Raw genomic sequence first — 212,388 nt, forward strand, 5'->3', positions numbered from 1 at the left:
CGAGCGTGAACAGCTTCTTCGGCATCACCACGATGATCATCTCGATCCCGACGGGCGCCAAGGTGTTCAACTGGCTGTTCACCATGTATCGCGGCCGCATCCGCTTCGAGGTGCCGATGCTGTGGACCGTGGGTTTCATGGTGACCTTCGTGATCGGTGGCATGACCGGCGTGATGCTGGCGGTTCCGCCCGCCGATTTCGTGCTGCACAACAGCCTGTTCCTGATCGCGCACTTCCACAACGTCATCATCGGCGGCGTGGTGTTCGGCATGTTCGCCGGCATCAACTACTGGTTCCCCAAGGCCTTCGGCTTCAAGCTGGACGAATTCTGGGGCAAGTGCTCGTTCTGGTTCTGGCTGGTGGGCTTCTGGGTCGCCTTCATGCCGCTGTACGTCCTGGGCCTGATGGGCGTGACGCGCCGCATGAACCACTTCGACGATCCGTCGCTGCAGATCTGGTTCGTCATCGCCGCCTTCGGCGCCCTCCTGATCGCCTTCGGTATCGCCAGCTTCCTGATCCAGATCTACGTCAGCATCCGCCGCCGCGAACAGCTGCGCGATGTGACGGGCGATCCCTGGAACGGCCGCACGCTGGAATGGTCCACGTCGTCGCCCCCGCCCGCCTATAACTTCGCCTTCACCCCGCAGATCCACGAGGGCGACGCGTGGTGGCAGATGAAGCAGCGCGGCGCCCAGCGGCCGACGGAAGGGTTCATCCCCATCCACATGCCCAAGAATACGGCCGCGGGCATCATCCTGGCCGGCCTGAGCACCGTTTTCGGCTTCGGCATGATCTGGCACATGTGGCTGCTGGTGATCGTATCGTTCGTCGCCGTCCTGGCGGTGGCGATCGGCCACACCTTCAACTACAAGCGCGATTACTACATCCCCGCGGACGAAGTCGTTCGCGTTGAAGCCGAGCGTACCCGTCTGCTAGCAAACCATGTCTAAAACCACCGTCCTCACCCAACCCGGCGGCGCGGCCTCGCCGGAAGCCCTCAGCTTTTACCTGACTGAGGAGCACCACCCGAAGAACGGCACGCTGCTGGGCTTCTGGGTTTACCTGATGAGCGATTGCCTCATCTTCGCCAGCCTGTTCGCGGTCTACGGCGTGCTGGGCCGCAGCTATGCGGCCGGGCCGTCGGGCGCCGACCTGTTCGACCTGCCGCTGGTGGCGCTGAACACGTCCATGCTGCTGTTGTCGTCCATTACCTATGGCTTCGCCATGCTGGAGATGAACCGCAACCGCGTGGGCGCCACGCAGTTCTGGCTGCTGATCACCGGCCTGTTCGGCGCCGCGTTCATCGGCCTGGAACTGTACGAGTTCGCGCACCTGATCCACGAAGGCAACGGCCCGACCCGCAGCGCCTTCCTGTCGTCCTTCTTCACCCTGGTGGGCACGCACGGCCTGCACGTCACCAGCGGCATCATCTGGCTGATCACGCTGATGGTGCAGGTCGGCCGCTTCGGCCTGACCTCCGCCAACAAGCGCCGCCTGATGTGCCTGTCGATGTTCTGGCACTTCCTGGACGTCGTCTGGATCGGCGTGTTCACCTTTGTCTATCTGATGGGAGTGCTGCCATGAGCACGCATAACGGTACGCTGGCCCATGGCGATCACAACCATGGCCACGATCATCACGACGACCACGACGACGGCGCCGCGCACGGCACCTTCAAGGGGTACATGACCGGCTTCATCCTGTCGGTCATCCTGACGGCCATTCCGTTCTGGGTGGTCATGGGCAAGGTCTTCGATCAGTCCAGCACGACCGCCATGGTCATCCTGGGCCTGGCCGCGGTGCAGATCGTGGTGCACATGGTCTACTTCCTGCACATGAACACCCGGTCCGAAGGCGGCTGGACCATGCTGGCCCTGATCTTCACCGTGGTGATCGTCGTCATCACCCTGGCCGGATCGCTCTGGGTCATGTATCACCTGAACGTGAACATGATGCCGTCGATGACCGACATGAAGAACATGCCTTAAGCATGGCCTTGCCCAACGGGGGTCCCTCGGAAAGCAGCGAGTCGATGCGATCGATGCAGCACGAGGCCCCATCCACCGCCCGGCTGGACGCCGAAACCGGCGTCCGGCGCCGCCCCGCAGCACTGCTCTGCATGGCGGTCGTGGCGGTGTTGCTTTTTGCGGGCTTCTGCGCGCTGGGCACCTGGCAGGTATACCGGCGTGCCTGGAAGCTCGACCTGATCGCCCGCGTCGACCAGCGCGTCCATGCGCCCGCGGTGCCCGCACCGGAGCGCGGCCGCTGGCCGGCCGTCAGCACCGATGCCGACGAATACCGTCATGTTTCCCTGACGGGTCGCTACGAATACGGCAAGGAAACCCTGACACAGGCCAGCACCGAGCTCGGTAGCGGCTACTGGGTGATCACTCCCCTGCGACGCGACGACGGCAGCACGGTGCTGGTCAATCGCGGGTTCGTGCCGGGCGACCGGCGCGACCGCATCGCCCATCCCCAGCCCGGCGAAGCCGTCACGGTGACCGGCCTGCTGCGCATCACCGAACCGGGCGGCGGCTTTCTGCGCCACAACGACCCCGCGGCCGATCGCTGGTATTCGCGGGACGTGCAGGCGATCGCGTCGGCGCGCGGCCTGTCCGACACGGCGCCCTATTTCGTCGACGCCGCGGCTGCCCCGGCAGCCGCACCGGATACCTGGCCCCGGGGCGGGATGACGGTCATCGCCTTCCACAACAGCCACCTGGTCTATGCCATCACCTGGTACGCGCTGGCGCTGATGGTGGCCGGCGCGGCGTTCTACGTCGTCCGCGACGAACGACGGCAGCGGCAGCCCCGGGCGCCGCACGGCCGATGAACGCCGAGCCCGACCGCGCCGTGCCGGCGGCCGTGGCCGCCGGACACCTCGAGCCCTCCGCGCCCGCCCCCGGCGGACGGCGACGGTACGACACCACCGGCCACAAGAACATGCAGCAGCTGATCACGCTGCGCTGGATCGCCGTACTGGGGCAGATCGCCACGATCTACGTCGTGGCGATGGGATTCGGCGTACCGCTGCCGCTAAGTTACATGGCCCTCGTACTGGGCGGGCTTATCGCCTTCAATATCGTCGGCATGCTGCGCCTGCGCCTGGCGCCGGAGGTCAGCAATACCGAGCTGATGGTGGCGATGCTGGTGGACCTCGTCGCGCTGACGGCCCAGCTCTACCTGACCGGCGGCGCCACCAATCCCTTCGTTTTCCTGTACCTGGTCCAGGTCACCCTGGGCGCCATGCTGCTCAAGCCCTGGAGCACCTGGTTGCTGGTCATCGTCACCACCCTGTGCTTCATGCTGCTGGCCGCCGCCGGGCGGCCGCTGACGCTGCCGCTGGACCACGGCAACGGCCTTGCCAGCCTGTACGTGCAGGGCATGCTGATCTGCTTTGCCCTGAACGCATCCCTGCTGGTGGTCTTTATCACGCGCATCAACGGCAACCTGCGGGCGCGCGACGCCCATCTGGCGGACCTGCGCCAGCGGGCCGCCGAGGAGGAACATATCGTTCGCATGGGGCTGCTGGCCTCCGGCGCCGCGCACGAACTGGGCACGCCGCTGGCGACCATGGCCGTCATTCTGGGCGACTGGCGCCACATGAGGCCCTTCAAGGGCGACCCGCAGCTGCTGCAGGAGATCGGCGACATGCAGGCGGCCGTCGCGCGCTGCAAGTCGATCGTCGGCGGTATCCTGCTGTCGGCCGGCGAAGCGCGCGGCGAAGCGCCGGCCGAAACCACCGTGCATACCTTCCTGGACGACCTTGTCGCCGATTGGCGCGCGACGCGGGGCTTCGACGAACAGCTGCGCTACGACAATGCCTTCGGCGCGGACTTGCGCATCGTTTCGGATTCGGCGCTCAAGCAGATGATCTGCAATGTGCTGGACAATGCCCTGGACGCGGCACGCCGCGGCATCGCGCTGACCGTGCGGCGCGAAGAGGATGCGCTGGTGCTGGAAATCACCGATGACGGCCCCGGCTTCGCCGCGCCCATGCTGGCGCACTTCGGCAAGCCGTACCAATCCAGCAAGGGCCGCCCCGGCGGCGGACTGGGGCTGTTCCTTGTGGTGAACGTGGCACGCACGCTGGGCGGCACGGTAGCCGCCGAGAACCTGCCCGAAGGCGGCGCGCGCGTTACCCTGCGGTTGCCGCTCTCCGCCATTACCCTGGAGGAAGACGATGACGTCCACCCCGGCCTCTGAGGAGCGCCTGCTGCTCATCGTCGAGGACGACGAAACCTTCGCCCGCACGCTGGGCCGATCCTTCGAACGGCGGGGCTACCGCGTGCTGCACGCGACAGGGCTGGAATCGCTGCAGGCGATACTGCCGGAGCACCAGCCGGGGTATGCGGTCGTGGACCTGAAGCTCAAGGGAGAGGCCTCCGGCCTGGCCTGCGTACAAGCGCTGCACGCGCACAATCCGGATACCATCATCGTCGTGCTGACCGGGTACGCCAGCATCGCCACGGCGGTGGAAGCCATCAAGCTCGGCGCGCGGCATTACCTGGCCAAGCCGTCGAACACCGACGATATCGAACAGGCTTTCGGGCGGGACAGCGGGGACGTCGAAACGGAGCTAAGCGATCGCCCCACTTCGATAAAGACCCTGGAGTGGGAGCATATTCACGAAGCCCTCGCGGCGACGGGATTCAATATCTCCGAAACGGCGCGGCGCCTGGGCATGCACCGGCGCACGCTCGCCCGCAAGCTGGAAAAGCAAAGAGTGAAATAACGCCGGCGCGGACGGCTGCGGGGCCACCGCCCGCGGGCCAGGGCCGCTACTGCGACATGCCGTCGCCCATCCAGCGCCGCTTGTCGCGCAAGGGCGCGCAGCCGAACAGCCGGCTGTACTCGCGACTGAACTGAGACGGGCTTTCATAGCCGACCTGATGCGCCACCACGGCGACGTCGGTGTCGCTGGTAAACATCAGACGCCGTGCCTCCTGCAGGCGCAACTGCTTCTGGAACTGCAGCGGGCTCATCGCGGTGACGGCCTTGAAGTGATGGTGGAAAGAAGAGGCGCTCATGTGCGCCTGGCGTGCCAGGTCGTCCACGCGCAACGGCCGCACATAATGTTCGCGCAGCAGGCGGATGGCACGCGCGATGCGCTGGGTATGGCTGTCCTTCTGGACCAATTGGCGCAGCACCGCCCCCTGCCCGTTCATCAGCAGCCGGTAGAAGATTTCGCGCTTGACCATGGGCGCCAGCACGGGGATGTCGACCGGGGTATCGAGCAGGCGCAGCAGCCGCAATACACCATCCAGCAGCGTGTCGCTGAGGGGATTGACGTACAGGCCGCGCGGCGCTTCGGCCTGCGCGGCGGGCAGCGGTTCGACGTCCTGGATCAGCGCGCCTATGGCCTCGACGTCGAGGTCCAGGCGCAGGCCAAGGTAAGGTTCGCTGGAACTCCCGACGGCGACCTTGCCGGCGACCGGAAGATCGACAGACGACACCAGGTAGTGCAGCGGATCGTATTCGTACACCTGGTCGCCCACCAGGAGCCGCTTGGAACCCTGCGCGATGACGCCGAAGATCGGCAACTGCAAGGCGTGATGCGGACCGCCCGGGCAAGTGACGCGGTGCAGGTACAGTCCCGGCACGGCGGTCGCCATCGAGCCTTCCAGCGTCCCCGTCAGCCGGGTCAGCCGCCAGACCAGTTCGTGCCGGGCGGCGTCCAGTATCGCGTCGACGCCGTCCACGGCGGGAGAGGGATGCAAGAAGGAATCGGGTATCTCGTTCAAGCCCATGGTTCGCCCGTGCGGAATTTTATGCAATGCAAGCATAGCGCCAGTTTCCTGTCAGGAGCGACGCGACCCCACCGCCGATAGGGATCCCTGGAGGATCAGGCAGGAATCGAACAGGATCGAGCAGACTTGGAACCGGCCGCGCGCGCATACTTTCGCATCGCGGCTGTAGACGAATCAGGAGCATGCCATGCGCTACAACAGATTGGGCAGTACAGGACTATTCGTGTCGGAACTGTGCCTGGGCACGATGACCTTCGGCGGCGAGAACGGCACTATTTGGGGGCAGATCGGCAGCCTGGAGCAGGACGAGGTGGACCGCCTGGTCGGCGCCGCCCTGGACGCCGGCATCAACTTCATCGATACCGCGAATGTCTATTCCGGCGGCCGTTCCGAGATCCTGACCGGCCAGGCGATCCGCAACCTGAACGTGCCGCGCGAAAACATCGTGGTGGCGTCCAAGGTGATGGGCCAGACGGGCACCGGCGGCGTGAATTCGAGCGGCTTGTCGCGCTTCCACATCATGGAAAGCGTGAAGGCCTCGCTCAAGCGCATGAAGCTGGACCATTTGGATCTGTACCAGGTCCATGGCTTCGACCCCGCCACGCCCATCGAAGAGACGCTGCGCGCACTGGATACGCTGGTCCAGCATGGACACGTCAGGTATATCGGCGTCTCAAACTGGGCAGCGTGGCAGATCATGAAGGCGCTGGGCATCTCCGAGCGGCACGGCCTGGCCCGGTTCGAATCGCTACAGGCTTACTACACGATCGCGGGGCGCGACCTCGAACGCGAGATCGTGCCCTTGCTGCGCAGCGAGGGCCTGGGCCTGATGGTATGGAGCCCGCTGGCGGGCGGCCTGCTGAGCGGCAAGTTCGCGCGCGACAAACAGGGCGATGAAGGCAACCGCCGCACCGCCTTCGACTTCCCGCCGGTGAACCGCGAACGGGCCTTCGACTGCGTGGACGCCATGCGCGCCATCGCCGAAGCGCGCAAGGTGTCGGTCGCCCAGATCGCCCTGGCCTGGCTGCTCCAACAGCCCGCGGTCACCACGGTCATCATCGGCGCCAAGCGCATCGAACAACTGCGGGACAACATCGGTGCCGCGACCATCGAGCTCACCGATGACGAACTCGCGGCATTGGCCCAGGTCAGCGCCCTGCCCGCCGAGTATCCGGGCTGGATGCTCGAACGCCAGGGCGGCGCGCGACGCCGCCTGCTGACGGAGGGTACGCGCGACTGATCGCGCCATCCCGTTCCGTTCCCGATCCGCCCGATACCGGGCGGATTTTGTTTTACGCTTACCACCCATGACAGTTGAACGCTCTCCCGACGCATCCTCGCTCCCGTCCACACAACCGCCGCTGACTCGCGGACTGCTGTTTGCCCTGGCGATCACCGCGGGCGCGGCGGTGGCGAACCTGTACTACAGCCAGCCCATGCTGGCCCTCATCGCCGATACCTTTCATGCGGGCGAGGAAATCGGCCTTATCACCATGTGCACGCAATTGGGCTACACCATCGGCCTGGTGCTGCTCGTGCCGCTGGGAGACCGGCTGGAGCGCCGCCGCCTGATCCTTTCGCAATGCGTCCTGTTGATCGCCGCGGCCGCGGCATGCGCGGTGGCCCCATCCTTCGGCACCTTGATCGCCGCGTCCATCATGCTGGGCGTGGGGGCGACCATCACGCAATTGATCATTCCCTTCGCGGCCGACCTTGCCCCTGACGCCACGCGCGGGCAGGCGGTCGGCGTCGTATTCAGCGGCCTGCTGGCCGGCATTCTGCTGGCGCGCACGCTCAGCGGCGCGGTCGGCCAGCTCATGGGATGGCGTGCCATGTTCTGGGTGGCCGCCGGCATCGCGCTGGCGCTGGGGGCCATGATGTTCATGCTGCTGCCCCGCGTCGCGCCGAAGTCGCGCCTGCCCTACACGCAACTCCTGGGTTCGATGGTGCGGCTGTTGTTCATGCATGCGCCGCTGCGACGGGCCTGCGCGACGCAGGCGTGCCTGTTCGGCTTGTTCAGCGCCTTCTGGTCGGTACTCGCGCTGCTGCTGGCCCAGCCGCCCTACGGGATGGGATCCGCGGTGGCCGGCGCATTCGGGATCGTCGGTCTTATAGGCGTGGGCGCCGCGTCGTGGGGAGGCAAGCTGGCGGACCGCTACGGCGCCCGCAACGGCGTCGGCGCCGGCATCCTCGCATGCGCGCTCTCCTTCGTCGTGTTCGCCCTGGTTCCCTCGATGACCGGTCTGGTCGTCGGCGTCATCCTGCTGGACCTGGGCGTATCGCTGGCGCAGGTCTCGAATCAATCGCTGATACTCGGCCTGGATGCCCAGGCGCGCAGCCGAATCAACACGGTGTATGTCACCTCCATCTTTTTCGGCGGCGCGTTCGGCTCGGGCGCAGCCAGCGTCGCATGGCACCGCGGCGGATGGATTGCCGTGTCTTTACTGGGGTTGGGATTGGCCCTGCTGGCCCTTGGCGTTCACATCCATGACCGCATCAGCACACGTCGCATGGGAACGCCGGGCCGAGCCACGCCGTAACGCCGCACGAATTCAGCGCGGCGTCAGAAAACCTGCAGTGGAAGGCCGGCGAAGATGAGTAGGTCGTTCCCGCCGGACAGCGGTCAATACACCGCGACAGCGGGCGGTGTCACAACCGAGATGGGTTGTTCCAGCTTGTATCGCTCGAGCGCGCGCATGCCGGCCGCCGCGGCCTCGGACGCCGAATCGCAGGCGTCGTCGCTGGCCACCAGGGTACCTTTGCCCTGCTCTTTCGACAGCGCGAGATAGATATACCAGCCATAGCCCGCGGTGGATTCCTCCACATCGAGCGTCAGGCGATATCCCTCGCCCATCGTCATATAAAGTTCCATGTTCTCCCCTTCAGCAAAGGCAGTTCTATAGCACGCGCGCGTCAACGAAAGGTATCCCGGCAACTCCCTCTTGACTTGCGCGTGCCACATGTCCCGATGCCTTCGCACCTTCATTCGCAAGTGCGCTAGCGTCCGTCTCCGCACTTTCGTTGTCAAGCAATCGCAGAGGCAACAAGCGTATACGCGGCGATGATTCTTCGTTTTCTTTGGAAACATTCCTACGCTGCCGGATTCGCCAGGCGGTGATACCTTGCTCCGTCGACCGACGTTCCCCGCCATGCGCACGGGAATACCGGCCGACCACACGTGCTTGTTTTGCCACGGCTTCGGCCGTGGCGTTTTTATCTTCGATGCGCAGGCTTTTGCAACTAGTCGCAATAAGTAGCCCTTCTGCAACGACGCGCGTGAGACCTGCGTGCCACCGCGCCACCTCCCTCCGTATACTTTGCCGCGCTTTCCCTTGGGAAAAGTCCACCACGCCGCGGCCCGGGGATTACCGCGATCGAAGATGAGGTTCAAGTGCAAAGAGTAGGAAGCGTCGTGATCGTTGACGATCACCCCATGATCCGCTTCGCGGTCAGGACGATACTGGAACAGAGCGGCTGGGACGTCGTCGCCGAAGTGTCGACCGGTGTCGACGCATTGAGCGCCGCGCGCGAATATCGCCCGGACCTGATCGTGCTGGACATTGGCATCCCCAAAATGGATGGCCTGATGGTGATCAGCCGCTTGCGCGCGGACGGACGCGACCACAAGCCCGGGATCGTGGTACTGACCGCCCAGAATCCGGATCATCTGGCGGCCCGCTGCCTGCACGCGGGCGCCTCGGGCTTTGTGTACAAGGGCAAGGAACTGCAGGAGCTGGTCAGCGCCGCGAAGGCGGTGCTGCAGGGCAATACCTACTTCCCCACCGTTGCGTTGCATCCCAGCGGCGAACGCGGCACCGCGATGAGCGAAGCGGCACTGATCGAACAGCTGTCGGATCGTGAACTGGTAGTCCTGCAGCACCTCGCGCGCGGCGCATTGAACAAGACCATCGCGGCTACCCTGATGCTTAGCGAGAAAACGGTCAGCACATACAAAAGCAGGCTGCAGGAAAAGCTGAACGCTGCCACGCTGCTCGAGCTTACCGATATCGCAAGACGCAACGGCCTGGTGTAGCGACATGCCCGGCGCCATGCTTAGACGCGCGGCATGGATCTCGGCGTTCCTGCTGCTGACCTGCAGCGCCGATGCGGCGCAGGTACCGTACGACGACGAAGAAGGCCCCGCGTGGATCGCGGCGCTGCTGGAAGAACAATGGCTGCTGGTCGACCCGCTGCTGGGCGCGGCCATGCTGGCGGGCTCCATGCTGGCAGGCTGGAACGGCCATCTGCGCCGCCAGATCAGCAAGCGCCGGCGCAGGGAACATTTTTTGCAAGCAGCGGCACAGTCCGCCGAATCCGCCTCGCGCGCGAAAAGCGATTTCCTTGCCGTTGCCAGCCACGAGATCCGCACCCCCCTTCACGCCATGGCCGGCATGCTGGAGCTCGGCCTGAAAGAAGCGGCTGCCGGCCAGGATGTGCAGGACCATCTGCGTGTGGCGCATGGGGCGGCGCAAGGATTGCTGGATCTGGTGCGAGACATTCTCGACCTCGAAAGACTGGATCGCGGCAAGCTCGAACTCCTGCCACGGCGGGCCAATCTGCGCACGCTGGTGGAATCGGTTGTCGAGGTCTTCAATGGAATGGCGCGCGACAAGGGCCTGGCATTGCGCTTCGAGGCCGATCGAGGCGCCGATACGGACATCATGGTGGACGCGGTACGCTTCCGGCAAATCGTGTCGAACCTCCTGGGCAATGCGGTGAAGTTCACCGAGACGGGCCGCGTGGAGGTCCGCGTCAACACTCGCAGGCCGGACAAGGCCCGGCTGTCCGCGACGGTGGTCGTGGCCGACACGGGTATCGGCATAGACCGGGCGGACCAGGACAAGCTGTTCGCCCCCTACAGCCAAACGCGCGAGGGCGCGCGCGTCCATGGCGGCAGCGGCCTGGGCTTGAGCATCGCCAGGCGGCTGGCGTCGCTGATGGGCGGCACCCTGCAGCTGGAAAGCGCGCGTGGCGAGGGTTGCACGATACGTTTCGATTTCGACGCGGAAATCCTGTCCGCGCCGGCGCACGCGGGCGAGCCTGCGCAGGCCTGTGCCGATGCCGGCCCGGCGTTGCAGATATTGGCGGTCGACGACAACGGCCCCAGCCGCCTGCTGCTGTGCAAGCAACTGGAACATCTGGGACATCGCGTCGTGCTGGCCCGCGGCGGCAGGGCGGCATGGCGGCTATGGCGCGCCGGCGCATACCACCTGGTCATCACGGACTGCAATATGGCCGATGGCAGCGGCTACGCACTGGCACGCCGCATACGCGATGCCGAGGCGGCCCTGGGTAGCGGCTCGTGCACGATATGGGCCTACACGGCCAGCGCGCGTCGGAACGAAACCCAGCGCTGCCTGGAAGCCGGCATGGACGCCTGTCTGTTCAAGCCGCTGAGCCTGGACGCGCTGCGCCGGCGGCTGTCCGGCCTGCGGCATGCGCGGGCACGCATCGCCGGCGCATGGCGGCATGGCCTGCGTTTCGATCCCGGCGCGATCGAATCCCTGGCCGCCGGCGATAGCGCCATCGCGGACCGCTTCCTGGCCGCGCTTTGGGAAACCGGCGAACAGGACGCCGTCACGCTGCGCAATGCATTGGCCGCTGCCGACGCCGCAGCGGCCGGCGACGCGCTGCACGCGATAAACGGCGTGGCGCGCATGGTCGGCGCCACGCCGTTGGCGGTCGCATGCGTGACGGCACAACAGGCGCTCGAACGCGACGGATTCGCCGCGGCACGTAACGCCTGCCATGCCGCCCAGGAAGAACTGGCGCTGCTGATGCGATCGGTGCGCGCGTGGTCGCAGACCGGGCGGGATGCCCCTGCGCAAGGGCAGCTTGCGCTTCAGGCCTGATCGCCAAGCACCGCCGCCGGCACGAACACGGTACCCGCCATCAGCCGACGCGCGCTGCGGCTCAGCGTCACCTTGGTGACCTCCCAACGGCCTTCCGTCTGGCGCGCCTCCGCGCCGACCCGCAGGCGGCCGGATGCATGCCCGAAGCACAAGGCATCCCGGGCTCCCCCCAGAATGCGGCTGACGATGGTATCCGGCACGGCCGCCGCGGCGGCAATGGCCACCGCGCCCGTCCCCGTCATCGCGTGATGCAGCTGGCCCATCGACATGATGCGCGCGGCGATGTCGATGTCGGAAGCCTCCACCGCATTGCCACTGGAGGCAACGTAGCTGGCCGGCCGGCCGAAGAAGGCCAGCTTGGGCGTGTGCTGGCGCGTCGCGGAGGCTTCTTCCGCCGTGCGCGCCGCGCCCATCGCCACGGCTGCATGCGCGCGTATCAGTTCCAGGCGCACCAGCAACGGTGCATCGCCGTTGATGCGCGCCTGGCTTTCGGTACCGGTCAGGCCCAGTGCCGCCGCCTCCACCAGTACGGCGGGATTGCCGGCATCGATCAGCGTCGCTTCGATGGTACCCACGCCCGGAACCGACAGCATGTCGCGCGGGCGTCCGGTGGGGAACATGCCGCCACCCTGCTCGTCGCCACCGGCACCGGGATCGAGGAAGGTCAGCGGTATCTCCGCCGCCGGGAAGGTCACGCCGTCCAGTTCGAAGTCGCCCAGTTCCTGGACCTGGCCGTCACGCATCGGCACCTGCGCGATGATCCGGCGCTGGATGTTGGCCTGCCAGATACGTATGGTTGCCACGCCATCCGCGGGGGCCCGCACCAGTCCGCGATGAATGGCGAAAGGGCCGACGGCGGCGGTCAGGTTGCCGCAGTTGCCGCTCCAGTCCACCAATGCCTGCCCGATGGCGACCTGGCCGAACCAATAATCGACATCGCAGTCGGGCCGTGTGCTTTTGCCGACGATCACCACCTTGCTGGTGCTGGACGTCGCCCCGCCCATGCCGTCGATCTGCTTGCCGTAGGGATCGGGACTGCCCGCCACGCGCAATAGCACCGCGTCGCGACGCGCTGCGTCGGCCGGCAGGTCCTGCGGCAGGAAAAACACGCCCTTGCTGGTGCCGCCTCGCATGTACAGCGCGGGAATCTCTATCTGTTTGCCTAAGGTATTCATCCACATTCCAGTCGAAACCGCCACGCCGATGGCTGGGGGCGCTCGGTAACAGGGCTTGCCAGGACCGCGCGCGGGCGGCACGATGTTAGCGCCGCCCGCGCGTTTGGTAAAAGCCCGTCGCGGCGCCACCTTGCAGAGGAGCCGGTACGATGACCCTATCCCAACCCCCGTTGCAGGTTCCGCCCGACAGGGCGCTGTCCGACGAAGAATTGCAGGGCATGCAAGCCTATTGGCGCGCCTGCAATTATCTTGCCGTCGGCATGATTTATCTGCGCGCCAATCCATTGCTGCGCGAACCGCTGACGGCGGAACACATCAAGCGCCGGCTCTTGGGGCATTGGGGGTCGGACCCCGGGCAGTCGTTTACGCTGGTGCATCTGAATCGGGTCATCCGCCAGCGCGACATGAACGTCATGTTCATTTCCGGCCCCGGGCACGGCGCGCCCGCCACGCTGGCCCACGCCTACATGGAAGGCCGCTACAGCGAGATCTATCCGGACCGCAGCCAGGACGAAGCCGGCATGCAGCGTTTTTTCCGGCTGTTCTCCTTCCCTGGCGGCATAGGCTCGCATTGCACGCCGGAAACCCCGGGATCGATCCACGAGGGCGGCGAACTGGGCTACAGCCTGTCGCACGGCTACGGCGCGGTGTTCGACAACCCGGACCTGGTCGCCGCCGTCATGGTCGGCGATGGCGAGGCGGAAACCGGGCCGCTGGCGACATCCTGGCATTCCAACAAATTCCTGAATCCCGCGCGCGACGGTGCCGTCCTCCCGATCCTCCACCTGAACGGCTACAAGATCGCCAATCCCACCATCCTGGCGCGCATCCCGCGGCCTGAACTGGAGGCCCTGCTGACAGGCTACGGCCATCGCCCCTATTTCGTCGAAGGCGAGGATCCGCAAGCGATGCACCATGCCATGGCGATCGCGATGGACCATTGTTTCGACGAGATCGAGGCCATCCAGCGCCGCGCGCGCGAAGAAGGCCGGATGGAGCGTCCGCGCTGGCCGATGATCGTGCTGCGCACGCCCAAGGGGTGGACCGGACCGGAAACCGTCGACGGCCATCGCGTCGAGGGTTATTGGCGCGCGCATCAGGTACCGGTGGCCGATCCCGTCACGAATCCCGCCAACCTGAAGGTGGTCGAGGACTGGATGCGAAGCTATCGTCCGGAAGAACTCTTTGACGAGCACGGGGCCCCGATGGCCTTCCTTCGGGCGCTGGCACCCGAGGGCGACCGCCGCATCAGCGCCAACCCGCACGCCAACGGCGGGTTGCTGTGCAAGTCACTGGACATGCCGGACTTCCGCGAATACGCCATCGACGTGGCCGCGCCGGCATCGTCCTATCTGTCGCCGACCGAGGTATTGGGTAAATTCCTGCGCGACGTCATGGCACGCAACATGACGACCTTCCGCCTGTTCGGGCCCGACGAGACCGCCAGCAACAAGCTGACGGCCGTATATGAAGCGTCACGCAAGACGTGGATGGCGGAGATGCTGCCGGTGGACGAGGACGGCGGCGAACTGGCCACGGACGGCCGGGTGATGGAAATGCTTAGCGAGCATACGCTGGAAGGCTGGCTGGAAGGCTATGTGCTGACCGGCCGCCATGGTTTCTTCGCGACCTACGAGGCCTTCGTCCACGTCATCGATTCGATGTTCAACCAGCACGCCAAATGGCTGGAGAAAGCCAAACTGGAGCTGTCCTGGCGCGCCCCGATTCCTTCGATCAATCTGCTGATCACGTCGCTCGTCTGGCGGCAGGACCACAATGGCTTTACGCACCAGGATCCCGGCTTCCTGGATGTCGTCTGCAACAAGAGCCCGGACATCGTGCGCGTCTACCTGCCGCCCGACGCCAATTGCCTGCTGAGCGTGGCGGACCACTGCCTGCGCACGCGCGACTACGTAAACGTCATCGTCGCGGACAAGCAGCCCCACCTGCAATACCTCGACCGCGACGCCGCGATCCGGCATTGCACCAAGGGCATCGGGATCTGGGACTGGGCCTCCACGGACCACGGCAGCGATCCCGATGTGGTAGTCGCGTGCGCCGGCGACGTCGCCACGATGGAAGCCCTGGCCGCCGTGCAGATCCTGAAAGAGAAGTTCCTGGGCCTGAAGATCCGCTTCGTCAATGTCGTCGACCTCTTCCGGCTGATGCCGGATACCGACCATCCGCACGGCCTCTCGGATCCTGACTTCGATTCGCTGTTCACCGCGGACAAGCCGGTCATTTTCAACTTCCACTCCTATCCGGCGCTGGTGCACAAGCTGACGTACCGGCGCCGCAACCACGCCAATCTCCATGTGCATGGCTACCAGGAGCAAGGCAGTATCAATACCCCGTTCGAACTGGCCATCGTGAACCAGATCGATCGCTTCCATCTGGCCATCAATGCCATCGACCGCGTCCCGGCCCTGCAAGGCCGCGGTGCGCACGTCAAGGAATGGCTGCGCGACCAGATCATCATCCACACGGATTACGCGCACACCGAAGGCATAGACCGGGACGAAATCCGCAACTGGACCTGGGCCTGAATCCTTTCCATCCTTGCAGCGAGCATGCCGCCATGTCCGTCGACGCGTCCTCCATCCTGGTTTTGAACAGCGGGTCATCGTCGCTGAAGTTCGCCCTGTTCCTCTCTGCCGGCGATGACGAAGCGGCCGTGGCCGAAGGCGCCGCGAGCAACGTCGGGCGCCCCGATGGCCATCTGCGTATCCGCGACGCACGGGGCGGGATACTGGCCGAACGGGACCACGACATGCCCACGCAAGCGCATGCGCTGGATATCCTGGCGCGCACGCTGGCCGACGCGGGCCTGGGCTCCCCGTCGGCCATCGGCCATCGCATCGTGCACGGCGGCCCGCACCTGCGCACGCACCAGGCCCTCACGCCGGAGGTGGAAGCGCAATTGCGCAGCGCGATACATTTCGCGCCGCTGCACATTCCCATCGCACTGCAGCTTCTGGAAGGCGCAAGAGCGCGATGGCCGGATGCGGCGCAGTTCGCCTGCCTGGACACGGCCTTCCATCGAACCATGCCGCCCCGTGCCAAGCGCCTGCCCCTGCCGGCGCGCTACGCGGACGCGGGCGTCGCGCGCTACGGCTTCCACGGCCTGTCGTACGAATCGCTTGTGCGCCGCCTCGGCGCGGACCTGCCGCCGCGGGCCGTTTTCGCGCACCTGGGCAACGGCGCCAGCCTGTGCGCGGTTCGGGAAGGCAAATCGATCGATACGTCGATGGGCATGACCCCGGCCGGCGGCATCCCCATGGGGTCGCGCAGCGGCGACCTGGACCCTGGCGTCGTCCTGTACCTGATGCGCACCGAAGCACTGCATGCGGATGGCCTGGAAACCCTGATCAACCGCGAGAGCGGGCTGGCCGGCATCGCCGACGGCGAAAGCGATATGCAGGCGCTGCTTGCACGCAGCGCCGCGGGCGATGCGCATGCCGCGCTGGCGGTCGACATCTTCGCGACGTCGGTGCGCAAGCAGATAGGCGCCTATGCGGCATTGATGGGCGGAATCGATCTGCTGGTGTTCACCGGCGGCATCGGCGAGCATAGCGCCGAGCTACGCCGGCGCATCGTTTCCGGATTGGATTTCCTGGGACTCGGCCCCGCCGTGCCCGGACCGGGCGTCATGGTCGTACCTACCGAGGAAGAGCGCCAGATGGCGCGGCATTGCCGTGCCCTGATGCGCGGCAAAGGATCATGAGCGTCGCCGGTCCCCCGGCCCACGCCGGCCGGCGCAAGACCTGCCATGAGCCTGCGATAAGGCCGCCATAGGCATGCCGCGTGCTGCGCCGGAGCCTGTCTTGCCATTCACAGGAGCGCGAATATGGCCCATCCGCAGAACGAACCGTCCGACAAGCAGGCCGACGACCGGGCGCGTGAAAACCAGCGCAGCCACGGCGATGCACAGCACCGTACCAAGAAAGACGGCCACACCAGCCAGATCGGCACCGGCTCCGATCAGCACAGCAGCCGCCAGCAGGGTCCCGGCGCGCGCCGGCACGACTGACCCGCCGCGACGACGGCATGGCGGCCAACTGCACTGCAATAGCTGCCCCCTTACTGATCCTGTACACACGCTGCCGATGCCGGTAACCTGCCGCAGTCTCCACAGCAGCAGCCCGGCGATGCGCACGGGGGGGAAGCGAACATGTTAGGCCTGGATGCCTTGACTCTTGCCCGGATACAGTTCGGGTTCACGATCTCGTTCCACATTATCTTCCCCGCCATCACGATCGGCCTCGCCAGCTACCTGGCGGTACTGGAAGGCCTGTGGCTGGCCACGCGCAAGACCCTATACCGCGATCTGTACCAATTCTGGCTGAAGATCTTCGCCGTCAACTTCGGCATGGGCGTGGTATCCGGGCTGGTCATGGCCTATCAGTTCGGCACCAACTGGAGCCACTTCTCCACCTTCGCGGGCGGCATTACCGGTCCCCTGCTGGCCTATGAGGTACTGACGGCATTCTTCCTGGAAGCGGGATTCCTGGGTGTGATGCTGTTCGGCTGGACCCGCGTGGGTCCGGGCCTGCATATGCTCTCCACCGTCATGGTGGCCATCGGCACGCTGATTTCGGCGACCTGGATACTGGCGTCCAACAGCTGGATGCAGACGCCGCAGGGCTATGAAATCGTCGGCGGCCGGGCAGTGCCCGTGGACTGGATACAGGTCATCTTCAACCCATCCTTCCCCTACCGGTTGGGGCATATGGTCGTCGCGGCCTACCTGAGTACCGCCCTGATGGTGGGGGCGGCCGCCGCCTGGCACCTGCTGCGCGGCAGGGACACTCCCGCCACCCGCAAAATGCTGTCCATGGCCATGTGGATGGCCTTGCTGGTCGCGCCCGTCCAGGCGTTCATCGGCGATATGCATGGCCTGAACACCCTCCAGCACCAGCCCGCCAAGATCGCCGCGATCGAGGGACATTGGGAACAGCCCGCCCCCGGTGCCGGCGCGCCGCTGCTGCTGTTCGGCATCCCCGACATGGCGGCCGGCGAGACCCGCTACAAGCTGGAGGTCCCGCACCTGGGCAGCCTGATCCTGACCCACACATGGGACGGCAAGGTGCCCAGCCTGAACGAATTCGCGGCGCGGGACAGGCCCAACGCGACCATTGTGTTCTGGACGTTCCGCGCCATGGTCGGACTGGGCTTGCTGATGATCCTGCTGGGCCTGTGGGGACTGTGGCTGCGCCGGGGCCGACGCCTGTACGCCCATCGCGGATTCCTGCGCTTCGCGCTGGCCATGGGGCCGGCGGGCCTGGTCGCCATACTGGCAGGCTGGATGACGACGGAGATCGGCCGGCAACCCTGGATCGTCTATGGCGTGATGCGTACCGCGGACGCCGTATCGCCCCACGGCGCCGGCCAGTTGGGCTTCACGCTGGCGCTGTTCGTCGTGGTGTATTTCCTGGTGTTCGGGGCCGGGGTGGCCTACATCCTGAAGCTGATCCGGCAGGGCCCGACGCCCGGCGAGGCCGCTACTTCGCCCCCGGAGGGCGGACCCGGCCAGGAGCACCATGCGATGCGCCCGCTGTCCGCGGCGCCTGACGAAAAGCGCTTGCCGGCCGCCACGCCGGTGTCGGGGAGCTGACCATGGGTATCGATCTTCCGCTGATCTGGGCCATCATCATCCTGTTCGCGGTCATGATGTACGTCATCATGGACGGCTTCGACCTGGGCATCGGGATCCTGTTCCCCTTCTTTCCCGGCAAGGAAGACCGCGACACCATGATGAATACCGTGGCGCCGGTCTGGGACGGCAACGAAACATGGCTGGTGCTCGGCGGCGCGGGCCTGCTGGCGGCGTTCCCGCTGGCGTACGGCGTGGTGTTGAGCGCCCTTTACCTGCCCATCATCCTGATGCTGGTGGGCCTGGTGTTCCGCGGGGTGGCCTTCGAGTTCCGCTTCAAGGCCAGCGATGCGCGCCGCCACTGGTGGGATAAGGCTTTCATCTGCGGATCCATACTGGCGACATTCTTCCAGGGCGTGACGCTGGGGGCGTATATCGGCGGCTTGCGCGTGGTCGACGGTGCCTATGCCGGGCAGCCCTTCGACTGGCTCAAGCCATTCAGCCTATTCACCGGTTTCGCGTTGCTGGGCGCTTATGCGCTGCTCGGCAGCACCTGGCTGGTCATGAAAACGGAAGGCGAGCTGCTGGGCCGCGCCCGCGCCGTCGCGATGGGTTCGGCATGGGCAGTCCTGGCGGCGATCGTCGCCATCAGCATCTGGACACCGCTGCTCGACGCGGACATCGCGCGGCGCTGGTTCAGCGTGCCCAATATTTTCTATTTCGCGCCGGTGCCGCTGCTCGTGCTGCTGTTCCTGGCCATGCTGATCCGGACCGTGCGGCGCGACGCCCACGCGGCGCCGTTCGTTTGCGCCCTGGGACTGGTATTCCTGGGCTATACGGGCCTGGGCATCAGCGTATGGCCCAACGTCATCCCACCCAGCGTGTCGATATGGGATGCGGCCGCGCCGCCCCAAAGCATGGGCTTCGCGCTGGTCGGTGCGTTGCTGATCGTGCCCATCATCCTGATGTACACGGCCTGGGGCTATTACGTCTTCCGGGGCAAGGTCCGGCAGGGCGAAGGCTATCACTGAGGCGGCAGCGCCGCGCGACACATGCGGATGTGGAAACGACTTGCCTGGTTGATGATGATCTGGACCGCCAGCGTCGCAGTGATGGGCGGCATCGCGCTCGTCGTGCGCTGGCTCATGTCGGCCGCCGGGCTGACGCTGCATTAGCGTATGCGTCCGGGCGGCGCGCTTGCCGCCCGCCGCGCATCGCGCGGCGAAGGCGCCGGGCAGCCTCAGGAAGGCGACATCGCCTTGGCGAAATCGCTCTGCACGTAGTGCTCCATGATTTCGCGCCCGGTGGCCAGCCACACGCCTTCGTGCCGGCAGATGTATTCCAGCGCCGCATCCAGCGCGCCGATGCGGTGCGGCAGGCCGGTAACGAAGGGATGCACCGCGATCGCCATCACGCGACCCGATGTCGCACCCTCGCGATACAGCACATCGAACTGACGCTTGATCATGGCTTCGAATTCGGGCACCGAGACCTTCATGTCGTAGTAGGCCGGCACATCGTTGGTTTGCACGCTATACGGAACGGACACCATGCGGGGCGAGCCGACTTCCATGGTGTAAGGCTGGTCGTCGTTCACCCAGTCGCAGACGTAGCGAATGCCGGCCTCGGACAGGTATTCCAGCGTATTCCAGGTTTCGGACAGCCCCGGTGCCAGCCACCCCACGGGGCGCGTACCGGAGGCCTTTTCGATGCGATCGATCATGTCGAAAATCAGCTGGCGCTCCTGGTCGGGGGGAATCTCGTCCAGGCGAACGGCGTTGGTGATGCCATGGCCCAGGAATTCCCAACCCCGGCGCACCGCCTCGGCAATGACTTCCGGGTGCTGGTCGCACATCTCGCTGTTCAACGCGGCGCTGGCGCGGATACCGTAACGGCTGAGGGTATCCATCAGCCGCCACACGCCGACACGGTTGCCATAGTCGCGCAGGGACCAGTTGCGCACATTGGGTACTTTCGCGGTGTCGCGCGGCACGCGCTCGTTAAGCCGCCCCGGCATGATGTCGTCCAGGCCGAAGAATTCGACATTGGGATTCACCCACAACGCCACTCGCGCGTTGTTCGGCAGGACAAAGCGCGGACGCGCGGGCAAGGGAATATACGGGAACGGGCCATAACGGCGGGGCTGCATGGACTTTCCTTGGCGAGATTGAAACGTTACTGCTGACGGGGCCGGCGGGCATGGCCCTCCGGCCGGCCCCGTGTTGCCGCGCAGACTACTCGGCTTTAATGCCGCCGGCCTTGATGACCTGCTGCCACTTCCGGGTCTCGGCCTTCAGCATTGCGGCGAACTGTTCCGGCGTGTCCTTGACAACGTCCTGGCCCATGCCGGCGAAGGTCTTTTGCACATCCGGCCGATCCAGCACCTTTTGCAAGGCCGCGTTGATCTTGTCGATGATCGGGACCGGCGTACCGGCCGGCGCCACCAGGCCATTCCAGGTGGTCGCGGTATAGCCCTTCAAGCCCGCTTCTATCATCGTGGGTACGCCGGGCAGCGCCGCCGACCGCGTCTGGCCGGTCACCGCCAGGGCGCGCAGCTTGCCGGCCTTGATTTGCGGCGTCGCCAAAGGCAGCACGCTGAACATCAGCTGCACCTGGCCGCCGATCAGGTCGTTGATCGCGGCCGGTCCGCCGCGATACGGCACATGGGTCATCTTGACGCCCGCATCACGCTCGAACAACGCCCCCGCCAGGTGCAAAGAGGTGCCGATTCCGGAGGACGCATAGTTCAGTTCGCCGGGATGGCTTTTCGCGTACGCGATCAGGTCGGCGACGGAATGGACCGGCAGCGACGGATTCACGACAAGTACGTTCGGCACGCTGCTGACCATGCCGACGGCGGTGAAGTCCTTGGCGGGGTCGAAGGGCAGGTTTTCATAGAGGCTGGCATTGGTCGCCAGGCCGGGGGCCGCCATCAGCAGCGTATAGCCGTCCGGCGCCGCCTTGGCCACAGCGTCCATGCCCAGATTGCCGCCCGCGCCGGGCCGGTTATCGACGAATACAGGCTGGCCCAGCTCCTCGGCCAGCCCGGGGGTGACCGTGCGCAGGACGACATCGGCCCCGCCGCCCGCCGGGAAGCCAAGCACTATCCTGATGGGCCGGTCCGGGTATGCACTGGCCGCGGCACTGCATACCGCCAGGCAGAGGCCGACGACAAGGTGGCGCACTTTCATGACTTCTCCTGTTAACTACCGGAAGACCCCGCCAAAGGCGCGGGCGGCTCCCAGAAAAATTCCGCGGAGTACTGGTAACGGTCTTCGCGAAAGAAATTGTCCGTCCAACGGATGGGACGTCCGTCCTGGAGATACGTGGACGCCTGGACGTGCATCACCGGGTCGCCCAGGCCGATGCGCAACAGGTCGGCAATGTGGGGCTCGGCGCGCGCGACGCTGATGGTGTGGGCGCTTTTCGCGACCTTCAGGTCGAAGTCGTTCCACATGATGTCGTGCAGGCTGCGATGCGGAAATTGAGCGATCGCGCCCTGCATAATGGCCGGCAAATAGCTCTCGACGACCGAAAGCGGCTCGTTATCGAGAAAATGGACCCGTACCAGCTTGAATAGCGGCGCGCCTTCTTCCAGGCCGAGAAAAGCCGCAATGGCGCCGCGCGCTGATACCATTTCAGAGGAAATGATGCGCGGATCGCTGGCGAGGGTGGCATGCAGCGGATCGGATAGATTACTAACGTATTTTGAGCGAGCGGATTCCCCGACGCGGCGCGTCCCCACCCCGCGCTGACTACTGAGCAATCCTTCGCGCTTGAGCTGGCTGAGGGCATGGCGGACGGTAGTCCGGCTTACGCCGAACTCCCGGCACAGCGCTTGCTCCGTCGCCAGCTGATTACCCTGGCCCCATTCGCCTGCCTCGATCCTGCGCCGCAGGACCTGCGCGATCTGATGATAGATCGGTACCCCGGCAGATAAAGTGTGCGTCGACATTTGTATTTAGTTTATAACGTTCGGTACAACAAGATGCCGCAAAAATACTCGACGCGCTGCACAAAGCCAAGCCCAGGATTGCGAGGTATTGGAAAACTCGCCAAATCGAGCGTGGCGCATGGTGGCATCCCGATTGTCGACATTTCCTGCTTATTGCGGCGGGACAATCTGAGGGCAATGCAGAGGACGGTGTGCAGCATCCGCACGGCGGCCCGCAATACAGGCCTTTTCTACCTGGCAGGTCACCGCATACCTCATGCGTTGCTACGCCGAGTCTACCTGTGCTCATTAAGCCAGTTCGAATTCTCGCCAGAATTCAAAATTGCCTCGCTCACAGGCGGAGGAGTAAATCGCTACATTGTGGACAGGCGTTCGATTTTTGACGGCGCGCAATACAGGAATCGCGCCGACGGCGACTGGCCTGACGTGATGGAACGCTATTATGGCCGGATTTTTGATTTATGCCGACCGCTGCTGGAAGGCTGTTCGATGGCCTTGGGCGCCCCGGCGGACTTTTTCCAATGCCTATGGCGTCATCCACTGCTGCACGGGAAGCTGATCCAAAATCGCGCCCCCGCGGCGGCAGCAGACAATCGTCCCGCCACCGCGGACCAAGCACACGACGCCATAACCATACTATGGACGGATGAAGTGGACGCCATCCGCGCATACGACCGGGCACCCCGCATGGCGGAAACCATGCCGGAGGACGCGCGGTTCAGCTGCCGTGTCGCGGATATCATGGCTCGCTGGTCCAGCGATCTGCATATTTCCGTCCCGCACCGCCTGTACGACGGTCCCGGCCGGGAGTCCTTTCTCATTCCTGTGCTGTACGGAAAAGAAAACAATATCCCGATTCAGTGCTCCAGCGGCTGTATTTTCACCAAGCCACCGGAACAGTTCGCCCTGGTGGTTTAGGGTTAATTGAGGAATACCTTTACAAGGAATAAACACGGGATTGAAGACGGCTATGCTTGTGCTTTTTTGTACCGTACAGTACAGTCAAGTCTGATCGGTACAACCGACAGTCTTCGCCCCTTCCTTCCCTACGCCATCGAGGTTTCCCATGAGCACGCGCCCGCCGCTTCCCCCCTTCTCCCACGAATCCGCCATCCAGAAAGTCCGCCTTGCCGAGGACGGGTGGAATAGCCGCGACCCGGAGAAGGTTTCCCTGGCATACACGGAGGACACCGCCTGGCGGAACCGTGCGGAATTCGCCCACGGGCGCGCCCAGGTGGTGGAGTTCCTGACCCGCAAGTGGCGCAAGGAACTGGATTACCGGCTGATCAAGGAATTGTGGGCGCACGACGGCAACCGTATCGCCGTACGCTACGCTTACGAGTGGCACGACGATTCGGGCAACTGGTTCCGCTCCTATGGCAACGAAAATTGGGAATTCGACGACGCGGGGTTGATGCGCCATCGCCACGCGTCGATCAACGATGTGCCCATCAAGGAAACGGAACGCAAATTCCACTGGCCCCTGGGACCGCGCCCGACGGATCACCCCGGACTGAGCGACCTCGGGCTGTAGACGAAGATTCAACCAGGGCGCCCGCAAGGATGCGCCCGTAACGCGAGCAGATATGCCAAGAACCGTCGCGGAGCGGCAGGACGTGATTCCAGTCCTGGTCGAGGTATTCCGGCGCTATGGATACGAAGGGACCAGCCTGAGCCGCATCACCGAAAGCACCGGCCTTGGCAAGGGCAGCCTCTATCACTTCTTTCCCGGCGGCAAGGACGAAATGGCCGCGGCGGTACTGGGGCATATCGATGACTGGTTCCAGCGCAGTATCTACGCGCCATTACGGGAAGCGCCGTCCGCGCGCGACGGTATCGCCGCCATGTTCGACAAGGTGTCGGCCTATTTCCTCTCCGGGCGCAAAGCCTGCCTGGTGGGCGTGTTTGCGTTGGGCAACGAGCGGGATCGGTTCTCGCAGGCGGTCTCGTCCTATTTCCGCGCGTGGGCGGGTGCCGTGACGGCTGTGCTCGAAAAGGGCGGACTGCCGCCGGCGCCGGCGCGCGAACTGGCCGAAGAAATCGTGGGCGGCATCCAAGGGGCCCTGGTCCTGGCACGCGCCTGGAACGACCCCCAGGTCTATTGCCGCATGGCGGGCGGGCTGCGCGAACGCGTCCTGCGCACGCTGCCGGAACCGGCAGCACCGCCACGCTGAACGCCCTCTATTCGCCAAACAGATTGCGCTGGATCTGGTCCAGGTGCTCCACCATCAAGCTGGCAGCCTGTGCGGCGTCGCGATCGCGCAGGGCGTTGACCATGGCACGATGCTGGCGCTCGTACTGCGCGCGGCGCGCGGGCGTCAGGGAATTGCGCTTGAGCCTGCCCCATTCACCCTGCTCGCGGACCTGATTCATCAACTCCAGGATCTGCATGAAAAACGCATTGTGCGTGGCCACCGCGAAAGCCTTGTGCAAGGCGCCATCCCAGTATTCGAACGCTTCGATCGAGCTGGCGGCCTCCGATTGCTCCAGGCAGTTGGCCATCGCGGAAAAATCGGCGGCGGTCGCATTGCGCGCGATCATCCCCGGCAATAGCGGTTCGATCAGGCGGCGCGCCTCCATCAGTTCGGCGGGGCTGACGTTGCCGTCGAAGCGCGGCAAGGCGGGCCCTTGCGCCATTGCATCCGCCTGCTCCGAGACAAAGGTCCCGCTGCCTACGGACTGGACGATCAGACCGCGCTCCCGCAAGTCCGACAGCACGCGGCGCACGGAGCCGCGCGAGGCCCCGAAGCGCACGCTCAGTTCGCGTTCCGGCGGCAGCTTCACCCCGGGGCGCAGCCTGCCGCCGAGAATTTCATCGCGCAGATAGCGCGATAGCGCCTTCGCTCCCGGCGAACGCAGGGATGCACCGGTGTCGGGCGCTTCTGCCTTGGTCTTCGTATCCATACGGCGAGCTTAAAGAAAGAGGACCAATTGGTCAATAATTTTGGATATTGGCTTGCGTCTAGGCCACATTGGTTCTACATTACGCGCTGTTTTGACCAATTGGACTATGGAGTTGCCATGAAATTTGCCCAGCTTTCCTATCAGGGCCAACGCACGATTGCCGTCGTCGACACCGAAAAAGGCCAGTTTTGGCCGGTTTCCGAACTGGCGCCCGGGTTTTCCGGCGATATGGTCCAATTGGTACAGGAATACGAGGCACTGAAGCCCAAACTGACGCCAACCGGCGCCGGCAAGGCCCTGAAGGACGCCAAAGTGCTTGCCCCGATCGACAAGCCGCGCCGCAATATTTTCTGCGTCGGCAAGAACTACCACGAACATGCGGCCGAATTCAGCAAGTCGGGATTCGACAGCAGCGCCAAGGAAGGCGAGCACGCGCCGGAGGCGCCGGTCGTGTTCACCAAGCCCGCCAGCACGGTGATCGGTCCCGACGACAAGATCCCCCCGCATGCGGAAGTGGCCAAGCAGCTGGACTACGAGGTCGAGCTGGCCATCGTGATCGGCAAGCCGGGACGCGGCATCAAAAAGGCCGACGCTTTCAAGCACATCTTCGGCTACACCATTGTCAACGACTTCACCGCGCGCGACCTGCAGAAGCTGCATCGGCAGTGGTTCCTGGGCAAGGCCCTCGACGGTTTCTGCCCGATGGGACCCTACGTCGTCACCAATGACGCGCTGGACGCCACCAATCTGGACGTGAAGTGCTGGGTCAACGGCGAGCTGCGCCAGAACTCCAACACCTCGCTGCTGATTTTCGATATCCCCACCCTGATCGAAACGATCTCGGCGGGCATCGAATTGCAGCCCGGCGACGTGATCGCCACCGGCACGCCGGCCGGCGTGGGTATCGGCTTCAATCCGCCCAGGTTCGTCAAGTCGGGCGACGTGATGCGCATGGAGATCCAGGGCATCGGCGTGCTGCAGAACGCGGTCGCCTGATCGCGCGCGGACACGGCACAAAGCACAGCAAGACGCTATACCTTCCGAGGAGACATCGATGAAGACCTTCCTGCGCGGCCTGGCGGCCGCAAGCCTTGCCGCATGCGCGGCCGTCGGCATGAGCGCGCCGGCGGCGGCCGCGCCCTACCCCGATCACCCCGTGACGATCATCGTGCCGTTCGGCGCGGGTGGATCGGCCGATGTCTACGCCCGGGTACTGGCGCAGCAACTGGGCCAGGAAACCGGTCAATCCTTCGTGGTGGAGAACCGCCCCGGCGCCGGCGCCGTGATCGGTACGCAATACGTCGCGAAAGCGGCGCCCGACGGCTACACGCTGCTGATGATGTCCAATACGCAGACGGTCAACGAAACGCTGCTGCACAACAAGCCGTATGAACTCATGCGCGACTTCACGGCGGTCGCGCCGGTGAACGAAGCGCCGCTGGTACTGGTGGTGCGCGATGGCTTGCCGGTCCACAGCGTGCAGGAGTTGATCAAGGCGGCCAAGGCCAAGCCGGGCCAGCTCAACTACGCATCGTCTGGCACCGGCACGCCGTACCACATGGCCGGCGAACTCTTCAAAAGCCTGACCGGCGTGAATATTGTCCACATCCCCTACAAGAGCAGCGGCGGCGCGCGCACCGACGTGCTCGGCGGCCAGGTCGATATGATGTTCGACGCCGTCAGCACGATGACCGACCTGATTCAGACCAAAAAGGTGCGGGCGCTGGCCACCACGGGCAATACGCGCTCCAGCGTGCTGCCGGAGGTGCCCACCATGGCCGAGGCCGGCGTGCAGGGCTACACGGCCACCCTGTGGCTGGGCCTGCTGGCGCCGAAGAATACGCCCAAGGAAGTGGTCGACTTTCTGAACGAGAAGATCGGCAAGATCGTCAGCGATCCGCAGATCGTGGCGGTATGGGCCAAGAGCGGCGTGACGCCGATGAAAATGACGCCCGCGCAGTTCACCGACTTCCTGAAGGGCGACATCGAAAAGTGGGGCGCGATCGTCAAGTCGGCGAACATCAAGGTGGATTGAGCGTCATGGCAGAGTACGCCGCGATCGCTTTCACCTTGAACGGCCGCCCCGCGCAGCTAAGCGTGGATGGCGAGCGGCGGCTGCTCGATGTGCTGCGCAATGACCTGGACCTGAAAAGCAGCCATTACGGCTGCGGCTCCGGCGAATGCGGTGCCTGCTTCGTGCTGCTGGACGACCGCGCGGTTCCCGCCTGCGATACGCCGATGTGGGCGGTCGCGGGCAAACGCGTGGTGACGTCCGAAGGCCTGGGCACGCCGCGCGACCCCCACCCGCTGCAGGCCGCGTTCATCGCGGAACAGGCCGCGCAATGCGGCTACTGCACATCGGGCATGCTGATCGCGGGTGCCGCGCTGCTGCAGCGTTGTCCGCTGCCCTCCGATGTCCAGATCCGCGAGGGCATGGAACGCAACCTGTGCCGCTGCGGTACGCAGCTGCGCGTCATCAAGGCGATAAGACGCGCGGCCGACGGCAGCGCAGGCGGGCCTGACCGGCGCGATGTGGACGCCGCGGATCACGGCCAGGGAGACGAATCCCGATGACAACGCCCCCTTCCCTGCCGCCCAGCCTGCAGGCCAACGCCAGACTGTCGACCTGGCTGCGCGTGGATCCGTCCGGCCATATCGAAGTCCGCTCCGGGAAAGTAGAGATCGGCCAGGGCATATTGACGGCATTGGCGCAGATCGCCGCCGAGGAGCTGGACGTCGCGTTCGACCGCATCCGCATGGTGCCCGCGGATACGGCGAACAGCCCCGACGAAGCCGTGACCTCGGGCAGCCTGTCCATCCAGCACTCCGGCTCCGCCTTGCGGCACGCCTGCGCGCAGGCGCGCGCGATTCTGCTGGAGACGGCCGCGGCGCGGCATGGCGTCGCCGTCGATACCCTGACCGTGATCGACGGCGCCATTCATTGCGGCGGCGTGCGGCTGGCGGCGTATTGGGAGCTGGCCGACGAGGCGCTGCTTGACCGTGCCGCAAGCCCGCAGATCGCGCCCAGGCGGCGCGATGCCTATCGCATCGTCGGCACCGCGCAAGCGCGTGCCGACATCGCCGAGAAAGTCTTCGGACAGTTCCGCTTTATTCATGACCTGGCGCTGCCAGGCATGGCCCACGGACGCATGGTGCGCCCACCATCGCCCGATGCGGAGCTGCTGGATTGGGACGCGGACAGCGTCTCGGCGTGGGACGGCATCCTGGCGGTGTGCCGCGATGGCTCGCTGGCCGGCGTCGTGGCCGAAACCGAGGCACTGGCCGAACGGGCCGCCGCCGCGCTGGCCAGGTCCGCCCGCTGGCGCGAGCGGGCCACGCTGCCCGACGTCGATGCGCTACCCGCATGGCTCAAGTCGCTGCGCACGGTGGACATGCGGTTGGGCAACGCGCGAGACACCGCCCCCGATCGCGAAAGCGGCACGGGCGCCGCAGCCCACCCTGCGGCGGGGGCCGCGCGCAGGACGTTCCGCGCAGCGTACAGCAAGCCGTTCATCAAGCACGGCTCCATCGGCCCGTCCTGCGCGCTGGCGCTGGCCGGCGAGGACACGCTTCAGGTGTGGAGCCATACGCAAGGCATTTTCAATCTGCGCAAGGACCTGAGCCTGGCGTTCGCATTGCCGGAGACGGCCATTGTCGTTCGCCACGTCCAGGGCGCCGGCTGCTATGGGCACAACGGCGCGGACGACGTCGCCTACGACGCGGCCTGGCTGGCGCGGCGCTGTCCGGGGCGGCCGGTGCGTGTGCAATGGTCTCGCGCCGACGAACTGAACTGGTCGCCGCATGGCCCGGCGATGTCGATCGAACTGCGGGCGGACGTGGACGAGGACGGCCGCATCGTGGCGTGGCGGCATGAGCTATGGAGTCCCGGCCACGGCCTGCGGCCCGGCCGTTCGTCCACGCCGACGCTGCTGGGCTCCTGGTACCTGGAGCGGCCTTTCGAACGACTGCATTCGGTGGATGCGCCACGCGCGGCGGGCGGTGGCGCCGATCGCAACGCCGAACCCATCTATCGATTCGAGACCACGGATGTGCTGTGCCACCGCGTGCTGGATGTTCCCCTGAGGACATCGTCCCTGCGCGCGCTCGGCGCCTATGGCAACGTCTTCGCCATCGAGTCCTTCATGGACGAACTTGCACGCGCGGCGCACGCCGACCCCCTGGCCTACCGCCTGGCACACCTGGCCGATGCGCGAGGCATCGCCGTCCTGCGACAGGCCGCCGCGATGGCGAACTGGGAACCCCGTATCGAGCCGCGCGGCGAAGGCCAGGGCATGGGTATCGGTTTCGCGCGCTACAAGAATACCGGCGCCTACTGCGCCGTGATCGCGGATGTCGACGTGCAGGAGCAGGTACGCGTGCGACGCCTGTGGATCGCCGTGGACGTCGGCCTGGTCATCAACCCCGATGGCGTGCGGCAGCAGATCGAGGGCGGCGCCCTGCAGGCGGTCAGTTGGACCCTGATGGAGGCGGCGCGCTTCGACCGCACCCGTATGCTGGGCGATAACTGGCAGGATTACCCCATGCTGCGATTCTCGCAGGTGCCCGAAGTGGAAGTGGCCATCGTGCAGCATCCCGGCGACGACCCGGTCGGTGCGGGGGAAGGATCGCTCGGCCCCACGGCGGCCGCGATCGGCAACGCCGTCTTCGACGCCCTGGGCGTGCGGGTCCGCGACCTGCCGCTGACCTTCGAACGCATCGCCGCCGCCATGGAAGACGAGCCCTGAAACCAAGATCCGCGCGCGATACCGCGCGGAAGAAAACCCGGAATCAACCAAGGATACGGATGAAACTGAACCTCTTCAGCGGCGGAGCCGCGAAAGCCGTCGTCACCGGCCTGCAAGCCGAGTTCGAACAACGCCACGGCGCCACGCTGCAAGCCAGCTTCGGTGCGGTGGGCACGATGCGCGACCAGTTGCTGGCCGGCGCGGCCTGCGATGTGATCATTCTTTCCGATGCGCTGATCAAAGACCTGGAGAAGCAGGGGCACGTGGTCGCCGGCAGCGCCCGTCCGCTGGGACGGGTCGAAACCGGCGTGGCCGTGCGTACCGGCGAGCCGGCCGTCGCCGTTGACGACGGCGACGCGCTGAAGGCCACGCTGGCCGCGGCGCGCGGGCTGTACGTGCCCCATCTGCAGCAGTCGACCGCCGGGCAGCACATCGCCAACGTGCTGCGCAGGCTGGGACTGGACGGGGCCCTGACGGGCCGCATACACGAGTATCCCAACGGCGCCGTGGCGATGGGCGAACTGGCCAGGACGACAGGCGACGGCATGATCGGCTGCACGCAGGTGACCGAGATCCTGTACACGCCGGGCGTCACGCTGGTGGGGGAACTGCCGAAGGAATATGGCCTGAGCACCGTATACACGGCGGCATGCTGCAGCAAGGCGGCCGATCCGGCGGGCGCCAGGGCCTTCGTCGAGGCGCTGGGCGGCGCGGAGTCCCTGCCGCTGCGCAGGCAGGCCGGATTCGTGGTCTGAACTATCTGTGCAATAGGCGTCGCATGGCCAGGGCCGCGGCGACGCCTATGACCAGCGTGAACATGAAGGCGGCCACCGCCAGGATGGGCGCCTGGTCCATGAAGTCGCCGGTCAGCGTCGCGAACAACACGCCACCGCCATTCAAGACCGCCAGCGCCGCGCATCCGGTAAGGGTGGCCCGGAGACGACTGGCGCGGGCGCATAATGCGCCGCCCAAAATGGCGATGGCCACTACCGTGGCCATTCCCCAGAACAGACTTTCATACGCCATCGCATGGCCGCCTTCGGACGAAAAGCGGCAGTGTAACGGCCAAATTACCCGTTGCGCGAATACTCGGGTTCGCCGTTGTAGCGCACGCCGCGTATGCCCTGGAACAGCTGGCGGCAATTGCGTTCCGCTTCGTCCTGCGACGCGAAGGCCCGGCCACCTGCGAGCGTCCAGCACTTCTCCGGCGCATTGACGCCGATCTTGCGAGTCCACACCTGCACCCGGTATTTGCGGTCCTCGTCGGCGGCCACCGCGCAACGCACACGAAATCCATTGACCGTACGAGTCTCCATGTGAACTCCCTTGAGTGAGCAGCTCGCCGGGATGGCGGCCAGTGAGCGGCATTTTGCCGCGCCAACCGGGACGCCTTTATTGCGGCTTGGAAACCAAAAGCGATAAAGATTTTCTGAGTACGAATGCCATTCGGGCGAAAAAACGTCGGCATACCGCCGCATCCGGGCCGGTCTTTGTAACGGTGTATGAATACGGCGGCGCAGCCTACGGATGAGCACACCTGTTTCACCCCATTTCGCACCTGGGGATACTTCCGGCAATTTGCCACACGAAAAACCACAAAACCCCAAAATTACACATAACGCGCCGGTCGATGTAGCGGATTGTCGCCTTTTGATGGCTTGCACGGCAGGCGCGGCCTCGCGTTTTCCCCGACAATGGGGCCGTCATTTTCCACAGCTGCCATGGCAGCAAAGCGCAGGAACATCATGATCAAACGTTGGATAGTCTCTGGTCTTGGCGCCGCCGCCCTGCTGGCCTCGGGTGTCGCGATGGCTCGTGTGGATGTAGGGATTTCCATCGGCGTTCCGCCGCTGATCGTCGGCGCCCCGGTCTATGCCGCGCCCGCCCCGGTCTATGTGGCCCCGCCGCCCCCGGTCTACGTGGCGCCGCCCCCTGTGGTGGTGGCCCCCCGCCCGGTCTATGTCGCGCCGCGGCCCTACTATTACCCCGGCCCTTACTATGGTCCCCGTTACCATGGCGGCCCGCGCTACTATCACGAGCGCTGGGATGGCCATCACGGCAAGGGCCATCACCACTGATCCCCCGGCGGGAGGCAATTCCCGCCCATAACGGAGCCGCCATCCGGCCCAAAAACAAACCCGCCTCGGCGGGTTTGTTTTTGGGTTGCGGCCAGGCCCCCGAACGGGGCAACGGCAGCGGGCGAGCCGGTTCCCGTGGACTTAGGGACGCAGTACCGATACGCCCCCCATATAGGGCTGCAAGGCCTGGGGGACGAGCACCGTGCCGTCGGCCTGCTGGTAGTTCTCCAGGACGGCAACCATCGTACGGCCCACCGCCAGGCCGGAGCCATTCAAAGTATGGACGTACTCCGGCTTGCCCTGCGCATTGCGGAAACGCCCCTGCATCCGGCGCGCCTGGAAGTTCTCGCAATTCGATACGGATGAGATCTCACGCCAGGTGTTTTGGGCGGGCAGCCAGACTTCCAGATCGAAAGTCTTCGCGGAATTGAAGCCCATGTCGCCCGTGCACAGCAGCATGACGCGATACGGCAGCCCCAGCAGTTGCAGGACACGCTCGGCGTGGCCGACCATCTCGTCCAGGGCCGCATAGGACTTTTCCGGCTGCACAATCTGCACCATTTCAACCTTATCGAATTGGTGCTGGCGGATCATGCCGCGGGTGTCGCGGCCGCCGCTGCCCGCTTCCGAACGGAAGCAGGGCGTATGGGCCGTCAGCTTCAGGGGCAGGTCGCCATCGGCCAGGATGGCGTCGCGGGCGACGCTGGTCAGCGTGACTTCCGACGTGGAAATCAGGTATTGGTCTTCGCGGACGTACGGTTTGCCTGCGTCATCCACGCGGGGGTCGTCGTCGGCGCCCCCCTTGGTCACCCAGAACATGTCGTCCTTGAACTTCGGCAACTGGCCCACGCCGTATAGCGTGGAACTGTTGACGATGTAGGGCGTATAGCATTCCGTATAACCATGCTGGCCGGTGTGCAGATCCAGCATGAATTGCGCCAGCGCCCGATGCAGGCGCGCGATCTGGCCGCGCATGAAGGAAAAGCGCGCGCCCGACAGTTTGGCCGCCGTATCGAAATCCAGGCCCAGGGGCTCTCCGACGGCGACGTGGTCCTTCGCTTCGAAAGGCAAAGGCGGGGGATTGCCGTCCGGGCCGGCCTCGGCGGGAAGCCAGCGGCGGACTTCCACGTTATCGTCGCTGGACGCACCGACCGGCACGCTGGGATGCGGCAGGTTGGGTACCACGCGCAGCAGATCGGTGAGCGATTCCTGCACGTCGGCCAGGTCTTCTTCCAACTGCTTCAGGCGCGCAGGCAGGGCCTGCGATTCGGCCATCACGGCGCTGGCGTCTTCCCCTTTGGCCTTGAGCTGGCCGATCTGCTTGGCCAGGGCATTGCGCCGTGCCTGCAAGGACTCTGTCTCTGTCTGCACGGACTTGCGGCGCGATTCCAGCGCATTGAAGCGTTCCATATCGAATTGGACGCCACGGGTCTTGAGCCGGTCGACGACGGTTTGCAGGTCTTTGCGCAGCAGGGTGGGGTCAAGCATGGTTCTCTGGGGGCGGAGTTGGGGAAGGCGGGGCCATGGGCCCTATCGTTCGCCGGACTTGGCCTGCGCGTCCAAATCGCGCAGGAAGGCCAGCTTCTGCTGGATTTTAGCTTCCAGGCCGCGGTCGGTCGGCCGGTAGAACGTGGGATGCAGGCCGTCGGGGAAATAATCCTCGCCGGCGGCATAGCCGTGCGGCTCGTCATGGGCATAGCGATAGGCGTGGCCATGGCCTAGCTGCTTCATCAGCTTGGTCGGCGCGTTGCGCAGATGCAGGGGCACCGGCGCGCTGCCGTGTTCCTCTGCGTAGCGGCGCGCGGCGTTGTAGGCGTTGTAGACCGCGTTGGACTTGGCCGCGCAGGCCAGGTAGACGACTGTCTGCGCCAGCGCGAGTTCGCCTTCCGGCGAACCCAGGCGTTCGTAGATATCGGCGCCGTTCAGGGCGATTTCGGTCGCGCGCGGATCGGCCAGGCCGATATCCTCGATGGCCATGCGCACCAGGCGGCGAGAGAGATAGCGGGGATCCGCGCCGCCATCGATCATGCGCGCGAACCAGTACAGCGCGGCGTCGGGGTCCGAGCCCCGCACCGACTTGTGCAACGCGCTGATCTGGTCGTAGAAGGCGTCGCCGCCCTTGTCGAAGCGGCGCAGGTTTTGCGATAGCGACGTTTCCAGCCATTCGGCGTCGACGATGTCGCGATGCGCCGTACGCGCCGACTCCGCGACGACTTCGACGGCGTTGATCAGCCTGCGGGCATCGCCGTCGGCCCAGCCGGCGAGCTGTTCGCGCGCGCTGTCGTCAAAGCGCATGGCCGCGTCGTCGGGAAAGGTGGCATTCAACTCTACCAGGGCGCGATCGATCAGCTGCATCAGTTCCTGCGCGGTCAGCGATTGCAGGACATACACGCGGGCGCGCGACAACAGCGCGGAATTGACCTCGAAAGAGGGATTTTCGGTGGTGGCGCCGATAAAGGTGAACAGGCCGCTTTCCACATAGGGCAGGAAGGCGTCCTGCTGAGCCTTGTTGAAGCGGTGGACTTCGTCGACGAAGAGGATGGTGCGGCGCCCCTGGCCTTGGGCGACCTGGGCCACCGCGACCGCGTCGCGGATGTCCTTGACGCCGCCCAGCACGGCCGAAATGGCGATGAACTGGGCGTCGAAGCCATCGGCCATCAGGCGCGCCAGCGTGGTTTTGCCCACGCCCGGCGGGCCCCAGAAAATCATGGAATGAGGACGCCCGGATTGGAAGGCCACGCGCAGCGGCTTGCCTTCGCCCAGCAGATGGGATTGCCCGACGACATCGTCCAGGGTGCGCGGACGCAGGCGTTCCGCCAGCGGCACGTGGGCCCGCTGCGCCGGGTCCGCGGCGAACAGATCGTTGCTCATGGGGAAAAGGAGACAGAATCGGAGAAGTATTACACCAGATATGAGGGCGAACCACCGCGCACGCAAGCGGCACGCCGCCCCATGTGTGCAGGCCGGCCGGTTGATACCGCAGAAGGTGCTCCCGACCGGGCCGGGTGCGCGAATGGCAATGGCTTTGGATGAAACGGAAACGGCACCGGCGCGGCATGGGCATCTTCGGGTAAACCCCGGCTGGCGCCATGTAAATAATTTTCAGGATAATCGCAAAAAACAGATTTTCCGGTAAAAATTTTCACGGCGGTGGCGCCATGACCGATTCCCAGCTTTCCTATCCCGCCCTCGACCCCGTCGGAAAAGGTCTCGGTTCCCTTCCGGCCGGCTGTACGCCGGCCCAGGCCGCCAGCCTGGGCTGGAACCTGCTGGCCGAAGATGTCAGCCTGCCCGCGGCCGTCCTTTACGAGTCCCGTGTCCGCCATAACCTGGCCTGGATGCAGGAATTCATGCGCGCCTACCAGGTGCAGTTGGCGCCGCACGGCAAGACGACCATGAGCCCCGCCCTGTTCCATCGCCAGCTGCAACACGGCGCCTGGGGCATCACGCTGGCCACCGCGCCGCAGGTCCATGCGGCCTACCGGTACGGTGTGCGGCGCATCCTGATGGCCAACCAGCTGGTCGGCCGCGCCAACATGGCGCTGGTCGCCCGGATGCTGGAGGATCCGTCCTTCGAATTCTGCTGCCTGGTCGATGACCCGGCCAATATCGCGCGGTTGGGCGAATACTTCGCCGAACAGGGCCGCGTGCTGCGGGTGCTGGTCGAACTGGGTGTGCCCGGCGGCCGTACCGGCGTGCGCGACGACGCCGCGCTCCAGCGCGTGGCCGACGAAGTGGCGCGCTGGCCGGGCTCGCTGGCGCTGGCCGGCGTGGAACTGTACGAAGGCGTGCTGTCCGACGAGAACAGCATCCGCGACTTCCTGCGCCGCGCGGTGTCCACCCTGCGCGGCCTGCAGACGCAGGGCCGGCTGGCGGCGGGCACGGCAATCCTGACCGGCGCCGGGTCCGCGTGGTTCGATGTCGTGGCGCAGGAGTTCTCCGGCCTGGACATCGGCCGCCCGCTGGACATCGTGCTGCGGCCGGGCTGCTATCTCAGCCACGACGTGGGCATCTATCGCGGCGCCGCCGAACGCATCGGCCGCGACAACGATGTGGCCCGCGGCATGGCGCCCGGCCTGATGCCGGCGCTGCAGGTCTGGGCGTATGTGCAATCGCTGCCCGAACCGGGCCGCGCCATCATCGGCATGGGCAAGCGCGACGCCGCCTTCGACGCGGGCCTGCCCGTGCCCGCGCGGCACTTCCGCCCGGGCGCCGCATCGCGCGGCGGCGCGGCCCCCTCGCCGGCCCCGTCCGGCTGGGAAGTCACCGCGATGATGGACCAGCACGCATTCATGCGCATCGCCGATGGCGACGACATCCAGGTCGGCGACATGATCGGCTTCGACATCTCCCATCCCTGCCTGACTTTCGACAAATGGAAGCAGGTCCTGCTGGTGGACGACGACTACCGCGTGGTGGATATCGCGCAAACCTTTTTCTGACCGCGCTGTCGGCGCCGTCGCTGCAACCGCTTTCCGATCTGCAATCTTCCGCCCGGCGGCACCGTCCGTCCTGACCTTCTGGAGCACACCCGATGAACGCATTGGTCTCCCGTCGCCGCGACGGGCTGAAAACCCTTCTGCTGGCGGCCGCGCTGGGCGTGGCCGCTTTGGCCGGCCCCGCGCACGCAGCGCCCGTCAAGGGCGGCACGATCTCGGTAGCCACCATCGGCGAGCCGCCGACGCTGGATCCGATGGCCAGCACCGCCGACCTGGTCGGCATGATCAGCCAGCACATCTACGAAACGCTGTACACCTTCGACGCCAAGTGGAACCTGACGCCGCTGCTGGCGCAGGCGCTGCCCACCGTCAGTGCCGACGGCCTGACCGTGACCATACCCCTGCGGACCGACGTCAGCTTCCATGACGGCAGCAAGATGACCGTGGATGACGTTATCGCATCGCTGCAGCGCTGGACCACCACGGCCACGCGCGGCAAGCAGACCGCCCCGCTGATCAAGGCCATCGAAGCGGCCGACGACCACACCGTGCGCATCAGCCTGACGCAGCCCTATGCGCCGTTGACCGCACTGCTGGCCATGAACAACGCCGCGGCGGTCATCATGCCCAAGAGCAAAATCGCGGCGACGATCACCGACTACATCGGCACCGGTCCCTATATGGTCAAGGCCCGCGTGCCCGATCAATACCTGCAACTGGTGCGCTTTCCAGGCTATAAGTCCCGCGCCGGCCAGCCCGACGGCTACGGTGGCGCGCGCGAACAGAACCTGGACGAAATCCGCTTCGTGCCGGTGCCCAACGCGAATACGCGGCTGGAAAGCGCGGTGGCCGGCCAGTACGACTACGTCGATTCGATCGCCGTGGAATCCGCCGGCAAGCTGAAGTCGAGCAAGTCGCAGGCCGTCCTGCTCAAGCCCTTCGGCTGGCCCCGCCTCGTCCTGAATACCAAGCAGGGCATCATGTCCAACCTGAAGATGCGCCAGGCCGTGCAAATGGCGCTGAACGAAGAGGACATGCTGGCCGCGGCCTTCGGCAGCACGGATTACTACACGGTCGACGGCGCCATGTATCCCAAGGGCTACCCCTGGTACACCGATCGCGGCACCAAGGCCTACAACAAGGGCGATACCGAGGGCGCCAAGAAACTGATTGCCGCCTCCGGCATTCCCGACCGCACCATCCGTATCCTGACCAGCCAGCAGTACGAATTCCACTACAAGATGGCCCTGGTCGCCGCCGAATACCTGAAGCAGGCCGGCTTCAAGGTGGACATGCAGGTGGTGGACTGGGCCACGCTGACGCAGCGCCGCCAGGATCCCGCCCTGTGGGACATCTTCATCACGCACAGCCCCTTCCTGCCGGAACCGGCGCTGATCGACTTCCCATCGAAAAACTCACCGGGATGGTGGGACACGCCGCGCCGCAACCAGGTCCTGGACGCTTTCAACCGCGCCACGTCGCAGCAAGAACGCGTCAAGCTCTGGGGCGACGTCCAACAGGCCATATTCGATGAAGTGCCCTTCATCAAAGTGGGCGACTTCAACGCGGTGGCGGCCAAGTCGCCCGCGCTGGAAGGCGTGACGCCGGCGCCCTGGCCGTACTTCTGGAATGCGTGGAAGGCGTCGAAGTAAGCGGCGCATCGAGGATTCCCTGTGTTGTCCTATCTATTCAACCGCCTGGTCGGCCTGGTCGCCGTCATGTTCCTGGTGGCCACGATCGTCTTCGTGATCATCCGGATCACGCCCGGCGACCCGGCCGCGGTGATGCTCGGTCCCGAGGCCAGCCAGCAGGATATTTCGGCCCTGCGCGCGCGCCTGGGACTGGACCGGCCACTGCCCGTGCAATACGTGACGTGGCTGGGCCAGCTGGCGCGCGGCGACCTGGGCCAATCCATCTTCCTGAACAAGCCGGTGCTGTCGGCGCTGGCCGATCGCGCCGAGCCGACCTTCTGGCTGACGCTGATGTCGCTGCTGATCGCCACCGCCATCGCGCTGCCGGTGGGCATCCTGTCGGCGGTCAGGCGGGGCACCGCGCTGGACCAGTCCGTACTGAGCTTTTCGATGTTTACCTCCAGCGTGCCCAGCTTCTGGCTGGGACTGCTGCTGATGCAGGTCTTCGCGGTGAAGCTCGGCTGGCTGCCGGTGTCGGGCTATGGCGGGCCGGATGCCTCGTTCGGCACGCGGCTCAGCCATCTGATCCTGCCGGCCGTCGTGCTGGGCCTGGTCAATTCCGCGCTGATCACGCGCTTTATCCGCGCCAGCATGCTGGACGTGCTGCGCGACGACTACGTGCGTACGGCGCGCGCCAAGGGGCTGCCGGAACGCAAGGTGATCGTCAAGCATGCCGTGCGCAACGCGCTGATCCCGATCCTGACCGTCCTGGGCCTGACCACGGCCCTGCTGGTCAGCGGCGCGGTGGTTACCGAAACCGTATTCGGCCTGCCCGGCGTGGGCAGCCTGGTGGTGTCCGCGGTGCTGCGCCGGGACTATCCTGTGATCCAGGGCGCCTTGCTGGTCGTCGCGGCGATCTACGTACTGATCAATCTACTCATCGACCTGCTTTATCTGGCGGTCGACCCGCGGGTGCGCTACTGATGTCCATGGCCATTTCCTCGCAAGCCGGCGGCGAACGCTGGCAGGTGCTGCGCCTGCTGGTCGCGCGCAAGACCGTCCTGCTGAGCCTGATCGTCCTGATCGTGCTGGTGGGCGCCGCCCTGCTGGCGCCGTTGATCAGCCCCTACGATCCCTTCAAGCTGTCCATCGTGAACCGCCTGAAACCGCCCGGCGCCGCACACTGGTTCGGCACCGACGATTTCGGCCGCGACGTCTTCAGCCGCGTCATCTACGGCGGGCGCCTGTCGCTGACGGTGGGCTTTTCCGTGGTGGTGCTGTCCAGCATACTGGGCATCGCGCTGGGGCTGATCGCGGGCTTCTTCCGCCGCGCCGACAAATTCGTATCGCGGCTGATCGACGCCATGATGGCCTTCCCGGACATTCTGCTGGCGATCTCGCTGGTGGCCGCGCTGGGCCCCTCGGTACTGAACGTCGTGATCGCGCTGGGCATCGTCTATACGCCGCGCCTGGCGCGCATCGTGCGCGCGTCCACGCTGGTGATCCGCGAACTGCCGTTCGTGGAGGCCGCGCGCGCGCTGGGCGTGCCGACCCGCCGCATCGTCGCCGTGCACGTGCTGCGCAACCTGGTTTCCCCCATCCTGGTGCAGGGCACGTTCATCTTCGCCTACGCCATCCTGGCCGAAGCGGGCCTGTCTTTCCTGGGCGTGGGGGTGTCGCCCGATATCCCGACCTGGGGCACCATGATCAACGCGGGGCAGCAGTACATGGGATCGGCGGACTGGATCATGATTTTTCCGGGCATCGCCATCGTGTTGTCGGTGCTGTCCCTGCAATTGGTGGGCGACGGGTTGCGCGACGTGCTGGACCCGCGCCTGCGCAAGGAGTTGTAAGCCATGACGGCAAGCACACGCGACGTCGTTCTTTCGGTGGAAGGACTCAAGACGTGGTTTCATAGCCGTGACGGCATCGCCAGATCGGTGGACGGCGTGACCTTCGACCTGGCGCGCGGCGAAACGCTGGCCATCGTCGGTGAATCGGGCTCCGGCAAATCGGTGACCAGCCTGTCCATCATGGGCCTCCTGCCCAAGCCGGCCGGGCGCATCGAGTCGGGCAGCATCCGCTTTCGCGGCCGCGACGGCGCCGAGCACGACCTGGCGAAGGCATCGGCGGCGCGCATGCGCGACATCCGCGGCAAGGAGATCGCCATGATCTTCCAGGAGCCCATGACCAGCCTGAACCCGCTGTACACCGTGGGCGACCAGATCGCCGAAGCGGTGCTGCAGCATGAAGGCGGTACACGCGCCGCCGCGCTGGGCCGCGCGCGGGAAATGCTCGAACGCGTCGAGATCCCCGCCGCCGCGCGGCGCGTGCACGAATATCCGCACCAGATGTCGGGCGGCATGCGCCAACGCGTGATGATCGCCCTGGCGCTGGCCTGCAACCCCTCCGTGCTGATCGCGGACGAACCCACGACCGCACTGGACGTGACGGTGCAGGCGCAGATCCTGGACCTGCTGCGCCGCCTGCAGGCCGAATCGGGCATGAGCATCCTGTTCATCACCCACAACCTGGGCGTGGTGGCGGAAATCGCCCACCGCGTGGCCGTCATGTATGCCGGCCGCGTCGTCGAGGATGCCGACGTCTACGACCTCTTCGAACGCCCCAGCCACCCCTACACGCGCGGCTTGCTCTCCTGCATTCCGACCGACGCCCTGCTCGCCAGCGGCGAGCGCCTGCGTGCCATCCCGGGCAACGTGCCGAGCGTGCTGGACCTGCCGGCCGGCTGTACCTACGCGCCGCGTTGCGAGCTGGCTTCCGCAGCCTGCACGCGGGCGGTGCCCGACCTGACCGACGTACGCGGAGGCCACCGCGCGCGCTGCATCAAAGTGATTCCTGCCTGATGGACGCCATGACCGACGCCTCCGCCCATGCCCGCACCGCCGGAAACGGCCCGGCGGCCGATGCCGGCCAATCCGGCGACGCCCGCCCCTTGCTGCGCGTGCAGGACCTGCGGGTGCATTTCCCCACCTCGTCGCGCCGCGGCGCGCCCGTCGTCAAGGCCGTCGACGGCGTCAGCTTCGACGTCGGACGCAATTCGATTGTCGGCCTGGTCGGCGAATCCGGTTCGGGCAAGACCACGACCGGCCGCGCGCTGCTGCGCCTGCTGCCCGCCACCGGCGGCCGCGTGCTGTTCGACGGCACCGACCTGAGCCGACTGGACGAGGGCGCCATGCTGCCCTGGCGCCGCCGTATGCAGATCGTATTCCAGGACCCGTATGCCAGCCTGAATCCGCGCATGACCGTGTCCGAGATCCTGGGCGAGGCCCTGGACACACACAAACTGGCGCGCGACCGCCGGCATGAGCGCATCGCCGAATTGCTGACGCGCGTCGGGCTGAACGCCGACCACGCCAGGCGCTATCCGCACGAATTTTCCGGCGGCCAGCGCCAGCGCATCGGCATCGCGCGCGCCCTGGCGGTCGAGCCGGACTTCATCGTCGCGGACGAACCCGTATCGGCCCTCGACGTCTCCGTGCAAGCCCAGGTGCTGAACCTGCTGCAGGACCTGCAGCGCGACCTTGGCCTGGCCATGCTGTTCGTGGCCCACGACCTGGCGGTGGTGAACTACCTCTGCGACGAAGTGGTCGTGCTGTACCTGGGCCGGGTCATGGAAAGCGGGCCGACGCGCCGGGTGTATACGGCTCCGCGGCACCCGTATACTCGCGCCCTGCTGTCGGCGGCGCCGGTGCCCGACCCGCGCGCGCCACGCAACCGCATCCTATTGAAAGGCGATATCCCCAGCCCCGTGGATCCGCCCTCGGGCTGCGTGTTCCGCACGCGCTGCCCGCACGCGATCGACGCCTGCGCCCAAACCGTACCGCAGCCCGAAGCGGTGGGCGGCGGCCAGATGGTGGCCTGCCTGCGCGCCGCCGAACTGGCCTGAAGGCCAGCCCCTGTTGCCACGAAGAACCGCCATGACCCAGATCCGCGACATCGTCTACCAGATCCGCAGCTGCCGCGATACGCTCAGCGCGACCGAACGCAAAGTCGCCGACGCCATCCTGGACGACATCGCGATGGCGGCCGGCGCCACGGTGGACCAGCTGGCCGGCAAGGCCGGCGTCAGCATCGCCACGATCTCGCGCTTCGCGCGTTCGGTGGGCTGCGACGATACGCGCGACCTGAAGATGAAACTGGCCCAGGCCAGCGCCGTGGGCACGCGCTTTCTCGACCGCAGCGTGCCGGCGGAGGAAAGCACCTTCTACGCGCGCATCTACGCGGACATCGAAAGCACGCTGCGCGCCCATCTGCCGCTTTACACGGAAACCCTGTTCGAGGACGCGATGGAGATCGTGCGCGGCGCGCGCATGACCTATGTGTTCGGCATGGGGGGCGCATCCGCGGTACTGGCGCAGGAAATGCAGTCGCGCCTGGTCCGCCTGGGCTATCCCGTGGCGGCCTATAGCGACGCCGTGCTGCTGCGCATGGTCGCCGCCACCCTGGACGAGCGCGACGCGGTGATCATGCTGTCGGCCTCCGGTTTGACCCCGGAAATGCTGTCCGGCGCACGCATCGTCAAGCAATACCGCGCGCGCATCGTGGCGCTGACGGACGCCACCGCGCCACTGGCGCAACTGGCCGATGTGGTCATCCCCGTGCGCACCGACGAAACCGACTTCATCTACAAGCCATCGTCGTCGCGCTACGCGATGATGCTGGCCATCGATCTGCTGGCCACCGAACTGGCCATGGCGCGGCAAGAGGAAACCCGCGACCGCCTGCGCCGCATCAAGCTGGCGCTGGACGAATACCGCGGCGGGCCCAACCGCCTGCCGCTTGGAGATTGACACGATGTACGACACCCTGATCGGCCCCGTCCGCGTGCTGGACGGCAGCGGCGCGGCCGAATTCCAGGCCAATGTGGCATTGCGCGAAGGCCGCATCGCGGCGATAGGCGTAGCCGACGACGTGCCGGCACGGACCCGGATCGACGGACGCCGCCGCGTACTGGCACCCGGCTTCATCGACGTGCACACGCACGACGACACCAACGTCATCCGCACCCCCGATATGCTGCCCAAGCTTTCGCAGGGCGTGACGACCGTGGTGGTGGGCAATTGCGGCATCAGCGCATCGCCGGCGCGGCTGCGCGGCGAAGTGCCGGACCCGATGAACCTGCTGGGCCGCGAGGACGACTTCCAATACCCCACGTTCGCCGACTATACGGCCGCGGTCGACCGCGCCGGGCCCGCCGTCAATGTGGCTGCCCTCATCGGCCATACCGCCCTGCGCAACAATCACATGGACCGCCTGGACCGCGTCGCCACGCCGGCCGAGATCGAGGCGATGCGCGCGCAGCTGCGCGATGCCCTGGCCCACGGCGCCATCGGGCTGAGCACGGGGCTGGCCTACGCCTCCGCCTTCAGCGCCAGCACCGACGAAGTCAAGGCGCTGGCGCAAGTGCTGGACGAGTTCGGCGCCCTGTACACCACGCACCTGCGATCGGAATTCGCCGAGATCATCGAGGCCATGCACGAGGCCTACGACGTCGCGCGCCATGCCCGCGTGCCGCTGGTCATCTCGCACCTGAAATGCGCCGGCGCCGGCAACTGGGGGCGCACCACCGAAGTCCTGGCCAGCCTGGAAGGCGCGGGCCGGATGCAGCACGTCGGCTGCGACTGCTACCCCTATTCCGCCAGCTCTTCCACGCTGGACCTGAAGCAGGTCACCGACGACTTCGACATCGATATCACCTGGTCCGCTCCGCATCCCGAACAGGCCGGGCGCAAGCTGGCCGATATCGCGCGCGACTGGGATGTACCGCTGATGGACGCCGCCCGCCGGCTGCAGCCCGCCGGCGCGGTGTATCACGGCATGCGCGAGGACGACGTGCGCCGCGTGCTGGCCCACAAGCTGACGATGATCGGCTCGGACGGCCTGCCCAACGACCCGCATCCCCATCCCCGCCTGTGGGGCGCGTTCCCGCGCGTGCTGGGCCATTACAGCCGCGACGTCGGCCTGTTTCCGCTGGCCGAGGCCGTGCACAAGATGACCGGGCTGTCGGCCGCGCGCTTCGGCCTGCGCGATCGCGGTTTGATCCGCGAAGGCAACTGGGCGGACCTGGTGTTGTTCGACCCGGAAACGGTCATGGACCGCGCCACCTTCGATGCGCCGGAGCAGGCCTGCGCCGGCATCGACGCGGTATGGGTCAACGGCGCGCTGTCCTACTGGCACGGCGCCGCGACCGGCGACCGCGCCGGCCGCTGGCTGCCGCGGCAGGGCGACCTGCGCGGCGGCTACCCCCTGTTGAATCACTGAACCAGCGAGGAAGCTTCCATGAGCGATACCCCCAAACCCGACGCCAACGGCATCACCCGCTACGGCGCGGGCGGCAGCACCGGCGGTGGCGGCACCCATATGCCATTCTCCAGCGCCGTGGCCGCCGACGGCTGGCTGTACGTGTCCGGCCAGGTCCCCATGGACGATGGCGAGGTCACCGAGGGCGGCATCGTGCCGCAGGCGCACAAGGCGATCCAACAGCTCCTGGCCATCCTGGCCGACGCCGGCTATGGCCCCGAACACATCGTGCGCTGCGGCGTATGGCTGGCCGACGCACGCGACTTCGCGTCCTTCAACAAAGTGTTCAAGTCCTACTTCGGCGCGAACCCGCCCGCCCGCGCCTGCGTGGAGACGCGCCTGGTGGTCGATGCGAAGGTCGAAATCGACTGCGTGGCGTATAGACCCCCCCCGAAGCGCTGAGCGCTTCCCCCCCCAGGGGGGCGACGCCAGACGACCGGCGGAGCCGGATCCTCGGCGTCCCGGATCTGCAACACCTGTTTTTTTTTGGGGGGGGTAGGCCCACCCCCGAGGCGCTACGCGCCTCCCCCTCAAGGGGGCGACGCTGGGGGACCGGTGGAGCCGGATCTTCGGGACCCCTGGTCGGCTGCACCTCTTTCATGCGGCGTGGGTGGCAGGGGTCAGGCCTGGGTGGGCGTTTCGCCGAATTCGTCCAGCAAGCGGCCGATCAGGGGGTTGCGGGCGTCGCGCCGGCTGACGCCATAGGCATCGGACCGGGCGCGCGCGCCCGCCAGCGGACGGAACACCGCGCCCCGCAGGGCCGAGTGCCGCAGCGCCTGCGGCACCAGCGCCACGCCCAACCCCTGCGATACCAGCGACACCACGGCCAGCCAGTGGCGCGCCTCGTGCCTGACCTGCGGACGGAATCCCGCCTCGGCGCAGATCGACAGGATGCGGTCGTGGTAATCCGGCGATACGCCCTGGCTGAACAGCACCAGGTGCTGGGCGCGCAGATCGGCCGGGCGCACGCTGGCCTTGCGCGCCAGCGGATGCCGCGCGGGCAGGCAGCACACGAACGGTTCCGATACCAGCAGGCGGCTTTCCAGTTCCTCCGGCATGCGGCTGGTATGCACGAAACCCAGATCCAGCCCGTTGTGCATCAGCTCGGTGATCTGCTCGCCGGAATTCATTTCCGTCAGCTTGATGCGCACGCCCGGATAGCGCGCCTGGAATCCGCGCAGGGCCTGCGGCAGGCCGCGATACAGCATGGCGCCGACAAAGCCGATACGCAGATTGCCGATCAGGCCCGCAGCCGCGTCGCGCGCCTCCAGCGCCGCCTCTTCCGCCTGCGCCAGGATCTTGCGTGCCGACAGGCGCATGGCCTGGCCCGCAGCCGTCAACCGGACTTCCTTGCTGTTGCGCTCGAACAGGCGCGCGCCGACGCTGTCCTCCAGCTGGCGTATCGCCACGGACAAGGGCGGCTGCGAAATCGCCAGCCGTGCCGCGGCACGGCCGAAGTGCAGCTCTTCGGCCAGCACGGAAAAATAGCGAAGGTGGCGCAGTTCCATGGCGACGGGAGCCCATGCGACGATATACAGATCGGATCGTACAAGACATATTCAATATTGGATACCTATCACGTGCGGACCTAGAATCGGCGCCATAAGCCCATACAAGGAGACACCGGCATGCAGGCAGCCGCCCCTCATCCCGTACCGGACCGCCATGGCGAAAATTTCTACGCCTGCGACGACCAGCTCCAGGCCCTGCTGCCGCTGTACCTCGCGCCGGACGTGCTGGCACACATGACGCCGCACTTCACCCGCCTGGGCGAACTGGCCGGTGGACGGCTGGACGATCTGGCGGGGATCGCCGACCGCAATCCTCCTACCCTGCAAATGCGCAGCCGCAGCGGGCTGGATGAACAGCGCGTGCTGAAGCACCCCGCCTATGTCGAAATGGAGCGGCTGGCGCTGAGCGAGTTCGGCCTGGGCGCGATGTCGCACCGGACCGAAACGCTGGGCTGGCGCGGCCCCATGCCGCCCATCGTCAAGTACGTGCTGACCTACCTCTTCGTGCAATCCGAGTTCGGCCTGTGCTGCCCGGTTTCCATGACGGATTCGCTGACGCGCACACTGCGCAAGTTCGGCGATCCCGAACTGGTACAGCGCTATCTGCCCCGCCTGACCTCGCTGGATTTCGACGAACTGGCGCAAGGCGCGATGTTCATGACGGAGCAGGCGGCCGGCTCCGATATCGCTGCCACGGCCACATCGGCGCAGCGCGACGGGAATGGCGACTGGCGGCTGCATGGCGACAAGTGGTTCTGTTCCAATCCCGATGCGGACCTGGCGATGGTATTGGCGCGCCCCGATGGCGCGCCGGACGGCCTGAAGGGCGTTTCGCTGTTCCTGTTGCCCCGCCGCCTGCCGGACGGCAGCGCCAATCGCTACCGCATCATCCGCCTGAAGGACAAGCTGGGCACGCGCTCGATGGCCAGCGGCGAGATCCGCCTGGAAGGCGCGGTGGCCTACCTGGTCGGCGAGCCGGGACGCGGCTTCGTGCAGATGGCCGACATGGTGAACAACTCCCGGCTGTCCAACGGCGTGCGGGCGGCGGGCCTGATGCGCCGCGCGGTAGCCGAGGCGGAATTCGTGGCGCGCGAACGCCGCGCCTTCGGCCGTCCCTTGTGCGATATGCCTTTGATGCGGCGCCAACTGGACAAGCTGCGCGTGCCGGCCGAACAGGCGCGCACCATGGTGTTCCAGACGGCGCGGGCCTTGGCCAGTTCGGATGCCGGGGAGCCGGATGCCTATGCCCTGCTGCGCATCCTGACACCCTTGATCAAGTTCCGCGCCTGCCGCGATGCCCGCAAGGTGACGGGCGACGCGATGGAGGTGCGCGGCGGCTGCGGCTATATCGAGGAATGGAGCGACCCGCGCCTGCTGCGCGATGCGCACCTGGGCTCGATCTGGGAAGGCACCAGCAATATCGTTGCGCTGGACGTGATCCGCGCCATCAAGCGGGAAAACTCGCTGCCCGTATTGAAGGCGCACAATCTTGCGCTGCTCGACGGCACGGACCTGGCGCCGGACTATGCCCAGGCGCTGCGCCTGGCGCTGGAGGGCGCTTGCATGCTGGCGCAAGCCGCCGCGCGCGACGGCGGCGAAGTGCTGGCGCGCCAGGCGGCCTCGGCGCTGTATCACTGCACGAGCGCCATCGCGATGAGCTGGGAAGCGGTGTCGACCGGATCGGCCGACCGCCTGCGCTGGGCGCAGCTGGCCCTGCTGCATCGCGTACTGCCCAGGGACCCGCTGGCCACCGGGGAGCTGCCGGAGTCATGGCACTGAGCGCACCCGGGGTATCCGCCATATCGCTGTATTGCTGTATCGCTGTATTGCTCTATCGCCCTACCGCCGCATCCGATGTATCCGCGGCCCTGCTGTACCCCGTCATGGCATGACGGCATGACTACAACAACACCGGAGACAAACCGTGCACAAGCGCACTTTCCTGACCCTGCTGTCCACCGCCTGCGCCGCGCTGGCTACCGTTGGCGCCGCGCCTGTCCAGGCCGAAACATTCCCGTCCAAGCCCTTGACGCTGGTCATTCCCTATCCCCCCGGCGGCCCCACCGACGCCATGGGCCGCACCCTCGCCACCGAAATTTCCCACTACCTGCCGCAGCCCATGATCGTGGAGAATCGTGCCGGGGCCAACGGCAACATCGGGGCGGAGTACGTGGCACGCGCGCAGCCCGACGGCTATACGCTCATGTTCGGCACGTCCGGACCGCTGGCCATCAATTCCAGCCTGTATAGCCAGATCAACTACGATCCCGTCAAGAGCTACGCGCCCGTGATCTACGTGGGCTACCTGCCCAACATCCTGGTGGTGAATCCCAGCATCCCCGCCAAGACCGTGCCGGAACTCGTGGCCTATTCCAAGACCCATCCCGGCAAGCTGGCATTCGCGTCGTCGGGCACCGGCGCGTCTTCCCATCTGGCCGGCGTGATGTTCAATGCCCTGGCCGGCACGGACTTCCTGCACATTCCCTACAAGGGCACCGGCCCGGCGCTGAACGACCTGCTGGGCGACCACGTGGCCATGAGCTTCACCGATGTGCTGACCGCCAAACCCTTCATCAAATCCGGCAAGCTGCGCGCCCTGGGCGTCACCACGGCCAGGCGCTCGCGCGCGCTGCCCGATGTGCCCACCGTCGCCGAACAAGGCTATCCCGGCTACGACGTCAGCGTCTTCTTCGGCATCGTCGTGCCCGCCGGTACGCCGCCGGACCGCATCGCCACCCTGAACAAGGCCTTCGTCCAGGCTTTGAATTCCGACAAGGTCAAGGCGCTGTTCGCCTCGCAAGGCCTGGAAGCCGCGCCCGACCATACGCCGCAGGCATTGGGCACGTTCATCGCGGAAGAAAAATCCAAGTGGGCCAAGGTCATCAAGTCGTCCGGCATCCCGCTGAACTGATACGGCCAATCCGGAGCAGCCCCATGGCCTCTATCCCCGACACCGGCGCGCTGGCCGGCATCCGTGTACTCGATATCTCGCGCATCCTGGGCGGCCCGTACTGCGGCCAGATACTCGGCGACCACGGCGCCGACGTGCTGAAGATCGAGCCGCCGCAAGGCGACGATACGCGCACCTGGGGACCGCCGTTCAAGGACGGCGTGGCCTCGTACTACATGGGGCTGAACCGCAACAAGCGCGTGCAGCACCTGGACCTGTCCCGCCCCGCCGGCCGCGATCGCCTGCTGGAGCTGCTGGAACATACCGACGTGCTGGTCGAGAACTTCAAGACCGGCACCATGGAACGCTGGGACATGGGCTATGACGCGTTATCGCGCCGCTTCCCGCGGCTGATCTGGTGCCGCGTTTCCGGCTTCGGCGCCGATGGGCCGCTCGGCGGCCTGGCGGGCTACGACGCGGCGGTACAGGCCATGAGCGGCATCATGAGCGTGAACGGCGAGGCCGGCGGCGAACCGTTGCGGGTGGGCCTGCCGGTGGTCGACATGGTGACCGGGCTGAACGCCGTCATCGGCGTGCTGCTGGCCCTGCAGGAACGCCACCGCAGCGGCAAGGGGCAGTTCGTCGAGGCAACGCTGTACGACAGCGGGCTGTCGCTGCTGCATCCCCATGCGGCGAACTGGTTCATGGATGGACGCAAGCCGCGCCGGACCGGCAACGCGCATCCGAACATCTATCCCTACGATACCTTCCAGACCGCCACGGAACCGCTGTTCCTGGCTATCGGCAACGACCGGCAGTTCGGCACGCTGTGCGAAGTACTGGGCTGCCCGGCGCTGGCCACGGACGAGCGCTTCGCCACGCCGGGGGGAAGATCGACGCATCGCGCCGAACTGAAGACGCTGCTGGAATCGGCGCTGTCCGCCTTCGATGCCGCCAGCCTGGTAGACCGGTTGATGGCCGCCAACGTACCGGCCGCGCCCGTGCTGGACATGGATGCCGCGCTGAACCATCCACACACCGCGCACCGCGGCATGGTCGTAGGCATCGGCGACGATTACCGGGGCCTGGGCGCGCCGGTCAAACTGAGCCGCACGCCGGCCAGCTATCGCCATGCCCCGCTGACGCCAGGCACGGACTTCGACATGGACTGATCACATATTGACCACGTCCACGCCCTTGGGCGGCGTGAACTGGAAATCCTGCGCGCTGATGTGGGGATTGGGCACGATATTCGAGAGGTCGACGCGCGTGGTCTGGCCGAAGGCATCCAGCAGCTCGATACGTACCGGCTGGTTGTCCTTGAAACCGATATCGACGCGGGAGAAACCCGCGTCCGTCGTGCGCGGCTTGGCACGCAGCCACTCCAGTCCATCCCGGGCCGGGAGGGCCGACACATCGAAGGACTGCTCCAAAGACCCGGACCCGAACAGAATGGCCGCCGGCGATGTGCCGATGGCCTGGTCCACCTTGCGCACCGTCACCTGGGCCAGGTCGGGATCGTACTGGTAGACCTGTTTGCCGTCGGCGATGATCAACTGTTCGTAGGGCTTCTGCACGGACCACTTGAACCTGCCGGGCCGCTGGAACGAAAACGTGCCGCTTTGCGGCGGACGCGGCTGCGACTGCTGCCCGCCCGTGGTCGCCTGGGTAAAAGACCCGGTGGCCGCCGTGACGGACGATACGAAAGCATGCAGCTGTTCCTGCGCGGTCGCCGCGGCATGGGCCGGCAGGCACATGCACAGGGACAGGACCGCGGCCGATGCCAGGTCGGCCAGACGACGTGATAGTCGGTTCATGCTTCCTCCCGCGCGGACGCCGGGACCAGGATTTCGCGGTTGCCGTTGGACTGCATGGCGGAGACCATGCCGGCCTGCTCCATTTGTTCCAGCAGGCGCGCCGCCCGGTTGTAGCCGATGCGCAGATGCCGCTGCACGAGGGAGATCGAGGCGCGGCGATGCTTGAGCACCACTTCGCAGGCCTGGTCGTACATCGGGTCGGACTCGCTGTCCGTGAACCCCGTGACGCTGCCCACGCCGTCGCCCGTTTCGCCTTCGACGCCGCCTTCCAGCAGGCCTTCGACATAGTTCGGTTCGCCCTGCGCCTTCAGGTGTTCGACCACGCGGTGGACTTCGTCGTCGGACACGAAGGCGCCGTGCACGCGCACCGGCAGCCCGGTGCCGGGCGGCATGTAAAGCATATCGCCCTGCCCGAGCAGTGTCTCGGCGCCCATTTGGTCCAGGATCGTGCGCGAATCGATCTTGGACGATACCTGGAAGGCGATGCGGGTCGGGATGTTGGCCTTGATCAGGCCCGTGATGACGTCCACGCTGGGACGCTGCGTGGCCAGGATCAGATGGATGCCGGCCGCGCGCGCCTTCTGTGCCAGGCGCGCGATGAGTTCCTCGATCTTCTTGCCCACGACCATCATCAGGTCGGCCAGTTCGTCGATCACCACGACGATGGTGGGCAAGGGTTGCAGCGGTTCGGGCTGGTCCGGCGTCAGCGAGAACGGATTGGGAATGGGCTCCTCGCGCTTGATGGCGTCGCGGATCTTGGTATTGAAGCCGGCCAGGTTGCGCACGCCCATTTTGCTCATGAGGCGATAGCGCTTTTCCATTTCGGCCACGCACCAGTTCAGCGCGTTGGCCGCATGCCGCATATCGGTGACCACGGGGGCCAGCAGGTGCGGAATGCCTTCGTAGACGCTCATTTCGAGCATCTTCGGATCGATCAGGATGAGCCGGGTCTGGGCCGCGTCGGCCTTGTACAGCAGCGACAGGATCATCGCGTTGATCCCCACCGACTTGCCCGAACCGGTGGTACCGGCCACCAGCAAGTGGGGCATCTTGGCCAGATCGGCGACGACCGGGTTGCCGGCGATGTCCTTGCCCAGGGCCATCGTGACGGTGGAGGCGCTGGCGTGATATGTCTGCGACCCCAGGATTTCCGACAGCTTGACCATCTGGCGGCGCGGATTGGGCAATTCCAGCCCCATCAGGTTCTTGCCGGGGATGGTCTCGACCACGCGGATGCTGACCAGGCTGAGCGCGCGCGCCAGGTCCTTGGCCAGGTTCACCACCTGGCTGCCCTTGACGCCGGTGGCGGGCTCGATTTCGTAGCGCGTGATCACCGGGCCGGCCTGCGCCGCGACAACGGTGACGGTGACCCCGAAATCGGCAAGCTTTTTCTCGATCAGCCGCGAGGTGAATTCGATGGTCTCCGCCGACACGGTCTCCTGCATCACGGGCGGCGGGTCGAGCAGGCTGATGGTGGGCAGGTCGCCCTCGCCATCCGGCGGCGAGAACAGCGTCTGCTGCTTTTCACGTTGCACCCGGTCCGACTTGGGCACCACGGTAATCGCCGGTTCGATGCGCACGGGTTGTTCGTGCACCAGTTTTTCCTGCTTGGCGACCACCTGTTCGGTGCGCGCGGCCTGCGCCACCTCGCCCAGCTTGCGATCCTGGCGCGCGTCCACGGTGGCGCGCGCGCGCCGCATCAGGCCTTCGATGAAGCCCCCGACGCGCTCGGCAATGGCCAGCCAGGAGAAGGAAAAGAAGAGGCTCAGCCCGGTGGCGACCAACACCAGGAACACCAGCGTCCCGCCGGTAAAACCGACGGCGCTGGACAGCTGCTGCGCCAGGGTATGCCCGATGACGCCGCCCGCGCCGCTGCCGCCGTCCGCGCTTCCCGGCAGATGCGTCCCCAAGGTATACAGGCGCAACGCCTCCAGGCCCATCGAGCCGAGCAGCAGCATGCCGAAGCCCACGCCCTGCTCCCAGCGCACCCGGGGCAGGGGTTCGAGATTGCCGCCCGGGGCACGCAGATGGCCGGCCAGCCGCCGATAGCCCGCCCGCACGCGGTGCAGCAGCAGGACCACCCACCACCATGCGGAAAATCCGAACAAATAGAGCAGGATATCGGCCAGGTAGGCACCCAGGGTGCCGCCCTTGTTGTGGACCACGCCCGCCGGCACGGAATGCGACCAGCCGGGATCGGCGGAACTCCATGTGGCCAGCACCAGGGTCAGCCATGCGGCCATGGCGGCGAAAAGTATCCACCGGGCTTCGCGCAGCAAAGAGGAAATTCGGATCTGCAACGGCGACGGGCCATTGCGCGTGTTGCGCGAAGCGCGCGGGGAAGCGGTTGAAATACGCGGCATAGGCCTCATTATAATTGGGCATTCACTTTGCCTAGCGTGCCCGATGACTACTCCCAAACATGCCCAACTGCTGATCCTCGGCTCCGGTCCGGCCGGCTACACCGCCGCGGTCTATGCCGCGCGCGCCAACCTGAAGCCGGTGCTGGTCACCGGGCTGGCGCAGGGGGGTCAACTGATGACGACGACCGAAGTCGACAATTGGCCCGCCGACGCGCAAGGCGTGCAAGGTCCGGAACTGATGCAGCGTTTCCAGCAGCACGCCGAACGTTTTAACACCGAAATCGTGTTCGACCACATCGCGAACGTGGATTTGACGCAACGGCCGTTTACATTGACCGGCGACACGGGCAACGTCTACACCTGCGACGCGCTGATCATCGCCACGGGCGCGTCGGCCAAGTATCTGGGGCTGCCCACCGAGCAGGCCTTCATGGGCCGCGGCGTATCCGGCTGCGCCACCTGCGACGGGTTCTTCTACAAGAACCAGGACGTGGTGGTGGTGGGCGGGGGCAATACCGCCGTCGAGGAAGCGCTCTACCTGTCGAATATCTGCCGTACCGTCACCCTGATCCACCGCCGCGACAAATTCCGCGCCGAACCCATCCTGGTCGACCGCATGATGGAGAAGGTGCACAACGGCAATATGAAGCTGAAGCTGTTCTCCGAGCTGGAAGAAGTGCTGGGCGACGACAGCGGCGTGACCGGCGTGCGCATCCGCGACACCAAGACCGGCCAGACCTCGGATCTGGCCGCCACCGGCGCCTTCATCGCCATCGGCCATCATCCGAACACCGACATCTTCCAGGACAAGCTGGACATGAAGGACGGTTACATCATCACCAAGAGCGGGTTGTCCGGCATGGCGACGATGACTTCCGTGCCGGGCGTTTTCGCCGCCGGGGACGTCCAGGATCACGTGTATCGCCAGGCGATCACCAGCGCGGCCACCGGCTGCATGGCGGCACTGGACGCGCAGCGGTGGCTGGAGAATGCGGGGCAGTAAGGCAGGTTTCGGCGATCTGAAGCGCCTGCACCAGCAGGCGCAGGCACGACGCCGGGACCAGGAAGCCACAGAGACCGCCGCGCGCGAAGCGCAAGCCAGCAAGGCGGCCGCCGGCCCGGCGCGCACCGCGCCACCCTCCAACCCGGAGGACGACCTGCGGGCCTTCCAGCGCGCCATGGGGGCTGTCACGCCCCTGCGCGCGGACGACCGCGTCGTCCACACCCAGCGGCGGGACCCCAACGATATTCCGACCCAGCGGCGGGCCGCCGCGCTGGGGGAAACCGCCCGGCGCGCGGACGCAGGCATCTCCGACGGAGGCGTCGCGCAGTTGCTGTCCGAGAACGGCACCGCCTACGTGCGGGCCGATGCCGCGCCCGACACCGCCCGCAAACTGCGGCGCGGCGAATGGCAGGCGGGCGCGGAACTGGATTTGCACGGATTGCGCGTCGAACAGGCGCGCCACGCGGTGCTGTCCTTCATCGACGAATGCCTGGAGCACGGCATACGCTGCGTGCGGGTCGTGCACGGCAAGGGCTATGGGTCGGAAGGGCTGAACCCCGTGCTCAAGGACAAGGCGCGGACCTGGCTGGTGCAGAAACCCGACGTCATCGCCTTTTCCGAGGCGCCCGAACGCGAAGGCGGGTCCGGCGCCTTACTGGTGCTGCTGCGACAGGCGGAAGAAACCCGCCGGTAAGGCGGCCCCGCCTCCTATGCGGACCCCAGGGGTGGATCGCTCTCGATAGCCCCGTCCCGGCGTCGCACTGTTGCATTGGCGCATGGATCTTCCCCGTTGATTTGGTCCGCTACTTGGCCATCCCTGGCGCGCATGCCGCGTGGTTGGAGACTATCGGCCGGCGAGGCAGATACGCCCTCGCCCATGCCTAAACGGTCCACAAGGAATCATTGCCATGATGACAAGCACCGCCAGCCCAAGCACCGCCAGCCGCATCTTCGACACGACGCAGGTCAGTCCCATTCCGCCCCTCCGGCAAGCGGGTGCGACGCTCCAGGCAGCGTTTTCCGGCTACCAGCCGGCAAGCACGCAAGAACTGGCCGACAAAGCCGGTGAGCGGGAAAAACCGGTCCTGGACTACACCCTGGAAGGCGTCGCCACGTCGGCTGCCGACCTGCGCGACAGCACGCGCCACGCACTGGATGATCTCGCCGCCAAAATCCGGGGCATCAAGGTCGACCATATAAAAATCGACGGCTACGATCCCGTCGCCAGCCTGCTGGGCGACGCGCGCGCGAAAGCCGTGGTGGGCTATCTGAGCGTCAAGGGCGTCGATAAAGACCTGATGTGGCCCGAAGGACACTGGCGCAAACCCTGGGACCGCGACTTCAAGCTGGCGGACAAGCACTGCGTAGTCATCAAGGTCTACGGGCCGCCCGCCATGCCGGCGGGGAGCCTGTCCGTCTAGCGTTGACAGGCCCTCGGCATGCGGACCGGATCACGCCCGTGGCGACGGCCGCGGGTCGCGTATGTAGTCGATCAGCGCCTCGGTGGCGGGATCCGGGCGCGGCGTAAGCCAGGACACAACGATAATCGCCAGGAACGCGGCGGGCGCGCCGAATATCCCGGCCGCCACGGGCTGTATCCCCCACCACAGGGCCAGGGGCTGGGTGGGGGGTATGCCGAACACCACTTCGCGCAGCCAGGGATGGCTATGCGCCATGTAGCCGAAAGTCACCGCCAGGCCCACCGCCATGCCCGCCGTCGCTCCCCATTTGTTGGCGCGCTTCCAGAATATGCCCATGACCAGCGCCGGGAAGAACGACGAAGCCGCCACGGAAAACGCGGCGGACACCATGATCAGGATGTCCGCCGGCCGCCGGGCCGCCACCCAGGCCGCCGCGAAAGCCACCACCAGCAGTAGCGTCTTGGATACCATGACGCGCCGCGCCGCCGGCATCCGCGGCGACACCACGCGATAGAGCATGTCATGCGACAAGGCATTGGACAGCGTCAGCAGCAGGCCGTCGGCGGTGGACAAGGCCGCCGCCAGTCCGCCCGCCGCCACCAGGCCCGACACGACATAGGGCAGGCCGCCGATCTCCGGCAAGGCCAGCACCACCACGTCCGGCCCCATATGGATTTCGCCCAGTTGCACGATCCCGTCGCCGTTCACGTCGACGACGTCGACCAGCGAAGGACTGATGGCGCTCCATGCCGCGACCCAGTCCGGCAGCGCGCTGTAGCGCGCGCCGACCAGATGCGTATAGATGACGTATTTGACCAGTATCGCCAGCGTGGGGGCCAACAGGTAAAGCAGCAGGATGAACAACAGCGTCCAGCACACCGAGCGCCGCGCGGCGCCCACCGACGGGGTGGTGTACGAGCGCATCAGAATATGCGGCAGGCCGGCGGTACCCAGCATCAGGCACAGCACCAGCGCCAGGAAATTCGCCCGCTGGGACCCCGCGCCCTGCGCCTCCCGGCCCCCATCGATGGGAGCCGGGGAGGCCGCTGAAGGGGAATCGGCCGGCGCCGCCGTGCCGTAAGGGCTGTCGTTGCCGGCAACCGCGGGATACGGTGCCACCGCCGGCACCGGCGGCTGAGCCCGGGCGCGGAATTCCTGCCGGTCCCGGTACCACCGCGTGCGCGCCTCTTCCACCGTCGACGGATAGGCGTCGAGCTCGCGCTCCACGGAGCGGATCTCCAGCATGGGGGCGTCCGCGGCGTTCAACTGGGCCAGGTGGTCGCGCAGGCGGGCTTTCTCGGCGGCCCAGGATCCCGGCAGGGTACGCAGCAACCCGTCCAGCCGATCCGCGCGCGCCTGCCATTCGCGCCGTACCGCGCGTTCGGCGTCGTCGTCCAGCAGGCGGCTTTCCTGGCGCGCCACCTGCTCCAGCGCGACGCCGGCAGAGACCTGCGGAATCGCCATGCCGGTGAACTTGATCGACAGCCAGATCACCGGCACCACGTAGGCGATGATCAGGATGATGAACTGGCCCACCTGGGTCCAGGTCACCGCCCGCATGCCGCCGAGGAAGGAGCACACCAGCATCCCGCCCAGCGCCAGGAAAATACCCAGTTCGAAGGAAATCCCCGTCATGCGGGTCGTAATGATTCCGACGCCGTAGATCTGCGCGACCAGATAGGTGAAGGAGCACAGGACGGCGCAGGCCACGCCTGCCAGGCGCGGAAGATTGCCGCCGTATCGCGCGCCCAGGAAATCCGGCAGGGTGTACTGGCCGAACTTGCGCAGATACGGCGCCAGCAACAGCGCGACCAGGACGTAGCCGCCCGTCCAGCCCATCACGTAGGCCAAACCCGCGTAGCCGCTGGCGTACAGGGTGCCCGCGACGCCGATGAAAGACGCCACCGACATCCAGTCCGCGGCCGTCGCCATGCCGTTGTAGAACGCCGGCACGCGCCGGCCGGCGACATAGTATTCGGCGGGATCCGAGGTGCGGCAGACGATGCCAATGCCGGCATACAGGCTGAACGTCACCAGCAGGAAGATATAGCCGATCCAGTTGCGCGGCATGCCCAGGACTTCCAGCAGCGCGAGCACCAGGATGAGCAGGCCGAAACCCGCCGCGTACAGCACGTATACGCGGCGCAGCCGCAAATTCAGTTCGCTGGCGGATTTTCCGGAAAACGGCATCAATGCCCCCGGCAGCCGCGCCGCGGCTCAGTCTTCCGGGCCATTCATGATCCGTGCATAGGCGACGATGATCAGCAGGTAGGCCAGGGGCGCGCCGTAGGCGGCCATCCAATACGCGAAAGGCCAGCCCAGGAAAGAAAACAGCAGGTCGCGGGCGAAATAGACGGGAAGGACAGTCAGCGCGGCCCAAAGCACCAGCAATACGAGGATGAGCCTGACGTTGCGTCCCCACAATGGGGCGCGATCGGACGCCGCGGCGATATCGCGGCCGGCGTCGAGACTTTGCGAAGTAGGCTTATGCGCCATGGCAGGGCCTTCACGGATGCCGCCGCCCGCGTGGATGAGCGCGTTTGCCGGCCCAGAATGCGACAACGGCTGGCACTGCCTGGTGCCAGCCGTTGTGCGTTTGCTCTTCTAGATACAGCTTTTTGGTTATGTACCGGTGCCGCCGGTCTTGCCCTCTAGGGGCATTTGTCTCCTCACCTGCATGGGACGGAATTCTGCACCATCTACGGGATTGAAACACTAGGGGTATGCCCTAGGACGGCGCATAAGCCTATCGGCGGACGGCACCACAATGGTGCATCTGGCCGTTTTTATATCTCGTTTACACGCGGCGGCTGAACCTTTACCCCGTTTTTACGGCGTCCTTCCTAACCTGCCGGTGTCCGTTCGCGCCCTGCTCGCAGGCGCGCGGGCCATACCCATACGGGCCCCTATCCCGGAGAAAACATGGACACCATTTTCCTCGCCTCGTTTGCCGTCATCGCCGCCCTGACACTGGCGCTGGTCGAGTTCTGCGACGCCCTGCAAAAGGGAGACAAGTCATGAGCTGGCTCTACCTGATCAGCGGTGCGCTGGCGCTGTTCCTATTCGTCTATCTGCTTATCGCCCTGTTCAAGCCGGAGAAATTCTGATGAACGCCCGCTATCTGGGCCTGCTGGCTTTTTACCTGGCAGTGCTGCTCTTACTGGCGCCCTGGGTGGGGCGCTATATCCATGAAGTCATGGAAAACCGAAGCTCGCGATGGTCCGCCTGGGGTCGGCCGTTCGAACGGCTTATCTACAAAGCCGCGGGCATCGATCCCGCGGCCGAAATGGGATGGAAGCGCTATGCCGTCGCGGTGCTGGCGTTCAGCGTGGTGGGCTTTATCGCTGCCTATGTCATGCAGCGCGCGCAAGGCCGGCTGCCCCTGAACCCCGCCAATATGGGCGCCGTGTCGCCGGATTCCTCGCTTAACACCGCCATCAGTTTCGTGACCAACACGAACTGGCAGGGCTATGCCGGCGAAGGCACGATGAGCTACCTGACGCAGATGCTGGCGCTGACGGTGCAGAACTTTTTATCCGCGGCCACCGGTATTGCCGTGGTGCTTGCGTTGATACGCGGTTTCGCGCGCAATAGCGCGCATACCGTAGGCAACTTCTGGGTCGATATGGTGCGCGGCACGCTGTACGTGCTGCTGCCGATGTCGTTCATCCTGGCCATCGTATTGGTCGGCCAGGGCGTCATCCAGACGCTCAACCCCTACCAGGAAGCCCGGCTGCTGGAGCCCGTGGCCTACTCGGCGCCCGTTGTGGACGCCGGCGGCCAGCCGGTGCTCGACGCGAAAGGCCAGCCGGAAACGCAAACGTCCACCGCCAGCACTCAGACCATCGCCATGGGTCCCGTGGCCTCGCAGGAAGCCATCAAGATGCTGGGCACCAATGGCGGCGGCTTCTTCAACGCGAACTCCGCGCATCCCTACGAGAACCCCACGCCGATATCGAATTTCCTGCAAATGCTGGCGATGCTGGTCATTCCGGCCGCATTGTGCTTCACCTTCGGCAGGATGGTCGGCGACCGGCGGCAAGGCATCGCGGTCCTGGCGTCCATGGTGGTGCTGTTCATCGCCTTTGCGCTGACCACCGGCCATTTCGAGTTCCAGCCCAACCCCATGCTGGCGCAGGCCGGCGTGGACAGCAGCACGACCGCGTCGTCGGCGGGCGGCAATATGGAAGGCAAGGAAGCGCGCTTCGGCATCGGTCCCACCGCCCTGTTCGCCACGGCCACCACGTCGGCATCGTGCGGCGCGGTCAACGGCATGCACGACTCCTTCACGGCGATGGGCGGGTTCTCGCCCATGCTGCTGATGCAGTTGAGCGAAGTGGTCTTCGGCGGCGTCGGCGCCGGGCTGTACAGCATGCTGGCCTTTGCCATCCTGGGGGTCTTCATTGCCGGCCTGATGATAGGCAGGACCCCGGAATACCTGGGCAAGAAGATCGAGGCCTATGAGATGAAGATGACCTCCATCGTCATCCTGGCCGCGCCGTTGCTGGTGCTGGCCGGCACTGCGCTCGCGGTCTCGATGGCGGCCGGCAAGGCGGGCGTGTTCAACCCCGGCACGCATGGCTTTTCGGAAATCCTGTACGCGTTCACATCGGCGGCGAACAACAACGGCAGCGCCTTCGCCGGCCTGTCCGCCAACACGCCGTACTACAACGGCATGCTCGGCATCGCGATGTGGTTCGGCCGCTTCGCGGTGATCGTTCCCATCCTGGCGATGGCCGGTTCGCTGGCGAAAAAGCATCGCATACCGGCGGGCCCCGGCACCATGCCGACCACCGGCGGGCTGTTCGTCATCCTTCTTATCGGTTCCGTCCTGCTGGTCGGCGCGCTGACCTACGTTCCCGCGCTGGCTCTGGGTCCCGTGGCGGAACATCTGCAACCCTGATCAGGCTGGAAACTCAACATGGCCAAGCATTCCAATGGCGACGCCCTGGCGGCCGTCGCGCCGCCTTCCCCGTCGCACGAAGCGGCGGTTGCGCCGCAGCGCAATTTCCAGTTCTTTTCCCCTGCCCTGGCAGGCCCGGCGCTGATGGACAGCCTGCGCAAACTCGCGCCGTCCGCCCAAGTGAAGAACCCCGTCATGTTCGTCGTCTACATCGGCAGCATCCTGGCCACCTTCCTGTGGATCATGGCGCTGCGCGGACAGGCCGAAGCGCCCGCGGGATTTATTTTCGGTGTGGCGGTGTGGCTGTGGTTCACCGTCCTGTTCGCCAACTTCGCCGAGGCGCTGGCCGAAGGCCGGGGCAAGCAGCAGGCCGCCGCGCTGCGCGGCCTGCGCACGACGATCACGGCGCGCGTCCTGCGCGATTTCCGCGACGCGGATGCGGCCGGCGCCGTGCCCGGCGACTATCGCGACCGCGGCATATCGCGCAACTCCGGCGATCTGCGCAAGGGCGATGTAGTGCTGGTGGAAGCCGGGGAAATCATTCCCGGCGACGGTCTCATCATCGCCGGCGTAGCGTCGGTCGACGAAAGCGCCATCACCGGGGAATCCGCGCCGGTGATCCGCGAATCCGGGGGTGACTTCTCCTCGGTCACGGGCGGCACGCGCGTGCTGTCGGACTGGCTGTTCGTACGCATCGCGGCCAACCCGGGCGAAAGCTTCCTCGACCGCATGATCTCCATGGTGGAAGGCGCCAAACGCCAGAAGACGCCCAACGAGCTGGCGCTGACCATCCTTCTGGTCGGCCTGACGGTGGTGTTTCTGCTGGTCATCGTGACCCTGCTGCCGTTCTCGCTGTTCTCGGTCGAGGTTGCCAAGGCGGGCCAGGTAGTGACCGTAACAGCGCTGGTGGCCCTGCTGGTCTGCCTGATTCCCACCACCATCGGCGGGCTGCTGTCGGCCATCGGCGTGGCCGGCATGAGCCGCATGATGCAGGCCAATGTACTGGCCATGTCGGGCCGCGCGGTGGAAGCGGCCGGCGACGTCGATGTACTGCTGCTGGACAAGACCGGCACCATCACCTTCGGCAATCGCCAGGCCGCCGCGCTGCTGCCCGCCCCCGGTGTCGCGCCGCGGGAACTGGCCGATGCCGCGCAGCTGGCGTCGCTGGCGGATGAAACGCCGGAAGGACGCAGCATCGTGCTGCTGGCGGACCGGGCCCTGCATGCGCCGGCGCACCCCACGGCCGGCCTGGAGTTCGTGCCCTTCAGCGCGCATACCCGCATGAGCGGCGTCAACCAGGGTGCGCGGCAGATCCGCAAAGGCGCGGTCGACGCCATCCGCCAGTGGCTGGCCGACCGGGGCGTGGCCATGGACCCCGCCGTGATCCGCGCCGCCGACGATGTCGCGCGGCGCGGCAGCACGCCGCTGGCCGTCGCCGACGGCGACCGCGTGATGGGTGTGGTCGAACTGAAGGACATCGTCAAGCCGGCCATCAAGGAACGCTTCGCCGAATTGCGCCGCATGGGCATCAAGACCGTCATGATCACCGGCGACAACAAGCTGACGGCGGCCTCCATCGCGGCGGAAGCCGGCGTCGACGACTACCTGGCCGAAGCCACCCCCGAAGCGAAACTGAAACTGATCCGCGCCTATCAGGGCGAGGGCCGGCTGGTCGCGATGACGGGCGACGGCACCAACGACGCGCCCGCGCTGGCCCAGGCCGACGTCGCCGTGGCCATGAATTCCGGGACGCAGGCGGCCAAGGAGGCGGGCAACATGGTGGACCTGGACTCCAATCCCACCAAGCTGATCGAAATCGTGGAAATCGGCAAGCAGATGCTGATGACGCGGGGCGCCCTGACCACATTCAGCGTAGCCAACGATGTGGCCAAGTACTTCGCCATCATCCCGGCGGCCTTCGCCACGGTCTATCCGCAGCTTGGCGTGCTGAACGTCATGCACCTGTCCACGCCGGCCTCCGCGATCCTCTCCGCAGTCATCTTCAACGCGCTGATCATCGTGGTGCTGATCCCGCTGGCCCTGAAGGGCGTCAAGTACCGCGCCCTGGGTGCCGCCGTTCTCCTGCGGCGCAACCTGTTCATCTACGGCCTGGGCGGCCTGCTGGTGCCTTTCGTCGGCATCAAGCTGGTCGACATGGTCCTGGCCGCGCTGGGCTGGATTTGAACCCGCACGGCGTACACAAGGAAACCGATCATGAACATGCAAGAAAAACCCGTTCCCCAAGCCGGCCTGCTGCGGCCCGCGCTGGTGGTTTTCGCGATTCTCGCCATCGTCACGGGACTGGCCTATCCCTACGCCACCACCGGCGTGTCGCAGTTGCTGTTCCCGCGCGAAGCCAACGGCTCGCTGATCGAGCAGGACGGGCACGTGCTGGGCTCGTCCCTCATCGGCCAGCCGTTCTCCTCGCCCAAATACTTCTGGGGACGCCTGTCCGCCACCGCCCCCATGCCGTACAACGCATCGGCATCCGGCGGTTCCAACCTCGGTCCGCACAATCCGGCGCTGGCCGAGGCCGCCAAAGCGCGCATCGAGGCCCTGCGCGCGGCCGATCCGGGCAACACCAAACCGATCCCGGTGGACCTGGTCAGCGCCTCGGGCAGCGGGCTGGATCCGGACATCGGTATCGCCGCCGCGGACTACCAGATCGAGCGCGTCGCCAGGGCGCGGAACCTGAGTACGCTGGAAGTCGCCAAGCGGGTCGAGGCGCATACGCGGCGGCCCTTCTTCGGACTGCTGGGCGAACCGGTGGTCAATGTCCTGGCGCTGAACCTGGACCTGGACGGGGTCAAGGCCAGCCGCTAGGCGGCAGCCCATACGGGACAGGGATCACCACCGGCGTATAGTGGCGCTGTCCCACCACGACGACATCATGTCCAGCCCGAATCCGGAACGCCCCGATCCCGACGCATTGCTGCGGGACATCGACGGGGCGGCGCAGCGCGCCGCACGCGGCCGGCTGCGCCTGTACTTCGGCGCGTCGGCCGGCGTGGGCAAGACCTACGCCATGCTGGCGGCCGCGGCGGCCCGCCATGCGCTGGGTCACGACGTGCTGGCCGGCATCGTGGAAACCCATGGCCGGCGCGAAACCGCCGCCTTGCTGGACGGTATTCCACAACTGCCGCGCGTGGACTACGCCTATCGCGGCCACGTGCTGCGCGAATTCGACCTGGATGAGGCGCTCGCGCGGCGGCCGGCGCTGGTGCTGGTCGACGAGCTCGCGCATTCCAATGCGCCGGGCGCGCGCCATGCCAAGCGCTGGCAGGACGTCGAGGAACTGCTGGCTGCCGGCATCGATGTCTGGAGCACCCTTAACGCGCAACACCTGGAAAGCCTGAACCAGGCCGTGGGGACCATCACCGGCATTCCCGTCTGGGAGACCGTGCCGGACCGCCTGTTCGACGCGGCCGACGAAGTGGTACTGGTGGACCTGCCCCCCGACGAACTGCTGCGACGCCTGCGCGACGGCAAAGTCTACATGCCCGAACAGGCGCGCCACGCGGCCCGCAACTTCTTCCGCAAGGGCAACCTGATCGCGCTGCGCGAACTGGCGCTGCGGCGCATGGCCGAGCGAGTGGACGACGACGTCCAGGCGTACCGGCGCGACCGCGCCGTCGGGACCGTGTGGCGCACGCGCGAAGCCGTCGTGGCCTGCCTGGCGCCCGATGCCGAAGCGGAATACGTGGTACGCGCCGCGCATCGCCTGGCGCAGCAACTGGATGGCGAACTCCATGTCGTCACCGTGGAGGCACCCGGCCTGATCGCCCCATCGGCGGCGCAGCGGCTGGCCCTGCAGGGCGCGCTGGCTGTGGCGCGCGACCTGGACGCGCGCGTGGAAACGCTGGGCGGCGCCGATATGGTCCAGGCGCTGGTTGCCTACGTTCGCCGGCACAACATCACCAAAGCCGTCATCGGCCGCACGCGCGCCGCGCGGGGCCGCGGCCTGGGCGCGCGCTGGGGCGAATGGCTCGCCGTCCTGCTGTCGCCGGCGGGCCTGTGGCGGCGCCGCAGCTTCGCCGACCTGCTGGCCGCCGGCTGCCCTGAGCTGGACATCATCCGCCTGGCCGCGCCCTCGCAGCCTGCCGCGCCGCGGGCCACGGCGATGCGCCTGGGCGCGCCGCAGCCGGGGGGACCGCAGCTCGCGCCGGCAGCCGCGGCACCCGGCGCGCGCCTGCGCGGCTACGCCTGGTCCCTGGCGTACTGTGCCATCGCCACGGCGATATCGCTGGCGGCCTTTCCCGCCCTGCACCAGACCAATATCGCCATGTTCTACCTGTTGGCCGTCATGGCGGTGGCACTGCGCCACGGCCGCGGCCCGGCCGCGCTGGCCTCGGTCATCAGCGTGGCCGCGTTCGATTTCTTCTTCGTGCAGCCCACGCGCTCATTCGCGGTGTCCGACGTCCAGTACCTGGTGACCTTCTTCGTGCTGCTGTCCGTGGGCCTGCTGATCGGCCAGCTGACGGCGGGACTGCGCCTGCTGGCGCTGTCTTCGGCACGGCGGGAGAGCGTGGCGCGCGGCTTGTACGAATTCGCGCGCGAGCTCTCTTCGGCGCTGCTGGCCGAACAGATCGTTTCTGCGGCCTCCTCCTACGTCAACGCCGCTTTCGGCACTCCGTGCGCGCTGCTCCTTCCCGGCGGCGACGACCGGCTGGGCCTGGCCAGCGGCGAAACGCCGCTGCAAGTCGAAATGGCCCTGGCGCAATGGGTATCCGACCACGGGCAGCCGGCCGGCTGCGGCACCAACACCTTGTCCAGCAGCGCCCTGCTCTACCTGCCGCTGAAGGCCCCCATGCGCACCCGGGGCGTGCTGGTGCTCGCCCCCCCCGGCGGGGCGGCATTCACGACGTCGGAGGACCGCCCCCATCTGGATGCCTACGCCACCCTTATCGCCATCGCCATCGAACGGGTGCACTACGTGGAAGTCGCGCAACAGGCACTGGTCAACATGGCCTCGGAAAAATTGCGCAGCTCGCTGCTATCGGCCATCTCGCACGATCTGCGCACCCCGCTGACCAGCCTGGTCGGCATGACCGATACGCTGATGCGAGACCCCGCCGCGCTGGCACCCGCGCAGCGCGAGATCGCATTGGCCATGCGGGAGCAGGCGCGCCGCATGCACGCGATGGTGGTCAATCTGCTGGACATGGCGCGGCTGCAGAACCGCGAGGTGGCGCTGCGCAAGGAGTGGCAGTCCGTGGAAGAGCTGGTCGGCGCCGCCATCGCCGAAACGCGCGAACCGCTGCGCCAGCACAAGGTCACGGTGGCGCCGCTGTCGGACCTTCCCCTGGTCAAATGCGACGGCGTACTGATACAGCGCGTATTGTGCAATCTGCTCGAAAACGCCAGCAAGTACACGCCCGCCGGCAGCCACGTGCATATCGACGCAATCGCGCGGGAAAACGAAATCCGCGTCCGCATCGCCGATGACGGCCCGGGCGTTCCCGCCGGCCAGGAAGCGGCCATCTTCGAGAAATTCGTGCGCGGCGAACGCGAATCCGCCACCCCTGGAGCCGGGCTGGGCCTTGCCGTCTGCCACGCCATCATGCAGGCGCATCAGGGCCGCATCTGGGTGGAAGCCGGCGATCCCCCTTATGGCGGCGCGCGCTTCGTCATACTGCTGCCGCTGGCCCAGGCGCCCGCGGTCGCCGAGGAAAGCCCGCCCGATCGCGCCGACGCGCCTGTCGCGGCGCGCGCCGCTGCCGGCGCCCCGGAAGACGCCGGCAGCGCCGGCCCCCTCCACGCAAGCACCGGCCACGCCGCCGGCATCCGGGCACCGGACGTCCATACCGGATAACAGGACTTGCATGTTCGACTTTCATCCCACCATCCTGCTGATCGAAGACGATTCCAACATCCGCCGCTTCGTGCGCACTGCACTGCAGGACGAGGGATGCACGGTCTTCGAAGCCGAGACCGTGCAACGCGGGCTGATCGAAGCCGGCACGCGGCAACCGGACCTGGTCATCCTGGACCTGGGACTGCCCGACGGCGACGGCATGACGCTGATGCGCGAGCTGCGCACCTGGACCGAAGTGCCGGTGCTGGTGCTGTCCGCCCGCACCGCCGAAACCGACAAGATCGGCGCGCTGGATGCGGGCGCGGACGATTACCTCGTCAAGCCCTTCGGCGTGGGCGAGCTGCTGGCGCGCCTGCGCGTCCTGCTGCGCCGGCATGCGCGCGGCGGCGCGGGAAACCAGGCGGAGATCGCCTTCGGCGATGTCCACGTGGACTTCTCGCGGCGCATCGTCCAGCGCGGCGGCCAGCACGTCCATCTGACCGGCATGGAATACCGCCTGCTCGCCGCGCTGATCGCCCATCGCGGCAAAGTCATGACCCACCGCGAACTGTTGCGCGAGGTATGGGGCCCCTCGCATGTGGAAAGCAATCACTACCTGCGCATCTATATGGGCCACCTGCGGCAGAAGCTGGAAGCGGATCCGGCGCAACCGGTCTTTCTGCTGACCGAAGTCGGCGTGGGCTACCGCTTCGCGGGTTGATGCCGCGCGACGGCCGGTTGGCCGATGCCCCACGGCGCGGGGGCGGCATGTGGCGATTCCGGCGAAGCCGTAAAGACCCGGAATGCTATTCCAACGCTGCTTCTTCCGTGAACATATAACCCCAGCGGCGCACGGAACGCAGCGGCAGCGGCATGCCCACGGCTTGCGCCTTGCGGCGCAGGCGGCTCACCATGACATCGACGCCGCGCGGCGAGGTCGCGGACCTATCGCCCGGCTCCCCGCGCGCGGCGGCGAGCTCGCCCAACTCGTTGCGCGCCAGGCTGTGGTTCGGGGCATTGAACAAGGCCAGCATGAAGAGCCGCTCCAACGTCGTCAGCCCCAGCCGTTGCCCTTGCGGCGAAAGCAAGGTCCAGCCGCCTTCCCGCAGTCGCCAGGACGGCGCCGCATGATCGGCGACGGGACGGGCTGCGCCGTTATGCACGGAGGGCACATCGCGCGGGTTTTGGTCCGGGTCGCGGGCGTGCGAGAGGCAAGCCGACAGATCCTGCACGGTGGCCGTCAGCCTGCGCAGGTCGGCTTCGAGCTGGATCAGCGTGGCTTGCAGCTCGCGCTTGGGAAGGGAAATCGCGTTCACGATCGTTTTTCAGCCTGGACTTGGGTAGCACCCCCATTGCGGGGTCCTCGTACGGCACAAAATGTCTGAGTATAGAGACGTTGTGTATCACCCGGATACATTATTACAAATATCTGGCGGTCGTGGCACTATGAAACTCTTAGGGAGCTGGCAGTAAAAATCGAAGACCATCGCCGCATCAGACAGGACTCCGACCCATGCTTACAAGCAGGCTCAAAGAGGCGCGACTCCGCGCGGGCCTTTCCCAAGAAAGGCTGGGAACGCTTGCGGGGCTGGATGAGATGTCTGCCAGTTCGCGAATGAACCAGTACGAGCGCGGCAAGCACACCCCCGGATTCTTCCTGATCGAACGCCTGGCACAGGCGCTGCACATGCCGCCCCCCTGGTTCTACACCCGGGACGACGACATGGCCGAGCTGCTGCTCGCCTATAACGACTTGTCGCCCGAACTCAAGGAAAAGGCGTTGTCGTACCTGCGCGACCTGGCACGCAGGGATAAGAAAGAAGCGGATGCGGCCGATGGCGAGCAAGGCCAGGCCCAGGACCGCGCCGCGCATGGCCCGGTTCCGGGCGCGGGATCGGACGGCGCGGGGGCGGCCGGCGACTCGAATGGACAGGACGGCGGCACGGATGGCCGCCCGCCAGGCACCGAGGCGGATGCCCCAGCCCACCGCGGGGCGGACGCCCCGTCCGACCCGGCTACATATTCCCGATCATCACCCGGCCAAAACCGGAACAGGAGACCTGCTCGGCCCCCTGCATCAGACGAGCGAAGTCGTAAGTAACCTTCTTGGCCAGAATGGCCTTTTCCATGCTGGCGATGATCAGCTCCGCGGCCTCCACCCAGCCCAGGTGACGCAGCATCATGGCGGCAGCCAGGATTTCCGAACCGGGGTTGACATAGTCCTTGCCCGCATACTTGGGCGCCGTCCCGTGCGTGGCTTCGAACATGGCGACGGAATCCGACATATTGGCGCCCGGCGTGATCCCGATGCCGCCCACCTGCGCGGCCACGGCGGCCGAAATGTAGTCGCCGTTCAGGTTCAGCGTGGCGATGACGTCGAATTCCCCCGGGCGCAGCATGGACTGCTGGAGGAAGGCATCGGCCATGATGTCCTTGGCGACGATCTCGCGGCCCGTCCTGGGGTTCTTGAAGCGGCACCAGGGACCGCCATCGATCTGTTCGGCCGCGAACTCGTCACGCAACAGCTCGTATCCCCAATCGCGGAAACCGCCTTCGGTATACGTCATGATGTTGCCCTTGTGCACCAGCGTCAGCGTCGCCCGGTCATGATCGATCGCGTATTGCGCGGCCTTGCGCACCAGGCGGCGCGTTCCCTCGCGCGAAACCGGTTTGATGCCGATGGCGGAGCTGTCCGGGAAGCGCAGGTGGCGGCAATGCACGTGGTTCTGCAGGAAGTCCACCAGTTCGCGCGCCTGCGGCGAACCCGCGGGAAACTCGATGCCCGCGTAGATGTCTTCGGAGTTCTCGCGGAAGATGACCATGTCCGTCTTCTCGGGCTCGCGCAAGGGCGCGGGCACACCGCGGAAATAGCGTACGGGCCGCAGGCAGACGTACAGGTCCAGCTCCTGCCGCAACGCGACATTGAGGGACCTCACGCTGCCGTCGGTACGGGCCGCCGCCAGCGGCCCCTTGATGGAGACGACATAATCGCGCACCGCCTGCAGGGTTTCCTCCGGCAGCCATGCGTCCGGCCCGTACAGCTGCGTCGCCTTCTCGCCCGCGTAGACCTCCATCCAGTGGATACGGCGGCGTTCGCCGTAGGCCTTCGCGACCGCCGCGTCCACCACCGCCATCATCACCGGCGTAATGTCCACACCCACGCCATCGCCCTGTATGTAAGGGACGATGGGCTGATCCGGCACCTTCAGCGTGAAATCCGCATTGACGGTGATTTTCTGGCCCCCCTCGGGAGGCTGGATATGCTGGTACGACATGGACGCTCCGAAGCCTGCTGGCATGTGCCCGCCATTCTATATCCAGGCGGGCGCGCGCACGGCAATGACTATCCCGGGAGTAGGTAAAATGGGCCATCGTGGGGCGCTCGCCCCGTTTCCCGCTGCTGTTCCGGTACCGCCATGTTCAATCCGTCACGCGACCAAGTCCGCGAATTCTTCATCGAAGCCTGGCGCAAGCACAAGGCGGCGGAGGTCCAGACCCCGCTGGAATCCATGGCGGTGGACTGGATGGCGCAGCATCCCGAATACCACGGCGATCTCGAAAGCCCGGACGCGATGACCGCCGAGTACCCCGTCGAAAAAGGCCGCACGAATCCGTTCCTGCACCTTTCCATGCACCTGGCGATCGCCGAACAATTGTCCATCGACCACCCCCCCGGTATCCGGGCCGCCTACCAGCGGCTGGCCGCGCGGGGCGACGCGCACCAGGCGGTCCATGAAATCATGGAATGCCTGGGCCAGGTCGTCTGGGAAGCGCAGCGGCTGGGTACCCCGATGGACACCGACACGTATATCGACCTGATCCGGCAGCGCGCCGAGCGCTGAAACGCGTAGCGCGAGCCATCGGCGAAACGGAGCGCGCCGCGGATGCCGGTGGGCATGCCTCTCGCCCACCGCCGGCGCGCAGCTTTACTTGCGGGTCCCCAGATCGCTGGGCAGGCTGGACAACCATGCCGCCACGTTGCCGATATCGGCATCGCTGAGCTGCACGGCGAACGCGCCCATGATGGGATTCTTGCGGATATTCGCCGTGGCCGGCGCGCCGGACTGCCCGCGCCGATAGGCCTTCAGCGCATGCGCGAGGTAGTCTTCGTGCTGGCCGGCCAGGATCGGATACTGAGGATCCGTCGGCGACTTGGCGTCCGCGCCATGGCAGGACGCGCAGTTGAATTTTTCGAACACCGCCTTGCCGGCGGCCAGGTCTTCGCCGTGCGATGCCGATGCGGACAGGCCAAGAAGCACCCCGGCGAGGGTGAGGATCGTGCGTTTCATGGATGCCCCCGTCATTTGAGATTGGCGTAATACGCGGCGATATCGGCGATGTCCTGATCGGACAGGCTGCCCGCGACGGCATCCATGGTGGGATGGCTGCGCTCGCCCTTCTTGTATGCGTTGAGCGCGTTTTCTATGTATTTGGCATTCTGCCCGGCGATCATCGGGACGCGATAGACCTCGGGAAATGCGGTCTTGTAGTCGGCGATGCCGTGACAGCCGATGCACATCGAGACTTTGTCCCGACCGGCCTGGGCGTTGCCGCCCTTGGCGGCATCCGCGGCGTGCGCCACGCCGGCGCCCGCACAGGAAATCCAGACGGCAAGCAGGCAAGCCGTACGCAATACAGGGGTTCGCAACTTCATGAATTGGCTCTTGATATGGCGACTTTGGTTGCTGGAACTTCTGGAACTGCCTTGCTGAACTGCCCGCGGACCGGCCTCCCCCGGGCCGCAAACCGGTCGATTGTACGATAATTACTCCATTGCCAACGGCGGGGTCGGCCCGCCATTGCCCCCTACCGGACAACACGAGGCCTTATCTTCATGCCCGCAGCTTCCTCCCCGGCCACGCCGCGCTTCGAAGGCACGGACCGCTACGTCGCGACCGAAGACCTGAAACTGGCGGTGAACGCCGCCCTGACACTGCAACGGCCGCTGTTGATCAAGGGGGAACCCGGCACGGGCAAGACCATGCTCGCGGAAGAAGTGGCCAGGGCGCTGGGCCGGCCGCTGCTGCAGTGGCATATCAAATCCACCACCAAGGCACACCAGGGCCTGTACGAATACGATGCGGTATCGCGCCTGCGCGTCTCGCAGCTGGGCGACGAAAAAGTCCGCGACATCCGCAACTACATCGTGCAAGGCGTGCTGTGGCAGGCGTTCGAGGCGCCGGAGCCCGTCGTGCTGCTGATCGACGAGATCGACAAGGCCGACATCGAATTCCCCAACGATCTGCTGCGCGAACTCGACCGCATGGAATTCCATGTGTACGAAACCCGCCAGACGATCGCGGCCCGTCACCGCCCCCTGGTCATCATCACGTCGAATAACGAAAAAGACCTGCCGGACGCCTTCCTGCGCCGCTGCTTCTTCCATTACATCCGCTTCCCGGACCGCGACACCATGCGCGACATCGTCGGCGTGCATTTCCCGCAGTTGCGGGCAGACGTCCTGCGCGCCGCACTGGACACCTTCTTCGCGTTGCGCGACGCGCCGGGCTTGAAGAAAAAGCCGTCGACGTCGGAACTGCTGGACTGGCTGCACCTGCTGCTGGCCGGCGACATCCCGGCCGGACAGATCGAGGCCCACGCCGCCACAGCGGTGCCCTTGATGGCGGGCGCGCTGCTGAAGAACGAGCAGGACATACACCTGCTGGAACGCCTGGCGGCGATGACCCGCTCGGGCCAGCGCCGGTAGCGCGACATCGCCGGGCCTCGGGTACCGCCATGCTGATCGACTTCTTCTATCACCTGCGCGCGCACCGGCTTCCCGTTTCGGTGCAGGAATACCTGACCCTGCTGGAAGCGCTGCGCCAGCCCCTGATGCCGCCCACGCTGGACGAGTTCTACCACTTGTCGCGCATGGCGCTGGTCAAGGACGAAACCCTGTTCGATCGCTACGACCAGGCTTTCGCCGCCTATTACCGCGGCGTCGCGGCCACCCTGCCCCCGGACAAGCAGATTCCCCTGGACTGGCTTATCAAGCAGTTCGAGCGCACCCTGACGCCGGAGGAAAAAGCCGCGATCGAAACCCACGGATGGGACAAGCTGATGCAGCTGTTCAAGGAACGGCTGCAGGAACAGACCGAACGCCATGCCGGCGGCAGCAAGTGGATAGGCACCGGCGGCACCTCGCCGTTCGGCAATGGCGGCTACCACCCCGAAGGCATACGCGTGGGCGGCGATTCCGCCGGCAACCGCAGCGCCGTCAAGGTCTGGGACATGCGCCAATTCCGCGACTACGACGACACGCTGGAGCTCGGCACCCGCAATTTCAAGGTGGCGTTGCGGCGGCTGCGCCGCTTTGCCAGGCAGGGCTCGGACCTGGAGCTGGACCTGGACGACACCATCGCCAGCACAGCGCGCAACGCCGGCCATCTGGACCTGCGCCTCGTGCCGGAGCGGCGCAATACCGTGAAGGTACTGATGCTGCTGGACGTCGGCGGCAGCATGGACGACCATATCGCCCGCGTCGAAGAATTGTTCTCCGCGGCACGCAGCGAATTCCGGCACCTGGACGTTTATTACTTCCACAACTGCCCCTACGAGCGGTTATGGCAAAGCAACCGGCGCCGCCAGAGCGACGGCTTCGATACCTGGGACATCCTGCGCAAGTACAACGCCGACTGGCGCCTGATCATCGTCGGCGATGCCACCATGAGTCCCTACGAAATCCTGCAGCCCGGGGGCTCCGTGGAGCACATGAACAAGGAAGCGGGCGCGGTATGGATGCAGCGCCTGCTGGACGCCTGGCCCAAGGCCGCCTGGCTGAATCCCGAGCCGACCGCCTCCTGGCCCTATCGCCAATCCATTGCGATCCTGCGGGAAATCATGCACGACCGCATGTATCCGGTCACCGTGGCGGGCCTGGAGCAGGCCATGCATCTGCTGTCCAAATAAGCGGCCTGCGCGGCATATCCGACACCGTTCCGCGGGCGGCGCCCGCCGTCCACCGAATGGTTCGGCTAGCCGTCCACAGGATGGTTCGGCGTGTCCAGCAATAGCTGGTAGAACGCCACATCCAGCCAGTGGCCGAACTTGAATCCCGCCTGCCGCACGGTACCGGCATGCGCGAAGCCCAGTTTTTCGTGCAGCGCGCAACTGGCCTGATTGGACGAATCGACCGCCCCGACCATCACGTGCAACTGCTGCGAGCGGGCCCGTTCGACCAGGGCGCGCATCAAGGCCTCGCCCAGGCCGCGGCCGCGATAGTCCCGGTTCACGTAGACGGAATGTTCGACGGTGTACTTGAAGGCCGGGAAGGCGCGAAAGGTGCCATAGCTGGCAAAGCCCATCAGCGCGCCCTCGTCGTTTTCCATGCCGATCACCGGAAAACCGCCCTTGCGCTTGGTTTCGAACCAAGCCTGCATCGTTGCCGCGGTACGCGGTTGGTATTCGTACAGGGCCGTGGACGTCAGGATGGCGTCGTTGAAGATTTCCAGGATGGCGCCGGCATGGCGCTCGTGGCGGCAATCGACCAGGATCATGGGGTAGTCATCGGCACCGGATTATTTGGGCGCGGCCATCACTTCCGAATCCAGCCGCGAGCGCGGGAACGCGTTGTCCGGATTGCCGGGGACGAATTCCACGACCATGGCGCGATCGTGCTGGTAGACGAAATAGCGCGCGTTCTTCATGCCCGACAGGCGTACCGCGCGCGCCAGGGCATCGATGTCGTTCAGGCTGAGCGCCGGGTCCACCAGCACGGCGACCGGCGTGGCGGGCCCGCGCTTCTTGTCCTTCGCCACGGCGGCCAGCGCCATGCCCAGTTGCTTGCCGTCCAGCCGGCGCGCGTCCGCGTCCACCGTGTATTGCGGCGTTCTCGCGCCCTTGGCCGGGGGAAAGGTATCGACGACCACGGGCGAACGCGCGGCGGCGGCGGCGCACAGGCTCCAGGCGGCCAGCAGGAAAAGGATTTTCTGGAAAAGCTTCATCTCGAATTCAGTCCTCGTTGTGCGTTGCGTGATGCCTACCCGCGCGCGGGTAGGAATATACCTTGGCGATATGCCGGCCCCCAACCGGCCCGCGCGCGGCCGCCGTGAAATTCGCCACGGAACCCGCCCGGGCGGGCCGGAACCTATCGCGCCGTATACACTCCAACAAATTCATTCATCTGCAGGGAAACCGGTCCATGCCCATATCCACCCCCGCATTGTCGCGCCATCTGAAGACATTGATTTTCTCGTCCTTCCTGGCTTTTCAGGCCGGCGCTGCAACGCTGCCGGAGGGCACGACGGAAGTCGCCTCGGTGGAGGGCATCACGGAATTCCGCCTGAGCAACGGGCTGCGCGTGCTGCTGGCGCCGGACGACTCCAAGCCGACCACCACCGTCAACATGACGTATTTGGTGGGATCGCGCAACGAGAACTACGGCCAGACCGGCATGGCGCACCTGCTCGAGCACATGATGTTCAAGGGTACACCCACCACCCGCAACGCGATGGGCGAATTCTCGCGCCGCGGGCTGGCCGCCAATGGGTCCACATCGGGCGACCGCACCAACTACTTCGCCAGCTTCGCCGCCAACCCCGAAACCCTGGACTGGTACCTCGGCTGGCAGGCCGACGCCATGGTCAATTCGCTGATCTCGCGCGAAGACCTGGACTCGGAAATGACTGTCGTGCGCAACGAGATGGAAAGCGGCGAAAACAGCCCTTTCCGTATCCTCATGCAGAAAATGGAAGCGACGGCCTACCAGTGGCACAACTACGGCAAGGACACCATAGGCGCGCGTTCGGATGTCGAAAACGTCGACATCGCGCAGTTGCAGGCGTTCTACCACGAGTACTACCAGCCGGACAACGCCGTCCTGATCGTCGCCGGCAAGTTCAATCCCCAGGACACCCTGGATACGATCAGCAAGACACTGGGCAAGCTGCCCAAGCCGACCCGCACGCTGCCCCGCGAATACACGGTCGAGCCGGTGCAGGACGGCGAACGCGAAGTCACACTGCGCCGCGCCGGCGGTACGCCGCTGGTCGCCGCCATGTACCACATCCCCGCCGCCGGCAGCCCGGATTTCGCGCCGCTGGACCTGGCGACGACCATGCTTTCGGATACGCCTTCCGGACGGCTGTACCGCGACCTGGTGCGCCGCAAGCTGGCGTCGGACGTCTTCGGGTTCACCATGGAACAGCGCGACCCCGGCGTGGTGCTGTTCGGCGCCCAGCTGGAGCCGGGCATGAACCAGGACGCCTCGCTGAAGGCGCTGACCGGCGCCCTGGAATCCGTGGCACGTACGCCCTTCACCCAGGAAGAACTGGATCGCGCGCGCAGCAAATGGCTGCGCGACTGGGAGCAGACCTATAGCGATCCGCAGAAAATCGGGGTCGCCCTGTCCGAAGCCATCGCCAGCGGCGACTGGCGCCTGTTCTTCCTGCAGCGCGACCGAATCCGCGACGCCAAGCTGGCGGACGTGCAGCGCGTGGCCACGGAGTATCTCGTACCCAGCAATCGCACCGCGGGCCGCTACATCCCGACCGCCAAGCCCTTGCGCGCGCCGGCCAACACGCGGGTAGACCTGAGCGACACGCTGAAGAACTACAAGGGGGATCCCGGCTACGCCCAGGCCGCCGCCTTCGATCCCGCACCGGCCAATATCGACAAGCAGACGATCCGGCGCACCCTGTCCCTGCCCAATGGCAAGGTCGATGTCGCGCTGCTGCCCAAGCCCACGCGCGGGCACCGCGTGCGAGCCAGGCTGCTGCTGCAATTCGGCAATGTCGACACCCTGAAAGGCCAGCGCGCCGTGTCCGATGCCGTGGCCGACATGCTGGATCGCGGCACCTCCAAGCTGTCGCGCCAGGCCATCCAGGACCGCTTCGACAAGTTGAAAGCGGACGTCAACTTCAGCGGATCCGGCACCAACCTGTCGGTGTCGATTTCGACCACGCGAGACAATCTGCCCGCCGTCGTCGCCGCCGTGCTGGACATCCTGCGCAACGCCAATTTCCCGCAGGCACAGGTGGACGAATACAAGGCCCAGGCCGTCACCGCCATCCAGAATGCCATGAACGAACCCTCCGCCCTGGCGCTGCGCGCGCTGGCGCGCGAGGACAACCCGTGGCCCAAGGAAGATATCCGCTACGTGCCGACCTTCGAGGAATCGCTGGCCAGCGTCCGCGCCCTGTCGCATGACGTGCTGGCCCGCTTCCACAACCGCTTCTACGGCGCCGGCACCATCGCGTTCTCCGCGGTCGGCGACTTCGATGCCGAGGCCACCGAGGCCACGCTGAAGAAAGGCCTGGCGGGCTGGAAGCGCGGCGCGCCGTATACCCGGGTCCCCGACCCCTACCGCGCGATCCCGGCGCAGACCTTCGACATCCCCACGCCCGACAAGGCGAACGCCTTCTACGCCAGCCGCCTGCCCCTGCCCTTGCAGGACACGTCGGCGGATTTCGCCGCCCTGTACATGGCGAACTACCTGCTGGGCACCTCGGAAACCTCGCGGCTGTGGAACCGCGTCCGGGAAAAAGACGGTTTGTCGTACAACGTACGCAGCAGCCTGTCGGTATCGTCCTTCGAACCGCGCGCCAGCTGGACGGTCTACGCGATCTACGCACCGGAAAACCGCCAGCGCCTGGAACAGGCCATCTCGGAAGAACTGGCACGCGCCCGCAAGGACGGTTTCACCGAAGCGGAAATCCACGACGGCATCGCCTCGCTGCTGAACTACCGGCGCCTGGCGCGTGCCCAGGACGACGTGCTGGCCAGCACCTGGATCGACTACATCCGCCGTGGCCGCACCTTCGCCTGGTCGGCCGACATGGACAAGCAGATTGCAGCCCTGACCCCGGCGGCGGTCAACGACGTCCTGCGCAAGTACCTGAAGCCGGAAGACTTCAGCACGGCGGTGGCCGGGGATTTCAGCAAGGCGAAGAAGTAAGCGGCTGAGGGCCGCGCCGGCCGTCACCGGCGCGCGGCGGCTCCGACGCCTGGGGCAGGCGCCGCGCCCGCCGGCCACGGCATACGGCCGAGGCGCCGTGATGCCGCTCGCCAGCTCAGGCCGCGGGCAGGTTCCGCACGCGAGCGCCCGGGGCCAGCGGCGTATCGCGCAGGCGCAAGCCCGTGGCGTCCGCGATGGCGTTCGCCACGCAGGCCGATGCCGGCCCCTGGGACGCTTCGCCCGCGCCCAGGAAAGGCGTGCCGGGACGGTCGATCAAATGCACTTCGATGTGCTCGGGCACATTGGAGAAGCGCAGGATCGGATAGGTGCTCCAGTCGAACGTCGTGACACGCCTCTTGTCGAAATGCAGCTGTTCGTACAGCGTCCAGCTGGTGGACTGGATGATGCCGCCCTCCACCTGGTTGCGCACGCCATCCGGGTTGACGATCTGCCCGGTGTCGATGGCGGCAACGGCGCGATGGATGCGCACGTCGCCCGAGTCGCGATCCACCGTCAGCTCCATGCCGATGGCCAGGTAGGCCATCAGGTTCTTGTACATGGCGAAGGAAAAGCCGAAGCCGCGCCCCGGTTCGCGCTTGCGTTTGGGATCCCAGCCGAAGCGTTGCGCCGCCAGCTGGATCACGTCGCGGGCGCGGGGATCCTTCAAATGCCGCAGGCGGAACTCGACCGGGTCGGCCTTGGCCGCCGTGGCGAGTTCATCCATGAAGCTTTCGATGGCGAAGATATTCATATAGGCGCCCAGCGACCGCATCGCCGACACGCGCAGCGGCATCTCGGGAATGAAGTGGTGCAGCACCTTGGTATTGGGGAAGGCGTACAGCGGAATACTGTTGCGGTCGCCGCCCCCTTCGGGCATGGGGATCGGCACCGGCGGCGCTGGCGTGAAAGGCTGGGCAAGCGCCCACGTCGGAATCATGCGGCCGGCATTGTCGATGCGCAGGTTGTGGCCATTGCTCCAGATCTCGTACTGCCAGTCGACGATATTGCCCTTGGCATCCAGCGAGGCCTGCACTTCCGTCACCATGGCCGGACCGGCCGGCTCCCAGGTGTGTTCCTGGTCCCGCATCCACTGGACGCGCACCGGGCGCCCGGGCACCGCGCGGGCAATCAGCGCCGCATCGGCCGCCACATCGTCGGCGCCGTTATGACCGTAGCAGCCCGAGCCTTCGACGTGGACGCAGCGTACTTTTTCCTGCGGCAGCGACAGCATCTCGGCCAGGCCCTTGCGCAGCGGGAAGACCCCTTGCGTATGCGTCCACACCGTCATCGAATCGTTGTCATACTGCGCCACTGCGCAGGACGGCCCGATGGAACCGTGCGTCAGGTAAGGCTTGGAGAAGCGTGCTTTCAAGGTCTGGACCGCCGGGGCGGCCGGCCCCTTGTGGTCGGCGACATCGATTTCGCGGGACGGCAGCGTCTTCAGGTAATCGTGGATGCCGGCCTCGTCCGGCAGGACGTAGGTCTCTTCCCATTGCGCGGACTGCGCCAGCGCGCGCATGGCGACGATCGCCTGCCACTCGTCCTGGGCGACCACGGCCAGGTAATTGCCGTCGCGCACCACCTTGACGACGCCGGGCATGGCTTGCACCCCGTCGATATCGGCCTTGAGCAGGCGCGCGCCGTAGGAGGGTTGCCGCACCACCCGGGCGTGCACCATGCCGGGCAGGCGCATGTCCTGCACGTAACTGGGGCCGCCGGTGACCTTGCCCGGGATATCGACGCGCGGCATCGACTGGCCCAGCACGGTGTGGGTGCGGGGATCCTTCAGCGGCGAATCCGGCTGCGCCGCGCGATGCAGGTCCAGGCCGGACACGGCCTCGCCGTAGGTCAGACGCCGGCCGTCCATGGCCTGGATGACGCCGTTGGCTACCTTCAGCGTGTCGGCGCTGGCCTGCAGCCGCGTCGCCGCCGCCTGCACCAGCAGCCCGCGCACCTGCGCCGCTGCATTCAGGATGGCGGTGCCGCTGTCGGCCAGGGAATGGCTGCCCGCGGTGTAGCCTTCGTTGGGCGTGCGCGCGGTATCCGCGGTGATCAGGTGCACCGCTTCCGGCGCGACGTCCAGCTCCTCCGCGGCGATCTGGATGAACGCCGTCCGCACGCCGGTGCCCAATTCGGCCTTGCCGGTGAAGACGGTCAGCTTGCCGGTCTGGTCCAGCCGGATCCAGGCGTCCAGCATGGGGGTCGTGTTCAGGTTGCCCGGCAGCCTGGGGCCCTTGCGGGCTGCCTCCTGCGCCATGACGGGCATATGCGGCAGCAGCGAAAAGCCCACCGTGATGGCACCGGCCGCCAGAAAACGGCGGCGCGTGGGATCGTGAGGAAGATCGCGCGGCGCGTTCATTTGGCGGCTCCCGCGGCAGCGGCTGCCTGGCCGCCGGAGGTACCGGCGGCGCGCATGGATTCCGCCGCTTGCGAGATGGCGGCGAGGATACGCATATGCGTACCGCAGCGGCACAGATTGGGCTGCATATGCGCGCGGATCTCCGCGTCGGTCGGCGAACTGTTGCGGTCCAGCAGCGCCTGCGCGCGCATCACCATGCCGGCGATGCAATAGCCGCATTGCGCCGCCTGCTTGTCGATAAAGGCCTTTTGCAGCGGGCCGGGATGTTCGGCGGTGCCCAGGCCCTCGATGGTGCGGACCGGCCTGCCCTGGACCGACGAGGCGGGAAACTGGCAGGAAAACACCGGTTCGCCGCCGACGATGACCGTGCACGCGCCGCACTGGCCCATGCCGCAGCCGAACTTGGCGCCATTGAGTTCAAGATGGTTGCGCAGCGCATACAGCAGGGGCATCGACGGATCGATATCCAGCTCGTGCGCAACGCCATTGACGTTGAGGGTAATCATTTGGACGTGTTCTCCTTGCGGATCTTCGCCACCGTATCGTCCAGGTTGGCCCAGGCCGGGCGCTGCGCAATGTGCATGCGCGTATAGGCCAGGATGTCGGCGACCTGCTGATCGTTCAAGGTGTGCGCGAAGGAAGGCATGTAGTGGGAAGCGGCCGAGCCCCGCAGCGGTATGCCCTGCAGGACCAGATTGATGGCATTGCGCGGGCTGTCGGCATTGACGACCGAGCTGGCGGCCAGCGAGGGGCGGTCGCCGATCAGTGTCATGGGCGCGGAGGCCGCGTGGCAGGCCGCGCAGGTGGACGCGAACAGCGCGCTGCCGCGTTGCAGGCGTTGCGCTTCGGTCTGGTCCGTCGCCCGGGCCGGCACGACTGCCGGCGTGGCCGACGCGGCCGGCGGTTTGGCCGCCGGGGCGGCAGCGGCCGTCTGGCCGTCCAGCGACAGCAGATACACCGCCATGGCGCGCACATCGCTTTCGGCGACCAGGCCAAGCTGGCGGGTCACCGGCTCCATCGGGCCGGCCGCCGCGCCGTGCTGGCTGGCCAGGCCGGTGCGCAGATAGGCCGTCAACTGGTCGACGGTCCAGGGGGGCTGCTTGTGGCCCAGCGCGTTCAGGGGCGGCACATCCCAGCCTTCGATGCTGCCGCCGGCGAAGGGTTTGCCGCTGTCCTCGGCGCCCAGCGTCGTCATGGGCGTATGGCAGGCCGCGCAGTGTCCCGGGCCTTCGACCAGGTAACGCCCGCGCAGCCATTCGGCGCTATGCGAGGCGTCGTCCGCCAGCGGGCCCGGATGCAGGTACAGCAGGTTCCATCCCGCGATCAGCGGCCGGAAACCCAGCGGGAAGGCCAGATCGTTGTCGTGGGCGACCGCCTTGACCGGCGTGCGCGTCATCATATAGGCGTACAGGTCCTTGATGTCCGCGTCCGACATCCGCGTGAAGTGCGGATAGGGAAAGGCCGGGTACAACAGGTGCCCGTCGCGCGACACGCCCTCGCGCATCGCCCGCGTGAAAGCCGCCAGGGACCAGCGGCCGATGCCGGTGTCCGGATCGGGCGTGATGTTGGTGCTGTAAAGCGTGCCGAAAGGCGTCTCCAGCGGCGCCCCGCCCGCATAGGACTTGCCCGTGGCCGACGTGTGACAGGATATGCAGTCGCCCGCCGCGGCCAATTGCGCCCCGCGCCCGATCGAGCCGGCGTCGAAAGACGCGGCCGCGGGCGGGTCGATCGGATCGATGGCGTTGCGGTATGCGAAAGAACAGGCGGCGACGCCTCCCAGCACCACGATCGCGAGCACACCTGCCGCGATGGATCTACCTTTCATCCGAACCTCTGCAATGCGAAAACGGCGGTGGGGCGGACTGTAGCGCCGGTCCCTGACATTCATTTGAAATCCGACAGGGCTTCCATAATCTGGATGTTTGGCGCGATATCCGCGCTTGCCATGGCACGATAGGCGATCGGCGCGGCAATGGCGAGCCTCTTGATATTCACTCCGGCATATCGATGGCCGCCGGCCGGCCCTTCATGCCCGCTTCTGTCGGATGCCTTAAATCCCTACGGCGCGAAGCAGCATGACATCGCGCCACCGGGCCCGGGTGTAACATCGCGCCGCTGGGGGCTCCCCCATCTTCCATCCGGAGCGAATGCCTTGAAATACCGCAAACTCGGCCGTACCGACCTCGATGTCAGCCTGATCGGCCTGGGCACCATGACCTTCGGCGAGCAGAATTCCGAAGCCGACGCCCATCAGCAACTGGACTATGCATTGGAGCGCGGCATCAACCTGGTCGATACCGCCGAGATGTATCCCGTGCCGCCGAAGGCGGAAACCCAGGGCCGTACCGAGGCCTATATCGGCACCTGGATCGCCAAAACACGCCGCCGCCACGACATCGTACTGGCCAGCAAGATCGCCGGCCCGGTGCGCGACCCCAAGCGGCCCGGACATATCCGCGAAGGCAAGACCTTCCACGACCGCAAGAACCTGACGGCCGCCCTCGATGCCAGCCTGAAGCGCCTGCAGACGGACTATCTGGACCTGTACCAGCTGCATTGGCCCGACCGCACCACCATGACCTTCGGCCAGCATGCCTACCCCTGGTTCAAGGACGAACATACCGTACCGATCGCGGAAACGCTGTCGGTAATGCAGGACTTCGTCAAGCAAGGCAAGGTGCGCCATATCGGCGTGTCCAACGAGACCCCATGGGGCGTGGCGCAATTCATCCGCCACGCCGAGGTCGACGGCCTGCCGCGCATCGCGTCCATCCAGAATGCCTACAACCTGCTCAATCGGCTCTATGAACAGGGCCTGTCCGAATTCAGCCACCATGACGATGTCGGCCTGCTGGCCTATTCGCCGCTGGCCATGGGCATGCTGACGGGCAAGTACGAAAACGGCGTGCGGCCGCAGGGTTCGCGCCTGGCGCTGTTCTCGCGCTTCACCCGCTACAACAGCCCGCAGGCGGAGGCGGCAACCAGCGAATACGTGGCACTGGCCAGGCAGCACGGCCTGACCCCCACCCAGCTCGCGCTGGCCTTCATCAACCAGCAGCCTTTCGTCACCAGCAACCTGATCGGCGCGACGACGCTGGAGCAACTCGAGGAAAACATCGAAAGCGTGAATATCACGCTCGATGAAGGCGTGCTCGCCGCCATCGAGGCGATACATCGCCGGCACCCCAATCCGGCGCCGTAAGACACGACGCGACGGCGAGCGGCATCGCCGCCGCCGCACCCACGACACCCCGCTCCGCCTTCGAAGACATCGTCTTCGAAGGCTTTTTTATGGCCGCTCGCGCCGGCCATCGTCCCATCGCGCGCCGGCTTCCTCGGATACGGAGCGGTCCTGGCATTGCGCCGGCGCACGCCGCGCGCTGACACGCACCTTATATATTGATTTGAAATCAAGATTGACCCACATATATCCATGGCGATAGGCTGCGTGCCACGGCGGCATGTAACGCCGGTTCCGATCCACCAGCCGCCGAGCGCCAACCATGAACGCCATCGAAGACTCCCCCGACCTCTCGAATCGCGTTGCGGCCGCCTTGCCCGGGCGGCGCGGCCTGTACTACGGCGGCGGGTGGCACGAGGCCCTGTCCGGGCGTCAGGCACGCAGCGTGAATCCCGCCACGCAGGAGGACCTGGGTTCCTACGCGGTCGCGGGAGCGGAGGACGTCGACGCGGCAGTCCGCGCGGCTGCCGCGGCGGCGGCAGGCTGGCGCGCCACCTCGCCGCTGGAGCGAGGCGCACTGCTGCGCCGCGCCGCCGCCATCGTGCGCGAACATGCATGGGAGCTGGCGCTGATCGACGCCGCCGATTGCGGCAATCCGGTACGGCAGATGCGCGACGATGCCGTGATCGCGGCGACCCAGCTCGAGTACTTCGCCGGCCTGGTACTGGAACTGAAAGGCGAAACCATCCCCACCTTGAACGGCTCGCTGGACTACACGCTGCGCGAGCCGCTGGGCGTCGTGGCGCGCATTATTCCGTTCAACCATCCCTTCATGTTCGCCGCGGGCAAGATCGCCGCGCCACTGGCCGCCGGCAATCCCGTGATCGTCAAGCCACCGGAACAGGCCCCGCTTTCCAGCCTGCGCCTGTTCGAATTGATCGGGCCGGTCTTTCCTCCCGGTGTGCTGAATTGCCTGACGGGCGACCGCGAAACCGGCGCCGCGCTGGCCGCGCACGAGGGCATCGCGGCCGTTGCCCTGATCGGCAGCGTGAATGCCGGCAAGGCCGTGATGCGCACCGCGGCCGACGGCCTGAAGAAGGTCCTATTGGAGCTGGGCGGCAAGAATGCCATGGCGGTCTATCCCGACGCCGACCCCGAAAAAGCCGCCCAGGGCGCCGTGCGCGGCATGAACTTCACCTGGTGCGGCCAATCGTGCGGATCCACCACCCGCCTCTTCCTGCACGATTCGGTGCATGACCGCATGCTGGACCGCATCGTCGCGCTGACCGCAGCGCTGCATCGCCCCGGCCTGCCCACCGATACGCGCACGACCATGGGTGCGCTGGTCTCGCGCGAACAGATGGACAAAACCCTGTCCTATATCGCCTCGGCCACCACGGAAGGCGCCCGCGTCGCGCATGGCGGGCGCCGCTGCGACGATCCGGCCCTGCGCGCCGGCTATTTCGTCGAGCCCACTATCCTGGCTGATGTGACGCCCGAAATGCGCGTGGCACGCGAGGAAATCTTCGGCCCGGTCCTCTCGGTTTTCAAGTGGTCGGATGAAGATGCCCTGTTCGATGCGGTCAACGGCGTCGAATACGGACTTACCGCGTCCATCTGGACCCGCGACCTGGCCACGGCGCATCGTGCGGCGGCACGCGTGCAAGCCGGCTATGTATGGATCAACGGATCGTCCAGCCATTTCATCGGCGCTCCTTTCGGCGGCTACAAGCTATCCGGCATCGGCCGCGAGGAGTGCAAGGAAGAACTGGCGGAATTCACGCAGATCAAGAACGTCAACGTCACCCTGGACTGAAGTCCGCAACGCCCATGCCCACGAAAAACGATCATGCCACCCCGCGCTGGGGCAGCGACTACCTGGCCGTCCTGATGCGCCACATCGGCCTGGAATACGTTGCCCTGAACCCGGGCGCCAGCTTCCGTGGCCTGCACGACAGCCTGGTGAACTACCTGGGCGATGAAGCCCCGCGCATGCTGACGGTGCTGCACGAAGAGCACGCGGTGGCCATCGCGCACGGCTACGCGAAAGCCGCCGGCCGCCCCATGGGCGCCATTCTGCATGCGAATGTCGGCCTGATGCATGGCTCCATGGCCATCTTCGACGCCTATTGCGACCGTGTGCCGGTACTGGTCTTCGGCGCCACGGGACCCATCGATACGGCGCGGCGGCGTCCCTGGATCGATTGGCTGCACACCTCCAAGGACCAGGGGGCGCTGGTGCGCTCCTTCGTCAAATGGGATGCCGAGCCGGCATCGCTGGAGGCGGCGCGCGACGCGGTGCTGCGGGCGCGCCAGATCGCGACCACGCTGCCGCAAGGCCCGACATACGTATGCTTCGACAGCGCCTTGCAGGAAGCCGCCTGCGCCGATACGCCGCCCTTGCCACCGCTGCGGCGATACGAGGCGCCGGTACGGCCCGGCGTATCCGACCGCGCGGCGAAAACCGTCGCCGCCCGGCTGTACGAAGCGCGGCGGCCGCTGATCCTGGCCGGGCGCGTATCGCGCGACGAAGGGGACTGGCACCGCCGCGTGGCACTGGCGGAGCACTGCGGCGCCGCGGTCCTGACGGACTTCAAGGTAGGCGCGGCCTTTCCCACACGCCATCCGCTGCATCGCGCCGCGCCGGGCTACTTCATGGCCGAGGCCGGCCTGGCGGCGCTGCGCGAAGCGGACGTCATCCTCAGCCTGGATTGGGTCGACCTGGCCGGCACGCTGCGCTCGGCGTGGGGCACCGATGCCGTACCGGCGCACGTCATCCAGGTATCGCTGGACCAGACATTGCACAACGGCTACGGCGGCGAACATCAAGGCCTGGCCGGAACCGATACCTATCTGATGGGCGATCCGGACGAGTTCAGCGGGCAGCTCCTGGATGCGATGCGGGCGCTGGGCCGTCCGCGCATGGCGCCGCCGACGTCGACGACGCCGCAGGCCATGCCGGGCGACGGCCCCGGCGATCCCGGTGGGGAGAACGATACCGCTTCGAATGACGGCGCGACCGAAAGTATTCCCATGACGGTATTCGCCAGGACCATCAGCCGTCATCTGGAACGCCACGCACCCGCGTGCCTGATCCGCACCAACCTGGGCTGGCCGGGCGATGCGTATCCGTTTTCCCATCCGCTGGATTATCTGGGCTATGACGGCGGTGCCGGCGTCGGCTCGGGCCCGGGAATGTCCGTCGGCGCGGCGTTGGCGCTCAAGGGCGGCGCCCGCCTGCCGGTCGCCGTGCTGGGTGACGGTGATTTCCTGATGGGGGTGACGGCGTTCTGGACAGCGGTGCGCTATGACATCCCCTTGCTGGTGGTGGTGGCGAACAACCGGTCCTTCTTCAATGACGAAGTCCACCAGGAGAAAGTCGCCGTGGTACGGGGAAGACCGGTGGAGAACAAATCGGTCGGACAGCGGCTTGAAACCCCGGAGATCGATATCGCGGCCATGGCGCGCGCGCAGGGCGCCTGGGCCCGTGAAGCCGTGCGCACCCGGGACGAGCTTGAACAGGCCCTGGCTGAAGCGATTGCGGCGGTGCGGGCGGGCAAGGTCGCCGTCCTGGATGTACGGGTCGGACGCGAATATGCGCCGGCGATGGCGAAAGCGTTGACCCGTGGCGATTAGGCCTGGACGCGGCTCGGGGACGCGGCGCCCCAATCCGGAAAAAAATAGGCGTGACGCCCTTTCCCGCCGCGCGGCGCGATCACGAAGGCCCGATATAACGGGCCCGCGGCCGCACGAGAAATCCCGCCAATCGCTGCTCCAGCGCATGCGCCACCCACCCCGCCGCGCGGCCGACGGACATCAGCGCCCCGGGCGCGCCCGCTGGCCCCGCCAGCACGGCGCACAGGACCGCCAAAGCCATGGGCAAGTTGGCTCTCAATCCGAGTTCCTCCTGCGCCCTCTCCACGCATCGGAGCGCCGTCTTGCCGCGCGCCGCCACCGGGTTGATCTCGCGCGCGAGTTCCAGCAGCAGCGTGGCACGGGGATCGCCATCGGGATAGAGCGGATGCCCGTAGCCCGGCACCGGGCTTTTGCGTGCCAGCAACCCTTTCAGATGGTCCAGGTAAGCCTCCGGGGTCTTCGATTGCGCCAAAGCCGCCTCCGCCTGCTCGCATCCCAATCCCGTCAGCATGCCCTCGAATGCCCCCAGCGCCGTGGTCACGCAAGAGAATAGATCGGCACCGGCGGAGGCAGCGATGCGGGCCGCGAAGGTGGCCGGCGCCAGTTCGTTATCGGCGCTGAGGATCAGCGCCGCATCCAGGATGCGCAGATGCGCGGGCGTCGTCTTGATGCCAAGCTTGTCCGCCAGCACCGCGGCGATGGGCTGCGGCGCGTCGTTCAGCACATAAGCGGGTTTCGCGGCCAGCAACCCCGTCGCCGCCGCCATGGCCTGCGTCAGCTGGCGTGCCGCCAGCGTCGGCGCGCCCAGCGTCAGCTCCGGATTGCGGCCCAGGCTGGCCGCATAGGCCTCCACCGCGACCGACAGCAGGCGGCGCGAGTGATTGCGCGTCGCGACCTGCGCAATGCCGTCGGCCAGGGCCTGGAAGCCAGCTCCCGGACGCGCCGGCTGCCACACGACCGGTGTCTCGGGCAGCATGCCGTTCCACAAGAGCTCGGTGCATTCCTCGAACGAACGGTGGCCATGCACCAGGTCTGCCGCCGACTTGCCCCGATAGCGCGGGCCATCCGGGCCGATGGCGGTGATCGATGTCTGCATCACGGCGTTGCCGCCCCAGCGGATCATGCGTTCGCCGCTGGCGCCCGCCGTCGATCTTCCCCGGCCGCGCGCGCCCAGGGCGTCCAGGTCCTCTACGTAGTACAGGTTGCCCCTGCCGCCCACGGCCGGAACGACGCGTATCCAGCCACGGCTGACGTACGCGTAGAGGGTCTGCATCTTGATGCCCAGGCGTTCGATCGCCGTACGGGCATCGACCAGCGTACCGGCCTGGCCGGGTGCGTCGTCCTGCGGGCCGGATGCGGCAGCCCTGCTGCGGGTTTTTGCCATGCGGTGGCTCCGGTATGTGGGGAATGGGCAGAGGTTGCCGGTTGAGGTTGATTGATTGTAAATCAATCTATACACACATTGATTTGGATTCTACGATGACGGCGCAGTTTCAGAAAATCAATAACCCCTGGAGACAAGCATGTTCAACCGCCACGCCCTCGCGTCGAAGCCCGGCCGCTGGAGCGCCGCGCTGGCCTTGATGGTGGCCCTGGCCGGCACCTGCCACGCCGCTTATCCCGAGCATCCCGTCACGCTGGTATCCGCCTTCCCCCCCGGCGGCAGCACGGACGTGATCGGCCGCATGCTGTCGCCCAAGCTGGGCGAGGTCTTCAAGCAGACCTTCATCGTCGAAAACCGGGCCGGTGCGTCCGGCAACATCGCCAGTGAGTACGTCGTGCGATCCGCGCCCACCGGCGAGGTCATTCTGATCGGCAACAACACCATGACCGTCAACGCCGCACTGGGCGTCAAGCAGAACTTCGACTTGCTGAAGGACCTGACGCCCATCGCCGCGATCGCAGAAACGCCCGTGGCCCTGGCGGTCAATAGCAAACTGCCGGTCCATAGCGTGCAGGAACTGATCGCCTACGGCAAGGCGCATCCCGGCACACTCAGTTTTTCATCCTGCGGCACCGGCACCGCGCAGCATTTCGCGGGCATCGAGTTCGCGCATCGCGCCGGCATCGACATGGTCCACGTCCCCTACAAGGGCTGCGCGCCGGCGCTTACCGATGGACTGGGCGGACAGGTACCCGTGATGTTCAACGCCATCTCGAACATCGATCCGCAGCTCAAGAGCGGCAAGATCCGCCTGCTCGCCGTGGCGACGCGCAATCGCGTTCCTTTCCATCCCGACGTACCGGCGATCGCCGAAATGCCGGGTTTCCAGGATTACGACTTTGCCGTGTGGCTGGGCTTCTTCGTCACCGCCAAAACGCCGCAACCCATCGTCGACAAGCTACGCACCGCGGTCCTGGCGCTGGCGCGCGGCAAGGAAACCCGCGATGCCCTGGCCCAGCGCCTGTTCGTGCCCATGGACATGGACGGCCCGCAATTGAAGCAGCAGATCGCCCGGGAGCTGGTGAAATGGAAAAAGCTCGCGGACGAATACCACATCACCATCGATTGAAGCCGGCGGGCCGGTCCACGGCCGCATGCCGGCGCGGCCGCCCCACCGGTACGCCTGTGCCGGCACCCTGAATCACCTTTTGCCGTCGCGTATCCACTTCTATCGAGCACCTCGATGAGCGCATCGATCCCCCGCCTGCAACTCGACGATATGCCGCCTGACCTGGCCGGCTACCTGGCGCCGCGCGTGCGCCGGCTGGGTTACCTGGGCGAACTGTTCCAGGTCGGCGCCCATGCGCCCGACGCGCTGTTGACCTTCATGCAATTCACCGAGGCGCTGAAAAACGCCTTGCCCGACAGATTGGCCGAAACCGCCGTCCTGACGACGGCCACGCTGATGGAAAACACCTACGAGCGCAATCAGCACGAACGGTTATGCGTGCGCCTGGGTTTCGGGCGTGAATGGATAGACCAGGTCGAACGGCTGGAGCCGGCCCTCGCCGGCCAGATGTCGGAAGCCGAGCGCGCGGTACAGGCCTACGTTATGGCCGCGCTCGCCACGCGCGGCCTGCGGGCACAGGCCGAATTCGACCGCCTGGCCGCGCTGCTGCCGCCCGCCCAGGCCGTGGCGGTGGCCATGCTGGTCGGCCGCTACGTCACGCATGCCCTGATCGTGAACACCTTCGGCCTTATGCCGCCCGTGCCGTCCATCTGGGAGGATGGCTTCGGCCAGCCCGCGCAGGACGCCATACCCGGCACGCTTACGCAATAACAGGAACGACGATGAACGCAGAACCCGTCTGGATCACCGAATCGCAGGTCACCTCGCTGCTGACGCTGGCCGAAGCCATCCCCGCGCTCGAGGACGGCCTGCGCCTGCACGCGCGCGGCGAAGCGGCCAGCATGCCGAAGACCATGCTCCAGTTCGGCCACAACAATCTGCATGCGCTGGGCGCCCGCCTGGGCGACTATGTCGGCACCAAGTCCTGGGCGCATACCGAGGGCGGCACTTGCCCGCTGCTGTTGCTGTGGCATGCGGCCGACGGCCAATTGGCCGCCGTGATCGAAGCCTTCGCGCTGGGCAATCTGCGTACCGGCGGCACGACCGGCCTGGCGACCGACTGGCTGGCGCGCCCCGGCGCGCGGGTGCTGGCCATGGCCGGCACCGGCAAGCAGGCGCTGTCGCAAGTGGCCGCGGTACTGGCGGTGCGCGATATCCATGAGGTGCGTGTCTACAGCCCCACCCCCGCCAGTCGCGAGGAGTTCGCCGCCCGCATCGAAAAGGAATTCGCCGATCGCGCAGTAGCCGCGCGGGCTTGCGCCAGCATGGCCGCCGCCTGCGACGGCGCCGACATCGTCACGCTGGCCACGCGCGCGCGCGCACCGTTCCTGGCGGCGGGCATGCTGGCGGCCGGAAGCCACCTGAATGCCATCGGCGCCATCGCACCGGATCGCGAAGAATTCCACCAGGATGTCTTCGATCGCGCCACTGTCGTGGCGGTCGACGATCCCTCCAGCGCGCGCACGCTGTCGCGTGAATTTCGCACGCGCTACGGCGAAAACTGGAGTGGCGTACAGACGCTCTCCGACCGCATCCTGCGCGGCGAGCGCCGCCCCGGCGACGCCGACACGACCGTATTCAAGGCCATGGGCATGGGTATTTCCGATGTCGCCCTCGGCGCGGAAGTGCTGCGCCGCGCGCGGCAGCAGGGCATGGGCCGGCCCATGCCGGCCCCGGTGCGGAGCAAGCCCAGGTTCTTCGCGGCCGCGCCGGCCGCACGGGCGAGCTGACTTCCCTTCCCCTTTTACGCATACCGATATCCACGGAGACCGCATCATGAGCGAATACCATCGCGACTTTGCCCGCGTCAACGGCAGCTTCATCGACTGTGGCGGGCAACCCCCGGCCTCGCGCAACACGCAATGGGCACCCATCGTCGTGACCAAGGAGGAAATCGACGCCGAGGTCCAGCGCCTGGCGTCCTTGCCGATGCCGGCGTCGGGCCGTCGCGAATCCCTGATCGTGCATCCCTCGGCGCGGGATTTCGCACCCGGCATGGCGCCCGGGATTCAGGTTCGGCTGTCGGTGCTCAAGCCGGGCGAACGCACCGAACCTTTCCGGCACAACGCCACCGAAGTCAACTTCTGCATCGGGGGCCAGGGCGTGACTGAGGTGGGCGGCCAGCACATCGCCTTCAGGCAGTACGACGTGTGGAACCACCCCAGCTACACGCATTACAGCCATTACAACGATGGCAAGGACCTGCAAGTACGGCTGACGTACTCGAACGTGCCCCTGCTGCAGTTCATGGATATCTACGTCGCCGATGCGGCGGCGCCCCAGCCCGCCGGCACAACGGCAACGCCGGCCAGGACGGCCGAGGACGACCCGCGCCGCCGCAACCCCTACGGCATGTTCCCCATCACGGACGACGGCGGCCTGCTGATGCCCTATGAGACGTTGATCAACCCTACCGCCGTGGAGTCGCGCGCCCTGCACTTTGCCTGGGACAAGGTGAAGCCGCAGCTGGACAAGCTGGAAGCGCTGGGCAAGGAATACATCGGACGCCGCCTGTACATGTACTACAACCCGGCGACGGGGCGCTTCAACGGCATCACACCGAATTTCTTCGCCACCATGACGATCCGTCCGCCCAAGATCATCGATCGCCCGCATCGACACGTGTCGGCCGCCATCAATTACTACTTCTCGGGCAGCGGCTATAGCAGCGTGGCCGGCAACCGCTATGAATGGAAGGCCGGCGACCTGATGCTGTCGGCGCCCGGCTGGGCCGTGCACAACCACGCCTCGTACGACGACTACGTGTACGAACTGACGGTGCAGGACCAGCCGCTGAATATCTATATGGAATCCCTGCTGTGGCAGGAAGACCTGCACCACCCCGCCGTGGTACTGGGCAAGCAGGAAGGATTCATGACCAACCGCAAGGCGGCCTGACGCGCCTGGAGCACCGAATGATCAATCTGCAGAAGGACACCCTGCGCGGGTCCATCCCCCCCATCGTGACGCCTTTCCGGGATGGCAAGGTGGATTACGACCGGCTGGCCGCCCTGATCGATTTCCAGGCCAGGAACGGGACGCACGGCGTCCTCATCAACGGCACGACATCCGAGCCCTCGACGCTGACGGTGCAGGAACGCAACCAGGCGGTCAGCATCGCGGTGGAAGCGGCGCGCGGACGCCTGCAGGTGGTCGCCGCCACCGGGTCGCAGTCCCACGCGGAAAGCGTGGTCCTCAGCGAACATGCCGCCGGGGCCGGCGCGGACGCGCTATTGCTGGTGACGCCTTACTATGTGCGGCCGCCGCAACGCGGCGTGGCGGCCTATTTCATCGATATCGGCCAGCGCGTCGACATCCCGCTGATGATGTATCACATCCCTGGACGCACGGCCTTCAAGGCCGACCTGCGGACGCTGGAAGACATCGCGCAGGCGCTGCCGCATTTCGTCGGCATCAAGCACGCCGTGGACGATCACTCGTTCGTGACGGAGATGCTGCACCGCTTCGGCCCGGCGTTCCGCGTCTTTGTCGGGCTGGAGGAATTTACCTTTCCGATGATGTGCCTGGGCGCGGGAGGCACCATGAACGCCGTGGCCAACGTGGCCCCACGAGAGGTCGCCCAGCTGTGCGATCTGGTCCGCGCCGGACGTCTGGAAGCCGCGCGCGAACTTCACTACAAGCTGTTCGATCTGATGAAAATGATCTTCTGGGACACCAACCCGATCCCGCTGAAATACCTGATGAAGCGGCTGGGCCTGCTGGAACGCAACGAGCACCGCCTGCCCATGGTCCCCGCGACACCCGAACTGGAACGCCGCATCGACACCCTGATCGATACCCTGGAGTTGAAAGCAGGCTAAGGCACGTGCCGGGTCAGGCAGTCGCGCCCAGGCGCGCAAGCTCGCCGGCATCGGCCAACCCGGCCACCTGCCAGCACGTATCCGCCAGGCGTTGCGCCTGCTCGCGCTGCATCACTTCCGCGGCCAGGCCGTGGAACTTGTCCTCGAGATCGGCGTCGGTCATGGGCCGCGCCAGCGTGCCCAGCGCTTCGGGCACGTGCCGGTCCAGCTTGCGCCCGTCCTTCAGCACGATGCGCACGCGGCCTTCCAGCTTGCGCATATGGGGATCCAGCGTCGTCGTCACGCGCTTGCGCAAACCAATTACCTGCGGATCCCGCACGGATTGCGTACTGAACTGCGCTTCGCCGGCGGCGCCGTACACCAGCGCCGCCGCCAGGGCGTGGTACACGCTGAACTTGCCTTCCAGGCCGGTGGCCGGCTCGGTCTTGGCGGTCAGCTCCAGCACCAGGGGCCCCACGGTGGCATGCACGGCTTCGATCTGCGACGGCTGCAGCGCATATTCCTTGCGCAGCTGCAGGCAGGCATCGATGACCGCATGCTGGACCAGGCCGCAGGCGAAAGGCTTGTACATATTGCGCATCAACTCGTACTGCCCGCCCAGGTTGCCGGTGATGACGTCGGGGTCGAAGCGGTCGGACATGACGTGGCCGAAACCGCGCCTGGCTTCCAGCGCGCGCGTCGAGCTGGTATAGCCCTGCCGGGCCAGCAGCGCCGCGCCCAGTCCGTTCTGCGCCGCCTTGCCCGGATGCAGGCTTTTGCACATACTGCCGAACATCTCGCGCAGGCCGGCGGATTGCGTGGCCGCGATGCCCAGCGCCCATGCCATGCGCTCCTCGTCCAGATCAAGCAGCTTGCCTGCCGCCGCCGCCGCGCCGAACACGCCCGCCGTGCCGGTGATATGCCAGCCGCGGTCGTAGTGTTCGGGAAACACCGACAGGCCGATGCGGATTTCCGCCTCCACGCCCAGCGCATAGGCATGCACCAGATCGCGGCCGCTGAACTTGCGCCATTCGCACAGCGCCAGCACGGCCGGCAGCACCGGCGCGCTGGGATGCACCGCGCGATAGTGCGTATCGTCGAAATCCAGCACATGCGAGCTGATGCCGTTCAGCAGCGCCGCATGCAGGATATCGGCGCGGTCCGGCCGGCCCACCACCTGCGCCTGGGGCGCGCCGAAAAACGGGCGATACGCGTCCAGCGCCGCCTGCACGGTGGCGTGACGCGCCGCGCCCAGCGCGCAGCCGTACCAATTGAGCAGGCCGCGCGAGGCCTCGTGCACCACCTCCGCGGGCAGGTCCTCGTAGCGCGAGGCAACCAGATAGCGGGCGAGGATGCGCGTGACTTCCTGCTTGTCGGGGGAAAGTGGGGAGGTCGTCATGGTCAATCGATGTGGATGTTCGCCGTCTGGATGATCTTGGCGAACTTGCCGATCTCGGCATGAATGAACGCATCCGCCTGCGCCGGCGTGCCTGACTGCACGGCGGCGCCCTGCCGGCGCAGCGCCTGCCGTACCTCCGGCGATGCCAGCACCGCGTCGAGCGCGCCGTTCAGCTTGACGACCACGTCGTCAGGCGTCCCGGCGGGCGCCAGCAGCGAAAACCACGTCCCGGTATCGAACCCGGCGACGCCGGCCGCCTGCATCGTCGGCACGCCGGGCAGATCGGGGTCGGGGCGCGCGCCGGTGATCGCCAGCGCGCGCAGCCGGCCGGTCTTGACCTGCGGCAGTACCGAGAGGGCATTGGCGAACATCATGTCCACCTCGCCCGACATCAGGTCGGTCATCGCCGACGCGGTGCCGCGGTAAGGCACGTGACGCAGCTCGACCCCGGCTTCGTGCGCATACATCTCGGCGGTCAGGTGCGGCGAGCTGCCGTTGCCCGTGGACGCAAAGGTCAGGCTGTTGGGCTTGCGCCGGGCCAGCGCGGTCAGCTGGGCCACGGTGGTGACGGGCACCTTGGTATTGACGACCAGCAGGAAGGGCACGGACGCCATCATCCCGATCGCGCGGAAGTCCTTCTCCACCCGGAAAGGCAGGTTGGTGTACAGCGACTGGCTGACGGCGATGGACGATGGCGCGGCCAGCAGCGTGTAACCGTCCGGCGCGGCGCGCGCCACCGTGGCCGCCCCCACGTTGCCGCCCGCGCCGGAGCGGTTTTCGACGATCAACTGCTGTCCCAGGGACGTGGAGAGCCTGGCGGCGACCAGCCGGGTAACGATATCCACGCCGGCGCCGGGAGGGAACGGCACGATGACGTGTATGGGCTGATCGGGATAGCCGGCGGCCTGCGCGGCGGCACCGCCGGCCAGGACGGCCATGCACAATGCCGCGCGCAACAGGGCGGCGATACGGGTATTCATGAAAGCGTCTCCTCGCTCGGCCCTGGACCAGGCGTCTATCGAGGGATTACAGCAGCGGCCGTCCGCCCGGGCAACCGGCAACTTCGTTTGAGCTCATAGGTACAGCTTATGAATCGCGCGGCGGCACCTCGTGCCACGCCGTGTCCTGCAGCATCTGGCGGAAGCGCTGCGCGGCCGGCGACAAGGCATGGTCGGCATGGCGGCACAGGCAGATCTCCCGCGTCGGGCGCGGCCCTCGCAAAGGGCGGTGCACCAGTCCGCGCAGGTTCAGCTCCGGCAAGGCGATTTCAGGCACGATGGTGACGCCGAAACCTGCCCGCGCCATGCTCAGCGCGGTCACGGTGTTCAGGACTTCGTGCTCGGCCTGTTTGTCGATGCCGTTGTGCGCGAAGCCTCCGCGGATCAGGTCGGCCTGCGCCTGCAGGCCGATCAGGGGCTCGTCGGCGAGCTCGCGCCATTGCAGCCCGCGGCGCCGCGACAGCGCGTGGCCGCGCGGCAGCACCGCCACCAGCTCGTCGTCGAAAAGGTGTTCCGTCACCAGCGATTCATGGGCATCCAGGCGCGAACAGACCGCCAGGTCCACCTCGTAATTCAGCAGCAGGTCGGCGATGTGCGGCGTGCGTGCCTCCCGCAGGCGCAGCCGGACCTCCGGATAGCTGGCGTGGAAACGGGCCAGGGCTTCGTTGACCAGGCCCAGCGCCAGCGACGGCAATACCGCCAACGATAACTGCCCCTGCTTCAGGCGCGTGATGGCGCGCGCATTGTTGCAGGCATTGTCGATTTCCAGCAGGCCGCGCCGCATCTGCTCGCGCAGCTGCATGCCGATGTCGGTTATGCGTACGCGACGGGTGCTGCGATCGAACAGCTTGACATCCAGCGCGGTCTCCAGATCGCGGATCAGCTGCGAAAACGCCGGCTGGGTCATGCCTATCCGTTCCGCCGCGCGGGAAAACGACAGCGAATCGGCCGCCGCCAGAAATCCTTCCACCTGCCGCAGCTTGATGCGCATGGGGCCTCCGCCGGTCAGTGTTGCAGCGAGGTAGCGCCCCAGCGCCGCATCGCCAGGAAAACCATCAGGGACAAGGCACAGAACACGGCCATGCTGCCGGTCACCGCCACGACCCCGAGGCTGGGGAAAAAACGGCTGACCATGGCGCTGGCGAAGGCGCCGATCCCCATCATGAGGGCGTTCATCATGGCCGACGCGGCGCCCGCGATTTCGCGCAGCGGCTGCAACGCGCCTTGTTGCGTGCTGGGCGTGATCAGGCCATAGCAGAAGGTATTCACGATGAAGAACGGCATCAGGTTCCACGGCGTGATCACATGCGCCAGCGTCATCGCAAGCATGATCAGCGCCGAACACAGGGCCGCCGACAGGCCGATCCGGATGAGGCGGTCGCCCGCGACGTGTCCGGCCAGGCGGCCGCTCAGGAAAGAGGCCAGCATGATGCCGGCGGCCGTCATCGCGAACAACAGACCGAACAACTGCGGGGATACGCCCAGGGCTTCCATCAGTACCAGGGAGGCGCCGGTCACATAGGCGAAATGGCTGCCGAACTTCAGCGCGCAAATCATCATATAGCCCAGGGCCGCGGGCTTGCGCAGCAGCGCCAGATAGGCGCCGGCCACAGGCGCTGCGGGCGGCCGCTGCGCCTTGGGATGGCGCAGTCGCGGCGCGGATTCTTCCAGGCCCAGCCAGACCACCGCCAGCATGGCAAACCCGGCGATCGTCATCATGGCGTAGATCCAGCGCCAGCTGCCGATATTCAGCAGCACCGCGCCCACCGAGGGCGCAACCATGGGGGCGATGACCCGGATGATGGCGATGTGCGAGAGAAGTTCGCGTACCCGCGTGCCCTCGAAGTGGTCGCGCACCAGGCTGATCGCCAGGACGCCCGCCGCGCCGGCCCCGGCGCCTTGCACCAGCCGCCAGCCCAGGAAAGTGGAGATCGAGCCGGACAGGGTGCAACCGGCGGCACCCAGCGCGTACAGCGCCAGGCCGAACAGCAGCAGGGGACGCCGCCCCAGCCGGTCGGAGAGCGGCCCATATACCAGCGGCGCGGCGGCGAAACCCACGAAGAAAATGCTCAGGCTCATCGCCACCCGGGCGGCATCCGTGTTCAGGTCGCGGGCCACCGCGCCGAAGGCGGGCAGCCCCACGTCGATGGACAGCGACGCGAAGGCCGTCAGCACGCCGCAGAACAGGATGAAGGCAAAGGAATGGGGAGAAATGCGCAGTCGCGGAGTCATCGGCGTGAAATGCGCCCCGGCGGATGGGGCGCCGGCATTATTTCACACCCGGCGCTTCGTCTCCCGGGACCGGGCGAGCCGTCCGGCGCCGTCCGCCAGCCGGCAAGGCCGGCCTCCGCGCACCGCCGCCACTGTCCCGATTACATCTGGGCGCCTATCATCCACGGCACGAATTCCTCGTCGCCCACGCCCAGCGCCTCGCTTTTGCTACGGGCCCCCGACGCCACGTCGACGATGGCGCGGAAGATTTCCTCGCCCTTGCGGGCGACGGTGGTTTCCCCCTCCATGATGTCGCCGCAATTGATGTCCATATCGTCGATCATGCGGCGGTACATCTGGGTGTTGGTCGCCACCTTGATGGACGGGGCCGGCTTGGCACCGAAGCAGGAACCCCTGCCGGTGGTGAATACCACCAGGTTCGCGCCGCTGGCGATCTGGCCGGTCGCGCCCATGGGGTCGTAGCCGGGCGCGTCCATGAACACCAATCCGTGCGTGTCCACGGGTTCCGCATAACGGTATACGCCCATCAGCGGGGTCGAGCCGCTCTTGGCGACAGCGCCCAGCGACTTCTCCAGGATGGTGGTCAGGCCGCCCGCTTTGTTACCGGGGGTCGGATTGTTGTCGATGCTGCCCTTCTCGCGTTCGGCATACGACTCCCACCAGTGGATACGCTCGACGATTTTCTCTCCTACCTCCGGCGAAATCGCCCGGCGGGTCAACAGGTGTTCGGCACCATAGATCTCCGGTGTCTCGGAGAGAATCGCCGTGCCGCCATGCCGGACCAGCAGATCCACGGCAGCGCCCAGCGCGGGATTGGCGGTGATGCCCGAGTAGCCGTCCGAGCCGCCGCATTGCAAGGCCACCACCAGGTGCGACAGGGGCAAGGGTTCGCGCCGGACGGCGTTGGCGGCGGGCAGCATGCCTTCTATGGCGGCGATGGCGGCGTCCACGGTCTTCTGCGTGCCGCCCAGTTCCTGCATGACCAGCGGGACCATCATCGGGCCCGGCTCGATGCCGCCGGTCATGAACATGGCGCCCATCTGGTTCGCCTCGCAGCCCAGTCCGATCACCAGCACGCCGGCAAAATTGGCATGCTTGGCGAAACCGCCGATGGTTCGCCGCAGCTGCTGTATACCTTCGCCGTTATGGTCGATGCAACAGCCGAAGCTGTGCGTCAGCGGCACCACGCCGTCGACGTTCGGATACGCATCCAGCCGGCCCGGCGCGGCGAAGTGCTGCGCGACGCGCTTGCTGACGGTCGCCGAGCAGTTCACGGTACTGATGACGCCGATATAGTTGCGCGTGGCCACGCGGCCATCGGCCCGGCGTATGCCCTGGAACGTCAGCGGGGCGTCGGCCGGGGCGACGGCCCTGACGTCTTCGCCGAAGGCATAGTCGCGCTCGAACTCGCCGATGGAGACATTGTGCGTATGGACGTGGTCGCCCGGCGCGATATCGCGCGTCGCGAAGCCGATGATCTGCCCATAGCGGTGTACCGGATCGCCGGCGCGTACCGCCCGCAGCGCCACCTTGTGCGCGGGAGGCACATCGGCGCGCACCGTCACGCCGCCGGCCTGCGGCAGCTCGGTGCCGGCGGAAAGGGCGCGGCGGGCGATCGCGACGTCGTCGCGCTCATGCAGCAGGATGATGGGGGACAGGGCATCCAAGGCGGTCTCCTCGATATTTGGTCTGCGGCCGCGGATCGCCGCGGGCCGCGCCATCATGGGATAATCGCCACAATCCGCGCAAATTGGTCGGACCAATCGCCGGTCGCGCCACGCCGCTTCCGCTCGCGCGCCCCCCAGGAACCCCGGCATGCCCCGCATCACGCCCACATCGAGCGCCCTGCAGCACGCGATGCAATCGCTGGAACGCCTCGTCCTGGAACATGGCCTGGACGGACGCCCACGGCTGCCGCCGGAACGCGAACTGGCGCAGCGCTTCGGCGTGTCCCGCACGACGGTCCGCGCGGCCATCCAGCGGCTGGTCTCGCGCGGCATGCTGCAGACCCGCCAGGGCAGCGGCGTCTTCATCGCCAGCGACAGGCCCGCCGCGGCCGCGGCCCCCTGGCCGCCCGCGCCCTGGCTGGGCCTGGTGGACGCGCAGCCCGCGCTGCGCGCCGATACACTGGAATTCCGCATGGTGTTCGAATGCGCTGCCGCGCGCTTCGCGGCGCAGCGGGCCGACGCGCGCGAGCGCCGCGAACTGGCCGGCACGGTCGGCAGCATGCGCCAGGCCGTGCGCGACGGCGATGTGGCCGCCGAGGCAGCCGCGGACACCGCCTTCCACGCCCAGTTGGCCGGCGCCTCCCACAACATGATGCTGGGCCGCTTCTACGCCAACGCCATCGCCTCGTTGCGCGAGCACATCACGCGCAACACCTATGACGCCGGACGGGATGCCGCGCTGGCCGCGCGCCGCGCGCTGGAGCGCCTGCGCCAGCACGAAGCCATCTGCGAGGCGATCCTGCGGCAAGCGCCCGACGACGCCGCGCTGGCCATGCGCCAACATATCGAATTCGTCGGACGGCAGTTCCAGGCGTGATGCGGGGGTCACGCCGCTGCAGGCGTCACGCCGGCCGCCCCGCAACGGCGGCCGTTCGCCGCGCGTTCCTTGCCGCTACTGGCGGATGCCTTCGGCCTGGATATGCAAGGTCGTTTTCATGAAGAAACCATAGTCCTTGCCGAACGACACGCCGTAGTCGCTACGGTCGAAGGCCGCCGTCGCCTCCGTCCCGCACACTTCCTTCTTCAGGATGGGATTCTGGTAGCACTTGAACGAGAGCAATTTCAACGTGAGCGGCCGCGAGACGCCATGCAGGGTGAAGATCCCGGCCACTTCCACCGGCTTGCCTTCCTCGAAGCGAACGCGATTGCCTTTGTAGGTGGCGGTAGGAAAGCGCGCGACATCGAAGAACTGGTCCGAGCGCAGATGTTCGTCCAGTTTGGCGTTGCCGGTATTGACGGAAGCCATGTCGATGGTCACCTCCACCGTGCCGGTCGCCGCCTTGGCGTCCAGCACCACGGTGCCGGCGGTCTTATCGAACTTGCCGCGCCAGGTGGATGCGCCGCCGAAATGGTCCGCCTCGAAGCTGGGATAGGTGTGATCCGGGTCCAGCTGGTAGGTCACCGGTTCGGCCAAGGCGGCGACCGGCAGCAGGGCGGCGGCGATCGCCGGCAGTGACGAAGTCAGGAAGCGCATGATGGGCCCTCGCGTGGTAAATGGCGTGTCAAAGTGGAATGCACGAAGAAGCGCCGACTCATTTCCACGGCGCATGTTGATACGACCCTTGATTCTTTGTGAAAAAATAGCCAGCCTGTTAGAGTCTCGGACGTAATCTTAGCCGTCCCTCTTTCAGTTTCGTGTATGGAGATCGAGATGAAGCGAATTTTTTCCGTCCTGCTCGCCGGCGTGCTCAGTGCTGCCGGGATGACGCTCGCCCATGCCCAGGATGACCTGGCACGAATCAAATCGGCCGGCGCCATCAAAATCGGTACCGAAGGCACTTATGCCCCTTTCAGCTATCACGACGCGTCGGGCCTGACCGGCTTCGATGTGGAGATCGGACGCGCCATCGCCCAGCGCCTGGGCGTGAAGGCGGACTTCGTCGAAGGCAAGTGGGACGGCCTGATCGCGGGCCTGGACGTCAAGCGCTATGACGCCGTAATTAACCAGGTCGGCATCACCGACGCGCGCAAGCAGAAGTACGACTTCTCCGACCCGTACATTGCGTCGCAGGCGGTGCTGATCGTGCGCGACAACAACACCGCGATCAAATCCTTCGACGACTTGAAGGGCAAGCGGTCGGCCAATACGCTGACCAGCAACTTCGGCAAGCTGGCCCAGAAGTACGGCGCCGAGGTGGTCCCCGTGCAGGGCTTCAACGAATCCATCGAACTGCTGCTGTCGGGCCGGGTGGACGCCACCATCAACGACAATCTGTCCTTCCTCGACTTCAAGAAGCACCGGCCCGATGCCAAGGTGAAAATCGTCGCCAGCGACAAATCGGCGGAGTTCAGCGAATCCGGCGTGCTGCTGCGCAAGGGCAATCCCGAACTGGTCGCCGCCATCAACAAGGCGCTGGCCGACATCAAGGCGGACGGCACCTACAAGAAGATATCCATCAAATACTTCGGCACGGACCTCTCGGCAAAGTAAGGACGCATCGTGCCGGCCTGGCTGCAGTTGATGGCGGATTCGTTCTGGCCCTTGCTCAAGGCAGGGCTGGAATTCACGGTCCCATTGACCCTGATTTCGTTTTTCGCGGGGCTGCTGCTCGCCTTCGCGGTGGCCCTGGTACGCCTGTTCGGTCCGGCACCCGCCGTGGCGGTGGTGCGGTTCTATGTCTGGCTGATCCGTGGCACGCCGCTGCTGGTCCAGCTGTTCGTCATTTTCTATGGACTGCCCAGCGTCGGCATCGTGCTGGACCCGCTGCCCGCCGCGCTGATCGGCTTCACGCTGAATGTGGGCGCCTATAACTCCGAGGTCATCCGCGCGGTGATCGAGTCCATCCCCAAGGGCCAATGGGAAGCTGCCTATTCGCTCAGCATGACGCGCTGGCAGGCGATCCGGCGAACCATCCTGCCGCAGGCCGCGCGTGTCTCCGTGCCGCCCTTGTCCAACTCGTTCATCGCGCTGGTCAAGGACACCTCGCTGGCGGCCGTGCTGACCGTGCCGGAGATCTTCCAGGCCGCGCAGCGCATCGCCGCGGTCACCTACGAGCCGCTGATTCTCTATACCGAGGCCGCGCTGATCTACCTGGTATTCAGCACCGTGCTGTCGTCCGCCCAGGCGCGCCTGGAAAAGCGTTTCGGCCGGCACGCGGTCTTCGCGGAGACATCGCAGTGATCCGCCTGTCGCATATCCAGAAGCACCTGGGCCGCCTGCACGTCCTGAAGGATGTCGGCATCGAAGTGCCGGAAGGCAGCGTCACTGCATTGATCGGGCCTTCGGGCAGCGGCAAGAGCACGCTGCTGCGCTGCGTGAACCTGCTGGAAGTCCCCGAAGCGGGGGCACTGGAACTGGGCGACGCCCATATTGCTTTCCAGCCCGGCGTGCGCACGCCCTTCGACGCGATACAGAAAGTGCGGCGGCAAACCGGCATGGTGTTCCAGAATTTCCAGCTGTTCCCGCATCGCAATGTGCTGGAGAACGTCATGGAAGGCCTGGTCACCGTTCAAGGCTGGCCGCGCGCGCGGGCGGCCGCACGCGCGCTCGAACTGCTGGAAAAGGTGGGCATGCGGGACAAGGCCGATGCCTGGCCCGCTACCCTGTCCGGCGGCCAGCAGCAGCGCGTCGCCATCGCCCGCGCCCTGGCACCGTCGCCTCGGGTGTTGCTCTGCGACGAGCCCACCTCCGCCCTGGACCCCGGCCTGGCCAAGGAAGTGGTGGACGTGCTGCGCCGCCTCGCGGCCGAAGGCATGACCATGCTGATGGCCACGCACGACCTGCGCCTGGCCGCCAGCATCGCCCAGCAGGTCGTTTTCCTGGAGAACGGCGTCGTGGTCGAAGCCGGCTCCGCCGAAAACGTGTTCACCCGGGCGGCGGATCCGCGTACCCGCCAGTTCGTCGCGACGCTGACGGAAGGCCTGCCGCAAACCTGGACGGCCCGGCCATAAACCGGATGGACACCGCCACGCGGCACTGACGCGCTGGCCCGCGTGCCGGCCCCCCGATCATGCGAGGCCGCATTCGTCCCGCACGCGCCCGCGCGGCGGTCCGTCAGGCCTGCGCGGGATAATTGGAGGGAAACAGCGCACGCTGGGCCTCTTCATCGCGCTCCATCTTGAAGGGCACTTCAGCCCCCACCTTGCGCGCCCGCGCCACGGCGGGCCGCGCATCGATGGCCCGGAACCAGCGCGCGATATTGGGATAGGCCGCCAGCGGCTCCTGCGCGCCCTTCAGCACGCGAGAGGCGCGATCCACCCATCCCCAGGCGGAGATATCGACGATCGTGTATTCGCCGCCGACGATGAAGTCCCTGCCCGCCAGCCTGTCATCCAGCACGCGATAGTGCCGCTCGGCTTCGCGCCGGTAGCGGTTGACCGCGTAGTCCAGGCCGGCGGGCGCGGCATGCTGGAAATGCACGGCCTGCCCGGAAAACGGCCCCAGTCCTGTGCCGATGAAGAGCAGCCAGGACAGCATGTCGGGCCGGTCCTGGGGCTGTCCGAGCAGCATTCCCGTCTTTTCCGCCAGATACAGCAGGATCGCGCTCGAATCGAATACCGTCGCCGGCTGGCCCGCCGGTCCGTCCGGGTCGACGATCGCCGGGACCTTGCCGTTCGGATTGATGGCGCGGAATGCCGCATCGTGCTGCTGCCCTTTCGCCGTATCGACCGGGACGACCTCATAGCGCAGCCCGGTTTCTTCGAGCATAAGGGCGACCTTGGCCGGGTTGGGCGTGGGATGGAAATAGAAGCGGATCATGGGAGGAAGGTCCTTCTGTATCGACGGGGCGGGTTTGTGTTTTAAATCAACTGTTCTAAAATCGTCAACGACAATAAGAGCGCCACGCCGGCGCGGGGATGCGATCCATGGGCCGCCCACGGGAATTCGACGAACAGCAGGCGCTGGACCAGGCGCTGCTGTGCTTCTGGCAGCATGGCTACGAGGCGACATCGGTACGCGACCTCGCCGACAACATGAACCTGACCGGTGCCAGCGTATACAACGCCTTCGGCGACAAGCGCGCCCTGTATCGGCGCGCGCTGGAGCGCTACGTCGAAATCAGCATCGCCGACCGTATCGGGCGCCTGCAATCCCGCAAGCCCCTGGCGGCGATCTCCGGCTTCTTCGCCGAACTGATCGAACGCTCGCTGACGGACCCAGGCCACAAGGGCTGCATGCTGGTAAATGCCGCGCTGGAGATGGCCCCGCGCGATCCCGAATTGCGCGAGCTGGTGGCGACGGTGCTGCGACGCATAGAAGCGTTTTTTCTCCGCTGCGTGCGGGCGGGGCAAGACGATGGCACGATCACGCGGGCGCAGCCCGCGGCAGACCTGGCTCGCATGCTGCTGGGCGTGCAACTGGGCTTGCGCGTGCTGGCTCGATCGCGTCCGGAACCCGCGCTGCTGCATGGCATGGTCCGCGCCGCCGTCGCCTCGCTCGGGCCCGCCGAAGACTGAGCCTCAGTCCTCCTGCGCGGCAGGTTCTTCCGCTGCCGTGCGCGCGCGCGACAGGCGGCGCCATTCACCGGGCGTCATCCCCATCCACTGCGTGAATCCCCGCCGGAAAGCCGCCACGGACTGATACCCCACGGCTTCCGCCACCGATTCCGTGGTGGCCGATGGCCGCTTCAGTTCATTGGACGCCAGGCTCATGCGGACGTCGGTCAACAGATCGTAGGCGGAACGCCCCAGCCTCTCCTGGAAGTGCCGCATGAACGTGGCGCGTGACATGCTGCACTTTTCGGCCAGTTCCGGCAGCGTCCACTGCCGGGCCGGGTCGCTGAAGATCGCGGATAAGGCGGGCGCGAGGCGGGGATGGCCGGCCAGCGCCAGCAAGCCTTTCGGCGATTCTTCCGAATGGCTCGCCACCCGCAGCGTAAGCGTGAACAAGGCGGAGGACAGGGCATTCAACATGGCCCGCCCGCCCAGGGTATCGCCGGCGGTCTCCCCGCGCATCAGGCGAACGAGTGCCGCCAGTTGCGAGGACGGCTGGTCCGTGCCTGCGGTGCCATCCATATCGGTGGCGCGGACCACCACTTTGGTCGGCAGATAGCCCTGGATCAGGCGGTCGTGGGGCGGCGCGATGAAAAAGCGGCCGCACAGCATATCCAGCATGCCGGCATCGCGGCCATTTTCGCTGACGGTCAGGCTGCCGGCGTGCTTCTGATAGGACGCAATGGGTGCGCGGCCGCTGCCGTCATGCAGGATATGCGCCGACCCGTGGGGCAGCATGATGATGTCGCCGGCGCCGAGTTCGCGCACCGTTTCGTCTTCCGGATCCTCCAGGATGGCCACGCCATGCAGCACCACGTGATACGGGATCTCGCGGGCGGCGGCATGCCCGAACGCAATGCGCCAGGGCTCGCCGTAGGCACAGCGGACCTCCAGCTGGCCGGTGATCTCGATCATTTCAAGCAACCTGCTAAGCCAGTCGAGCGAGCCGGACATGGAAACCCCGTTTTCGTCATCGTGATCCTAATGAGCATTTTATTGAGCATCCATAGACTCGGCAAGATCACCGCACGCGCCTAAAGTGAGGGCTCCTAACCACACAAAGTATTTCCAAGGAGTTACACCATGAGCCGCATCGCCATCCCCGCCATCGAATCCGCAACCGGCGCCACCGCCGAGGTCTATGCCCAGGTCAAAAAAGCTGCCGGGGGCAGCGTCCCCAACCTGTTCGCGACGTTGGGCTACCTCGCGCCACGCTCGCTGTCGGCTTACCTGAACGCCGAAGGCGCGTTGAGCGGCGGTAGCCTGAATCGCAAGGACCTGGAAACCATCAAGCTGCTGATGAGCGAACTGACCGGTTGCGATTACTGTGTCGCGGCGCACTCGATGCTGGGCAAGCTGGCCGGTTTCGCGCCGGAGACGCTGCGCCAGATCCGTGCCGGTGAACCCACCGGCGACGCCAAGCGCGATGCGCTGGTGCGTTTCGTCCAACTGATCAAGCAGACCAGCGGCACCTTGCCCGCCGCGGAGTTCGATGCCATTCGCGCCGCCGGCTATACCGACGCGCAACTGGCCGACATCGCCCTGGCCATCTCTTTGATCACCTTCACCAACACCTTCAACCGCATCAACGATACCGATGTAGATTTCCCGCCAGTGAAGTGAAATGCAGCCAGGGAGGACGCCCGTCCGACCTACGCGCCGCCGGCGGCGCGCAGCCTGCGCCACAAGGTGGTCCGGCTGATACCCAGCGCGCGCGCGGCCGCGGCCTGATTGCCGCCGTGAGCGCGCAGCGTTTCGCGGATGTGGCGGATCCCCGCTGCCCGTTGCAGCGGGCCCAGGCGGCTATCACCGTCCGGCGCGGCAGTGTCAGGCGGCTCGCCGGTCCCTGCCGGGCAGGACACGGCGGGGCCGGAAGGATCCAGTACGCCACGCAGTATCGCCAATGGCGGCACCGCGTCGGCCAGCAGGCACTCCAGTGCGATCCGCTCGATGACATTCTCCAGTTCGCGCACATTGCCGGGCCAGTCGTGGTCCATCAGCATCGGCAGCGCAACGCGCAGCACATCCGGCGCGAGTCCACGCGCGCCGATGCGTTCCAGCGCGGCGGGCAGCAGGCCGGCGGCGAGCGCCGCGATATCCTCGGGCCGCTCGCGCAAGGGCGGCACGCGTACCTGCAGGATATGCAGCCGATAGAACAGGTCGTGCCGGAACAGGCCCTGGCGCGCCATCGCCGCCAGGTCGCGGTGCGTGGCCGCGATGATCCTGACATCGACCGGTATCGCGTCGATGCCACCCACGCGCGTAATCTCTTTTTCCTGCAGCGCGCGCAGCAGGCGCGTCTGCAAGGGCAGCGGCATTTCGCCTATCTCGTCCAGCAGTAGCGTGCCGCCGTCCGCGGCCTCGAACAGCCCCGCCTTGCCCTGCCTGCGCGCCCCGGTGAAGGCGCCCTCCTCGTAGCCGAACAGTTCGCTTTCCAGCAACTGCTCGGGGAAGGCGCCGCAATTGATCGCCACGAACGGACGCGCATGGCGACGGCTGGCGCGGTGTATGCCTTGCGCCACGACCTCCTTGCCCGACCCGCTCTCGCCCTGGATCAGCACCGACGCATCGCTGCTGCGTGCCAGCACCTCGCAGCGGTGCACCAGTTCGCGCATCGGAGCCGACACCGCGACCAGGCCGTTCAAGGTGTAGCGGGCAGAGCGCGATCGCCGATGGCTGTGCGCGCGCAGCCGTCCCACGGCGTGTTCCAGCGGCTGCGATGGATGCAGCGTCAACACTGCCCCGGCCTGCCCGCCGGCTTCGTACAGGGGAACGGCGTCCACCACGACGGCCTGGCCGCGCACGTCCTCGACCCGTCCCAGCTCGGGCGCGCCGCGCGCCAGCGCGGCACCGAGGCCCAGGCCCGGCGCGGCCTCGGCCAGCGGCCGCCCCATCGCCCGGGATGCGGTGGCTCCAAGGATGCGTGCCGCCGCCGGGTTCATCGTCGTGATATGCCCCTGCATGTCGACGGCGACCACGCCGTCGTTCAGGTGGCGCAGCACCAGGTCGAGCCGGTCGCGCCGCGCGCGCTCCTCGTACTGCGCGCGGGCGATGGCCAAGGCCGTATCCATGGCGGCGCGCACGGAATCCAGCGAATACAGCAGCACGGCCGTCAGCCCGGCTTTTTCGGCATAGTCGGTCACCATGCCGGCGCCCACCACCACTTCGATGCCTTGCCCGGCCAGTTCGCCGATACAGCGGGCGGCATCCGCCGGCGTGTCATACGCGCGCAATTCGACCTGCATGTCGAAGACCCGCATGAAGCGGCGCAGCGAGGCCGATACCTCGTGATGCAGGACCACGGCGACGCGCTGGGACAGCTCCCGCGCGCGCGCCAGCGCGGTCATGAGGTCATAGCCGCCCACTTGCACCGGCACCACCGGCACGGGCAGGCGGGCGCGCAGAAATGTCCCGTTGCTGCCGGAGGCCACCACCACATCGCAGCGCCCGCGGGCGATCGCGTGCGTCAGGGCGGCCAGCGCGGGTTCGAACGCTTCCCGCAACAGCTCGACGCGGGCGCGTCCGGCGTACTCCGGAGCGATCTGCCGCAGGCTCTCGAACAGACCGTAGCCCGTTACCGCATGGATGACGGGAAGAACGGTATCGGCCGGGACGGGGCCGCTAGCGGCGGGAGGCAGGGCGGTGTCGGACGAGGGGGTCATTGTTGCAAGACAGCGATGCTTTCATGAAACACGCTATTTTCACTTATGAAACACCCGCGCGCTTCCGCACTTACCCGCAGACCGTTCCCCAGGGGGAAAGCGTCCTCCGGTCAAACTGGCACCGGTTTTGCTTTTATGTCTTACCTCTGGCATCCAGACCAGGACAACACAAAACAGGAGACAACTCGTGAGGCTTTCCTCCCTTCGACGCGCGGCCGCCGCCCTTGCCGCCCTATGCGCCGCATCCCTGGCCACCGGCAACGCGCAGGCCGCCGACGACTTCCCCAGCCGGCCCATCCGCCTGCTCGTCGGTTTCGCGGCCGGCGGCAGTTCCGACACGGTCGCGCGCATCATGGCACCGGTGCTGTCGAAAAAGCTGAAGCAGAACATCATCATCGACAATCGTCCCGGGGCCGGCGGCAATATCGCCTCCGACGCGCTGGTCAAGGCCGCTCCCGACGGCTACACCATCATGCTGGGCACGATAGGCTCGCTGGCGGTCAACCAGCACCTGAGCAAACTGGCGTATGACCCGATCAAGGATATGGAGCCGATTTCGCTGGCGGTGTCGTTCTCCAATGTCCTGGTGGTGAACGCCAACAGCAAGGTCAAGACCTTCGCCGACTATGTGAAAGCCGCGCGCGCCCCGCATTCCGACATGTCCTTCGGCTCGTCCGGCATCGGCAGCAGCGGCCATCTGGCCGGCGAACTGCTGAAGTCCGTGGCCGGGCTGCAAAACCAGCACGTGGCCTATCGCGGCGGCGCCCCCGCCATGAACGATCTGTTGGGCGGCACGCTGGCCTCCATCTTCGCCAGTCCCACCGACGCGGTGCAATTCATCGCCGCCGGCAAACTGCGGCCGATCGCCACCACCGGCCTGCATCGCCTGGATGTCCTGCCCGACGTCCCGACCATCGCCGAGTCCGGCTATCCCGGCTTCGAGGCCAACAACTGGTACGCCTTCACCGCGCCGGCCCACACGCCCAAGGCCGTCATCGACACCCTGAACCGGGCCATCGTAGCAACATTGAAGGATCCCGAGGTCGATGCCAAGCTGAAGAAGCTGGGCCTGGACCCCGCGCCGTCCACGCCGGCCGAGACCGACCGCTATATCCGCAGCGAAAGCAGGAAGTGGGGCGACCTGGTCAAGAAGATCAATATCAACGCCGTCTGAACCTCCTATCTGGCAGCCACACCATGCCTTTCACCATCGCAGAAAAAATCCTCGCCCGGCACGCCGGCGTCGACGCGGTCCAACCCGGCGATATCGTCATCGCCGACGTGGACTTCGCCATGGTCCACGATGCGCGCGCGCCCAATGCCATACGCATGGTGGACAAGATGGGTGCCGAGAAGCTGCCCTTCGCGCCGCGCACGGCCTGGGTGCTGGACCACTATTCGCCGCCCCCCAATCTGGCGGCGGCGCAAACCCACACCGCCATGCGCAACTTCGCCGATACGCACGGCAGCCCGCTGTACGACATCGGCGACGGCATCTGCCACCAGGTACTGCCCGAGGGCGGCCACCTGACCTGCGGCGACCTCGTCGTGGGAACGGACACCCACTCGGTCACCTACGGCGCGTTCAATGCCTTCGGCACCGGTGTCGAGGGCAGCGACGTCACCGCGGTAATGAAGACGGGCAAGGTGTGGCTGCGCGTGCCGGAATCCGCCCGCATCGAGCTGTCGGGCCGGCTGCAACCGGGCGTCTGGGCCAAGGACATCACCCTGCACATGCTGGGCCGCTTCGGTGCCGAAGGACTGAACTACCTGGCCATCGAGTACGTCGGCTCGGCCGTATCGGCCATGGAAATCGACGACCGCATGACCTTGGCCAACCACGCCGCCGAACTGGGCGCCAAGGCGGCGCTGCTGGAAGCCGACGACAAGACCCTGGCCTGGCTGGCCGCGCACGGCGCGCGCGCGCCGCGTCCGGTGTCGGCCGATGCCGATGCGCGCTATGCGCACCGCGTCTCCATCGACGCATCCGCCCTGGCGCCGCAGGTCGCGCGCCGCCATGAAGTGGACGATGTCGTGCCGATTACGCAGATCGACAGGCAGAAGGTCAACTTCGCCCTCATCGGCACGTGCACCAATGGGCGCCTGGACGACATCCGCCAGGCCGCCGCCATTCTGAAGGGCCGCAAACTGGCGCGTGGCGTGCGCATGATCGTCACCCCGGCATCGCGCAAAATCTACCTGGACGCGGCGCGCGAAGGGCTGATCGAAATCCTGACCGCGGCCGGCGCATCCTTCGAGGCCGCCGGCTGCGGCACCTGCGTCGGCATCACCAATCACCTGATCCCAGGCGACAACGAAGTGGCGATCTCCAGCGCCAACCGCAATTTCCGCGGCCGCCTGGGCAACCACGAATCGGAGATCTGGCTCGGTTCGGCCGCCACCGTGGCGGCTTCGGCGCTGACCGGCTACATCACGGACCCGCGCACGGTCGACGGCGGCGAATGGAGACCTTCCCATGCATGATACGAACCAGGACGTCATCGCCGGCCCCATCTACAAACTGGGCGACGACGTCAATACCGACACGCAATGCTCAGGCAAATACCTGCCAGGCAAGGACGAAGCCTACATCGCCGCCCAGGCGTTCGACGGCGTATCCCCCGGCTTCGCCGGTCGCTTCCAGCCGGGCGGCATCATCGCGGCCGGCACGCACTTCGGCATCAATTCGTCCCGCGAACAGGCCGTCCACATCCTGCATCGCCTGGGTGTGGCGGCGATCATCGCGCCGTCCTTCGGCCGCCAGTTCTTCCGCAACGCGATCAACAACGGTCTGATGCTGGTCGAATACGATACCGCCGGCCTGGCCGAGGGCGACCATGTATCCATCGACCTGGCAAACAGCGAACTGCGCGCGCCGGCCCGCGGCCTGAAGCAGGCGCTGCGCCCCATACCCCCGCAGATCCGCGCCATCCTTCGCGAAGGAGGCCTGATCCCTTTCCTGCACAAGCATCCCGATTGGAGCATCACGGAATGAGTGCACCGATAAGCACCGCGCCGTCGCCCGCGCAAGCAGGCTGGAACAAACCCGTCCGCCTGCGGCAGGCCTTGCGCGAGCGCCTGGCGAGCGCCGGGCGCGGACAGCCGACGCTGATCGCCCCAGGCGTCTATGACGCCTACGGCGCCCGCATGGTGCAGCATGCCGGGTTCGAAGCCGTATACATGACCGGCAATGGCGTCTCCGCCAGCCTGCTGGGCAAGCCGGATGTCGGCCTCGTCGATCTCAGCATGATCACCGCCCACGCCCGCCGCGTTGCCGCCTGCATCGACCTGCCGCTGATCTGCGACGCCGATACGGGCTATGGCGGGGTCGCGGCCATCCGCCGCACCGTGGAGGAATTCGAAGCGGCCGGCGTCGCCGCCATCCACATCGAGGATCAGCAATCGCCCAAACGCTGCGCCCAGTTCCCCGGCGCGCGGGCCGTCCTGCCCTTCGAGGACGCGGTAACGCGCATCGCCGCCGCGGTGGCGGCGCGCGCCAGCACCGGCTTGCTGGTGATCGGCCGCACGGATTGCGCCGCCTCGATGGGACTGGACGAGGCCATCCGCCGCGCCGAGGCTTACGCGCAGGCGGGCGCCGACGCGGTATTCGTCGAATTGAAGGCTCACGCAGGCGTGCTGGACGACATCCGGACGGTGACGGAGCGGATCCGCATCCCCTGCATGGTCAACCTGGATTCGGGCGGTCCGCTGGCGGACCTGCGCTTCCCGGATCTTGCCGGCCTGGGCATCGCCTTGGCCATTTATCCGGGACTGCTGCGCAATGCGCTGGGTTATGCCATGCGCGAGGCGCTCGGCCACCTGCGCGAGGATGGCTGCACGATCGCCATGCGCGATCGCATGCTGACGTCGGCGCAATACAGCGAATACCTTGGCTTGAGCGAGGTCGAGGATTGGGAAAACCGCTTCCCCGCCTACCCTTAAATCCTGCCCGGTGCTGCCGTTAAAGGAAGAGCTGGATGGCCCGCCGCGGCCCCCGGCCCGATTCCAATCGCAAAACCGAGACTATGCAAAGTTTGCTCCCCCTGAGCGCCGCGTCCGCCTTGCAGTCGTCCACGGCCACCGGAACGGCGGGCGCCGATATCGCCGCGGCCGCCGCCGGCCAGGCCGGCCCGGCGCCCTCGGCCAGCGTCACCCTGACGGATGCCCGGTCCGCCCTGCTCAGCCAGACCTATACACCGGCCGGCGCTTTGTCGCCGTCCGTGCCCGTCTGGGAGAAGAACGCCAGCGACGCCATCAGCGCGCTGATGTCCACCAATTACGACGCCACCGCGCTCTCGGACCGGTTTCACGGCCTGGGCGCTGCCGCGCTCCAGCGCCTGCGCTTCGACGGCGGCGACTACTCCCAGTCCGTCATGCTGCGATCGCCCGACTCCGGCACGGACGCCGCCCTTTCGAACCTGGACCGGATCCGCCAGACACAGCTGCACACCGTCGCCGATAACCAGGTCACTCTGGACGTCAAGACCGCCGGCGGCGCGACCGTCCATCTGTCCCTGACCAGTCAGGCGGGCGGCCTGGGCGTGCAAATCGAAGTGACCGGCGGCACCTTATCGGACGCGGAGCGCTCGGCGCTGGCCGGGCTGGCGGACGGCTTCCAGGCCGCCATCGACGGGTTGACGTCCGTTCCGCCCAAGCTCGCCCTGGATGGCCTGACACAATTCGACCCCCATGTGCTCGCTTCCGTGGATCTGCAGGCCAGCTTCAAGCTGCCAGACGGCAGCGTCCAGTCCCTTTCCTTCCAGGCCGACAGCCAGCACCGCAGCGTCGCCTACACCGGCGCGACCGGAACGGTGAACGTCGACGTCGACCTCTCCAACCCCGCGCTGCTGGGCAGCACCGACCAGCAATCGCATGCGCTGGCAGCCTACCTGGCGCAATTCGACCAGGCACAAAGCCGCGGGCGCGGCGATGCCGCGCTAATGGAGATGTTCAAGGACGCCTTCAGCGCATTGAACACGCACTACGGCGTGGATGCCAGCCATCCCGCGGCCACTTCCGGCCCGGCGATCGCCCTGAGCGACACGGACCGCGCCATGTTGACCGGCCTGGCCGATTTCAGCGCATCGGTCCAGGCGGCGGACCAGCCCTCGCCCAATCCGCTGAACCCCGGGGAGCGCGACGCCTTCTCCTACCAGGTCTCGCAGCAGACGACGGTGCGCGGCGCGGGACCGCGCGATCTGGCGGTCGAGCAATCGCAGCAGTCGCACCTGACCGCCAGCTATCACCAGGCGCTCTACCCCGACACCCCGCTGAACCTGACGACCGACAAGACCTCGCAGAACTACTACTACGACCAGATCGACGATACGGCCAGCAGCGTGGCCAGTATCGCGTACAAGGAAGGCAGGCTCGTCAAGGCATCCCTCGAGCAATCGACCAGCCACTCCACCCGCATAAGGAAATACGTGGCCGGCGAGCTGCAGGAAGACCTGAACACGCCGTTGTCGGTTTCCCGCGCCTGGGACCTGCGGGGCCTGATCCAGGACAGCAAGCCGAAGGAAGACGGCTCCGCCACCAGGCAGGACCTCGACCGCTGGCGCAATACGCTGTCCGGCATCGCCAACCTTGCGGTGATGAAGGCGGATCCGACGCAACTGCGCGGCGCCCAACTGGTCGGCGCGAAAGAGGTGAAGACCGGCTGACGCCGCTTCCCCTGCCGGCCCGGATCATGCCGCGACCGGCGCCGGGATATTGGCGCCAATAAATAGTGCTTGACTTCACTATGAGCCACCCCTCATAGTGCCGGCAGATCCTCAAGTGTTGCGATTCCGTTCGGGTGTGCGTTCCACGTAGTACGCCATCATTGTCCATGTCCTACCTTGATCATCTCTTTCTCGGACGTGCGTCCGTATTTCATCAAGGAACATCATGGAAACTGGCATTGTTAAGTGGTTCAACTCGGAAAAAGGCTTCGGTTTCATCATGCCCGACTCCGGCGGCAAGGACCTCTTCGCGCATTTCTCCGAAATCCAGGGCAGCGGCCACCGCTCCCTGCAGGAAAACCAGCGCGTAAGCTACATCGCCGGCCAGGGCGCCAAAGGCCCCCAAGCCACCAAGATCACGCCGCTGTAAGCGTCAGGCATCACAGGCTGTGGCGACACAGCCCGTAAAGCCGCGTACAAGCCCTCTCCGGAGGGCTTGTTGCTTTTTGGCGCGGCGTCGGCGCCGCGCGGGTGACCTCAATTCATGACGATATTGTTGGCCTTCACCACCTCGGTCCAGCGGCGGACCTCGGCGTCGATGAAATCGGCGAACTGCTTGGGCGAACTGCCGACCGGCACCAGGCCCAGCTTGCCCAGCTGGGTCTTCACATCGTCGCGGGCCAGCACGGCACTGACGGCGCCCTGCAGCTTTTCCACCACATCGGCCGGGGTGTGCGCCGGCACCAGGAAACCATTCCACTCTTCCACAGCGAAGTTCTTGATGCCCGACTCGGCGACCGTCGGAACGTTGGGCAGCTCGGACATGCGCTGCGGCGATGTCACGGCCAGGGCCTTCAGCTGGCCGCCCGTGATGTAGCCCAGGCTGGACGCCGCGTTGGCGAAGTAGGTGTCCACCTGCCCGCTGATCACGTCCACCAGCGCGGGCGCGCCCCCCTTGTAGGGAATATGGACGATGTCGATACCCGTATCCTTCTTCAGCAGCTCGCCGGCCATCTGGGCCAGGCTGCCGGGGCCATAAGAGGCGAACGTGTATTTGCCGGGCTGCGCCTTGGCGGCGGCGATGAAGTCGCCCAGCGAATTGAAGGGCGAGTTCTTCGCCACCACCATCACGTTGGGCACGCGCACGGCCTGCGAAACGGGGATGAAATCCTTCTTCCAGTCATAAGGCAGCTTGCGCAGCGCCGGATTGATCGCGAAGGCCGAGGCATCGTACAGCACCGTGTAGCCGTCCGGAGCCGACCGCGCCACCAATGACGCGCCGATCGAACCGCTGGCGCCGCTCTTGTTGTCGATGACGATGCTCTGGCCCAACTGCTCGCTCATCGCCTTGGCCAGGATGCGGGCCGCATTGTCCGCGCCACCGCCGGCCGCATAAGGCACGACCAGGGTAATCGTCTGGCTGGGATAGCCCGCCGCGTAGACCGGCGCACCGGCCAATACCGCGCAGAAGGCCAGCCCGGCCTTCATGAAATTGCGTCGAATCGACATATCTACCTCTACTCCTGTTCAACAACGAAACGTTGGATTGTCGTTATAGCGGATCGCGCTGCGCATGGGCGGTACATTCACCGCCGCCATCGGCGAGAACGCTTCCCCGCGACGCTCCAACTCGGCACTACCTTGAATTGAACGGCAGGCTCGGACCTCTTCTTAAGGCGGATCCGTTCGATAGTTACCGATTATGGCTACAATCCGCAACGGCGCGCTTCTCGCAAGGGCGTCTACCCACCATGGCCGATCGCAGCCGCCCCCGCGCTCGGCTTTCCTTCCGCCGGTGATCCGGCGCGCTGACCAACGCCCACCATGTCCCCCACCCCCGTCACTTCGGCTGCTCCGCTTTCCGCGGGCAGGGAGCGCACCCTCCTCTGGCTGCTGGCCCTGACCCAGTTCACCATCGTGGTGGACTTCATGGTGATGATGCCGCTGGGCCCGCAGATCATGCAAGCCTTCTCGATCGGCCCGGCCGCCTTCGCGGCGGCCGTCTCTGCCTACTCCTGGTGCGCGGGCATCTCCGGCCTGCTGGCAGCGACCTATATCGACCGCTTCGATCGCCGCAAAATGCTGTTGGCGGTCTATGCCCTGTTCGCGCTGTCGAATCTGATCTGCGCAATGGCCACGAACTACCATGCCCTGCTGCTGTCCAGGGCCTTCGCCGGCCTGACCGGCGGGGTGCTGGGTTCCCTGGTCCTGGCCATTATCGGCGACGTCATACCGCCGCAGCGCCGCGGCACCGCGATGGGCGTGGTGATGACATCGTTCTCGTTGGCGGCAGTGGCCGGCGTGCCGCTGGGCGTAGTGCTGGGCGCGCATTTCGGCTGGAGCTCGCCTTTCTTCGAGCTGGTCCTGCTATCCGCCGCGATCTGGGCGGGCGCCTGGAAGGTGGTGCCATCGCTGCGCGCGCATATCCGCGTGCCCGCGGTGCCGCTGTCGCGCACCATCCCGGAATTGTGGTCCCTGATGCGCGAACCCGCGCATCTGCGCGGCTATGGATTGACCGCCCTCGTGATGGGCGCGCACATGTTGATCGTGCCCTTCATCTCGCCCACCTTCGTGGGCAACCTCGGGGTGCAGCCCGAGGACATCTCGTGGATCTACATGGCCGGCGGCTTCGCGACGTTCTTCAGCTCGCGCACGGTCGGACGGCTGGCCGATCGCTTCGGTACCCGCCGAATCTTCCGCGCGGCAGCCGTGGCCTCGCTGCTGCCGGCGCTGTTCATCACGCATCTGCCTCAGCTGCCCCTGTGGGCCTTGATCGTGTTCTTCCCGTTCTTCCTGGTAACGGCCAATGCCCGCATGATCCCGGTGCAGGCATTGCTGACCACCGTGCCGGAGCCGCGCCGGCGCGGCGCGTTCATGAGCGTGAACTCGGCCGTGCAGCAGATCGCGACCGGCACCGGCGCATGGATCGGCGGCCTGATGCTTACGACCTCGCCCAGCGGCCGCATCTCCGGCTACGGGATCAACGGGTGGGTCTGCTGCGCGTGCATCGTGTTCGCCATGTGGTGGATCGGCAAGGTGCGATCCAATGCCGTCGACGCACAAACCCCGGCTACCCGTGCCGCGGCCGCGGATAGTGTCATCGAGGCATAGTCCGCGGCGTCACGCCGGTGCGTGGCCGTAGGGCGAGCCGGCCCTGCGCGCGTGTATGCCCATCGCCAGCAACAGGATGCCCGAGGCGATGGCATAGATACTGATCATCCATACCAATGCCAGCGCGCCGGCGCCGGGATACACGAGAACGCCCGCGCCGAAGATGATCGACACGATGCCCGCGAGCACCATCAGCCAGGTATGGCGCACGGTATCGCGATAACGGATGGCGACCGCGATATCCAGGATACCGGTGATCAGCGCATTGATGCCCATGATCAGCACCAGCGCCAGCGCCGTGATGGCAGGCCACACGACGGCGATAATGCCGCAGGCAATGGCCACAACCCCAAGAATTGCGATCATCCACAATTCTCCCAGTCCTTTGCCCGCCGTCCGGGCGCGCCACGCGCCCGCCACGGCAGCCGCACCGCTCAGCACCGCATACGCGGCGAACATCGCCACCAGCACCAGCAGCGTCAGTGTCGGCCACATCAGCGCCAGTACGCCGAAAACGATAGCAATCAGGCCTCTTGCGACGAGTACCCACCACGCCTTGCTCATGACACCGTTCATGGTCCTCTCCCGATATCCAGGAATCGCCCCTGGCCGATGCAGGCCCGTCGTGGCCCGCCCTATCGACGCCTGATCCATGCCGGCAACCGCAGCCCGGCCATGGCCCCATTGCGCAGGGAGCGTGCCCAGCCGGAGTTCCGGCCGGCAACGCGCCGCATTCATTCTGCGCACGGATCCGCCGGTCGGGCTTGACCGAGATCAAAAGGCCCCGCGCGCGGGCTGGATATGCTCGATGCGCATGACATCATCCGATCGCGCCGTCCGTACGCAGGCGGGATCGGCGACCCGCGATACGCACGATGAAACGTCCCGGATCGACCGGGGCGTCGTCCTCCTGGAGCCCATCATGGATACCAAACGTCTAGTCGCATTGTCGTTGCTTGTCACCGCGAGCCTGTTCAGCGCCGGCTCGAGCATGGCCGGGGATACGGATGAACCCACGCCACCCGCCGCCGGCTGGCGGCATCCCATGATGGGCTCGGCGCCGCCGATGGGGCGGCCGTTCGCGGGCCAGGGCATGCCGGGCTGCCCATTGGGCGCGGCGGGTCCGATGGGCCCCATGGGCGCGGGAATGATGGGAGGGGGAATGATGGGCGCCATGGGAATGATGGGCCCCATGATGGGAATGGCCGCCCTGCAGCCGGGCAATGAAAAGATCGCCATGCAAATGCACGGCGAAATGATGAAGGCGATGGGAGACATCCTGATGAAATACGCGGACAAGATACAAATACCCGCGCCCCCGGCGCCGTCCGCATCACCCGCGAAATAGCGTCGACGGGATCCGGGCCGCGCTGGGAAGGCGGCCCGGCCAGCGGACACACGCGCGCCCCCACGCGGACCGCTTAGGCAGTTTTGAACATTCCCTTAGAAGATTTGAACTGGACGCTGCCGGCGCCCCTTCCTAGACTTGCCGCACCATAAAAAGCGGCTGGCAGGGAGGAGACGTGCTGAGCAAGGTGCTGGACAATGTCCGCGTATTGGACCTATCGAGGATCCTGGCCGGCCCGTGGTGCACCCAGAATCTGGCAGACCTGGGCGCCGAGGTCATCAAGGTCGAGCGCCCCGGGCAAGGCGACGATACCCGCAAATGGGGACCGCCCTTTCTGGAATCGACGGACGGGGCCGATACCTTCTCCGCCTACTTCACCTGCTGCAACCGCAACAAGCAGTCCATCTGCCTGGATTTCGCCGACGCCGCGGACCGCGCCACGCTGCTGGCCCTGCTGCGCGGCGCCGATGTGCTGGTGGAAAACTACAAGGCCGGCACGCTGGCCCGCTACGGCCTGGACTACGCCAGCCTGAAAGCGGTCAAGCCCGACCTGATCTATCTCTCCATTACCGGCTATGGCCAGGATGGTCCGAAGTCGGCGCGGCCCGGCTACGACTACATATTCCAGGGCATGGGCGGCCTGATGGGCTACACCGGCCGGGCCGACGGCGAGCCCGGCGCCGGGCCGCTGCGCGCCGGGATGCCGGTGGTCGATGTCGCCACCGGCATGTATGCCACCTCGGCGGTCCTCGCGGCGCTGCTGCGCCGGGGCCGCACCGGCGAGGGTGGCCACCTGGACATCGCGCTCCTGGACGTGGCGGTGGCCATCAATGCCAATCAAGGCGCCAACTACCTGGTATCGGGCCGCAATCCGGAACGCACCGGCAATGCCCATCCGAACCTGGCGCCCTATGAGGTTTTCCGCGCCAGCGACGGGCACTTCATCCTGGCCGTCGGCAACGACGAGCAGTTCGGGCGCCTGTGCGAGCTGTGCGGGCGGCCGGAACTGGCCGCGGATCCCCGCTTCGCGCGCAATACGGACCGCGTGCAGAACCTGCCGGCGTTGCGCGCCATCCTGGCCGACATCCTGGCGCTGCGCGAACGCAAGCATTGGACCGACGGACTGGAATCCGCCGGCATCGCCTGGGGTCCGGTAAACAGCATGGAAGAGGTCTTCGCCGACGAACAGGTGCGCCATCGGGGCATGCTGCGGTACGCGCGGCATCCGCGCTTCGGCCCGGTGCCGCTGGTGCGCAACCCCATGCTGGCCGGCGAGATCGACGCGCCGCTACGGCCACCGCCGCTGATGGGCGAACACACCGCCGAAGTCCTGGGTCGGCTGGCGGCCCGCGACGATTCCTGAATTCCCATCCTTCCCCCCAACCATAACGAGGAGACAACCATGCACCACCCCCTGCGCGGTGCCGCCTGCGCGCTGATCCTTACCCTGTGCGCGTCCGCGCCAGCCCTGGCCGCCTACCCCGACCGCACCGTGCAATTGATCGTGCCTTATGCGCCAGGCGGCACCACCGACCTGATGGCGCGCATCGTCGCCCCCAAGCTTGGCGAGGTGCTGGGCCAAACCGTGGTAGTGGTGAACAAACCCGGCGCCGGCGGGGCCCTGGGCAGCGCCTACGCCGCGCGCGAGCCGGCGGACGGCTATACCCTGGTGATGGCGGTCGAAAGCTCGCACGCCGTGAATCCCAACGTGCACAAGAAATCGAGCTACGACCCGGTCAAGGATTTTGCGCCCATCAGCAACCTGGCCAACGTGCTGGGCGTGCTGGACGTCAGCGGCAATTCCGACATCAAGACATTCCAGCAACTGCTGGACACGCTGAAGGCCAAGCCGGGGCGCCTGGCCTTCGGTTCTTCCGGCAGCGGCGGCTACAGCCATCTGTTCGGCGAACTGTTCCTGAGCAGCACGCAGACGAAGATGCTGCACGTTCCGTACAAGGGCCTGGGCCCCGCGCTGGTCGACCTGATGGCCGGACAGGTACAGGTCGTGTTCGACAACCTGCCTTCCTCGGCCGGCTTCATCGCCTCCGGCAAGCTGCGCGCGCTGGCCGTGGCCGCGCCCGAACGCGTGAAAAGCCTGCCCGATGTCCCCACCTACGCCGAACTGGGCTATCCCCAGCTGAACACCCCAAGCTGGTTCGGCCTGGCCGCGCCCAAGGGCACGCCCGAGCCGGTACTCGACACGCTGAACGCCGCCATCGGGAAAGTGCTTTCGGAACCCTCGGTCGTCGCCGCCATCGAGCAGCAGGGCGCGGTGCCCGACTACACCACCCGCGCACAGTTCGCCGCCACGATAGAACGCTCCAACAAGGTGTGGCAGAAGGTCGTGGACGAGATCGGCTTCGAGAAAATGTGATGACGACCTTCCAACATCCCCATGCCGCCGTCGCGGTCGATGCTCAAGGCATCGCAACGCTGCGGATCGCCGACGCCGGCAAGCTCAATATCCTGAGCCGCCGTGTGGTCGACGGACTCATCCTGGCCCTGGAGCACCTGGCCGCGCGCGAAGACGTCAGGGTCGTGGTGCTGTGCGCCGAACAGGACAAGGCCTTCGTGGCGGGCTCCGACATCAAAGAGATGGCGGAGTTCGACCAGGCGGGCGCCATCGCATACATCGACCGGTTGCGTCAGTTGTGCGACGGCGTGCGCCTGTTGCCTATGCCGGTGATTGCCCGCATCCCGGGCTGGTGCCTGGGCGGCGGCATGGAGCTGGCCCTGGCCTGCGACCTGCGCATCGCTTCCGAAGCCGCCCACATGGGCATGCCGGAGGTCAAGGTGGGCGTACCGTCCATCATCCACGCGGCGTTGCTGCCGCGCCTGGTCGGCCAGGCCCGCGCAACATGGATGCTGCTGACCGGCGAAGTCGCCGATGCGCCCGAGGCATTGGCCTGGGGCCTGCTCGACCGTGTGGTACCGTCTTCGGCGCTCGACGCCGAGGTGGCCCGCATTGCGGGTATGCTGGCGGGGCTGGGCCCCCGCGTGCTGGCCCAGCAGAAGCGCCTGTTGCGCGAATGGCAGGACGAACCGCTGGAAACATCCATCCGCAACGGCGTACTGGAGTTCGGCGCGGCGTTCGCCACCGGCGAGCCAGGCCGCTACATGCGCGGCTTCCTGCAGGACAAAGCGCGCGCCAAGGGCGGTTGACCGGTGGACCCGGGGCCTGCCCAACGACGGAATACCCGATGTCCTACGAGCTGAAGGACCTGCGCCTGTTCAAGGCCATCGTCCAGGCCGGCAACCTCTCGGCCGGCGCCGCCGCCATGCACATGACGGCGCCGTCGGCCAGTTACCGCCTGAAGAACCTGGAATACACCGCCGGCAGTCCGCTGTTCTTGCGCACCGCCAAGGGCATGACGCTGACGCAGGCAGGCGAAGCGCTCGCGCGCCATGCCGACATCCTCCTGGCCGATCTGCAGGCGCTGCAGGACGAGGTCGGTGCCTACGCGCGCAATCTGAAGGGTCGGATCCGGCTACTGGCCAACAGCAGCTCGCTCAATAGTTTCATCATCCCCAGTCTGGCGCGCTTTCTCGCGGCCAACGCGCACATCGACGTCGATCTGCGGGAAGCCGACAGCGAGGCCATCGCCGGTGCCATCCGGCGCGGCGACGCCGATATCGGCATCTTCGCCGGAAGCAACACCGCCAGCGACCTGCGTTGCGAGCTGTATGCCCTGGACCGCCTGATATGCATCGCGCCCGCGGACCATCCCCTGGCGTCGCGCGCGCGTGTCCCCTTCGGCGAGGCACTGGCCTACGGCTTCGTCGGCATGGACCAGGCCAGCAGCAATTTTCACTTCCTGCAAGCGCGGGCCGCGCAGGCCGGCCGCGTCCTGAACGTGCGCGTGCATGCGCACGACTTCGCATCGGTGCTCTACCTCGTGCGCGCGGGTGTCGGCTTGGCCCTGGTCCCCGTCAGCGTGGCCGAAGCCGGGCTGCGCGAGGGCAACCTGGCCGGCATCGCCCTGAGCGACGCCTGGGCGTTGCGCGACCTGCATCTGGTCACCCGGCAGGACGCGCCGCCCAACGGCCTGGTGCGCCAATTTGCCGATGTGCTGCTGCACGATCCGCAGGTGGCGGCGACACGCACACGCGAATCCGGCGCGGCGTGGTCCCTGACCGCCTCTTGAACCGCGACTACGGACAACCCGTCCCGCTGCGCGGACTTGCCAGCGGCGTGTCCACGCGCGTATTGCCGGCCATCTGGCGGATCTTCTCGGCCAGCGCCGGCGTGGGGTGCTCGTAGCCGTAGCAATAAGGCGGTGTCGGTACCGATTCCGGACGGTAATCCTCCAGCACCGGTTGCGCATCGCCAAGGTACAGATTGTCCTTCAGGCGCAGGGACGCCTTGAAATCATGCTTGTACCCGTACTGCCCCTTCGATTTTTCGTAGTTGCGGCGATCCGATTCGCCATTGGGTAGCGCGCTGCGCTTGGGCGAGTCCTTGATAAAGCGGCAGTAGTTCACGTTGATACGCTCGACCGTCGGGAAAAAAGGGGGCTCCGTGCACTTGCGATGCGACAGGTTGCTGAACATATTGCCCTCTACCAGGGCGCGGGCCGCCAGGCTGAAACTCATCCCATAGAAATCCCAGTTCTCCAGCAGATTGTTGAACAAATGGAATGTGCCGAACTGAGCCCTCGGATTGCGCTGAACCGTATTCACGAAATAGTTGTGGTGCAGCGTCACCCGTGCGATCGAATCGCGTTCGTAGTTCTGGAAGAGATTCTTCGAGGTAATGTTGTTCAGCAGCATGACCTTGTCGGAGTCGTGAAACTTCGTCCACGAAACCGTGACGTCCGTCGAGCCGTTCTTCACGTTGAGCAGCCGGTCCGCGAATCGGGACAGGTCCAGATGATCGACCCACACGTCCCGGCTGTCATTGGCGACGTTCACGGCTTGCGTCAGCCGGTTCAGGCGTCCATCGATGGTCAGGTGCGTAAGGATGACGTTATGGCTGCCGTACACCCCCAGCCCATCGTCGATCAAGGTGATCTGTTTTCCACGTCCATCGATGGTTACGTCCGACGGAACGCGTAGCTGCTTGTCCAGGACGATCGTCATATCCGATGCGAAACGGATCCACGTGGGGCCCTTGGCATGCGTCAGCGCCGCGCGCAATGTTCCCGGTCCGGCGTCCATATTGGACGTGACCTCGACGAATCGCCCTCCCAGCCCGCCGGTGGCCCGCGCCCCGTAGCCTTCGCGCTGTTGCAGCAGCGACGCGACCATCGGGCAATGCTCGTCGGGGACGCTGCACGATACGCTGGCGGCGGCCGTGCCGCCCCACAACGCCGCAAGGACGAGCAGCCAATGCATCGTAGTGGTCCTGATCATGCCGCCACCCGCGAAGTCAGAAAGCCGATGTACCACGGCAGCGCCTCGTTCATCCCGCGCCGCAGATCCACCAGCGGCTCGTAGCCGATCCCGGCCTGCGCCTTCGACACATCGGCCTGCGAATGCCGCACATCGCCTTCGCGAAACGGCCGGTATTCCGCCGATCGCGCATACTCGAAGCCACGCGCCGCCAGGCCGTCCCGGATGATGGCGAACAGGTCGTTCAGCGTCGTGCGCCCGCCCACCGCAACGTTATAGACCTCGCTGGCGCCCGTCTCCTGGCGCAACGCGGCGCGCAGGTTCGCCTGCACGACGTTCCCGACGAAGCAAAAATCCCGGCTGGTTTCGCCGTCGCCGTTGATCTGGACGGCCTCTGCCTCGATCATCGAGGCAATCCACTTCGGGATAACGGCCGCATAAGCGCCATTGGGATCCTGCCGCGGGCCGAAGACATTGAAGTAACGCAGTCCGGTAGACGCGTAGCCATACGTCCGGGAAAACACATCGGCATAAAGCTCGTCGACCAGCTTGGTAACCGCATAGGGCGACAGCGGCTTGCCGATCCGGTCTTCCCGCTTGGGCAGATTGGGTTCGTCGCCATAGGTGGAGCTGGATGCGGCATAGACGAAGCCCCGGACGGCCGCACGGCGCGCGGCATCGAGCATATTCAGGAAGCCCGAGACATTCACATCGTGCGAAGTCACCGGGTCCTTCACCGAACGCGGCACCGAACCGAGCGCGGCCTGGTGCAGCACGTAATCGACCTGGCCAACGGCCTGCTCGCATGCGGCCATGTCGCGGATATCGGCCTCGTGCAGGGTGAAAGCCGCCCACAGGCGCTCCCCGACGTTCCTGCGGACTTCCTCCAGATTGCGCCGGTGTCCGGTCGAGAAATTATCCAGGCCGTGCACTTCCTGTCCGAGCAGAAGCAGCGTCTCCACGAGATTGGAACCGATAAAGCCCGCGGCCCCGGTCACCAGCCAGCGCCGGCGCCGGGAGAGCATCTCTTCGCGAAGGCCGCGCTGCGTCTCGTCGAGCAGCCACGCGGGGACCGCCGCATCGCTTTCAAAACCTGTTGAGTTCATCGAATCCTTACTCCCTATTGCTGCGCGGAACGATCCGCGGATTTCACGTGGCGCCAGATCCCGCCGCTCATGCGCAGGTTTTCCGGTGGACCGGCCAGATGTTCCCTGAGCCGCTCGAAATAGGCCCGCTGCCATCGTTGCGAGTACGCCTCGGCGTCCTCGCCGGGCTCGGCTGCAGGAAGCATTTCCAGCGTGAACGCAACACGGCCGTTCTCCCAGCGGGGCGCGTAGAACACCGAAGGCACCTTGAGGCGGTGCGCCAGATGCGAAGCGAAACTCGAATACGTCACTTCCTGTCCCTCGAAGGTGGTTCGCGGCGCGGCCGGATTCGCCGCGCCGTCCACCGCCAGGCACAACACATAGCCCGACCCGATCGCGCGCAGGCAGGACTTGGCGACCTGCGCTTCGGTCTGGTCGGCGGTGGAGATCAGGGCTTCGGCATAGCTCGTCTGGGCAATGCGCGGCGCGGTCGCCAGCCAGCGCGACGGGATGCCCGCCAGCTCCAGGGCCATCAGGCCGGCATACATGGGGCCGACGTGCGCGGTGGCTACGACAACACCCCTGCCGGCGGCGAGCAAGGGTTCGAAAAACCGCTCGCCGCTGTCCAGTTCCCCAAGCACCTGCATGGCCTCTTCGGCACGATCCTCGCGACATTCGATCCAGTCGAACAGCAGATGGTCCACCAGATGGCCCCAACGCGCGGCGCGCTCCCATTGCGCGCGGTCGATCCCGGCCTCGCCGCGCAGCGACCACGCCCAGTCCAGGCGCGCCTGGGGAATGGGGGCGGTATCGAGCCGGCCTTCCAGTTGCGCCATGGCTTCGTCGAAGGTGTCTGGCAGCCGCATGTCGCGCTGCGAGACATAGCGCTGGAACAATGCCTCGGCCTCCTGCTGGCGGCCCGCCTGGGACAATGCCGCGATGGCGGAACGCTGCCACAGCGGCTTATCCGGATTTCGTTCGAGCACGTACATCAGCTGGTCGGCGGCCTCGTCGTACTGCAGCGAATAGCGCAGCGCGCGTGCGTAGAGCACCCGCGTCTGCTCCAGCTCCGGCGCCAGATCGATGGCCTGCTTGAGCGGGCCCACCGCGTCCTGGTAGCGGCCGGACCGCAGCAGAGTTTCGCCGTACAAGGACAGCAACCTCACGTCCGAGGGTGCCGCCGTCACCCCGGCCTGGAAATGGGCCACCGCATGGATCTTCCGGTCTTCTTCCGTGCCGCGCCGCAGGTGCGCCAGTCCAAGATAGGTCCTCAAGCCCGGACTATCGTGCCCCGCGGCCAGCGCCGCGTCGCCGAACCGGATCGCCGCCTCCGCCCTGCCATCCTCGAACAAGGCACGCAAGGCCATCGCGGCGACGCGCGCGTTCGGTAGGTTGTCCGCGTTCAGTACGGCTGCCATGCGCGCCGCCTCGGCCGTATCGCCATTGCGGATAAACGCCAGCATCCAGAAGTGGGCATCATCCGGAGACCCCGCCGCCCTATCGCAGGTCGCACGCGCGACCGCCGCGGCATCGGCCACCCGTCCCGCCTGCAGCCGCAGCTGTATGCGCGCGGCGTGCAACGCGGCGGTATCCGGCTCGAGATCGGCGGCGGCGTCCGCCTGCGCGATTGCGCTGTCCCACTGTTCCGTCCGTCCCAGCAGGCTCGCGAGCAGGCGGCGATCCTCGACCTGCGAAGGATCGGCGGCCACAAGCAGTTCGAGCGCCGCGATCGCCGGCTTGAGGGCCCTCTCCCGCACGAACGGCGAGACCAGCAAGCGCCTGACATCGCGCCTGCCATCGGCCGCCCGCACCAGGGCCGGGTCGAGCCCGGACAGTTCGGCCGCGGGATCGGCCGCGGCCCGGATCCTGCCGATGGCCTCGGCCAGCCGTGCAGCGGCGTCGGTCGACGCCTCGCGACCTTCAATCGTCATATCACCCATGACGCATCCCCTTGAGCAAAGCCATGGCGAGGCGCAACACCAGCATCAGCACGAAACCCAGGGCCAGCGCCTCCAGCAGAAGTACCCGCAGCTTGGGGCTGCTGGGGCGGTCCGTCGGAACCGGCTGCGCGATGATCGATAGATACCGCTGCAATCGCAGTGCATCCACCATGGCCTGCTGATACGACTGCTGGGCCAGAGTCAGGTTGGAATCCGCGAAGGCCTGGGCATTGCGCAATGCTTCGTACGACTTCAGCTGCTTCGCCTCTGTATTCCCCTCGCCGCTGAGGCGGCGGCGTACCGCCACGATCCGCTTGCGCAAGGCCGAGACCTGCATCTCCGCGGGCCTTAGCATGGGATGGTTCGGATTGCCCAGGGCACGGATCTTATCGAGGTTGATCTGCGCGTTGCTGAGCTCGCCTTCGAGCTGGCCGGACAGATTCAGCAGCATCGCCACGGTCGCGGTCGGATCGATATTGCCATGGGCCGTTCGCCACGCCGTCAGGGCATCGCGGGCCTGAAGCGCCTTGCGCTCTGCGCGCTTGACGGACTCCTCGCTGACCTTCAACTTGTCGGCGACGCCTTTCTCGTTCAGGCGGCTGACGAAATCCTCTGCCAGGCGGATCAGCGCCTGCGAAAGGATAGCCGCGTCCTGCGGAGAAAACGCGCTGACGCGCAGCACGTCGATTTGCTCCAGCACGTTAAAGGACACTTTCACGGACGACTGATATGCGCGGTACAGATCGTCTTCGCTGGCGGCCGGGGCGAGCCGATTGAACAGGTCCATGCCGTCATGGGCCAGGTAGCGGCGCAGGCCGACGGCCTGATCCAGCTGGCGCATGGCATCGCGCGACTTGAGAAAATCGCTCACGGCCCAGCCGTCCACGAAGCCTCCCAGCATGCCGCCCATATTCCCCGTGGTAAGCAGGCTCGCGGCCCCGCCGCCGCCGGAATCCTGGCCCGAGCCGGATTGCACGAAGAAGCGCGACTCCGCCTCATAGCGAGGCGTCGCGATGCACAACACATAGACCAGGGCAAGCACGACCGGCGCGATAACGATCAGCGCATTGACCCAACGATGGCGCCGCCGCTCGCGTAGTGCCGCCTGCCGTTCACGATGCCGGCGCTCGATCTCGGACCCGCCCTCAGATGCCGAACTGGCCGTCCCCGAAGCCGCCGCTGAAGGCGTCGTCGCCTGCGCTTGCGGAGTCGCTGCGGGATCGTCTGGGCGGGAACTTGCGGATGCACCGGTCGAGGTCGTCGTCGATTCTGAGCGTGCTTCCTTCATAAACTAAGCCTTTGAAGCAATAGTCCGCCAATTGATTCTGGCGATAACTGGAAAATACGAGCGTCCGTCCGACCAGGCGCTCTTCGAAAAGCGCCAGCCAGAGACGGGTGAAGCGGCAGGGCTCGAAGGGCATGGCGCCCTCGATCACATAGACATCGAACGCGGGTACCAGCGCCAGCGCGAACGAGAACTCCTGCCGGATGTAGAGCGGCCAATGTTCCATGGGCCTGGCCAGGCACTTGGGGTCGCTGATCAGGTCCGCGACGAAATCGACGGTGGTGTCCGCGTCCAGCTCGTACATCTCGCTGACGAACTCGATCATGCGCAGCCCGTTCGCCTTGCCGCGAATGAAGCCCTGCCGGCCTATGGCCCAGGAAACGCTGCCGTCGTGCTTGACGAACCCATGGCGCGGCGGTCTCAGCCGGCACAGCACATCGATAATCTGGCGGTGCAGTTCCGGCGCGGGCGAAAGCAGCGCATAGCGCCCCACCGGAATGTCGAGATCGACATTGGAAAGCAGCGATTGGCGGGTTCCGAATGCATAGGGCTCATCAGTCACGCCATTAAGATGGATCATTGCGGTCCCTCACATCGGCTGGACATTGCTGCGAGCCAGGCGTTCGGCCGCCAGGGCAATCACGGCCAGGAAGACCAGCGAGGTCAGGAAATAGGTCAGGCTGGCATCCTGCGACTTGTAGCTGGCGAAATACGCCGAGCGCAGCAACTGCATGCCATGCGCGAACGGCGACCAGAGAATCAAGGACTGCAACTGTTCCGGCAACTGCTCCGACACGAAGAACACCCCTGAAAATATCTGCAGGAATCGCTCGATCACTGGCGCCAGCCGAAGAAAAAAATGCCACGCCGTCGCGATCGCGCCGAACAACACGCCCATGGCGGTTCCGCCCACCCCCATCAACACCACGAAGAGCACGAACCCGGACCAGCTCTCGGGCAGCGTGATGAAACCGAAGGCGCTGCCGGCGCCGATCAAAATGCCGAACACCACCAGGTATACCGAGACATAGATCAGCGCCTGCACCAATGCCCCCATCAGCGGCGTCACCCCCTGGAAGTTCAATAATCCGCGCGCCGACACGTAGCTCGTACTGCTCCTGAAAATGATCTGCCGGAACATGATCCACGTGGTCGCGCCCAGCAGCGAAAACGTCGGCACATCCATACCCAGGATGTAATGCGTTCCCATCAGGAAATACAGCGACGAGATCAGCGTGAGCAATACGACCGGCCCGACCAGGGCCCACAACAGGGCAATCCGGCTTTCGCCGTGCATGACGTGCAGTTGATAGACGAACATCGGCAACAGGGTACGCAAGCGGGGCCGGCCTTCGTCGACGTCGCGCGGACGATACCCTTGATGCAGCACACGCAGGCGTTCGCGCAGGATCGCCAGATCGCCGGCCTCGTCCGGGGAAAGCTCGATCTGCAGCGCGACGTCGTTGCGCGAAGCATGCCGACGCGCCTGCTGCGCCTCTTCCTGCTTGCGCCGCCGCACCCGCCGCCCGTGCGCCGCCCCCAGGCGCTCATCTTCCGCCACCAGCCTGGCCGGCATGTATCCGGGCTCGAACACATCGGCGCCGGCGCGGATATCCAGCTCCAGCAAGCGCACCATAATGCGCAGGCGCCGGCGCGGAAAATCGGCATCGGCTTCGGCCGCGCCGCTGCGCTCGATCTCCTTTTCCAGTTCGGACTGGACAGCCTCGTAGACCGCCCGCCGCGCCGCCACGGTGTCGTGCTTCTCGCCCTGCAGCCTCGCGACCAGCCGCCTGAACACGGCGGCCGGCGAGGTCCTGGGATCGAATAGCGCCGACACATCCAGCCGCCAGGCGGCGACGCCGGAACCTACCGCGTAATTCCGGTCCTGCCGACGCGCGCGCCAGCCCTTGATGCGCTCCTCGTTGCTCATCGACTGCTTACTGAGTCACGTTGGAGTTGCTACTGGACCCGCCGGAATTGCTATCGATCGCCCGCGTGGCGCTGAAGCCGGCGCTCATCGTCACCCGGAATGCCGACAATACCTTCTGTACCTGGGTAAACGGCGCATCCGAAATATAAATGGCCTGCCCCTCGCGCACCGTGAACTGGCCGGCCAGCGCCACCTGTTCCGGCCGCGTCAGGTCGAACTGGTAGACAACCGGCAAGGTATCGGGCGCCCCCTTGCTGCCCGGCTTCGCCGGCGTGAACAGGAACACGGAACGCGGGTCCGCCGTATCGTCGTCCAGGCCCTTGGCATCGCCCAGGGCGTCCAGCACACTGTAGTTGCGCTTGCTGATGGCCACGCGCCCCTGCGTGCCGGCCGCGCCCAGCACCGTCAGGTACTCGCGGGCGTCATGCGCGGTAATGACATCGCCCGCGCGCAGCAGGATGTCGTTATCCTGGTTGCGGTAGATATCCGACAACCGCACCGAAGAAATTGCCGTGCCGCGCCGCAACGTAATGATGAGCTGTTCGGGATTCGTCTGCACCGGCGCGGCAAGCGCCAGCGCGCTGCTCAGCCGCTGGGTAGTCTGGGTAATGGGATACATGCCCGGCTTGGTCAGGTTTCCCTGCACGGTAACCATCTGCCCGCGCGCATCGGCGACACGCGTCACCGTCACGTCCGAGCCCACGATAAGCTTGCTCAGGCGGGCGACGACGGCGTCATGCAGCTGCGCCAGCGTCAAGCCTGCCGCCCGGAACTTGCCGAGCATCGGCAAATAGAGATTCCCGCTCCGGTCTATTTCCTGGTTGCCCAGATCGCTGATACCGGCGGCGTTGGCCGCGAACACTCCCAGCCCATCCCGTTCCCAGACAGTGACGTTGATGCCGTCCCCCGGCACGAGCACGTCGAAGCCCGCGTCGCGCGCGTCACGATAACGCGCCGGAAAATCCATGACGTCGGGCACATTGCTCGCGCGCGCGAGCTCGGGCGACACCGGCACGACCACCACATCCTTGTCGTCGTTCGCCGAGGTCATCTCGCTCAGCATGGGACCGGAACGCGGCAATTGGCATCCTGAAAGTAAAACAGCGGCAAGCAGCGCCATGCCGAGCGCCGCCTTGCCCCGCAGCCCGGAAGCCGGGATTTTTTTCTGCATCGAAACCATAATTTCCGAAATCGCGGGGATAAAGCCGGGCAATCATGCCTCCCTCAAGCGCATCGCCCCGATACCGACACGCTCGTCGCTCCTCGACGCACCCAGGACCGACACGCACAGGCTCAGGAACTTGTCCAGCATCGCGTTCAGCGAAAACAGCTCGCGCGCCCGCTGACGGCTATGCTGTTTCAGCACCTCGTTGCCGCGGGTCAGGTCCACCAGCGACTCGATTTTTTCGCACGCCTCGTTCAGGTCAGGATGCTCGAGATCACTCAGCAAATGGCCGGTCACGTTCTCGACGAAGCATTCGCCCGCGCCGCCGGCCGGCGTAGAGACAACCGGCACACCCTGCAGCTGAGCCTCGATCAGAACATTGGGCAGCCCTTCGTACCGCGAAAGCAGTACCTTGGCATCCATGCGCGAATACCAATAGCCGACGTGGTTCGACAGCCCGACGAAAAGCAGCCGGTCCGTTACCTGCAGCTCCTGGGCCAATGCCGCCATGTTGTCCTGCAGGCGCCCGTCTCCCACGATGAAGAAGCGCGCTTGCGGGCGGCGTTTAAGGTATTGCGCGGCCAGCTTGAGCCAGAGTTGCGGACGTTTGTCCGGCTCCAGGCGGAATACGCCGCCGATCGTCTCGGTGGCATCGGCCGTGCATGCTTCGAAGGCTTTCCACTTCTCTTCGTCCTTGGGCGAAGCACCGGTCGCCAATTCGGGCACACCGTTGTAAAGGATATGAAAGCGCACGATCGGAATACCCAGCCACTTCGCATACTCCTGCGCGGCAGTGCGGCTATTGCTGACGAAGTGCACGCCCGGGATCTGCGCCAGTGCCTGATAGAGCACCGGATACTCTTCCCGGAAGCGATCCTTGCGGATATTCGGCGGCAACCCCCGAAACACCAGATGTATGGTCGGGACGCCCGCCAGCAGCGCCGCCAGGGCGCCGAACAGGCATGTACCGTCCTGCCACAAGCTCACGACATCGAACCGATTGGCGCGCAGCAGCGGGGCAAGACGCGTGACCCCGTAGTGAACGGGCGGCGGCAATTGCTCCAGCAGGCGGGTCAGGCGCGGATCCTCGACCGGCTGGTGAGACGTCGAAATCGCCGGCAGGCCGTTGATCTCGGTCACCGGGATCTGCGCGTCGGCCAGCACCGGCAGGAAGAAATCCAGCCCTTGCTTTTTCGCGGAGCCGGAAGGCTCGGTATGCTGCTTCACCAGCACTTCGACCTTGTCGGGCTTCGCGCACATGAAGGCCGGCGGGCGTTCGGCCGACTTCGCCATGCGATGCAGCTCTCCCGCGAGCCGCGTCAGCTGCCGCTCGGCGCCGCCGGGGCCCAGGCTGCCGGTGACCAGCGCAATGGATACCGTGTTCTCCGGCTCGTTATCTTCTACCTGGCGGCTCTTGAAGTGCAGGATCGCATGCTTCATCGAAACGATCCTGATGTCCGCTCCGGCCAGTTCCTCCGCCGTTTCGAACTCGCGGTAGAACTCGTAGTCGCTCGTCAACGTGCTGGCCAGCTCCGCCGCCTTGCTACCCGGTGCGAGCAGATGCAGCACGGGCTTTATCGTCTCGTAAGCGTCCGCCAGCAACCCGCGTTTGCGCAACCGCTTGGCGAACTCGACCCGCACATTCCGGTCGCCGTGGCGCGCGATCAGGCGACGGAACAAGGCGTCGGACTGCTCATGCGCGCGGATATCGCCCAGCAGTTTCGCTCGCGCCAGCATCAGGTCCGGATTGTCGTCCGACTCCGGAATATGGCGGTCTACCAGGGCCAGGGCATCGTCGACATGCCTGTCCTTGACCAGGCGGGTCGCGCTGTAGCGGACGATCTGCAGGTCGTCCGGGCATTCGCTCAACAGTGTCGACCACTGTTCGAACATGCCCTCGTTCAGGCCGGCGGACTCCTTCAGGCGCAGCAGCAGAAAGCGGACTTTCGGGTCCGCCATGTGATCGCGCGCCAGCGCTTCGGCGCGGGCCAGGTTGCTTTGCGCGACCTGCACCCTGGCCGACGCGGCGACGATTTCTTCCAGCTGGCTTCGAACCGACTGTAGAGGCGACGTATCGTCCGGCGGACCGCTATCCGGCTGAGGACTGGCCGGCGTGCCTTCCTGCCGCTCCGCGATCTCTTCCGCGGGACGGGCGGCACGCCGCCTGGACGGCCGTGCGCGCGCGCTCATGCTGCCTTCCTGCGGTTGAGTTTCTCGATCCAGACCTGGCACCGTTCGATATAGTGGTCGAACTGCTCCGGCTTGTCCGAAAGCTTCTTCAGCGCTTCCCAATAGGGCAAGGCCTGCTCGAACCGGTGCAGGCGCATCGCGCCGACCGCGACCAGGCGCAGGCCGATGGCATCGTCCGGAACCAGCCGCAGGATCTTCTCGCCCAGGGCCAGGCGCTCGCTCGTGCTCGACGGGTCCAGCGCTCGGGCCTCCGCATACAGGACAGCCAGGACGCGCCGCTTCTCGTGGGCGACTTCCGGCATCTCCGGCCAGGACTGGGCGACACGGTCCAGCAGTTTCCAGGCCTCCAGATGTTCGCCACGGGACAGCATCAGCCGCGCGGCACGTATCGAACGCGGTCCAAGCCGGCGCAACTGTCGCTGGGCCTCTTCTTTCGCGCTTTGGTCAGCCGACGCGTTGGCCTGGATGGCGGTGTAGGCATCGATGGCCTCGCCAAACCAGCCGCCGTTGAACGCCACCCTGGCGAAATACAGCTGCGTACTGAATTGGGCGGAGTCGCCGGAAGCCGCCAGCTCGAGATGCCGCATCGCGGTCTTCTTGTCCCCGAGCGCGTCCGCCGCCCGTCCGCGCATGGCGTCCAGTTCGGGGAAATCGATGCGGGCGTCAAGCGCGATATCCGTAAGCTCGATGACCTCTTTATGGTTGCCCGCCCCCAGCGCGCCCCGCACCGCCAGGCGCATCGCGCGCTCGAAGGCCCGCTGCGCCCGCACACCGGCCAAGGCATCCGGGGCAAGCAGGCGGTGTGCGCAAATCCTTTCGGCCGCATCGCGCAGGCGTCCTTCTTCCAGCGCCCGGCCGCCCTCTTCGGCCCATGCCGACGACTGGGCATCGAGCCACGCGCGGATATCCTCTTGATCGGTCTTCAGCAGACCGCACGAAACCGCCAGTGCCGCCGCGGCCACCAGGCAGCCCCGCCACGTCGCTTCCTTCACGAGTTCCAGCGCTTCCAGCTCGGAGAAATCCGGCGACTCCGCCGCCAGGGCACGCAAGCCCGTGCGGTCGCCGGCCATCAGCCGATCGCGCCACAATACGGCGAAGCCCCGGCCATACGATGGCATGGCGGCGCGAACCTCGTTGACCCAGCGAATGACGGCATCCATGTCGCCGCCGGCCTGCAGCATGGAAAGCACCGTATCGGCCGCCTCCAGTGCGTTTGCATCGCCCGGAGAGGAAATCCGGAACAACTGCTTCCACTTGCCCAGCGACTCGTCCACATTGCCGAGCTGCGCCGCCGATGCCGCGACGGTCCGAACGATTTCGGGGGTCTCTATCTCGTCGCCAAGCAGGCCGGCCGCCAGCGAATACGCCACGTCGTAGTGCCCGAGCTTGAAATGATTGCGCATCAGAATCTGCTCGGCCTTGCTGCCGGAGGCAACCGCCCCATCGGCGGTGTCCAGCAGGGCGATCGCGCCCTCGTAGTCGCCCAGCTCGCCCTGCATGCGGGCCATCAGCGTCACATGATCGGGCAGCCCGGGATGCCGGCGAAGAACGTCGCGCACGCGTCGCGATGCCTCGCGCAGATCGCCCGCGTCCCATATCTTTTCGATCCGTTCGACGGCTTCGTCGGCAGCCAGCCTTGTCGCGGCGGGCGCGGGGGCGGGCGTGCTTATCCGCGGGCGGATATAGCTCTTGTACCAATCCGCGCACAGGCGCTCGGCGAAGGCCTCCGTGTAATGCGTCAGGTCCAGACCGCCGTTCTCCAGCGCATCGGCCTGCCCCATCTTGTTCATCAGCGGCGTCGGGTCGTAGCACGGCACCCCGATGCGTTGCGCCCCCGCCTCCACGGCCGAGATCAGTTGCTGTCGCTGTTCGATCGGGACGTTGTCCGGGGTCACGGCATTGACGTGCGTGACGAACACGACCTTGTCCTTGCCCAGCAGCTCCACGACCTGGCCCATTTCGCCTTCTATTTCGTCATCCGCCATATCGCGCTTCAGGATGCGGACCAGCAACTCCCGATCGTCCGCCGGCAGGCTCTTGAACACCGCGTCCTGCTGCAACTGGGCCTGCCTTTCCGCCAGTCTGTCGGCGGTCGCCAGCGACCAGAACATGCGCGCACGCGTGCGGTCGGCGAAGAACTCGCTGAAATAGCGCCCCAGGTAGTTGGACTGGATGGGATAGCCGTCGATGGTCAACAGCTTGCGCGACGACAACTCGATCATGTAAAGATCGGCCGGCTTATGCGTTGCGCGGCGGGCCTGGTCGCCGTTCGATGGCCGGAAAATCAGCCGCTGCACATCGACGGGAATCTCGGCCTGGCCGTACATGAAGCGCGCCTGCTGAAGCGCCTCCGCGCTGGTGTGCACGAAGCCGTAGTTGCGGCCAAGCTGCAGCTTGAGCGGAAAGCGCCCCACGGCGTCACGCAGGGGCGTATGAATGCGGCAGGTACCAATCGGAGCGATCGTAAAAGTAGCCATTCAGGTTCACCTATAGTGGCGGATTGACGACCCGAACTTAAAGAGTCCAGTACAAGAGGTCCGACTGAAGCCGGCTGCTATCGAGCACCGACTTCAGGTCGCACACCATGCCGCCGCTCTTGACCAGTTCGGGCAGGTCGTCCCAGATGGACTCCATGGTCTGGCGATGCGGAACGGCCAGAATCAGCACGTCCATGCCGCGAAAGTCCTTCCGGTTCACAAGCTTGATGCCGTACTCGTGCTCCATCTGGGCCGCATCGACCATGGGATCGCAGGCGACCGGGGTAATGCCATACTCCCCGAGCGCGTTATAGAGATCGACCACTTTGGAATTACGGATGTCGGGAACGTTCTCCTTGAACGTCATCCCCAGGATGCCGACGCGCGTCGATGCATTCAGGCGGCCATTGCGGGCCAACACCTGCACGACGCGCGAGGCGACGTGATTGGCCATGCCGTCATTGATCCGGCGGCCGGACAGGATCACCTCGGGGTGATAGCCCAGCTCCTGTGCCTTGGAGGTCAGGTAGTACGGATCGACCCCGATGCAATGGCCGCCCACCAGGCCCGGCGTAAACCGCAGGAAATTCCATTTGGTTCCGGCCGCGGCCAGGACTTCCGAGGTACGGATGCCGACCAGATCGCAGATCTTCGACATTTCGTTCATCAGGGCGATATTGATGTCGCGCTGCGTGTTCTCCAGGACCTTGGCGGCCTCCGCCACCTTGATGGACGACGCGCGATGGACCCCTGCTTCGATGATTTTCTCGTAGACGCCCGCGATGATTTCCAGCGACTCCGCGTCCTGGCCCGAGACGATCTTGACGATCTTCTCCAGCGGATGATCGCGATCGCCCGGATTGATCCGCTCGGGGCTGTAGCCCAGCTTGAAATCGATGCCGCAGCGCAGGCCGGATGCTTTCTCCAGCTCCGGTCCGCAAATATCCTCGGTTGCCCCCGGGTGCACCGTGGATTCGAAGACGACAATGCTGCCCTGGCGCAGCACCGGTCCTATCGACTGGCAAGCGCGGACGAGCAGCGAAAAATCCGGGTTGCACTTCTCGTCGACCGGGGTCGGGACGGCCACGACAAAGAAATCGCAGCCCGCCAGATCCTGCACGTCGTCCGTCAGTTTCAAAGAGGAATCCAGCAGCACGTGGCGCTCGACCTCGCCCGTCCAGTCGTCGGCGTCCTTCAGCCGCGCGATCCGCCGTTCATCCACGTCGAATCCGAGGACATCGAAGCGCCTGGCAAGCGCCACGGCAACCGGCAGGCCCACGTACCCAAGGCCACACACTGCGATTTTCTTTACCACTGCTACCTCACTCTTTGTCGTCGTTTCGCGGACACTCGAAGTCGCCACCCGTGGCCGGAACAAGGCCCGAGGGACCTCCTGGCGCGGGCGCGTCGTTAAAAAATATTTACAAATCCCTGGAAGCCCGGTTGAACAATTTCGGCTTCGAGAACTTCGGCTGGCGAATCCTGACGCAATGAACAGCAATCTTTCTTTCTAAATATTTGTATTGCTGTTGAAGTACATCAGCTTCGGCACGGGGAGGCGCGATAACCGGTCAATAAATTACATTCGATACACGGCGCGCAACAAAACTGCGACGGAAGATATTTTTAATTGTTTTAAAGAGTGTCGCTTCGAGTGATTTAACTGGAACGTAAAGAAATAAGCGGGCATCTCGAAATCGTCTGCGCGCGATGTCGCGCAACCCTGCCCCCGCCCCAGCGGCGTGCATCCAGGGAAAGGCCTACCGTCCCGCGCAGACAGGCACCGTCCGCGAGCGGGGCGATAAACCCTGAACCGGCACACCCGCATTCAAACGAGAATGGCGACCGGCCAGCGAGGCAAACGAAAACGGACGCGGGTTTCCATCATTTTTTTATTTTGATAGGCGGATTTGCGGGCTATACAAGAAGCCGCGCCAGCCCCGAAACCAACCGGGACGACAGCGGACCCTGCAATGTCGGGATATCGGTCCGACCGGAGTCGGCCAAGGAAATCAGGCCTGAAAAACGGATCGGCGCCCCCGCGCCCGCATCCTGAGATACGCGTTCAGCCCCGGATCCGTGGCATGGACGTAGCACCCCTTCATGCCGCGCGTCATCAGTGTGCGATACGTATTCTTGATGATCCTGTCGGCCAGCCGCGCGGCTTCCGCCGGATTTTCCCGGGACATTTTCACGAAACCTTTCATGGTCTTGTCGTGCCTGTCGCGGGCCTTGGGCACCGACTTCAGCGCGCCATCGACCATGATCAGGTCGGGCCCGATAATGACGCCGACGTAGTCAAGCTCCAGCCCCTGGCAGGTGTGAATGCATCCGACCTGGTGCACGGAATCCGGCGCGACGATCCAAAGACTGCCGTCCTGATCCAAATTCCACTGGCGCTCGTAATCGCCGATGACCACATCGGTCACGCCGGGGTTCTTCTTGCTGTTCCAGGGCCAGCAGTAGCCTGCAACCACGCGTGCGCGGTTATTCGAGTTCTTCGCCTCGATCTCCGCATGCATTTCCGCCGGGTCGTCGAACACCCGGAAGTCGAACGGAATGCCGTCCAGCGTCTGGTTCGCCGTCGCACGTATCTGCAACACGTCGTCCACCCACGCAAGGTATCCGTCAGAGCCCGCGCATCGGAACTGCGACGCCAGTGCATATTCCTCGACTTGCGCGCCGCGGATGGCGGCGAACTCCCGGATGATTTCCTTCGAGCCCACATCCTTCAGCGTCACCCGCTGGTCTTCGTCGATGAAGAAAATGCTGCATCTGGCGGCCTCTATCAACTCCTTCACCTGGTGCGTACCGAGGTTGCCGTAGAAGCCGCTCTTCTCTGTCAACCGGTGCGCTTCGTCCACCACCAGCACATCGAAGGTATCCCGTGGGGTTTCGGTGAAGGCGCCCGATCCCCCGAACAGATTCACGAGATGCGCGTTATCCGGTGTCTGGATCAGCTTGTCGCTGTAGACCGCGCGGGGTGCGGCGTTCTTCGAGATGTATTTGACCGTCAGGCCCTCGCGCAATGCCGCGAGCAGGTTCACCGCGACCACCGACTTTCCGGTTCCCGGCCCGCCCTCGACGATGACGACGCGCGGCTGGCCCGATGCGCGAGCTTGCCGGCACGCAGCCTTGGCTGCCTCGAACACTTCCTTCTGGTCGTCGATCAGCGCAAACTCGCTGTTGCCTTTCAGCAGCTTCACGACCACGTCGGCAAGCGTCTTCGAAGGCCTGAGCCGTCCGTTCTCCAGGTCGAACAGCACCTGCCGCCCACGGCCGTGCCGGATGTGCTGCTTGATGAAGTCACGCAACCGCCTTCTGTCGTCATCCCCCTTCAGGAACAACGGCGCGCGCTCGATGTAGGGCCGGTAGCGCGGCGCGTCGATCACGCCATCGGCGGTGTAGTTGTGGAGGTAAGCGCAGGGCCGCAGTTGCAGGCCGCCATCGTAGACCGCCTCATTGAAGCCTTCGAGGAAGGCCGTGTACGACCATGCCTGATAGCTCGGGTGGACCCTAGGCTGATCGGATCTACCGCTGCCGCGCAACAGAACGATCGCATCGCGATCGGTGGCCTGGACAGACGACCACTGCTTGAGCTCGATCACGACCAGGCGGCGCGAGCCATCGTCGGCATGGCCCGCAAGGATCACGTCGATGCGCTTGGTGGTCTGCGGCAAAATGAACTCGACCGCCACGCCGACATCGTCCGCGATATCCTGGTCGCGCAACACGCGCGCGACATAGTCCAGCGACTCGCGCCACGACCGGATCTCCGCCCTGGCCACCCTGCGATTCGTTGCCGCCTGGTACTTCGCGTGGATGACGTCTTCGATATCGCGGTCGTCGTAGTCGAGCAAAAATTCCTTTTTGTCGGCCTGGTAGACGATCATGACTTCGGCAACTGATCGTATTTGGTGCTGACCCCGCGCGATGCCTCGACCGGGTACTTGGCGGCGTTGGCGGCGAGCTTGCTGGTCATCGCGGCGTTCAGGTCGACGCCCAGCACATCGGCGAGCCGGATCAGGTACAGGGCCACGTCGGCGATTTCGTCACGCACCGCCTCGGCAGTGCGCGGGGCAGACGCCGCGTTGTACGAATCGGCCTCGGTCATCCATTGGAAGATTTCCGTCAGCTCGCCGACCTCGCCCGAGAGCGCCATGACCAGGTTCTTGGGTGAATGAAACTGCTGCCAATCCCGATCCCTGGCAAACTGCCTTAGCGCCTGCACCGCACCATCCGCATCGATCAGACTCTTTCCCACCTTTGCGCCCTCCATTTACGACGAATTGTATCGCCGTGACGCGGGACGCCGCGCGGGGCGTCTCTGGGCGGACAGGTAACCCGCCGGGAGGCGCGGCCTTGCATCGGCGACAGGCGACCCGCTATCGCGCGGCTCCCCGCAACTGCGCGATAAGCGAGCGCGCGGCCGCCGGTCCCTCCCCGCTCAACTGAGCCGCCAGAATGCGCGCCGGCTCCGCGTCGCGCAACGGCAGAAAGACCAAAGGTTCGCCGCGCATGCGCGACAGGGACTTGGGCACGATGGCGGCCCCCATGCCCACCTCCACCAGCGTCAGCAAGGTCGGAATCACGCTTTCGCGGACGATGATCGGATGCGCGCCGACGCGGCTGAACATCCGGTCCAGCAGTTGCCGGAAGTACGGCGAAGCAAGCGGCGAGTACCCGACCAATGGCAAGGTACACGCCTGCGCCAGGCCGATGCGCCGGCGTGCCGCCCAGGGATGATCCTGCCGCAACACCAGCATCATCGGCTCGCACAGGATTTCGACGGTTTCGATGTCTTCACCCAAAGGCATGGGACGCATAAGGGCCAGATCGATCTGGCGGCCTCGCAGCATGGCCTCCATCTGGTTGGAGTTTCCCTCGAACAAATCCAGCTCCACATCGGGGTGCGCGCTGCGATAGCGATAAAGCGTCTCGGCCAGCGGCGAATAGGCCACCGTGGGCGCGAGCCCCACTCTTAGCGGTCCGCCCTCGCCCAGCGCAGCCCGCCGCGCGGCGCGCAGCATCGATGCCGTGCGTTCAGCCAGATCGTCCGCATGGCGCGCCATCACCGCGCCGGCCGGAGTCAGCCGCACAGTACGCGTGGTCCGCTCGAACAAGGGAGCGCCGACGATGTTCTCCAGCCGCTTTATCTGTTGGCTGAAAGGCGGCTGGCTCATGAACACGCGCGCCGCCGCCCGCCCGAAATGCAATTCCTGCGCGGCCGCCGAGAAGCACGCCAGCATGCGCGCGTCGAGAAATTTTATGTCGCTTTTCATTGTTAATTATGTTCGATTATGAATTAGACGATAAGCAATCGTCTATTTAACATGCAGCACGCTTTCTAGATAGATCGTCGTCCCCGGACCCCATACACGAGTCGTCATGTCGCTTTGCATTCCCCACCCCGATATTCCCCGCCTGGTCGAGGACGTCGCTCTGGCCGACCGGGACCTGCATGCCTGGGCCTGCCTGGCCCCCGCTGCCGCTGCCGCGCGGCACGGACCGCTGGCCGGCCTGGTTTTCGGCGTGAAGGATGTACTGGATGTGGCGGGCCTCCCGACACGTTGCGGCTCTCCGGCAACGGACGAACGGCGCGCCACGGCCGACGCCGACTGCGTCGCCATTCTGCGCGCGGCTGGGGCACTCCCTTTGGGCAAGACCGTCACCGCCGAATTCGCCCACGTCGCCCCCGGCCCCACCCGCAACCCCCACCATCCCTCGCACACGCCAGGCGGATCGTCCAGCGGATCGGCCGCGGCCGTGGCCGCCGGCATGGTCGACTTCGCGCTAAGTACACAAACGGGAGGCTCGATCATCCGGCCCGCCGCCTTCTGCGGCGTGGTGGGCGTCAAGCCCAGCTACGGCGCCGTGTCGCGCGGCGGCATGCGCGTCATGTGCCCCAGCCTGGATACCATAGGCTGGCACGCTCGCGACCTGGATGTGGCGGCGCGCCTGGCCGACGTCATGCTGCCGCGTCACGCATGCGATGCGATCGGCCGGCCGCGCCTGTGCCTTCTTCCCACGCAACCCGGATACCGGCTCGATCGGTCCGGCGTCGACGCCCTTGCATCCGCCGCCGACGTCCTGACCGCCGCCGGCTATGCCGTAGCCGAAATCCAGGCCATGCCGCATGCCCTGGATCTCTTGGATATCCACCGCACCGTCGTGCACTACGAACTGGCGCGGGCGTTAACCGTCCTGGTTCCGGATGCCGATCCCGTTCAGGATGCACGCCTCAGCCCACGCCTGCGCGAGGCCGCGCGACGCGGCCTCGCCATCGGACGCGAAGACTACGAAGACGCACTGGAACGCCTGCACGCCGCGCGCCAGCGCGCCTGGGAGCTCGACTTCGGCGACACCGATCTGATCCTCACGACGGGTGCCCTTGGCCCCGCCCCAAAAGGCTTGTCGCACACCGGCGAATCAGGCTTCAACAAAGCGTGGTCCGTACTGGGATTGCCCTGCCTGTATCTGCCGACCACCCACGACGATCGCGGCTTGCCCCTGGGCGTCATGCTGGTAGCGCGCCGGGGATCCGACCACGCGCTGCTGCGCTGGGCTCGCGACATCCATCGCCTCGTCGACCGGCGCGCCGCCGCGCCGTCCCGTTCACTTCTTAACGGAGTCCTTCATGAACCGACTGTTTCGCGTGCTTAAACCGGCCGCCCTGCTTTGCGGCCTGCTGGCCATATTGCCCACCGCCCAAGCGGACTATCCCGACCGCCCCATCACCATTACCGTCCCCACCGCGCCGGGCGGCACGGTAGACATCGTCGCGCGCATCCTGGCCGCCCAACTCGGTGACGAGCTCAAGCAATCGGTCATCGTCAGCAACAAGGCCGGCGCCGGCGGCGTCGTCGGCACCCAGGCCGCCAAACGCGAACGGCCCGACGGCTATAACCTTCTCTTCACTGCCAACAGCAATCAACTCATTGTTCCCTGGATCTACGCCAAGCCGGGTTTCGATCCGCTACGCGACTTCGTCCCGATCGCGGCCGTGGGCGTGGTGCCCAATGTGCTGCTCGTCAATCCGACATTCCCGGCGCGCAACCTTCAAGAGTTCATTGCCGAGGTCAAGGCGCATCCCGGCCAATACCGGTACGCCTCGGCCGGCACCGGCACCCTGAATCACCTTTTGGGCGCGATGCTGAACGAGAAAGGCGGCCTTGAACTGGAGCACGTCCCGTATCGCGGTGTCGCCCCCGCGATGACCGACGTGCTGGGCAACCAGGTGCCCATGCTCTTTGCCAGCCTGCCGTCGGCGCTGGAAGCGATCAAGGCAGGCCAACTGCGTGCCATCGGCGTAAGCAGCGCCAGCCGCGTCCCCCTGCTGCCCGACGTGCCGGCCATCGCTGAAGCCGTGCCAGGCTTCAGCGGCGACCTCTGGGTAGCCTTCTATGCGCCGGCCGGCACGCCCAAGGATGTGGTCGCGAAGCTGTACCAGGGCATCAAGACTGCGCTGGCATCGCCCGCGGTACAGCAGCGATTCCAACAACTGGGCGTCACCGAGCTGCACGACGGCCCCGATGGACTCGCCCGCCGCCAGGCATCGGAACTGGAACAATGGCGCGATATCGTCAAGGCGTCGGGCGCCAGGGCGGATTGAAGCCGCCGTTATGAGTCAAATAGCGCCTGCGATCAAGGAAAAAAGCACGGAGTTCAGTCCGCATGCGGACACCTGCATACGCCTTGGTTCTTCGCAAAACCATGACCGCGACGACCGGACAGCGATCGTTCATGCGGGGAGAAACAGGCCTTCTTCTATGCACAGTGCCATTTGCTCCTCAATCGCGCCGCGGAACGCTTTCGCGGCCAGGCTGACGGGCCGTCCCCTGGAGACGGCGAGCATGCGCGTAACGGAAAAGCTTCGGATGGGCACCGCGACCAGGCCCTGCCAGATCGCCGATGTCCGCGAGACGGAACTCGGCATCACCACCACCCCGACCCCGGCGCGGGCCAGCTGCGCCGCGCCCTCTCCACCATCCATCTGGATCACGGGCTGCACCGCGCCGTGAAGCGCCTCCAGGCTGTTGCGCAATCCCAGCGAAATGATGATCGGCAGCTTTCCCAGCTCTCTGGCGTGCACGCTGGAGCGAGCGGCCAGTTTGCTGCCTGGCTGACAGAACACGGCGATTTCCTGCTTCATCAGCGGCGTGAAACGGATGTGTTCCTGGTTGCCCGGGTCCGAGACGATGGCCATGTCTATCGTGCCTGCGGAAAGACGGTGCAACGCATCCTCGGTGGGGCTCTCGGTCAGCTCAAGCCGGACCTGGGGAAACCGCTTGCGGAAATCCAGCGCGGTCCGCCCGTATAAGGCCTGTCCGACCGTCGGAGCCGCCGACATGCGCACCGTGCCGCGCACATCGCGATTGGATCCGCGCATCCCGCGGTTGAAGTCCGAAACGTCCTGGGTAGCGCTCTGCAATTCACGCATGATGAATCTGGCCCGCTCCAGAAACATGAGGCCGCTGTCGGTCAGCTCCACGCCGGCGACGCTGCGGTCGAACAGCGGGCCGCCCATGCCCTCCTCCAGCAAGCGTATCTGGCGGCTGACGGCCGACTGGGCCACGTGCAGCACCGCAGCGGCCGCGCTGATGCTGCCCTTCTCCGCCACCGCAAGGAAATACCGTACCGGCCGCAGATCCATCCGCCCCTCCTCGCTTCCTGGCCATATAAATTATGGATGGATAGTATCTGAAAACTATTATTTTTAGTTGGCTCCGCACGGCTCAGAATTTATCCAGCCAAACCAAGAAAAGGGAGACAATCATGGCCACCCACCATGCGGCGCTGCGCGCCATTCACTTCCACTGGGCGCGCCTGAAGGCACGATTTCCGAAGGCGGTTCATGCCCTCGGTGCCATAACGTTCGCTGCGCTGCTGCCGTACAACGCCTCGCATGCCGAGTACCCGGACAAGCCGGTACGCGTCGTCGTTCCCTTTGCAGCGGGCGCGGGCGCCGACATCGCCTCCCGCTTCATGGCCGACAAGCTCAGTGCGATGTGGGGCAAAGGCGTGGTAGTCGAGAACCAGGTCGGCGCCAACAGCATCATCGGCGCGCAGCAGGTGGCGCGCGCACCCGCCGACGGGTACACGCTGCTCGTCCCCAACGACACGACCCTGGCGGCGAATCCGTGGCTCTATGCCAAGCTTCCTTATTCCCCTCTGAAAGACTTTGCGCCCATCGCGCTGATCGGGGAGACCCCCTTCGTGCTGGTGGCTTCGCCGCGGTTTCCGGCGCGCTCCGTCAAGGAACTGATCGATATGGCCCGAGCCGATCCCGGTGCGATCAACTTCGGCTCCAGCGGCGTCGCCAGCGCACAGCATCTGCCGATGGAGATGCTGATGCACAGCGCGAATATCAAGTTGACGCACGTTCCGTACAAGAGTGCGTCGGATGCGGCGGTAGGCGTCGTAAGCGACCAGGTACAAGTGATGTTCGCCGGCGTGTCGGCGGTGCTGCCGTTCCTGCAGTCCGGCCGGCTGGTCGCTCTGGCAGTCGGCTCGGCCGAGCGGCTCGCCGTACTGCCTCAAGTACCCACGATCGCCGAATCAGGTTTCCCCGACTTTCGTTATGGGGCATGGCTGGGCTTTGTGGCGCCCGCCGGCACGCCCGCGGCCATCGTCGACAAGATCAACGCCGACATCGATAGCGTACTGCGTCAGCCAAAGGCACGCGAACGACTCGTCGCACTGGGCTTCCTGCCGGCCAGGCCGGCCACGCCGGAGGCGTTTCGCAAGCACATCGCGGACGAGACGGTGCGCTACGGCAAGCTGATCCAAAGCGCCGGCATCGAACCATCACGCTAAGGCAACCCCACAGGGATCCGAACCCAACCATGCGCATCATCGCCCTTCACGAAGCCGCATTTCCGGTGCAAAGCACCATGCGCAATGCGGTATTCTCCTTCGCGGAGATGACCACTTCCATCGTCGCCGCCAAGCTGGACCCCGGTGCCGGCAAGACCCCAGTGACGGGTTACGCCTTCAACTCCACCGGCCGCTATGCCTGCGGACAACCCATGCGGGACCGCTTTTTCCCGCGCCTGCTGCGCGCCAAGCCCGAATCGCTGCTTGACGCGGCCGGTGTGCTGGACCCGGCAAAGGCCGTGGCAGCCATGCTGGTCGGCGAGAAACCGGGCGGCCACGCCGAACGATCCATCGCCATCGGGACCATCGAGACAGCACTGTGGGACGCCGTCGGCAAGGCGCAGGATTTGCCCACTGCCGAAGTTCTGGCCCGCCGCTACCGCGGCGGCTCGATGCATCGAAAGGTCTCGGTATACGTAGGCGGTGGGTGGTACCGTCCGGGCGGCGTGCCGCGGGACGTCGCCGACGAGATCCGCTCGCACCAGGACAGCGGCTACACGCACGTCAAGATCAAGGTGGGCGGCGCATCGCTGGACGAAGACTTGCGGCGCATCGAATGCGCCCTCGGCGTGCTGCCCGACAGCGGGCACCTGGCGGTCGATGCCAACTGCAAGTTCGAGCGTGACGCGGCATTGGCCTATGCCGCCGCGCTGGCCCCGTACCGGCTGCGCTGGTTCGAGGAGCCGTGCGATCCCAACGACTTCTCGTTGATGGCGGAACTCGCCTCCGTCTACGCGCCGCCGCTGTCGGCCGGCGAGAACCTTTACGGCATGCAGGACGTGGTGAACCTTGTCCGCCTGGGCGGCTGGCGACGCGGGCGGGACCTGATCCAGGTCGATCCTCCGCAGTCCTACGGCATGGACGCCTACGCCGCCATGGTGCTCGATCTCGAAGCGCGGGGCTGGGAGCCGTCCAGCCATTTCCCGCACGGCGGGAACCAGATGTCGCTGGCGCTGGCAGCCGGCCTGGGCCTGGGCGGCTGCGAGGCCTATCCCGGCGTGTTCGGCTCCTTCGGCGGCTTCGCGGACAGCACCGTGGTGGAAGGCGGCTATGTACAGCCACCGCAGTTGCCCGGCATCGGCTTCGAGGGCCACAGTGCCTTGTACACCTTGATGCGCACGGTCGGCGCGGACTGACGGCCCGCCGCCGCCTTCCCATCCGCGCCCGGACCGCGCCACGCCTCCCGATTCTCCCAGCACCTCCGAGACATGCCCATGAACTTCGTCACTTTCCGTACCGCTTCCGACCTCACGCCCCGCCTGGGTGCCGTCGTCAACGAATCCGTCGTCACCCTGCCGGGCGACATGATCAGCCTCTGCGCCAAGGGCGCCTCCGGCTTCGGCGCCGCCGCGGAGATGGCCGCCGCGGCACCCGCCGCGGATCGCCACCCCCTGACGGCCGTCGAACTGCTTCCCGTGGTGCCGCGCCCGGGCAAGGTCATTTGCCTGGGGCTCAACTATGCCGACCACGCCGCCGAAGGTGGCAACAGCAAGCCGGAATACCCGAGCCTCTTCATGCGAGGCCCATCGTCCCTCACCGCCCACGGCGCCCCTCTCAGGCGTCCGCGCGCTTCGACCCGGCTCGACTTCGAGGCCGAGCTGGCCGTGGTCATCGGCACGACCTGCCGCCATTTGACTCCCGCCAACGCCTTGCAAGCCGTGGCAGGCTATTCCTGCTTCAATGACGGCACGCTGCGGGACTATCAACGCAAGACCGCGCAATGGACCATCGGCAAGAACTTTGACGAAACAGGTTCCTTCGGTCCCTGGCTGGTGCCCGCCTCGACACTGCCCGCGGGTGCCGCCGGCCTGAAGATCGAATCCCGCCTGAACGGGACGGTCATGCAAAGCAGCAACACGGCACACATGCTTTTCCCTGTGGAGGAAACGCTGTGCCTTATCACCGAGGCCATCACCCTGGAACCCGGCGATGTGATCATCATGGGGACACCGGCCGGAGTCGGCTACGCGCGCACGCCCCCGGTATGGATGAAAGCCGGCGACACCATCGAGGTCGAAATCGAAGGAATAGGCATCCTGTCGAACCGGATCGAAGACGAAGCCTGAGCTTCGCTACACGGGCCTTCGACGTCCGCGCGCTCACACGCGTGCGCACCGGAAAAGCGCGGCGCCGCTCGGCGCCGCAACCACCGGACCGTCAACCGGCGTCCTGCTCGGAAGACCCGGGCTGCGCGCACGCCAAGGCCGACAGCGCGAGCAGGACTGCCGGCACGCTGTAGATCCAGACGGGCGAAACCAATGGCAGCACCACGCCGGCCAGCAACGGGCCCGTACCCGCCCCGATGTCGCGCCATACCGCGCGCGATGCCAGCGCCTGTACTCGCCCCGGCCCAGGCGTCCGCATGGCCACGATAGGCGGCAAAAGCGGCAGTTGCAGCGCCCGCAGCACCACGATGGCGGCCGCGCAGCTCCAGATCCACCCAACGCCGAACCCCACGAGAACGATGGCGGTCAGCACCGACAGCCAGACCAGCAGCCGCACCGGGCCGAACCGTTCAGCCAGACGCCCGCCCACGGGGCTTAACACGATCTCGCCGAGATAGCGCAACGCCAATACCACCCCGGCCACGATCACCGAACCGGCCGGCATAAGGTCCTTACCCAGGTAGGACAGGCCGATGATGAAGAGGCCATCGAGCGTAAAGCCTTCCAGAAAGGACCAGGTATCCAGGCTGCCGGGCAGGCGCAGCCGGCGACTCTGCTGCGGCATGGAATGCGGCTGGCTGGGCAGCCGATGCGCCACGACCACGCCCAGAAAGGCCACCAGTGCCAGAACGAAGAAGATTGCGCGCGGCCCCCAGAGTTCCGCCATCCATGCGCCCACCGGCAGCGCCACCACAGGCCCCATCGCGATGACCGCGCGCGAACGGCCGTTGCGCCGCGCCACACCGACCGCATCCGCGGTCGCCATGGCCTGGGTGGACAGGTTCAGGGCAGCGAACGACAACCCCCACAGAAGACGCAGCGGCACCAGGGCCCAGAACCCCGTAAGCATCGCATAGCCCAGCGCGCTCAGCGTAGCGGCGGCTGCCGCCAGCATGCAGGTCGGCCGATCGCCATGCCGTGCATAAAAACGCGCCACCCACCCGTAGCCGGCGATACGCACGAGACGGTTCGCCGCCAGCAGAACGCCGGCTTCGGCGAGCGACACGCCGAACTGCGCGGCGTATATCGGCAATATCAGGTACAGCACCGTATCGCCAGGCAGCGTCAACGCCAGCGTGGCAGCAGCGTTCCGCGAATGCGCGTCAGTCGGGGAGATGCGGTCTATCATATATAGACATCTAGACGTATATTCCAAAGTCGACATCATGCCTTATATTTCAGTTTTGTGGCAACTGGTGTTCGCCGCGCGGGGAGGCCGGCGCCTGGACGGTGGCCTGCGCTCCACGGTGACCGCATTGCCGGACGTATCGACAACACCCGGCCATGAAAACCGGCGATGACGTCCCATCGCCGCGCGGACTCAGAGCATTCCGGCAACGCCCCCCACGCCCATCCGGGTTCGCCATACCAGGGATTACCCGCGGCGCTGCGTCCCGGCACGGCCGGGACGCTCAGCCCTCATTCAATTAAATCGAAAAACACTTTCGACGCAGCGGCATTCCCCTGGCTGCCCTCGCACCGCACAATCGCCTGGAGCCTCGTCGGCCGCGCGCCGATAGAGACAGCCAAGAACAGATGCCCACCGCTGCGCGGACAGGCACAGGAGACACCATGGCGACATTTCCACGCATGGCCCATGCGCTGGCCATCCTCTCATTGATGGGCGGTATCGCGCATGCGGACGAAACCACGGGCCTGACCAAGGACACCATCAAGCTGGGCATCTTCGGCCCCATGACGGGTCCCGCCGCCGTGTTCGGCAAGGGCGTGTTCGGGGTCGAGTCGGTCTACAAGTCGGTCAACGACGCCGGCGGCATCCACGGCCGCAAGATCGAGCTCGTACGCGAGGACACGGCCTGCGATCCGACTCGCGGCCTCGCCGCCTTCAAGAAACTGGCTTCGCAGGATCAGGTGTTCGCGCTGGACGCCGGCCTGTGCAGCAATGTGGTCATGGCGGCCAAGGGCGATATCGAGAAGTCGGGCATCCCGTTCATGGGCCTGGGCGCCGCCACGCCCGGCATCGCCACGCCGCTGGCCGCCAATATGTTTCAGCCCGTGGCGACCACCGACGAGGTGGGCCGCTCCATGATCGACTTCGCCATGTCCAAGGCGGGCACCACGAAGATCGCCATCATCAGCCATACGGACGACTGGGGTAAATCCAATCGCGACCCGGCCGTTGCCTACCTGAAGTCCAGATATGGCCTGGCCCCGGTGCTGGACCTCACCATGGAGCGCGGCTCCTCGGATGCCACGCCGCAGATACTCAAGCTGCGCGGCGCGGGCGCCGACTTCGTGTTGGCCCTGATGTACCCGGCGGAGACCGCCATCTTCATGCGCGACGCCTACAAATACGGTTTGAAGGTACCCGTGCTGGCGCCGCAGTCGATCTCGCTGGAGGACACCCGCAACCGGGTAGGCAACCCGGCGGCCGTGGCCAATCTGGCGGTCTATTACCCCTATGCCCATCCCACCGACGCCCCGGAAATGCGCAAGTGGAGCGACCTTATCCACAAGTACTACCCCGGCGAGCGCATCGAGGCCTTCAGCTTCCTGGGCATGAGCGGGGCGCTGGCCATGGTGCAGGCCCTAAAGGATGCCGGCCCCGACCTTACCCGCTCGAAGCTTATCGCCGCGCTCGACAACATCAGGAACTTCGATTCCGGCATCTCGGCCACCCCGATCACCTTCACGCCCGCGGACCACGCGGGCGTCAAAGGCGGCGCTTTCCTCGTCTACGACAAGAGCGGCGAGACCGTGGTCGTGAAGCGCTGGGACGATACGCAAAAATAAGACCATGCTGTTGCAACTGACCTTAAGCGGCGTCGCCCAGGGCAGCATCTACGCCCTCCTGGCCCTGGGCATGACGGTAGTTTTCCGCGCTACAGGCGTCATCAATTTCGCGCACGGCGAGTTCTTCATGCTGGGCGCCTTCGTGGTCTACGTGCTGATCCAGTACGCCGGCGCGCCCTTCGCCGTGGCTGCGCCGCTGGCGGTGGCGCTCATGTTCATCGTCGGCCGCGGCGTGCAACGCCTGGCCATACAGCCCATAGCCCTGTCTCCGCACATCATCCTCGCGATGATGACCGTGGCATTGTCCTATCTCTTTCGCGGTATCGCGCGCCTGTTCTGGGGCCGTGAAGTCCTGCCCATGCCGCCGGTCTTCTCGTTCCCACCTATCGAGGTTGGCGACCTCATCATCACGGTACAAGACCTGCTGATGGCCGGCATGACGCTGGCACTGGTGCTGGTGTTCTTCCTCTTTTTCAAGTTCTCGCGCGCCGGCCGCATCGCCCAGGCCGCCTCGGCCAGTCCCCGCGGCGCCGCGCTGGTGGGCATAGACGTCGATGCCTTCAGCGGCAATATGTGGGGGCTCGCAGCGGCATTGGGCGGCATCACGGGCATCTTGGTCGCGCCCATCACGCTGTTGTACCCCGACATGGGCGGCCAGACGCTGATCCGGGCCTTCGCCGCCATGACGCTAGGCGGCTTCGGCAACCTGGGCGGTGCCGTGGTGGGCGGCCTGCTGCTGGGCGTCATGGAACAGTGGGCGGGCGGTTACCTGTCCACGGCCCTGATCGACATCTTTTCCTATCTCGTCATTGTCGTCGTGCTGATCCTGCGCCCCCAGGGCCTGTTCGGCAGGCCCGACCCGACCCGCGTCTAGCTTCGGAGACCCGCGTGCCGAAACGCCTGGCATTCCTCGCTCTCGCCGCCGTCCTGCTGGCCCTGCCGCTGGCCACCAACGACTACGTCCAATACGTCTGCAACCTGATCCTGGTCTATGGCCTGGCCGCCATCGGCTTCAACCTGGTGCTGGGCTACCTGGGACAGCTCGCTTTCGCCAACATGGCCTTCTTCGGTATCGGTGCCTACGCCCTGGGTATCCTCATGGAGCAGGCCGGCCTGTCCTTCTGGGCCGCCATACTGCCGGCCGGGCTGGCCGGGGCCATCGCGGGCCTGGTAGTGGGATTGCCGGCACTACGCCTGCGCGGCTACTACCTCGCCATCGTGACCTTGGCCTTCGGCGAGCTGATGCGCTGGGGCTATATCCACATGGAGGCTTATACGCACGGCTCCAGCGGCCTGGGCGTCCCCGTGGCGACGGTCGGCACGGTGGCCCTGGAAACGCAGGCGCAGCGCTACTACCCCCTCCTTGTCATCGTCGCATTGGTGGTGTGGGGCGTGCGCAACCTGCTGCAATCGCGCATCGGACGTGCATGGGTCGCCATCCGCGAAAACGAACTCGCCGCCGCGTCCCTGGGCTACTGGCCCCCGTGCTACAAGGTCGCGGCCTTCGTCACCAGCGGGTTCGTCACCGGCACCGCCGGCGCGCTCTTCGCGCTGATGATAGGCCGCATCGCTCCCGACAGCTTCAGCCTGAATCAGCTGCTGCTGCAGTTCGCCGTGGTGATGATAGGCGGGATGGGCAGCATCTGGGGCGCCTTGCTGGGTGCGGTGCTGCTCACGGCCGCGCCCGAGCTGCTGCGCAATCTTCCGGGCGCCGAGGAAATCATCTTCAGCCTGCTGCTGATGGCCGTGCTGCGCTACATGCCGCGCGGCCTGGCAGGCGTGCTGGTCGCGCGCGCGCCGGTGCTGCGCGAACGCCTGTACCGGAGCTGACCTCATGGCCTTGCTCGAACTCGATCGCGTCAGTGTTTCCTTCGCCGGGCTCCATGCCCTGACCGAAGTGTCCTTCGGCCTTGAGGCCGGCGAGATCCGCGCCGTCATCGGCCCGAACGGCGCCGGCAAATCCACCTTGTTCAACGCCATCACCGGCTACATCCCAGCCCGCACCGGCGCCGTACGCTACGCCGGCCGCAATGTCGTCGGCATGGCGCCGCACCGCATCTCGGCCCTGGGCATGCGGCGCACGTTCCAGAATGGCGGCGCGTTCGCGTCGATGACCGTTCTGGAGAACGTGCTTGCCGGCCTGAACCAGCAGACCGCCAGTTCCGCCGTCGGCCTGCTCCTGGGACTGCCCAAGGCGCGTGCCGCCGAACGGCAGGCGCTCGCGCGCGCCCATGAACTACTGGGCCTGATGGGCATCGCCACGCTGACCGACCGCAAGACCGCGGACCTGTCCTCCGGCCAGCAGCGCATCGTCGAGATCACGCGTGCCCTGGCCGCGCGGGCCGGCCTGCTGCTGCTGGACGAACCCGCCGTAGGACTGTCCACCAGCGAACGCGATCATCTGATGCAAGTGCTGCGCAGCCTGGCCGCTGACGGCATCGCCATTTTGCTGGTCGAGCACACCATCGACCTGGTCATGTCCGTGTCGGACCGCATCGCCGTCCTCAATTACGGCCAACTCATCGCCGACGGCAAGCCCGCGGAGATCCGCTCGCATCCGGCCGTACTGGAGGCATATCTTGGCAAGCACTGAGTTGCTGTCTATCCGCGACGTCGCCTACCGCTATGGCGGGGCCGCGGCGCTGCGCGGCGTCTCGCTGGAGATCCGTCCCGGCGAAGTGGTGGCCCTGCTGGGCGCCAACGGCGCCGGCAAAAGCACACTCATTAACGTCGTCAGCGGCTTTCTCAAGCCCGCCGCCGGCACCGTCCACGTGGAAGGCAAGCCCATCGGCGGCCTGCCTCCGCACCAGGTTTTCCGCCATGGCGTGGTGCAAGTGTCGCAGGGCCGGGATCTGTTCCCCGCCATGAGCGTGCGGGACAACCTGGAGCTGGGCGCGGTGTCTCGCAAGGGCGACATCGCGGCCGACCTGACGCACGTTTACGACATCTTCCCCCGGCTGCGCGAGCGCCTGGCGCAGAAGGTGGCAACGCTCTCCGGCGGCGAACAGCAGATGGTAGCCATCGGCCGCGCGTTGATGAGCCGTCCTCGCGTGCTGCTGCTGGACGAGCCGTCCGCCGGCCTGGCCCCGCGCTTCGTCGACGAGATCGGCCACATCATGGGCAGGCTCAAGGCCGGCGGGACCACCATGCTGATCGTGGAGCAAAACCTCGCGCTGGCGCTGGGACATGCCGACCGCTACTACATCCTGCGCGACGGCGCACTTGCCGCCGCCGGCATGCCGGCGGATCTCGGCGCGGACTATGCCGCCGTAGCGCGCGAATACTACCTATAGAGAACAACGGGTGGAGTGACCATGGAGACCAGGATGCAAACTTTCGATGTGGCGGTCATAGGCGGCGGCAACGCCGCGATGTGCGCGGCCCTGTCCGCCCACGAAGCGGGCGCCAGTGTCGTCGTCATCGAGCGCGCGCCCAAGGAGAACCGGGGCGGCAGCTCGGCCTACACGGGGGGTGCCTTCCGTATCGCCTACAAGGGGAACGACGACCTCAAGACGCTGATGCCGGACCTCAGCGAGGACGAACTTGCCCACAGCGACTTCGGCAGCTACACGGAAGACCAGTTCTATGAAGAGGCGGTCGCGATGAGCGGCTACCGCGCCGACGCCGACGTGCTGGACACGGTGGTCAGCCAGAGCTTTCCCACCATGATGTGGATGCGCGGCCACGGCGTACGCTTCATGCCCATCTACGGCCGCCAGTCCTTCAAGGTCGATGGCAAGAACAAGTTCTGGGGGGGGCTGACCGTCGAGGTGTCCGGCGGCGGGCTGGGGCTGATGCAGTCACTGTACGCCCACGCCGAGAAGCTGGGGCTGGACCTGCGCTATGGCGCCCGCGCCTGCGGTCTGGAACGTACCGGCGATACCTGGACCATCGCGCTGGAGCAGGATGGCCAAGGCGGCAAGGTACAGGCACGGACGGTGGTGCTGGCGACCGGCGGCTTTCACGCCAACGTACGCTGGCGCGCCCAGTACCTGGGCCCGAACTGGGATCTGGCGAAGGTGCGGGGCTCGCGCTACAACACGGGCGACGGCATCGAGATGGCCGTCGGTGCCGGAGCCATCGCGCACGGCAACTGGACCGGCTGCCACGCCGTTTTCTACGACCTGAATGCGCCAGCGTTCGGGGACATCAACCTGCTCAACCAGCAGAAGAACTATTTCAATCTGGGCATTGTCGTCAATGCCGATGGCCGGCGCTTCGTCGACGAGGGACTGGATTTTCGCAATTACACCTATTCCGGCATGGGTGCGCGCGTGCTGGCGCAGCCCGGAGCCGTGGCGTGGCAGGTCTTTGACGCCAAGACGGTGGGCCTGCTGCCCGACGAATACCGCGTCAAGCACGCTACCCGCCTGCAAGCCGATACGCTGGAGGAGCTGGCCGCCCAAATGGAGGGCATCAATCAGCGCGGCTTCCTGCAGACGGTGCGCGAGTTCAATGAGGCCGTTGACCGCGACATCCCCTTCAACCCGGCCGTCAAGGACGGCCGCGGCACGCGCGGCCTGGCCGTGCCGAAATCGAACTGGGCCCATGCGCTAGACACCGGTCCCTACGTGGCCTACGCCGTGACCTGCGGCATCACCTGCACGTATGCAGGCGTCAAGGTGAATCCCAACGGCCAGGTGCTCGATGGCGAAGACCGGCCGCTGCCGGGGCTGTACGCTGCCGGCGAAATGGTCGGCGGGCTCTATTACGTCAAGTACGCCGGCGGCATAGGCCTGACCGCCGGGTCAGTGCTGGGGCGCATTTCCGGGGCCCATGCCGCAACCCTGGGCCGCGCGGCCTGACTCGCCCTGCGGGCGCGGATATGCCAGCAAGGCCTACACCTGCGACATACAAGTAGAACGGACACGTACGACCGATGGAAGGCGTACACGTACGACATACATGACAGGCATAGGCGTACGTCATACACGAAAGAAACAAGGCAAAGACATACACCATGAGCACTTCCGATTTGAATACCACCCTGGTCGTCGTCGGCGCCGGCATGGCCGGCTATGCGGCCGCGCTGCAGGCCGCGCAGGACGGGCACGAAGTCATCCTGCTGGAGAAACTGTCCGAAACCGGCGGCTCGTCGGCGATGTCGGGTGGCTGCCTGGCCTTTGCCGGTACCGATCTGCAACGCGCCAATGGCGTCGAGGACACCAGCGAGCTGCTGTACAAAGACCTGCGCGAAGTCGGCAAGTTCGAAAACGATGACGGTCTGGTGCGGGCCTACGTCGACAACCAGCTCGACACGTACGAGTGGATGAAGCAGGCCGGCGTGCAGTTCGGCCCGCATATCGAGACCTCGTCGGGCCAGTCCGTGCCGCGCGTGCATAACGTGGACCCCGCCGACGCGGTGCGGGCGCTGGCGGCTGCCGCCAAGCGCACCGGCCGCGTCCAACTCCTGACCGACACCCGCGCCTTGCGCCTGATCCGCGCGGACCAGGACGGCCGGGTGCTTGGTGTAACGGCCGAGCGCGGGGGCGTGGTCTTCAAGGTGCTGGGCAGCAGCGGCGTGGTCCTGGCCAGCGGCGGCTTCGTCCAGAACGCCGCCCTGATACACCGCTATGCGCCTCAGTACAACGAGGAAACGGCAGTCTTCATCGGCGGCGCCGGCAATACGGGCGACGGCTTGAAGATGGCCCAGCAACTGGGCGCCGACTGCCGCGACATGATCTACATTAAGGGCACCTACGGCAAGCATCCTACCGACGAGACCAACCACCACAGCCTGCTGGCCGTGTACAAGGGCGCCATCGCCGTCAACCAGGACGGCAAGCGCTACGTCGACGAGTCGATTTCCTACAAGCTGCTGGGCGATGCCTGCATTCAGCAGCCGTATGGCGCCACGTTCCAGATCTTCGATCAGCCCATCTTCGACAGCGGCGACAACCAGACGCGTATCCTGGACATCGAGCGCCGCCACGAGGAAGGCCTGGTTATCCAGGCCGACACGCTGGAAGACCTGGCGGCGGCGATCGAAGTGCCCGCCGACGTGCTGGTCGATACCGTCAAGACCTACAACCGCTATGTCGACGAGGGCAAGGACCTGGATTTCGGCCGCGCCCACCTGGTGCACCAGCACGGCAAGCTGGCGAAGATCGAGACCGGCCCGTACTACGCCTACCCGTCCACCGCCGCGGTGTACGGTACCTATTGCGGCCTATGCGTGGATGTTGCCATGCGCGTGCTGGACGTCTATGGCGAGCCGTTGGCCGGTTTGTACGCGGCGGGCGAAGTGGTCGGCGGCCTGCATGGAGCGGCTTACATGACCGGCTCCGCGCTGGGCAAGGCAGCCATCTTCGGCCGCATCGCCGCGCGTACCGCGCTGGCCGCGTGAGGCGGAAACAGCCATGCATGTTGCCGTACTCCTCGCCGGCGTGGCCGATCCCCGCAAACCGCTGCCCAAGCCCGCCTCGGGCGATTGGCGCGAGTTGCCCGGGGCTGCATCCGTGTCGTACAAGCTGAGCCCGTTCGACGAGGCCGCGCTGGAGATCGCGCTCAAGCTGCGCGATCAGGGCGCGGCCACCCGCGTAACGGTACTGGTCACCGATGGCGCGCAGGACATCGTGCTGATGCGGTCCATCGCAGCGCTCAAGCCTGATCGCGTCCAGGGCCTGTGTCCGCCCGCCGCGCAACGCGGCAATCCTGCCTGGCTTGCCCGCCATGCGCCGCCGCTGCTGCGCGAGGACGGCGCCAGCCCGGCGCTGATCCTCATCGGCCGAGAGCATGGGGATCTGGACGATGGTATGACGCCGCCCTACCTGGCACAGGCCTGGGGCCTGCCTTACGTGGGCCTGGCCTTGCAGGTCCGGCCGCGCGCCAACGCCGGCTGGACCCTGCTGCGCAGCGGCGCGCGGCAAGACGAAATGCTGGACTTGCCTGCCCCCGCCATGGCCAGCATCAGCAACGACAAGAGCAACCGCCTGCGCCATCCGCTCATGAAGAACGTAGCGTTGGCCAAGCAGTCCCAATTCGACCAGGCCGCGCCGGATGCCAGCCTGCCCGCCCCGGCCGCCAAGCTGGTCCAGGCCGCACCGGCCGAACCGGCATCGCGCGGCGCCCAGGATTGCCGGATGTTCGGCGGGTCGGTGGAAGAACAGGCGGCCGCGCTCGCCGCTTACCTGCGCGCTCCCGCGCGTGCCCATTGAGTGATGCCTGCCATGTCCCTGTCCTTTTCCCTACTGGCCCTGATTCCCGGCTGCGACACGGCTCCTGCGGCGGGCCGCGCCCTCATGGATTACCTGCGAGGCCTGGCCGACCGCCGTGGCGCCGGTGCCCATGCCGTGCTGGCCGGGCCGGCGGCGGCGCGTGCAGCAGCGCTGGCCAGCGCCGAGGCCGCAGGCATGGACCACGCCTGGTTCATCCCGACACCTGCCGAAGAGTTGCAGGTACCTCAATATGTCGACCTGTACGCCAACGCCTTGCAGGCCGAAGGCCTGGCGGTCCTGCTGCCGCGGTCCCTGATGCTGATGGCGGCACAGCCCGATAACGAAGCCTGCGCGGGCGCCCTGGCCGCCCGCCTTGCGGCCCAGCCTCTGGGGCGTTGCACCGATCTCGATTTCGATGGGCAAGGGATCCTGCATGCGCGCCGGGGCGCCTATGGCAATCGGCTCGCCGTTACCCTGGCCTGCGACGGCACGACGATCGCCGTCGTGCGGCCCAGGACGGGCGCCGTGGCGACTGCGCCCGCGGCGACTACACAACGCGAGACGGCGGCGGGCGACGCGCCGGCGTCAGCTGTAGCGACTGCGCCGGCTGCATCCCCCGGCAAGACGGTCATCCATGATCTCGACGGCCTGCCACCGCCCTGCGCCGCATATCCGCTTGCGCGCGTACCGCGCAACGAACCGCACGCCGCGCTCGAAGGCGCGCGCATCGTGGTGTCGGGGGGACGCGGCATGGGCAGCGACACGGCCTTCCGCCTCCTTTACGACCTGGCGGCGCGGCTGGGCGGCGCGGTCGGCGCCAGTCTGCCGGCCGTGGACGCCGGCTGGGCGCCGGTGACGCGCCAGGTCGGCATCTCCGGCAAGTATGTCGGCCCCGACATCTATCTGGCCATCGGCATCTCCGGTACGCCCCAGCACCTGGCCGGCATCGACCCCCAGACGCGCATCGTGGCCATCAACAAGAATGCCGAAGCCAACATTTTCAACGTCGCCGAAGCCGGCGCCGTTGCCGAATGGCAAACGCTGCTGCCAGCCCTGCTCGCGGCATTGGATCTTCCCGCTGGCGCCTGAGATTCCGATATCGTCAAGCGTCCCCCCAGAGAACACTCATAACGACACGGAGACCAACCATGAACCCCCGCCTTCCCGCCGCGCTTGTCGGCAAACTGCCCCCTCCCCGCCAAACCTTGCGCAGGCTCGCGGCGTCCCTGGCCTTCCTGTCACTCGTGGCAGCGGCCCCCGCCACGGCCGCGGACGGCTTCCCCAACAAACCCATACGCCTGGTCGTGGGCTACCCGCCCGGGGGCTCCAACGACATCGCGGCGCGCATCATCGCGCCCGAACTGGGCCAGGCTTTGGGCGTCTCCGTCGTGGTCGAGAATCGCGCGGGTGCCAGCGGCGTCATCGGCGCTGACCATGTGGCCAAGTCCGAGCCCGACGGGTACACGCTGCTGCTCTCCAGCATCAGCCCCATCGTGCTGGCCCCGCAGACCATGAAGGTGCCGCCCTTCAACGCCCCCAAGGCGTTCAAGGCCGTGAACATGATGGCTCTCACGCCCGAAGCCATCGCCGTGGGTCCCAAGGTGACGGGCGTCAAGACTTTGAAGGAACTGCTGGACCGCGCGAAGACGCAGCAAATCACCCTGTCCTCGTCGGGCACCGGCGGCCTGCCCCACCTGACCATCGAGCTCCTGCGCAAGGTCCAGCCCAATATCGTGCATGTCCCCTACAAGGGCGCGGGGCCGGCCGTCACCGACACCCTGGGCGCGCACGTCGACGGCATCGTCATGGATCTGCCGCCTCTCTATAGCCTCATCAAGGAAAAGCGCCTGACGCCGCTGGCCGTCACCAGCGAGAAGCGCGTGGCCTTCCTGTCCGACGTGCCCACGGCGCAGGAGTTCCTGCCGGGCTTCAACGTGGAGAACTGGGTCGGCATCTTCGCACCCGCGGGCACACCGGATGCCGTCGTAGCGAAGCTGGATAACGCGCTGCGCGAAGCCGTCAACCGGCCCAGGGTAAAGGCCTCTCTGGCGGATGCCGCCATGGCGCCGGCCGTAATGGAGACGCCACAGGACTTCCAGAAGCGGCTGGCCGATGACTATGCGCGCTGGGGCAAGGTCATCAAGGACGCCGGCGTCGAGTTGACGAACTGACGGAGAGAGGCCCCCGCCCGCGACACCATGCGGGGGGCGCATACCGCTATCCGGCGCGCCCCGAGAACTGATCTTCCCGATACTCGCGCGCGCCCAGCGCCTGCCGGGCATGAGCCTCCATGGCAGGCGTGGGCTTCGCGTATAGCTGCCGACGGCTGATATCCAGGCACCCTGCCGCGCGCGCCCGCGCGAAGAAGGCCGCGTGATGGAACAGCACGCCCAGGGCATCCAACACGACCGCGCCCTCCACCTCCCGCAGCCGGTGGCGCACCAGAAACTCATTGAGCACTCCATCGCCGGGAATGATTACCTCCGCCCCCTGGGCCAGCGCGGTCCGGACGGCGTCGACAAAGCGGTCGCGGATGGACCCGGCGGCGGCCTCGTCCTCCAGGTCGAACAGGTTGACCGCCGGACTCATGGCCACCACGCCCGACAGACGTCCCGACACGCCATATTGCGCCGCCAGGTCCTCGGTCTGCATCTTCTGGAAAGGCGTCAAGGCGATCATGCCGACCCTGCGCCCCAGCGAGCAGGCCGTCAGCAGGCAGCTCTCGGTCAGGCTGACCACGGGGATGTCGACCAGGGAACGCGCTTCGGTCATCCCCGGATCGAAGAAACACCCCAGCGCGAAGGCGTCGTAGCCGGCCGCCTGGGCGGCCAGCGCCGCCTCGCAGACCTGGCGGGCGTTGAGCATGCGCATGCCCGCGCAGGCGTTGACGCTCATGGGCGCCACGGCGGGAGGATAGGTACCGGGCCGCAAGCCGTGCACGACGACCTGCGCCTGTGCGCCCATCACCGCATCGGCATGCGCCTGGAGGGTGTCGCGGTAGCGCGGAAACACTAGCAGATCGGTGAAGCTCTGGTGCCAGATTTTCACGGCCTTTCCTTCCGTTCGCGCTCAGGGATGGGCAAAGACCACGGCTTCGCTGTTCTCGTTCTTGCAGAAGCGGGCGATGCTGCCGACAGAGTTGGCGTGCTCCTGGGCGCTGTGCGCGGCGCAGAGGTCTTCCAGCAAGATCATTTCGTAGTCGCGGTCATGGCCGTCACGCGCCGTCGCCTGTACGACGGCCTGCGTGGACACGCCCGAGAAATAGATGCGCTGGATGTTCTGGGCGCGCAGCTGTGCCTCCAGCGTGGTCGAGTAGAAGGGGCTGACGCGGTGCTTGACGACCTGGATGTCGCCAGCTTTCTGCTCCAACTCGGGATGGATCTCGGTGCCCCAGGCGCCCAGCTTGAACAAGCCGTGCTGCGGCGCGGCCGAGAACACCTGCGAACCTTGCGGGCATTCCGGATAGCATTCAGAAAAGCCGACGCGCACGAACCCGACGGCGATGCCGGCGGCGCGCGCACGGGCAATCGCCTTGGCCGTCCTGGCGATCACTTGGCGCTCGCGCACCTGCTCGCCCAACGGGCTCTTGCCGTTGGGACCGTCGGCATGGACCAGATCATTCTGCATGTCGAGGACCAGGAAAAGGGATCGGGGTTGTTGCATGGTTGATCTACCTTCTGTTTGAGAGTGAGTAATCAGGTTGAATAAAGAACGTTCAATCGCACCAGATGCCGCCGTTGACGTCCAGTATCTCGCCCGTGATGAAACCGGATTGCGGGGCCGCCAGGAATAGCACGGCCGCGGCGACTTCCTCGGCCGCGCCCATGCGTCCCATGGGGATCAGATCGCGCAGGGCCTGCGGAAACTGGGTGGTCATGGCCGACGCAACGGGGCCGGGCGCCACGGCGTTGACGGTAATGCCGGCCGTGGCGAGCTCCTTGGCCAGGAAGGCCGTCATGATGTGCACGCCGGCCTTCGATGCACCATAAGCCACATTGCTGGCCCGGTCCAGTTCGCGCGGATCCAGCCACGGCCGCGGGTTGCCGCCGTTCTTGCCGATGACGGAGCCCAGGTTGACGATGCGGCCGCCACCCGCGCGTTTCATATGCGGGATGGCGGCCTGGCAGCACAGGAACGTGCCCTTGAGATTAATGTCGATGACACGGTCCCATTCGGCCTCGGCCAGGGTTTCCGCACTGCCCATGGACACGATGCCGGCCACGTTCACCAGGATATCCAGGCGTCCCCGACGCGCCACGGCGTCGTCCATGCAGCGCACGACGTCCTCCCGTCGTCTGACGTCCAGCGGCACGGCCTGGATGCCGGGCGTGGCCGGCTCGAAGGCCACACGGTCGGCGGCCACCACCTGCGCGCCATGGGCCGCCAGGGCCTCGCTGACGGCCCGGCCTATGCCACCCGCCCCGCCCGTCACCAGGGCGACACGGCCCGCGTAAAGTTCATTGCCGTACATAATGTGCATCCGTCATTCCTCGCAAGCCAGCTGGAACGCCGCCCTCAGGCGGCCTTCCATGACATAGTTCCAAAGGACGCCGGCCTGGGCGGGCCGGCCTGCGTATCGCAGGCAGTCCTCGAATTTCTTTCGCACCAGCGCCTCATCCACGCGCAGGTCCTGCGCCTGGAACCGCGTCTGCCAGACCTCCACCCCGTTTTCCATCAGCGCCAGCTGCGCCTGCGGATGCCCAGGGTTGTCCGGCAGACCGTCTTGCAGCTCGATGCGCGCTGCGACGGCCAGGACCGCCTGATCGGACAGTACGTCGCTCGAAAAACCCTGCAGCGTCGGCGCGCCATGCACCAGAACATAAGCCGTCATGAAAGGAATGCTGTATTTGGCGTCCTGCAGCGTCGCGGGGCAGCGGCGCTGCGCCAAGGGACGGCACAGCCGTCCCGATGAGGGATTGACCGCCACCCGGACTTGCGCGTCGGGATGCGCGACACTGGCCTCGCGCGCCGCCATCGCCACCGCAACATAGGGATGCGAGAGGCGGCAGCTGGGCCAGGGCTTGATATCGACGTCACGTGCATGCCACGTCGAGAAATCGAGCAACATGGCGCGCTGCCGCGTGGACAAGGCGCCCGCAAGATAGAGCCGGAACAGGCCGGCGGCGCCGTCCATGGAGCCCGCCGGTCCCGTCACGCCAGCGCGCGCCAGCAGGGCGGCCTGCAGCCCCCCCTGCGCCGCGAATGCCGGATAGATGCCGCGCGCCGTGGCGCCCGTGCCGAAGCCGGCCTCCTTGCCCCCCGCGAGTTGCATATAGGCCAGGCCCAGGGTGGACACCAGCTGGCGCTGGTCCAGGCCCAGCACCAGGCCCGCCGCCATGCCGGCAGCCAGATAACCGAACAACTGGGTCAAGAACCACTCCGCGCCCGGGCCTTCGCCCTGCGGCGCGCAGGTCACGCCCAGCCGGCACATCAATTCATTGCCCAGCGCCACCGCGTCGACCACCGTCTCGTCCGTGGCGTCGGCCAGCTCGGCGGCGGCCATAGCCGCCGGCAACACGCAGGTGCTGGGGTGCAGGCGGCCGACGTCGTGGATGTCGTCGTAATCGAGGATGTGGATCAACGAGGAATTGATGAAGGCGGCCGCCAGCGGCGCGGCACGGCCGCCGCCAAACAGGCCGCTGGCGCCCGTGCCGTGCCCGGCCTGCAAGCCCGCGATGACTTGGCCGCCCAGTTCGCCGCGGCGCGCCGCCAGGGCGATGCCCAGCGAGTCCGCGATATGCAGGCGCGTCTTGGCGCGCAGATCCGTGGGCACGCCGGCCTGGCGCGCCCGCAAGAACACCCGCGCCAGGTCGCTGCTCAGCGCGACTGGCGCGGCGGCCAGTGATACGGAGAAGTCGGCTGTCATGGGCGGCCTCTTCTATATGCGTGTGTCGGCGATATGGTTGGCGGACCGGCGCCCGAAGACGAGCCCCTTGAGCACCGACGTGGCCCCTGTGTAGTTGGTGTAGTAGGTACCGACGATCTCGCCGGCCGCGTACAGGTTCTTCATCGGATTGCCGTCGGTATCGAGCACCTGCCCGGCCGGATTGATCTTCAGCCCGCCAAAGGTAAACACGTTCGACGAAATGATGGGATACGCCATGTACGGCCCTTGCTCGATTCGGCGCGACCAGTTGGACTTCATGGGCGTCAATCCCTGCGTGGCCAGGCCGTCGAGCTCCAGCGGCTTGAAGCCGGCTTCGGTCGGGCAGGCTGCGTTGTAGCGTTCCACGGTGGCTTCCAGCGCGCCCTCGGGCAAACCGATCCTGGCCGCCAGCGCCGCCAGCGTGTCGCCCTCGATAGCCGGCTGGTCGGTACGGATGGCCAGGCGATAGTTGGGCACGTCCTTCACGCGTTGGTCCAGGATGACCCACGCGATGCCCTGCTCCTGTTCGTAGATGCGGCGGGTGACACGCTCGTAGTAGGCGTCCACGGTACCCGGCGCTTCGTCGGTGAAACGCTGGCCCGCTTTGTTGACGAGCACGCCGTAAGGAAAGATGAAGACCGACGGTTCGGACACCCCGGAACGCGGATCGACCGGTTCGGCGTGGTAGCTGCCGAATTCCCCGCTGGGCGCCGCACCGGCATCGAAAGCCATTTCTATGCCTTCGCCGCGATTGAAGTACCCGCCCTTGCAGACCGGACGCAGATACACGGAGCGCGGACCGATGTACTTGGCCATAAGCGCGGAGTTGCCCTCGAAGCCGCCGCACGCCAGCACCACCGCGCCCTTCAGACGCCGGCCGCCCTCCTGCGCATGATGCGCGAGCAGCCCCTGCACGGTGCCGGTGTCGTCGACCAGCAGGCGCCGCGCGGTGGTGTGGTACAGAAAGGTCACGCCCAGGCTCTCCGCCTTGACGGCCAGGGCCTCCACCAGCGCTTCGCCGCCGCCCACGGGCAGCAGGCGCGGTTGCGTCTTGGTCAGGAACTGCGTGGGCAAGAAATCGAACTTCACCCCCATGTCCTGCAGCCACGCGATGGTCTCGGGAACGTGGTCGGCGAAGCAGCTGATCAACTCGGGATCCAGCACCGAGAGCGTGCGCGCGGCATGCGACCACGATTCCCGCCCCTGTCCCATCTCCGCCTCGAAATCCGGGTCCATGTAGACGCCGGCATTCTCGGCCAGGTGCGTCTCGAAATCGTCGGAGACCTGGTCGATGGCCTTCATCCGCAGGTAGGCCTCGGTATAGCGGCTCTGGCCGCCGCGTTCCTCGCGGCTCGCACGTTCGAGCACCGCCACCGTCAAGCCGCGCTCGGCCGCTGCCACGGCCGCCGACAGCCCCGCCACGCCGCAACCGGCCACCACGACATCGAATTCACGTTCCATGCTCTCCATCCTCAGGATAATAGGTAGACACCTGCGCCGTCTGCGTCGGCGCTACACTCGATAGAGTAGGATGCAGCCTGCGCGCGTGTTAGCCCCCGGCGGCTAATGCGTGATTAGAAAAAATCGAAAGGAGACACATGGACAAGCTATGGGCCATGGAGGTGTTCGTGCGCGTGATGGAGTGCGGCAGCCTCTCGCGCGCTGCCGAATCGCTGGACCTCGCCAACGCCACGGTCACCACCAGCCTGCGCAACCTGGAGGCGCATCTGGGTACGACACTGATCCAACGCAGTTCGCGGCATCTGCACCTGACGGAGGAGGGGCGGATCTTCCTACCGCATTGCCAGGAAATCCTGCGCAGCGTGGCCCGCGCCGAGACTGACGTGAAGCGGCAAGGCAGCGACATCGCCGGCTCCCTGCGTGTCGAAGCGCCCTTTGCCATCGGCCAGAATCTGTTGTGCCCGGCCCTGGTGGCGCTGACGCGCCGCCATCCTGGCCTTTCGGTTTCCGTGACCCTGACCAACGACCCGCACAATTTGATCGAGCGCGCCACTGACGTGGCCATCCGCATGGACAGGGTCGAAGATGCGGACCTCGTGGGCCGTCCTATCTACGAGGCCCAGTACATCGTTTGCGGTACACCGGAAACCGTAGGGGCCATGCGTGCGGCCACGCCGCGCGATCTCGATCCGGCCCGCTGCCTGGGCCTGTTCGCCGAGGGCAACCATACGCCCAATCCCTGGCGCTTCGCCAAGAATGGCGACGAGGCGGTCGTGTACCCAGGCGGCCCGCTCAGCTTCAACAATACGGCAGCGCTGATCCAGGCCGCCTTGCAGAACGTGGGCCTGATCTACGTCCTGGATGTCTTCGTCAGCGACTTCATCAAGCGCGGCGAGCTGGTCGAGCTGTTCCCCGACTGGCAGACCAGCAAGCGCACTTTCCACGCCGTGACGGTGAAGTCGCGTTTCGCGGCGCCCAAGGTGCGCGCCTTCATCGACTTCCTGCTGGAGATCTTCGACGCGCGGCGCCGCCCCAGCGTCACGACGATGGTTGCAGTCGGTCCAGACCGTAGAAAGAAAAAACCTCACTGACTCGGTCGGCTTCGGGCTGCTTGTGGAAATAGCCCTTGCGGCTGGTCTTGATGCCGCACTTGGTGCGCAGGTCGTGCATGGTCTCGGCCTGCTTGACCCAGGCCGCCAGCGAATCGAGGATGGGCACGCCATCCACTTCAACCACCCCGTTCTGCGCCAGCAGCACGTTCATGGGCGCCTCGCCCGGGATGATGACGTCGGCACCCTGTGCGATCAGCTTGCGCGCTGCCATTTTGAATCGCTCGATCAGCTCGCCGGCATCGTCGAACGCCTTCAGCACGTCGTTGAAGGCGAAGCCTACCGGCACCGCGCCAGCGAAGCGGGACTCCAGCCCGTGGTTGCGGGCGTTCTCGGCGATCAGTTCGTTCATGTCGTCGATGAACAGCAGCACCCCGAACTTGCGGCCCAGCATGCAGGCCGTCAGCATGGCCGATTCGCCGTAGCCGATCACGGGGATGTCGACCAGGCTGCGGATCTCGCGCAAGGCGGGTTCGGGCAGCGTGCTGATTGCGTAGACGTCGTAGCCTTCCTCCCGGGCCTGCACCGCGGCGGCCATGAATTGCAGCGCGTGCACATACTGGAAGGCCACGTGGCGGATGTCGGTACCAGGATAATTGCTGCGGTAGGTGCCGACCTGCATCCCGTGCATGTCGATCTGCGTATCGGGTCGCGCCACCTTGGCAAAGTGCCGCTTCAGCGCGTCGCTGTAGGGCCCGAGGTCGCTGAGGACGGTAAAGCTTTGATGCCAGATTTTCATATATCGCTGCTTGAAACAGGGTTGTTGATCTATCCACCCGCCGGACAGGTCCATGCCCCCGCGGGTCAATCCACCTTGACGTGGGCCTCGTCTACGACCTTGGCCCACTTTTTCACTTCCGACCTGAAGAACGTATCGAATTCCTTGGGGCTTGTGCCCATGGGATCGCAGCCGACGGCCTCCAGTGCTGCGCGCACTTCGGGCGCCTGCGTGGCCTGGGCAGCCGTATCGCTGAGCTTCTGGATAACCGCAGGCGGCGTGCCGGCCGGGGCGAAGAGGCCAAACCACGCCGTGGCGTCATAGCCGGGCACGCCGGCTTCGGCCACGGTCGGAATGTCGGGCGCCGCGCGCGAGCGCGTCTTGGTCGTGACCGCCAGGGCGCGCAGCTTGCCACCCTTGACCAGGGGCAGGGTCGTAACGATGTTGTCGAACGTCAGCGGGACCTGCCCGCCCAGCACGTCGGCCATGGCCGGCGCCGCGCCGCGATAGGGCACGTGCTGCATGTTGATGCCGGCCTGGCTTTTGAACAGCTCCGCGAACAGGTGGGCGCCCGACCCGTTGCCCGCACTCGCGAAGTAGATCGGCTTGTCGGAAGGCTTCTTGGCGGCTGCGATCAGGTCCGCCACGGAGTGGTAGGGCGTGCTCGGATTGACTACCAGCAGGAAGGGTGTGGAAGCGACTTGCGCCACGGGGATGAGATCCTTCAGCGGGTCGTAGCTAAGCTTGGGATACAGGCTGGGATTGACCGCCAGCGAGATGGTGCCGAACAGCACCGTATAGCCGTCCGGCGCCGCCTTGGCGACGTAGTCCGAGCCGATATTGCTGGCCGCCCCAGCCTTGTTCTCGATGATTATGGGCTGGTTCAGCAAAGCCCCCATCTTGGCGGCGATGGCGCGCGCGGCCACATCCGACGCTCCCCCCGCTGGAAAGCCCACGACCAGGCGTATGGGCTTGTTCGGATAGGCGGCGGCCTGCGCCGCGCCGGCCAGCCCCAGGGAGGCCAGCAAGCCGCTGGCAAGCAAGGTCTTCAGGTGCTTCAAGGTCGTCTCCTGCATGGGCCCTCGGATAGGCCTCGTCATGGTCCTGGTTTTACCGTTGGTGTGCGGGCCATTTTGCCCTTGCCTCGCCGATCGGAGAACGCGAAGAAGCCGAAGGGCCGATTCACTTATCTTGAATGCTGGAACACCACGGATGCCCGGTCGACATGCGTTCCTTTCGGATTTATTGAATGGCGCATTCGCCGCCCGACGCTATCGCGGTTGCCTGCGCGCGAGCAAGAATCACCGCACAACGAATACGATCATCGGGAGACTATGATGAACCAGCGCTTGCGCGCCGCCATGGCCGTCATGGCCTTGTCCCTGGGCAGTCTCGCCACGCCACGGCCGGCCATGGCCGCCGCAGAGTACCCTTCCAAGCCCATACGGCTGGTGGTGCCGTGGGCGCCCGGCGGAAGCACCGACATCCTGGCCCGCAGCACCGCCGAACGCCTGACCAAGGCGCTGAAGCAGCCCATCATCGTCGACAACCGTCCGGGCGCCAGCGGCAATATCGGCGCCGACATCGTGGCGCGCGCCACGCCCGACGGTTATACGCTGCTGTTCACCAGCACCAATCTCACGCTGAACCCGGCGGTCATCCCGCAGACGCCCTACGACCCCGTCAGAAACTTCACCGGCGTGACCATGGTGGCCTTCGCGCCCATGATGCTGGTGACCAAGGCTGGCTTCGCCGACGACAACCTTGCAGGCCTGATCGCCTACGGCAAGGCACATCCCGGGGTGCTGAACTTTTCCAGCAGCGGCGCGGGTGGCGCCCCCCACCTGGCCGGCGAAATGTTCAAGCAAGCGACGAAACTCGACATCACCCATGTGCCCTACACCGGCGCCGCGCCCGCGCTAACGGACGTGCTTTCGGGCCAGGTGCAGATGACATTCACCACCTACATCTCGGCGCAGGGCCTGTTGTCGTCAGGCCAGCTCAAGGCGCTGGGCGTCGCCAGCAAGGACCGCCTGCCCGTGCTGCCCGACGTGCCCACCTTCGCCGAGCAGGGGCTGAACATCGAGATCGGCACCATGTTCGGCCTGCTCGCGCCAGCCGGCACACCGCGTCCGGTCGTGGACAAGCTGTACGGCGTCATCAAGCAGGCCGCCGCCGATACCGCCTTCCGGGAAAAGATCACGCAGCAGGGAGGAACCGTGGTCGCGGACGATCCCGACCACTACAACGCCTACCTGCGCGAGGACGTCGCCAAGTGGGCGGCACTGGTCAAGAAGATAGGCGGGGTGTCGACCCACTGAGACAGGCGCGAAAACAGCTTGTACCTGCGCATGACGACGATCGGAATGGATAGGCGCGGCATTCAAAATGCCCCCATGGCGCCAACGCAATCCCGAAGAACAAAAAGGCCAACCCCGAAGGATTGGCCTAAATGCTTGAATTTACTGGTGGGCTGTGAGTGGCTCGAACACTCGACCTACGGATTAAGAGTCCGCTGCTCTACCAACTGAGCTAACAGCCCGATTTGCGCGATCCGAGGCTTGCGGGATATCCCGCGCAATCCTCGATACGGCCGCTCGACCCGGGACGGCGGTCCATTCAAGATGCCCCAGGGTTTCCCCCCAAAGCGACGTCGCCCGAATCAAGAGGCAAGAGTATACATGTTTTCTCCGCCTCGGCCAAGCCGCCCGCCCCACCACCGCGGCACCCCCGGCAGCCTGTCGCCCCAGCGCGACAAACCGCCCCCAGCCTCCGCCCTTGGCCGCCCACAAGCCCGACCCACCCTCCTCCTTTCGGAGGTACAGGGCGTATCATCTTGGATTCCAAGCTTGAGTAGCGCCGGCAGCCCACTTCCATGTTCAGAATCGACCTGCGGCGTCTCATCCTGTGGCTGTGTTTATGTTCGGTACTGGTGGCGCTGGGAAACAGCTTTTACGCCAGCTATCGGGTACAGCGCGAAATCCTCCTGAACAACACCCTGGAAGGCAATCGCGCATACGCGGCCAAGCTGGCAAGGACCACGGATAACTTCATCAAGACCACCCGGCAGGAATTGGCGTACAGCGCCAGCATGCTGTCGGATATGGAGACCGGTCCGGACCGTGCCGCCGATGAGACGCGTCGCCTGATGCGACAGAACGATCATTTCAATTCAGTGCTGGTGGTGGACGCTACGGGCCTGATACAAGCCGTGGATCCGCCCCTCACGAGCCTGGTGGGCGCGCGCCCGGACAGCGAGGCCGTGCGGCGCGCGCTGCGGTCCAAGCAGCCCGAGATCAGCGAGCCCTATCAGGGCATCACGGGACGCTGGGTCATCCTGAATTCCCACCCCATATTCGACCGCGAGGGTCGCTACATCGGCTTTATCGCCGGCACCTTGTACCTGCATGAGCCGAACGCGCTGCACCTGCTGCTGGGCGAACACTATTACCGCGACGGCTCCTACCTGTATGTCGTGGATCGCACCGGCAAACTGATCTACCACCCGGACGTCGGACGCATCGGCGAATCGGTGGGCACCAATCCCATCGTTGGCGACATCATGCGGGGCGTATCCGGTGAACGGCGCGCGCGCAATACCAAGGGCGTGGAGATGCTCGCGGGCTATGCCGTCGTCCCGTCCACCGGCTGGGGCCTGGTGGCCCAGCGGCCCGTGCTGGGCACACTGCAGCGCATGGACGATCTTCTTTGGCTGACCGTGCGCAATTCCCTGCCTTTGATGATCGTGCTGCTGCTTTGCATCGGCTGGCTCTCCAAGCTGATCGCCCAGCCCCTATGGCAGTTGGCCAGCGCGGCCAAGCAGATGGACGAACTGGACGCCTCCGACCGCATCCGCGGCGTGCGGTCGTGGTACTTCGAGGCGGCCCAATTGAAACGCGCGCTGCTGACCGGGCTGGGCAGCATCAATCACAAGATGCGCAACCTGCGGCGCGAGTCGACGACGGACGCGCTTACGTCGCTGCTCAATCGCCGCGGCCTGATGCGGGCCCTCGACGAGTTCGTCAGTACCGGCGTGCCGTTCGCGGTGGCGGTGGTCGACATCGATAACTTCAAAGCCATCAATGATCGCCATGGCCACGACACCGGCGACGACGTCATCCGCGTGCTGGCTTCGCTGATGCGCCACGGCTCCCGCAGCAACGACGTGCTGGCGCGCGCCGGCGGCGAAGAATTCACCATGCTGCTGCCCGCCACCTCGCTGGACGACGCGGTACGCGCCGCGGAACGCTTGCGTGTGTCGATGGAAGAGGCGGTGAATCCCACGGGCGGCACGGTGACGATATCGATCGGCGTTTCCCGCTGTCCCGACCACGGCAAGGACGTCTATGCCGTGATGAAAGAGGCGGACAAGGCGCTGTATTACGCCAAAAACCACGGCCGCAACCAGACCTGCGTCGCCGCGCCGGACAGTCCGGAGGGTTTCCTGGCGGTGGCGCGGCCAGGTGCAGCCTCCGCGCAGGCGGCGCGCTAACGCGTCTGGCGCGCCTTCGTCGCGGGGCGCGGCGGCGGGGCCTTGGGCGCCTGCTGCATCTCGTGCAACATCGTCGAACACTGGTTCTCCGCGCCCTGGTTGCTGGGGACGATCAAGGCCAGCAAGCCCGCTGCGGGCGTCAACGCGGCGCCCAGCGCCACCATCCCCGCCCCCCGCGCGAGCAGCGGTCCGACCTTCACCCCCGCCTTGGGATTCTTCAATGTCCCGTCCACGTACAGGGGCGAGCGCAGCGATATGATGCGCAGCCCCTTGCTATGCGGCGTGATATCCAGGTCGATGGCTTCGGATTTGAAGTTGACCGTACCATCGATATCGATAACCGCGTTTTCGGTATCGAAGACGAACAGGTCAGGCTTGGCCAATCCGTCTTTCAGGGCGATATCCGCGGCCGCGCAGTTGATCGGTACTTCTTCATCGCCGAACAGTTTGGCTACAACATAGTTGCCCACATTCAGGCCAGCCAGTTCCATCAGGCTGCTGCTGATAAGTCCGTCGTTGACCAGGATCTTGGTTTCGCCATTGGCGGAGCCCAGCAGAGCCGCGACCGAATTGCCGTTGGCGCTCAGCGCGGCATCGCCATTCAGTTCGCCAAGGCTGCGCCGCATACTCTGCAATTTGGGAAAGAGCTGCTGCAATTGAAGGCCGCGCGCGGAAACCTTGGCTCGCCCCGGCATCGGTTTCTTGGACCCGTCGAGGTGGATATCCGCATCCAGGGTACCGCCTGCCAGGCCGAAGCGCAGCGGGGTCAGGGCCAGCGCGCCGTCGTTCATCACCGCGCGCACCTGCAGATCGCTGATCGGAAGTTGGGCGGACTGGACGATTTTTTTGGCCTTCAGACTGACATCGGCGTCCATCGCGGCCCAGCGATCGGTGCGGAACTCCTGTACCGGCAAGGCCTTGTCCGGCGGCTGCTCCGACGGGCTGCCGCCGTCCGACGTGGCGGCCTGTCCGGATGCCCGCTCCGCGCGCGCCACCTTGGCGCTGTCCGAAGCGGCCTTGCGTCCGCTTCCCTTGCCGGTGTCCGCCCCTACCAGAGGTCCCAGGTCCGCGAAGCGCAGCAGGTTGGAGGTGAATTGCCCCTGAAGGCGGGGCCGCGGCTTGCCGTTGGTGAAGGTAAGGTCGCCGTGGATATCGCTATCCCCGACTTTGCCGTTGAAGTCCCGGTATTCATACACCGCGCCTTGCGGCTCGTTCAGACGCCCGACCAGGTGCCCATCCGTGCTGTAGGGCGGGGTATCCGGCAGCGCGACGCCGATCAGCGGATAGAGATCCGCCATGCTGGCGCCCGACAGGGTCAGACGCAGATCCAGCGCGCCCAGGTGCGTGGGATCGGTCAGCGTCCCCGTCGCCGACGCCTTGGTCTGGCCCACAGCCGCCTTCACTTCCACCGGGAAGGGTTTGGCGGTGTCCTGCATGGCCAGCACCCCGCCGATGCGCCCCTGGCCATCGACCTCCAGGCCCTTGTACTTGCCCTTTGCGCGCCAGCCGAACACGTAGGCATCGTCGCCACCCTGGGGCGGCTGCGACCCCGCCGTGGCACCGCCGCCCGGGGGCGGCGCCTTCCGGCCGGCCAGATCGCCGGCCACCGCCGCTCCCGCAAGATTGGCAATGGACACCGGCTTGCCCAAGGGATCCACGACGACTTGCATATCGGCCTGGCGCGTTTCGTCCAGGTACCCGATGGTGCCCTTGTCGAAGGCAATTTCGCGCACATCCAGCCGCCAGGCCGAGCCCTTGTCCTTTTCCTTGTCCGGGTCCTTTTCATCCTGCGGCGTGAAGACCCAGTTTGCGCTGCCGTCGGCCCGCCGCTCCAGGCTGACCGACGGTTCTCCCAGTTCGACCTGCCGCAAGGCGACGGTGTGCGTCAGCAAAGGCAGCAGGCCGACCCTGAAGCCCAGGTGTTTCAGGGTGGCAAATTGCGGCGCGCGGCCCCAGTCTGTGTTGGCCACCGAGATATCGGCGGCGGTTATCTGGGCCCACGGAATCCAGGCGCGCCAGCCATGGTCCTCGTGCGAGCGCCGCCACGCGAGCGCCAGGTCGCCATGGATCGCCACCGGCCGCCCCAGCGCCGCGCTGGCCTTCTCTTCCACAAAGGGCTTGAATCTGTTCAAGTCCAGGGTGGCAAGAAACACGATCGCGGCCACCAGGATTAAAATGACCGCTGCGCCGATACCGGCCAAAACCTTATATTTACGCGCCATTACGTCGCCTTCTTTTCAATCGCCGCCAGTCGGCGTGCCCGTCAGCAGGCGGCGGGGCGCATATTTCGTGCCACGGCGGTCCCTCCTCCCGCGGCGAATCCGCATTAACATTGCGGCCCGGGGCCAGTCCCCTCGCAACCCGTGCCCCATGCGTAGGGGCCATCCACGATAGACAAAGGCATGACGGCCAGGCGCCGCAATGCCGGGAGAGCCCATGCGGCAACTGTGTTTGATTTTCATCGTCGCGGCGCTGCTTATGTTGACCGTAAGCCGTCTTGCCCTGGCGACCTGGCAGCGCACGCGGGTACGCAATGCCGGCGGGCTGTGGCCGATCCTGCGGGGCGGCTGGCGCATCGACGCCCACGAAGTCGCGATCCTGGCGGTCGCGCCCGCGGTGTTCTCTCCCTGGCTGGGGCATTTCCCCACCGCCACGGCGATCGCATCGGTGTGGTTCCAGGCGGCGTGGCTATTGCTTGTCTTCATGGAAGTCGCGACGCCGCCCTTCATCCTGGAATACGATGCGCGGCCCAACCGGCTGTTCGTCGAATACCTCAAGCACCCGCGCGAAGTCTCCGGCATGCTGTGGCGCGGCTTCAAGGGACCGCTGGTGGGCGGCCTGGTGGTCGTGATCCTGGCGGCATGGATAGGCCATATGCTATTTGGCGCGCCGCGCCCCGATGCGCCGCTGGCATGGTGGCAGATGCCGCTGCTCAGCGTGGCCGCGCTGGCCGTGGGCATACTGGCCATCCGGGGCACGCTGCAGCACCGCCCCATCAATCCGTCGACGGTGGCCTATTGCAGCGACGGCATGTTGAACATGCTGCCCTTGAACTCGCTGTACAGCGTGCTGTACGCCGTCTACAGCATGAAGAACGAGAAATCGGCCTCCGCCGTCTACGGCAACATGCCGGATGACGAAATGCATGCCAAGGTACTGGAAGCCGCGGGCTTGCCGCTGCCGCCGGCCGATCCCGCCTACCCCAGCATGCATACGCAAACGCCGTCCCATCCGCGCGCGCGCCCCCTGAATCTCGTCATTATTCTGGAAGAAAGCCTGGGGGCGCAGTACGTCGCCAACCTGGGCGGGCAGCCCCTGACGCCATGCCTGGACGCCCTGGCGGCGGATGGCTGGAATTTCACCCGGGCCTATGCGACCGGCACGCGCTCGGTGCGTGGCCTGGAGGCCGTCGTCACCGGCTTTCCGCCGACACCGGCCCAGGCAGTGGTAAAGCTGCCCGATGCCCAGCGGGGCTTCTTCACCCTGGCCGACCTGCTGGGCCGACAGGGTTACCACTCGCGCTTCATCTATGGCGGCGAGGCCCACTTCGACAATATGAAGGGCTTCTTCCTGGGCAACGGGTTCGACCATATCGTGGATCGCGGCGAATTCGTCGACCCGCAATTCGTCGGCACCTGGGGCGCATCCGACGAAGACATGTTCAACCAGTTGCACCGCCTGTTAAGTGCGGACCAGGACCAGCCGACCTTCACCCTGGCTTTTACTGTGTCCAACCATACGCCGTGGGAATACCCCAGCGGGCGTATCCAGCCCGACGGCAATCCCGCCACGGTGGAAAACACGGTGCGCTACGCCGACTGGGCACTGGGGCGCTTCTTCGAGCAGGCAAAGAATTCACCCTATTGGGAAAACACGGTGTTCCTGATCGCGGCGGATCACGACTCGCGCGTCTCGGGCGCCAGCCTGGTGCCGGTGCGCCACTTCCACATTCCCTCCGTCATCCTCGGAGGCAGCGTGGCCGCGCGCCGCGACGATCGCATCATCAGCCAGATCGATCTCGGACCCACCCTGCTGTCTTTGATGGGATTGGAGAGCCGGCATCCCATGCTGGGCCGGGATCTGACCCGCCCGTTGCCGGACGGCGACCCCGGGCGGGCCATCATGCAATACGGCGACAACTACGGCTACCTGAAGGGAGACCGGCTGCTTGTGCTCGGTCCGCAAAAAGCGCCGGTGCAATACAGGTATGGAGCGCCCGAAACCTACGAGGCCGTGCCGGTCGACGAAACATTGGCGCGGGAGGCGCTGGCCCACGCGCTATGGCCCAGTTGGGCGTACCGCGAAGGACGCTACGCCCTGCCGCCGCTACACGGCGCGGCCAGCCGCGGCGTGCCATCGCTGCGTCCAGGGCTGGAACGCGCCTGACCGGTATTCTCGCGGCCCCGTTAGAAACAAATCGAAACGTCGGAGTCGTTTTGTATCATCACCTCCCCCGTGATGCGGGCGTTTTTGTTAAACGTGTCACACTACCGAACAGAACCCCATCGCCTGTGCTATCAGAGAACCTGCCAGAATGACCGACACTCCCCTTCAGATCCTGATCGTGGACGACAACGAGATGGCGTCGGAACTGCTGTCGGAATTCGTCGACCTGCTGGGCCACAAGTGTCGGGCGGCGGCAACCGGACGCGCGGCCATCGAGGCCTGCGACACGGCCCGGCCCGACATCGTCGTTACCGATATCGTGCTGCCCGATCTGGACGGCTATGAACTGGCCGCGCGCCTGCGCGCCCGGTTCGGCCAGGAAATCCGCATCATCGCGCTCAGCGGCCTGCCGCGAAACAACGACCGCGCGGAAGCCTCGAATTTCGATGCCTGGCTGGAAAAGCCGCTGGACTTGTCCGTCCTTGAACGTATGCTGGGCAACCCTGGAGAAACGTCGACATAATGCCAGCCGCCAATCATGACCTCCGTCTGGTAGAAGGCATCCAGCAAAGAATCCTGGCGCACGTCTTCCCCGTACTGCGCCATGATGCATTGAAGCCGCTGTCCAACGCCAAGCTCACAATCGTGCTGCTGGAGAAGGCCATCGCCAAGGGCACGCTGGCCTCCGCCGATCCGCCGCCCTTCATCACCGACCTGGATACCATGCTGGATGACAGCGTGGCCGCGATCCGGCTGTTGAACAACTGGTTCCAGGATGACGGCCCGGCGATGGACGTTAGCGCCATCGTCCAGGAATGCCGCCGCCTGGCGTTTTCGCAGTTGCTGCTTTCCGGCAAAAAAGTGCAGATCGATGACTTCGCCCAGGCCGCCCCGGTCATGCATCGCACCAGCCGCTACGTGCTGATGGCGTGGATGACCCTGGCCATCTACGGCTTGCCCGAGCGCGGTGTCCTGCATATCGAGCAGAATGGGCCCACTACTTTGGCGGCGCGGGCGTTGCCCGCGCCGGCGGACGCGACTACGCGTACCCTGCAGCCCGAAAGCCCGCCTCCCCTCTCGCTGGAGGAAGTGCATTCCATCGCGGCCTTTTACGGCTGGCGAATTGAAAAGCAGGACGACGGCTGGTTCCTGAACCTGCCACCACCTGAAAGCAGTTGAGAAACCGCGATGAGCGCCTCGCCTTCCGTCAATGCCGATCAGGAGCTTTCGCTCATCCCGGTGAGCGTACTGGGCCTGCGCGATGGAGAAGATTTTCCAGGCGTGCAGGAGCTCTGCCGGCTGACCGGGATTTTTTTTGGCGTGTCGATGTTTGCGGTAACTTGGCTGCGCGACGCCAGTCCGATAAGCCTGTGGTCCAGCGGCGCCTGCCGGCGCACATCGCAGTTGCTCGCGCGGTGGAGCTACCCGGCGCTGGACTCGCCGGACGTCGTCATCGCCACGCCCACCGAGCTTGCCTGGCAAGACTGTGTCACCCCCGAACCCGGCGTATCGGCCGCGCAGCGGCCGGTCGGATTCTTCGCCGCGGTGCCGCTGACGCTGGCCGACGGCACGCGCGTTGGCGCGCTCTGCATCGCCGATACCGATAGCCGGGCGTTTTCGGCCGACGATATCCAGCGCCTGCGCGACTTCGCCGCCATGACCAGCGAGGCCCTGCGCGCGCAAAAGGCGCTGGCCGACACCCGGCGCCGGGAACAATTGCTGTCCCGGGCCTTCCGCCTGGCCAAGGTCGGCGGCTGGGAATACAACGTCATCACGGGCAACCTGACCCTCAGCGAACAGGCCCTGGAAATCTACGGTATGGATACCAGCATCCAGCCGACGATCGAAACCCTGATGCGGCGCTTCTATCCCGGCGATGCGCTGATCGACACGCGTGAAGACTTCGCCCGCCTGCTGCGCGAAGGCCGCGGCTACGATTCGCGGCGCCGCATCCAGCGCCTGGACGGGTCCTCGCGGTGGATTCACGTCCTGGCGGAGCCTGAATCCCAGGAAGGACAGGTCGTCCGTGTGCATGGCCTGGTCGAGGACATCACCGACGAGGTCGAATCCCAGCGCCGCCTGCATGAATTGGCCTACACCGACAAGCTGACCGGCCTGCCCAACCGCGGCGCCTTCCTGCTGGAGCTCGCCCGCCTGTTTTCCCAGGCCGAACCCGTCGTCCTGATCTCCATCGACATCGACGGATTCAAGGACATTAACGACACCATCGGCCACCACGCCGGCGACCATCTGCTGATCGAAGTAGGCCGCCGCATCACCGCGTACTTTCCGGTCGGGACGTTCGTCGCCCGCGTGGGCAGCAACGAATTCACCGTCATCGCGACGGGCACCGCGACGGTGGAAGATCCGGTAGACCTGATGAATCACCTGCGCCTGCAGCTGAGGGCGCCCGTCCATTACGCCGACCAGATCCTGTCGGCCTCGGCCAGTATCGGCCTGTGCGCGTCGCCGGCCCAGGCAAGCGACGCCGACCAGATAGTACGCAATACGGATATCGCGCTCTACCATGCGAAAAAAGGCGGCGGCGACCGCACTGTGATGTTCGAGCCGGAGATGCGCGACCGGCTGGAAGAGCGGGTCCGGCTGTTGCGCAACGTGCGGCGCGGCATCGAACGCAAAGAGTTCATGCTGTATTACCAGCCCATCTACGATATGCGCACCCACACGCTATCGGGGTTCGAGGCGCTGATGCGCTGGTCATTACCCGAAAAAGGCATCCTGCCGCCCAGTTATTTCTCCGCGGCCTTCGATGACCAGGCGCTGGCGCCGCAATTGGGCGACGAAGCCTTGCGCAATGCCTTCGAGCAGATGCGCCGCTGGATAAACAAGGGGTTCGACTTCAAGCGGGTTTCGGTGAATGTCGCTGCCGCGCAATTCTATCGGCTGGACCTGGCCGGCCATATCCTGGACATGCTCGCGCGGTACGGGCTGCGGCCGGACCAGCTTACCCTCGAGATCACCGAAAGCGTTTACCTGGGGGCGGGCGCCGCCGCCGTGGAGGATGCGCTGCGCATCCTGCACCAGTCCGGTGTCGGCATCGCCCTGGACGACTTCGGCACCGGCTACGCGTCGCTCACGCAATTGCAGCGCTTCCCTGTGGATTCGCTGAAGATCGACAAATCCTTCGTCCAGAACCCCGATGCGGGTTCCATCGTCGACGCCATCATTGCGCTCGGAACGAGCCTGAACATACAGATCGTCGCCGAAGGCGTAGAAGCCGCGGAGCATCAGGAAGCCCTCTTGCAGCGCGGTTGCCGCTACGGCCAGGGTTATTACCTCGGCAAGCCCATGCCCGCCGAATTCTATGCATGATGCCTAGTTGATCAGGTAGTCCAGGCGACGGCGCTCGCCGCCCGGTCGTTTTCCATGCAAGGGGCCGGCTGGCAGTCCGCCGCGCCAGGGCCGCCATCGGCCAACTCTCCCAGATAGCGCGCTTCCAGCGCCATCCGCCGCCGCATCACCGCCTCTTCCACGCCACGCCTGGCCCGTTCGACAGTGCAGGCGTTACCGGTCTCGTAAGCGGTTTGCCACCAGTATCCGACATCGCGCATGTCCTCGAACCAGTCGATGCGCCCATGCGTCTTGCCCGCGATGTCGATGTAGTTCCAGGAGTAGATCTGCGAAACCCAATACATCGTCTCCATACTCATGTCCGGACTCCTCGCTTGAGGGCGCTCGCGAGGGTGGAAAACGAGGAAGGCGGAGGGAGGACACCAATCCCGCGATATCGCCACGCCTGCGAGGCCGGAGGCCATTCTAGGAAGCGAGGCTGGCGAAGGGTATCCGAAAAATCTGAGTCCGGCGCATTGCGTCCGCGGGACGATCACACGGGAATCTTCGACGCATCGCACCGCGCCCCATAGCGCGCATGCGCCGGATCGGACGGATTCGAACGCGGATTCTGACACGCTGTTCAGAGAGGGTTTCGTCCTATTTCCCACGGGCGAAAGGAACCCTTGCAAGACCGTTGAACACACCTGAATTTCTGCTTGCACACTTCGGCCGGGCGCGAAGGGTATTGCGCCATACTGGCCCGCCCGTGACCTTTTGGCTACCCCATGCGATATCTCCACGACAATCACCATGGCATCCAGGCGGCACCGCCCATCTCTTACGACGTGTCGACCACTACAACGAACGCCAATATAGCCATCGCCTCGTCTCACAGCGCCTACGAGGCTGTCTTCCGCGAACTGGTCCAGAACCACGCCACGCGCCTGCATCGCTTCATCATCAAGCACATCGGCAATTGCCCGGATGCGGAAGACCTTACCCAGCAGGCCTTCCTGGAGGCGGCCAAGTCCTATCACAGCTTTCGCGGCGAATCGCAGTTGTCCACCTGGCTGTACGGCATCGCCCTGAACCTCGTCCGCAACTACCTGTCGCGCGCGCCCGAATGCCGATACTTCTTCGTTGGCGAGGACGCGCTCAGCGACCATGCGTCGCAGGACCTGACGCCGGACGACGCCGCGGAGCAGAACCAGACCCTGCGCCTGCTGGAAGAATCCATCGCCGAGCTGCCGGAGAACATGCGCAGCATCCTGCTGATGATGGGACTGAACGACCTCACCTACGAGGAAGCGGCCGCTCGCTTGACCGTACCCGTAGGCACCATACGCAGCCGGCTGTCGCGTGCGCGGGCGGCCCTGCGCTCCAAGCTGGAAACCAAGGGCATTCGGCTGGACGCCTGAAGCCGGCGACGTTCCCGACCGGCTGCCGGGAACGCCCAGGGCGCGATACCTGGGGCTTTCAATCCGCAGCCGACCCTTTCTGCAGCACGCGCGTTGGGCCCGCCTGCAGCAGTCTCAGCGTCCGGTCCGCCCCATCGGCATACACCGTGGAGCGCGCTCCGCCATCCCAGGACCACCCCACGGCATCGCCCCACTTGAGCAAGGGCTCCGGGATCACCGGCGCGCCGTTGATCTGTACCAGGCGTGGCCGTATGACGAACATGCGCTCCCAACGCTTGCTGGTCTTTCTCTTGTGCGAGAACAACGCCCCCAGGCCCGGGATATCGCCCAGCAAGGGGACCTTGTTGATCTCGTCTTCGTTCCCGCTGCTGTTGTAGCCGCCGATCAGCAATGCCTGTCCATCCCCCACCACCGCCAGCGTGCTGATGCTCGTCCTGCCCACCAGGGGCAGCCCGTCCTTGAAATCTTCCTGCGAGATCTTGCCGTCCTCGATATCGACCGACAGCTCGATCGCGCGGCCTTCGCCGCCATCGATGAAGCGAGGCGTCACCCGCAATGAAGTGCCGACGGTGACCTCGCGGACATCCGCGATGCGCTCGCCCGTCAACCTGATATAGAAGGTCTTGGACAGATCGATCAGGGCCCCCATGTTGTCCGCCGTCAGGATGGACGGCTTGGACAGGACGTTCGCATCATTGTTGTTCTGCAGGGCATTCAAGCGGGCCAGCAGCGAATCGGCCACGCTCAGGCCAACCGTTCCCATGGGCAGGCTGCCCGGCGACAATTTGCCGTCGGGCCTGGCGGGCGACGGGTCGCTATAACCGTAGCCGAACTGGGTCTTGCCCACGCGGCTGCCCCAGCGCACACCCAGCTCGTTGGTCACCTCGGCGCGCACGTCCACGATCATCGCCTCGATCTCGATCAGCGTGGTGGGTACGTCCAACTGCGAGATCAGGGAGCGGTACACAGCCATGCGCTCCGGAATGTCCTGCACGATGATGGCGTTCAAGCGCGGGTCCGCCTGTATCGTTGCTGCGCGGGTGCGCCGGCCTCCCTCGAACGCCGTACCGCGACCCGCCACCGGCGGCCTGCCTGCCGGCGATGCCGGGCCGGCGGTCACCGGCCGGGGTTCGTACAGGGGCGGCTGTTCCCGCAAGGGCGCCGCCATCGCCGACAGAACGGAATTGCCCGCCCCTGGGCCGCTGCCGTCGACGAGCTCGCGCAGGATCGTCGCCAGGCCCGGCGTGGTGACGGACTGGTCTCGATACCGCACGACACGGTCATTGACCGATGCGTACTTCAACCGGAACACCGCCACCTCCTGTCTGCCCGCAGTCGGGGGTAGCGCATTGATGGTGCGCTCGATCAGCGCGACGTAGGCGGGTGGGCCCGAGACCAGGGCCAGTCCCTGGTCCGGCAATTCTCCCCATCCGAAGCGGTCGTCGATCACGCCAAGCCGGTCCAGCGCGTCGCGCAGACCGGCAATGGCGCCGTTGCCTACGCTGATCGTCTTGGTGACCATGGCGCTGGCCGGGCTGACGAACAGCGTACCCGCGTACACGAACCAGTTGAAGCCATAAACGCCAGCAAGCTTGTCCAGGAACTCGGTCGGATTGCCGGCCGTGAACTTGCCATTGACCAGGCCGCCGATACCCGGCGCCGATTGCAGCGTCAGGCTGAAGCCGCTGGCGAAGCGCCGCAGGACATCCTCCAGCGACTCGTCGGATGCGAAATAGGTATAAGGCGCCGACGGCCACGAAGGCGCGGCCTCGACATTGGGCGCGCAAGCGCACGCGGCGATGGCCAGGCCGAGCCTGGGCATCGCCTTCCGACCGAAGGAATACCACCGCTGAAACATCGTTGTCCAAGTCATTGATCAACCAAAATATGCGCCTTCTACAGAAATCCCGGCGGACCTGCCTTGTCTTCCATCGCCAGATCGCGTACGGCACGCAATACGTGCGCGACCGGGACGACGAGCTCGCTCGGGATGTATTCGTTTTCGCGCGCGTCGGCCAGCAGCGCGCGCGCCAGCGGCACATCGCGCATCACGGGGATGCCGCAACGGCGCGCCATGTCTATCATCTGCAGCGCCACGCCGTCGCGCCCTTTCGCCACGACGATAGGCAGCGGAGTCTGGTCGGGCACATAGCGCAGGGCCACCGCGATATGGGTCGGGTTGACCACCAGCGCCGAGGCCTTGCGCACGGCCTCCGCCGGGGCGCTATTGCCCATTTCCTGATGCAGGCGCTTGCGCTGCTGCTTGATCTCCGGCTGCCCCTCCATATCCTTCTGTTCCCGCTTGACCTCGTCCTTGGTCATCATCAGGCGCTTGTTGCGTTGCCGCCGCTGCCAGCCCATATCGAGCCCGGCAATCAGCAAGCAGAACACCGCCGTATAAAGCAGCATCATCCGGAACAGGCCGCCATTGACGGTCAGGACACCCTCGAGGCCGCCATGCACCGCGTATACCAACGGGCCCAGGCCGGAGCGCAGCAGCACCCAGGTCAGCAGGGAGAAACAGACGATCTTGACGGTCGACTTCAGCACCTCGACGAGGTTCTTCATCGAGAAGATGTTCTTGACGTTGGAGACGACATTCAGCTTGCTGCCCGATGGCTTGGCCTTTTCGGGTGCGAACAGGACACCGATCTGGCCGAACTCCACGAACAGCCCGAACCCCAGGACGATAAGAAGAAAGGGCCCTATCAGCCCGATGCCTTCGCGCAGGCAGATGCTGCTCGCGGCCTTCAGCGCATCGCCGAATTCCATGGTGACCAGGGTGCCAGGTGCCGCGAGCAATCGCAGCAGGGACGCAAGAATATTCTGACCATTCAGCACCACATATGACAGCAAGGCGAGCGTCAACAGGGTCTGGCTGAAGTCGCGGCTATAAGGGACATCCCCTTTCTTGCGCGCATCCTGCAGCTTCTTCGGCGTCGGCTTTTCTGTTTTTTCGCCGCTCACGAAGCCCGCCAGAGGTTTGCCAGGAACGGAAGCAGGTCGATCGAGCGCCTGGCCTCCTGGTCGACATGCCCGAAAAGAATGCCGATGTACAACACGAGCACGAACAGCGCCAGGCCGGTTTTGATGGGCATGGCCAGGAAGAACACCTGCAGCTGCGGGGTGAAGCGGCTGGCCAGCCCCAGGCCCAGCTCGGCCAGCAGCATGATGATGATGACAGGTGCCGCCAGCAGGACCACCAGGTGCATCAGGCGGTCCATCTGCGCGAGCAGCACGGAAAAGGCTTCGTGCCGCAGCGTAGGGAGCCACTGCCAGGGATGCCAGAGACGGTAGCTGTCGTACAGGATGGACAACAGTAACGGACATCCGCCGCCCACGAAAAAGAAGACCCCATACGCCAGTTGCATCAGGATGGCGGTCGGCGTGGTTTCGCCGCCCATGGTCGGATTGAGCAAGGCGCCCATGCTGGCACCGCGCTGGTAGTCGATGACGGTGCCCACGGATTCGACTACCCAGAAAGGCATCGCCAGGAAGAATCCCAGCACCATCCCGATGAATGCTTCCTTGACCACCAGCAGCAACACCTCGAATAGCGTAAGGTCGGCCAATGCCGCGCCCGCCGAGACCTGCGGCATCACCACCAGCGCGAGCGCAATGGCGATCCCCCCCCGCAGCCGGCCTGGCAGTATTTGTCTGCTGAAGACGGGGAGCATCATGCAAAGGAGCAAAATCCGGGGCTGCGTCAGCGTGATGGACAGCAGCAGGTCATATACCGCGGCGTAGCTGCCGACCTCCTTCATGCGGTTACCCTCTCGTTATCGGATGGCGCGGAACGATTCGAAGATCGACAGCGAATAATTGAAAATCTCCGTGCCCATCCACCCGGCGGTCAGCAACAGCGTCACGAAGACCGCCAGCAGCTTGATCGCGAAGGAAAGCGTTTGCTCCTGGATCTGCGTCAGCGCCTGGAACAAGGAAAACAGGGTCCCCACCACGGACGCAACGACCAGGGGCGGCAGCGATAACCAGAAGATCAGATACAGCGCTTCCTTCAGGTAGAAGATAAGTTCGGCGACGTTCATGCTGGCATTTCTAGGTATACGAAAGCACCAGGCCCTGGATCAGCTTGGTCCAGCCGTCCAGCATCACGAACAGGAAGAGCTTCAAGGGGATGGCAATCGTGACCGGAGACACCATCATCATGCCCATCGCCAACAGGATGTTGGAGACGATCAGATCGATGATGATGAACGGCAGGTAAAGCAGGAAGCCGATCTGGAACGCCGCGTTCAGCTGCGAAATCACGAAAGCGGGTACCAGCACGAGCAGATTGTCCTCTTGCAGGCCGCTGGCCTGCTCCTGCCCCCACAATGACGCCGCGGTATCCATGAAGAAGCGCCGTTGGGCCGGACTGCTGTGCTTCATCATGAAGGCGCGCAGCGGCGCGGCCCCATTCCGGACCGCCGCCATCAGGGTGTCGAAGCTTTGCGCGGGCGCGCTCTGCGCCGTCGCGGCCTGATAGGTATTCCTGGCCTCCTCCACGACTTTGCCCAGGACCGGTGCCATGACATAGACCGACAGGATCAAAGCGAGTCCGTTCAGTGCCATGTTGGGCGGAATCTGCTGGACGCCGATCGCGTTGCGCAACAGTGCCAGCACGACGGAAATCTTCAGGAAGGACGTCGTCAGCATGATGGCCAGCGGCAATACCGCCACGCACGAGATAACGACGATCAGCGCGACCGGATCGATATTGCTCAGGCCCATGTATCGCGGCCCGGGATCAAGGTCAGCACCCGCGCGCCTATCCTGCCATCGATATCCACCAGTTCCGCTGTCCCGATAAAGGTACCGTTCGCACGGATATGCACGGGCCCGGCATCGATCGGCCGCTGAAGATCAAAGAACTCCCCTGTCCTCAGGCGGCGCAGCTCGCCCAGCGTCATGCTGTGTTCGCCCAGGTCGAAAACCAGGCGCACCGGGATGCGATCCACATCCGGTCCCGCGCCTGGGCTTGCGGGCTCCACCGCGCAGGCAGGCGCGGCTGCGCCATCCTGGGCCAGGGACGGGTAGTCATCCTCTGCAGGCACATCGGGCAGCCCAGGCGGGCGATAGCCCTCCGCCGCCGGCGTCGCATCCTGGTCTGTCGGATATGCGCTTTCCCTCGGCAGGGAGTCGTCCTCCGGCGCATAGCCGCTTGCCGTCGGGTGAAAATCGTTCATGAGTAAAGAGCTCCATTCCTGAATGACGACATATCGTGGCGCGCCCAGCTCGCTTGCGCGCACGCGCACGCCCTGGCCGTCCGCGGTGGCCAGCCATACCTCGCCGTCCGGGGCTGCTAGGCTCCGATCAAACAGCACAACGTCGCCCACCTCCAACGCGCCGACATTCGCCGCATCGAGCAAGGTTTCGCCCACCAGTGCCAGCAGGGGGACAGACAGCGCGTCCAGAAATTCAGGAACGCTGCCGCAATCCGGTGCCGGATTGCGGGCGAGGACATCGCCCAGACGGCGCAAGCCGGCGTCGTCCACCGCGAGTTCCGTTTCGACGGTGCGCGCCGCATCGGATGACCATATCGATACTGTCCAGGCATAGGGGTACACCGCCGGGCTGCGGGAGGCCCCGTCGGCGAGCACACGTATCCCCGGACACATGGCCGTGACGTCCAGACCCGCCATCGCGTCCTGGACCATGGCGTCCCACGCCGCATCCACGAATCGCGGCGGCAACGCGTCGATCTGCAAGTCGGGCATGCGGACGGCCAGCCAGTCGTCGCAGATGCTCGAAGGCACGCGAATACGCATCCGCGCGTCATTCCACTCGAGATCGATACTGCGACATGCCTCGGCATCCGCATTTTCGCCTTGATCGGGGCAGGAATGGTCTGATGAACGGCTAGCCGGACATCGCGCATGCATACGGATATTCCACGGCCGCGCAGATGCGTCTGCCCCGACAACCGGGATCGGAGTCAACGTGCGATCGCCGCCATGCCGGGCGATCATCGTCAATGCCCGCGCCTGGGCCTGCGTCCACCGGGCCAGCCTTAGCGGTTCCGGCATCGTCATACGGGCTCCGAGGGTAGCGCTGCGGGAACGGCATCGGCACGGACTTCCAATGCAAGGCGATCGCCGTCATGCGCCGCCACCTTGACCGAGACGTCGCGCGACAACTCCCTGGATACCCGCTCGGCCAACGCCGGCGCACCTCGGCGCAATCGTTCCCGGGATAGCGGATGCACGCTGACGAAGTCGACCGCAAGCCGGCCCTCCTGTTCGAGAACGGAAAGCCGTGTGGCCGGCAGCAGGTCGTTCTCCAGTGCCATGCTGATCGCGCGTCCACCGTCCTGCAGCGTCTCCAGGTAAACCTTGGCCACGGTGCTCCCCAACGCAGCCAGATCCAGCGTAGGTGCCGGGGCTGTTTCCTGGACGTCGGTTTGCCGCTCTTCGATGCCCCCGTGCCTGGCGGCGATGCGGGCGATTTCATCCTGGCGATCCGGGCGCCCCGCGCCGAGCTCGGCAGCCACGCGCGCTTCGGCCGCATCGAAGGCCACCGCGCGCGGGCGCTCGCCGGCATCCGCCAGGAGCGCTCTGAACAATGCGGCGTCCTTCGGATCCACGTCCGCCCCGAACGACAGCATGCGCAGTCCCTCGGTCCCGGGCAACCGCCGGCTCATTCCCTTGCCACGGTGCGGGATCGGACCACCGGCCATTTCGCCGGGCACGGCTGGGCGCCCGGGCGTCGACACATTCATCTTGCCTGCCTCCTGATTGACCCATGGCGCGCGGCACGCCCGCCGCCATCCTTCCGGCGATCGCGGAACGCCTTTGCCGGCGGGTTTTCCTTCATATGACGCGTCTGCCATGCAGCATCACCGCGGTCTCGTCCAACGCGTCCTCCAGGGTTTTCTCTTCCGCGGCGGCGCATTGACGGCGGTAGATCTCCAGGGCCTCTACGGACTTTCTCGTCGCCTTGGCCGCGGCGGCCCGCGCGGAACGCCCCTGATCCAGGGCCGCCTGGGCCTGATCCCGTTTTTCCGCCGCCGTGTCCGCCGCGCGTTCCAGCGCGCGCGTCCGCTGACGTAGCGCGTCCACCTTGCGGAAGGCCCGTTCAAGCGCCCGCCGATCGACCGGCGCCGCCATCAGCTCCGCATACAGGGCAGCCTCCTCGTCGCCGGCCTGGCAGCGCCAGGAAGCCAGCTGCCGCTGTTCGCGCTGCAGGTGGGCATGCGCCTCCGCGCAGTCGCGCTGCAGGCGTCCAAGAGCGCGCACGGCGCGATCCTCGCGCAGGTTCCTCAGCGCGACAAGATTCTGCCGCAGGCTGCCGCGCCCCCCCGTCATCCGTGCACCAGATCCATCATTCGTCCCACGGCACCGTCGAAACTGTCTTTCTCGTCGGCGTGTTGTTTCAGGAACCGGCGTATATCGCCGATCTTGCGCACGGCCTCGTCGGCCACCGGGTCGTTGCCCGGCTGGTATTCGCCGATGTTAAGAAGCAGTTCGATCTCGGCGTGCTTGGCCATCAGCTCACGGAGGCGGCCGGCCGCAGCCGCATGTTCGCGCTGGACTACCCGGCCCATGACCCGGCTGGCCGAGGCCAGCACATCGACGGCGGGAAAGTGGTTCTCGGCGCCGAGCTTGCGGGAGAGGACGATATGCCCGTCCAGGATGGACCGGACTTCGTCGGCAACCGGCTCGGTCATGTCGTCGCCTTCCACCAGAACGGTATAGAAAGCGGTCATCGACCCATGCTCGCTCATGCCGGCGCGTTCCAGCAACCTGGGCAGAACGGCGAAAACGGACGGCGGAAAGCCACGCCGTGTCGGCGGCTCTCCCGCCGCCAGGCCGATTTCACGCTGCGCACGGGCGAAGCGGGTGACCGAATCCATCAGGAACAACACACGCATACCCTGGTCCCGGAAGTATTCCGCGATGGCGGTGGCGACGAAAGCCGCCTTGACGCGCTCCATCGCCGACCGGTCGCTGGTGGCGCAGACGACGACGCTATTGCGCAAGTTGTCACCCAGCTCCCGCTGCAGGAACTCACCCACTTCCCGGCCGCGCTCGCCGATCAAGGCCACCACGCGCACGTCGACATCCGCGCCGTTCGCCAGCATTCCCATCAGGGTCGATTTGCCGCCGCCGGCGGCGGCAAATATACCCATGCGCTGCCCTTCTCCGCAGGTCAACAGGCCATCGATGACCCGGATGCCAAGTTGAAGCGGGCGTTGTATCGGCCGCCGTGTCAGTGGGTGCGGCGCCGCTCCCAGCACCGGGTAGGTCTGCGCGGTGTTCAGCGGCCCCCGCGACGCTTCGTCCATGGGCCGGCCCAGGCCATCCAGCACGCGCCCGAGCAACTCCATCCCCACCGGGACGGTCAACGCGCTGTCCGTGGGAATGACTTCCGTGCGGGGCGAGATGCCGCGTGTATCGCCGATCGGCGTCAAGAGAACCGCGTTGTCGGAAAAGCCGATGACTTCCGCCTTGATAGCCTCGCCGCCGTCCGGATCCCTCAGGATGCAAAGCTGGCCGACGCGCGCACCCGTCACCGCCGCCCGGATGATCGTGCCAGTGACCTGAGTGACCCGACCGACCACCTCCAGCACACGGGCATCGGCCACCCGCGCACGCATTCCCTCCACGATGTGATCAAACATTGCCGGCTTCTCGTGGGCGATCGCGGTCTTCGCCGTCGGCCGACGGGGCGATCTGTTCGAGCGCATGCTGCAGGACATCGAGCTGCCCCGCCAGGCTGGTCTCGATCGTTCCCACCGGCGTTTCGATGCGACAAGCCGCGCGCTCGTACCGGTCGTCCGCCACCACATCCACGTACTCCACGCTGGGGAACCGCGACAGCAGCGATTCCAGATTCCGGCGCACCAGCACGGCATCGTCCGTATGGACACGCAACAATATCTGCTTCTGCTGGCGCAGTAATGCCAATCCGCCGCGGACGACGGCGAGCACACGGTCGGTATCGTCGAAATCGGCCACGATCCTGCGCAGCGATGCGACCACCACAGCGACGATATCGGCTTCGACCTGCTTCAGATAAGCCGATGTCCGTTCGCGGATACGCAACATGGCGGCTGCCTGCTCAAGCTGCGCGGCCTGCTGGCCGTCGGCATAACCACGTTCCCGCTCGGCACGGTAGACATCACGCGCCTGTTCCACGATACGCCCGGCATCCGCGCGGGCCTGGGACAGGAGCTGCCGCGCATCCACGAAAGCCAGGTGTTCCGCACGCCTTACGACCTTGCCGACCGGAGCAACGCGGGCATCCCGACCGGAATCGCCGTCATCCGGGCGTGCATCCAGAAGAAACGTCATCACCGCCTCCCGAGCATCGAACCTGCATGCACGGCCGTCACCAGGGCCATCGCCGCATCGCTATCGACCGCCGCGGCGACGGCAGGATCCATCGTGGCGACCGCCGCACCTGAAGCATCGCGGTGGTGCGGATTACCGCGGTTCGCATCGCCCGGGGCCGAATCGCCGACATCCGGTTCGTCCCTAGCAAACGCGTCTGCCGAGACAAGCGGAAGCTTCAGGAACAGGCGGCGCCCAATCTCTGGAGGTGCGGGCCGGAAGGCGGCATACATCGCGGCATAACCGGCACGCGTCACATGACGCAGGGCTTGATCCGCGTCGCGGAACATTTCGCCCGGCAAGCCGGGATGCAGTGTCCGGCCATCCCTGATCCAGCGCAGCGCATCGTCACCCAGGCGTGCGCGCAAGGCACGCACCGTTTCGCCCGAAATGGCGTAGCGCAGGCGGGGGGTGCAGAGCACCACGCCTATCTGCCGCGCCAATGCGGCCAAGGCATCGGTACCCAGCACCGCAACCGCCAACCCGGCGGTCGTCAGATCAGTGATAGGGTTGTCCAGCAACGCTTCCCGTTCGAGTATCCGCCGGGACCAGTAACGGTGCCACACCGGCGCGGACGCCGGACGGGCAGCAAGCGCGGCAACATAGGCCGCAAACTCCGTATCCCCGGCTCGCGACGGATGTAGTGTCCTACTGGGCAGAAAGTTGAAGACAACCATCGCCCGTTCGCACAGCGACAAATCAGACATGGATCAGCCCTGCTCCAAGCTGTCCAGATTCGGGACCCTGACCGGCATATCGCCAAGCGTCGCGCCGACCCGCCGGCTATGCCACGCCCAGATGCCGATCGCGATCAGCGCACAGGCCAGCGCGGCGCCGCCCACTATCCACCAGCTCGAAGGAGTGGAGGCTGCTCCCGCACCATCGCGCATCGTGCCCGCAGCCGGCTGGCTCGTCGAGCGCGCACCCGCACCGGCGGGCCGCTGGGCCACCACCAGAACGACCGAAACCCGGTCTTCGCCGAGTTCCGGGATAGCATGCGCGACCAAGGTCCTGATCTGGGGTTTCAGCACATCGAGGTTGAAACCAGCCTGGTGTTTGATGAATATGGCGGCGCTCGCGGGTGTCTTGGCGATCCGGGCCGCATCCTGGTCGGGTAGTACCACGTGGACCCTGGCGACCAGCACGCCATCCATCTTCGACAACGTACTTTCGAGCTCCTGGGACAAGGCATAGATATAGCGCGCCCGCTCTTCCAATGGCGATGAGATCATGCCTTCCTTGTGGAAGATTTTTCCCATGCCTTCGAACCGCGCGCGTGGCAGGCCCTGCTGGCGCAGCACGTTCAACGCCCGGGCGACATCGGATTCCGCCACTGATATCGTGACGCCGCTTTTCCTGATCTGTTTTTCCGCCGGAATCGCGGCTTGCAGCAGCGTGCCCAGAATCTCGTTGGCCTCGCTGTCCGTGCTCGACGAGAACAGTTCGACCCGACTGGAGCATCCCGCGAGCATCACTATCCCGGCCAGGATGATCCACCCCCCCAGACGCCCCGGGCAGCGGCCCCGACGCGGCGCGATCCCACACGGTCCTTGAGCCAATATCGTCCAGGCGCGGGACCAGACCACCCTTACCAGGCAGAACACTTGCGACAAGGATTGCAAACTCAGCCCCGCGACATGACATCGGCCGTATGGGACACTTTTCCCAAAGCCTTGCTGACAACGTCGATCGCGACGGACACCCTGCTCGTCGTCCGCACCAGCTTCAAGGCATCCCGTATGACGCTGCCGTCCAGGACGGGGCGCTGTTCCAGGTCCGACGCCATTGATCGAGCCTGCTCCCAATCGTTCGATATCCCCGCCAGGCCGCCGCGCATACCCTGGACGATATGCGTCAAGGGAGAATCCCCACCCGCTTCGGACGTATCATCCGAGGCGCGCGCGCCCGCCGTATCGCCGTATTCGGACGACGGCGCATTCAGCGCCGCCAGGAACAACTCGACTTGCATAGGGTTGGCCGGGACGGACGGCTGTCCACTGGCCAGTGGGTCCGTAACCTGATCCCGTGATGCGACTTTCAATTTGAACTCCTGTGTGGAAAGTATCCGGCTCGCGCTTATTCGCGCATCGCGCTGGATAAGGTGGGCACGAGGTCCGGGGCGAGGTCGCCTTTCGCGATGGCGCGCGAGAGTTTTTTCTCCGCGGCGGTCCGATGCCCGGCATCCCGCAACATCAAGCTTGTGCAAATCGCGGCCAGCCCGTGCTCCGGATCCAGGCCCGGCGTCCGGTCCACCACGGCAAGGCCTGCCTCGGGACGGCCGGCGAGCATGTGCACCATGGCCAGCCCCAATCCGACGGAGGGGTTGTCCGGACGCAAAATACGCAGGCTGCGGAAGATGGTCTCCGCGGCCTGCGTCTGCCCCAGGAACGCGCCGATAAAAGCGATTTCGGCGAGTTTCTGGGCGACTTTCCCGTCCACGAGCATGTCTCGCGGCACGCCGACGCCCTTCTCCGCCGCCGAAGATCGGGAGTGGGACGAAGACGACACGTCACTGGAATCGCGTCGAACAGTATGCAATACCATCTGCCTGCCTGCTGCGTGGAAGAGAAAGTCGAAAACGGGCTAAGCCGAAAGCTAGGCCGTCATTTGCTCGCCCTGGATGGCCGCCCTATCGACGAGATCGTGCGTGTAGTTCTTTATCATGTCCGCGTCCGATTTCAGGTTCTGTCCGACACGGTCCATGGCGCGCCTCGTGCCATCGTCCGCGTCCTGCACGTTGTCGCGGCTTATCGCCAATAGCTGCTCCAGCTTGCGCCGGTCTGCCGCCGTCATGTCGACCGCGTATTGCGCGTTGGAAAGTTCGAACTCTTGCCAGCCGTTGCCCACACCCATCAGCCCATTGGTTGCGTTCAGCGCCGACTGTCCGACCTTCGCGCCGACTTCCAGCCTGGGCTGCCATGCGACGGCCGTATCCTTGAAGGTCGTTGCGGCGCCCCTCAACGACGCGGTGGTCGCGGTTTTGGCGGTTTGCATGACGTCCTTGAACAAGGCCGCCAACTCGTTGAACCGTCCCGATGAATCGCGCAGGACCTGGAGCAGCTTCGACACATAGGGCTCGATAGCATGCAGGAAACTCTTCAATGCGTCGGAAACGAACTTGGCGGCGTTCGACGCCGCGGATCCCGCCGCGTTGCCGGCACCCGATGCGGCCTTGGTCACCGCGTTTGCCGCCCCGCTACCCCATGTCATGGCGATATTGGCACCCACGATCACGATCATTCCGAAGATCTGCCCCCATTGCTCGGCCTTTTCGATTGTCGCCTTGCTTGCGCCGACGGCCTTCGCGATGGTGCCGAAAAGCCTGGAGATGGGCGTGGGATCCGAAAGGATCACACCCAGGATGGAACCTACCACATTGGCCAGGCCGTCGGCACCCTTTTCAGAGACGAGCGATCCCACGGTCTTGATGGCTTTGGACACGGATTCGATGACGTGGACGTCGCACTTTTGCAGCACATGATTAGCCAGGCCCAGCCCGGCCATTGCCAGCATGGGCCATGCGGCGCCGCCGGTGGCAATCATCGCCACCGCGGCGACCGCGACCCCGATGTAGGGCATGTAAGGACCGAGGTTTTCCGACACCCAGCTGGTCAGCCGGTTGTACCAGGTCCCTGCCTTCTCGTTGAGTTCATTCGACTTTTTTTCGGATTCCTGGATGCTGTTCAGCTTCGCATCCATGATTTTGTCGGCGTAGGCCTGCATCTGCTCATTGATGCGATTCGACTCGCCGTTGACCTGAGCGGCATTGGCCTCTTTGGTCAGCTTCTGCGCCTCGCCAACCAAATAGCCCAGGTTCAGGGGCGACGGAACGGCCACCGGCGGCGTCGACGGTTCGTCCGGGGACGCCAGCTGCGGCGCACCGTTCGCATCGAACAGCGTGTCCGCCCGTTGTTCGTCGGACGACTTGCTTTCCATATCAAAGGGTTTCGCGACGATTTGGCTCAGTGTGTCGACGAACAGATCGACAGCGTTGCGGGGCTGCAGGGCGCTTGAATCGCGGCCTGCCTCCGCCGGTGTGCCCGTAGGCCAGAAGAGCCCGGCGGCGTTCTGAAAACTTGTATCCATAGCGACCCTCGAATAAAACTGATAACTTCTTTACGCCAAAGTGCGGACGGCTGCGCGCAGGTACTCCAGGCGCATATCGTTCACTTTTTCCACGCGCTTGGCCGCGTCCGATACATCGCCGTTGCGCCGGCGCAGGATGTCCAGGGAAAGCTGGGCATCGCTATCGCGCAGTTGCCCTTCGAGATCCTGGTACTTCTTCTGGACGTCGTACTCCGTGCCATTCTTATCGCCGATTGCGGACGAGAGGCTACCCAGCCCCTGTTGCACGTACTGGCCGGACTGTCCTACCCTGTTCCACGAATCCAGCTTCTGGCCGCGGGGTGTATACGCCGACATATTGGTCATGCTGCCTTCAGCGCTGGCCTTGCTCATTTGGTTTGCGCTACCCGCGACGCTGCCCAGCGTGATGCCCCCGGCCAACATGGACAGCACACCGGATGCCGCCCTGCCGGCGCAGCGCCACCAGGCCGCGTCCTTTTCCTTATCGCAGCTTTCGTATACCGAAGCCTGCTTCTTTTGCAGAGAAGCTTCGCGCCGCATCATGGAATCTTTCATGTCGCGAGCGTTTTCCTTCACGGCCGCCTCTCCCAAGAGCTGTTCAGCCTCGGCCATCGCGCGCAACACGGCGGATGCCGACGTGACGGGCGGAGGCAGATCGGCGCCACCCTGATACGAGGTTTGCATTGCCATACCGGACATCGTCGATGCGGATATATTGGACATAACGAACACTCCTTAATATTGGAAATTTCGAATAGAAGCGCGGAAGTGCGCGAAAAAATACGAAATCGGTGAATCAGGCGGCAGGTCTCAGCCGGGCCAGGAGTTGATTGCAGCGCCGCCTCACCGGTTCATGCTCGGCCTTGCTGCACATCGCGCGTGCGAGGTCGAATGACGCCAGCGCGCGGGCATGCTTGCCCATCGCGCGGAAACAATCGCCCGCATGCATGACTACGGCGGGATCGTCCGCATCCATGAGTGCCGCCACGGAATACATTCGCATGGCCTGTTCATGGTCTCCGAGCATCTGGGTGGCGGCCGCCAACCCCTTCATATACCGAGGCTCGTGATGGTCGTACGTCACCAGTTGCGCGAAGAGATGCTGCGCCACGTCGTATCGGCCTTCGGCATACACCTTATAGGCCACGGCGTACAAGGTGTGCCTATCCTCCGCCGGAATCCCGACGGAATCACCCAGAGGGCGCCCGTCCTTGAGGATCTTGCGCACCTGGGCCAGGATATCGGCCCCCTGAACCCGGCCGCGATAAGCCGCTGCCATCAGACAGAACCCGGAATCCGCGCGTAGCCCATGCCGATCGATTGATTGGCCTTGATCAAGCCCTGGACACTGGTCTGGTGCTGGCTGATGTTGCCGACCAGCATGCCCTGCTGCGAGTTCGCCATGGTCTGGAACCCGGAGATTTCATCGCGGAGTCCGTCCAGCCGGGTCCTAAGGGTTTCCAACTCGCCCTTGGTGGAATTCTCCGATCCCGGAACCATACCGATGTCCTTCAACATGCGGTTCATTTCCGACAGTTTTTCCTTGTCATAGGCCGGCCCCCCTTTGTAGCTGGTATCTTCGCTTTCCTTGGCTCGCTTGGCGAGAATGTCTTCCAGTTGCTTGAGCGAAGGGTTGTTGTTCTCCTTGCCGCTGGGAATCGGGAAGAGCTCGAGGAAGTCTCCCACAGCCGCCCGCACCTCGTTGTTCTGGCGGGTTTTCCTGATAAGCCGCGCTGACTCCCTGTTGTTCTGAACCAGTGTGTCTCCATGCGACTGCGAGACTTCATTGCTTGTCGCGATTGCGTGGCTTATGGCCTGCTGCCAGGTGTGGATGGGTATGTCGGCATAGGCGTTCCGCAAGGCTGGGCCACCTCCGGTATCGCCATAGCTACCGTAGGCGCCATGCCTGGGCGCACCGATTGATATGTACATTCTGAACTCCTTGTTTGCCGCAAAGAGCCCGCAAGGCGGACTCGCGGCGTAGGTGCCTCCCCGCCAAGGTCCGGTTCCGCCCAGCGGCGTCACGCATTCAACACTTCATCCGATATTTCGATGACGACGGAACGGAACGCCACCCGGCCGTTACTACCGTGACCTTACACACAGCCAATTCATGCCCAGAGCTGGCAGTGTCATGCCCGCCGGTTGCGAGAGTCCCATTGCGGATGCGCGCATCAAGCAGTGTTACCGCCGCCGGCCCGAATCCAGGATGTACCCAGAATGATCTCGTCCACCTCCCTGCTCTCTGCGCCCTCCATGGTCGATGGCGCGCATCCAGCGAGGGACACCGATGTGCCCGCGCGCCGCCATGGCCTGGACAACTTCAAGGGCTGGGTCGCCACGTCCACGCGGCCTACGATCGCGCCGCCCGCGCCGGTGGAGTCCGCGCTGGCCAGGTTCCTGGATCAGTCCAACGTGGAAATGGCGATGCTCCATGCCTTGCAGCCGCCGATCGGTGTCTCCAATCTCCGGGATCCGATGACGTTCGACCAGGCCTTGCAGAAGACCCGCCGCGTCCTGCGGGAAACCGCGGCCCAGGGGGGGCAATCGTCGGCCATCCTGCAGGCCGCGCTTCAGGTGCTGGACCGCAACGTGGTCCTGCGCACCCAATCCCGCGTTATCCGCAACGCGCTGTACCAGGGATGAGCCGGACCGCCTCGGGCACCCTGCCAGCGGAGTCCATCGAGCTGTTGCAAGTGCTGGGATTTCTCCACCTACAGAACGGCAACCCGCGCGACGCCATGGCGCTGCTGGAAGCCTGCCATCACGCAGGCGGCTGCCAAGGACAGACACTTGTCCTGCTCGCCCTCGCGCAGTTGCGCGCGGACCAACCCGCCATGGCCCTTGCCACACTGGACCAGGCGGGCCCGGGCGCGGTCGCCCACCCTTCTTGCCGCATCGTGCGCGCGCAAGCGCTCGTCGCCAGCGGGCGCCGCGACGAAGCGCGGCAAGTCATGAAGGCCTACGCCGCCAACCGTCCCCGCACTGCCCCGTAACCCGGGGTGCTTGTCAGCACCAGCCTTCCTCATGTACGCAATCCGACGCATCATCGCCATAGCGACCAGCCGCAACGACATCCTGCTGGCGGCCACCGTCATGGCCATCGTGTTCATGATGATTCTGCCCATGCCGACGGCAGTCATGGATGCCCTGATCGCAGCCAACATCACGCTGTCCTGTGTGCTGCTGATGGTGGCGATCTACCTGCCCTCGGCGCTGGCATTCTCTTCGTTTCCCGCCGTCCTGCTGGTCTCGACGCTGTTCCGCCTGGGCATATCCATCTCCACGACGCGGCTGATCCTGCTGGACGGCGATGCCGGCCACATCATCGACACCTTCGGAAACTTCGTGGTGGGAGGGAATCTGGTGGTCGGCCTGGTGGTGTTCCTGATCCTCACCATCGTCCAGTTCATCGTCATCACGAAGGGTTCCGAACGCGTGGCGGAGGTCGCCGCACGCTTTTCGCTGGACGGCATGCCTGGCAAGCAAATGTCGATCGACGCCGACTTGCGCGCGGGCGCGATCCAGATGGACGAGGCGCGCCGCCGCCGCAGCGTGGTCGAAAAGGAAAGCCAGCTTTATGGCGCGATGGATGGGGCAATGAAGTTCGTCAAGGGAGACGCCATCGCCGGGCTGATCATCGTCGCCGTCAACCTGCTTGGGGGGCTGCTCATCGGGTCCGTTCAACGAGGCATGAGCGCCGCCGACGCCGCGCTTACCTACTCGATCCTTAGTGTCGGCGATGGACTCATCTCGCAGATCCCGGCCCTGTTGACCGCAATCTGCGCGGGCATCATCGTTACCCGTGTGCCGACCGGCGACAAACCCTCGAACGTGGGCGCCGACATTGGCGCCCAGGTCATGGCTCACCCCCGGGCACTGATCGTCGCCGCGGTGATCGCGCTGGGCATCGGCCTCATTCCCGGCATGCCTATCGTGGTCTTCCTGGTACTGGCGTCGGTCATCGGGCTAACAGGCTACGTCCTGCTGAATGCGCCCCGCCCGGCGCGCGGCGGCGCAGCGGCCGGCTCCAGCGGCAAGGCGGCCGACGGCGCTTTCGGCGGCCAGGGCGATGAGCCGACGGAGGCAAGCGAGGCGCCCAAGTTCGCGCCAGCCGAACCCGTGACGCTGGAAATTTCCGAAACCTTGGCGTCCGAGCTCGACGAGGCCGCGTTGACAGGCGAGTTCCCCGCGGTCCGCTACGCCGTTTACCAGGAACTGGGCGTACCGCTGCCGGAGCTCCGCCTGCGCCGGGGAAAGCAGCTTGGCGATCGCTCTTACCAGGTACTGCTGTTCGAAGTTCCGTTCGTGCGCGGGACATTGAAGAGCGGCACGGTTCTCGTGCGCGAAGGTTCGCGCAACCTGGACGCGATGGGCATCCCCTACGAGCGCGATACGGGCGGACTGGCCAACGAATCCGCCTTCTGGGTATCCCGCGACCACGTGCCCGTGCTCGAAGGCGCTGGCGTGCCTTATCTGTTGCCGCACCAGGTACCGAACTGGCATTTGTCCATCGTGCTTCGCAAGCAGGTGTCGCAGTTCATCGGCATCCAGGAAACGCGGCAACTACTGACCGCCATGGAAGAGAACTTCGGCGAACTGGTGAAGGAAGCGCACCGCGTCATGCCGATACAGAAGATCGCGGAAATCCTTCAACGCCTGGTTTCCGAGGAGATCTCCATACGGGATATGCGCGCTGTCCTCGAGGCGCTGGTCGAATGGGCCCAGAAAGAAAAGGACATTGTCCTGCTGACCGAATACGTCAGAATGGCATTGAAGCGATACATCAGCCACAAATACTCGAACGGCCAAAGCTTCCTGCCGTCGTATCTGCTGGCACCGGATGTGGAGGACGTGGTACGCGACGCGATCCGGCAGACCGCCGGAGGCAGCTATCTCGCCATGGACCCCGAAAAATCCCAGGCATTGCTGGAAAGCATCCGACGCACCGTGGGAACCCTGGAAACGACGGTAGCCAGACCGGTGATTCTGACCTCGATGGACATTCGTCGCTACGTCCGCAAGCTCATCGAACAGGACCTGTACCAACTCCCCGTCCTGTCCTACCAGGAGCTGGTCCCGGAAATCAATGTACAGCCGCTCGCCCGGGTGGATCTATGAGTCATGATGCATACCGGCTCTTTGACAGCGGAGCGCAGCCATGACGCAAGACCTGGAACTTCGGGTTCTGTCCGGCATCCACGACGGTGCGCGGTGCGCGGTGCAGGATGGCGCCCTGATCGGTTCGCAGGGACATTGCCACGTGGTGCTATGCGACGAGGGAATCGCCGCGGAGGCCGGGCGTCTGCGTATCGGCCTGGCGAGCTGGGGCATACATGGACACGACGGTCCGGCCGGCAATGCACGGGAAGTCCGATTTGGCACGCCGCTCCCGCTCGGACCGGTGCTATTGACGGTCGCGCCGGCCGCCGATCCATGGCCTGACGCCGGCCAGGTCGCCGCGGCGCGCGCTGCCGCAAACGGCTCACCGGACGAACACGCGCGCGCCGCCAGGGCAAAGGACGTCGCCACCGCGGTGCCTGCGACCGCCGCAACGGCGCCGGATGGGTGGCTTGCGGATGATCAGGATGTGGCCGGCCGGCCGGCGATATCCGGCCAACATGCCGCGCGCGCGCGGACGTCGCGACGACGCAAGGGACTGGGATTGCGCTGGGCGGTAGGCGGGCTGCTGATCGTACTGGTTTTCGGCAGCGTGGCCTCCTTCCCCCCGGCCAAGGCGCCGCCGACGCTGAACACGCGATCCGGGCAGACCCGCGATCCGGACATGCTGTTGCGGGCTCAGAGCCTGCTGGCGGAGCGCGGATACGCGCCACGCGTCCGCGCCATGGCGGGCAAAGATCAAGAGGTCGTCGTAACGGGATGGGTGCGCGACGAGCGGGAGCACGACCGTCTGGCAACGGCGCTAAGCACCATATGGCCGCTCCCCGCCATGCGGGTAGGCAAAGAGACCGAGGTCGAGGCCAGCATGGGCGACAACATGCGCGACCTCGATGTCCTGCTCGTGCTCGTCCGTACCGACTCGGACGGACTGGCGATACACGGCACCGCTGGATCCGACGTCGCCCGCCAGCAGGCATACCAGCGATGGCACGAGAACGTCGCGACAGAACCGTGGCCACCGATGAAACTGACTCTCGCTACCGAAGTCGCCGACGCCCTGAATCAAGCCGCCGCGGCAGCCGGTCTGCCGGTGCCCTCTTCCGTCTGGAAGAACAAGGCCGTGCGGGTAGACCCGCGAGGATGGGGCCCATCACAGCGCGAGAAGCTGAAGGAAATCGTCGATACGCTGAATCACCGCCATGCCAACGCATTGCGGATCGACGGCGACGATAGCACCCTGGTGGAGTCCATTCCGTTCCGCGTGCAGACGGTCGTCGGTGGACAACAGCCGTGGGTGGTCCTCGATGACGGAACCCGCATCGCGGTCGGTGGAACGCACGGCGTTTACCGACTGACCTCCATCGAGGACGGCAGCGTGGTATTCGACGGCCCCACCACCACGGTCATCCGCAGATAACAACGGGTCTCATGACCCTCGCACGAGAAAACCCAATGGTCCAAGCACCCAGCCAGGCGGACATCGCCGAAGTCCTCGAAATGTTCGGCTATCCCATCGGCGACGATGCACGCGAATCGATGCTGTACGAGATGCGCGACATCGAAAGCGCGGCGCGGCGCCTCATGCGTACGCCGCTGCGCCGACAGGAGCACGCGCGCGCCGCCGCACTGGCGGAGGCATCGAAAGCCGCGCAGACCGTCCTGGCCGCACTGTCGCAGCGTCGGTAAGCATCGCGATGTCCGGCATTTTGGCCAGGCACGATAGATCCAACTTCCCATACGGAGCAAGCCCATGATGATCAGCAACACCTCTACCGCGACCAGCGCCGACCCCATGGATCGGGAAACGAGCAGCCTCGATGCCTCGTTTCGCGACAACATGAACTCACCGGCGCTGGACATCGCGATGGCGCAAGAATTCGCGATGCTGAGCAGCAACGTAAGTTACAAGGCGGCCTGCGTGGCGGGAATGATCAAGCTCACTGTCAGTTGCTGCAAGGACATCATCCGCATCGTGGGCACCTGAAGCGAGTCACATGGCGTGACGCCTTTATGGGCGTCACGATAAAAAGCTCGTGATTTGCATCGATAGAAATACAAACTCCATGCGCATGATCACGATGCAACGCATTTCATTCGAAATGATGAGAAGCCTTGCAACAAAAGGTGGAAATGATCGTTCCCGTATGTTAATAATTGCTATACCTCCGCAGTTCAACGTAGCAAGGTCTAGCGATTACGCGGAGGGCGTTCGGAGGGAACCGCGTCATGACCAGCTCTCATGCATTCAAACAAGGCGCTCGTCTACTACTCGTCGACGATAGCCCCGCGGATCTCAGGCTGCTGGTGCAGCTACTGAACCATGAGAACTTCAAACTCCTGGTCGCGTTAGACGGCCGACAGGCATACGAGCGCGCCACGACACAGCCTGCCCCGGACGTTATCCTGATGGACGTGTCCATGCCGCGAGTGGATGGATACGCCACCTGCCGGCTCCTGAAAGGAGATCCGCGCACCGCGCATATCCCGGTGATCTTCGTCACTGCATCCTCGGGATTGGACGAGAGGCTCAAAGGTTTCGACGCCGGTGCGGCGGACTATGTGCTCAAGCCATACAACCCGGAAGAAGTACTGGCGCGGGTGCGTGTGCAATTGCAGATCGCTCAACGCGCCGCGAGGCCTTGTGCCGAGGTAACCGCGGCACGCGATCTGTCGATACAGCCCAACACCGAAGCCGGTATCGCGCAGCCGCGATTCGTCGCCATATCCAACGAGCAGGCCATCGTCAACACCACTACGCAGTATCTGGTGGACCACCTTTCGGATGCGCCCTCGCAGAAGGATCTGGCACGCCTGATCGGCGTGAACGAAAAGCGATTGACGAATGCGTTCCGCAGCCTGCTGGGCAAGACGATCCATGATTATCTGCGCGACCAACGCATGGAAAAAGCTCGGGCCCTGCTGCAGGACGGGTCCCTGACCGTTGCGGAGATCGCCGATCAGCTGGGCTTTTCCAGCCCTGCCAATTTCGCGTCGGCGTTTCGACGCCAATTGGGCTGCAGCCCGGTTGCATTCCGCCGACACCTGTCGGGTCCCGCCACACTGATAAAACGCGGCAATGAAATGCCAAAAGCGACGAACGGTATTTTTCAAAAAATATGAGCGCGATTTTAAAGGCACGTCCCGCAAGCTTTCCCTAGGATGGAGATTGCGCTTCCTACCGCAGCCGCTGACGAAGCGGGAAATATGCGAAGCCGCATCGACATACAAGGAGAGGACGTGAGGTATCCCACCATATCCGAGCCCCGCATCGCGCCTGGTCTGGATTCCGCTTCACTGGCTGGTTCTTCGGGCGCCATTCAGAGCAGCGCCCTTCCCGCTACCCACCGCCGGCCGTGCCACGTGTTGATTGTGTCGGACGACGCAATCGCTCTGCGTGCCACTACCGACTTCCTCCGGAACCAGCTGTTTCGCGTAACGCTTGCGTCCGGATGGCAGGGCTATTATCACGCCCAGGCGTGGCGGCCCGACATCATCCTGGTGGATGGTGCCATGCACGACATGGACCCTTTCATGATGGGCCGATTGCTGATGCAGACGCCGGATACGCAATCCATCCCTCTTATCTTTCTGCTCGACCAGGAACGCCAGACAGCCAGCCACGAGGCATTTTCGCTGGGCGCTATTGACTGCCTCGCCAAGCCGTTGTATCCGGAAGAACTGCTTGCCCGCATATCGGTGCACCTGCGCAGGATGCCGGGCCGCGACACGACGTCGACGCAGCGGTCGCATACACCGGCGGCGGAGGAACTGCTGTTGCGCAATGCCCTGAATGCAATCTCCACCGACGTCGGCAGCATTCACACGGTACGCCAACTCGCCCGTCAAGTCGGCACCAACGAACGCAAGCTGTCGGCGCTGTTCAAATCCAAAATGGGGCAATCTGCGCACAAGGTGATCTTCGGCCAGAAGATGGAAACAGCGCGCCGCCTGCTTGCTCAGACAGGCATGCCTGTTCGTGAAGTCGCAAACCATGTGGGCTTCCGAAGCGTATGCAATTTTTCGGTTGCGTTTCACCGGGACCAAGGCATCACGCCTTCGGGATATCGCCGTCAGACACGCGCGGCGGCAAATATCGGGGCGACCGCCGGCAAGGATCTTGCACACATACAGGATGACGACGACTTCGAACAGGAGGACCAGACGGACGCTTGATCCAGCGCCCGAACTCGTGTGGCGGACCCTGGGGCCGGTGCGCTGGGTAGCGTCGCAGCGCGCCGCGCCTGGCTGACCGTAGAGACAAAAATCCATTTAACGAAGCTTCCACCGGTCAGGAGCGAAACTTATGGATACCACACGGGAGCGACCCGCTACCCGTAGTCGAACGCGCGCGCCGCAAAGGTGTGTCCCTTATCCGCTATTCCGTGTCGCACCGACAGGGGCCGAGCTTTATCAAAGCGCTTACCGTCAATGATTCGAGTCATACTTGCCGATGATCACCCCGTAGTACTGCTCGGCATGAAGAATGCCCTGGAAGCATCAAGCGACATACACGTCGTCGCAACGGCAGACTCTCCAGATAGCCTGTTTTCCTGCCTGTCCAAACACCCCTGCGATGTATTGGTGACTGATTTTTCAATGCCCGGCTCGCAACAACCCGACGGGTTGGCAATGTTGCTTCAACTCAAGGCGAAGTTCCCCGAGATAAGAATCGTAGTCCTGACGAAGATGGCGTCGCCCGCATTGACCTCGCCTATCCTGCAAGCCGGCGCATTGGCCCTGGTGGAGAAAAGCGCGGCTGTGCGTGAAATCGCAACGGCGGTGCAACGCGCGGCGAGCAGACGCACCTATGTGACGGAGAATGTGCAACGCGAGTTCGCGGCCCTGGGCGTACCGCGGACTCAAGTCGCCGAGCCCGTGCAGCTATCCCCGCGAGAAATGGAAGTCGTTCGGTTGTTCGCGCAAGGGTATAGCAACAACCAGATTGCGGAGATCCTGGGAGTCAGCGCCAAGACTACCAGTCGGCAGAAGATGGACGCCATGCGCAAGCTAGCAGCACGCAACGACGCGGAACTGTACGCCCATGCGCGCGATATGGGGCTGGTATAGCCCCCGGGGATATCACGCGCGCAGCCCGCTTCCCGGGGGCGCCACCCTGGCACTGATGCCGGCGGGTGGGGCTGTCAGGGTATGACATATCGTGGAAAGCTTTTCACGCCAGCTCAGCGATACGTCCACCATGCTTTCCACGATGCGGCGCAATTGCGTGACTGTCGCATCGGCCAGCTCCAGCCGGCGGGTTAGCAGAATTTCGCCGGTGCGATCGTCCAGCGACAAGGCGGCGCCTTCCGTTTCATGGCCGAAGGCATTGGCGGAGAGCATGTCGCGGTACAGGGCCAGCTGTTGTTCCGTTTCCGCGGGCTCCTGCCCCAAGACCGTATACGCGTGGAGCATGTCCTGGGGATCATCGTGTTCGAGCGTGACGGTAACGTCATTGTCGAATATCAGATCGATGGTTCCGGATTCACCCAAAGTGAGCGGGACGCCGCTTTCCTCCCCGAACAGCGCAATCAGCTTATGCGCGTCCATGTGAGTCTCCGTCGGGCGATACCATATTCATAAAAACCTCGGCATATCGTGGGACCGGTCAGTGTCAATGCCCGAGGTATGGTTCCGGAACGCCCTGACAGGAGATCAATCGGCTTCGAGAAAGGGCGCGGTGTATTCCGCGGCCAGTCGTGGCATCGCCACATCGATCGTATCTTCACGTTCGTAGACTGCACGCGCGGCGAGCAGATCGCGGATCAACACGGGCGGCTCCTCTTCGATATCCGCGGGACACTGGCGGACCATCTGCTCCGCGTAAAGCGGAATACCCCTGGCCTTTTCAACGATGCGGCGACGCACTTTGCTGGAAAGACGCTTGTCCTTGCCGCGGAAGGCGACCAATTGCACCATGGCATCGCGGCGCAGCGGCGGCATCGTGATGGTCTCGTCTATGGGCACGCTGATATTCATGCCGCGGCCACACAGGAGAACCATGACCGGGTCGCGCCTGCTCTGCTTCAGCAGCGCGGACAGAAGGGTCCGCGTCGTCGTATCCGCCCATTGGGTGTCGTCGACAAGGATAAGCAAGGCCTGGCTGGGAGCATCCCCATCAAGCAGCAGATTCGTAAGCGGCAGGATAAGCGCCTCGGAATCCGGCCCGCCGGAAGCCGTGCCGCTCGAGGCGCCGCGCTGCCCGATGAAATAGTCCACCAGCATACCGCTCGTGGCCTTGTCCAGGCCGATGCGATAGCCCAGGGATTCTATGGCGCGCGCATAGCCCAGTTCCGCATCATCTCCAGTACGCGGACCGACGCCATCCTGGACGGCAAGACGGGAGAGGAAATACTCGTGGAAAGGATGCAGTGCGATCTGCCTGTTCTCCTGGTCGCAGCGCAGGAAGGTGACCGCCCCGCCGCCGCGTCGCACGTATTCGGCGAATACCTGTGCGAGCAGGGACTTCCCGATGCCCTGTTCGCCGCGCAGGTACATCAGATGCGGCCGCTCGCCCTTGCGCAGGCTGTTCCAGCGGCGAACCAGGATATCGAATTCGGTTGTCCTGCCGAACATGCGATGTACGGTGATGGCCTGCGACTGCCCCTCGAGCACACCGACGCGCAGGCCGTAACGTTCGTCCGGGCGAACCACGAAACGATCGCTGAGGCGCGACTGGGCGGAATCGGTCAGCAGCGTCTCGCCGGATTCGGCCAGGTAGGCCAGGCGCAATGCTCTTTGTCCCACCAGCATCATGGGCAGCGTCCCGTTGTCCGCGGGAACCCGCGCCAATTCGGCATGGATGCCCATGCCCAGCGACACGTGCGGCGAGATCGCGCATTTACGGATATAGCATGCCAGGCGGGCCGCGGACTCGGTGGGGCGCTCGTTCAATGTGGGATACCCGAAGAGAATCGCCAGATTGCCGTCGGCCCCGAGGCAAACGCGCCGGCCCGCCGCCTGGGCCAGGCGAACCAGCCGTTGGCGGGCCGCCTGCACGCGGTCGATGATCTCCTCGCCAGGCATGCCGTCGCCATCGTGCCCGATCGCCACGGCCAGCACGGCAAGCGGGCGCGCATCGTCGTTGGTGGATGACGCCGTCTGTACCGCCCGCTCGTTCGATGCGGAGACATCGAGCAGCGAGCGCGTTTCCAGCGAAGGCGTCGTTCCATAGTATTCGCCCATGACGGCGACGCAATGCTCGTAAGCCTTCATCGCGGACTCGCGGCGACCGGTATCCCGCAGCATCCTGATCAGGTCGCGATGCGCGTGCTCGTCCCCCGGATGGACCTGCACCCACTGGCGCGCGCTGGCCAGGGCGTCCTGTATTTTTCCGGCCGCGCACAATTGGGCGATATACGCCTGCCGGCATTGGGAGACCTCTTGCGACAGTCGCGACTGCCAGCTCATGCGCCAGGCGGACAGCGCCGCGTTGACCGGCGTCACCATGTGTTCGAGCAGATCGCCCCTGTCGTGACCAAGACGCTCTTCAAGCGTAAGCCTCGCGTAGGGCCCGATGCCGCAGAGTGCCAGAACATCGACGGTCACCAGATTCTGGTCTATCGACAGCATGCTGGATGTCGAGATGATCGCTTTTTCCATCGGGCCCAGCACATGCCGGAGCACGCACAGAGCGTGGCGCAGATTGGCGCGGGCGCCGGAAGCGCAGTTCGGCCACAGGAGCTCCGCCAGTGCCGCCCGGGACTGCTTCTTGTCCAAGGAAAGCGCCAGCATTGCCAGCAGCAGTTTGGGTTTTCCATAGGCGATCGAGGGCGTTTTGTCCACGCCGTCGACGATCAGCTGGAATTCGCCGAGCAGGCAGATTCGAACGGGCCGATTCAGAATTTGAGACATAGGTGTCCAGGTCGGCCGAATGCGTCGATCGACCATACGCGTAAGGTTGGCGGCGCCAGCCGGGCGCCGAGGGCAGAGGGGTCAGGGTGATACCCACGGCAACGTCCGGGCGTTGTGGACACGCGGAATCGTGATCGTTGGCATGCGACAAACGGGCCAACGTGGTCACCGAGGTAACGGGCGGTCGCCTTGCGGAGACCTGGATCGTGGCACCCCACGCATGGAATCAGCGTGGATTGCCTGTCAGTCGCCCCGACACCTTAATGTGCCGAAGTCTAGGCAACATGCTATGCGGGAAAAATAGGAAATTTCTGAGCCGGGCATTTAGGGAAAGTTACCGTTCTACAAATGCCCAGCGCCAGGACCGCTGCCGTGTCGTAGCATGCCCGCCGGCGGCGCGCGGTGACGCCGCTACCGATTGCGCCATGCAAACCGGGCGGACAAGGAATGGGAACCGAGAGAAAGCAATGCGCAAAAGCAGTACGGGCGGCAATTGGCGGGGTGCGGTCGCGTCCACGCTGGGCAATGTGCTGGAGTGGTATGACTTCGTGGTGTTCGGCTTCCTGTCGATCATCATCGCGAAGCAGTTTTTCCCGAGCGACAGCGAGCACGCCGCACTGATGCTCGCCACCGCCACCTTTGGCGCGGGTTTCATCGTGCGCCCGCTGGGCGGCATACTGCTGGGCCGGTATGCCGACCGCAAGGGACGCAAGGCCGGACTTACCGTGGTCATCGCATTGATGACGGTGGCTGCGGCGATGATCGCCTTCACGCCGGGCTTTCAGCAGATCGGCCTGATCGCCCCTGCTATCGTGCTGTGTGCGCGCCTGTTGCAAGGAATATCGGCGGGCGGGGAATTCGGCACCGCCACGGCGATGCTGATGGAGTATGCGCCCCGGGGCAGGAGGAACTTCTACGGCAGCTGGCAGATGTTCGCGCAAGCGCTGGGCGCCTTGCTTGCCGTGGCCATGGGCAGCGCGCTTACGCATGCCTTCACACCGGAAGCCCTGAACGAATGGGCTTGGCGCATACCTTTTCTGTTCGGCCTGCTGATCGGGCCGGTAGGCTTCTATATCCGCCGCAATATACCGGAGACCGAAGCATTTCGAACGCTGGACAAACGCGTCAAGGTGCCCTTGGGCGCGGTGTTTTCGCAGTATCCCAGAGCCTTGTTCATCGCGATGGGACTGAGCGCGGCGCTCAATGTCATGGGCTATGTGATCATCATCTACCTGCCCATTTACGCGGTGCAGAACCTGCATATGCCCGTGGCTTTGCCGTTCAACGTCCTGCTTGCGAGCATCCTACTGCGCGTGCTGACCATTCCGCTATTCGGCCTGATGGCCGACCGCATCGGCGGGCGCCGGATGATTATCGGCGCGCTCGGCCTGTTCCTTATCGTGCTGTACCCGGCGTATTACTGGATTATCCAGTCACCGTCGATGGGCTCCATCATGACGGTGGAGCTGGTTTTCGCCCTGCTTATCGGCGCTTCGACCAGCCCCATGCCAACCATGAGCGCCATTCTCTTTCCCACCGAGATACGTTCGACCGGGCTGGCGATCTCTTACAACATCGCGGCGTCGGTTTTCGGCGGATTCTCCCCCATGGTGCTCACCTGGTTGCTGCACGCAACGGGTAACCCGCTGATGCCGGCCCATTATTGCGCGGTCTTCTTCGCCCTGGGCCTGCTGGGCGCGATCATGATCCCCGAAAAGAGTCCTCGCGGCATCGCTTATCAGGAGGCAACACATGCCGGTCATTGATGTACACACCCATGCCTTTACCCATGAATGGCTGCGGCTCATCAAGCGGAAGGGGGATCTATAACATCCAGACGCGTCCGGACGGACAGCACGAGATCTTCCGCGGCAACACGCCCGTCGTGATTGGCCGCACCAGGTACACGATACGAAAGGCGCGTTCATCAACACGGCGACGCTGCCGCAGGCGCAATACGACGCAGTGCGTGGCGACAACGCGATGAAGGTGTTCAAGCTATAACTGCCCGGGAGGCGGCACGCCGTAATACCTTAGAATTTTAACAGCGCGCATACGCGGCAAATGTCGGCCGTCACGAAGCCAGACCGGTGACGACCGCTATCGCCGCACGACGAGTCGATGCACGCGCCGGCCCGACGATGCATTCACGGCTTCGGCATCGAGCAAGATTTTCGTACCGCCCAAGGCATCCCGCACCCGGGCAGCATCGAACGCCGCGTATAGTCGCCCGCCAGCATCACGGGTAGAGGCCGATTCCGCGACGCGCCAGCTCAGGTACAGCGTGCCCTCTGGCCTGAGAATGTCGAGCAGGCGGACGCAAGCGTGCGTGATCTCGTCAGGGGGCAAATGCATGAGGACAGTTTCGCAGAGCACGTTGTTATAGGATGCTTGCGGAATAGGTTCCAGCTCGGGAAGGGCGGCGAGCTTGAAATCCAGCGACGGAAATTCGGCCGTGGCCTGGACGAGCAATCCTTCCGCGGCGTCGTAGCCGGTGGCGGGAAAGCCATTTTCGTTAAGCCACGCGACGTCGCGGCCCGCGCCGCAACCGATGTCGGCGGTTTTGCCTCCTCGCGTGAAGTAGCGCTGCAAGAGTGCGTACATATCCACCGGCGGAGGCTGGTCGCGCCACTCCGCCGCGAAGCGATCGGCTTTTGTCGAGTAAGTTTGGATGGTCTGTTCGTCCATGGCGGATGTCCTCGATTCATCGCGACAATTGCCGTCGCGCGCCTTGCTTCCAAGCTATCCGGCGCGCGCGGGCACCATCGCAAGTGTCGTCCCATTGCGCGCGGGCCGGAAGGCTAGTGGGGATTCCGGTATGCGTTGTAATAGGCAGGCACCGCAGCAGGCACAAAAGCGAACGCCACCGCGAGGGTGGCGTTAAGCACTTGATTCTAAGGGCATTATTGGTGGGTCGTGCGCGACTCGAACGCGCGACCAACGGATTAAAAGTCACGACATCTACAAATATGTGAAAGCGAAATCGCCGCAATATCAGCGACTTGCAGGTTTAACCACATTCCAAACCTGCGGCGATTTTGCTCATTTTTCACCTCGTTTCATCGTCTTTGGTCAAGATTTGGTCTACCTGGTCCGGCTATCCGCATGTCATGCATGATGGTAGCCGCGCGCTGGTACTTACACTGTTTCCAACGCGACCAGCCAAATAGCATGACCCCAGCGTAAAACAGCCAGACGCGTCACTCCCCCACCCACATCACCGTAACGCCTCGCGCAACGCCGACTCTCACGACGCTGTAGAAGTGGCATCAGTCTGCACTTCGCGCCATTAAATGGGCCGAGGACGAACTTCGCTGCGAGCCGTTGCCCATCCAAGCCGAGAATCTATGCATATGCGCAAAGCCCCGAATTCGGCGGTGCGCTGCACCAGCGCGCCTCTCGTATTCCCCTCCACAGCCCGAGCCGCTCGCCAAGCCGCTCGAGGCTTTTTCCAGGCCGACACGGATCTCAGTGCGATGGAATTCCGAGACCTCAAGTTCCGTGAACACTGCCAAGAAAAGGCAAATGACAGCGGTGTCGAACGACACGCCCGGCTGCAGACATTCCGGCGAGCCTTCGCGGAAGCCTTGGGAGAGATCCTCGTCGAAGAGGGCAGGCTTCATGCAGCTCCTTGAGCGGCCCATTAGCTTTCGGCTGTCAGACGCCGCAAGGAAGCGCTACGAGGCCGCAGCTGCAGAACGTGGCATGACACTGTCCGGTTACCTTCGCGCCCGCCTGGAAATCGACGACCACGTCGAAGATCACGTCTCGCAACTGCGCTTGGCGCTTTTGGATCGAGACGAATCTGAATCAGGAGGCGCAGCACCGACACCGCTGCTGCTGGAACTCCTGCTACTTGCCCGCAAGCAAGCCTCCCCGGCCGAACTGCGCGCCGTCCATCAGGAACTTGATCGCCTCGGCCACGCGCCCTGGACGCCTGAACGGCCCCCTCCCGCCACGGATTGACCGGCCACAGGCCGTCCGCATTTACCCGGAGATTTCATGAAAGTCCTTTCCCTGGCTGCCGGCCTGTCGGCGGCCTGCCTGCTTTCGGCCTGCGGATTTGTACCGCCCAAGCCCCCCATGCCCGCCGACACTCCGCGCGTCGCGGTCAATCATGGGGATCCGCGCCAGTACGATGGCAACGAAGCAACGCCGCCGGCGCCGACTCCCCCACAGCACGTTGCCATCGCAAACGGCGAGTCACCATCGGAGCCTCAACCGCCCGCGCCGAAATCAGCGATTCCCGCCTCAGCACCGGTGAACAAGCCGGACGAGCCTAGGGCCAAAGGGCAACCTGCCCAGTCGGCAAATCCTCTGGCCATCCCGATCCCCATCGCGCCGGCAAAGACAGAGGCGGCGCCTGCGTCGAAGCCGCAACAGGAGGTGAAGACCGCCGATGCAAGCCCGCCGGCAGCCGTCCACAGCGCGACACCACCGTTGGCTGCGGCCACGTCCGCCAAACCGGCCGTGATCGCAACCACGCCTACCGGTAAAACCGGGAAGCAAAAACCCGAGGCCCCGGCCGCTTCCGTGCCAATGGCAGCCGCACCGACACCCAAAACAGGTGCCGACATCGTCGCGGCAGAGCCCATCAAGATCACGGCCGCTGCGATTGTCGTCAAACGGATCTGGCACCTGGGCCCTCAGGACAAAACGGTCCGGCAGGCCCTGGGGCGCTGGGCCAAGGACGCCAACTGGACCTTCGGCCCCGATCAGTGGGAAGTCGCTTTCGATCTACCGATCGAGGCGTCGGCGGATTTTCCTGCCGCCTCCTTTGAGGAAGCCACCCAGGCGCTGACGAACTCCATCGCGCTTACCGATTCCCCAGTGCGGCCGTGCTTCTACGCCAACAAGGTGCTTCGGATCATCCCGTTTAACCAGACCTGCGACCGCACCACGGCACCGAGGGCCCGCCCATAGGGCGCGGCCGACATAGGACACTTCATGACAGCCCTACGAATTGTCGCCGGCATCCTCGCGCTCACCGCGCTGGCAGGATGCTCGGCGCTGCGCTCCACCGACGCCATCACCGCCTTCGCCGACACCCAAGGCGGCGAGGGTCGCCACTCCGTCAAGGACTTCAAGGACCAGGCGCAGGACACGGACCGCGCCAAGGGCCAGGTGGTCGGACTGCCCTGGATCGCGGGGCGTCCCCAGCCCCTGGCCCGTGACGTCACGCTGCCGCCCGCGCTGCGCGCGCATGTCAATACGACACTCCTTTTCGAGGGCGGCGCGGTTGGTCTCACCACGCTGGCGGAACGGATCCAGGCCGCGACCGGCATCCTCACCCAGGTCGCGCCGGACGCATTGCTGCCGCGTGACGACTTCCTGCCACGCCTGGGCGGTCAGCAGCCGCTGAATTCCGCCGTCTCGGCCGAGCCCACGCCGGCCGACGTGCTGGTGCCCGCTCTCGTGCCAACGCCTGCAAGCAGCCGCGTTTCCGGGCCGACGCTACCGGCCGGCGCCGCGCGGGTCAAGATGGAACCGCTGCCGCCCGGCCAGGCCCCGCTCGCCTCGATCCTGGACGCGATCGCCTTGCGGCTGGGCATCTACTGGCGCTACGACGACAAGGTCGGCGCGATCCGCTTCTACCGTACCCAGACCCGCACGTTCTACGTCCGCGCCCTGGGCCTCACCTCTGAGTCCAGTCTGGAGCTGGGGCTGACGGGCTCGGGGTCGTCCAATAGCTCGAGCGGCCAGTTCGCCACCCAAAGCCGTTCCAAATTCTCCGCCGACGGCAAGGAAAAGCCCATCGATGGCGTCCTCGCCAAGATCAGCCAGTTCCTGACCCGTTC

Annotated in this window: 195 protein-coding genes, 1 tRNA gene and 1 pseudogene; 113 read left to right on the forward strand and 84 right to left on the reverse strand. The window is 65.6% G+C overall.

The features are described from left to right. From ACO1P8_RS04575 to ACO1P8_RS04600, 6 genes are all read left to right on the forward strand, one after another. A partial coding sequence (locus tag ACO1P8_RS04575; protein WP_486294734.1) for a cbb3-type cytochrome c oxidase subunit I occupies positions 1 to 950 on the forward strand: 950 nt, incomplete at its 5' end. Further along, entirely contained in the window at positions 943 to 1,584 is a 642-nt protein-coding gene (cyoC, locus tag ACO1P8_RS04580; protein ID WP_486294735.1) for a cytochrome o ubiquinol oxidase subunit III, read from the forward strand. The genes ACO1P8_RS04575 and cyoC, both read left to right, overlap by 8 nt. Beyond that, positions 1,581 to 1,988, forward strand: a complete 408-nt coding sequence (gene cyoD, locus ACO1P8_RS04585; RefSeq protein ID WP_094843313.1) for a cytochrome o ubiquinol oxidase subunit IV — start codon at positions 1,581 to 1,583, stop codon at positions 1,986 to 1,988. The genes cyoC and cyoD overlap by 4 nt, the downstream gene beginning before the upstream one ends. Positions 1,989 to 2,041: 53 nt before the next feature. Then, positions 2,042 to 2,833 carry an SURF1 family protein gene (locus ACO1P8_RS04590; protein WP_486294907.1) on the forward strand — a complete coding sequence of 264 codons (792 nt, stop codon included), beginning with the start codon at positions 2,042 to 2,044 and terminating at the stop codon, positions 2,831 to 2,833. Continuing rightward, positions 2,830 to 4,206, forward strand: a complete 1,377-nt coding sequence (locus ACO1P8_RS04595; protein ID WP_486294736.1) for an ATP-binding protein — start codon at positions 2,830 to 2,832, stop codon at positions 4,204 to 4,206. Before ACO1P8_RS04590 ends, ACO1P8_RS04595 begins: the two co-directional genes overlap by 4 nt. After that, on the forward strand, positions 4,184 to 4,735 hold the full coding sequence (locus ACO1P8_RS04600) for a response regulator transcription factor (RefSeq protein ID WP_486294737.1): 552 nt from the start codon (positions 4,184 to 4,186) through the stop codon (positions 4,733 to 4,735). The genes ACO1P8_RS04595 and ACO1P8_RS04600 overlap by 23 nt, the downstream gene beginning before the upstream one ends. A gap of 46 nt (positions 4,736 to 4,781) precedes the next feature. Here the strand turns inward: ACO1P8_RS04600 and ACO1P8_RS04605 are convergent, their stop codons facing one another. Continuing rightward, the gene (locus ACO1P8_RS04605) at positions 4,782 to 5,750 is read right to left on the reverse strand and encodes an AraC family transcriptional regulator (RefSeq protein ID WP_486294908.1); all 969 of its coding nucleotides are present in this window, start codon (positions 5,748 to 5,750) and stop codon (positions 4,782 to 4,784) included. A 187-nt stretch (positions 5,751 to 5,937) separates the two neighbouring features. On the opposite strand from ACO1P8_RS04605, the gene ACO1P8_RS04610 reads away from it, so the two are divergent. Together ACO1P8_RS04610 and ACO1P8_RS04615 are read left to right on the forward strand one after the other, a co-directional pair. Next, the gene (locus ACO1P8_RS04610) at positions 5,938 to 6,990 is read left to right on the forward strand and encodes an aldo/keto reductase (protein WP_486294738.1); all 1,053 of its coding nucleotides are present in this window, start codon (positions 5,938 to 5,940) and stop codon (positions 6,988 to 6,990) included. A gap of 67 nt (positions 6,991 to 7,057) precedes the next feature. Next, on the forward strand, positions 7,058 to 8,290 hold the full coding sequence (locus ACO1P8_RS04615) for an MFS transporter (RefSeq protein WP_486294739.1): 1,233 nt from the start codon (positions 7,058 to 7,060) through the stop codon (positions 8,288 to 8,290). Between the two features lie 83 nt (positions 8,291 to 8,373). On the opposite strand, the gene ACO1P8_RS04620 is transcribed toward ACO1P8_RS04615, so the two are convergent. Continuing rightward, on the reverse strand, positions 8,374 to 8,622 hold the full coding sequence (locus ACO1P8_RS04620; RefSeq protein ID WP_486294740.1) for a hypothetical protein: 249 nt from the start codon (positions 8,620 to 8,622) through the stop codon (positions 8,374 to 8,376). Positions 8,623 to 9,162: 540 nt separating this feature from the next. Here ACO1P8_RS04620 and ACO1P8_RS04625 point away from each other — a divergent pair. Next, positions 9,163 to 9,783, forward strand: a complete 621-nt coding sequence (locus tag ACO1P8_RS04625) for a response regulator (protein WP_486294741.1) — start codon at positions 9,163 to 9,165, stop codon at positions 9,781 to 9,783. A 4-nt stretch (positions 9,784 to 9,787) separates the two neighbouring features. Beyond that, positions 9,788 to 11,602 (forward strand): ATP-binding protein, encoded by a 1,815-nt coding sequence (locus ACO1P8_RS04630; protein WP_486294742.1) that lies wholly within the window; start codon positions 9,788 to 9,790, stop codon positions 11,600 to 11,602. On the opposite strand, the gene prpF is transcribed toward ACO1P8_RS04630, so the two are convergent. Further along, positions 11,593 to 12,777 carry a 2-methylaconitate cis-trans isomerase PrpF gene (prpF, locus tag ACO1P8_RS04635; protein ID WP_486294743.1) on the reverse strand — a complete coding sequence of 395 codons (1,185 nt, stop codon included), beginning with the start codon at positions 12,775 to 12,777 and terminating at the stop codon, positions 11,593 to 11,595. The two genes, ACO1P8_RS04630 and prpF, sit on opposite strands and share 10 nt — an antisense overlap. A 149-nt stretch (positions 12,778 to 12,926) precedes the next feature. Here prpF and ACO1P8_RS04640 point away from each other — a divergent pair, with 149 nt between their 5' ends. From ACO1P8_RS04640 to ACO1P8_RS04665, 6 genes are all read left to right on the forward strand, one after another. Then, positions 12,927 to 15,323, forward strand: a complete 2,397-nt coding sequence (locus ACO1P8_RS04640) for a phosphoketolase family protein (RefSeq protein WP_486294744.1) — start codon at positions 12,927 to 12,929, stop codon at positions 15,321 to 15,323. A gap of 32 nt (positions 15,324 to 15,355) precedes the next feature. Then, on the forward strand, positions 15,356 to 16,501 hold the full coding sequence (locus tag ACO1P8_RS04645; RefSeq protein ID WP_486294745.1) for an acetate/propionate family kinase: 1,146 nt from the start codon (positions 15,356 to 15,358) through the stop codon (positions 16,499 to 16,501). Between the two features lie 123 nt (positions 16,502 to 16,624). Then, a complete protein-coding gene (locus tag ACO1P8_RS04650) occupies positions 16,625 to 16,807 on the forward strand; it encodes a hypothetical protein (protein ID WP_486294746.1) in 183 nt (60 codons plus the stop codon). Between the two features lie 141 nt (positions 16,808 to 16,948). Next, positions 16,949 to 18,391 (forward strand): cytochrome ubiquinol oxidase subunit I, encoded by a 1,443-nt coding sequence (locus ACO1P8_RS04655; protein WP_486294747.1) that lies wholly within the window; start codon positions 16,949 to 16,951, stop codon positions 18,389 to 18,391. 2 nt (positions 18,392 to 18,393) lie between these two features. Further along, a complete protein-coding gene (cydB, locus tag ACO1P8_RS04660; RefSeq protein WP_486294748.1) occupies positions 18,394 to 19,401 on the forward strand; it encodes a cytochrome d ubiquinol oxidase subunit II in 1,008 nt (335 codons plus the stop codon). 27 nt (positions 19,402 to 19,428) lie between these two features. Then, on the forward strand, positions 19,429 to 19,545 hold the full coding sequence (locus ACO1P8_RS04665) for a DUF2474 domain-containing protein (protein WP_486294749.1): 117 nt from the start codon (positions 19,429 to 19,431) through the stop codon (positions 19,543 to 19,545). A 65-nt stretch (positions 19,546 to 19,610) separates the two neighbouring features. Here ACO1P8_RS04665 and ACO1P8_RS04670 read toward each other — a convergent pair whose 3' ends face one another. The 3 genes from ACO1P8_RS04670 to ACO1P8_RS04680 form a co-directional block, all read right to left on the reverse strand. After that, on the reverse strand, positions 19,611 to 20,519 hold the full coding sequence (locus ACO1P8_RS04670) for a polysaccharide deacetylase family protein (protein ID WP_094843328.1): 909 nt from the start codon (positions 20,517 to 20,519) through the stop codon (positions 19,611 to 19,613). An 85-nt stretch (positions 20,520 to 20,604) separates the two neighbouring features. After that, the gene (locus ACO1P8_RS04675; RefSeq protein ID WP_486294750.1) at positions 20,605 to 21,561 is read right to left on the reverse strand and encodes a tripartite tricarboxylate transporter substrate binding protein; all 957 of its coding nucleotides are present in this window, start codon (positions 21,559 to 21,561) and stop codon (positions 20,605 to 20,607) included. 11 nt (positions 21,562 to 21,572) lie between these two features. Next, positions 21,573 to 22,325 (reverse strand): GntR family transcriptional regulator, encoded by a 753-nt coding sequence (locus ACO1P8_RS04680; RefSeq protein WP_486294751.1) that lies wholly within the window; start codon positions 22,323 to 22,325, stop codon positions 21,573 to 21,575. A 33-nt stretch (positions 22,326 to 22,358) separates the two neighbouring features. On the opposite strand from ACO1P8_RS04680, the gene ACO1P8_RS04685 reads away from it, so the two are divergent. From ACO1P8_RS04685 to ACO1P8_RS04695, 3 genes are all read left to right on the forward strand, one after another. Further along, entirely contained in the window at positions 22,359 to 23,243 is an 885-nt protein-coding gene (locus ACO1P8_RS04685; protein ID WP_486294752.1) for a 2-oxoglutarate and iron-dependent oxygenase domain-containing protein, read from the forward strand. A 148-nt stretch (positions 23,244 to 23,391) separates the two neighbouring features. After that, on the forward strand, positions 23,392 to 23,859 hold the full coding sequence (locus ACO1P8_RS04690) for a nuclear transport factor 2 family protein (RefSeq protein WP_486294753.1): 468 nt from the start codon (positions 23,392 to 23,394) through the stop codon (positions 23,857 to 23,859). 52 nt (positions 23,860 to 23,911) lie between these two features. After that, positions 23,912 to 24,499, forward strand: coding sequence for a TetR/AcrR family transcriptional regulator (locus tag ACO1P8_RS04695; protein WP_486294754.1), 588 nt, complete (start codon positions 23,912 to 23,914; stop codon positions 24,497 to 24,499). A 7-nt stretch (positions 24,500 to 24,506) separates the two neighbouring features. On the opposite strand, the gene ACO1P8_RS04700 is transcribed toward ACO1P8_RS04695, so the two are convergent. Then, positions 24,507 to 25,229: a FadR/GntR family transcriptional regulator gene (locus tag ACO1P8_RS04700; protein WP_486294755.1), complete on the reverse strand. Its 723-nt coding sequence runs from the start codon at positions 25,227 to 25,229 to the stop codon at positions 24,507 to 24,509. A gap of 117 nt (positions 25,230 to 25,346) precedes the next feature. On the opposite strand from ACO1P8_RS04700, the gene ACO1P8_RS04705 reads away from it, so the two are divergent. The 5 genes from ACO1P8_RS04705 to ACO1P8_RS04725 are packed head-to-tail and all read left to right on the forward strand — an operon-like array spanning position 25,347 to position 30,729. Continuing rightward, positions 25,347 to 26,225 (forward strand): fumarylacetoacetate hydrolase family protein, encoded by an 879-nt coding sequence (locus ACO1P8_RS04705; protein WP_486294756.1) that lies wholly within the window; start codon positions 25,347 to 25,349, stop codon positions 26,223 to 26,225. Between the two features lie 58 nt (positions 26,226 to 26,283). After that, the gene (locus tag ACO1P8_RS04710; RefSeq protein WP_486294757.1) at positions 26,284 to 27,264 is read left to right on the forward strand and encodes a Bug family tripartite tricarboxylate transporter substrate binding protein; all 981 of its coding nucleotides are present in this window, start codon (positions 26,284 to 26,286) and stop codon (positions 27,262 to 27,264) included. Positions 27,265 to 27,269: 5 nt separating this feature from the next. Next, positions 27,270 to 27,803 (forward strand): (2Fe-2S)-binding protein, encoded by a 534-nt coding sequence (locus ACO1P8_RS04715; protein ID WP_486294758.1) that lies wholly within the window; start codon positions 27,270 to 27,272, stop codon positions 27,801 to 27,803. Next, positions 27,800 to 29,974, forward strand: a complete 2,175-nt coding sequence (locus ACO1P8_RS04720; RefSeq protein ID WP_486294759.1) for a xanthine dehydrogenase family protein molybdopterin-binding subunit — start codon at positions 27,800 to 27,802, stop codon at positions 29,972 to 29,974. The genes ACO1P8_RS04715 and ACO1P8_RS04720 overlap by 4 nt, the downstream gene beginning before the upstream one ends. Positions 29,975 to 30,033: 59 nt before the next feature. Then, on the forward strand, positions 30,034 to 30,729 hold the full coding sequence (locus ACO1P8_RS04725; RefSeq protein WP_486294760.1) for a molybdate ABC transporter substrate-binding protein: 696 nt from the start codon (positions 30,034 to 30,036) through the stop codon (positions 30,727 to 30,729). Position 30,730: 1 nt separating this feature from the next. Here ACO1P8_RS04725 and ACO1P8_RS04730 read toward each other — a convergent pair whose 3' ends face one another. Together ACO1P8_RS04730 and ACO1P8_RS04735 are read right to left on the reverse strand one after the other, a co-directional pair. Next, the gene (locus tag ACO1P8_RS04730; RefSeq protein WP_486294761.1) at positions 30,731 to 31,000 is read right to left on the reverse strand and encodes a hypothetical protein; all 270 of its coding nucleotides are present in this window, start codon (positions 30,998 to 31,000) and stop codon (positions 30,731 to 30,733) included. A gap of 44 nt (positions 31,001 to 31,044) precedes the next feature. Then, a complete protein-coding gene (locus tag ACO1P8_RS04735) occupies positions 31,045 to 31,290 on the reverse strand; it encodes a hypothetical protein (RefSeq protein ID WP_094843341.1) in 246 nt (81 codons plus the stop codon). A gap of 432 nt (positions 31,291 to 31,722) precedes the next feature. Between ACO1P8_RS04735 and ACO1P8_RS04740 the strand changes: the two genes are divergently transcribed. Beyond that, positions 31,723 to 32,052: a virulence factor gene (locus ACO1P8_RS04740; protein ID WP_486294909.1), complete on the forward strand. Its 330-nt coding sequence runs from the start codon at positions 31,723 to 31,725 to the stop codon at positions 32,050 to 32,052. Positions 32,053 to 32,193: 141 nt separating this feature from the next. Here the strand turns inward: ACO1P8_RS04740 and serS are convergent, their stop codons facing one another. Beyond that, positions 32,194 to 33,540, reverse strand: a complete 1,347-nt coding sequence (gene serS, locus ACO1P8_RS04745) for a serine--tRNA ligase (RefSeq protein ID WP_486294762.1) — start codon at positions 33,538 to 33,540, stop codon at positions 32,194 to 32,196. Positions 33,541 to 33,582: 42 nt separating this feature from the next. Then, positions 33,583 to 34,923: a replication-associated recombination protein A gene (locus ACO1P8_RS04750; protein ID WP_486294763.1), complete on the reverse strand. Its 1,341-nt coding sequence runs from the start codon at positions 34,921 to 34,923 to the stop codon at positions 33,583 to 33,585. A gap of 287 nt (positions 34,924 to 35,210) precedes the next feature. Here ACO1P8_RS04750 and ACO1P8_RS04755 point away from each other — a divergent pair, with 287 nt between their 5' ends. The 9 genes from ACO1P8_RS04755 (at position 35,211) to ACO1P8_RS04795 (ending at position 44,845) form a co-directional block, all read left to right on the forward strand. Continuing rightward, a complete protein-coding gene (locus ACO1P8_RS04755; protein ID WP_486294764.1) occupies positions 35,211 to 36,494 on the forward strand; it encodes an amino acid deaminase in 1,284 nt (427 codons plus the stop codon). Positions 36,495 to 36,586: 92 nt separating this feature from the next. After that, on the forward strand, positions 36,587 to 38,143 hold the full coding sequence (locus ACO1P8_RS04760) for an ABC transporter substrate-binding protein (protein ID WP_486294765.1): 1,557 nt from the start codon (positions 36,587 to 36,589) through the stop codon (positions 38,141 to 38,143). Positions 38,144 to 38,164: 21 nt separating this feature from the next. After that, a complete protein-coding gene (locus ACO1P8_RS04765; protein ID WP_486294766.1) occupies positions 38,165 to 39,106 on the forward strand; it encodes an ABC transporter permease in 942 nt (313 codons plus the stop codon). Continuing rightward, positions 39,106 to 39,975 (forward strand): ABC transporter permease, encoded by an 870-nt coding sequence (locus ACO1P8_RS04770; protein ID WP_486294767.1) that lies wholly within the window; start codon positions 39,106 to 39,108, stop codon positions 39,973 to 39,975. Before ACO1P8_RS04765 ends, ACO1P8_RS04770 begins: the two co-directional genes overlap by 1 nt. A 3-nt stretch (positions 39,976 to 39,978) precedes the next feature. After that, entirely contained in the window at positions 39,979 to 40,986 is a 1,008-nt protein-coding gene (locus ACO1P8_RS04775) for an ABC transporter ATP-binding protein (RefSeq protein ID WP_486294768.1), read from the forward strand. Continuing rightward, a complete protein-coding gene (locus tag ACO1P8_RS04780; protein ID WP_486294769.1) occupies positions 40,986 to 42,029 on the forward strand; it encodes an ABC transporter ATP-binding protein in 1,044 nt (347 codons plus the stop codon). Before ACO1P8_RS04775 ends, ACO1P8_RS04780 begins: the two co-directional genes overlap by 1 nt. Before the next feature lie 31 nt (positions 42,030 to 42,060). Next, the gene (locus ACO1P8_RS04785; RefSeq protein WP_094843353.1) at positions 42,061 to 42,933 is read left to right on the forward strand and encodes a MurR/RpiR family transcriptional regulator; all 873 of its coding nucleotides are present in this window, start codon (positions 42,061 to 42,063) and stop codon (positions 42,931 to 42,933) included. Positions 42,934 to 42,937: 4 nt separating this feature from the next. Beyond that, positions 42,938 to 44,404, forward strand: a complete 1,467-nt coding sequence (locus ACO1P8_RS04790; RefSeq protein WP_486294770.1) for an N-acyl-D-amino-acid deacylase family protein — start codon at positions 42,938 to 42,940, stop codon at positions 44,402 to 44,404. A gap of 18 nt (positions 44,405 to 44,422) precedes the next feature. After that, positions 44,423 to 44,845, forward strand: coding sequence for a RidA family protein (locus ACO1P8_RS04795; RefSeq protein WP_486294771.1), 423 nt, complete (start codon positions 44,423 to 44,425; stop codon positions 44,843 to 44,845). Positions 44,846 to 45,063: 218 nt separating this feature from the next. Here the strand turns inward: ACO1P8_RS04795 and ACO1P8_RS04800 are convergent, their stop codons facing one another. Further along, positions 45,064 to 45,951, reverse strand: coding sequence for a LysR family transcriptional regulator (locus ACO1P8_RS04800; protein ID WP_486294772.1), 888 nt, complete (start codon positions 45,949 to 45,951; stop codon positions 45,064 to 45,066). Positions 45,952 to 46,071: 120 nt separating this feature from the next. Between ACO1P8_RS04800 and ACO1P8_RS04805 the strand changes: the two genes are divergently transcribed. The 3 genes from ACO1P8_RS04805 (at position 46,072) to ACO1P8_RS04815 (ending at position 50,016) form a co-directional block, all read left to right on the forward strand. Beyond that, the gene (locus tag ACO1P8_RS04805) at positions 46,072 to 47,733 is read left to right on the forward strand and encodes an acyl-CoA dehydrogenase family protein (RefSeq protein WP_486294773.1); all 1,662 of its coding nucleotides are present in this window, start codon (positions 46,072 to 46,074) and stop codon (positions 47,731 to 47,733) included. Between the two features lie 145 nt (positions 47,734 to 47,878). Next, on the forward strand, positions 47,879 to 48,865 hold the full coding sequence (locus ACO1P8_RS04810; RefSeq protein ID WP_486294774.1) for a Bug family tripartite tricarboxylate transporter substrate binding protein: 987 nt from the start codon (positions 47,879 to 47,881) through the stop codon (positions 48,863 to 48,865). A 23-nt stretch (positions 48,866 to 48,888) separates the two neighbouring features. Next, positions 48,889 to 50,016 carry a CaiB/BaiF CoA transferase family protein gene (locus ACO1P8_RS04815; RefSeq protein WP_486294775.1) on the forward strand — a complete coding sequence of 376 codons (1,128 nt, stop codon included), beginning with the start codon at positions 48,889 to 48,891 and terminating at the stop codon, positions 50,014 to 50,016. Here the strand turns inward: ACO1P8_RS04815 and lolA are convergent, their stop codons facing one another. Continuing rightward, the gene (gene lolA, locus ACO1P8_RS04820; protein WP_486294776.1) at positions 50,017 to 50,661 is read right to left on the reverse strand and encodes an outer membrane lipoprotein chaperone LolA; all 645 of its coding nucleotides are present in this window, start codon (positions 50,659 to 50,661) and stop codon (positions 50,017 to 50,019) included. Further along, positions 50,658 to 53,024 (reverse strand): DNA translocase FtsK, encoded by a 2,367-nt coding sequence (locus ACO1P8_RS04825; RefSeq protein WP_486294777.1) that lies wholly within the window; start codon positions 53,022 to 53,024, stop codon positions 50,658 to 50,660. The genes lolA and ACO1P8_RS04825 overlap by 4 nt, the downstream gene beginning before the upstream one ends. Positions 53,025 to 53,067: 43 nt before the next feature. Between ACO1P8_RS04825 and trxB the strand changes: the two genes are divergently transcribed. The 3 genes from trxB (at position 53,068) to ACO1P8_RS04840 (ending at position 55,448) form a co-directional block, all read left to right on the forward strand. Further along, positions 53,068 to 54,027 carry a thioredoxin-disulfide reductase gene (gene trxB, locus ACO1P8_RS04830; RefSeq protein ID WP_486294778.1) on the forward strand — a complete coding sequence of 320 codons (960 nt, stop codon included), beginning with the start codon at positions 53,068 to 53,070 and terminating at the stop codon, positions 54,025 to 54,027. Continuing rightward, positions 54,014 to 54,721 (forward strand): Smr/MutS family protein, encoded by a 708-nt coding sequence (locus ACO1P8_RS04835; protein WP_486294779.1) that lies wholly within the window; start codon positions 54,014 to 54,016, stop codon positions 54,719 to 54,721. Before trxB ends, ACO1P8_RS04835 begins: the two co-directional genes overlap by 14 nt. 214 nt (positions 54,722 to 54,935) lie before the next feature. Beyond that, complete coding sequence (locus tag ACO1P8_RS04840; protein WP_486294780.1) at positions 54,936 to 55,448, forward strand: OmpA family protein; 513 nt, start codon at positions 54,936 to 54,938, stop codon at positions 55,446 to 55,448. Positions 55,449 to 55,478: 30 nt separating this feature from the next. Here ACO1P8_RS04840 and ACO1P8_RS04845 read toward each other — a convergent pair whose 3' ends face one another. Together ACO1P8_RS04845 and ACO1P8_RS04850 are read right to left on the reverse strand one after the other, a co-directional pair. Beyond that, on the reverse strand, positions 55,479 to 57,638 hold the full coding sequence (locus tag ACO1P8_RS04845; RefSeq protein WP_486294781.1) for a sodium:solute symporter family protein: 2,160 nt from the start codon (positions 57,636 to 57,638) through the stop codon (positions 55,479 to 55,481). A 27-nt stretch (positions 57,639 to 57,665) separates the two neighbouring features. After that, positions 57,666 to 57,944, reverse strand: coding sequence for a DUF4212 domain-containing protein (locus tag ACO1P8_RS04850; RefSeq protein WP_486294782.1), 279 nt, complete (start codon positions 57,942 to 57,944; stop codon positions 57,666 to 57,668). Positions 57,945 to 58,465: 521 nt separating this feature from the next. Here ACO1P8_RS04850 and kdpF point away from each other — a divergent pair. The 6 genes from kdpF to kdpE all read left to right on the forward strand — a co-directional run bounded on the left by kdpF (position 58,466) and on the right by kdpE (position 66,866). Next, positions 58,466 to 58,555: a K(+)-transporting ATPase subunit F gene (kdpF, locus tag ACO1P8_RS04855; protein ID WP_066353881.1), complete on the forward strand. Its 90-nt coding sequence runs from the start codon at positions 58,466 to 58,468 to the stop codon at positions 58,553 to 58,555. Continuing rightward, positions 58,555 to 60,351 (forward strand): potassium-transporting ATPase subunit KdpA, encoded by a 1,797-nt coding sequence (kdpA, locus tag ACO1P8_RS04860; RefSeq protein WP_486294783.1) that lies wholly within the window; start codon positions 58,555 to 58,557, stop codon positions 60,349 to 60,351. The genes kdpF and kdpA overlap by 1 nt, the downstream gene beginning before the upstream one ends. A gap of 18 nt (positions 60,352 to 60,369) precedes the next feature. Continuing rightward, the gene (kdpB, locus tag ACO1P8_RS04865) at positions 60,370 to 62,535 is read left to right on the forward strand and encodes a potassium-transporting ATPase subunit KdpB (protein ID WP_486294784.1); all 2,166 of its coding nucleotides are present in this window, start codon (positions 60,370 to 60,372) and stop codon (positions 62,533 to 62,535) included. 30 nt (positions 62,536 to 62,565) lie between these two features. Then, positions 62,566 to 63,174 carry a potassium-transporting ATPase subunit KdpC gene (kdpC, locus tag ACO1P8_RS04870; RefSeq protein WP_486294785.1) on the forward strand — a complete coding sequence of 203 codons (609 nt, stop codon included), beginning with the start codon at positions 62,566 to 62,568 and terminating at the stop codon, positions 63,172 to 63,174. Between the two features lie 67 nt (positions 63,175 to 63,241). Continuing rightward, positions 63,242 to 66,163 carry a DUF4118 domain-containing protein gene (locus ACO1P8_RS04875; protein ID WP_486294786.1) on the forward strand — a complete coding sequence of 974 codons (2,922 nt, stop codon included), beginning with the start codon at positions 63,242 to 63,244 and terminating at the stop codon, positions 66,161 to 66,163. 10 nt (positions 66,164 to 66,173) lie between these two features. Next, positions 66,174 to 66,866, forward strand: a complete 693-nt coding sequence (gene kdpE, locus ACO1P8_RS04880; RefSeq protein WP_094843368.1) for a two-component system response regulator KdpE — start codon at positions 66,174 to 66,176, stop codon at positions 66,864 to 66,866. Positions 66,867 to 66,951: 85 nt separating this feature from the next. Here the strand turns inward: kdpE and ACO1P8_RS04885 are convergent, their stop codons facing one another. Continuing rightward, positions 66,952 to 67,461: a helix-turn-helix domain-containing protein gene (locus ACO1P8_RS04885; protein WP_486294787.1), complete on the reverse strand. Its 510-nt coding sequence runs from the start codon at positions 67,459 to 67,461 to the stop codon at positions 66,952 to 66,954. Positions 67,462 to 67,658: 197 nt separating this feature from the next. Here ACO1P8_RS04885 and ACO1P8_RS04890 point away from each other — a divergent pair, with 197 nt between their 5' ends. Then, positions 67,659 to 68,246: a helix-turn-helix domain-containing protein gene (locus ACO1P8_RS04890; protein ID WP_486294788.1), complete on the forward strand. Its 588-nt coding sequence runs from the start codon at positions 67,659 to 67,661 to the stop codon at positions 68,244 to 68,246. Here the strand turns inward: ACO1P8_RS04890 and icd are convergent. Then, positions 68,161 to 69,420: an NADP-dependent isocitrate dehydrogenase gene (gene icd, locus ACO1P8_RS04895; RefSeq protein WP_486294789.1), complete on the reverse strand. Its 1,260-nt coding sequence runs from the start codon at positions 69,418 to 69,420 to the stop codon at positions 68,161 to 68,163. The genes ACO1P8_RS04890 and icd overlap by 86 nt on opposite strands. Positions 69,421 to 69,561: 141 nt before the next feature. Between icd and ACO1P8_RS04900 the strand changes: the two genes are divergently transcribed. Then, positions 69,562 to 69,987 (forward strand): DUF1841 family protein, encoded by a 426-nt coding sequence (locus tag ACO1P8_RS04900; protein WP_486294790.1) that lies wholly within the window; start codon positions 69,562 to 69,564, stop codon positions 69,985 to 69,987. An 84-nt stretch (positions 69,988 to 70,071) separates the two neighbouring features. Here ACO1P8_RS04900 and ACO1P8_RS04905 read toward each other — a convergent pair whose 3' ends face one another. Together ACO1P8_RS04905 and ACO1P8_RS04910 are read right to left on the reverse strand one after the other, a co-directional pair. Next, positions 70,072 to 70,434: a c-type cytochrome gene (locus ACO1P8_RS04905; RefSeq protein ID WP_176464069.1), complete on the reverse strand. Its 363-nt coding sequence runs from the start codon at positions 70,432 to 70,434 to the stop codon at positions 70,072 to 70,074. A gap of 11 nt (positions 70,435 to 70,445) precedes the next feature. Beyond that, positions 70,446 to 70,799, reverse strand: coding sequence for a c-type cytochrome (locus tag ACO1P8_RS04910; RefSeq protein ID WP_094843376.1), 354 nt, complete (start codon positions 70,797 to 70,799; stop codon positions 70,446 to 70,448). Positions 70,800 to 70,979: 180 nt separating this feature from the next. On the opposite strand from ACO1P8_RS04910, the gene ACO1P8_RS04915 reads away from it, so the two are divergent. Both ACO1P8_RS04915 and ACO1P8_RS04920 read left to right on the forward strand, forming a co-directional pair. Further along, complete coding sequence (locus ACO1P8_RS04915; RefSeq protein WP_486294791.1) at positions 70,980 to 71,852, forward strand: AAA family ATPase; 873 nt, start codon at positions 70,980 to 70,982, stop codon at positions 71,850 to 71,852. 29 nt (positions 71,853 to 71,881) lie between these two features. Continuing rightward, complete coding sequence (locus ACO1P8_RS04920; RefSeq protein WP_486294792.1) at positions 71,882 to 73,054, forward strand: vWA domain-containing protein; 1,173 nt, start codon at positions 71,882 to 71,884, stop codon at positions 73,052 to 73,054. Between the two features lie 65 nt (positions 73,055 to 73,119). On the opposite strand, the gene ACO1P8_RS04925 is transcribed toward ACO1P8_RS04920, so the two are convergent. Beyond that, the gene (locus ACO1P8_RS04925; RefSeq protein ID WP_486294793.1) at positions 73,120 to 73,641 is read right to left on the reverse strand and encodes a GNAT family N-acetyltransferase; all 522 of its coding nucleotides are present in this window, start codon (positions 73,639 to 73,641) and stop codon (positions 73,120 to 73,122) included. 21 nt (positions 73,642 to 73,662) lie between these two features. Further along, complete coding sequence (locus ACO1P8_RS04930) at positions 73,663 to 74,088, reverse strand: hypothetical protein (RefSeq protein ID WP_486294794.1); 426 nt, start codon at positions 74,086 to 74,088, stop codon at positions 73,663 to 73,665. A gap of 203 nt (positions 74,089 to 74,291) precedes the next feature. On the opposite strand from ACO1P8_RS04930, the gene ACO1P8_RS04935 reads away from it, so the two are divergent. Next, entirely contained in the window at positions 74,292 to 77,039 is a 2,748-nt protein-coding gene (locus ACO1P8_RS04935) for a M16 family metallopeptidase (protein WP_486294910.1), read from the forward strand. A gap of 115 nt (positions 77,040 to 77,154) precedes the next feature. Here the strand turns inward: ACO1P8_RS04935 and ACO1P8_RS04940 are convergent, their stop codons facing one another. From ACO1P8_RS04940 to ACO1P8_RS04950, 3 genes are read right to left on the reverse strand one after another with little or no spacing between them, the layout of a single operon-like run. Then, positions 77,155 to 79,398: a xanthine dehydrogenase family protein molybdopterin-binding subunit gene (locus ACO1P8_RS04940; protein WP_486294795.1), complete on the reverse strand. Its 2,244-nt coding sequence runs from the start codon at positions 79,396 to 79,398 to the stop codon at positions 77,155 to 77,157. After that, positions 79,395 to 79,904, reverse strand: coding sequence for a (2Fe-2S)-binding protein (locus ACO1P8_RS04945; protein WP_094843382.1), 510 nt, complete (start codon positions 79,902 to 79,904; stop codon positions 79,395 to 79,397). Before ACO1P8_RS04945 ends, ACO1P8_RS04940 begins: the two co-directional genes overlap by 4 nt. Next, on the reverse strand, positions 79,901 to 81,223 hold the full coding sequence (locus ACO1P8_RS04950) for a cytochrome c (protein ID WP_486294796.1): 1,323 nt from the start codon (positions 81,221 to 81,223) through the stop codon (positions 79,901 to 79,903). Before ACO1P8_RS04950 ends, ACO1P8_RS04945 begins: the two co-directional genes overlap by 4 nt. A 327-nt stretch (positions 81,224 to 81,550) precedes the next feature. Between ACO1P8_RS04950 and ACO1P8_RS04955 the strand changes: the two genes are divergently transcribed. The 3 genes from ACO1P8_RS04955 (at position 81,551) to ACO1P8_RS04965 (ending at position 86,215) form a co-directional block, all read left to right on the forward strand. Beyond that, positions 81,551 to 82,600, forward strand: a complete 1,050-nt coding sequence (locus tag ACO1P8_RS04955) for an NADP(H)-dependent aldo-keto reductase (RefSeq protein ID WP_486294797.1) — start codon at positions 81,551 to 81,553, stop codon at positions 82,598 to 82,600. A 301-nt stretch (positions 82,601 to 82,901) separates the two neighbouring features. Further along, positions 82,902 to 84,395 (forward strand): aldehyde dehydrogenase family protein, encoded by a 1,494-nt coding sequence (locus tag ACO1P8_RS04960; RefSeq protein ID WP_486294798.1) that lies wholly within the window; start codon positions 82,902 to 82,904, stop codon positions 84,393 to 84,395. Positions 84,396 to 84,409: 14 nt separating this feature from the next. Further along, positions 84,410 to 86,215, forward strand: a complete 1,806-nt coding sequence (locus ACO1P8_RS04965) for a thiamine pyrophosphate-binding protein (RefSeq protein WP_486294799.1) — start codon at positions 84,410 to 84,412, stop codon at positions 86,213 to 86,215. A gap of 79 nt (positions 86,216 to 86,294) precedes the next feature. On the opposite strand, the gene ACO1P8_RS04970 is transcribed toward ACO1P8_RS04965, so the two are convergent. Beyond that, a complete protein-coding gene (locus ACO1P8_RS04970; protein WP_486294800.1) occupies positions 86,295 to 87,599 on the reverse strand; it encodes a citrate/2-methylcitrate synthase in 1,305 nt (434 codons plus the stop codon). 139 nt (positions 87,600 to 87,738) lie between these two features. Here ACO1P8_RS04970 and ACO1P8_RS04975 point away from each other — a divergent pair, with 139 nt between their 5' ends. The 5 genes from ACO1P8_RS04975 (at position 87,739) to dapA (ending at position 92,549) form a co-directional block, all read left to right on the forward strand. After that, a complete protein-coding gene (locus tag ACO1P8_RS04975) occupies positions 87,739 to 88,728 on the forward strand; it encodes a Bug family tripartite tricarboxylate transporter substrate binding protein (protein WP_486294801.1) in 990 nt (329 codons plus the stop codon). Between the two features lie 114 nt (positions 88,729 to 88,842). Beyond that, positions 88,843 to 89,439 (forward strand): hypothetical protein, encoded by a 597-nt coding sequence (locus ACO1P8_RS04980; protein WP_486294802.1) that lies wholly within the window; start codon positions 88,843 to 88,845, stop codon positions 89,437 to 89,439. A gap of 11 nt (positions 89,440 to 89,450) precedes the next feature. After that, positions 89,451 to 90,458, forward strand: coding sequence for an ornithine cyclodeaminase family protein (locus ACO1P8_RS04985; RefSeq protein ID WP_486294803.1), 1,008 nt, complete (start codon positions 89,451 to 89,453; stop codon positions 90,456 to 90,458). Between the two features lie 46 nt (positions 90,459 to 90,504). Continuing rightward, positions 90,505 to 91,626, forward strand: a complete 1,122-nt coding sequence (locus ACO1P8_RS04990; RefSeq protein WP_486294804.1) for a cupin domain-containing protein — start codon at positions 90,505 to 90,507, stop codon at positions 91,624 to 91,626. 17 nt (positions 91,627 to 91,643) lie between these two features. Beyond that, positions 91,644 to 92,549, forward strand: a complete 906-nt coding sequence (gene dapA / locus ACO1P8_RS04995; RefSeq protein WP_486294805.1) for a 4-hydroxy-tetrahydrodipicolinate synthase — start codon at positions 91,644 to 91,646, stop codon at positions 92,547 to 92,549. A 13-nt stretch (positions 92,550 to 92,562) separates the two neighbouring features. On the opposite strand, the gene ACO1P8_RS05000 is transcribed toward dapA, so the two are convergent. The 5 genes from ACO1P8_RS05000 to ACO1P8_RS05020 form a co-directional block, all read right to left on the reverse strand. Then, positions 92,563 to 93,927: an MmgE/PrpD family protein gene (locus ACO1P8_RS05000; RefSeq protein WP_486294806.1), complete on the reverse strand. Its 1,365-nt coding sequence runs from the start codon at positions 93,925 to 93,927 to the stop codon at positions 92,563 to 92,565. A gap of 2 nt (positions 93,928 to 93,929) precedes the next feature. After that, on the reverse strand, positions 93,930 to 94,907 hold the full coding sequence (locus ACO1P8_RS05005) for a tripartite tricarboxylate transporter substrate binding protein (protein WP_486294807.1): 978 nt from the start codon (positions 94,905 to 94,907) through the stop codon (positions 93,930 to 93,932). Between the two features lie 106 nt (positions 94,908 to 95,013). Further along, the gene (locus tag ACO1P8_RS05010) at positions 95,014 to 95,916 is read right to left on the reverse strand and encodes a LysR family transcriptional regulator (protein ID WP_486294808.1); all 903 of its coding nucleotides are present in this window, start codon (positions 95,914 to 95,916) and stop codon (positions 95,014 to 95,016) included. 14 nt (positions 95,917 to 95,930) lie between these two features. After that, positions 95,931 to 97,157: a multidrug effflux MFS transporter gene (locus ACO1P8_RS05015; RefSeq protein ID WP_486294809.1), complete on the reverse strand. Its 1,227-nt coding sequence runs from the start codon at positions 97,155 to 97,157 to the stop codon at positions 95,931 to 95,933. Between the two features lie 140 nt (positions 97,158 to 97,297). Beyond that, the gene (locus ACO1P8_RS05020; RefSeq protein WP_486294911.1) at positions 97,298 to 98,878 is read right to left on the reverse strand and encodes a UxaA family hydrolase; all 1,581 of its coding nucleotides are present in this window, start codon (positions 98,876 to 98,878) and stop codon (positions 97,298 to 97,300) included. Positions 98,879 to 98,972: 94 nt separating this feature from the next. Between ACO1P8_RS05020 and ACO1P8_RS05025 the strand changes: the two genes are divergently transcribed. Next, positions 98,973 to 99,701 (forward strand): FadR/GntR family transcriptional regulator, encoded by a 729-nt coding sequence (locus ACO1P8_RS05025; protein WP_486294810.1) that lies wholly within the window; start codon positions 98,973 to 98,975, stop codon positions 99,699 to 99,701. 75 nt (positions 99,702 to 99,776) lie between these two features. On the opposite strand, the gene ACO1P8_RS05030 is transcribed toward ACO1P8_RS05025, so the two are convergent. Next, positions 99,777 to 100,358 carry a YceI family protein gene (locus tag ACO1P8_RS05030; RefSeq protein ID WP_486294811.1) on the reverse strand — a complete coding sequence of 194 codons (582 nt, stop codon included), beginning with the start codon at positions 100,356 to 100,358 and terminating at the stop codon, positions 99,777 to 99,779. 177 nt (positions 100,359 to 100,535) lie between these two features. Between ACO1P8_RS05030 and ACO1P8_RS05035 the strand changes: the two genes are divergently transcribed. From ACO1P8_RS05035 to ACO1P8_RS05045, 3 genes are read left to right on the forward strand one after another with little or no spacing between them, the layout of a single operon-like run. After that, positions 100,536 to 101,315: an amino acid ABC transporter substrate-binding protein gene (locus tag ACO1P8_RS05035; RefSeq protein WP_486294812.1), complete on the forward strand. Its 780-nt coding sequence runs from the start codon at positions 100,536 to 100,538 to the stop codon at positions 101,313 to 101,315. Positions 101,316 to 101,324: 9 nt separating this feature from the next. Continuing rightward, positions 101,325 to 102,005, forward strand: a complete 681-nt coding sequence (locus tag ACO1P8_RS05040) for an ABC transporter permease subunit (protein ID WP_094843402.1) — start codon at positions 101,325 to 101,327, stop codon at positions 102,003 to 102,005. Then, positions 102,002 to 102,775 (forward strand): amino acid ABC transporter ATP-binding protein, encoded by a 774-nt coding sequence (locus ACO1P8_RS05045; protein ID WP_486294813.1) that lies wholly within the window; start codon positions 102,002 to 102,004, stop codon positions 102,773 to 102,775. The genes ACO1P8_RS05040 and ACO1P8_RS05045 overlap by 4 nt, the downstream gene beginning before the upstream one ends. 103 nt (positions 102,776 to 102,878) lie before the next feature. Here the strand turns inward: ACO1P8_RS05045 and ACO1P8_RS05050 are convergent, their stop codons facing one another. After that, the gene (locus ACO1P8_RS05050) at positions 102,879 to 103,583 is read right to left on the reverse strand and encodes a glutathione S-transferase family protein (RefSeq protein WP_486294814.1); all 705 of its coding nucleotides are present in this window, start codon (positions 103,581 to 103,583) and stop codon (positions 102,879 to 102,881) included. A gap of 107 nt (positions 103,584 to 103,690) precedes the next feature. Between ACO1P8_RS05050 and ACO1P8_RS05055 the strand changes: the two genes are divergently transcribed. Further along, positions 103,691 to 104,281: a TetR/AcrR family transcriptional regulator gene (locus ACO1P8_RS05055; RefSeq protein WP_486294815.1), complete on the forward strand. Its 591-nt coding sequence runs from the start codon at positions 103,691 to 103,693 to the stop codon at positions 104,279 to 104,281. Between the two features lie 3 nt (positions 104,282 to 104,284). Here ACO1P8_RS05055 and ACO1P8_RS05060 read toward each other — a convergent pair whose 3' ends face one another. Beyond that, entirely contained in the window at positions 104,285 to 105,271 is a 987-nt protein-coding gene (locus tag ACO1P8_RS05060) for an AraC family transcriptional regulator (protein ID WP_486294816.1), read from the reverse strand. Between the two features lie 129 nt (positions 105,272 to 105,400). On the opposite strand from ACO1P8_RS05060, the gene ACO1P8_RS05065 reads away from it, so the two are divergent. Further along, positions 105,401 to 105,940, forward strand: coding sequence for a carboxymuconolactone decarboxylase family protein (locus ACO1P8_RS05065; protein WP_486294817.1), 540 nt, complete (start codon positions 105,401 to 105,403; stop codon positions 105,938 to 105,940). A gap of 29 nt (positions 105,941 to 105,969) precedes the next feature. Here ACO1P8_RS05065 and prpR read toward each other — a convergent pair whose 3' ends face one another. After that, positions 105,970 to 107,979, reverse strand: a complete 2,010-nt coding sequence (gene prpR / locus ACO1P8_RS05070; RefSeq protein WP_486294818.1) for a propionate catabolism operon regulatory protein PrpR — start codon at positions 107,977 to 107,979, stop codon at positions 105,970 to 105,972. Between the two features lie 187 nt (positions 107,980 to 108,166). Between prpR and ACO1P8_RS05075 the strand changes: the two genes are divergently transcribed. The 6 genes from ACO1P8_RS05075 (at position 108,167) to ACO1P8_RS05100 (ending at position 114,072) form a co-directional block, all read left to right on the forward strand. After that, positions 108,167 to 109,153, forward strand: coding sequence for a Bug family tripartite tricarboxylate transporter substrate binding protein (locus ACO1P8_RS05075; RefSeq protein WP_486294819.1), 987 nt, complete (start codon positions 108,167 to 108,169; stop codon positions 109,151 to 109,153). 23 nt (positions 109,154 to 109,176) lie between these two features. Next, positions 109,177 to 110,463 (forward strand): 3-isopropylmalate dehydratase large subunit, encoded by a 1,287-nt coding sequence (locus tag ACO1P8_RS05080; protein ID WP_486294820.1) that lies wholly within the window; start codon positions 109,177 to 109,179, stop codon positions 110,461 to 110,463. Continuing rightward, a complete protein-coding gene (locus tag ACO1P8_RS05085; protein ID WP_486294821.1) occupies positions 110,456 to 110,974 on the forward strand; it encodes a LeuD/DmdB family oxidoreductase small subunit in 519 nt (172 codons plus the stop codon). The genes ACO1P8_RS05080 and ACO1P8_RS05085 overlap by 8 nt, the downstream gene beginning before the upstream one ends. Beyond that, the gene (locus ACO1P8_RS05090; RefSeq protein WP_486294822.1) at positions 110,971 to 111,921 is read left to right on the forward strand and encodes an isocitrate lyase/PEP mutase family protein; all 951 of its coding nucleotides are present in this window, start codon (positions 110,971 to 110,973) and stop codon (positions 111,919 to 111,921) included. Before ACO1P8_RS05085 ends, ACO1P8_RS05090 begins: the two co-directional genes overlap by 4 nt. An 83-nt stretch (positions 111,922 to 112,004) precedes the next feature. Further along, a complete protein-coding gene (locus ACO1P8_RS05095; protein WP_486294823.1) occupies positions 112,005 to 113,642 on the forward strand; it encodes a hypothetical protein in 1,638 nt (545 codons plus the stop codon). A 226-nt stretch (positions 113,643 to 113,868) separates the two neighbouring features. Beyond that, the gene (locus ACO1P8_RS05100; protein ID WP_066639647.1) at positions 113,869 to 114,072 is read left to right on the forward strand and encodes a cold-shock protein; all 204 of its coding nucleotides are present in this window, start codon (positions 113,869 to 113,871) and stop codon (positions 114,070 to 114,072) included. A 107-nt stretch (positions 114,073 to 114,179) separates the two neighbouring features. On the opposite strand, the gene ACO1P8_RS05105 is transcribed toward ACO1P8_RS05100, so the two are convergent. Next, positions 114,180 to 115,130, reverse strand: a complete 951-nt coding sequence (locus tag ACO1P8_RS05105) for a tripartite tricarboxylate transporter substrate binding protein (RefSeq protein WP_486294912.1) — start codon at positions 115,128 to 115,130, stop codon at positions 114,180 to 114,182. Between the two features lie 336 nt (positions 115,131 to 115,466). Here ACO1P8_RS05105 and ACO1P8_RS05110 point away from each other — a divergent pair, with 336 nt between their 5' ends. Continuing rightward, positions 115,467 to 116,753: an MFS transporter gene (locus ACO1P8_RS05110; RefSeq protein WP_486294824.1), complete on the forward strand. Its 1,287-nt coding sequence runs from the start codon at positions 115,467 to 115,469 to the stop codon at positions 116,751 to 116,753. A 9-nt stretch (positions 116,754 to 116,762) separates the two neighbouring features. On the opposite strand, the gene ACO1P8_RS05115 is transcribed toward ACO1P8_RS05110, so the two are convergent. Then, positions 116,763 to 117,329 carry an HdeD family acid-resistance protein gene (locus ACO1P8_RS05115; RefSeq protein ID WP_486294825.1) on the reverse strand — a complete coding sequence of 189 codons (567 nt, stop codon included), beginning with the start codon at positions 117,327 to 117,329 and terminating at the stop codon, positions 116,763 to 116,765. Between the two features lie 346 nt (positions 117,330 to 117,675). Here ACO1P8_RS05115 and ACO1P8_RS05120 point away from each other — a divergent pair, with 346 nt between their 5' ends. The 5 genes from ACO1P8_RS05120 to ACO1P8_RS05140 all read left to right on the forward strand — a co-directional run bounded on the left by ACO1P8_RS05120 (position 117,676) and on the right by ACO1P8_RS05140 (position 122,246). Then, entirely contained in the window at positions 117,676 to 118,101 is a 426-nt protein-coding gene (locus ACO1P8_RS05120; protein ID WP_486294826.1) for a hypothetical protein, read from the forward strand. A 175-nt stretch (positions 118,102 to 118,276) separates the two neighbouring features. After that, a complete protein-coding gene (locus tag ACO1P8_RS05125) occupies positions 118,277 to 119,464 on the forward strand; it encodes a CaiB/BaiF CoA transferase family protein (RefSeq protein ID WP_486294827.1) in 1,188 nt (395 codons plus the stop codon). Between the two features lie 39 nt (positions 119,465 to 119,503). Beyond that, positions 119,504 to 120,475: a Bug family tripartite tricarboxylate transporter substrate binding protein gene (locus ACO1P8_RS05130; RefSeq protein WP_486294828.1), complete on the forward strand. Its 972-nt coding sequence runs from the start codon at positions 119,504 to 119,506 to the stop codon at positions 120,473 to 120,475. After that, positions 120,475 to 121,263: an enoyl-CoA hydratase gene (locus tag ACO1P8_RS05135; protein ID WP_486294829.1), complete on the forward strand. Its 789-nt coding sequence runs from the start codon at positions 120,475 to 120,477 to the stop codon at positions 121,261 to 121,263. Before ACO1P8_RS05130 ends, ACO1P8_RS05135 begins: the two co-directional genes overlap by 1 nt. A 38-nt stretch (positions 121,264 to 121,301) precedes the next feature. Continuing rightward, a complete protein-coding gene (locus ACO1P8_RS05140) occupies positions 121,302 to 122,246 on the forward strand; it encodes a LysR family transcriptional regulator (RefSeq protein ID WP_486294830.1) in 945 nt (314 codons plus the stop codon). A 7-nt stretch (positions 122,247 to 122,253) separates the two neighbouring features. Here the strand turns inward: ACO1P8_RS05140 and ACO1P8_RS05145 are convergent, their stop codons facing one another. From ACO1P8_RS05145 to ACO1P8_RS05205, 13 genes are all read right to left on the reverse strand, one after another. Continuing rightward, the gene (locus tag ACO1P8_RS05145) at positions 122,254 to 123,453 is read right to left on the reverse strand and encodes a pectate lyase family protein (RefSeq protein ID WP_486294831.1); all 1,200 of its coding nucleotides are present in this window, start codon (positions 123,451 to 123,453) and stop codon (positions 122,254 to 122,256) included. Then, positions 123,450 to 124,457: an SDR family oxidoreductase gene (locus ACO1P8_RS05150; RefSeq protein WP_486294913.1), complete on the reverse strand. Its 1,008-nt coding sequence runs from the start codon at positions 124,455 to 124,457 to the stop codon at positions 123,450 to 123,452. The genes ACO1P8_RS05145 and ACO1P8_RS05150 overlap by 4 nt, the downstream gene beginning before the upstream one ends. Positions 124,458 to 124,552: 95 nt before the next feature. After that, on the reverse strand, positions 124,553 to 126,457 hold the full coding sequence (locus ACO1P8_RS05155) for a tetratricopeptide repeat protein (protein ID WP_486294832.1): 1,905 nt from the start codon (positions 126,455 to 126,457) through the stop codon (positions 124,553 to 124,555). Next, positions 126,450 to 127,499, reverse strand: a complete 1,050-nt coding sequence (locus ACO1P8_RS05160; protein ID WP_486294833.1) for a KpsE/RkpR family capsule polysaccharide export protein — start codon at positions 127,497 to 127,499, stop codon at positions 126,450 to 126,452. Before ACO1P8_RS05160 ends, ACO1P8_RS05155 begins: the two co-directional genes overlap by 8 nt. A 103-nt stretch (positions 127,500 to 127,602) precedes the next feature. Next, positions 127,603 to 128,322 carry an ATPase gene (locus tag ACO1P8_RS05165; protein WP_486294834.1) on the reverse strand — a complete coding sequence of 240 codons (720 nt, stop codon included), beginning with the start codon at positions 128,320 to 128,322 and terminating at the stop codon, positions 127,603 to 127,605. Positions 128,323 to 128,331: 9 nt separating this feature from the next. Then, complete coding sequence (locus ACO1P8_RS05170) at positions 128,332 to 129,672, reverse strand: ABC transporter permease (RefSeq protein WP_486294835.1); 1,341 nt, start codon at positions 129,670 to 129,672, stop codon at positions 128,332 to 128,334. A gap of 7 nt (positions 129,673 to 129,679) precedes the next feature. Next, on the reverse strand, positions 129,680 to 130,753 hold the full coding sequence (locus ACO1P8_RS05175) for a polysaccharide biosynthesis/export family protein (RefSeq protein WP_486294836.1): 1,074 nt from the start codon (positions 130,751 to 130,753) through the stop codon (positions 129,680 to 129,682). A gap of 132 nt (positions 130,754 to 130,885) precedes the next feature. Continuing rightward, positions 130,886 to 133,027, reverse strand: a complete 2,142-nt coding sequence (locus tag ACO1P8_RS05180) for a glycosyltransferase (protein ID WP_486294837.1) — start codon at positions 133,025 to 133,027, stop codon at positions 130,886 to 130,888. Next, positions 133,024 to 135,504, reverse strand: coding sequence for a hypothetical protein (locus ACO1P8_RS05185; RefSeq protein WP_486294838.1), 2,481 nt, complete (start codon positions 135,502 to 135,504; stop codon positions 133,024 to 133,026). The genes ACO1P8_RS05180 and ACO1P8_RS05185 overlap by 4 nt, the downstream gene beginning before the upstream one ends. A gap of 37 nt (positions 135,505 to 135,541) precedes the next feature. Beyond that, complete coding sequence (locus ACO1P8_RS05190) at positions 135,542 to 136,801, reverse strand: nucleotide sugar dehydrogenase (protein WP_486294839.1); 1,260 nt, start codon at positions 136,799 to 136,801, stop codon at positions 135,542 to 135,544. A 715-nt stretch (positions 136,802 to 137,516) separates the two neighbouring features. Then, a complete protein-coding gene (locus tag ACO1P8_RS05195; RefSeq protein ID WP_486294840.1) occupies positions 137,517 to 139,397 on the reverse strand; it encodes a DNA/RNA helicase domain-containing protein in 1,881 nt (626 codons plus the stop codon). Continuing rightward, positions 139,394 to 139,768, reverse strand: coding sequence for a nucleotide pyrophosphohydrolase (locus tag ACO1P8_RS05200; RefSeq protein WP_486294841.1), 375 nt, complete (start codon positions 139,766 to 139,768; stop codon positions 139,394 to 139,396). The genes ACO1P8_RS05195 and ACO1P8_RS05200 overlap by 4 nt, the downstream gene beginning before the upstream one ends. 121 nt (positions 139,769 to 139,889) lie before the next feature. Next, on the reverse strand, positions 139,890 to 140,786 hold the full coding sequence (locus tag ACO1P8_RS05205) for a LysR family transcriptional regulator (protein WP_486294842.1): 897 nt from the start codon (positions 140,784 to 140,786) through the stop codon (positions 139,890 to 139,892). A 106-nt stretch (positions 140,787 to 140,892) separates the two neighbouring features. Here ACO1P8_RS05205 and ACO1P8_RS05210 point away from each other — a divergent pair, with 106 nt between their 5' ends. Both ACO1P8_RS05210 and ACO1P8_RS05215 read left to right on the forward strand, forming a co-directional pair. Beyond that, positions 140,893 to 142,167 (forward strand): amidase, encoded by a 1,275-nt coding sequence (locus ACO1P8_RS05210; RefSeq protein WP_486294843.1) that lies wholly within the window; start codon positions 140,893 to 140,895, stop codon positions 142,165 to 142,167. After that, positions 142,142 to 143,116, forward strand: a complete 975-nt coding sequence (locus tag ACO1P8_RS05215) for a Bug family tripartite tricarboxylate transporter substrate binding protein (protein ID WP_486294844.1) — start codon at positions 142,142 to 142,144, stop codon at positions 143,114 to 143,116. The genes ACO1P8_RS05210 and ACO1P8_RS05215 overlap by 26 nt, the downstream gene beginning before the upstream one ends. A 129-nt stretch (positions 143,117 to 143,245) precedes the next feature. Here ACO1P8_RS05215 and ACO1P8_RS05220 read toward each other — a convergent pair whose 3' ends face one another. Next, the gene (locus tag ACO1P8_RS05220; protein WP_486294845.1) at positions 143,246 to 144,157 is read right to left on the reverse strand and encodes a LysR family transcriptional regulator; all 912 of its coding nucleotides are present in this window, start codon (positions 144,155 to 144,157) and stop codon (positions 143,246 to 143,248) included. Between the two features lie 122 nt (positions 144,158 to 144,279). Here ACO1P8_RS05220 and ACO1P8_RS05225 point away from each other — a divergent pair, with 122 nt between their 5' ends. From ACO1P8_RS05225 to ACO1P8_RS05235, 3 genes are all read left to right on the forward strand, one after another. Further along, positions 144,280 to 145,320 carry a Bug family tripartite tricarboxylate transporter substrate binding protein gene (locus ACO1P8_RS05225; protein WP_486294846.1) on the forward strand — a complete coding sequence of 347 codons (1,041 nt, stop codon included), beginning with the start codon at positions 144,280 to 144,282 and terminating at the stop codon, positions 145,318 to 145,320. A 29-nt stretch (positions 145,321 to 145,349) separates the two neighbouring features. Beyond that, positions 145,350 to 146,516, forward strand: coding sequence for an enolase C-terminal domain-like protein (locus ACO1P8_RS05230; protein WP_486294847.1), 1,167 nt, complete (start codon positions 145,350 to 145,352; stop codon positions 146,514 to 146,516). A gap of 78 nt (positions 146,517 to 146,594) precedes the next feature. After that, positions 146,595 to 147,446, forward strand: a complete 852-nt coding sequence (locus ACO1P8_RS05235; RefSeq protein ID WP_486294848.1) for a fumarylacetoacetate hydrolase family protein — start codon at positions 146,595 to 146,597, stop codon at positions 147,444 to 147,446. Between the two features lie 91 nt (positions 147,447 to 147,537). Here the strand turns inward: ACO1P8_RS05235 and ACO1P8_RS05240 are convergent, their stop codons facing one another. After that, entirely contained in the window at positions 147,538 to 148,674 is a 1,137-nt protein-coding gene (locus ACO1P8_RS05240; RefSeq protein WP_486294849.1) for an MFS transporter, read from the reverse strand. A 443-nt stretch (positions 148,675 to 149,117) separates the two neighbouring features. Between ACO1P8_RS05240 and ACO1P8_RS05245 the strand changes: the two genes are divergently transcribed. The 10 genes from ACO1P8_RS05245 (at position 149,118) to ACO1P8_RS05290 (ending at position 159,627) form a co-directional block, all read left to right on the forward strand. Next, positions 149,118 to 150,299 carry an ABC transporter substrate-binding protein gene (locus ACO1P8_RS05245; RefSeq protein WP_486294850.1) on the forward strand — a complete coding sequence of 394 codons (1,182 nt, stop codon included), beginning with the start codon at positions 149,118 to 149,120 and terminating at the stop codon, positions 150,297 to 150,299. A 4-nt stretch (positions 150,300 to 150,303) separates the two neighbouring features. After that, positions 150,304 to 151,173: a branched-chain amino acid ABC transporter permease gene (locus ACO1P8_RS05250; protein ID WP_486294851.1), complete on the forward strand. Its 870-nt coding sequence runs from the start codon at positions 150,304 to 150,306 to the stop codon at positions 151,171 to 151,173. Positions 151,174 to 151,187: 14 nt separating this feature from the next. Continuing rightward, the gene (locus tag ACO1P8_RS05255) at positions 151,188 to 152,129 is read left to right on the forward strand and encodes a branched-chain amino acid ABC transporter permease (protein WP_486294852.1); all 942 of its coding nucleotides are present in this window, start codon (positions 151,188 to 151,190) and stop codon (positions 152,127 to 152,129) included. Positions 152,130 to 152,133: 4 nt separating this feature from the next. Continuing rightward, positions 152,134 to 152,892, forward strand: a complete 759-nt coding sequence (locus ACO1P8_RS05260) for an ABC transporter ATP-binding protein (RefSeq protein ID WP_486294853.1) — start codon at positions 152,134 to 152,136, stop codon at positions 152,890 to 152,892. Continuing rightward, a complete protein-coding gene (locus tag ACO1P8_RS05265; protein ID WP_486294854.1) occupies positions 152,879 to 153,592 on the forward strand; it encodes an ABC transporter ATP-binding protein in 714 nt (237 codons plus the stop codon). Before ACO1P8_RS05260 ends, ACO1P8_RS05265 begins: the two co-directional genes overlap by 14 nt. A 33-nt stretch (positions 153,593 to 153,625) precedes the next feature. After that, positions 153,626 to 155,104, forward strand: coding sequence for an FAD-dependent tricarballylate dehydrogenase TcuA (gene tcuA / locus ACO1P8_RS05270; RefSeq protein WP_486294855.1), 1,479 nt, complete (start codon positions 153,626 to 153,628; stop codon positions 155,102 to 155,104). A gap of 155 nt (positions 155,105 to 155,259) precedes the next feature. Then, positions 155,260 to 156,645, forward strand: coding sequence for an FAD-dependent oxidoreductase (locus tag ACO1P8_RS05275; RefSeq protein WP_486294856.1), 1,386 nt, complete (start codon positions 155,260 to 155,262; stop codon positions 156,643 to 156,645). Positions 156,646 to 156,658: 13 nt separating this feature from the next. Next, the gene (locus ACO1P8_RS05280; RefSeq protein WP_486294857.1) at positions 156,659 to 157,456 is read left to right on the forward strand and encodes a hypothetical protein; all 798 of its coding nucleotides are present in this window, start codon (positions 156,659 to 156,661) and stop codon (positions 157,454 to 157,456) included. 12 nt (positions 157,457 to 157,468) lie between these two features. Next, the gene (locus ACO1P8_RS05285; protein WP_486294858.1) at positions 157,469 to 158,545 is read left to right on the forward strand and encodes an electron transfer flavoprotein subunit alpha/FixB family protein; all 1,077 of its coding nucleotides are present in this window, start codon (positions 157,469 to 157,471) and stop codon (positions 158,543 to 158,545) included. A gap of 59 nt (positions 158,546 to 158,604) precedes the next feature. Then, the gene (locus tag ACO1P8_RS05290; RefSeq protein WP_486294859.1) at positions 158,605 to 159,627 is read left to right on the forward strand and encodes a Bug family tripartite tricarboxylate transporter substrate binding protein; all 1,023 of its coding nucleotides are present in this window, start codon (positions 158,605 to 158,607) and stop codon (positions 159,625 to 159,627) included. Positions 159,628 to 159,673: 46 nt separating this feature from the next. Here ACO1P8_RS05290 and ACO1P8_RS05295 read toward each other — a convergent pair whose 3' ends face one another. From ACO1P8_RS05295 to ACO1P8_RS05315, 5 genes are read right to left on the reverse strand one after another with little or no spacing between them, the layout of a single operon-like run. Further along, positions 159,674 to 160,504: an aspartate/glutamate racemase family protein gene (locus ACO1P8_RS05295; protein ID WP_486294860.1), complete on the reverse strand. Its 831-nt coding sequence runs from the start codon at positions 160,502 to 160,504 to the stop codon at positions 159,674 to 159,676. Positions 160,505 to 160,525: 21 nt separating this feature from the next. Then, positions 160,526 to 161,119, reverse strand: a complete 594-nt coding sequence (locus tag ACO1P8_RS05300; RefSeq protein ID WP_486294861.1) for a cysteine hydrolase family protein — start codon at positions 161,117 to 161,119, stop codon at positions 160,526 to 160,528. 52 nt (positions 161,120 to 161,171) lie between these two features. Next, the gene (locus ACO1P8_RS05305) at positions 161,172 to 161,936 is read right to left on the reverse strand and encodes an SDR family NAD(P)-dependent oxidoreductase (RefSeq protein ID WP_486294862.1); all 765 of its coding nucleotides are present in this window, start codon (positions 161,934 to 161,936) and stop codon (positions 161,172 to 161,174) included. A 3-nt stretch (positions 161,937 to 161,939) separates the two neighbouring features. After that, positions 161,940 to 163,322, reverse strand: coding sequence for an MmgE/PrpD family protein (locus ACO1P8_RS05310; protein ID WP_486294863.1), 1,383 nt, complete (start codon positions 163,320 to 163,322; stop codon positions 161,940 to 161,942). Positions 163,323 to 163,334: 12 nt separating this feature from the next. Next, a complete protein-coding gene (locus ACO1P8_RS05315; RefSeq protein WP_486294864.1) occupies positions 163,335 to 164,783 on the reverse strand; it encodes an FAD-dependent oxidoreductase in 1,449 nt (482 codons plus the stop codon). Between the two features lie 137 nt (positions 164,784 to 164,920). Here ACO1P8_RS05315 and ACO1P8_RS05320 point away from each other — a divergent pair, with 137 nt between their 5' ends. Next, positions 164,921 to 165,874: a LysR family transcriptional regulator gene (locus ACO1P8_RS05320; protein ID WP_486294865.1), complete on the forward strand. Its 954-nt coding sequence runs from the start codon at positions 164,921 to 164,923 to the stop codon at positions 165,872 to 165,874. On the opposite strand, the gene ACO1P8_RS05325 is transcribed toward ACO1P8_RS05320, so the two are convergent. After that, on the reverse strand, positions 165,822 to 166,631 hold the full coding sequence (locus ACO1P8_RS05325) for an aspartate/glutamate racemase family protein (protein ID WP_486294866.1): 810 nt from the start codon (positions 166,629 to 166,631) through the stop codon (positions 165,822 to 165,824). The genes ACO1P8_RS05320 and ACO1P8_RS05325 overlap by 53 nt on opposite strands. A gap of 65 nt (positions 166,632 to 166,696) precedes the next feature. Continuing rightward, positions 166,697 to 167,671, reverse strand: a complete 975-nt coding sequence (locus ACO1P8_RS05330) for a tripartite tricarboxylate transporter substrate binding protein (RefSeq protein ID WP_486294867.1) — start codon at positions 167,669 to 167,671, stop codon at positions 166,697 to 166,699. A gap of 276 nt (positions 167,672 to 167,947) precedes the next feature. Here ACO1P8_RS05330 and ACO1P8_RS05335 point away from each other — a divergent pair, with 276 nt between their 5' ends. Then, the gene (locus tag ACO1P8_RS05335; protein ID WP_486294868.1) at positions 167,948 to 168,931 is read left to right on the forward strand and encodes a Bug family tripartite tricarboxylate transporter substrate binding protein; all 984 of its coding nucleotides are present in this window, start codon (positions 167,948 to 167,950) and stop codon (positions 168,929 to 168,931) included. A 145-nt stretch (positions 168,932 to 169,076) separates the two neighbouring features. On the opposite strand, the gene ACO1P8_RS05340 is transcribed toward ACO1P8_RS05335, so the two are convergent. Next, positions 169,077 to 169,152, reverse strand: a tRNA-Lys gene (locus tag ACO1P8_RS05340). A gap of 333 nt (positions 169,153 to 169,485) precedes the next feature. Here ACO1P8_RS05340 and ACO1P8_RS05345 point away from each other — a divergent pair. Beyond that, the gene (locus ACO1P8_RS05345; RefSeq protein ID WP_486294869.1) at positions 169,486 to 171,102 is read left to right on the forward strand and encodes a sensor domain-containing diguanylate cyclase; all 1,617 of its coding nucleotides are present in this window, start codon (positions 169,486 to 169,488) and stop codon (positions 171,100 to 171,102) included. Here ACO1P8_RS05345 and ACO1P8_RS05350 read toward each other — a convergent pair. Next, entirely contained in the window at positions 171,099 to 173,324 is a 2,226-nt protein-coding gene (locus tag ACO1P8_RS05350; protein ID WP_486294870.1) for an AsmA family protein, read from the reverse strand. The two genes, ACO1P8_RS05345 and ACO1P8_RS05350, sit on opposite strands and share 4 nt — an antisense overlap. 214 nt (positions 173,325 to 173,538) lie before the next feature. On the opposite strand from ACO1P8_RS05350, the gene ACO1P8_RS05355 reads away from it, so the two are divergent. From ACO1P8_RS05355 to ACO1P8_RS05370, 4 genes are all read left to right on the forward strand, one after another. Further along, positions 173,539 to 175,488, forward strand: a complete 1,950-nt coding sequence (locus ACO1P8_RS05355; RefSeq protein ID WP_486294871.1) for an LTA synthase family protein — start codon at positions 173,539 to 173,541, stop codon at positions 175,486 to 175,488. Positions 175,489 to 175,636: 148 nt separating this feature from the next. Further along, the gene (locus ACO1P8_RS05360; protein ID WP_486294872.1) at positions 175,637 to 176,011 is read left to right on the forward strand and encodes a response regulator; all 375 of its coding nucleotides are present in this window, start codon (positions 175,637 to 175,639) and stop codon (positions 176,009 to 176,011) included. Next, a complete protein-coding gene (locus ACO1P8_RS05365; RefSeq protein ID WP_486294873.1) occupies positions 176,011 to 176,667 on the forward strand; it encodes a hypothetical protein in 657 nt (218 codons plus the stop codon). Before ACO1P8_RS05360 ends, ACO1P8_RS05365 begins: the two co-directional genes overlap by 1 nt. Before the next feature lie 9 nt (positions 176,668 to 176,676). Further along, positions 176,677 to 178,821 carry a putative bifunctional diguanylate cyclase/phosphodiesterase gene (locus tag ACO1P8_RS05370; RefSeq protein WP_486294874.1) on the forward strand — a complete coding sequence of 715 codons (2,145 nt, stop codon included), beginning with the start codon at positions 176,677 to 176,679 and terminating at the stop codon, positions 178,819 to 178,821. 11 nt (positions 178,822 to 178,832) lie between these two features. Here the strand turns inward: ACO1P8_RS05370 and ACO1P8_RS05375 are convergent, their stop codons facing one another. Next, entirely contained in the window at positions 178,833 to 179,159 is a 327-nt protein-coding gene (locus ACO1P8_RS05375) for a hypothetical protein (RefSeq protein ID WP_486294875.1), read from the reverse strand. A gap of 408 nt (positions 179,160 to 179,567) precedes the next feature. Here ACO1P8_RS05375 and ACO1P8_RS05380 point away from each other — a divergent pair, with 408 nt between their 5' ends. Next, positions 179,568 to 180,200 carry an RNA polymerase sigma factor gene (locus ACO1P8_RS05380; protein ID WP_486294876.1) on the forward strand — a complete coding sequence of 211 codons (633 nt, stop codon included), beginning with the start codon at positions 179,568 to 179,570 and terminating at the stop codon, positions 180,198 to 180,200. 58 nt (positions 180,201 to 180,258) lie between these two features. Here ACO1P8_RS05380 and sctC read toward each other — a convergent pair whose 3' ends face one another. The 18 genes from sctC to ACO1P8_RS05470 form a co-directional block, all read right to left on the reverse strand. Further along, a complete protein-coding gene (sctC, locus tag ACO1P8_RS05385) occupies positions 180,259 to 182,022 on the reverse strand; it encodes a type III secretion system outer membrane ring subunit SctC (RefSeq protein WP_486294877.1) in 1,764 nt (587 codons plus the stop codon). Between the two features lie 74 nt (positions 182,023 to 182,096). Then, positions 182,097 to 183,167, reverse strand: coding sequence for a type III secretion system export apparatus subunit SctU (sctU, locus tag ACO1P8_RS05390; protein WP_486294878.1), 1,071 nt, complete (start codon positions 183,165 to 183,167; stop codon positions 182,097 to 182,099). Then, positions 183,164 to 183,964 (reverse strand): type III secretion system export apparatus subunit SctT, encoded by an 801-nt coding sequence (gene sctT, locus ACO1P8_RS05395; RefSeq protein ID WP_486294879.1) that lies wholly within the window; start codon positions 183,962 to 183,964, stop codon positions 183,164 to 183,166. The genes sctU and sctT overlap by 4 nt, the downstream gene beginning before the upstream one ends. Before the next feature lie 15 nt (positions 183,965 to 183,979). Then, positions 183,980 to 184,246 carry a type III secretion system export apparatus subunit SctS gene (gene sctS / locus ACO1P8_RS05400; protein WP_094843447.1) on the reverse strand — a complete coding sequence of 89 codons (267 nt, stop codon included), beginning with the start codon at positions 184,244 to 184,246 and terminating at the stop codon, positions 183,980 to 183,982. Between the two features lie 10 nt (positions 184,247 to 184,256). Further along, a complete protein-coding gene (gene sctR / locus ACO1P8_RS05405; protein ID WP_486294914.1) occupies positions 184,257 to 184,925 on the reverse strand; it encodes a type III secretion system export apparatus subunit SctR in 669 nt (222 codons plus the stop codon). After that, positions 184,922 to 186,169, reverse strand: coding sequence for a type III secretion system cytoplasmic ring protein SctQ (gene sctQ, locus ACO1P8_RS05410; protein WP_486294915.1), 1,248 nt, complete (start codon positions 186,167 to 186,169; stop codon positions 184,922 to 184,924). The genes sctR and sctQ overlap by 4 nt, the downstream gene beginning before the upstream one ends. A gap of 59 nt (positions 186,170 to 186,228) precedes the next feature. Further along, on the reverse strand, positions 186,229 to 186,840 hold the full coding sequence (locus ACO1P8_RS05415; protein WP_486294880.1) for a hypothetical protein: 612 nt from the start codon (positions 186,838 to 186,840) through the stop codon (positions 186,229 to 186,231). Positions 186,841 to 187,009: 169 nt separating this feature from the next. After that, positions 187,010 to 187,504 (reverse strand): type III secretion system stalk subunit SctO, encoded by a 495-nt coding sequence (sctO, locus tag ACO1P8_RS05420; RefSeq protein WP_486294881.1) that lies wholly within the window; start codon positions 187,502 to 187,504, stop codon positions 187,010 to 187,012. Further along, the gene (gene sctN / locus ACO1P8_RS05425; RefSeq protein ID WP_486294882.1) at positions 187,501 to 188,820 is read right to left on the reverse strand and encodes a type III secretion system ATPase SctN; all 1,320 of its coding nucleotides are present in this window, start codon (positions 188,818 to 188,820) and stop codon (positions 187,501 to 187,503) included. Before sctN ends, sctO begins: the two co-directional genes overlap by 4 nt. After that, positions 188,813 to 189,493 carry an HrpE/YscL family type III secretion apparatus protein gene (locus ACO1P8_RS05430; RefSeq protein WP_486294883.1) on the reverse strand — a complete coding sequence of 227 codons (681 nt, stop codon included), beginning with the start codon at positions 189,491 to 189,493 and terminating at the stop codon, positions 188,813 to 188,815. The genes sctN and ACO1P8_RS05430 overlap by 8 nt, the downstream gene beginning before the upstream one ends. Continuing rightward, positions 189,493 to 190,239: a SctK family type III secretion system sorting platform protein gene (locus tag ACO1P8_RS05435; protein ID WP_486294884.1), complete on the reverse strand. Its 747-nt coding sequence runs from the start codon at positions 190,237 to 190,239 to the stop codon at positions 189,493 to 189,495. Before ACO1P8_RS05435 ends, ACO1P8_RS05430 begins: the two co-directional genes overlap by 1 nt. Before the next feature lie 3 nt (positions 190,240 to 190,242). Continuing rightward, complete coding sequence (sctJ, locus tag ACO1P8_RS05440) at positions 190,243 to 191,136, reverse strand: type III secretion system inner membrane ring lipoprotein SctJ (protein ID WP_486294916.1); 894 nt, start codon at positions 191,134 to 191,136, stop codon at positions 190,243 to 190,245. Between the two features lie 20 nt (positions 191,137 to 191,156). After that, positions 191,157 to 191,501 carry a hypothetical protein gene (locus tag ACO1P8_RS05445; RefSeq protein WP_486294885.1) on the reverse strand — a complete coding sequence of 115 codons (345 nt, stop codon included), beginning with the start codon at positions 191,499 to 191,501 and terminating at the stop codon, positions 191,157 to 191,159. Between the two features lie 107 nt (positions 191,502 to 191,608). Continuing rightward, the gene (locus ACO1P8_RS05450; RefSeq protein ID WP_486294886.1) at positions 191,609 to 191,971 is read right to left on the reverse strand and encodes a tetratricopeptide repeat protein; all 363 of its coding nucleotides are present in this window, start codon (positions 191,969 to 191,971) and stop codon (positions 191,609 to 191,611) included. A gap of 156 nt (positions 191,972 to 192,127) precedes the next feature. Next, complete coding sequence (gene sctE / locus ACO1P8_RS05455) at positions 192,128 to 193,468, reverse strand: type III secretion system translocon subunit SseC family protein (RefSeq protein ID WP_486294887.1); 1,341 nt, start codon at positions 193,466 to 193,468, stop codon at positions 192,128 to 192,130. A gap of 180 nt (positions 193,469 to 193,648) precedes the next feature. Then, complete coding sequence (locus tag ACO1P8_RS05460; protein ID WP_486294888.1) at positions 193,649 to 194,341, reverse strand: hypothetical protein; 693 nt, start codon at positions 194,339 to 194,341, stop codon at positions 193,649 to 193,651. 73 nt (positions 194,342 to 194,414) lie between these two features. Next, positions 194,415 to 194,897 (reverse strand): SycD/LcrH family type III secretion system chaperone, encoded by a 483-nt coding sequence (locus tag ACO1P8_RS05465; RefSeq protein WP_486294889.1) that lies wholly within the window; start codon positions 194,895 to 194,897, stop codon positions 194,415 to 194,417. Beyond that, positions 194,897 to 195,550, reverse strand: coding sequence for a hypothetical protein (locus ACO1P8_RS05470; protein WP_486294890.1), 654 nt, complete (start codon positions 195,548 to 195,550; stop codon positions 194,897 to 194,899). Before ACO1P8_RS05470 ends, ACO1P8_RS05465 begins: the two co-directional genes overlap by 1 nt. Before the next feature lie 288 nt (positions 195,551 to 195,838). Here ACO1P8_RS05470 and sctX point away from each other — a divergent pair, with 288 nt between their 5' ends. From sctX to ACO1P8_RS05515, 9 genes are all read left to right on the forward strand, one after another. Further along, a complete protein-coding gene (gene sctX, locus ACO1P8_RS05475) occupies positions 195,839 to 196,264 on the forward strand; it encodes a type III secretion apparatus assembly protein SctX (RefSeq protein ID WP_486294891.1) in 426 nt (141 codons plus the stop codon). Next, positions 196,261 to 196,614, forward strand: a complete 354-nt coding sequence (gene sctY / locus ACO1P8_RS05480) for a type III secretion apparatus assembly chaperone SctY (protein WP_486294892.1) — start codon at positions 196,261 to 196,263, stop codon at positions 196,612 to 196,614. Before sctX ends, sctY begins: the two co-directional genes overlap by 4 nt. Positions 196,615 to 196,645: 31 nt before the next feature. Next, on the forward strand, positions 196,646 to 198,739 hold the full coding sequence (sctV, locus tag ACO1P8_RS05485) for a type III secretion system export apparatus subunit SctV (protein WP_486294893.1): 2,094 nt from the start codon (positions 196,646 to 196,648) through the stop codon (positions 198,737 to 198,739). Positions 198,740 to 198,779: 40 nt separating this feature from the next. Continuing rightward, positions 198,780 to 200,156 carry a type III secretion system inner membrane ring subunit SctD gene (gene sctD / locus ACO1P8_RS05490; RefSeq protein WP_486294894.1) on the forward strand — a complete coding sequence of 459 codons (1,377 nt, stop codon included), beginning with the start codon at positions 198,780 to 198,782 and terminating at the stop codon, positions 200,154 to 200,156. A gap of 35 nt (positions 200,157 to 200,191) precedes the next feature. Further along, a complete protein-coding gene (locus ACO1P8_RS05495; protein ID WP_486294895.1) occupies positions 200,192 to 200,425 on the forward strand; it encodes a hypothetical protein in 234 nt (77 codons plus the stop codon). Positions 200,426 to 200,489: 64 nt separating this feature from the next. Beyond that, positions 200,490 to 200,723, forward strand: a complete 234-nt coding sequence (locus ACO1P8_RS05500) for a hypothetical protein (RefSeq protein ID WP_486294896.1) — start codon at positions 200,490 to 200,492, stop codon at positions 200,721 to 200,723. A 242-nt stretch (positions 200,724 to 200,965) separates the two neighbouring features. Further along, on the forward strand, positions 200,966 to 201,859 hold the full coding sequence (locus ACO1P8_RS05505) for a response regulator transcription factor (RefSeq protein ID WP_486294897.1): 894 nt from the start codon (positions 200,966 to 200,968) through the stop codon (positions 201,857 to 201,859). Between the two features lie 117 nt (positions 201,860 to 201,976). After that, entirely contained in the window at positions 201,977 to 202,912 is a 936-nt protein-coding gene (locus ACO1P8_RS05510; RefSeq protein ID WP_486294898.1) for a helix-turn-helix domain-containing protein, read from the forward strand. A gap of 255 nt (positions 202,913 to 203,167) precedes the next feature. Beyond that, positions 203,168 to 203,806: a response regulator gene (locus ACO1P8_RS05515; RefSeq protein WP_486294899.1), complete on the forward strand. Its 639-nt coding sequence runs from the start codon at positions 203,168 to 203,170 to the stop codon at positions 203,804 to 203,806. Between the two features lie 12 nt (positions 203,807 to 203,818). Here ACO1P8_RS05515 and ACO1P8_RS05520 read toward each other — a convergent pair whose 3' ends face one another. After that, positions 203,819 to 204,286: a type III secretion system chaperone gene (locus ACO1P8_RS05520; RefSeq protein ID WP_486294900.1), complete on the reverse strand. Its 468-nt coding sequence runs from the start codon at positions 204,284 to 204,286 to the stop codon at positions 203,819 to 203,821. Between the two features lie 105 nt (positions 204,287 to 204,391). After that, the gene (locus ACO1P8_RS05525) at positions 204,392 to 206,590 is read right to left on the reverse strand and encodes an ATP-binding protein (protein WP_486294901.1); all 2,199 of its coding nucleotides are present in this window, start codon (positions 206,588 to 206,590) and stop codon (positions 204,392 to 204,394) included. Between the two features lie 206 nt (positions 206,591 to 206,796). Here ACO1P8_RS05525 and ACO1P8_RS05530 point away from each other — a divergent pair, with 206 nt between their 5' ends. Further along, a complete protein-coding gene (locus tag ACO1P8_RS05530; protein ID WP_486294902.1) occupies positions 206,797 to 208,356 on the forward strand; it encodes an MFS transporter in 1,560 nt (519 codons plus the stop codon). 334 nt (positions 208,357 to 208,690) lie between these two features. Here ACO1P8_RS05530 and ACO1P8_RS05535 read toward each other — a convergent pair whose 3' ends face one another. Both ACO1P8_RS05535 and ACO1P8_RS05540 read right to left on the reverse strand, forming a co-directional pair. Then, the gene (locus ACO1P8_RS05535) at positions 208,691 to 209,278 is read right to left on the reverse strand and encodes a class I SAM-dependent methyltransferase (RefSeq protein WP_486294903.1); all 588 of its coding nucleotides are present in this window, start codon (positions 209,276 to 209,278) and stop codon (positions 208,691 to 208,693) included. 581 nt (positions 209,279 to 209,859) lie between these two features. After that, complete coding sequence (locus ACO1P8_RS05540; RefSeq protein WP_486294904.1) at positions 209,860 to 210,213, reverse strand: hypothetical protein; 354 nt, start codon at positions 210,211 to 210,213, stop codon at positions 209,860 to 209,862. Here ACO1P8_RS05540 and ACO1P8_RS05545 point away from each other — a divergent pair. From ACO1P8_RS05545 to ACO1P8_RS05555, 3 genes and pseudogenes are all read left to right on the forward strand, one after another. Beyond that, the gene (locus tag ACO1P8_RS05545; protein WP_486294905.1) at positions 210,212 to 210,556 is read left to right on the forward strand and encodes a hypothetical protein; all 345 of its coding nucleotides are present in this window, start codon (positions 210,212 to 210,214) and stop codon (positions 210,554 to 210,556) included. The two genes, ACO1P8_RS05540 and ACO1P8_RS05545, sit on opposite strands and share 2 nt — an antisense overlap. Before the next feature lie 36 nt (positions 210,557 to 210,592). Beyond that, positions 210,593 to 211,513 (forward strand): toxin co-regulated pilus biosynthesis Q family protein, encoded by a 921-nt coding sequence (locus ACO1P8_RS05550; RefSeq protein ID WP_486294906.1) that lies wholly within the window; start codon positions 210,593 to 210,595, stop codon positions 211,511 to 211,513. 24 nt (positions 211,514 to 211,537) lie between these two features. Then, a pseudogene (locus tag ACO1P8_RS05555) lies at positions 211,538 to 212,388 on the forward strand (hypothetical protein); the annotation flags it as partial.

The sequence above is a fragment of the Bordetella sp. genome (genome assembly GCF_057362025.1).

Bases quoted from the DNA above. Each gene is read 5' to 3' on its own strand.
- cyoC (WP_486294735.1), top strand. From the start codon at position 943: ATGTCTAAAACCACCGTCCTCACCCAACCCGGCGGCGCGGCCTCGCCG.
- cyoD (WP_094843313.1), top strand. From the start codon at position 1,581: ATGAGCACGCATAACGGTACGCTGGCCCATGGCGATCACAACCATGGC.
- ACO1P8_RS04590 (WP_486294907.1), top strand. From the start codon at position 2,042: ATGCAGCACGAGGCCCCATCCACCGCCCGGCTGGACGCCGAAACCGGC.
- ACO1P8_RS04595 (WP_486294736.1), top strand. From the start codon at position 2,830: ATGAACGCCGAGCCCGACCGCGCCGTGCCGGCGGCCGTGGCCGCCGGA.
- ACO1P8_RS04600 (WP_486294737.1), top strand. From the start codon at position 4,184: ATGACGTCCACCCCGGCCTCTGAGGAGCGCCTGCTGCTCATCGTCGAG.
- ACO1P8_RS04605 (WP_486294908.1), bottom strand. From the start codon at position 5,750: ATGGGCTTGAACGAGATACCCGATTCCTTCTTGCATCCCTCTCCCGCC.
- ACO1P8_RS04610 (WP_486294738.1), top strand. From the start codon at position 5,938: ATGCGCTACAACAGATTGGGCAGTACAGGACTATTCGTGTCGGAACTG.
- ACO1P8_RS04615 (WP_486294739.1), top strand. From the start codon at position 7,058: ATGACAGTTGAACGCTCTCCCGACGCATCCTCGCTCCCGTCCACACAA.
- ACO1P8_RS04620 (WP_486294740.1), bottom strand. From the start codon at position 8,622: ATGGAACTTTATATGACGATGGGCGAGGGATATCGCCTGACGCTCGAT.
- ACO1P8_RS04630 (WP_486294742.1), top strand. From the start codon at position 9,788: ATGCCCGGCGCCATGCTTAGACGCGCGGCATGGATCTCGGCGTTCCTG.
- prpF (WP_486294743.1), bottom strand. From the start codon at position 12,777: ATGAATACCTTAGGCAAACAGATAGAGATTCCCGCGCTGTACATGCGA.
- ACO1P8_RS04640 (WP_486294744.1), top strand. From the start codon at position 12,927: ATGACCCTATCCCAACCCCCGTTGCAGGTTCCGCCCGACAGGGCGCTG.
- ACO1P8_RS04645 (WP_486294745.1), top strand. From the start codon at position 15,356: ATGTCCGTCGACGCGTCCTCCATCCTGGTTTTGAACAGCGGGTCATCG.
- ACO1P8_RS04650 (WP_486294746.1), top strand. From the start codon at position 16,625: ATGGCCCATCCGCAGAACGAACCGTCCGACAAGCAGGCCGACGACCGG.
- ACO1P8_RS04655 (WP_486294747.1), top strand. From the start codon at position 16,949: ATGTTAGGCCTGGATGCCTTGACTCTTGCCCGGATACAGTTCGGGTTC.
- cydB (WP_486294748.1), top strand. From the start codon at position 18,394: ATGGGTATCGATCTTCCGCTGATCTGGGCCATCATCATCCTGTTCGCG.
- ACO1P8_RS04665 (WP_486294749.1), top strand. From the start codon at position 19,429: ATGTGGAAACGACTTGCCTGGTTGATGATGATCTGGACCGCCAGCGTC.
- ACO1P8_RS04670 (WP_094843328.1), bottom strand. From the start codon at position 20,519: ATGCAGCCCCGCCGTTATGGCCCGTTCCCGTATATTCCCTTGCCCGCG.
- ACO1P8_RS04675 (WP_486294750.1), bottom strand. From the start codon at position 21,561: ATGAAAGTGCGCCACCTTGTCGTCGGCCTCTGCCTGGCGGTATGCAGT.
- ACO1P8_RS04680 (WP_486294751.1), bottom strand. From the start codon at position 22,325: ATGTCGACGCACACTTTATCTGCCGGGGTACCGATCTATCATCAGATC.
- ACO1P8_RS04685 (WP_486294752.1), top strand. From the start codon at position 22,359: ATGCCGCAAAAATACTCGACGCGCTGCACAAAGCCAAGCCCAGGATTG.
- ACO1P8_RS04690 (WP_486294753.1), top strand. From the start codon at position 23,392: ATGAGCACGCGCCCGCCGCTTCCCCCCTTCTCCCACGAATCCGCCATC.
- ACO1P8_RS04695 (WP_486294754.1), top strand. From the start codon at position 23,912: ATGCCAAGAACCGTCGCGGAGCGGCAGGACGTGATTCCAGTCCTGGTC.
- ACO1P8_RS04700 (WP_486294755.1), bottom strand. From the start codon at position 25,229: ATGGATACGAAGACCAAGGCAGAAGCGCCCGACACCGGTGCATCCCTG.
- ACO1P8_RS04705 (WP_486294756.1), top strand. From the start codon at position 25,347: ATGAAATTTGCCCAGCTTTCCTATCAGGGCCAACGCACGATTGCCGTC.
- ACO1P8_RS04710 (WP_486294757.1), top strand. From the start codon at position 26,284: ATGAAGACCTTCCTGCGCGGCCTGGCGGCCGCAAGCCTTGCCGCATGC.
- ACO1P8_RS04715 (WP_486294758.1), top strand. From the start codon at position 27,270: ATGGCAGAGTACGCCGCGATCGCTTTCACCTTGAACGGCCGCCCCGCG.
- ACO1P8_RS04720 (WP_486294759.1), top strand. From the start codon at position 27,800: ATGACAACGCCCCCTTCCCTGCCGCCCAGCCTGCAGGCCAACGCCAGA.
- ACO1P8_RS04725 (WP_486294760.1), top strand. From the start codon at position 30,034: ATGAAACTGAACCTCTTCAGCGGCGGAGCCGCGAAAGCCGTCGTCACC.
- ACO1P8_RS04730 (WP_486294761.1), bottom strand. From the start codon at position 31,000: ATGGCGTATGAAAGTCTGTTCTGGGGAATGGCCACGGTAGTGGCCATC.
- ACO1P8_RS04735 (WP_094843341.1), bottom strand. From the start codon at position 31,290: ATGGAGACTCGTACGGTCAATGGATTTCGTGTGCGTTGCGCGGTGGCC.
- serS (WP_486294762.1), bottom strand. From the start codon at position 33,540: ATGCTTGACCCCACCCTGCTGCGCAAAGACCTGCAAACCGTCGTCGAC.
- ACO1P8_RS04750 (WP_486294763.1), bottom strand. From the start codon at position 34,923: ATGAGCAACGATCTGTTCGCCGCGGACCCGGCGCAGCGGGCCCACGTG.
- ACO1P8_RS04755 (WP_486294764.1), top strand. From the start codon at position 35,211: ATGACCGATTCCCAGCTTTCCTATCCCGCCCTCGACCCCGTCGGAAAA.
- ACO1P8_RS04760 (WP_486294765.1), top strand. From the start codon at position 36,587: ATGAACGCATTGGTCTCCCGTCGCCGCGACGGGCTGAAAACCCTTCTG.
- ACO1P8_RS04770 (WP_486294767.1), top strand. From the start codon at position 39,106: ATGTCCATGGCCATTTCCTCGCAAGCCGGCGGCGAACGCTGGCAGGTG.
- ACO1P8_RS04775 (WP_486294768.1), top strand. From the start codon at position 39,979: ATGACGGCAAGCACACGCGACGTCGTTCTTTCGGTGGAAGGACTCAAG.
- ACO1P8_RS04780 (WP_486294769.1), top strand. From the start codon at position 40,986: ATGGACGCCATGACCGACGCCTCCGCCCATGCCCGCACCGCCGGAAAC.
- ACO1P8_RS04785 (WP_094843353.1), top strand. From the start codon at position 42,061: ATGACCCAGATCCGCGACATCGTCTACCAGATCCGCAGCTGCCGCGAT.
- ACO1P8_RS04790 (WP_486294770.1), top strand. From the start codon at position 42,938: ATGTACGACACCCTGATCGGCCCCGTCCGCGTGCTGGACGGCAGCGGC.
- ACO1P8_RS04795 (WP_486294771.1), top strand. From the start codon at position 44,423: ATGAGCGATACCCCCAAACCCGACGCCAACGGCATCACCCGCTACGGC.
- ACO1P8_RS04800 (WP_486294772.1), bottom strand. From the start codon at position 45,951: ATGGAACTGCGCCACCTTCGCTATTTTTCCGTGCTGGCCGAAGAGCTG.
- ACO1P8_RS04805 (WP_486294773.1), top strand. From the start codon at position 46,072: ATGCAGGCAGCCGCCCCTCATCCCGTACCGGACCGCCATGGCGAAAAT.
- ACO1P8_RS04815 (WP_486294775.1), top strand. From the start codon at position 48,889: ATGGCCTCTATCCCCGACACCGGCGCGCTGGCCGGCATCCGTGTACTC.
- lolA (WP_486294776.1), bottom strand. From the start codon at position 50,661: ATGAACCGACTATCACGTCGTCTGGCCGACCTGGCATCGGCCGCGGTC.
- ACO1P8_RS04825 (WP_486294777.1), bottom strand. From the start codon at position 53,024: ATGCCGCGTATTTCAACCGCTTCCCCGCGCGCTTCGCGCAACACGCGC.
- trxB (WP_486294778.1), top strand. From the start codon at position 53,068: ATGACTACTCCCAAACATGCCCAACTGCTGATCCTCGGCTCCGGTCCG.
- ACO1P8_RS04835 (WP_486294779.1), top strand. From the start codon at position 54,014: ATGCGGGGCAGTAAGGCAGGTTTCGGCGATCTGAAGCGCCTGCACCAG.
- ACO1P8_RS04840 (WP_486294780.1), top strand. From the start codon at position 54,936: ATGATGACAAGCACCGCCAGCCCAAGCACCGCCAGCCGCATCTTCGAC.
- ACO1P8_RS04845 (WP_486294781.1), bottom strand. From the start codon at position 57,638: ATGCCGTTTTCCGGAAAATCCGCCAGCGAACTGAATTTGCGGCTGCGC.
- ACO1P8_RS04850 (WP_486294782.1), bottom strand. From the start codon at position 57,944: ATGGCGCATAAGCCTACTTCGCAAAGTCTCGACGCCGGCCGCGATATC.
- kdpF (WP_066353881.1), top strand. From the start codon at position 58,466: ATGAGCTGGCTCTACCTGATCAGCGGTGCGCTGGCGCTGTTCCTATTC.
- kdpA (WP_486294783.1), top strand. From the start codon at position 58,555: ATGAACGCCCGCTATCTGGGCCTGCTGGCTTTTTACCTGGCAGTGCTG.
- kdpB (WP_486294784.1), top strand. From the start codon at position 60,370: ATGGCCAAGCATTCCAATGGCGACGCCCTGGCGGCCGTCGCGCCGCCT.
- kdpC (WP_486294785.1), top strand. From the start codon at position 62,566: ATGAACATGCAAGAAAAACCCGTTCCCCAAGCCGGCCTGCTGCGGCCC.
- ACO1P8_RS04875 (WP_486294786.1), top strand. From the start codon at position 63,242: ATGTCCAGCCCGAATCCGGAACGCCCCGATCCCGACGCATTGCTGCGG.
- kdpE (WP_094843368.1), top strand. From the start codon at position 66,174: ATGTTCGACTTTCATCCCACCATCCTGCTGATCGAAGACGATTCCAAC.
- ACO1P8_RS04890 (WP_486294788.1), top strand. From the start codon at position 67,659: ATGCTTACAAGCAGGCTCAAAGAGGCGCGACTCCGCGCGGGCCTTTCC.
- icd (WP_486294789.1), bottom strand. From the start codon at position 69,420: ATGTCGTACCAGCATATCCAGCCTCCCGAGGGGGGCCAGAAAATCACC.
- ACO1P8_RS04900 (WP_486294790.1), top strand. From the start codon at position 69,562: ATGTTCAATCCGTCACGCGACCAAGTCCGCGAATTCTTCATCGAAGCC.
- ACO1P8_RS04905 (WP_176464069.1), bottom strand. From the start codon at position 70,434: ATGAAACGCACGATCCTCACCCTCGCCGGGGTGCTTCTTGGCCTGTCC.
- ACO1P8_RS04910 (WP_094843376.1), bottom strand. From the start codon at position 70,799: ATGAAGTTGCGAACCCCTGTATTGCGTACGGCTTGCCTGCTTGCCGTC.
- ACO1P8_RS04915 (WP_486294791.1), top strand. From the start codon at position 70,980: ATGCCCGCAGCTTCCTCCCCGGCCACGCCGCGCTTCGAAGGCACGGAC.
- ACO1P8_RS04920 (WP_486294792.1), top strand. From the start codon at position 71,882: ATGCTGATCGACTTCTTCTATCACCTGCGCGCGCACCGGCTTCCCGTT.
- ACO1P8_RS04925 (WP_486294793.1), bottom strand. From the start codon at position 73,641: ATGATCCTGGTCGATTGCCGCCACGAGCGCCATGCCGGCGCCATCCTG.
- ACO1P8_RS04930 (WP_486294794.1), bottom strand. From the start codon at position 74,088: ATGAAGCTTTTCCAGAAAATCCTTTTCCTGCTGGCCGCCTGGAGCCTG.
- ACO1P8_RS04940 (WP_486294795.1), bottom strand. From the start codon at position 79,398: ATGAACGCGCCGCGCGATCTTCCTCACGATCCCACGCGCCGCCGTTTT.
- ACO1P8_RS04945 (WP_094843382.1), bottom strand. From the start codon at position 79,904: ATGATTACCCTCAACGTCAATGGCGTTGCGCACGAGCTGGATATCGAT.
- ACO1P8_RS04950 (WP_486294796.1), bottom strand. From the start codon at position 81,223: ATGAAAGGTAGATCCATCGCGGCAGGTGTGCTCGCGATCGTGGTGCTG.
- ACO1P8_RS04960 (WP_486294798.1), top strand. From the start codon at position 82,902: ATGAACGCCATCGAAGACTCCCCCGACCTCTCGAATCGCGTTGCGGCC.
- ACO1P8_RS04965 (WP_486294799.1), top strand. From the start codon at position 84,410: ATGCCCACGAAAAACGATCATGCCACCCCGCGCTGGGGCAGCGACTAC.
- ACO1P8_RS04970 (WP_486294800.1), bottom strand. From the start codon at position 87,599: ATGGCAAAAACCCGCAGCAGGGCTGCCGCATCCGGCCCGCAGGACGAC.
- ACO1P8_RS04975 (WP_486294801.1), top strand. From the start codon at position 87,739: ATGTTCAACCGCCACGCCCTCGCGTCGAAGCCCGGCCGCTGGAGCGCC.
- ACO1P8_RS04980 (WP_486294802.1), top strand. From the start codon at position 88,843: ATGAGCGCATCGATCCCCCGCCTGCAACTCGACGATATGCCGCCTGAC.
- ACO1P8_RS04985 (WP_486294803.1), top strand. From the start codon at position 89,451: ATGAACGCAGAACCCGTCTGGATCACCGAATCGCAGGTCACCTCGCTG.
- ACO1P8_RS04990 (WP_486294804.1), top strand. From the start codon at position 90,505: ATGAGCGAATACCATCGCGACTTTGCCCGCGTCAACGGCAGCTTCATC.
- dapA (WP_486294805.1), top strand. From the start codon at position 91,644: ATGATCAATCTGCAGAAGGACACCCTGCGCGGGTCCATCCCCCCCATC.
- ACO1P8_RS05000 (WP_486294806.1), bottom strand. From the start codon at position 93,927: ATGACGACCTCCCCACTTTCCCCCGACAAGCAGGAAGTCACGCGCATC.
- ACO1P8_RS05005 (WP_486294807.1), bottom strand. From the start codon at position 94,907: ATGAATACCCGTATCGCCGCCCTGTTGCGCGCGGCATTGTGCATGGCC.
- ACO1P8_RS05010 (WP_486294808.1), bottom strand. From the start codon at position 95,916: ATGCGCATCAAGCTGCGGCAGGTGGAAGGATTTCTGGCGGCGGCCGAT.
- ACO1P8_RS05015 (WP_486294809.1), bottom strand. From the start codon at position 97,157: ATGACTCCGCGACTGCGCATTTCTCCCCATTCCTTTGCCTTCATCCTG.
- ACO1P8_RS05020 (WP_486294911.1), bottom strand. From the start codon at position 98,878: ATGGCGCGGCCCGCGGCGATCCGCGGCCGCAGACCAAATATCGAGGAG.
- ACO1P8_RS05025 (WP_486294810.1), top strand. From the start codon at position 98,973: ATGCCCCGCATCACGCCCACATCGAGCGCCCTGCAGCACGCGATGCAA.
- ACO1P8_RS05030 (WP_486294811.1), bottom strand. From the start codon at position 100,358: ATGCGCTTCCTGACTTCGTCACTGCCGGCGATCGCCGCCGCCCTGCTG.
- ACO1P8_RS05035 (WP_486294812.1), top strand. From the start codon at position 100,536: ATGAAGCGAATTTTTTCCGTCCTGCTCGCCGGCGTGCTCAGTGCTGCC.
- ACO1P8_RS05050 (WP_486294814.1), bottom strand. From the start codon at position 103,583: ATGATCCGCTTCTATTTCCATCCCACGCCCAACCCGGCCAAGGTCGCC.
- ACO1P8_RS05055 (WP_486294815.1), top strand. From the start codon at position 103,691: ATGGGCCGCCCACGGGAATTCGACGAACAGCAGGCGCTGGACCAGGCG.
- ACO1P8_RS05060 (WP_486294816.1), bottom strand. From the start codon at position 105,271: ATGTCCGGCTCGCTCGACTGGCTTAGCAGGTTGCTTGAAATGATCGAG.
- ACO1P8_RS05065 (WP_486294817.1), top strand. From the start codon at position 105,401: ATGAGCCGCATCGCCATCCCCGCCATCGAATCCGCAACCGGCGCCACC.
- prpR (WP_486294818.1), bottom strand. From the start codon at position 107,979: ATGACCCCCTCGTCCGACACCGCCCTGCCTCCCGCCGCTAGCGGCCCC.
- ACO1P8_RS05080 (WP_486294820.1), top strand. From the start codon at position 109,177: ATGCCTTTCACCATCGCAGAAAAAATCCTCGCCCGGCACGCCGGCGTC.
- ACO1P8_RS05085 (WP_486294821.1), top strand. From the start codon at position 110,456: ATGCATGATACGAACCAGGACGTCATCGCCGGCCCCATCTACAAACTG.
- ACO1P8_RS05090 (WP_486294822.1), top strand. From the start codon at position 110,971: ATGAGTGCACCGATAAGCACCGCGCCGTCGCCCGCGCAAGCAGGCTGG.
- ACO1P8_RS05095 (WP_486294823.1), top strand. From the start codon at position 112,005: ATGCAAAGTTTGCTCCCCCTGAGCGCCGCGTCCGCCTTGCAGTCGTCC.
- ACO1P8_RS05100 (WP_066639647.1), top strand. From the start codon at position 113,869: ATGGAAACTGGCATTGTTAAGTGGTTCAACTCGGAAAAAGGCTTCGGT.
- ACO1P8_RS05105 (WP_486294912.1), bottom strand. From the start codon at position 115,130: ATGAAGGCCGGGCTGGCCTTCTGCGCGGTATTGGCCGGTGCGCCGGTC.
- ACO1P8_RS05110 (WP_486294824.1), top strand. From the start codon at position 115,467: ATGTCCCCCACCCCCGTCACTTCGGCTGCTCCGCTTTCCGCGGGCAGG.
- ACO1P8_RS05115 (WP_486294825.1), bottom strand. From the start codon at position 117,329: ATGAACGGTGTCATGAGCAAGGCGTGGTGGGTACTCGTCGCAAGAGGC.
- ACO1P8_RS05120 (WP_486294826.1), top strand. From the start codon at position 117,676: ATGGATACCAAACGTCTAGTCGCATTGTCGTTGCTTGTCACCGCGAGC.
- ACO1P8_RS05130 (WP_486294828.1), top strand. From the start codon at position 119,504: ATGCACCACCCCCTGCGCGGTGCCGCCTGCGCGCTGATCCTTACCCTG.
- ACO1P8_RS05135 (WP_486294829.1), top strand. From the start codon at position 120,475: ATGACGACCTTCCAACATCCCCATGCCGCCGTCGCGGTCGATGCTCAA.
- ACO1P8_RS05140 (WP_486294830.1), top strand. From the start codon at position 121,302: ATGTCCTACGAGCTGAAGGACCTGCGCCTGTTCAAGGCCATCGTCCAG.
- ACO1P8_RS05145 (WP_486294831.1), bottom strand. From the start codon at position 123,453: ATGATCAGGACCACTACGATGCATTGGCTGCTCGTCCTTGCGGCGTTG.
- ACO1P8_RS05150 (WP_486294913.1), bottom strand. From the start codon at position 124,457: ATGCTCTCCCGGCGCCGGCGCTGGCTGGTGACCGGGGCCGCGGGCTTT.
- ACO1P8_RS05155 (WP_486294832.1), bottom strand. From the start codon at position 126,457: ATGGGTGATATGACGATTGAAGGTCGCGAGGCGTCGACCGACGCCGCT.
- ACO1P8_RS05165 (WP_486294834.1), bottom strand. From the start codon at position 128,322: ATGATCCATCTTAATGGCGTGACTGATGAGCCCTATGCATTCGGAACC.
- ACO1P8_RS05170 (WP_486294835.1), bottom strand. From the start codon at position 129,672: ATGAGCAACGAGGAGCGCATCAAGGGCTGGCGCGCGCGTCGGCAGGAC.
- ACO1P8_RS05180 (WP_486294837.1), bottom strand. From the start codon at position 133,027: ATGAGCGCGCGCGCACGGCCGTCCAGGCGGCGTGCCGCCCGTCCCGCG.
- ACO1P8_RS05185 (WP_486294838.1), bottom strand. From the start codon at position 135,504: ATGGCTACTTTTACGATCGCTCCGATTGGTACCTGCCGCATTCATACG.
- ACO1P8_RS05195 (WP_486294840.1), bottom strand. From the start codon at position 139,397: ATGATCGTCTACCAGGCCGACAAAAAGGAATTTTTGCTCGACTACGAC.
- ACO1P8_RS05205 (WP_486294842.1), bottom strand. From the start codon at position 140,786: ATGAAAAGCGACATAAAATTTCTCGACGCGCGCATGCTGGCGTGCTTC.
- ACO1P8_RS05210 (WP_486294843.1), top strand. From the start codon at position 140,893: ATGTCGCTTTGCATTCCCCACCCCGATATTCCCCGCCTGGTCGAGGAC.
- ACO1P8_RS05215 (WP_486294844.1), top strand. From the start codon at position 142,142: ATGAACCGACTGTTTCGCGTGCTTAAACCGGCCGCCCTGCTTTGCGGC.
- ACO1P8_RS05220 (WP_486294845.1), bottom strand. From the start codon at position 144,157: ATGGATCTGCGGCCGGTACGGTATTTCCTTGCGGTGGCGGAGAAGGGC.
- ACO1P8_RS05225 (WP_486294846.1), top strand. From the start codon at position 144,280: ATGGCCACCCACCATGCGGCGCTGCGCGCCATTCACTTCCACTGGGCG.
- ACO1P8_RS05230 (WP_486294847.1), top strand. From the start codon at position 145,350: ATGCGCATCATCGCCCTTCACGAAGCCGCATTTCCGGTGCAAAGCACC.
- ACO1P8_RS05235 (WP_486294848.1), top strand. From the start codon at position 146,595: ATGAACTTCGTCACTTTCCGTACCGCTTCCGACCTCACGCCCCGCCTG.
- ACO1P8_RS05240 (WP_486294849.1), bottom strand. From the start codon at position 148,674: ATGATAGACCGCATCTCCCCGACTGACGCGCATTCGCGGAACGCTGCT.
- ACO1P8_RS05245 (WP_486294850.1), top strand. From the start codon at position 149,118: ATGGCGACATTTCCACGCATGGCCCATGCGCTGGCCATCCTCTCATTG.
- ACO1P8_RS05250 (WP_486294851.1), top strand. From the start codon at position 150,304: ATGCTGTTGCAACTGACCTTAAGCGGCGTCGCCCAGGGCAGCATCTAC.
- ACO1P8_RS05260 (WP_486294853.1), top strand. From the start codon at position 152,134: ATGGCCTTGCTCGAACTCGATCGCGTCAGTGTTTCCTTCGCCGGGCTC.
- tcuA (WP_486294855.1), top strand. From the start codon at position 153,626: ATGCAAACTTTCGATGTGGCGGTCATAGGCGGCGGCAACGCCGCGATG.
- ACO1P8_RS05275 (WP_486294856.1), top strand. From the start codon at position 155,260: ATGAGCACTTCCGATTTGAATACCACCCTGGTCGTCGTCGGCGCCGGC.
- ACO1P8_RS05280 (WP_486294857.1), top strand. From the start codon at position 156,659: ATGCATGTTGCCGTACTCCTCGCCGGCGTGGCCGATCCCCGCAAACCG.
- ACO1P8_RS05285 (WP_486294858.1), top strand. From the start codon at position 157,469: ATGTCCCTGTCCTTTTCCCTACTGGCCCTGATTCCCGGCTGCGACACG.
- ACO1P8_RS05290 (WP_486294859.1), top strand. From the start codon at position 158,605: ATGAACCCCCGCCTTCCCGCCGCGCTTGTCGGCAAACTGCCCCCTCCC.
- ACO1P8_RS05300 (WP_486294861.1), bottom strand. From the start codon at position 161,119: ATGCAACAACCCCGATCCCTTTTCCTGGTCCTCGACATGCAGAATGAT.
- ACO1P8_RS05305 (WP_486294862.1), bottom strand. From the start codon at position 161,936: ATGCACATTATGTACGGCAATGAACTTTACGCGGGCCGTGTCGCCCTG.
- ACO1P8_RS05310 (WP_486294863.1), bottom strand. From the start codon at position 163,322: ATGACAGCCGACTTCTCCGTATCACTGGCCGCCGCGCCAGTCGCGCTG.
- ACO1P8_RS05315 (WP_486294864.1), bottom strand. From the start codon at position 164,783: ATGGAACGTGAATTCGATGTCGTGGTGGCCGGTTGCGGCGTGGCGGGG.
- ACO1P8_RS05320 (WP_486294865.1), top strand. From the start codon at position 164,921: ATGGACAAGCTATGGGCCATGGAGGTGTTCGTGCGCGTGATGGAGTGC.
- ACO1P8_RS05325 (WP_486294866.1), bottom strand. From the start codon at position 166,631: ATGAAAATCTGGCATCAAAGCTTTACCGTCCTCAGCGACCTCGGGCCC.
- ACO1P8_RS05335 (WP_486294868.1), top strand. From the start codon at position 167,948: ATGAACCAGCGCTTGCGCGCCGCCATGGCCGTCATGGCCTTGTCCCTG.
- ACO1P8_RS05345 (WP_486294869.1), top strand. From the start codon at position 169,486: ATGTTCAGAATCGACCTGCGGCGTCTCATCCTGTGGCTGTGTTTATGT.
- ACO1P8_RS05350 (WP_486294870.1), bottom strand. From the start codon at position 173,324: ATGGCGCGTAAATATAAGGTTTTGGCCGGTATCGGCGCAGCGGTCATT.
- ACO1P8_RS05355 (WP_486294871.1), top strand. From the start codon at position 173,539: ATGCGGCAACTGTGTTTGATTTTCATCGTCGCGGCGCTGCTTATGTTG.
- ACO1P8_RS05360 (WP_486294872.1), top strand. From the start codon at position 175,637: ATGACCGACACTCCCCTTCAGATCCTGATCGTGGACGACAACGAGATG.
- ACO1P8_RS05365 (WP_486294873.1), top strand. From the start codon at position 176,011: ATGCCAGCCGCCAATCATGACCTCCGTCTGGTAGAAGGCATCCAGCAA.
- ACO1P8_RS05370 (WP_486294874.1), top strand. From the start codon at position 176,677: ATGAGCGCCTCGCCTTCCGTCAATGCCGATCAGGAGCTTTCGCTCATC.
- ACO1P8_RS05375 (WP_486294875.1), bottom strand. From the start codon at position 179,159: ATGAGTATGGAGACGATGTATTGGGTTTCGCAGATCTACTCCTGGAAC.
- ACO1P8_RS05380 (WP_486294876.1), top strand. From the start codon at position 179,568: ATGCGATATCTCCACGACAATCACCATGGCATCCAGGCGGCACCGCCC.
- sctC (WP_486294877.1), bottom strand. From the start codon at position 182,022: ATGCCCAGGCTCGGCCTGGCCATCGCCGCGTGCGCTTGCGCGCCCAAT.
- sctT (WP_486294879.1), bottom strand. From the start codon at position 183,964: ATGAAGGAGGTCGGCAGCTACGCCGCGGTATATGACCTGCTGCTGTCC.
- sctS (WP_094843447.1), bottom strand. From the start codon at position 184,246: ATGAACGTCGCCGAACTTATCTTCTACCTGAAGGAAGCGCTGTATCTG.
- sctQ (WP_486294915.1), bottom strand. From the start codon at position 186,169: ATGATCGCCCGGCATGGCGGCGATCGCACGTTGACTCCGATCCCGGTT.
- ACO1P8_RS05415 (WP_486294880.1), bottom strand. From the start codon at position 186,840: ATGAGCCGGCGGTTGCCCGGGACCGAGGGACTGCGCATGCTGTCGTTC.
- sctO (WP_486294881.1), bottom strand. From the start codon at position 187,504: ATGACGGGGGGGCGCGGCAGCCTGCGGCAGAATCTTGTCGCGCTGAGG.
- sctN (WP_486294882.1), bottom strand. From the start codon at position 188,820: ATGTTTGATCACATCGTGGAGGGAATGCGTGCGCGGGTGGCCGATGCC.
- ACO1P8_RS05430 (WP_486294883.1), bottom strand. From the start codon at position 189,493: ATGACGTTTCTTCTGGATGCACGCCCGGATGACGGCGATTCCGGTCGG.
- ACO1P8_RS05435 (WP_486294884.1), bottom strand. From the start codon at position 190,239: ATGTCTGATTTGTCGCTGTGCGAACGGGCGATGGTTGTCTTCAACTTT.
- ACO1P8_RS05445 (WP_486294885.1), bottom strand. From the start codon at position 191,501: ATGCAAGTCGAGTTGTTCCTGGCGGCGCTGAATGCGCCGTCGTCCGAA.
- sctE (WP_486294887.1), bottom strand. From the start codon at position 193,468: ATGGAAAGCAAGTCGTCCGACGAACAACGGGCGGACACGCTGTTCGAT.
- ACO1P8_RS05460 (WP_486294888.1), bottom strand. From the start codon at position 194,341: ATGTCCAATATATCCGCATCGACGATGTCCGGTATGGCAATGCAAACC.
- ACO1P8_RS05465 (WP_486294889.1), bottom strand. From the start codon at position 194,897: ATGGCAGCGGCTTATCGCGGCCGGGTTCAGGGGGCCGATATCCTGGCC.
- ACO1P8_RS05470 (WP_486294890.1), bottom strand. From the start codon at position 195,550: ATGTACATATCAATCGGTGCGCCCAGGCATGGCGCCTACGGTAGCTAT.
- sctX (WP_486294891.1), top strand. From the start codon at position 195,839: ATGATCTCGTCCACCTCCCTGCTCTCTGCGCCCTCCATGGTCGATGGC.
- sctY (WP_486294892.1), top strand. From the start codon at position 196,261: ATGAGCCGGACCGCCTCGGGCACCCTGCCAGCGGAGTCCATCGAGCTG.
- sctV (WP_486294893.1), top strand. From the start codon at position 196,646: ATGTACGCAATCCGACGCATCATCGCCATAGCGACCAGCCGCAACGAC.
- sctD (WP_486294894.1), top strand. From the start codon at position 198,780: ATGACGCAAGACCTGGAACTTCGGGTTCTGTCCGGCATCCACGACGGT.
- ACO1P8_RS05495 (WP_486294895.1), top strand. From the start codon at position 200,192: ATGGTCCAAGCACCCAGCCAGGCGGACATCGCCGAAGTCCTCGAAATG.
- ACO1P8_RS05500 (WP_486294896.1), top strand. From the start codon at position 200,490: ATGATGATCAGCAACACCTCTACCGCGACCAGCGCCGACCCCATGGAT.
- ACO1P8_RS05505 (WP_486294897.1), top strand. From the start codon at position 200,966: ATGACCAGCTCTCATGCATTCAAACAAGGCGCTCGTCTACTACTCGTC.
- ACO1P8_RS05515 (WP_486294899.1), top strand. From the start codon at position 203,168: ATGATTCGAGTCATACTTGCCGATGATCACCCCGTAGTACTGCTCGGC.
- ACO1P8_RS05520 (WP_486294900.1), bottom strand. From the start codon at position 204,286: ATGGACGCGCATAAGCTGATTGCGCTGTTCGGGGAGGAAAGCGGCGTC.
- ACO1P8_RS05525 (WP_486294901.1), bottom strand. From the start codon at position 206,590: ATGTCTCAAATTCTGAATCGGCCCGTTCGAATCTGCCTGCTCGGCGAA.
- ACO1P8_RS05535 (WP_486294903.1), bottom strand. From the start codon at position 209,278: ATGGACGAACAGACCATCCAAACTTACTCGACAAAAGCCGATCGCTTC.
- ACO1P8_RS05545 (WP_486294905.1), top strand. From the start codon at position 210,212: ATGCAGCTCCTTGAGCGGCCCATTAGCTTTCGGCTGTCAGACGCCGCA.
- ACO1P8_RS05540 (WP_486294904.1), bottom strand. From the start codon at position 210,213: ATGAAGCCTGCCCTCTTCGACGAGGATCTCTCCCAAGGCTTCCGCGAA.
- ACO1P8_RS05550 (WP_486294906.1), top strand. From the start codon at position 210,593: ATGAAAGTCCTTTCCCTGGCTGCCGGCCTGTCGGCGGCCTGCCTGCTT.